Below are 225,931 nucleotides of genomic sequence, written 5' to 3' on the forward strand. Positions count from 1 at the left end.
GGCTCCACGCACCTCGACCTCCTGTCCAAGGCGGTCCTCGAGCACGGTGCCGACCTCGGCATCGCACACGACGGCGACGCCGACCGCTGCCTCGCGGTCGACGCTGCGGGCAAGGTCGTCGACGGCGACCAGATCATGGCCATCCTCGCGGTCTCGATGCAGGAGCGAGGCAGGCTCAAGGACGACACGCTCGTCGCCACGGTGATGAGCAACCTCGGCCTGCACGTCGCGATGCGCGAGCACGGCATCAACGTCGTCCAGACCGGGGTCGGCGACCGCTACGTCCTCGAGGCGATGAACGCGAACGCCTATTCGCTCGGCGGCGAGCAGTCGGGTCACGTCATCATGGCCGACTACGCGACCACCGGCGACGGCATCCTCACCGGTCTGCACATCGTGGCCGAGATGGCGCGCACCGGGAAGACGCTCGCGGAGCTCGCCGCGGTGATGCAGGTCTATCCGCAGATCCTCGTCAACGTCACCGGTGTCGACCGCACACGCCTCGTCGGCGACGAGGTCGTCGACGCTGCCGTACAGGCTGCCGAAGCAGAGCTCGGAGACGACGGACGCGTGCTGTTGCGGCCGTCCGGCACCGAGCAGCTCGTCCGCGTCATGGTCGAGGCGGCCGACCAGCCGACCGCCGACCGCCTGGCGCACCGCCTCGCCGACGTCGTCCGCGAACGACTCGCCATCTGAGTCGTCCGGCGGCGGGTCGGCACCTCAGCTGTGGAAGAGTGATCGCATGACTTCGACGACGACGGGCGGTGCCTCCGGGCAGCCGACGCCCTACGTGGAGATCGACCGTGCCGAATGGGCGCGACTCGCTCCGGAGACGGCCACACCGCTCAGCGAGACCGAGGTCGTGCAGATCCGTGGCCTCGGCGACCGTCTCGACATGCGTGAGGTCGAAGAGGTCTACGTGCCGCTCAGCCGACTGCTGAGCCTCTACGCGAAGGGCACCCAGGACCTCGGCCGCGCCACGAGCCGGTTCCTCGGCGACCAGGCGCTCCGGACGCCGTTCGTGATCGGCGTGGCGGGTTCCGTCGCCGTCGGCAAGTCGACGATCGCGCGGCTGCTGCGCGAACTGCTGTCGCGCTGGCCGGACACCCCGCACGTCGAGCTCGTGACGACCGACGGCTTCCTCTATCCGAACGAGGAACTCCAGCGGCGCGGCATCATGGATCGCAAGGGCTTCCCCGAGTCGTACGACCGCCGGGCGCTCCTGCGGTTCATCACCGCCGTGAAGAGCGGCGCCGCCGAGGTGCGGGCACCGTTCTACTCGCATCTGCGCTACGACATCATCCCGACGGCGCAGGTCGTCGTCCGGCGCCCCGACGTCCTGATCGTCGAGGGCTTGAACGTGCTGCAACCGGCCGCGACGGCCAGCGGACTCGCGATCAGCGACCTGTTCGACTTCAGCATCTACGTCGACGCACGGACGCGCGACATCGAGTCCTGGTACGTCGACCGCTTCATGGCGCTCAAGCGGGGCGCGTTCTCGAACCCGAACTCCTTCTTCAACGTGTTCGCCGAGCTCTCCGACGAGGAGGCGGCCGATCAGGCTCGCGGGTTCTGGCGCTCCATCAACGAACCGAACCTCATCGACAACATCCGCCCGACCCGGTCACGCGCGAAGCTCGTGCTGCGGAAGGACTCCGATCACACGGTGTCCTCGGTGCTGCTCCGCAAGCTCTGAGCAGCGGCAGGGGAAGGGCTCGGCTACCGCTGGATCCCGGCAGCATCGTCCTGCTCCCACGCTGAGCGTCGGCGCCTCGAGGTTGGTGCAGGATCCTCGCAAAATCGCGCGATTATGCTGCTCTACATGTGTGGAATCGTAGGGTACGTCGGGAACGACAAGACGGTGGACGTCCTCATGGGCGGACTCAAGCGGCTCGAGTACCGGGGGTACGACTCCGCCGGGATCGCCGTGCTCGACGCGACGGGCTCGCTGAACACCCGGAAGCGCGCCGGGAAGCTGGCCGTCCTCACCGAGGACCTCGCCGCGAACCCCATCGCGCCGGGCTCGACCGGTATCGGTCACACCCGTTGGGCGACCCACGGTGGACCGACGGACCGCAACGCGCACCCGCACCTCGGTGACGAAGGACGCCTCGCGCTCATCCACAACGGCATCATCGAGAACTTCGCCGAGCTGCGCGCGGAGCTCCTCGCGGACGGCTTCACCTTCGAGAGCGACACCGACACCGAGATCGCCGCCGTGCTCATCGGCCGCGAGTACCGCTCCACCGGCGACCTCACCGAGGCCTTCCGCCGCGTCGTCGCTCGCCTGGACGGCGCCTTCACCCTGCTCGCCATGCACCAGGACCTGCCCGGCGTCGTCATCGGCGCGCGTCGGAACTCGCCGCTCGTCATCGGACTCGGCGACGGCGAGAACTTCCTCGGGTCGGACGTCGCCGCGTTCGTGCAGTACACCCAGCGCGCGGTCGCGATCGGTCAGGACCAGATGGTCGTCATCACGCCCGACGACGTGACGGTCACCGACTTCGCCGGCAACCACGTGGTGACCGAGCCGTTCGAGATCCAGTGGGACGCTTCGGCGGCCGACAAGGGCGGCTGGTCGAGCTTCATGGCGAAGGAGATCAGCGAGGAGCCCGATGCGGTCGCGAACACGATCCGCGGGCGGGTCGAGGGCGGCCAGGTCGTCATCCCCGAACTCGCCGGTCTCGACGAGCTCTTCCTCGACATCGACCGCATCGTGATCATCGCGTGCGGCACCGCCGCCTACGCCGGCACGGTCGGCACCTACGCGATCGAGCGCTGGGCCGGGATCCCGGTCACCGTCGAGCTCAGCCACGAGTTCCGCTACCGCGACCCGGTCATCGACGCGCGCACGCTCGTCATCTCGGTGAGCCAGTCGGGCGAGACCATGGACACGCTCATGGCGGTGCGTTTCGCGAGCGAGTCCGGCGCGAAGACGCTGTCGATCTGCAACACGCAGGGCGCCACGATCGCGCGTGAGTCGGACGCCGTGGTGTACACCCACGCGGGGCCCGAGGTCGCTGTCGCGTCCACGAAGGCGTTCACCGCCCAGATCACGGCGCTGTACCTGTTCGGGCTGCACCTCGCGCGGGTGCGCGGCACCCAGACTCCGGAGTTCCTGGCGTCGCAGGTCGAGGAGCTGCAGGGCGTGCCCGACAAGATCGCCAGCATCCTCGGGGCCTCCGAGAAGATCGCGCAGCTCGCCCACTGGATGGCCGACTCCCGCGCGGTGCTCTTCCTCGGCCGCCACGTGGGGTACCCGATCGCGCTCGAGGGTGCGCTGAAGCTCAAGGAACTCGCGTACATCCACGCTGAAGGCTTCGCCGGTGGCGAGCTCAAGCACGGCCCGATCGCCCTCATCGAGCCGGGCCAGCCCGTCTTCGTGGTCGTCCCGAGCCCACGTGGCTCGGCGATCCTGCACCCGAAGGTCATCTCGACCATCGAGGAGATCCGTGCACGCGGTGCCCGGGTCATCGCGATCGCGGAGCAGGGCGACGCCGCCGTCCTGCCCTCGGCCGACGAGGTCATCCCGATCCCGCTCGCCGGTCCGCTGTTCGAGCCTCTGCTCGCCGTCATCCCGCTGCACATCTTCGCGATGGAGCTCGCGACGGCGAAGGGCCTCGACGTCGACCAGCCGCGCAACCTCGCGAAGTCCGTCACGGTCGAGTAGGGACGGTCCGCGGGGTCCGAGGTGGCCCGTCGAGCGAGCCTCCGGGCCGCACACGACGGCCGTAGAGTAGAGGGATGATCATCGGCATCGGGGTGGACCTGGTCGACCTCGCACGGTTCGAACGGGCGATCACGCGCACCCCGAACCTGCTGGCCAGGCTCTTCGTCCCGTCGGAACGCGACCTCCCGCTGCGGTCCCTCGCCGGACGGTTCGCCGCCAAGGAGGCGCTCATCAAGGCACTGGGTTCCTCGGACGGTATCCGGTGGCAGGAGATGGCGATCGTGAACGGCCCGGAGGGGAAGCCCGACTTCGCGCTGTCCGGCGTCACGGCGGGTGTGGTGGCCGAGCGGGGGATCACGAGCATGCACCTGACCATGACGCACGACGCCGGGGTCGCCGTCGCGTTCGTCGTCGCGGAGCGGGAAGGATGACGCCCGTGTCCGAGGTCGACGAGCGCCCGACCCGCGAGGCGATCATCGACCTCGACGCCCTGCGCCACAACGTCCGTCGCCTGCGCGAGCTGACCGGCGTCGGTGAACTCATCGTCGTCGTCAAGGCCGACGCCTACGGGCACGGTGCCGAGGCGATCGCCCGCGCGGCGATCGAGGCCGGGGCCGATCGCCTGGGAGTCGCCGACATCATGGAGGGCGTCGCGCTGCGTGCCGCCGGGATCACGGCACCGATCCTCGCCTGGCTGCACGGCCCGCAGGTTGCGTTCGGCGCCGCACTCGATGCCGGGATCGACCTCGGTCTGTCGTCGGTGGCGCAGCTCGAGCGCGTGATCGAGGCCGCTCGGGATCGGCCGTCCGTCGTGCCGGTCGTCCAGTTCAAACTCGAGACCGGACTCAGCCGGAACGGTGCGGCCGAAGCCGACTGGCCGGAGCTCTTCCGAGCCGCCGCAGCCGCTGAGGCTGCGGGGCTCGTCCGGGTCGACGGGCTGTTCTCGCACGTCTCCAACACCTCCACCGCCGACGACCGGGCCGCCGCTGTCCGCTTCGAACGCGGTGTCGCCCTCGCCGCGGAGGCCGGTCTCACGCCGCGGAGTCTGCACCTCGCCGCATCGGCGGCAGCGCTCGGCGAGCCCTCCCTCCGCTTCGCCGCTGTCCGCCTCGGACTCGCGGTGTACGGCCTCTCGCCCTTCGAACCCACCGACGACGTCGACCGCTCGGCCGACGCCTTCGGCCTCAGGCCCGTCATGACCCTCCGGGCGACGGTCGCCGCCGTGCGTCGGGTCGAACCGGGTGCCGGGGTGTCCTACGACTACAGCTACCGGACCAGCACGGCGACGACGCTCGCCCTCATCCCGCTCGGATACGCCGACGGTGTGCCGCGGAGCGCCTCGAACGCCGGTCCGGTCGTCATCAACGGACGCCGCTACCGGGTGTGCGGGCGGATCGCGATGGACCAGTTCGTCGTCGACGTCGGCGACGACGCGGTCGCCGTGGGCGACGACGCCGTGCTCTTCGGCGATCCGGCGTCCGGCGCGCCGCGCGTCGAGGAGTGGGCGGAGGCCGCCGGCACCATCAACTACGAACTCGTCACCCGGATCGGACCGCGCGTGGTCCGGACGACCAGGGAGCGGCCATGACCGATCACGTCCTCACCCCGGGCACCGTCGACGTGGCGACGCCCGAGGAGATGCATGCCTACGGCGTCCGGCTCGGCGCCGCATTGCGCGCCGGGCAGCTTCTCGTCCTGACCGGGCCGCTCGGGGCGGGCAAGACGACCCTCACGCGAGGGATCGGCGAGGGACTCGGGGTCCGCGGACCCGTGACGAGCCCCACCTTCGTGCTCGCCAGGACGCACCCGAGCCTCGTCGGAGGTCCGCCGCTCGTCCACGTGGACGCCTACCGGCTCGGCTCGGCGCTCGAACTCGACGACCTCGACATCGACTTCGCCCGATCCGTCGTCGTCGTGGAATGGGGAGCGGGATTGCTCGACGGCGTGGTCCCCACGTGGTTCGAGCTCGTCATCGAGCGTCCGACCGGCGCCGGCGACGAACCCGCGACGGACGATGCCGGCGAGGAGCCGATCGAGCGCCGGACCCTCACGCTCTCGCGGCACCCCGCCATCGACGCCGGGTAGGCTGGACGACGTGCTGTTGGCGATCGATACATCCGCGGGTTCGAGCGTCGCCGTCGTCACCCTGGGTGGCGAGGTGTTGGCCGAACGGTCCTCCGACGACCCGATGCGGCACGCCGAGGTCATCGGGACGCTCATCGCCGGATGCCTCGACGACGCCGGGATCGAGGTAGCCGCGCTCACCGGGCTGGTCGCGGGTATGGGACCAGGGCCGTTCACCGGACTCCGGATCGGGATCGCCGCAGCCCGCAGCTTCGGGATCGGCGCAGGCCTCCCGGTGCACCACGTGGTGAGCCACGATGCGATCGCGCTCGACGCCTACCGTTCCGGTTCCGCCGCAGCCGACGCCACGCTCCTCGTGGTCACCGACGCCCGCCGTCGCGAACGCTACTGGACCAGCTACGCCGGACTCGACGCAGCCGGCCTCCCGGTCCGCGTCCAGGGGCCGGCCCTCGCGAAACCCGACGACCTCCCGACCTCCGAATCCGTGCGCCTCGACGCACTCGTCGTCCCCGCCGGGGCGTTGGGACAGGTCGCCGCCGCACTCCTCGCCACCGATGGCGGATTCGCGGGGGAGGAGCCGTTGTACCTCCGCTCACCCGACGTCACGATGTCCGCGGGCGCCAAGCGGGTGACGGCGTGAGCTGGTCGCTGCGCCGCGCCGGTGTCGCCGACCTCGACGCGATCATGGAGCTCGAGCACACCGTCTTCGTGAACGACGCCTGGTCGGCGGACATGATGCGCGCCGAACTGTCGTCGCCGCACGGGTACTACCTCGTCGCGACGGAGGTCGACGCCGACGACGCGACACTCGCCGGCTACGGCGGACTCTTCGCACCGTCCCGGTCCGACGACGCCGACATCCAGACCATCGCCGTCGCCGGGCACGCCAGAGGACGAGGACTCGGACGACTCCTCATGCAGGCGCTCATCGAGCAGGCCAGGCAGCAGGACGTCACCCAGGTCTTCCTCGAGGTCAGGGCCGACAACCCCGTTGCGATCACGCTGTACCGGAGTCTCGGCTTCGAGGAACTCGGCATCCGCCCCGGCTACTACCAGCCGGACGACGTCGACGCCATCGTCATGCGACTCACGGTCCAGCCGAGGCCGCCCATGCCCGCCCACGGCCAGTCCCCGCTCGACCAGACCGACCAGCACCCCGGGAGCATCGCGTGAACCGTGCAGAACCGCTCGTCCTCGGCATCGAGACGAGCTGCGACGAGACCGGGATCGGCATCGTCCGCGGACACCACCTGCTGGCGAACACCATCGCCTCGAGCATGGACGAGCACGCGCGGTACGGCGGGGTCGTCCCGGAGGTCGCCGCGCGCGCCCACCTCGAAGCGCTTGAGCCGACGCTCACGGCGGCGCTCGCCGACGCCGGCGTCGCCCTGGCCGACCTCGACGCCGTCGCGGTGACGAGTGGCCCCGGCCTGTCCGGCGCACTCATGGTCGGCGTCGGTGCAGCGAAGGCGCTCGCTGTCTCCCTCGGCAAACCGCTGTACGCCGTGAACCACCTCGTCGGTCACGTCGGCGCGGACGTCCTCGACTCCGCAGACGGGGCGATCGAGTACCCGACGATCGCCCTGCTCGTGTCCGGCGGGCACACCTCGCTGCTCCTCGTGCGGGACCTCGTGTCGGACGTCGAACTGCTCGGCGAGACCATCGACGACGCGGCGGGCGAGGCCTTCGACAAGGTCGCGCGCATTCTGGGCCTGCCCTACCCGGGCGGGCCGCAGATCGACCGTGCGGCCGTCGGCGGCGACCCGAAGGCGATCCGCTTCCCCCGCGGACTCAGCCTGCCGAAGGACATGGAGCGGCATCGCTACGACTTCTCCTTCTCCGGCCTGAAGACGGCCGTGGCACGCTGGGTCGAGGCGAAGCAGGACGCGGGCGAGCCGGTCCCCGTCGCGGACGTCGCCGCCAGTTTCCGCGAGGCCGTCGTCGACGTGCTCATCTCGAAGGCGGTCAGAGCGTGCAGCGAGCTCGGCGTGCCCCGCCTGCTGCTGGGGGGCGGCGTCATCGCGAACGCGCGGCTCCGCGAGGTGGCCGCCGAACGCACCACCTCGGCCGGGATCGAACTCCGCATCCCGCCGTTGCAGCTCTGCACCGACAACGGTGCGATGATCGCCGCGCTCGCCGCGCAGCTCATCTCCGCCGGGCACGAGCCGTCCTCGCTCGACTTCGGCGCCGACTCGACCCTGCCGGTCACCGAGATCCAGGTGTACTGACCGCTCGACCAGCCGTCTCCCGGCCGTCGACCGGGTGCGCGGACGTCGGCGCATAGGATGGGCCGGTACCCGGTCACGGATCGAAGGAGCGGCGATGGATCAGCACGAGCACCCCGACGGACGACCTCAGCACCAGGACGGTGCAGTGGACGGGCAGTCGCGCCCGCCGCAGGCCGAGCAGCCCATCGGGCAGCCGCAGCAGCAGTGGGGGCAGCAGCCTCCTCACCAGCCGCAGGCCCAGCAGCCCTGGTCGCCGTACCAGCCGCCGCAGCCCTCCCAGCAGGCTGTCGCGCCGCAGGGCCAGCAGCAGCCGTACGCGCCCCAGCAGCCGTACCAGCCCCAGGGCCAGCAGCAGCCCTACCAACCTCAGCAGCCGTACCAGCCCCAGGGCCAGGCCTCCCCTCCACCGGCGGGTTGGCAGGGCGATCACGCGACCTATCTCCAGACGGTGCCGACGGCGGTCTACCAGGCACCGAGCCAGGGCGGCTACGCCGCGTACCAGCAGTCGCAGACGCAGAGCCCTGCTGCGTCGACCGGGACCTCACGGAGCACCTGGTCGCTCATCACCGGTCTCGTCGGGCTCGTCGTGTCGGTCTTCGTCGGTTGGGGCTTCCCCCTGTCGATCGCGGCCATCGTCCTCGGATTCGGAGCCAGGCGTCGCGAGCCGCAGGGCCGAGGCCGCGCCCTCACCGGCCTCGTGACCGGGTTCGTCGGCCTCGCCTGCTCCGTCGGCTGGCTCGCCTACAGCGTCGTCGTGATCATCGGGTACGTCTCGACCTGATCCTCCTCGGGGCGCTGCGGCCCGGCGGACACCGTCGGGTCAGGCGGCAGCGGCCGGTGTCACCCGTTCGACGAGCAGCGCACTGTGTTTGCCCGCGATCCTCGTGAGGATGATCGTGGCCGAGCCGTCGCCCTTGAGCGCCATGCGCTTCCGGAACGCCGCGGGGTCGACGTCGACGCCGCGCTTCTTGATCTCGAGGACGCCGATCCCGCGATCCCGCATCGTGCGCTTAAGGATCTTCTCGTCCATCGGTAGCCGCTCGAGCACCCGGAAGGTCGTGGCGAACGGCGAGGTCGTCGCCGTGTCGGAGGTCAGGTAGGCGATGCCCTGGCCGAGCATGCCGGCCTCCAAGCGGACGGCGAGGTCGCCGATGAGTCGGGCCCGGATCACCGACCCGTCGGGTTCGTGCACGTAGTCGCCGAGTTCCCGCACGGGGGCGTCGTCGGCGTCGGCCTCGGCGTGCAACTCGTGGTGGACGCCGTCCGCGAGGAGGAGCGCGGACCGTCGGACGTCCGGACGGGCCAGCGGGCCGAACCAGAGCGCCATCTCGACGAGCTGTCCGTCGACCGACACCCACTGCGCCTCGGCGTCGTCGGGGATGAGTGAGCGGTCGAATCCGGGCCCGAGCTTGACGCCTGTGGGGAGGCTGGTCGCCGCACCGAAGACCAGGTCGAGGGACGGGGTGTAGTCGGCGGCACTGGACAACCGCGCGGTGTCGGCGTGTCCTGCGGTGCGCCGCGCGGGATCGAACCAGACCGCGTCGAAGTCGTCGAGCGAGACGTCCTCGGCGGCGGCGTTCCGCACGGTCGCCGTGGGGAACGGGGCGAGGTTGTAGCTGGCGATGGCCGCGGTGACCTCGTCGATGTCGACCGCCGTGACCTCCAGGTCGAGCGAGGCCATGGCCATCGAGTCGGCGCCGATGCCGCTGCCGAGGTCGGCGATGCGTGTGAGGCCGGCCCGGGCGAAACGCCCGGCGTGCAATGCGGCGACGGGAAGGCGCGTGGCCTGTTCGAGGCCTGCCTCGGTGAACAGCATGCGGCCGGCGAACGGACCGAACTTGCCGACGGCCTTCTGCCTGAGCCGCGACTGCGTGAGGACCGCCGCGACCAGCTCGGGGGAGTTGCCCTCCTTGCGCAGGCGCCCGACCAGGCGGACGGCCTCGTCCTTCGTCGGGTAGGGCGGCAGGGAGTCGAGGAGCCTGAGGCCGTCGGCCGTGAGGAGTTCGACGAGTTCAGAACGGTCCATGGTCAGCGGGCCTCGGGCGGAGCTGGATGCATCCGGCAACGGTAGCAGCCGCTGATTGGCACTCGCATTGCATGAGTGCCAGAAGATGCCTACACTGGAATCAGCACTCTCGCAGTGTGAGTGCTAACCACGTCTTCGTTTCAAGAAAGAGGTCAACCGTGTCGGTCTCCATCAAGCCGCTCGAGGATCGCATCGTCATCAAGCAGGTCGAGGCAGAGCAGACCACCGCTTCCGGTCTGGTCATCCCCGACACCGCCAAGGAGAAGCCCCAGGAGGGCGAGGTCGTGGCGGTCGGACCCGGTCGCATCGACGACAACGGCAACCGCGTCCCGCTCGACGTCGCCGTCGGCGACAAGGTGATCTACTCCAAGTACGGTGGCACCGAGGTCAAGTACGCCGGTGAGGACTACCTCGTCCTGTCCGCGCGCGACGTCCTCGCAGTCGTCGTCCGCTAGTCACCAGCGCACGGATCCGGCGGCTCAAGCCGCTCAACAGCCCGAATGGCATTCGCCGTTCGGGCTGTGTCCGTTTTCGGAGGGTGTCGCGGGGAGTCGCGGGTCTAGCCTGGACCAGTGCAGAACCCCAGCGATCCAGCCGACGTCGACATCCACCCCGTCACCGTCGACGGGGGAGGGGATCGACGTGCGAGTGTGGCCGTGCCCCAGCAGGGGAGCCGGTCCGGACTGCTCTCGGCGGTCGCCGCCTACTGCCTCTGGGGAGCGCTCCCGCTCTACTTCATCGCCCTCGCACCGGCCGGCGCCTTCGAGGTCGTGGCGTGGCGGATCCTCTTCTCCCTCGTCTTCTGCGCCGTCCTCATCCTGGCGACCCGTTCCTGGCGTCGACTGTTCGGCATCCTCCGCCAGCGCCGCATCGTCCTGACGATGGGCCTCGCCGGAGCGCTCATCTACGTCAACTGGCAGACCTACGTCTACGGCGCGCTCAACGGCCAGGTGGTCGAAGCGTCGCTCGGGTACTTCATCAACCCGATCGTGACCGTCTTCCTCGGCGTCTTCTTCCTCCGTGAGCGGCTGCGTCCGGCCCAGTGGGCCGCGGTGGTCGTGAGCGTGATCGCGGTCCTCGTCCTCGCGATCGGACACGGCAGCGTCCCCTGGATCGCCCTCATCCTGGCTTTCTCATTCGGCCTCTACGGCTACATCAAGAAACTGGTGGGCGGTTCGGTCGACGCCGTGTCCGGCTTGACGCTCGAGACCGTGTGGCTGATGCCGGTCGCGATCGCCCAGCTCATCGCTGTCGGCGTGACCGGTGGGCTGACCATCGGCACCGCAGGCGTCGGGCACGCCCTGCTGCTCGTCGGTGCCGGCGTCATCACGGCCGTCCCGCTCCTGCTGTTCGCGGCAGCGGCGCGCCGCCTCCCGCTCACCTGGATGGGTTTCATCCAGTACTTCGCACCGATCATCCAGTTCGTCGTCGGTGTCGCGGTCCTGCACGAGGCGATGCCGCCGGAGCGCTGGTTGGGCTTCGGCCTCGTGTGGCTGGCGCTCGCGATCCTCACCGTCGACATGCTCGTCGCCTCCACCCGTGGTCGTCGGGCCGTCGGGGCCGAACGACGGCGCTCGACGAGCATCTGAACAGCGGATTCCAGCGCTGATCGCGCGACCACTGCAGGAAATGCGCGAAACAGCCCCTCCTGAGGTAACGATTTGGTCGTGTTACACGCTTGTAACGTCAACGACATTGTCCAGCGCACGTGCAGCGGATAACTTGACTCAACGGCAGCCCCTGGAGCTGCCACTCTTCTGACAAGCAAGGAGTACCATGAGCGTCTTTTCGAAGGCCACGGCCGCTCGCTCCCGCCCACGTTCCATCGTTCTCGGTGGTATCGCACTGATCGGAGCCAGCGCGCTGGTCCTGAGCGGTTGCGCCTCGAGTGGTAGCGGCGACAGCGGCAGCAGCAGCAAGCCTGCTGGCGACCTGACCCTGAAGCTCGGCACGGCGTTGCCGCAGACCGGTAACCTCGCGTTCCTCGGCCCGCCCGAGGAGGCCGGTGTCGGTCTCGCGGTCAAGGAGGTCAACGACGCTGACCTCGGCATCAAGATCGACCTGACGCTCGGCGACTCGGGTGACTCCGACAACAAGGCGTACGCGACCGAGGTCCCCCGTCTGCTCTCCGAGGGCGTCACCGCCATCATCGGTGCAGCGTCCTCGGGTGTGTCGAAGCTCTTCATCGACGAAGTCACCGGCGCAGGCGTCATCCAGTTCTCCCCGGCGAACACCTCCGCGGACTTCACCACGTGGGACGACAACGGTCTCTACTGGCGGACGGCGCCGTCCGACGTGCTGCAGGGCGAGGTCCTCGGGAACCTGATCGCGGAGGACGGCAACGCCACCCTCGGCATCATCTACCTGAACGACTCGTACGGCACCGGCCTCGCGAAGTTCACCAAGGAGGCGTTCGAGAGCGCAGGCGGTGAAGTGGTCGCCGAGCAGTCGTACAACACCGGTGACACCTCGTTCGACGCACAGATCAGCGCGGTCAAGGCGGAGAACCCCGACGCGATCGCGATCATCGCGTTCGAGGAGACCAAGACGATCGTCCCCGGTCTCGCCGGCTTCCCGTCGGACAAGCTCTACTTCGTCGACGGCAACCTCGCCGACTACAGCGCGGACTTCGCTCCGGGCACCCTGACGGGCGCCAAGGGCACGCTGCCCGGTCTCGACACCGCGAAGCTCGGTGACTTCACCGACCGCCTCCAGGCGTTCGTGAAGGACGAGGGTGGAGAGCCGCTCAAGGACTACAGCTACGCGGCTGAATCCTACGACGCCGTCATCCTGCTTGCCCTCGCGGCGCTGCAGGCCGGTTCGACCGAGGGTGCCGACATGGCGGCCGAGCTCCAGTCCGTGTCCGGTGGTAAGGACAAGGGCGAGAAGGTGACCACCTTCGAAGAGGGTGCGAAGGCCATCGCCGACGGCAAGAAGATCGACTACGACGGCAACTCCGGTCCGATCACGTTCGACGAGAACGGTGACCCGACCGAGGCGACCATCGGTATCTACCAGTACGGTGACGACAACAAGTACACCCGCACCAACTAGTCGCCCACGCGACTGACGAGGCCCCGGAGCGATCCGGGGCCTTCGTCGTGTCCGGCAGCTGTAACTGCCGCCCTCGCGTGTGCTGTGCCGTGTGTGGTGGCGCCAGCGCGGTGCGCTGACGCGAGCGCGGGTCCAGCGCGTGAGCGCGGGTCTCCGGAGACCCGCGCTCACGCGTCTGCGACGCGCTCACGCCGATTCCGAGCCCATGCGGCACAGCGGGGCGCGCTCACGCCGGCGCACCGCGCCGACAGCGACCAGTCGGACGCCCGGGTCAGCGGAACGCGCGTTGCAGCCCGGCGCGCTCGAGCTTCGCGGCGAGCCGACTCGGATGGACCAGGTCCTCCCAGGTGGCGCGGACGACGGTGTACCCGAGCGCGCGCAGACGGTCCTCCCGATGCTTCTCCGCCAGGACGATGTCGGCCACGTCCCGTCCCTGCGTGAACTCCTCCCGTACATACTTCTGCCGGCCGTCGAGTTCGAGGATGATGCGCTCGTCCGGCCAGACCGCATCGACCACGCCGACCGGTCCGTCCGCGTCGGAGAAGGCCTGCTGCAGCACCGGCAGGGCGAAACCGAGCCGCGCGATCACGACCCGCATCTTCGATTCACCACCGTTCGCGGCGAGCGGGTCCGCGAACTCGATCGCAAAGCGCACCTGGCGTCCTCCCCGCCGGCCCGGCAGGTCTCGTGCGAGCGAGCGGAGCGCCGTCTCATCGGTGAGCTTGAGCCGGAGGGCAGCGTCGGCGACGGCGACGGCGTCCTCGAGGCGGGCGATCCGAGCGAGATCGACGACAGTCCGAGCCGGGTCCGTGACCGCGAGCCCGTACCGCATCCGTCGGGTGACGGAGCCCTGCGTGGTGTGACGGATGATGCCGGGTGCCGAACGTCCTCCGCGATCACCGCTCGTCAGCGTGTGCACCTCGGGAGGCCACGGACCCACGATCGGGAGTCCCCACAACCGCGCCGCCGAGTAGTGGCTGAACAATGCGTCCTTTCGGAGCGCAACGGCCGCCGCATCGATCCGGACCCGGTAGCGGTCATCGGGGGACAGGGAACTCCATATCGGTTCAGGGACGTAGATGCCCTTCCGCAGACGCACCAGGTCGCCGTCGCGGTGGGCGGCGCTCACCAGGCGCTCGGCACCGACCCGGCGCGCGTCGCGAACGAGCAGGAGTCCGTTCGGGCGGAGGAGCAGGTTGAGATCGAAGGATTCCATCGCCTCACCGTGCCCGTTCGACTCCGCCGGTAGCTCGTGTCGTGGAACCGATGTGGAGAACTGCTCCCATCCAGCCTCCGGTGGAGCGAGGGTGGAGTGGCACCCAGCGCGGTGCGCTGACGCCAGCGCGGGTCGTCGGTCTCAGCGCGGGTCGCTGTGCCGCGGGGGCTGGGACTCGGCGTGAGCGCGGGTCCAGCGCGTGAGCGCGTGCCTCCGGAGACCCGCGCTCACGCGCCAGGACCGCGCTCGCGTCAGCGCACCGCGCTGGCGAAAGGGGGAGGGAGAATGCACAACTCCTCCGTCCCCGTCTCAGGAGGCCGTCTTGGTACGACGGTGCCCCTCGGGGGAGGGAGGAGTTGTGGTTCGTTCACCGGTCGGGATCCGGTGGCTTCTGGCTCGTCGCTCGGCACGCGGCCGGGACAAGCATGTTCGAGGGTACCGAAGTACCCGCCGACCCGCGAGTGGGGATCGCCCTGATCAGTCCTCGTCCTGGCCGAGCGTGCCCAGGTAGAGGCCGATCACCTTGTCATCCGAGAGGAGTTCGCGGCCCGTCCCGGTGTAGGCGTCACGACCCTGGTCGAGCACGTACCCGCGGTCGCAGATCTGCAGACAGCGACGTGCGTTCTGCTCCACCATGATCGTGGTGACGCCGGCCTTGTTGATGTCCGAGACCCGGATGAACGCGTCGTCCTGTCGGACCGGCGACAGCCCCGCGGACGGCTCGTCGAGGAGCAGCACGTGCGGATCCATCATGAGGGCTCGCGACATCGCGACCATCTGACGCTCACCACCCGACAGCGAACCGGCGCGTTGCTTGAGCCGCTTCCCGAGTTCGCTGAAGATCCCGGTGACGAACTCGAGGCGCTCGTTGTACTGCTTCGGCTTCTGGAACAGCCCCATCTTGAGGTTGTCCTCGATGGTGAGGCTCGGGAACACGTTGTTCGTCTGCGGGACGAACCCGACGCCGCGCGCCACGAGCTTGTTCGCCCGGAGCCCCGTGATGTCCTCGCCGTTCAGCAGCACCTGCCCGCTGCGCACCTTCACCTGTCCGAAGATCGCCTTCAGCAGCGTCGACTTCCCCGCACCGTTCGGTCCGATGATGCCGATGAGCTCGCCCTTCCGGGCGGTCAGGTTGGCGCTGTTCAGGATGTTCACGCCGGGGAGGTACCCGGCGGTCAGATCGGTGACCTCCACGACCATCTCGGCGGTCTTGACCGCGGTGCCGCCGACCGGCGCACCCTTCACGTCGCTCATTTCCGCTCCTCCTCGGGCTCGGCACCAGCCGCGAGCCGTTCGTCCTCGATCTCGGCGAGCAGCTCCTCGGCCGCAGCGCTGTCCTCTCCGGCGATCCTGCCGGTCACGACCCCGAGGTCGACGTCCTGGTGGCTCCCGAGGTAGGCGTCGATGACGGCGGGGTCCTCCATGACGGTGTCGGGCGGGCCCTCGGCGACGACACGACCTTCGGCCATGACGACCACCCAGTCGGCGATGTGCCGGACCATCTGCATGTCGTGCTCGACGAACAGCACGGTCATGCCCTCGTCCTTCAACGCCAGGATGTGGTCGAGGAGGGACTGCGTGAGCGCCGGGTTGACGCCGGCCATCGGCTCGTCGAGCATGACGAGCTTCGGATCGCTCATGAGCGCCCGCGCCATCTCGAGGAGCTTCCGCTGCCCACCGGACAGGCTGGCCGCGTAGTCGTCGCGCTTCGTGTCGAGCTTGAAGCGACGCAGGAGGTCCATCGCCTTGACCTCGAGGTCCTCCTCCTGCCTCCGCCAGAGCGGCTTCACGAGGCTCGAGAAGATGCCCTCGCCGGTCTGGCCGGTCGCGCCGAGCTTCATGTTCTCGAGCACCGTGAGCAGGCCGAGCGCCTTCGTCAACTGGAAGGTCCGGACCTGACCCATGCGGGCGACCTTGAACGCCGGGACGCCGCCGAGGCTCTTACCGTCGAAGTTCCACGTCCCGGTGTTCGGCTTGTCGAAGCCGGTCAGCAGGTTGAACAGCGTGGTCTTACCGGCACCGTTCGGGCCGATGAGGGCGGTGATCGCGTTGCGGGGCACCTCCAGGTGCTCCACGTTCACCGCCTGCAGGCCGCCGAAGGTCCGGGTGACCTGGTCCGCGATGAGGATCGGGTCGACCTTCTTGACGCCCGGGACGATCTCGCCGACGTGGAGGCCGGTGGTCTTGACCGGTCGCGAGGTGGGTGAGCTGTTACTTGACAAAGGTCAGCTCCTTCTTGTTTCCGAGGATGCCTTGCGGCCTGAAGATGACGATCAGCATGAGCGCGACGCCGACCAGCACGTAGCGGAGCGTCGACGCCTGCGTCGAGCTCATGAACGGCAGGACGTCCGCCTTCACGAGCGCCGGGAGGACGTTCGAGAGGAACGCCATGATCACCCAGAAGATCACCGAGCCGAGCAACGGCCCGAAGACCGTCGCGGCTCCACCGAGCAGGAGGATCGTCCAGATGAAGAAGGTGAGACTCGTGACGTACACGCTGGGCACGACCGCGGAGGGGAGCGCCAGCACCACCCCGCCGAGCGCACCGAACACGCCACCGACGACGAGCGCCTGCATCTTGTAGGCGAACACGTTCTTGCCGAGGGCGCGCACGGCGTCCTCGTCCTCGCGGATGCCCTTCAGCACGCGGCCCCAGGGGCTGCGCATGAGGAGGAACACGAGGAGTGCGGCGACGGCGAGCAGCAGGATGCCGAAGATCCGGACCCACCACTGGTTCGCGTTGAGTTCCCAGGGCCCGAAGCCGTACGTGCCCGGCGGGATCGGGTTCGCGGCCCGGAAGCCCTCGTGATAGTTGCCGAGTCCGTCGGCCGAGTTCGTGAACTCGTCGAAGACCTGCGTGGTGAAGAGGAGTCGGACGATCTCGGCCGCCGCGATGGTGACGATGGCCAGATAGTCGGCCCGCAGTCGCAGGGTCGGGATGCCGAGGATGAAGGCGAAGACCACCGAGGCCAGACAGCCGACGATGATGCCCGCCCACCACGGGAGGTTGAAGCTCAGGATCGAGATGGCGTAGCCGTAAGCGCCGAGTGCCATGAACCCCGCCATACCGAAGTTCAACAGACCGCCGTAGCCGAAGTGCACGGCCAAGCCGAGTGCTGCGAGCGCGTACGCGATCGTCTCCGGGCTGATGACCCAAGCGAGCGTGTTCGAGAGAATGCTTCCCCAGTCCATGCGCGTGCCCCTAACCGATTCTCTCGCGACGTCCGAGGATGCCCTGCGGTCTCACGAGGAGCACCGCGATGAGCACCACGAGGGCGCCGACGTACTTGATGTCAGACGGGATCCAGAGCGTCGAGACCTCGACGAGGATGCCGATGATGAGGGCGCCGACCATGGCGCCGAAGGCGGTTCCGAGCCCGCCGAGGGTGATGGCCGCGAAGATGAGCAGGAGCAGCTGCGCTCCCATGTCCCACTTGATGCCCGGTCGGAAGTACGCCCACAGGATGCCGGAGAGACCCGCGAGGGTCGCTGCGAGGATCCAGACGATGCGGACCACGCGGTCGACGTCGATGCCGCTGGCCGCGGCGAGGCTCGGGTTGTCCGAGATGGCTCGTGTCGCCTTGCCCGTCTTCGTCTTGATGAGCCACCAGGCCACGCCGAGGAGCACCACGACGCTGACCGCCATGCTGATCATGTCGGTGACGCTGAGCGAGACCGTGCCGAACAGCTTGATGTTCTCCTCTCCGGAACCGGGCAGCTGGAACGTCCCGCCGCCGATGAAGTAGAGGAACACGTAGCGGAGCGCCAGCGACAGGCCGATCGAGACGATCATGACCTGCACGATGCCGACGCCCTTGCGTCTCAAGGGTCTCCAGATGCCCGCATCGAGCGCGAAGCCGAACGCGGCGCTCAAGGCGAGGGCGATGATGATGGCCAGCCAGATCGGCCATTGCAGGAACACCCCGAACACGAGCGCCATGATCGCGCCGAAGGTCACCATCTCCGCGTGGGCGAAGTTGCTGAGTCCGGTGGTGCCGAACACGAGGGAGGCTCCGATGGCGGCGAGGGCCAGCATGAGGCCGAAGTTCAGGCCGTTGACGAGTCGTTCGGCGAGTTGGTCCCAGAAGCTGACGGTGACGCGGACGCCCTCGCCGAGGAAGAAGTTCACTGATTTCGATTGGGTGAGACCGAACTCGGCCTCGATGGTCGAGCCGCCCTCAGCGACGATGACGCCCTTCGGGAGGGTCTCCTCGTCGAGCGTTACCTTGTACGTACCTTTCTCGGGGACGCCGATCTTCCACTTGCCGTCGGCGTCGGTGTCGACATCGGCCTTGTAGCCGTTGCCGTCGACCGTGATGTTCACGCCTTCGAGTGGTTTGTCGTCGTACTTGACGTTCCCAGCGAAGTAGAAGTCGTACTCCTCGCCCACCTCGTCAGCATGAGCCGGGACGGCGCTCATGACGGACGTGAGGGTGATGGCCCCGAACAACAGGGCGATGAGGAGCACGAATCTCCGTGCCAGTCTCGGGTTTCGGGTCGTTCCAGCGAACTTCACTGCACCTCCAGTGCCGGGCCACTTCCGTGGACCGTTCTCCTGCGTCGGACAACGCTGTTCGACGATAGAACCTGATTATTGCCTACATGTTTCGCCCATGCGTATTTCTCCGCATCGATTTGTCGGGATCGTGGAATAGGGGTAGGCCCTGCTCGGTTACGATGGTGATACCGGCAGGTCTGCGTTTCTCCGGTGTGTTCGTGGCTATGAGAGGGATAAATGGACCAGCCTGATCCGTTCGGATTCGTAGGACTCACGTATGACGATGTGCTGCTGCTGCCCGGGCACACCGACGTCATCCCGAGCGAGGCGGAGACCTCGTCCCGCCTGACGAAGCGGATCACCGTGAACACGCCGCTGCTGTCGAGCGCGATGGACACCGTGACCGAGGCCCGCATGGCGATCGCGATGGCTCGCGAGGGCGGCATCGGGATCCTGCACCGCAACCTGTCGATCTCCGACCAGGCCGAACAGGTCGACCGCGTGAAGCGGAGCGAGTCGGGCATGATCACGAACCCGATCACCACCACGGCCGACGCCACCGTCGCCGAGGTCGACGAGCTGTGCGGCCAGTTCCGCATCTCGGGCCTCCCGGTCGTCGACGACAAGGGTGTGCTCGTCGGCATCATCACGAACCGCGACATGCGCTTCGTGTCGCCGTTCGAGAAGGCCACGACCCGCGTCAGCGAGGTCATGACGAGCACCGGTCTCGTGACCGCTCCCGTCGGCACCGACCGCAACGCGGTGATGGCGCTCCTCGCACAGCACCGCATCGAGAAGCTGCCCCTCATCGACGAGGCGGGCAAGCTCAAGGGCCTCATCACCGTCAAGGACTTCGACAAGAGCGAGAAGTACCCGCTGGCCACGAAGGACGACACCGGTCGTCTGCGGGTCGGTGCGGCCATCGGCTTCTTCGGCGACGCCTGGTCCCGTGCGGGCCAGCTGCTCGACGCCGGTGTCGACGTCATCGTGGTCGACACGGCCAACGGTGAGAGCGCCGGTGTGCTCGACATCATCCGCAAGCTCAAGGCCGACCCGGCGTTCGCCGGTGTCGACGTCATCGGCGGCAACGTCGCGACCCGCTCCGGCGCGCAGGCGCTCATCGAGGCCGGCGCGGACGCGATCAAGGTCGGCGTCGGTCCGGGTTCCATCTGCACCACGCGCGTCGTCGCGGGTGTCGGTGTCCCGCAGGTCACCGCGGTCTACGAGGCGTCGCTCGCGGCGCGCGAGGCGAACGTCCCGGTCATCGCCGATGGCGGTCTGCAGTACTCGGGCGACATCGCGAAGGCACTCGTCGCGGGTGCCGACACCGTCATGCTCGGCTCGCTCCTCGCCGGCACCGACGAGAGCCCCGGCGACCTCGTGTTCGTGGGTGGCAAGCAGTTCAAGAACTACCGCGGCATGGGATCGCTCGGAGCCATGCAGACGCGAGGCGAGAAGACCTCGTACTCGAAGGACCGCTACTTCCAGGCCGACGTGCCGAGCGACGACAAGCTGATCCCCGAGGGCATCGAGGGCCAGGTGCCCTACCGCGGCCCGGTGTCGGCCGTCGCGTACCAGCTCATCGGCGGGCTGCGTCAGTCCATGTTCTACGTCGGCGCGCGCAACATCGGCGAGCTGAAGGCCAAGGGCAAGTTCGTCCGCATCACCTCCGCGGGCCTCAAGGAGTCGCACCCGCACGACGTGCAGATCGTCGTCGAGGCGCCGAACTACCGCAAGTAGGCACCCGCACGAACGCCGACGGTCCGGCAGGCTTCCGCCTGCCGGACCGTCCTCGTTCCAGGCGACCGGTAGGCTGGTGCGGTGAGCATGGATATTGAGATCGGCCGGTCAAAGCGCGCACGGCGCGCCTACGCGTTCGACGACATCGCCGTCGTCCCGTCGCGGCGGACCCGCGACCCACAGGACGTCTCGGTGTCCTGGTCGATCGACGCCTACCAGTTCGAGATCCCGGTGCTCGCAGCACCGATGGACTCCGTCGTCTCGCCGACGACCGCGATCATGATGGGCCAGCTCGGCGGCGTCGGCGTCCTCGACCTCGAGGGCCTCTGGACGCGGTACGAAGACCCCGAGCCGCTGCTCGCCGAGATCCGGTCGTTGCCGGTCGGCCGCGCGACCGCGCGCATGCAGGAGATCTACTCGGAGCCCATCAAGCCCGAACTCGTCACGGCCCGGCTCGCCGAGATCCGCGCGGCCGGAGTCACCGTCGCCGCAGCCCTCTCGCCGCAGCGCACGCAGGAGCTCTACGAGACCGTCGTCGCCGCAGGTGTCGACCTCTTCGTCATCCGCGGCACCACCGTGTCGGCGGAGCACGTCTCCAAGAACCAGGAGCCGCTCAACCTCAAGAAGTTCATCTACGAACTCGACGTCCCCGTGATCGTCGGTGGCGCGGCCACGTACACCGCAGCCCTGCACCTCATGCGGACCGGTGCGGCCGGCGTCCTCGTCGGCTTCGGTGGCGGCGCCGCCTCCACCACGCGGGCCTCGCTCGGCATCCATGCCCCGATGGCGACCGCCGTGGCCGACGTCGCCGGTGCGCGTCGCGACTACCTCGACGAGTCCGGCGGCCGCTACGTGCACGTCATCGCCGACGGCGGTCTCGGGACCTCGGGCGACATCGTCAAGGCCGTCGCAATGGGGGCCGACGCCGTCATGCTCGGCACCGCACTCGCCCGCGCAACGGACGCACCCGGCGGTGGCTGGCACTGGGGTGCCGAGGCGCACCACCTGCACCTGCCGCGCGGACGCCGTGTCGAGGTGGGGACCGTCGCGACGCTCGAGGAGATCCTCTACGGCCCGTCGCCGAAGTCTGACGGCACGGCCAACCTCATCGGCGCGCTCCGTCGCTCGATGGCCACCACCGGCTACTCCGACCTCAAGGAGTTCCAGCGGGTCGAGGTCGTCGTCGCGCCGTACCAGGGCGCCTAGCCCTGCCGGAAGCGAGCCGCTTCCGCAAGCGGTTGTCGGGTCGCATCGCGCCGACTAGCCTCTGAGGCAGAGCCTCGTGGACGAGCACCTGCCTCCGGCAGGATCATCGCGAGGGCGGTTCCAGCGAGCGGAGTTCGACGATGGCCACCACCCACAACAACGTGTCACGTTCCACCAAGCTGGGGATGGAGGAGCGCGACGCCGCGATCGAAGCGTTGAAGTCGAAAGAGCTCGACATCCTCGTCGTCGGTGGTGGCATCGTGGGCACCGGTGCAGCGCTCGACGCCGTCACGCGCGGTCTCAGTACCGGTCTGCTCGAGGCGCGCGACTGGGCGAGCGGCACCTCGAGCCGGTCCTCGAAGCTCGTGCACGGCGGTATCCGGTATCTGGAACAACTCGACTTCCGACTCGTCCGAGAAGCGCTCATCGAGCGCGGGTTGCTGCTGCAGCGCATCGCGCCGCACCTCGTGAAGCCGGTCCGGTTCCTGTACCCGCTCAACAAGCCGGTCTTCGAGCGCCTCTACATCGGCGCCGGCATGCTGCTCTACGACCTCTTCAGCTGGACCGGCGGCCGTCCGCCCGGCGTCCCGCACCACCGGCACCTGTCCAAGCGTCAGGTCCTGACCTCGATCCCGAGTCTCAAGTCGGACGCGTTCGTGGGTGGACTCACCTACTACGACGCCCAGGTCGATGACGCCCGGTACGTCTCATCCCTCGCGCGGACGGCGTCGGCCTACGGAGCGCACGTCGCGAGCCGCGTGCGGGTCGAGGGCTTCATCAAGGTCGGTCAGCGCGTCGTGGGCGTCAAGGCGCACGACCTGCAGACCGACGAGCGCTTCGAGATCCGCGCCAAGCAGGTCGTCAACGCGACCGGCGTGTGGACCGACGACACGCAGTCGATGGTGGGGGAGCGGGGCCAGTTCAAGGTCCGCGCGTCGAAGGGAATACACCTCGTCGTGCCGCGCGACCGCTTCCAATCGAACATGGGGCTCCTGCTGCGCACGGAGAAGAGCGTCCTCTTCGTCATCCCGTGGGGCCGACACTGGCTCATCGGCACGACCGACACGGACTGGCACCTCGACAAGGCGCATCCGGCGGCGACGGCGGCGGACATCGACTACCTGCTCGAGCACGTCAACAAGATCCTCGCCGTCCCGCTCACCCGTGAGGACGTCGAGGGCGTCTACGCCGGCCTCCGTCCGCTGCTGGCCGGCGAGTCGGAGCAGACGTCGAAGTTGTCACGCGAGCACCTGGTCGCGCACTCCGTCCCCGGACTGGTGGTCATCGCCGGTGGCAAGTGGACCACGTACCGGGTCATGGCGAAGGACGCGATCGACGCCGCGGTGGACGCCCTCGACGGCAAGATCCCGGCGAGCGCGACGGAGAACATCGCCCTCCTCGGAGCCGAGGGGTATCAGGCGGCCTGGAACAAGCGGGGCAAGATCGCGCGGGCCTTCGGGGTGCACACGGCGCGTATCGAGCACCTGCTGAACCGCTACGGCGTCCTGACGGATGAGCTGCTCGACCTCATCAAGGACGACCCGACGCTCGCCGAAGCACTGCCGGGAGCGGACGACTACATCGGGGCGGAGATCGTCTACGCGGCCTCCCACGAGGGCGCCCTCCATCTCGACGACGTCCTCGCCCGTCGGACGCGGATCTCCATCGAGGCCTGGGACCGCGGTGTCTCGGCGGCCCCGGTCGCGGCGAAGCTCATGGGTGGGGTCCTCGGGTGGGACGAGGAGCGCATCGAAAAGGAGGTCTCCTACTACACGAAGCGCGTCGCCGCGGAGCGGGCGTCGCAGGAGCAGCCGAACGACGAAGCGGCGGACCGCGTGCGCCTGGAGGCACCGGACATCGTCCCGGGGGCCTGAACCTGCGGTGATCGCCCGCAGCGGAACGGCTGCGGGCGCCTCGGGCGGGCGGGCCAGGTGTGGCGGATAGACTAGGAGGACTGCCACAACAAGCCTGAGGAGTACAGCCATGGTGGATGTTCGGCGGGTCAAACTTCCCGGGGTCGGTGTGCTCCACACCTTCGTCACGGACGACGGCGGCAAGGTCGGCGTCATCGCCCACCGGTCCGGCCACAGCGACCTCATCACCTTCGCCGACCACGAAGACGGTGCCGATGCCGGCAAGGTGTCGCTCCGGCTCAACGAGGACGAGGCGCACACGCTGGCCGAACTCCTCGGTGGCACACAGATCACCGAGTCGCTCAGCGCGCTCGACCAGATCCCCGGCCTCAGCATCGACTGGTTCACCGTCGACTACGAAGACCACATCGCCGGGCAGCCGCTCGGGAACCCCGCCGAGAAAGGCATGGTCGGACTGACCGTCGTCGCCGTCGTGCGTGGCGACTCCGCCAACCCGGCCCCGGCAGCGGACTTCCGGGTCTTCCCGGGAGACACCCTCGTCGTCGCGGGCAGTCCCGAGAAGGTCGCCAAGGCCTTCGCCTACTTCCGTTCGGGCGCCGTCAAGAAGGTCGCCGTCGACGCTCCGCCCGGAGGGTAGGCATGCTGCACGCCGCGACCGAAAACCCCCACCTCGGCCAGGATCTGCTCATCCTCGGCGTCCTGTTCGTCATCGCCTACATCCTCGGCCGCCTGGGCAAGCTGATCGGCCTCCCGTCGATCCCCGTCTACATGCTCGTCGGCCTGCTCGCGAGTCCGTACACGGGTTGGTTCCCGCTCGACTTCGCCAGCGCGCAGATCGAACTCATCGCCGTCTTCGGCCTCGTGCTCCTGCTGTTCAACCTCGGTCTGGAGTTCGATCAGGACGAGTTCTTCGGCAACGCCGGGAAGCTCATCGTGTCCGGTGGCTCCTACATCCTCGTCAACATGGCCGCCGGGCTGGTGTTCGGGTTCCTGGTCGGGTGGGGCACGCGAGAGGCGCTCATCATCGCCGGCATCACGGCGACGAGCTCGAGCGCGATCGTCACGAAGCTCCTCATCGAGCTCAAACGGCTGACGAACGACGAGACCCCGATGATCCTGGGCGTCACCGTGGTGGAGGACATCTTCATCGCCATCTACCTCGCCATCGTCGGAGTCGTCCTGAGCGGCGAGACCGAAGTGTGGCCGGTCATCGGCAAGCTCGCGATCGCGTTCACGTTCATCCTCGTGATGTTCGCGATCGCGCGCTTCGGCGGCCGATTCGTGTCGCGGTTGTTCCGCACGAAGGACGACGAGCTCTTCACGATCCTGTTCTTCGGCCTCGCGGTCGCGTTCGGCGGTATCGGCGAGCTCCTCGGGGTCACCGACGCGATCGGCGCCTTCCTCATCGGGCTGGTCCTCGGAGCCACCCGGTTCCGCAACAAGATCGAGCAGATCGCGATCCCGCTCCGCGACGTGTTCGGTGCGTTCTTCTTCTTGAACTTCGGCCTCGCGCTCGACGCGACGAAGTTCGGCAGCGTCCTCGTCCCGGTCCTCCTCGCTGTCCTCATGACGGTGGTCCTCAACGTCCTGGCCGGTCAGTTCGTCGCCTGGCTCAACGGACTCGGGCCGCAAGCGGGGATCAACGCCGCGGTCATCCTGCAGAATCGCGGCGAATTCGCCCTCATCCTCGCGACGCTCTCGCTGAGCGCAGGGCTCAACCCGCTCATCCAACCGTTCGCCGGGCTCTACGTGCTCATCATGGCGGTGATGGGCCCGATCGTCGCAGGCCGGTCCGAGCAGATCGGCGCCGTCATCCTGCGTCCGCGTCGCCGGAAGGCGCGCCGAGTGGAGCAGGTGGACACGACGGCGCAGGAGTCCATCGCGCTCGTCGAGGGTGCGGGCGACGACCAGGGCACGACGGACGTCGACACCGATCAGGCGGCCATCGACCGACTCGTCGAACAGGCGATGAACGACCAGGAACCACCAGCACGAAAGCGAGAGCCCGATTACTAGCACCGCCCCGTCGGCACCAGGCCCCGACAACCACGGACAGGTCCGTCCGACGCTCCGCTCCGTCATGCTGCGTCCCCGGTGGATCGGCGTCCTCGTCCTCTGCCTCGCCGTCGCGGGCGCGTTCGCCGCGCTCGGGCAGTGGCAGCTCGCACGCGCCATCGAATCCGGGCAGGTGGTGCCGACCGAGACCGAATCGGTCCGGCCACTCGCGGACGTCCTCGAACCGGGCGTCGGTATCCGAGAGGCGGACGCCGGACAACGGGTGAGCGTCTCGGGCACCTGGGTGCCGGAGGACTACCTCGTGGTGGGCAACCGGGTGAACGACGGCACGCTCGGGTACTGGGTGACGGGCCACCTCGCGACCGACCGCCCGGATCAGGCCGGTCTCGCCGTCGCGCTCGGGTGGACGAAGGATCGCGAGACCGCCGACCGTGTCGCGGAGGCATTGAACGCGGACGCCCCCACCGGTGCCGTGGAGCTCGAAGGGCGTCTGAACCCGCCGGAGGGCCCGGAGGAACCGGCAGCGGACGCCGCACCGACCGACCTCGACAACATGTCGGTCGCCGCGCTGCTGAACCGCTGGAACGACGCCGACGGCCTGCGGGTGTTCAGTGCGTTCGTCGTGGACGACGTGGCCGTCGACGGACTCGAGCCCATCTCGTCACCCGCGCCCAGCCAGGAGATCCAGCTCAACTGGTTGAACATCTTCTACGCGGCCGAGTGGGTCGTCTTCGCGTGCTTCGCCGTGTTCCTGTGGTTCCGGCTCGCCAAGGACGCCTGGGAGCGCGAGATCGAGGAGCTCGAGGACGCCGAGGAGGAGGCCGCAGCGCTCCGTCCGTGATGTCCGGTCGCTTGGCGGCCGCGGGTAGGATGGGGGCATGCCCCTCCAGCCGAAACCGTCGACGTTTCCCGCGATCCGAGGCGCGCTGAAGTTCTACCAGGTGGCCGCCCCCATCACCGGTGTGCTGCTCCTGTCGCTCTGCGCCGAGATGCTCATGAAGTACGCGTTCGGCCTCGAGCTCGAACTCGGCGGTGCTTACGGCTTCCTCGCCTTCGTGCCCTCCGGCACCGCCACCGCCGTCAACCTGAGCACGGGCATCCTCATCATCCACGGCTGGTTCTACGTCGTGTACCTGTTCGCCGCGTTCCGGCTCTGGAGCCTCATGCGGTGGAACGTCCTGCGTCTGCTCTGGCTCGCGCTCGGCGGCATCATCCCGTTCCTGTCCTTCTTCTTCGAGAGCCGCATCCCGCGGGAAGTGAAGGGCTACCTCTCCGGCCGCGAAGCAGCAGCGGCCGCCGAACCCGTGGAGTCCATGCAGTGAGTGAAACCGCCCCCGCCGCCGCAGCGGAGCAGACCGCCGCCCGACCGGTCCTCGTCGTCGACTTCGGTGCGCAGTACGCGCAGCTGATCGCGCGTCGCGTCCGCGAAGCCGGCGTGTACTCCGAGATCGTGCCGCACACCGTGTCCGCCGCCGAGGTCGCCGCCAAGAACCCCGTCGGGATCGTCCTGTCCGGCGGCCCGTCCAGCGTGTACGAGCCGGGCGCTCCGTCGCTCGACGAGGGCATCCTCGAGCTCGGCGTCCCGACCTTCGGCATCTGCTACGGCTTCCAGGTCATGGCCAAGCAGCTCGGTGGAGAGGTCGCGCACACCGGTCTCCGGGAGTACGGCGCCACCGACGCGACCAGCGTCGTCGACGTCCCGGGCACCCTCCTGCACGGCGTCCCGACCGAGCAGAACGTCTGGATGAGCCACGGCGACTCCGTCTCCAAGGCCCCCGAGGGCTTCGAGGTCCTCGCCTCGACCGCCTCGACTCCGGTCGCCGCCTTCGCGAACGCGGAACGCGGCCTCTACGGCGTCCAGTGGCACCCCGAGGTCAAGCACTCCGCTTACGGCCAGCAGGTGCTCGAGAACTTCCTCCACCGGGCGGCGGGCATCCCGGCCGACTGGAACAGCGGCAACGTCATCGCCGAACAGGTCGACCGCATCCGCTCCCAGGTGGGCGACGCCAAGGTCATCTGCGGGCTCTCCGGCGGTGTCGACTCGGCCGTCGCCGCGGCGCTCGTGCACAAGGCCGTCGGCGACCAGCTCGTCTGCATCTTCGTCGACCACGGCCTGCTCCGGAAGGACGAGCGGCGCCAGGTCGAGGAGGACTTCGTCGCCTCGACCGGTGTCCGGCTGGTCACGGTCGACGCCCGCGAGCAGTTCCTGTCGGCGCTCGCCGGTGTCAGCGACCCGGAGCAGAAGCGCAAGATCATCGGCCGCGAATTCATCCGGTCCTTCGAACAGGCCGAGATCGACCTCGTCAAGGAGGCCCAGAGCGAAGGCGAGCCCATCCGCTTCCTCGTCCAGGGCACGCTGTACCCCGACGTCGTCGAGTCCGGAGGCGGATCCGGCACGGCCAACATCAAGAGCCACCACAACGTCGGCGGCCTGCCGGAAGACCTCCAGTTCGAACTCGTCGAGCCCCTGCGCACCCTGTTCAAGGACGAGGTCCGGGCGATCGGCCGCGAGCTGGGCCTCCCGGAGGAGATCGTCGGCCGTCAGCCGTTCCCCGGTCCCGGACTCGGTATCCGCATCGTGGGTGAGGTCACGGCCGAGCGTCTCGACCTCCTCCGCGACGCCGACGCGATCGTCCGCGAGGAGTTGACCGCGGCCGGGCTCGACCAGGAGATCTGGCAGTGCCCCGTGGTCCTGCTGGCGGACGTCCGTTCCGTGGGCGTGCAGGGCGACGGCCGCACCTACGGTCACCCGATCGTGCTGCGACCGGTGTCGTCTGAAGACGCCATGACCGCCGACTGGACCCGCCTGCCGTACGACGTCCTCGCGCGCATCAGCAACCGCATCACCAACGAGGTGAAGGACGTCAACCGCGTCGTGCTCGACGTCACGTCGAAGCCGCCGGGGACCATCGAGTGGGAGTGATCGCTCCCTGAAGCATCGGAAGGCCGTCCCGTTCGCGGGGCGGCCTTCCGTCGTCCGCGCCCTTCGACAGGCTCAGGGACCGGGTGGGTGGCTCAGGGACCGGGGGGCTCAGGGGACCGGGTGGGTGGCTCAGGGACCGGGGATGGTGCCCGGTGCGCGGGGCCCGGTCCCTGAGCCTGTCGAGGGGCAGCACCTCGACCGGCCGGTTCCTCGGACGACGAAGGCCCGCCCCGCGAACGGGACGGGCCTTGCCGTGCGTGCGCTCCTAGTTGCGGGAGATGGCCAGCAGACGCAGGATCTCGACGTAGATCCAGATGACCGTGACCATGATGCCGAAGGCGCCGGTCCAGCCGTACTTGGCGGGTGCGCGGTTCTGCACGCCGCGCTGGATGAAGTCGAAGTCGAGCACCAGCGAGTACGCACCCATCAGCACCGCGAAGATGCCGATGACGATCCCGAGCGGGATGCCGAAGATCGTCGCGCCGTAGAGGCCGAACGGGTTGTTCAGGACGCCCGTGAACATGAGCACGAGGTTGAGGAGCTGGAAGACGCCGTAACCGATGATGGCGACGAGGAAGACCTTCGTCAGCTTCTTGGAGGCGCGGACCTTGCCGCTCGCGAAGAGCGCGAGGGTCACGCCGACGACAGCGAGGGTCGCGAGGACCGCCTGGACGACGACGCCCGACCATGCCGGGTTCGCCTCGAAGACGCGCGAGATGCCGCCGACGAAGAGTCCCTGGAAGACGGCGTACCCGAGGATGAGCGCCGGGACCGGCTCCTTCTTGAAGGAGTTGACGAGCCCGAGACCGAGACCACCGATCATGCCGATGATCATGGGGAGGGCGTAGCCGCTGCCTGCCTGCAGGAGGGAGGTCGTCCACATCCAGGAGACGACGGCGAACACGACGAGGACGGCGAACGAGCCGAGCGTCTTGACGAGCGTGTTCTCGATCGTCATGCGGTCGGCGGTGCCGACGCCCGCCGGTGCGGTGGGCTGCTCGTACATCTTGCGGAGCTGTTCGGCGGTCAGCGAGGGGTTCGCTGCTTGAGCTGCCTGCAGCGTCCCGCCTCCCTGCTTCGCGAATGCCGGGTTCTTCGAGAACGCGGGATTGTCGAGGGCCATGGCTGATTCCTACTCTCAGTCGTGGAGGCTGTGTCGCGCCAAGCGGCGCTGCTGACACCCAGAGTATCCGAGTTCCCTTTGAATCAGCCGGGTCGCGCGTGGAAAACCCCGAACGGGCGCCGATGTTCGCGGCGGGCTGACAGCCGGCACCCTGCGCGCACGCTGGAGCGTCGTCCTAGGCTGATGGCGTGCGCATCGACTCCCTGCCCAACCCGCTCGTCATCGGACACCGCGGGGCTCCCGGTTACCGCCCCGAGCACACCGAGTCCTCCTACCGCTTGGCCGTCGCGCTGGGTGCGGACGCCGTCGAGCCCGATCTCGTCGCGTCGAAGGACGGCGTCCTCGTGGTCCGACACGAGAACGAGATCTCCGGGACGACCGACGTCGCCGCCCGGGCGGAGTTCGCCGACCGGCGGACGACGAAGCGCGTCGACGGCCACGAGCTGACCGGATGGTTCACCGAGGACTTCACCTGGGCCGAGCTGTCGACCCTGACCGCGCGTGAGCGGATCCCCGAGGTGCGGACGGTGAGTGCGGGATTCGACGGCACCGAGGGCATCCTGCGGTTCGCCGACCTCGTCGAGGTCGTACGCAGCGCGGCCGCAGCGCACCGACGACCCGTCGGTGTCGTGGCCGAGGTGAAGCACGCCGACTACTTCGCTTCGATCGGACTCCCACTCGATCGACTCCTGGCCGAGGAGCTCGCCGCTCTGGGGTTCGGCACCGATTCCGATGCCGAACCGCTCATCATCGAGTCGTTCGAGCAGTCGGTCCTCACGGCGTTGCAGGCCCGTCGGGTGCAGGCGGAGTTCGTGTACCTCATCGAGCGGTCCGGCAGGCCGAGCGACCTCGTCGCCCGGCTGGGGGATTCGGCCCCGTCCTACGCCGACGCGATGACCGACGCAGGACTCGCGGCGCTCGCCCTCGAGGTCGACGCCATCAGTGTGGACAAGGCGATGCTCATCGACCTCGACGACGACGGCGCCCACCCGACGGACCTCGTGGAGCGCGCCCACGCGGTGGGCCTGCGCGTCTACACCTGGACCCTCCGCCCCGAGAACCGATTCCTCGCGCCACCCTTCCGGGACGGGTCCGATCCGGCGGCGGTCGGCCGCTGGCTCGAGGAGTTCGTCCTGGTGCTCTCCTCGGGGGTCGACGGCTGCTTCGTCGACCAGGCCGACCTCGGTGTCGCCGCCCGGTCCGCGGCCGGCGAGCGGGCGGAACACCGCGACGGCGGTGCTCGGCCGAGCGATGTCGGAGGCAGCGCCTAGACTTGCAGGCGATATGGCGAGCTCTCCTTCTTCGAACGCCGACGCCGTGCAACCGGTGATCGTCGGCTGGCCCACGGCAACCGTCCCCGAGTCGTCCTCCGACGAGCGTGCCGGCGGGAGTCGGCTGCTGGAGGGGCTCAACCCGCAGCAACGGATCGCGGTGGAGTACCGGGGCCAGGCCCTGCTCATCGTCGCCGGTGCCGGATCGGGCAAGACGAGTGTGCTCACCCGCCGCGTGGCGCTGCTGCTCGAGCAGCGGGAGGCCTGGCCGAGCCAGATCCTGGCGATCACGTTCACCAACAAGGCCGCCGCCGAGATGCGTGAGCGGGTGCAGGCGCTCGTCGGCCAGGCCGCGCAGGGCATGTGGATCTCCACCTTCCACTCCGCCTGCGTCCGCATCCTCCGGCGCGAGGCCGAGCACTTCGGCTTCACCAAGAACTTCACGATCTACGACAGCGGCGACCAACGCGCCCTGTTGAAGCGGATCATCAAGGAGCTCGAGGCCGATGCGTACGGCTTCACGCCATCCAACACCTCCGCGAAGATCTCGAAACTGAAGAACGAGCTGTCGGACGTCGAGTCGTATTCCCGCACGATCAACACGAACGACCCGCAGGAACTCGTCTTCCTGCAGGTCTTCCGGAAGTACACGCGCGCGCTGGCCGACGCGAACGCCTTCGACTTCGACGACCTCATCAGCCAGACGGTGTTCCTCTTCCGGGCCTTCCCGCACGTCGCCGCGCAGTACCAGCAGCGGTTCCGCCACATCCTCGTCGACGAGTACCAGGACACCAACCACGCCCAGTACTCGCTCATCCGGGAGCTCACGCGTGCGCCCGAGGCCGGCACGGATCAGCTCGCCATCACCCGCACCGAGGGTGCCTCGCTCACCGTCGTCGGCGACTCGGACCAGTCGATCTACGCGTTCCGCGGGGCCGACATCCGGAACATCACCGAGTTCGAGCGCGACTTCCCGGGTGCCAAGGTGGTGCTGCTCGAGCAGAACTACCGCTCCACGCAGAACATCCTCTCGGCCGCGAACGCGGTCATCTCCAACAACTTCGACCGCAAGGACAAGAAGCTCTGGACGGCCGTCGGCGACGGAGAGAAGATCGTCGGCTTCACGGGGTACTCCGGCCACGACGAGGCGCAGTTCATCGCGGACGAGATCGAGAAGCTCAGGAACGCCGGCACGGCCTACAGCGACATCGCGGTGTTCTACCGCACGAACGCCCAGACCCGTGCGCTCGAGGAGATCTTCATCCGCGCGGCCCTGCCGTACCGGATCATGGGCGGCACCAAGTTCTACGAACGCGCCGAGATCAAGGACGCCCTCGCCTACCTCGTGTCGGTCGCGAACCCCGCCGACATCATGGCGCTGCGGCGCATCCTGAACACGCCCAAGCGTGGCATCGGACCGGCGACGGAGACGGCACTCGCGAGCTTCGCCGAGAACAACGGCGTCACCTTCCGCGAGGCCATGCGGCGTGCCGACGCCCTCGGGCTCGGGCCGAAGGTCACGAGCGCGATCCTGCAGCTGTCGGCGCTCCTCGACGAAGCGCAGGCCGCGCTCGACGACGCCGCTGCGGCCGACCGCCCGACGGCGTCCGCGACCGCGGTCGGCGACGTCCTGTCGCTCCTCATGACGAAGAGCGGCTACCTCGACTCGCTGCGCAACAGTCGCGACCCGCAGGATGAGGCACGCGCCGAGAACGTCGACGAGCTCATCGCCGTCACCAAGGAGTTCGCCAAGAACAACCCCGACGGCGGCATCGTCGACTTCCTGACGGAGGTCTCGCTCGTCGCCGCGGCCGACGACCTCGACGACGCGACGGGCAGCGTGTCGCTCATGACCCTGCACACGGCGAAGGGCCTCGAGTACGATGCGGTCTTCCTGACGGGCATCGAGGAGGACCTCCTCCCGCACCGGATGTCGGCGAACGAGCCTGGCGGCCCGGCGGAGGAGCGGCGCCTGTTCTACGTCGGCATCACCCGCGCCCGTAAGCGCCTGTACCTCTCGCTGGCGATGACTCGTGCCCAGTACGGCGAGACGGCCGTCGCCATGCCCAGCCGCTATCTGCAGGAGATCCCGGCCGAACTGATCGAGTGGCGTCAGTCGCCCGGCAACGTCAACGGTCGTGGTGGAACCCAGTCTCGCGCCCTGAACGCCCGCCGCGCCCCTTCGAGCGACCGCTGGTCGGTCCGCTCGCTCCCGGAAGGAGCCTCCGCGGGCGACACCCGGTTCTCCGGCGGTTCGAGCAAGCCGGAGACGGCCTGGGCCAACCGCATCACGGCGAAGGTCCGCGACAACGGTGATCTCGAGCTCGTCCCCGGCGACCGCATCTCCCACGCGGACTTCGGTGTGGGGCGGGTGAACGCCGTCACCGGCGAGGGCGCGAAACGCATCGCCCACGTGCAGTTCGAGTCGGCGGGAGCCAAGAAGCTGCTGATCAAGATCGCCCCGATCGAGAAGGTGGAGTGACCCCCTGTCCCGTCGGCCGTCCCCGGCGGCATCAGGTTCCCCAGTCCTGGCGAAGCCTCTAGGCTGAGGCATCATGGCTCTGTTCTCCAAGCGCAACGCGTCCGATGCCCGATCCGCAGCGGCGGAGGCAGCGACCTCCGCCCGCGAAACCGAGGAGGACACGACCCCCGCGGTCGCCGAACCGGTTCCGCACGTTCCCATCTCGGTCACGACGGTCAGTTCCGCCGCACGGACACCTGAGGCCCCCGTATCGGTGCCGGCTGCCCCGGCGGCCGCTCCGGCGCCCGCGGCCGCGGAGCCCGACACGAACGTCGACCTCGCCCAGGCGCTCACGGCCCTGGCCGAAGGCGGTGACGAGCGTGCGATGATGCATGTCCTGCGCCAGAGCATCCAGGGCAAGCTCCTGCTGTCCACGAGCCTCGACGGTGTCTCGGAGGAGGACAAGGCCGCGGGACGCGTCCCGCTCGGCGTCCACCGCGACCCGGAGGGGGCCGTCTACCTCCTCGCCTTCACCTCGCCTCGCGAGCTCGAGAAGACGCGGACGGCCGAGGGCCCCGTCTCCGGGGTCGCGGTGGACGCGGTGTGGGCGCTGCGTCAGGCGGCCGGCGAAGGCTACGCCGGCATCGTGCTGAACCCCGCCGACGGAAAGGCGAGTGCCGTCGTCCCGAAGACACTCATCGTCCGCCTCTTCGGTGACGGCCGGAACAACGACCTCGCCAAGCAGGCGCTCGCCCAGCCTCGCGACGCCGATGCCCTCCAGCAGCTGGTGGCGGCACTCGCCGCACACGGCGGATTCGTGGCGGGACGAGCAGAGATGGACGAGGAGGGTAACCGCAAGACCGTCGGCATCGCGGAGACCCGGCTCGGGGACCGCCGCCTGCTCGAGGTCTTCACCTCGCCCATCGAGATCGCGGCGCTCGGCCGAGGCGACGACGCGTATCCCGTGACCGCCGCGGAACTGGCGGCTGCGCTCCGGAGCGACGAGGGCATCACCGGGATCATCGTGAACCCTGCGGCACCGTGGCTGGACGTCGACCGCGCCCAGCTCGCACCCCTCCTCGACGTGCGCTGAGCGTCGCACCCGCTCCACTCGGCGTGATCCGCCGACGGAGAGCGAGCAGGATGCCGCCGAGCGCGAGCGCCCCGATCGCCGCAGAGCCGGCCGTGAGCAGGGAGTGGTCGTCGGCACCGGTCTCGGCGAGGCGCGCTTCGGGCACGGTCGGTGTCGAGGCGAGTGTGATCTCCGACGCGACCCCGAAGGCGGATCGCCAGGGGCGGATCATCGCGCCGCCGTTCTCCGGCAGGGTGTCGCTCGGCTCGATGCGTTCGACCCAGACGTAGTAGCCGTCCTCGGGAAGCACGCAGGACGGTGTCGTGTACTCGCCGGGGCCTGCATCCACGAGCGTCTCGACCTCGCAGACCACTGGTGCTCCGAGCGGGACCTCCGGTGCCTCGACCGGGCGCTCCGCGAACGGACCGAGCAGCTGGCTGCGGACGGTCACCGGGATCGGTGTGTACGGTCCACCCTCCGGTCCGATGAGGCCCCACTCCGCGGCGAGGCCCGTGTCGGTCGCGATCCCGACCGACAGCCGGTCGGTGATCTCGGTTCCCGGTGTCGCCGTCGCGTGCGAGGTGGTGGTGACGACGACCGGCTGGAAGGGGAGTGGTGTGGGGCGCTCTCGGTCGGCGCTCGCCCCGGCGGCGACCGTGATCGGGCGGGCGACGAGGACGCTCTGCACGTTGGCAGCGCTTCGAGCGATCGTGAGGCCCGCCCCGTACGGCAGCTCACCGAAGGTGGCGTTCGCTGAGAACGCCACGACGGCGGCATCGGTGCTCGGCAGGATCCGCAGGCTCTCACCGTTCCCGACGATCCGCTCGGACGTGCCGTCCTCGAAGGTCGCACCGTCGAGGGTGACCGTCCCGGTGTGGGTACCCGGTGGCAGGGTGGTGACGCCGGAGGAGACGAAGTCGACGGCGAGTTCCGTTCGGACGAGGTCGAATCCGTCCTCGCCGCGTTCGATGGACATGGTGGCGCTCGCTCCCCGACTCGCGCCGCCGGGTCCGTCGGCCTCGGCGAGCATCTGATGGGCCAGTGCCAGCACGCGGTCGGCGCTCGCTCCCGCCCGAGCGGCGATCTGCGCCGGTGTCCACCCGTTCAGGCCGGTGATCATCCAGGTGGCGAGCTGTCCAGCAGCCGCCTCGTCGGCGTCCTGGCTGGCACCCCAGTGTCGCGAGAGGTAGGCCAAACGGGCGGCGTCCTCAGGGGTGAACCAGCCGAGCGATGATCCGTCGACGTGCTCGTAGGCGTGACCCGGCGGGATCGGGAGGTCGAGGTTGATGCAGAACCCGACCGTCCCGTCGTCGAAGGCCCACGAGCCGAGCCAGCGGCCGTTCGAGGCGTCGCGGTGGCCGTAGGCGGCGCCGGTCGCGGTCAGGGCGGAGGACGCGGTGGCGCCGCCGAGGACGATGCCGAGGACGAGCGTCAGCAGGATCGGGACGGCCGCCAGGAGCCGGAGGATCCGCGGTCTGCCGCCGAGGAGGCGGCCGGTCTGGGGGAGGTGGTGTGTTGTCATGCCCCCATCGTGCGAACCGCGGTACCTCGGTCAGCCGGGCGAGGAACCGAATGTGGACGGGACTGCTCCGCCAGTGTGCTGTGGAGGGCGGTCCTGGAACGTCGTCAGCCGAGGCGGCGGGCCGCGTCCGTGCGATCCCGCTCTCGCATCGCCCGGAGGTACCAGGCGGAGGGTGCCGCGCGCAATCGCTGCGGAAGACGCGGCCAGACGGCCCGCGCTGCGGCGACCCGCCGCGCGAAGCGACGCTGCTGCCGGGGTGTGAAACGGAACCCGTAGGCGCTCCGCAATCCGTCGGGCAGCAGTCCCGCCGTCACGAGTCGGACGAGGGGGAGCAGACACCGGACGGGGAGGGGCGCCGCACGCGCGGTCATGAGCTCGACCGAGACGCGGCGTGCCTCCGCGGTGACGTGGAGTCCCGCGACCCGGGCTGCGAAGTACTCGTCGAACGCGGCCCGGGTCGGAGGCCAGCGGTCGGGCGGGAGCTGCAGGCTCGTCCCCACGATCGCGTACTCACGGTGCAGGCGCTCCCGCGACTCCTCGTCGAGCGGGCCGAACACGAGCTCGTAGACCTGGACGGCGGTGTCGTACAGCGTGGCCGCGACCCAGAGTTGCGCGTCGTGGTCGAAGGCCGAGTACCCCGGGGCGGCCTCGCCCGGCTGAGCGCGGACGGGCGCGTGGGCGTGGTTCACCCGCCGGGCCGCGCTCCGCTGCTCGTCCGGCGTACCGAGGGCGAGCGCGTAGACGAAGGTGAGGGTGGCGTGCAGCCGGTCGAGCGGACGGGAGCCGAAGTCGCTGTGCCGCGCCACCCCGGCTGCGACCGAGGGGTCCGCGATCTGGAGCAGGATGGCCCGTCCGGCGCCGGCGACGAGGATGCCCTCGCGAGCGAGGTCCGCCATGCCGGTCATGGACCCGACCTTAGTCGTTCACTGCGAACGTCCGGTTGCGGCGCAGCGCTGGGGGTAGAGTCGTCACTGGCCCTTTTTCTCTCGCCGCCGAGATAACGCGCGGCCGAAAATCGCCACGACAATCACAGCAGAACGCGCGCAGCGCGGATGGGAATGACACGTGGATCTTTACGAGTATCAGGCACGAGACCTGTTCGAGCAGTACGAGGTGCCGGTCCTCGCCGGCATCATCGCCGACACCCCGGACGAGGTGCGGGCCGCGGCCGAGCGTCTCGGCGGCGTGGTCGTCGTCAAGGCCCAGGTGAAGGTCGGAGGCCGCGGCAAGGCCGGCGGCGTCAAGGTCGCCAAGACCCCCGACGAGGCCTACGAGGCGGCGAAGTCCATCCTCGGACTCGACATCAAGGGTCACGTCGTCAAGCGCGTGATGGTCGCGGCCGGCGCACGCATCGCCCAGGAGTTCTACTTCTCGGTGCTGCTCGACCGCGCCAACCGGTCCTACCTGTCGCTCACGAGCGTCGAGGGCGGTATGGAGATCGAGCAGCTCGCGGTCGAGAAGCCCGAGGCGCTCGCGCGCATCGAGGTGAACCCGCTCACCGGTGTCGACAAGGCGGCCGCGGTCGAGATCGCGAAGGCTGCGAACTTCCCCGAGGAGCTCGTCGACCAGGTCTCCGACGTCTTCGTGAAGCTCTACGACGTCTACAAGGGTGAGGACGCGACGCTCGTCGAGGTCAACCCGCTCGTCCTCACGGAGGAGGGGCGCATCGTCGCCCTCGACGGCAAGGTCTCGCTCGACGAGAACGCCGCCTTCCGTCACCCGAACCACGCCGAACTCGAAGACACCGCAGCCGAGGACCCCCTGGAGCTCAAGGCCAAGGAGAACGACCTCAACTACGTCAAGCTCGACGGCGAGGTCGGCATCATCGGCAACGGCGCCGGGCTCGTCATGTCCACGCTCGACGTCGTCGCCTACGCGGGCGAGCAGCACGGCGGCGTGAAGCCGGCCAACTTCCTCGACATCGGCGGCGGCGCCTCGGCCGAGGTCATGGCAGCCGGCCTCGACGTCATCCTCGGTGACGCCCAGGTGAAGAGCGTGTTCGTCAACGTCTTCGGTGGCATCACCGCCTGCGACGCGGTCGCGAACGGCATCGTGAAGGCGCTCGAGATCCTCGGTGACGCAGCGACCAAGCCGCTCGTGGTCCGTCTCGACGGCAACAAGGTCGCGGAAGGCCGCGAGATCCTCGCCGCCGCCGCGCACCCGCTCATCACGCTCGCCGCAACCATGGACGAAGGCGCCGACAAGGCCGCCGAGCTGGCTTCGAAGTAAGGGATCGCACAAGCATGTCAATCTTCCTCAACAAGGACTCCAAGGTCATCGTCCAGGGCATCACCGGAGGCGAGGGCACCAAGCACACGGCGCTCATGCTGAAGGCCGGCACCCAGGTCGTCGGCGGCGTCAACGCCCGCAAGGCCGGCACGACCGTCACCCACGACGGTGGCGTCGAGCTGCCCGTGTTCGCCACGGTCGCCGAGGCCATCAAGGAGACCGGCGCAGACGTGTCGATCGCCTTCGTGCCCCCGGCCTTCACCAAGGACGCGGTCATCGAGGCCATCGACGCCGAGATCCCGCTGCTCGTCATCATCACCGAGGGTGTGCCGGTGGGCGACTCCGCCGAGTTCTGGGCCTACGCCCAGTCGAAGGGCTCCAAGACCCGCATCATCGGCCCCAACTGCCCCGGCATCATCACGCCTGGTGAGTCCCTCGTCGGCATCACGCCCGCGAACATCGCCGGCAAGGGACCGATCGGCCTCGTGTCGAAGTCGGGCACCCTCACGTACCAGATGATGTACGAGCTGCGCGAGATCGGTTTCTCGACGGCGATCGGCATCGGCGGCGACCCGATCATCGGCACGACGCACATCGACGCGCTCGCCGCGTTCGAGGCCGACCCCGAGACCAAGGCCATCGTCATGATCGGTGAGATCGGTGGCGACGCCGAGGAGCGCGCGGCCGATTTCATCAAGGCGAACGTCACGAAGCCGGTCGTCGGCTACGTCGCGGGCTTCACCGCGCCCGAGGGCAAGACGATGGGCCACGCCGGCGCGATCGTCTCGGGCTCCGCAGGCACCGCGCAGGCGAAGAAGGAGGCCCTCGAGGCCGCCGGCGTCAAGGTCGGCAAGACGCCGAGCGAGACCGCCGACCTCATGCGCGAGATCATCGCCTCGCTGTAACACCCGCAGCTCGACTGCGACCACGACGCGGCGCCCGGTTCGGGCGTCGCGTCGTGGCGTTTCGGCCCACGCACGCCGTGTGCCTGACCGTCCGCACGCGCGGCTCCAGGTAGGGTCGAAGGCGCATGAACCGTCTGACCGTCGCCCTCCTCGCCGCCCTCGATGCCACCCTCGCCGTGGCCATCGGCATCGGTGTCGCACTCGTCCCACTCCTCGCCCTCTGGGCCCTGCACTTCCAGTTGGACGTCGACCCGGCCGCGCTCTGGCGGGGGGCCGTCGACATCTGGGCGCTCGGCAACGGCTCGAGCATGCGCATCACCCTCGACACGGCCCTCATCACCCAGCTCGGACTGCCCGCCGGGATGGAGCCGTTCCTCGTCTCCCTGGCGCCCCTCGCCTTCACGATCGGCACGGTCCTGTTCGGTCTGCGCACCGGGGCCCGCGCGGCGCGCAGCGCCTGGTGGCAGGGTGCCGTCGTGCTGTCGGTGCTCGTGTTCGCTCTGCTCTCGTTCCTCGTGGCCCTCACCGCCCTCCACCCGGCGGTGCGCCCCTCGATCGTCCAGGGGACCCTCGCGCCGACCGTGCGCTTCGCAGGCGGGGTCGTGGTCGCCGCACTGTGGGTCCGGTTCCGTGAGCAGGACGCGGCCGATCCGATCCTCGACGGACTCCGCGCGATGCGAGACCGGATGCCGGACGGGACCTGGTCGATGATCGTCGCGGCGCTGCGTGGTGGAGCGCTCGCAGCCACCGGACTGGTGGCGGTCTCCGCGGTCCTGACCGCCATCCTCATCGCCGTCGGCTACGGTGCCATCATCTCCCTGCATGAGAGCGCGCAGTTCGGCGTCCTGGGTGGTGCCATCGTCACCGGCGCCGAACTCCTGTACCTCCCGAACCTCGTGATCTGGGCCATGACCTGGATCACCGGCGCGGGCTTCGCCATCGGGAGCGGCACGGCGATCTCACCGATCGGCACGCTCGTCGGGCCCATGCCGGCCGTGCCGGTCCTCGGCGCCATCCCGAGGGGGGAGAGCCCACTCGGCTTCGTGGTCCTCGTGGTCCCGGTCGTCATCGGATTCGCCGCCGCCGTGGTGCTGCGCCGTCGTCTGCTCGTCGACCTCGACGGGCGTGGCGGGCTCGCACGACTGGCGGTCGTCGGTCTCGGCGTCGGGGTCACCGCCGGCATCATCGTCGGAGTTCTCGCGGCCCTCTCGGCGGGCGCGGCAGGACCAGGTCGACTCATCGAGGTCGGCCCGAACGGTTGGGCGACGGGCCTGTGGACCACGCTGACGGTCGGGATCGCGGCCGTGGTCGGTATGGCGGCCGGTCCGACGCATCTGGCCGATGAGGACCGCCTCCCGGAGCTGTACGCCCAGCCGAGCGGCCGGGGTGCCCGCGACCGATAGGATGCTCTGGTGCTGTCACTCGTCGTGCTGATCTCCGGTGGCGGATCCAATCTCCGCGCCCTCCTCGAAGCCTCGCGCGACGCGGATTTCCCCGCTCGCGTCATCGCCGTCGGTGCCGATCGGGAGGCTGACGGCCTTGCTCACGCCGAGGAGTTCGGCATCCCGTCGTTCACCGTCCCGTACTCGTCCTTCGACTCGCGGGCGGAATGGGGCGCGGCGCTCCTCGAACAGATCCGGGTCTGGAACCCGGACGTCCTCGTCCTCAGCGGCCTCATGCGCCTCCTGCCACCCGTGGTCGTCGACGCCCTCTCGCCGCGCATCATCAACACGCACCCCGCGTACCTCCCCGAGTTCCCGGGCGCGCACGGCGTCCGGGACGCACTGGCGGCAGGCGCCTCGCAGACCGGGGCATCGATCATCGTCGTCGACAACGGTGTCGACGCGGGTCCGATCATCTCGCAGGAGCGTGTCCCGGTCCTGCCCGACGACACGGAGCACAGCCTCCACGAGCGGATCAAGCCGGTGGAGCGTCGACTGCTCGTCCAGGCCGTCCGCGACCTCGCCACCGGAACCATCGACCTCGAGGCGCTCTCCACGGCGTCCCGCCCGCCAGCAGAAGGAGCACCCCAGTCATGAGCGGTCCCAGCCACGACCACAGCCTCTACCGCGAACGCGACCTCGTCCCCGTCCGCCGGGCGCTGATCTCGGTCAGCGACAAGACCGGGCTGCTCGAGCTCGCCGGCGCACTCGCCGCAGCGGGCGTCGAGATCGTCTCCACCGGTTCCACTGCGGCGACCATCCGCGGTGCGGGCCACACGGTGACCGACGTGTCAGAGGTCACCGGATTCCCCGAGTCGCTCGACGGTCGCGTCAAGACCCTGCACCCCTCGGTGCACGCCGGACTCCTCGCCGATCTGCGCCTCGAATCCCACGAGGCCCAGCTCGCCGAGCTCGGTATCGAGCCGTTCCAGCTCGTCGTCGTGAACCTGTACCCCTTCGTCGAGACGGTCGCGAGCGGCGCCGCCGGTGACGACGTCGTCGAACAGATCGACATCGGTGGGCCGGCGATGGTGCGCGCCTCGGCGAAGAACCACGCCAACGTCGCGATCGTCGTCTCTCCCGAACGCTACGGGCTGATCACCGAGGCCGTCGCGGCCGGCGGCACCACGCTCGCTCAGCGTCGCTCGCTCGCCGCGCAGGCTTTCGACCACACCGCCTCGTACGACGCGGCGGTGTCCGCATGGTTCGCGAGCACGGAGACGACCGAGGTGGACGCCTTCCCCAGCACGCTGACCGTCACCGGTCGTCGCGAGGCGGTGCTGCGCTACGGCGAGAACTCGCACCAGGCCGCGGCGCTGTACGTCCGTCCGGGTGGTGCCGGAATCGCCCAGGCGACCCAGTTGCACGGCAAGGAGATGTCGTACAACAACTACGTCGACGCCGACGCGGCGGTCCGCGCGGCCTACGACTTCGCCAACCCCGCCGTCGCGATCATCAAGCACGCGAACCCGTGCGGTATCGCCTTCGCGAACCCGAAGGCACCCGACCCGATCGCCTCGGCCCACCGTCGGGCGCACGAGTGCGACCCGGTCTCCGCCTTCGGCGGCGTCATCGCAGCCAACCGCGTCGTGACCCTCGGCATGGCCGAGACGGTCAAGGAGATCTTCACCGAGGTGCTCGTCGCCCCGGGCTTCGAGGACGCCGCGCTCGAGGTGCTCAAGACGAAGAAGAACCTGCGGCTCCTGCAGCTGCCGGAGGACTTCGTGCGTGAGGACCGCGAGGTCCGGCAGATCTCCGGTGGCCTGCTCTACCAGGACGCGGACCGCTTCGCCGACGACCCGCAGGACACCGCCAAGGGCTGGACGCTCGTCACTGGCGAACCGGCCGACGACGACACCCTGCTCGACCTCATCTTCGCGTGGAAGGCGTGCCGCTCGGTCAAGTCCAACGGCATCCTGCTCGCCAAGGGCAGCGCGAGCGTGGGCGTCGGGATGGGCCAGGTCAACCGCGTCGACTCCTGCCACCTCGCCGTGAGCCGAGCCGGTGACCGCGCGGCGGGCTCCGTCGCGGCCTCGGACGCCTTCTTCCCGTTCGCGGACGGCCTGCAGGTCCTGCTCGACGCCGGCGTGCGCGCGGTCGTGCAGCCCGGTGGTTCCGTCCGCGACGAAGAGGTCATCGCTGCGGCCGAAGCCGCCGGCGTGACCATGTACTTCACGGGGGAGCGTCACTTCTTCCACTAGGCCGTGCCGCCCGCCCCTGTGGGGGTTCTGGGCCGGCTCTTGGTGATCTCCCAGCGGCGTCGGGCCCACATGGCCCGACGCCGCTGTGTCGTTGGGCTACGGTTGTCGGATGACTGCCACCTGGAGCCGCAAGCTCATCGCATCCGCCGCCGCCGCCGTCGCGACCATCGTCGTGGGCTTCCTGGGGGTCATGTTCGTCACGTTCGTCGGCTACCAGTTCGCCGGGACGATCTTCGCCCAGGCGAGCCCGTACTTCTTCGAGAGCACGATCATCACCTTCGTGCTGCTGTTGATCGTGGGCGTCGTCGGCCTCTACCGGTACCGACTCCTCGCCCTGCTGGGCGGCGCCGCCCTCGCCGTCATCGGAGCGCTCCTCGGCCTCATCGTCCAGGTGGCGACGACGGGGCAGCCCATCGACAGCACCGTGCTCGGCAGCATCGTCGCGACGCTCATCAGCCTCAACCTCGTCTTCGTGGTCGTCGTCGCGCTCTCCGCGGCATTCATCGGATACCCCGTGTACTGGATGGTCGTCCGCACGCAGGACGCCGTGCTCGACGACGGACGCCGGATCGCGCTCGTGCGCATGCCCGCCTCGAACCTCGCCGAAGGCCTCGTGACGCACCTGGAGCGCACGCCGATCGACGCCGAGCTCGCCGACAAGCAGTGGGACGCCTACGTCGCCGCGTTCGACGCCGCCGGCTGGGACACCACCGAGGTCTCCTGGGCCGAGCAGCTCGCGGACTCCGTCTTCATCGAGGACGCCGTCATCGTGATCGGCGACGTCGCCGTCGTGACCCGACCTGGCGCAGAGAGCCGTCGCCCCGAGGTCGTCGCAGCCGAGACCACCGCCCGTGAGCTCGGCCTCCGGATCCACCGGATCGAGGGCGAAGGCACCCTCGAGGGCGGCGACGTCCTCCGGGTCGGCACGACCGTCTACGTCGGTCGCAGCGGCCGCACCAACGCCGAAGGCGTCCGGCAGCTCCGAGCCATCCTCGCACCGCTCGGGTTCGACGTCGTGGCGGTCCCCGTCACGACCGCCCTCCACCTGAAGTCGACGGTCACCGCCCTCCCCGACGGGACCGTGCTCGTCCACCCCGACCTCGTCGAGGACCCGTCCTTCTTCGGTCGCCACCTCGTCGTGCCCGAGCGCGAGGGCGTCGCTGTCGTCGAACTCGCTGAGGACACCGTGCTCATCTCTGCAGCCGCTCCCAAGACGGCTGCGCTGCTCGAGGACCGCGGCTACACCGTGGTCCAGGTGGACATCAGCGAGTTCGAGAAGCTCGAGGGCTGCGTGACCTGCCTGTCCGTGCGGGTCAGCTGAGCCGATCGTGGAGCAACAGGCTGGAGCGCGCGGCGGTCGGGATCTGAGCCGGAGGACCGTCGCTCAGCGATTGGACATCCCGCTCGAGATGGCCAGACACCACGGGATCCCGCCGTTCTGGTCGGCGGACCAGTTGGCGGCGTTCCAGGCCGACCCGCCGGCGTGGTACGTGCAGTCCCGCGCGAACCGGACCGGGAAACGGCCGGTCTGGGTGGAGTTGCGGTGCGCGATCTGCGGCACCAGTGAGACGCTCCGCCCGAAGAAGTGGTGGCCGGAGTTCTCGATGGTGAGCTGCTCGTGGCACGGCGCCGACGAGCTGCCGCCGGTGCCTGAGGGTGCCCGTCGGCGCGAGGTCTACGGCATCGGAGCCTTCGTCGGCATCGTCGACGAACCGATCTCCTGACGACGAGACCACCCGGACCGGTGCGTGCAACCTCATGGATCCCTTGCAGGCTGATGGCCGATTCCCATAGTCTGGTCTGCTGCGCCGAACCTCGTTCACCGTGATCGGTCGCCGCCCGCGTTCGAGTGCGACCTGTACACCCGGCCCGCGGCTCTCGCCAAACAGGATGAGGAGGATGCCATGACGCTCTCGAACCACACCGCGCTCGCGCCGACGGTCGATCGTGCCCGCTCCGCCTCGAGCCGCCGCCCCGTGGCCGTCCCGGCGCCAGCCGGACGCGCCGCCGCAGCGGACGCCGACGCTTAACACGAGCGCCAGGCAGTCCACCTCACCATCCGTCCGGCCTCGTCCGGGCCCGTCACCGGATGCTGCGACCTCGCACAGCGACCTCGCCGTCCGGCCGTTCCACGACCATCACTCCGTCGGTGATCGACGTCACCGACGCTCTCGCAAGGAATCCCCGTCATGACTCCGCTCGGCGATGAACGCCGTCCTGTCCAACCGCGCCAGAGCACGTTCCGTGCCCTGATGCGGATCTACCCCTTCGCGAAGACCGCCATGCCGCGGATCGTGCTCGGCATGGTCGCCGCGCTCGTCGCCGGCCTGGTGGCCCTCGCGATCCCGCTCGTGCTGCAGGCGCTCGTCGACGGTCCGCTCTCGACCGGCGACTCCGCGCAGATCTGGCCGGCTGTGCTCGTGGTCCTCGCCCTCGGTGTCCTCGAGGCGGTCATGATCGCGCTGCGCCGCTGGTTCGTCCTGACCCCCGGGACCCACGTCGAGGCGCGGATGCGCAATGCGCTGTTCGCCAAGCTGCAGGACCTCCCCGTGACCTTCCACGACCGCTGGCAGAGCGGACAGCTGCTCTCCCGCGCCGTCAGCGACCTCGGACTCATCCGCCGGTGGATCTCGTTCGGCTTCGTGCTCCTGATCGTCAACGGCGTCACGATCGTCATCGGTGCCGTCATCCTGTTCACCTGGAACTGGCTGCTCGGACTCATCTTCATCGCGCTCGCCATCCCCGTGTGGGTGTTCGGGTTCACCTTCGAGGGGCGGTACTCGGTGATCGCCCGGCGCAGTCAGGACCAGGCGGGTGACCTGGCGACCGCCGTCGAGGAGTCCGTCCACGGCATCCGGGTGCTCAAGGCGTTCGGTCGCGGCAAGCACGCCCTGCGGAGCTTCGCGTCGCGCGCCGAGGACTTACGGGGCACCGAGATCGAGAAGGCCAAGGCCATCGCGGGGATCTGGTTCTGGCTCGTCCTGTTGCCCGACGTCGCCTTCGCGCTCTGCCTGTTGGCGGGGGTCTGGCTCGCCTCGATCGGAGAACTCACCGTCGGTCAGCTGTTCGCCTTCTTCGCGACGGCCACGATCCTGCGGTTCCCGATCGAGTCGATCGGCTTCCTGCTCGCGATGACCTTCGACACCAGGACGGCGACCGACCGGTACTTCGAGGTCATCGACTCGGTCAACACGATCACCGACCCCGAGCACCCCGAACGCATCCGTGAACCGCGCGGCGAGCTCGTGTTCGAGGACGTGCACTTCCGCTACCAGGACGCACCCGACCGCTACGCGGACGTGGTGGACGGCGTCGACCTCCGGCTCGAGCCGGGGGAGACCATGGCACTCGTCGGTCTGACGGGTTCCGGGAAGTCGACCATCACGGCACTGACCACCCGCCTGTACGACGTCACGGGTGGGCGGATCCTGCTCGACGGGGTCGACATCCGGGCGCTCACCCGAGAAGACCTGCGCCGGCACATCGCGATGGCGTTCGAGGATGCGACCCTCTTCTCGGCGAGCGTCAAGGAGAACGTCCTCCTCGGGCGGGACGACATCGACCTCGACTCCGCGGAGGCCGATCGGATCCTGCGCGAGGCGCTCGACATCGCCCAGGCCGGGTTCGTCGACGAATTGCCGAACGGCGTCGAGACGCTGGTCGGTGAAGAGGGGCTCAGCCTGTCCGGTGGGCAGCGTCAGCGGCTCGCACTCGCGCGTGCGGTGGCCGCGCGGCCGGAGGTGCTCGTGCTGGACGATCCGTTGTCGGCGCTCGACGTCGACACCGAGGCGCTCGTCGAAGCGGCACTCCGCCGCGTGCTCGCCTCCACCACGGCCCTGATCGTCGCCCACCGGCCGAGCACCGTCACCCTGGCGGACCGCGTCGCCCTCCTGGAGGACGGTCGCATCACCGCCGTGGGTCGCCACAGTGAGCTGTTGCAGCACAACGCCCATTACCGCTACGTGATCTCGAGTCTGGAAGACGACGAACGAGAGTCCAACCGCCAGGAGGTGAACCTGTGACCCCGCCGACGACCGTCCACGGAGTGGAGGGTGAGGAGCGCGACGACCTCACCCGTGACGAGTCCGCGCACATCCGGCGCCGTTCGCTGCGCCTGCTCGGATCGCTGCTCGCGCCCCTGCGCCTGCGCGTGATCGCCGCCATGACCATCGTCGTGGTGTCGACCGCCGCCCAGGTCGCCGGGCCCGCGTTGATCGCCCTCGGCATCGACCGCGCCCTCCCGGCCGTCCTGGAACGCGCAGACTGGATGCCGGCCTTCCTCGTGGTCGGCGCGTACCTGCTGACCGGCGCCGCCGGTGCGACGCTGATCTCCTGGTACACCGTGCTCGCCGCTCGGATCAGCCAGGCGATCCTGATCGACCTGCGGAAGCGCGTGTTCCTGCAGACGCAGCGGCTCAGCCTCGACTTCCATGAGAGCTACACCTCGGGTCGCATCATCTCCCGGCAGACGAGCGACCTCGACTCCATCCGCGAGCTGCTCGACTCCGGGATCAACCAGCTCGTGTCCGGCGTGCTGTACATGGGGTTCACCGCGGCGGCCCTCGTCCTCGTCGACTGGGTCAGCGGTCTCGTGCTCCTCGGATCACTCATCCCGCTGTTCGTCCTCACGCGCTGGTTCCAGCTCCGCTCGCAGCGAATGTTCCGCGAGTCGCGGGTCCGGTCGGCGAAGCTCATCGTGTTCTTCGTGGAGGCAATGACCGGTATCCGTGCCGTGAAGGCGTTCCGGAAGGAGCGGCGGAACGAGCGCGCGTTCGGCGAGCTCGTGGAGCAGTACCGCGACACCAACGCCCGGGTCATCCAGCTGTTCGGGGTGTTCGATCCCGGACTGGTGTTCATCGGCAACGTCTCCGTCGCCGTGGTGCTCCTCGTCGGCGGGTTCCGGGTCGCGGACGGACAGCTCGCGATCGGAGCGCTGCTCGCGGCGCTCCTCTACACGCGGCGGTTCTTCGACCCGATGGAGGAGATGGCGATGTTCTACAACTCCTACCAGTCGGCCGCTGCGGCGCTCGAGAAGATCTCCGGCGTGCTCGAGGAGCGTCCCGGGGTGCCCGACCCCGTCGCGCCGGTCGACCTGTGGACGTCGCAGGGACGCATCACCTTCGACGACGTGACGTTCGCGTACGCCGCCGACCGGGTGGTGCTTCCGGAATTCGACCTCGAGATCCCGGCAGGGCAGACCATCGCACTCGTCGGCACGACCGGTGCGGGCAAATCGACGCTCGCGAAGCTCGTCAGTCGGTTCTACGACCCGACCGACGGTGCGGTGCGCCTCGACGGCATCGACCTGCGCGACCTCCACCCGAAGGACCTCCGTCGAGCGATCGTCATGGTGACGCAGGAGGCCTACCTGTTCTCCGGCTCGGTCGCCGACAACATCGCGTTGGGTAAGCCCGACGCGACGATCGAGGAGATCACCGCCGCCGCGAAGGCCGTCGGCGCACACACCTTCATCGAGGCGTTGCCGAACGGCTACGACACCGACGTGAACAAGCGCGGTGGTCGAATCTCGGCCGGCCAGCGGCAACTCCTGTCGTTCGCGCGGGCGTTCCTCGCGGATCCGGCCGTGCTGATCCTCGACGAGGCGACCGCCTCGCTCGACATCCCGAGCGAGCGACTCGTCCAGGAGGCGTTGCAGACCCTGCTCGCGGACCGCACCGCGATCATCATCGCGCACCGGTTGTCGACCGTCGCGATCGCCGACCGGGTGCTCGTGATGGAGCACGGCCGGGTGGTCGAGGACGGCGCGCCAGCGGAGCTCATCGGCGGCACGGGTCGGTTCGCCGCGATGCACGCAGCCTGGCGGTCCTCGGTCGGCTGACCCGGGCCGCGCAGGCGTGTCCACGGGGTCCTCCGGTGACGGAGTGACCCCGTGGGCACTACACCTCGTCTCGTCGACCTGCCACAATGAGCGGATGACCAGTCAGGAACCGCGTTCGCTGCGTGTCGCCGTCGCGGACGACGCGGTGCTCCTCCGTGAGGGTGTCGCGCAGATCCTCAAGGCGGGTGGTCACGCCGTGGTCGGATCGTTCGGGTCGGCGGTCGACCTGGTCGACCGCATCGACGCGGGGCTGCAGCTCGACGCCGTGGTGCTCGACATCCGGATGCCGCCGACCCACACCGACGAGGGCATCGTCGCCCTCGAGCAGTTGCGGGCGTCGGGCTTCACGGCCGGGGTGCTCCTGCTGAGCACGTACGCCGTGCCCTCCTACGCGGTCCGCGCGCTCGGCTCCGGAGGTGGCACCGGTTACCTGCTGAAGGACCGCGTCGCCGACTCCGGGACACTCGTCGACGCCGTGGAGCGCGTGGCGGCGGGTGAGTCCGTCGTGGATCCCGAGGTCGTCTCCCTCCTCGTCGCGGAGCGGACCCGTTCCGACGGCCTGGACCACCTCACGGAGCGGGAACGCGAAGTCCTCACCCTCATGGCCGAGGGGCGATCGAACTCCGGCATCGCGAAGGCGCTGGTCGTCAGTCTGAAGACCGTCGAAGCACACATCAGCCGCATCCTGGCCAAGCTCGGACTCGAGGACTCTCCGGCGGACCACCGCCGCGTCCTCGCGGTCGTGCGATGGCTGGAACACACGGATGGCTGACGGTCGCCCACACGGACGGGCGACCTCGCTGCCCATCCCGGCACCGGCCGGCCGCGGGCGCCTGCCGTGGCCGCTGCGACTCGGCATCCTGCTCGCCGCCGCACTCGTGTGCGTCCTGTCGGTCGTGTTCGGCGTCGTCCAGCCGGGCATCGCCGACGGCAACGGTCTGCCCTGGTTGGTGGGCCACCTCGCGGCGCTGGTGGCGGCAGGGCTGATCTGGTGGCTGGCTCCGACGGCCGCTCCGGGCTGGGTGATCGTCGGGTACGCGCTGGCCGAGACGGCCTACATGTGGGCGTACGGCGTCCACGCGGGCTGGCTCTGGCCGCTCCTCATGTCGATCTCCGTACTCCCGGGGGTCGCGCTGGTGTGGCTGGCCCTGGCCTTCCCGGCCGGCCGGCTGCGGCGCGGCTTCGATCGGCGGCTCGTCATCACCGCCTCGGTCTACCTCGTCACCTATGCGATCGTGACGCTGCTGGTGACGCCGAACCACGTGCTCGACGCGAGCCACGAGCGGAGTCGGTACGCCGTCATCGCGACCGGAGACGTGGCCGACGCGCTCGGCCGGGTCCACGCGGGAGTCATGGGGGCCTTCGCGGTCGTGGTCGCGGGTGTCGTGCTCCTGCGATGGGCGCGGAGCAGCGGAGCGGCCAGACAGGTCGCCTTCATCATGCCGGTCGCGTTCGTGTTGTGGCTCGTCATCGGGGTGGCGTGGTCCCTCGTCCGCCTCGGGGGATGGCCGGAGCATCTCCGGCTCGTCGTCGAGGACCTCAACGCGTTCTCGGTGGTGCTCGTCCCTGCCGCGTACGCGACGGGTCTCATCCGGATGCGGACGATCCGCGCCAGGGCCGTCGACCTCGTGCAGACCGGACAGCTGAGCGAGACCGGTCACGACCGCTGGGACGGTGCGGTGAAGACCGTCCTCGGGGACCGCACCGCCCGGCTCGTCTGGCCGGGATCGCAGCGGACCACCGACCGGGACCCACGCGGTCGGGCGATGTCGAGCGTCGGCGACGCGGACGCGCCGCTCGTGTACATCGAGCACGACGCGGCTCTGCTCGACAATCCGCAGTTGCTCCGGTCGGTGTCGGCGTCGCTGCGCATCATGATCGACAACGAACGACTCACCGCTGAACTCCGCCACTCGTTGCGCGAGGTGAGCCGATCGCGGTTGCGCATCGTGCAGGCGGCCGACGAAGCGCGACGGCGGGCGGAGCGCGACCTGCACGACGGTTCCCAGCAGCAGCTGTTCTCCGTCGCACTGCGACTCCGGATGGCGAGCGACGCTGCACGCGCCGACGGCCAACTCGCCCTTGCCGACGGCCTCGAGACCACCATCGATCAGCTCGCGAGCGCCATCAAGGAGCTCCGCGAACTCGCCCGAGGACTGCATCCGGCGCTCTTGGCCGAGGGCGGACTGGTGCCGGCGATCGCCGAACTCGGGCGTCGGTGCACCGTCGTCACCAAGGTCACCGTCGAGCTGCGCGAGCGGCCCAGGCAGCTCATCGAGGCGACCGTCTACTACGTCGTCTCGGAGTGCCTGGCCAACGTCACGAAGTACTCCGGGGCGTCCAGCTGCGAAGTGGTCGTCTCCGACGACCCCGACGGTGGGCTCCGGGTCGTGGTCGCGGACGACGGTGTAGGCGGCGCCGATCCTGCGCGGGGGAGTGGGTTGCGCGGTCTCGCGGACCGGGTCGACGCCGTCGGCGGGACGATGCGCGTCGAGAGCCCGGTCGGTGCAGGGACGGTCGTCTCGATCCACCTTCCCGGCTGATCGGGCGCGAAGCCGGTCAGTACAGCAGTGCCTCGCGACCCAGGCGGTACCGCCCGCCGCTCATCGGGACGATCGGTGTGCCCTCGGCCTCGTAGTGTTCGAGGGCGCGATCCTCGTGCCCCGTCGGAGGGAGACCGCCCGACCGGACGACCCGCCACCAGGGCACGGCGTGCCCGTACTGCGCCATCACCCGACCGACGCCGCGCGCCGACTTCGACCCGATGATGGACGCGACCTGGCCGTAGCTCAAGGCGCAGCCCTCGGGGATGTCGGCGACGACGGCCAGCACGGCCTCGGCGAACGCCTCAGCCGAGTCCGTCGGTGACGACCCGCTCACCGTCTCAGAGGCTGATGCTGCCGATGGTCTCGCCGTACTGGGTCTCGCCGACGGGGGAGAACCCGACGCGGAGGAAGAACGCCTCGGGACCGAGGTCGCCGGGCTCGTAGATGACGTTGACGTGGTCGAAGCCGCGCTGCTTGGCCTCCTCGATGAGCGAGGCCACCGCGAACCGGCCGACGCCGCGGCCCTGGTCGTCGGCGTCGACGTTGATGCGCCACAGGGCGGAGCGGAACTCCTCCTGCGCCGACTCGTGGTCGAAGTTGGCGGAGATGAATCCGACGACCTCGTCGCCGTCGAGGATGACGCGCTGCCAGGAGGTGGCGGGGTTCACGACCGCGGCCGCGACCGCGTAGGACACCGGGGCGATGAACTGCTCCTGCCCGGGTTTCATGGTGAGCGCGTTGACCGCCACGATCGTCGATGCGGACAGTTCTTCCAGACGCAGCTCAGCCATGAGCCCAGGCTAACCTGTCCGGCGGACCGCGGATAGTCCGTCGGACCGCCGACACGCTCCTCGCGGCGACATCCACGGCCGACCCACAGGCGGGGAGCGGGGCGTCCGGGGGCCGTCGGATCCAACTGTCTCGATGTCAAGAGACCTGGCAGGTCTTGTAAGCTAGGGCGTGGCCGTGCCGTCCACCTTTCGGATGCGGTCTCCTCCATGCCATGCGGAGCACTCCACCGCGTGCGCACCTCCGTAGGCCGCTCGGCTCAGGGCGGCATCAGAAAGGACAACCAGTGTCGAAGATCAAGGTCGAAGGCACCGTCGTCGAACTCGACGGCGATGAGATGACTCGCATCATCTGGCAGTTCATCAAGGACTCGCTCATCCACCCCTACCTCGATGTGAACCTCGAGTACTACGACCTCGGCATCGAGAAGCGTGATGAGACGGACGACCAGATCACGATCGACGCCGCGCACGCCATCCAGAAGCACGGCGTCGGCGTCAAGTGCGCGACCATCACCCCCGACGAGGCACGTGTCGAGGAGTTCGGTCTCAAGAAGATGTGGCGGAGCCCGAACGGCACCATCCGCAACATCCTCGGCGGCGTCATCTTCCGCGAGCCCATCATCATCTCGAACATCCCGCGTCTCGTGCCCGGGTGGAACAAGCCGATCATCATCGGCCGCCACGCGTTCGGCGACCAGTACCGCGCGACCGACTTCCTGTTCAAGGGCGAGGGCAAGCTCACGGTCGAGTTCACGCCCGACGACGGCTCGGAGCCGCAGAAGTTCGAGGTCTTCCAGTCGCCCGGCGACGGCATCGCACAGGTGCAGTACAACCTCGACGCCTCGATCCGCGACTTCGCGCGTGCCAGCCTCAACTACGGCCTGAACCGCAACTACCCGGTGTACCTCTCCACGAAGAACACCATCCTCAAGGCCTACGACGGCCGGTTCAAGGACATCTTCCAGGAGATCTTCGACGCGGAGTTCAAGGAGCGGTTCGAGGCCGCCGGCATCACCTACGAGCACCGACTCATCGACGACATGGTCGCTTCGGCAATGAAGTGGGAGGGCGGTTACGTCTGGGCCTGCAAGAACTACGACGGCGACGTCCAGTCCGACACCGTGGCTCAGGGCTTCGGCTCGCTCGGCCTCATGACGAGCGTGCTGGCCACGCCCGACGGCAAGATCGTGGAGGCCGAGGCCGCACACGGCACCGTCACGCGCCACTACCGCCAGCACCAGCAGGGCAAGCCCACGTCGACGAACCCGATCGCCTCGATCTTCGCGTGGACCCGTGGCCTGCAGCACCGAGGCGTGCTCGACGGCAACCAGGAGCTCATCGAGTTCGCGGCGACCCTCGAGGACGTCGTCATCAAGACGGTCGAGTCCGGCGCCATGACGAAGGACCTCGCGCTCCTCGTCGGCCCCGACCAGGCCTACCAGACCACCGAGGAGTTCCTCGAGACCATCTCGGCGAACCTCAAGGCGCGCCTGGCCTGATGACGTCGGCCTGACCGGCACCGGCACCACGCGGACGGGGTCCGGGAGCACACGCTCCCGGGCCCCGTCCGTCGTTCGGGTCACGACGCCGGCCCGGACGGTCGTGTTAGCGTCGATGGACCACTTCGACGACGACGTGAGGACCATCGATGTCACCGATGACGAGAAGACAGTTGCTGGCCTGGGCTGCAGCCGGTGGTGCGACCGCCCTCCTGGCGGGCTGTTCCACCCCGGGGACGGTGTCGCCGAACACCGGTCCGACGATCGCCCCGGCCGCCGCCGGTGAACGGATCACGCTCACGTACTGGGCCTGGCTGAAGGACCTCCAGAAGGTCGCCGACGTCTGGAACGCCGACCACCCGAACGTGCAGGTCGAGGCGGTCTGGATCCCCGGAGGCAACGACGGCGGGTATCAGAAGCTCTACTCGGCGCTCGCCGCGGGTGGTGGTCCGGACCTCGCGCAGGTCGAGATGCGGACGCTTCCCGAGTTCCTGCTCGTGAACGGGTTGGTCGACCTCCGGCGCTACGGCGCGGACGAGGTCGCGTCGCGGTACAACGAGACCCTCTGGAACCAGGTCTCCTACGTCGACGGGGTCTACGGGATCCCACAGGACTCCGGTCCGATGGCGCTCTACTACCGCCCGGACCTGCTCGACCGGGTGGGCGCGAAGGCCCCGGCCACCTGGGACGAGTGGTTCCAGGTGGCGGGGGCGGTGCGCGACGCCGACATGTATCTGGATTGCTTCGCCCTCGACGACGCGTCGTGGTTCGCGGCCATGGCGACCCAGGCCGGCGCGTCCTGGTTCCGTGTCGACGGCGACCGGTGGATCGTTGACATGACGGACGACGCGACCCTGGAGACGGCCAGGTTCTTCGACCGGGCCATCGACGAGGGCGTCATGACCACCTCCTACAGCCAGTTCTCACCGGCCTGGTTCGCCGCTGCGGCGAAGGACTCGATCGCGTCGCTCGCCGGAGCCAGCTGGGGAGACGCCCTCCTGCAGGGCGTCTCGGGGGCCGAGGGCAAGTGGCGGGTCGCGCCGTTGCCCCGGTGGGGAAGCGAGGGGTACGGCTCGACCTTCCAGGGCGGGTCCACGGCTGCCGTCCTGGCGAACAGCGCCCACCCGAGGGAGGCGCTCGAGTTCGCCGTGTGGATGACCACGAGCGACGCCGGCATCGACGCCATGATCGAGCACTCCGGCATCGGGTGGTCGCCGAACGACGCCTATATCGGCTCGCGCCGACAACAGCCGAGCGAGTTCTTCGGTGGCCAGAACTACAACGAGGAGGTCTTCGTGCCGGCCGCCAAGGAACAGAACAACGAGTGGCAGTGGTGGCCACTCACCCAGCAGACCTTCAACATCCTCGCCGACGGGTTCCGGGCCAAGGCCTCGGGCGGCACCCTCGTGGACGCCGTGGTCCAGGGGCAGCGCGACGTCATCACCGCGTTCCGCAACAAGGGTCTCCGGATCGAGGCGGCGTCGTGAGCGCCCTCACGGAACGCCCGGCGCGTGGAGTGGCGGACGACCCGTCCCGGTCGGGGTCGCAGCGCCGACGCCGGACCTCGGTCGCGGCTCCGTGGATGCTCCTCGGACCGTTCCTGGCGCTCTTCGTCCTCACCTTCATCCTGCCGATCATCGTCGCGGTCGGCAGCAGCTTCGTCCGTGTCTCACGGAAGGGTGTCTTCGGGGAGGAGGGCGTCACGACCGAGTTCGCGTGGTTCTCCAACTACGCCCAGGCCCTGGAGAACGGCAATTTCATCGCCTCGATCGGCCGGATGCTCCTCTTCGGCGTCGTGCAGGTCACGGTCATGATCGCGCTGTGCACCCTGCTGGCGCTCCTCCTCGAGTCCGCCTCCGCGAAGTGGCCGGGGTTCTTCCGGGCCGTGTACTTCCTGCCCTACGGCATCCCCGGCGTGATCGCGACGATCCTCTGGTCGTTCCTCTACGTCCCGGGACTCAGCCCGATCATCGACATCGCCGGGGCGATGGGGATCGAGCTCGACTTCCTCGGCGCCGGCACGGTGCTCTGGTCCATCGCCAACATCGTGACCTGGACCTACACCGGGTACAACATGATGATCGTCGTCGCCCAGTTGAAGGCCATCCCCGGCGAGGTCTACGAAGCCGCGAAGGTCGACGGCGCCGGGCCGTTCCGCGTCGCGGTGAGCATCCAGCTTCCGCTCATCCGGCCGGCGCTCATCCTCACGACCGTGTTCTCCATCATCGGCACGCTCCAGCTCTTCGCCGAGCCCCAGGTGCTGCAGACCGTGTCGCCCGCGATCGACAACGAGTACACGCCGAACCTCAGCGCCTATACGACCGCGTTCGCCTACAACGACTACAACGTCGCCGCAGCGCAGGCGGTGCTCATCGCCCTGGTCGCGTTCGCGCTGTCGTTCATCTTCCTGCGGCTGACGTCGAGGAGGGCATCATGAGCGAGACCCGGAGCATCACGACCGCGACCTCGTCGACGCGAGCCCAGCGGCTGAGCGACCAGCAGGGGCGCCCCGGTGGGTCCAGGGGGATGCGGGTGCTCGTGACGGGCATCCTCGTCGTCGTCGCGGTCTACTTCCTGGTGCCCGTGTACTGGGTGGTGATCGCTGCGACCAAGAGCACCGAGGACCTGTTCGGCAGCAACGGCTTCCTCCTCGGCTCGGAGTTCTCGTTGTGGTCGAACCTCCACGAGGTACTCACCTACGACGGCGGCATCTTCGTCCGCTGGTTCGGCAACTCGGTGCTCTATGCGGGCGTGGGAGCCCTCATCGCGACGTACCTCGCCGCGGCAGGCGGGTACGCGCTCGCGAAGTACCGGTTCCGCGGGCGCAACCTCGTCTTCGGCACCATCCTCGGCGGGGTCCTCGTGCCGGGGACGGCCACAGCACTCCCGCTGTTCCTGCTCTTCAGCCAGCTGGGACTCGCGAACACGTACTGGTCGGTGCTCCTGCCGTCGCTCGTCTCACCGTTCGGGTTGTTCCTCTGCCGGATCTACGCCGACGCGACGATCGACGACTCGCTCATCGAGGCCGCACGGATCGACGGCGCGAGCGAGCTGCGGATCTTCCACACCGTGGGGCTGAAGATCCTCACGCCCGCGCTCGTGACCGTCTTCCTCTTCCAGCTCGTCGGGATCTGGAACAACTACTTCCTGCCACTCGTCATGCTGTCCGACAGCACGCTGTACCCGATCACCCTGGGCCTGAACAACTGGCGGAGCCAGGTCGACCGCCTACCGGAGTTCTACGAGCTGACGACCGGCGGCGCACTGTTGTCGATCATCCCCTTGGCGATCGCGATGATCGTGCTGCAGCGCTTCTGGCGTGGTGGGCTCACCGAGGGATCCGTGAAGTAGCCGACGGCCCGGAGACGGCGACGGGCCCCGGATCAGCCGATCCGGGGCCCGTCGTCAGTCGTGTCGAGCTAGAGGCTGCAGGTGTTGCCGAGCGTGGTGAACTCGTCCTGGAGCTTCGTGAGCGAATCGGTGAGCCCGGTCTGGTCGACGTTCTGCGGGTCGTCGACAGCCGTCCTCGCGACATCGATGAAGTCGTTGAGCGCCTTGACCGAGTCGTTCGCCGCGGTCTTCACCTCATCGTTCGTGACCTTGTCGGCCGCAGCCTTGAACGTTCCGGAGAAGTCGTCGAGCTGGGTGACGGCCGCCTCGGGGTCGGAGGACAGCGAGCTCAGGCCCGACTGCAGCTGCGAAGCCGACTCCGTCACCTCGGACTGGATGAGCTTGCACGCATCCTCCTTGCTCTGGGCGCCGCCGGCACAACCGGTGAGGAGCAGGCCAGAGACGGCGATCGCGCCGAGGAATGCTGCTGCGTTCTTCTTCATGGTGGTGTGATTCCCCCGTGTTCGGTGCCCGTGGCGGGCCCGCCCGCGCGCTGCGGGTCGGCCTCCAGGCTACCCGGTGGAGCCCGCAACCCGCAGGCGGACGCCGTCCGACGCTGGTGCGTAGTCGTCGTCGACATGGACGCGAGCCCCGTTTATTTGTAAGCTTGGCGAACAAACCGGTGGTGCGAGCGGGTCGCTCCACGGATCGAAGGAACCACAGCATGCAGACGCGCCACGACGCCCTCCGGAGACGAAGCGCGTGAGGGTAGGACTCGACATCGGCGGCACGAAGACCGATGCCGTCGTCGTGACGGACGACGGTGCGCTCCTGCATCGGCTCAGGCTGGTCACGGGACGCGGGCCCGAAGCCGTCGTCGAGACCGCCGTCGAGGCCGTCAGTCGGCTCTCCGACGCCGTCGCGCGCCCGATCGACGCCTTCACCTCGGTCGGCGTCGGTATCCCCGGGCTGACCGTCCCGGGCACCGGTCGGGTGACCCACGCCGTCAACCTCGACGTGGAGGAACTCGAGCTCGGTGCGATCCTCACCCAGCGACTCAGGGTCCCGGTCGCTGTGGAGAACGATGTGAAGGCGGCCGCCCTCGGCGCCTGGCAGCTGCTCGACGGTTCCGGCACGATGGCCTACCTCAATCTGGGCACGGGCGTCGCCGCCGGCATCGTCACGGACGGCCGGCTCTGGCAGGGCTCGAGCGGGGTCGCCGGCGAGGTCGGGCATCTGTCCGTCGATCCGCTCGGTGATCGCTGCGGGTGCGGACAGCGGGGGTGCGTCGAGACCATGGCCGCCGGTGGTGCGGTCTCCGCCGCCTGGGGAGCCGACGTGGCCCTGCCGGTGCTCGACCTCTTCGACCACGCCGACGCCGGGGACCCGCGGGCCGTCGCCCTCCGCGCACGCCTCGGTCACGGTGCGGCCGCGGCCGTCCGGATCCTGACCCTCACCGTCGACGCCGACGACATCGTCCTCGGAGGAGGACTCACCGCTCTCGGCGAGCGACTGCTCGCCGTCATCCGCGAGGCTCTGGCCGAATCCGCCGCCGGGTCTCGATTCGTCGCATCATTGCAGTTGGAACAGCGCGTGCGCCTCGTGCCGACGGGATCCCCCGTCGCGGCGATCGGCGCAGCGCTCGTGGGAAGAGGAGAACCGTCGCATGGCTGAAGTCGTGATCGTGGGGGACAGTGGTGCCGCAGGCGCCCTCGTCGCGGAGGCGATCGTCTCCCTGATCGAGGAGCGTCCGGACGCCGTCCTCGGGCTGGCGACGGGTTCGACCCCGCTCCCCGTCTACGAGGCCCTTGCGACCCGGTCCCGCGGCCTCGACCTCTCGCAGGTGCGAGGGTTCGCCCTCGACGAGTACGTCGGCCTGCCTGCCGGGCACCCCGAGTCGTACCGTTCCGTCATCACGCGTGAGGTCGTCGAGCCGCTCGGCCTCGTGCCCGAGCGCATCCAGGTGCCGAACGGTGCGGCCGAGACCATCCAGCACGCGGGCGCCGACTACGAAGCGGCGATCCAGGCCGCCGGTGGCGTCGACCTGCAGATCCTCGGCATCGGGACCGACGGCCACATCGGGTTCAACGAGCCGGGCTCGTCGTTCGCCTCGCTCACCCGCGTGAAGACCCTGACGGAGCAGACTCGCCGGGACAACGCACGGTTCTTCGACTCGATCGACGACGTCCCCATGCACTGCATCACCCAGGGGCTCGGCACCATCCTCCGTGCGAGGCACCTCGTCCTCCTCGCCTTCGGTGCGGGCAAGGCCGCTGCGATCGCCGCCGCGCTCGAGGGACCGCTCTCCGCGAACCTCCCCGGTTCGGCGGTACAGCTGCACCCGCGCGCCACGGTGGTCCTCGATGAAGCGGCGGCGTCCGAGCTGCAGCACGCCGACTACTACCGCTACGCGTACGCCAACAAGCCCGCCTGGCAAGGTATCTGACGGCTCAGGCGACGCCCGCCAGTCGGAGGAGTGCCGTGGTGAGGGCCGCCGCGAGGACGATGGCGACGAACGGCGCCTTCCTCCAGGCGAGGACGCCGGCCACCAGGACGCCCGAAAGTCGTGCGAATCCCGCGAACTGCTGGTCCTGGGTCAGGGCCGTGGTCGTGAGCACCGCCATGAGCAGGACGATGGCGGCGTCCGCGAGCAGGGTCTCGACCCGTTCCGAGACCTCGGCGCGGGTGCGCAGGAGTGGCCCGGCCAGGCGGAACGTGTAGGTGCCCACGGCGAGGACGAGGACCCCGACCAGCACGAGCATCGACTGGTTCACGCGGTGACCTCCGGCTTCAGCTGCTTCCGGCCGAAGCCGAACAGGAGGCCGACGAGCGACAACAGGACGGGGATCCCCGCCGGGAGGAACGGCGTCGCGGCGACGGCGACGACCGCGCCGACGAGCGCGGCTCGGCGCGTGCGGCGCTCGCGGAGGGCGGGGAAGATGAGGGCGAGCAGCACGGCGGGGAACATCACGTCGAGTCCGAAGGCGTCCGTGTCCTCGATCACGGTGCCGGCGAAGGCTCCGAGTGCCGCGCCCGCCGGCCAGCAGAGGAGGATGCCGAGGCCGCACGCCCAGAACGCGGCGCGCTTGCGCTCCAGGGTGTCCTGATCGAGCGCGAAGACCACGGATTCGTCGTTGAGGAGGTGTGTACCGAGCACGCGGCGCCAGCCCGTGCCGACGACCTCGTGGATCGCGAGGCCGAACGGCAGGTGACGGGCGTTCACCAGCAGCCCTGCCAGCGCTGCGGTGAGCGGACTCCCGCCGGCCGCGACGATCCCGACGAACAGGATCTCCGATGCGCCGGCGAGGACGAGCAAAGCGAGCGCCAGCACGACCCAGGGCTGGATGCCCGAGTGCACGGCGACGGCTCCGTAGGAGATGCCGACCAGTCCGTCGGCGACGCAGACCAGCGCGATGGCCCGCGTGGTCGGCCGACCGAGGTGACTCCATATCGAACGCACGTACACTATATTGAACGCGCACGAAGCGTTCGTCAAATCGAACGCGTAATACCCTGGAGCGAACGCATGACGCAGGTCGAACCATCCGACGACGGAGCACCGCACGCCGCGGTCGCGGCGGCGCTGACCCGCGAGCGGCAGCGAACCGGCCTCTCACTCGCGGAGGTGGCCCGTCGAGCCGGGATCGCGAAGTCGACCCTCTCGCAGCTGGAGGCGGGGCTCGGGAACCCGAGTCTCGAGACACTCTGGGCGCTCAGCGTCACCCTCGACGTCCCCTTCGCCCGCCTGGTCGAGCCGGTGCGACGGCCGGTCCAGGTCATCCGTGCCGGTGAGGGGCCGACCCTCGCCGCGTCCGGGGCGGACTACGTCGCGACGGTGTTGTCCGCCTGCCCGCCGAACGCCCGACGCGACATCTACCGCATCGTCGTCGAACCCGGGGAGCCGAGGCGCTCGGAGCCGCACATGCCGGGCGTCGTCGAGCACTGGATCCTCAGCACCGGTCGCGCGTCCATCGGGCCCGTCGGCGAGGAGGTCGAACTCGGTCCGGGGGACTACCTCGCCCACGCCGGGGACGTGCCCCACGTCTTCGAGGCACTCGAGCCGGGCACGACCGCCGTGGTGGTCACCGAACACGTCTGAGCACCTCGACAGGCTCGGTGACCAGGGCAGCTCGGTGACCAGGGCGACTCGGCGACCGGGGCGGCTCGACGGTTGATCAGCCGTCGATGACGTGCACGAGCTCGTCGATGAAGCCGGCGAAGTCCTCGGAACGGCGGATGATCCGGGCGACGCTCGAGCGCTCCGAGAACACCTCGACGAACTGGTCGAAGACCGTCTGGAACGCGGCGCGACCCGATTCGCTGAACGCCACGAGTGCGACGACGCTCACGCGCGCTCCGCCCCACTCCATCGGCGTCTCGTTCACCGCGATCGCGATGGCGGTCGAGTGCGCGGTCATCGCCATGGCGTGCGGCACGGCCAAGGTGTCGGTGAACGCCGTCGACGACATGCGCTCCCGCTCGATCGCGGCGGTGAGGTAGCTCTCGTCGATGATCCCCTGGGCGATCATGCGCTCGCCGAGCAGGCGGATCATGCCCTCCTCGTCTTCGGCGTGCGCGTTCCGGAGGAAGAGGTCCGGGTGGAAGTACTGCAGCAGTTCGTCGGTGATCTCCGACAAGCGGGACGACCTCCGCACGCGGCTGACCGCGCTCCGGACGCGCTCCACGTCGGCCGCGGTGAGGAAGGGTTGGATGACGACGATGCCGTCGGCAGGGGCCGGTGGCTCGATCGTCGTGAGCACGAGGTCGGTGTCGATGGCGGCCCAGTCGACATCGGTGCGGGTGATGACGGATCGGACGTCGAGGACGTCGCCCAGCTGCGATTCGACGCGTCGGCGGAGCACCTCGTGCATGTCGTAGTAGCCGGCGGAGACGATCGTGGAGCCGAGGAGGGCCTCCTTGCGGGCCTTCTGCTCGAGCTGGGCACCGACGTGCATCGCGATGTAGGCGATCTCGTCGTCGTTGATGATGATCGAGCCGTGCCGCTGCAGTTGGCTGGCGATGAAGACCGCGAGCTCGTAGATCATCGGGTACGAGGTCTTGATCGAGCGGGTCAGTGGATTGCGTGAGTAGGACTGGTCCTGTGCACGACGGATGAGGTTCTGGACGTGGAGGGTGAGCCGGACGATGAAGTCCTCGTCGGAGAGGTCGACGAGGTACTCGCGGCCGGCACGGTCGACGGCTTGACGGACGGCGGCGAGGTCGTCCTGGTTGACGTAGTCGTCGACGAGGACTTCGGCGGGAGCCCCACTGCCCGGCGTCACCACCCGCGTCACGAGCAGGTAGCTGAGGTACACGAGGTCGCCCTCGCCGAGCGCGACGTGGAAGTGGGCGTCGACGAGCCGCGCCAGATCCTCCGCGACCGCCTCGACCTCCGGGGTGCGCGGAGCGTGGTCGGCGGGCTCCGCCGGACGGTCCTTCGTGACCCGGTCGATGGCGATCGCGATGTGGAGCAGGACGTTCGCGATGCCGTACTCGTTCACGTAGTACCCGCGCGCGGTCAAGGCCTCGAGCAGCTCGCCCTTGAACGGGCTGAACTCGTTCGGCGCGAACGCCCGCTGGAGCGCCTCGAGCTCGACGATGCCGCGGTCGGTCTCGTCGCGGAACATGCGGCTGAGGAGCCGTCTCCGCTCCGTCTCACCGCCCGCCATCGTCACCGTCGATCCGGAACGGTCGAGCGTGAGGGCGGTGTCGGCGAGCATGGCGCGGACCCGGCCCAGGTCGCCCTCGACGGTCGACTCGCTGACGTGGAGCCGCTGTGCGGTCTCGTGCACGTCGATTCCCGAGGGCGCGCTGATGAGCAACCGGACGAGCCCGTAGAGCCGATCCCGGGGCGTCTCCGATTCGAACGCCGATGCGGCTCGTCGCCGGTAGACCGCGTAGCCGTCGGCGTTCAGTCGATACCCGTTCGGCCCGGACTCGACGACGTCGTGCGGTGCCGTGCGGGTGTTGACCGCCGTGACGTAGCTGCGCACGCTCCGCGGTGTGACGCCGAGCACCTCCGCGACCTCCGTGGCCGTCGTCCAGCCGTCCCGTCCCGCGAGGTAGCCGAGCATGCGGTCGTGTTTCTCGCGTGCCACGATGCCCTCTCCGTCGGTCGGCCGTCGCGCGGTCCGGGCGAACCGCTCCACCGAGTCAACCACCTTCCCGACTGCTTCCGCGCGTTCGACGACCTTTCCGCCCCGGCGGAAGAGCTTCTGGTGGAGCCGCGAGGGGCGCGACGGAATGATGGGTTGGTAGGCAATCGGCGGTTCTGGAGAAGGTTCGATGAAGATCCTGGTGATTTGCGGCGCGGGTGCGTCGAGCACGTTCATGGCCCAACGCCTGCGTCGCGCAGCAGCCGACCGATCGATCGACGTCTCCGTCGCGGCTGGTGCCGAATCGCAGGTCCTCGGCGGCACGATCGCCCTCGACGGTGTCGACGTCCTGCTCGTCGGCGCCCACCTCGCCGACCACGAGGCCGCGCTGCGCGCAGCGGCCGAGCCCACCGGCACCGCGGTCGCCGTCCTGCCCGGCGACGTCTTCGGCGTAGAGGGTGGCGCGCGAGCCCTCGAACTCGTCCTCTCGATCCACTCACCAACCAGGAGGTAACCCCATGGCAACTCGAACCGTCCGCATCGGCTCGTCGCACGGCCTGCATGCCAGGCCCGCGAAGCTGTTCACGCAGGCTGCGAAGGACGCCGGGGTTCCGGTGACGATCGCCAAGGGCAGCGGCAAGCCCGTCAACGCGGCGAGCATCCTCGGCGTGATCGCGCTCGCCGTCGAGCACGGCGACTACGTGACCCTGTCCGTCGACGGCGAGGGCGCCGCAGCCGAGGGCACCCTCGACACGCTCTCCGAGCTCCTGGTGACCGACCATGACGAGCAGTAGTCCGATGACCGCGTTCCAGGGCATCGGCATCGGCCAGGGTGTCGCCGTCGGCCCGGTGGCCCGCATGGCCGACCCGCTCCCCGCTCCCGCCGACGTCGCCAGCACCCTCGACCTCGCGACCGAGACCGAGCGCGCGAACACCTCCCTCGCTGCGGTCGCCCGCGAGCTCGAGGCCCGAGGCGCCGCCGCCGGTGGTGCTGCTCGTGACGTCCTCGAGGCCCAGGCGATGATGGCGGAGGACCCGACCCTCGCCGAGGAGATCGCCACGCGGCTCGCGGACGGCAAGACCGCCGAGTGGGCCGTCCACGCGGCCTTCGCCTCGTTCCGCGACCAGCTCGCCGCGATGGGCGGCTACCTCGGCGAGCGCGCCGCCGACCTCGACGACGTGTCGCAGCGGGTCATCGCCGACCTCATGGGCGTGCCGGCACCAGGCGTCCCCTCGCCCGGCCACCCGTTCATCCTCGTCGCCCGCGACCTCGCACCGGCCGACACCGCGCTGCTGGACCTCGACCTGGTCCTCGGCCTCGTCACGAGCGACGGCGGCCCGACCTCGCACACGGCGATCCTCGCCCGCGAGAAGTCGATCGTCGCGATCGTCGGCGTCGTCGGAGCAGCCGAGCTGACCGACGGCACGACGCTCGTCGTCGACGCGGCAGCCGGTGAGGTCACGGTCGATCCGACGCCCGAGCTCGTCGCCGCCACGGAGCAGCGCATCGCCGACCGCCTCGCGCTCGTGAACGCACCGGTCGTCCCCGGTGCGCTGGCCGACGGCACCCCGGTGCCGCTGCTCGCGAACCTGGGCTCGGCCGAGCACGCCGACGCCGCCGCAGAGCTCGGCGCCGAGGGTGTCGGCCTCTTCCGCACCGAGTTCCTGTTCCTCGACCAGGCGCTCGCGCCGACGGTCGAGCAGCAGCGCGCGCACTACGAGAAGCTCCTGAACGCCTTCCCCGGCCAGAAGGTCGTCGTGCGCGTCCTCGACGCCGGAGCCGACAAGCCGTTGGCGTTCCTCAACGACGCGCACGAGGACAACCCGGCGCTCGGACTCCGAGGCCTCCGTGCGCTGCGGGCGAGCGAGGACATCCTGCGCGAGCAGCTCACGGCGCTCGCCCAGGCCGACGCCGCGACGGACGCCGACCTCTGGGTCATGGCCCCGATGGTGTCGACCGTCGAGGAGACGAAGTACTTCATGGCGATCGCCACCGAGTACGGCCTGAAGACGCCCGGCGTCATGGTGGAGGTGCCGTCGAGCGCCCTCCTCGCCGACCGCGTCCTCGCCCACGCCGGATTCGCGTCGATCGGGACCAACGACCTCACGCAGTACACGCTCGCCGCGGACCGCCTGCTCGGTTCCGTCGGCGCGTTCCAGGACCCGTGGCACCCGGCGGTCCTCCGCCTCGTGCAGCTCGTCGGCGAAGCCGGCCAGCACCACGGCAAGCCGGTCGGCATCTGCGGCGAAGCAGCCGCCGACCCGCTCCTCGCCGTCGTCCTCGTCGGACTCGGCGCCACCACCCTGTCCATGTCACCGTCGGCGCTCGCCGACGTCCGTCACTCCCTCCAGCAGTACACGCTCGACGATGCCCGGCGCATCGCGGCAGCAGCACTGGCCGCCGACGGTGCGGCCGAAGCCAGGGCAGCGGCCACCGCTGCAACGACTCCCGAAATGAAAGAGGCAACATCATCATGACAACGACGTCTACTCCCAAGAAGCCGGGAGGTGCACGAGTCGGCGTACAGCGATTCGGCACCTTCCTCTCCGGCATGGTCATGCCGAACATCGCGGCCTTCATCGCCTGGGGCCTCATCACCGCGTTCTTCATCGCGACCGGCTGGTTCCCGAACGGGATCCTCGGCGGCTTCGGCAACGCCGACCTCATCGGCTGGCAGGGTGCCGCGACGGCGCTCGCGCAGGCCGACGACGGGACGACCTTCCCGCAGTACGTCGGCCTCGTCGGCCCGATGATCACGTACCTGCTCCCGCTGCTCATCGCGAACACCGGTGGCCGCATGATCTACGGTGAGCGCGGCGGCGTCGTCGCGTCCATCGCGACCATGGGTGTCATCGTCGGCAGCGCGATCCCGATGTTCATCGGTGCGATGATCATGGGCCCGCTCGCCGCGTGGCTCATGAAGCAGGTGGACCGGATCTGGGACGGCAAGATCAAGGCCGGCTTCGAGATGCTGGTCAACAACTTCTCCGCGGGTATCCTCGGGGCCCTCCTCGCCATCGGCGGCTTCTTCGGTATCGCACCGATCGTCACCGCGCTCAGCAGCTTCCTCGAGGGCATCGTCGACTGGCTCGTCGCCAACTCGCTCCTGCCGATCGCGAGCATCTTCATCGAGCCCGGCAAGATCCTCTTCCTCAACAACGCCATCAACCACGGTGTGCTGACCCCGCTCGGTGTCCAGCAGTCCGAGGAGACCGGCAAGTCGATCCTGTTCCTCCTCGAGGCGAACCCCGGCCCGGGCCTCGGCATCCTGCTCGCGTTCTGCTTCTTCGGCATCGGTCTCGCGAAGGCGTCGGCCCCCGGCGCGGTCATCATCCAGTTCTTCGGTGGCATCCACGAGATCTACTTCCCGTACGTGCTCATGAAGCCGATGCTGGTCCTGGCCGCGATCGGTGGCGGTATGGCCGGTGTGGCGACGAACGTCGCGTTCAACACGGGTCTCCGCGCCCCGGCCTCGCCCGGCAGCATCATCGCCGTGCTCATCCAGACTGCTCCCGACAGCTACGTCGGCGTGATCCTGTCGGTCATCGTCGCAGCCGCCGTCTCGTTCGCGATCTCCGCGATCATCCTGCGGGCCAGCCGGAAGCGCGACCTCGAGAACGAGAACGCCGGCGACCTCTCGGCCGCCGTCGCCGCGACCGAAGCCGCCAAGGGCAAGAAGTCGAGCGTGCTCGGCAACCTCTCCGCCGGAAGCGCCGCAGCCGGTGCGGACGTCGTCGACGAGGGCGTCGTCACGACGCTCGAGCGCGGCCCGATCCGCAACATCGTCTTCGCCTGCGACGCCGGTATGGGTTCGAGTGCGATGGGTGCCTCGGTGCTCCGCAACAAGATCAAGAAGGCCGGCATCGATGAGATCACCGTCACCAACAAGGCGATCGCGAACCTCGCCGACGACGTCGACCTCGTCATCACCCAGCGCGAGCTGACGGAGCGCGCGAAGGAGAAGACCCCGAGTGCCGTGCACATGTCGGTCGACAACTTCATGAACTCTCCGAAGTACGACGAAGTGGTGGAGTTGCTCCGCGGAGAGGGAGCACACTAGCAACGGAACGATCCCGGGGCGCACGCGAAGGGCGTGCGCCCCGGGGCTCCATCCACCGCCCTTCACCCGGCTCCGGACCGCACCGGCGGAGCCCCGCACGACGAATGCAGAGGAAGACATGTCGCAGGTACTGACCCAGGACCGGATCACCATCGTCACCGGGACGGTGACGCAGGAGGAGGCCATCCGCCGCGCTGCCGACGCCCTCGAAGCGGCCGGAGCCGTGACCGACGAGTACTTCGAGGCCATGCTCGCCCGCGAGCAGTCCGTGTCGACCTACATGGGCAACCTCCTCGCGATCCCGCACGGGACGAACGACGCGAAGGAGGCGGTCCGTGATTCCGCCCTGTCGTTCACCCGCTACGAGACCCCGATCGACTGGGACGGCGACGAGGTCCGCTTCGTCGTCGGCATCGCCGGCAAGGACGGCGGGCACATGGAGATCCTCTCCAAGATCGCCATCATCTTCTCCGAGGACGACGAGGTCGCCAAGCTGCTCGCAGCCGAGACGCCCGAGGAGCTCTACGCGCTCCTGAGCGAGGTCAACGAGTGATGCGAGCCGTCCACTTCGGCGCCGGCAACATCGGGCGCGGCTTCGTCGGTCTGCTCCTCCACGAGGGCGGCTACGAGGTCGTCTTCGCGGACGTCAACGCCGAGCTCATCGATGCGATCGCCTCGGCCGACAGCTACACGGTGCACGAGGTGGGCGACGGCGCGAAGGACACGGTCGTCACCGGGTTCCGCGCGATCAACAGCGCCACCGACGAGGAGGCCCTCGTCCAGGAGATCGCCGCCGCCGAGGTGGTGACCACCGCCGTCGGGCCGACCATCCTGCGCTTCGTCGCTCCGGTCATCGCGCGTGGGATCGCCGCGCGTCCGGCCGACGCCGCTCCGCTCGCCGTCATGGCCTGCGAGAACGCGATCAACGCCACCGACCTCCTCGCCACCGAGGTGCGCCAGGCGGTCGGCGACGAGGCCTGGGCGTCGCTTTCGGCCCGAGCCGTGTTCGCGAACACGGCCGTGGACCGCATCGTCCCGGGCCAGCCCGCCGGGCAGGGCATCGACGTGACCGTCGAGACCTTCTACGAGTGGGCCATCGAGACCCCGGCGTTCAACGGCTCCCTGCCGTCGATCCCCGGTGCCCACTTCGTCGAGGAGCTCGCGCCGTACATCGAGCGGAAGCTCTTCACCGTGAACACCGGCCACGCCTCCGTCGCCTACTTCGGTGCGCGCGCCGGTATCGGGACCATCGCCGAAGCGCTCGCCGAGCCGTCGATCGCCGCGGCCGTCGGCGCGGTGCTGGAGGAGACCTCCGCGCTGCTCGTCGCCAAGCACGGGCTCGACGTCGACGCGCAACGCGAGTACCGCGAGACGATCCTCCGTCGCTTCGCGAACGTGCACCTGCCCGACACCGTGGAGCGCGTCGGTCGGCAGCCGTTGCGCAAGCTGAGCCGGACCGAGCGGTTCATCGGGCCCGCCGCAGAACTGGCGGAGCGCGGCATGGCCCACGACGCACTCGTCTCGGCCATCGGTGCCGCGCTCGAGTTCGACGTCGCCGACGACGAGCAGAGTGTCCACCTGCAGGCGAAGCTCCACGAGCTCGCGCCGGGCATCTTCGTCGAGGAGGTCACCGGCCTCGCTCCCGAGCACCCGCTGGCTCCCGCGGTGCTCGCGCAGGTCGTCGCCCGACAGGCATCGCTCGCGTAACGCCCTTCGACAGGCTCAGGGACCGGGATCCGTCTGGACCCTGAGCCTGTCGCCGTTCCGGCCGCTTCCGGCCCCTGGGCCCGCCTCCGGCCGCCCGTCGTCGGTCCCTGAGCCGGCCTCCGGTCCCTGAGCCTGTCGAAGGGCCTCAGAACATCTTGCCCGGGTTGAGGAGGTTCTCGGGGTCGAAGAGCCGCTTGATCCCGTGCTGGAGCGCGAGCTGATCCTCGCCGAGCTCGTCGCCGAGCCAGCGCTTCTTGAGCAGGCCGATGCCGTGCTCGCCGGTGAGGGTGCCGCCGAGCCGCAGCGCCGTGGTGAAGAGGTCGTCGGCGGCCTGCCAGATGAGGTCGGGTACCTCGACACCCTCGAAGACGAAGTTCGGGTGGAGGTTGCCGTCGCCCGCGTGCGCGACCGTCGGGATGGAGATGCCGTAGCGGCGCTCGATCTCGCCGATCGCCGTGAACATCGCCGCCAACTGGCTGCGGGGGACCGACACGTCCTCGATGAGCGGGGTGCCGAACTGCTCGAGCGAGGGATGCAGGGCGCGGCGGACGGCCAACAGGTGCTCACCCGTCGCGTGGTCGGTGGACATCTCGGCACGCCCGCCGCCGGCGTGGAGCGCCTCGAGGATCGCGGCGGCCTCCGCCTCGGCGTTCGGGCCGTCGGTCTGGATCACGACGTGCGCCTCTCCGCTGTTCGGGATCGGCAGCTGCAGGTAGCGGTGCACGGCGACGAGCGCGACGGGGTCGAGCAGCTCCATGATCGACGGCTGGATACCGGATGCGGTGACGGCGGCGGTGGCCTCCGCGGCCGAGACGACACTGGGGAAGTACCCGGCGATGGTCGCGACGGTGCCCGGCGTCACGCGACGGATGCGGACGGTCGCCTCGACGATGACGCCGAGGACGCCCTCGGATCCGACCATGAGACTCGTGAGGTCGAGGCCGGTGACCCCCTTCACGCTCCGGTGCCCGACGCTGATGAGCCGTCCGTCGGCCAGGACGACCTTGAGGGCGAGGACGGCGTCGCGCGTCACGCCGTACTTGGCACAGAGCAGGCCACCGGCACCGGTCGCGATGTTCCCACCGACGGTCGAGATCGCGCGGCTCGCCGGGTCGGGCGCGAACCAGAGCCCCCTGGCGAGCAGGAGGTCGTTGAAGGCGCCGTTGATGATGCCCGGTTCGACCACCGCGAGGAGGTCGGGTTCGTTGATCTCCAGGACGCGCTGCATCTCGAGCGTCGACAGGACGATCTCGCCCGCGCCGCCGAGTGCGCCGCCGGCCAGTCCGGTACCGGCGCCGCGCGTCACGACCGGCGTCCCCGTCGCGGTGGCGATCCGCATGACCGTCTGGACGTCCTCGATGGAGCGTGCGGAGACCACGGCGATGGGTGGGGCGTCGGACACGTGACCCGACTTGTCGGACCGTGCGTCCGCGAGGACGGCGTCCGTCGTCGAGACCGCGTCGCCGAGGGCGTCACGGAGGGCGTCGAGGACGGTCGGCGTCGTCATCGCGGCAGGGCTGATCCGTCGGCCCAGACCGCCTGGACGTTCCACTGGTGGTCGAGGAGGACGGCGTCCGCGGCGTATCCCGGGGCCAGTCGTCCGAAGCGGTCGGCGAGGCCGAGGACACGGGCCGGGGTGCTCGTGAGCGCACCGACCGCCGCGTCCGCCGCGACACCACTGGTGATGGCGAGTCGGAGCGCCCGGTCGAGCGTCAGCGTCGAGCCGGCGATCGAGTCGCCTTCCACGAGCCGCGCCAGACCGTCGGTCACCTGGACCTCGAGCGCTCCCAGCAGGTAACGGCCGTCGGAGGAACCGGCTGCGGCCATCGCGTCGGTGATGAGTGCGACGCGGCCCGGGGCCTGCTCGAAGGCGAGCTTGGCGACGTCCGGGTGCACGTGTTCGCCGTCGAGGATGAGCTCGACCGTGACCCGCTCGTCGGCGAAGGAGGCGATGATCGGTCCGGGCGCACGGTGGTGGATCCCGTTCATCGCGTTGAACACGTGGGTGACGAGTCGGGCACCGAGATCGAACGCCGTCTTCGTCAGTGCCTCATCGGCGTCGGTGTGACCCACGGCGACGATGACGCCGGCCTCGACGAGGACCTGGATCGCCTCGAGGGCGTTCGGCAGCTCAGGGGCGATCGTGATCTGCCGGAGCGTGCCTCGGCTCGCGTCGATGAGGCGTTCGACGACGGCCGGGCTCGGGTCGATGAGCGCCCCGGGGTCGTGTGCGCCCTTCTTGGCCGGTGAGAGGAACGGACCTTCGAGGTGGGCTCCGAGGACCAGCGGATCCTCGGCGACGAGGTCGGCGATCCCCTCGAGACTCGCGACGAGGGCGTCGACCGGGTTCGACACGAGACTGATGAGCGTCCTCGTGGTCCCGTGCGCCCGGTGCACCGCGAGCGCGCGCCCGATGGCGTCGCGTCCGTCGTCGAAGGATGAACCGCCGCCGCCGTGGACGTGGAGGTCGATGAACCCCGGCGTGAGGTGGCCGCCGAGTGCGTCGAGGACGGATGCGTCGTCGCCGACGGGGAGGGACCGCCAGTCGTCGCCGGTACCGGTGGAGCGGATGACACCGTCGACCGCGTGCAGCCAGAAGGCGTCCTGGTGGCCGTCGACGTCGACCTTGGTGGCGGAGTGGATCAGGAGCTCGGTCATGCGAGCTGCTTCCGGCCGCGGATGACACCACTGGCCACGGCGACCACGGCGAAGACGGTCGCGATGATCGGCTGCCCGAGGTGCAACCAGGCGAGCGCCGCCGCCGCGAAGATGAGGAGCTCGACGACCGCCTGGCCGTAGAGGTCGATGCGGATCACGGCGCGCGGCGAGAGGAACAGCGCCCAGAGGATGATCGCCACGACCGGCGCGGCGATCCCGACGACCACGTTCAGGGGGAACGGCCACACCGCGACGCCCCAGAAGCCGAGCGAGAAGAAGGCGAAGAGTTCGAGGAAGAACCGCAGGATCTCGTTGGGGCCGATCTTCACATCGGCGGGAGTTCGTTCAGACACCACACGATTCTACGGCGCGTGGCCGCGAGCCCGCTCCGGGTCAGCGGAAGATGATCGTGCGCGCCCCGTCGAGGAGGACGCGGTCCTCGGCGAACCACTTCACCGCCTGGGTGAGGGTGCGGCTCTCCTCGTCCTGACCGATGGCGACGAGCTCCGCGGGGGAGCGGGAGTGGTCCACGCGGACGACGTTCTGCTCGATGATCGGTCCCTCGTCGAGGTCGCTCGTCACGAAGTGCGCGGTCGCACCGATGAGCTTGACGCCGCGCGCGTGCGCCTGCTTGTACGGGTTCGCGCCCTTGAAACCGGGCAGGAAGGAGTGGTGGATGTTAATGGCGCGACCGGCGAGGCGCTCGCAGAGCTCGGGGGACAGGATCTGCATGTACCTCGCGAGGACGACGAGCTCGATGTCGTGCTCCTCGACGGCCTCGACGACCCTGGCCTCGAACGCCGCCTTCGAGGCTGCGTCCGTCACGGGCAGCGCCTCGAAGGGCACGCCGTAGAAGGAGGCGAGATCGCGGAGCGAACCGTGGTTGCTGAGCACGAGGGGGATCTCGACCGGGAGCTGGCCGGCCCGCTGGCGGAAGAGCAGGTCGTTGACGCAGTGTGCCGCCGTCGAGGCCAGGACGAGCGTCCGGAGCGGGCGACCGACGACGTCGAGCCGCCACTGGAGGCCGTACCGCTCGACGACCGGTGCGATGGCCGCCTCGAAGCGCTCGCGCGAGACCGCAGCCTCGACCTGGAGCCGCATGAAGAACCGCCCGGTGTCATCGCTCGAGAACTGCTGGCTCTCGGTGATGTTGCCGTCGGCCTCGACGATCGCACCGCTGATCGCATGCACGATACCGGGCCGGTCCTCGCAGATGATCGAGAGCACCCAGTGGACGGAGCGCTCGTGCGTGGTCGATGGCACAGCGGAGGGATCGGTCGAGTTCGTCACCGACTCAGGTTACCGGGACCCGACCGCTCACGCCGCAGGGACGGACCGCTCGTCGACGAGGTCGGCGTGGGAGGACTGCCGCAGGTACGACCGAACCGTCTCACGGCTCTGCCGCAGGCAGTCGATGCGGGCGTCGATCGAGGCGATCTGCGCATGGAGCGACTCGGCCGTCGCGCGGGAGCAGTCGGGCACGGCACGCGAGGTGCGCGCGTCGTCGAGATCGAGGACCACGCGCACGAGACGGGTCGTGAGCCCCGCGTCGAACAGGTTGTCGACCGTGACGACGTGGTCGATCGCGGACGGTTCGTACTCGTCGGGCGCGTGCGACGCGCGCACGGGCGCCAGGAGTCCCTCCTCCTCGTAGGAGCGGAGCCGGGTGGCCGGGACACCCGTTCGTTCAGCGAGTTCTGCAATGCGCATGAGCGGCCTCTCTGTCACCTTCACGTCAGCTGCAACGTCGGATCGAGCCCTGCGCATTCCCGGCCTCGGGTAGACTCGTCCGCGGTCGCCGGATGTCGGTTGACCCTGGGCGCGCACATCAGCGCGTAGACGAACTCGTCCGCCACGTCCGCCGACGAGTGAACGCCATCGTTGGAGCAATCCGATGACCTCCTCTTCGCCCTCCTCGGCGCGCGCCGCCGAACCCACCAAGCCGTCGTCACCGCCGTTCCCCTGGGTCGGCCTGATCGCGCTCGCGGCGGGCACCTTCCTCTCCGTCACCGGCGAGATGATCCCGACCGGCCTCCTCCCGGAGATGAGCGCCTCGCTCGGCGTCACCGAGTCGCAGATTGGGCTCCTCGTCAGCGTGTTCGCGTTCACGGTGGTGCTGTCCAGCACCGCGCTCATCCACCTCACCAGGCGTGTGCCGCGACACGCGTTGCTCGTGGCCGTCATCGTCGTCCTCGGCGTGAGCACCGGTCTCGGCGCGCTCGCCCCGAACTACGAACTCCTCGTCGCCACCCGGGTGCTCGGCGGGCTCGCCCATGGTGTCTTCTGGGCGGTCGTCGGCGCGTACGCCGGTCACCTGGTCCCGAAGGAACAGCTCGCCCGTGCCGTGTCCGTGACGATCGCCGGAGGCACGCTCGCCTTCGTCCTCGGCGTCCCGCTCAGCACCGCGCTCGGGCACGCGCTCGGCTGGCGCCTCGCGTTCGGCGTGCTCGCCGCAGCCATGCTCCTCGGCGCCGTCGTCGTGTGGTGGAAGCTGCCGCCCGTCGGTCGGGAGGAGTCGCACGCGGCAGCCTCGGGTGCGACGGGCCGTGATCCGAGCGTCATCCCGGTCGCGATCGTCTGCATCGCGGTCGGCGTCATCATGGCGGGCCATTACGCGTTCTACACCTACATCGCACCGTTCCTCATCGGCGAGGTCGGTGTCCCGGCCGGCCAGCTCAGCATCCTCCTCCTCGTCTACGGCGTCGCAGGCGCGATCGGCCTCATCCTCACCGGCAGCGTCTTCGCGAGGCGTGCGACCACCGGCCTGTTCGTCGCCCTGACCGTGTCTGCCGCCATGGTGAGCGTCCTCGCCCTCTCAGCAGGGTGGCTTCCGGGCGCACTCGTCGCGTTCTTCCTCTGGGGGACGGCCTTCGGCATGCTGCCGCCGCTCATGCAGACGCGCCTCCTGCACGCGGCGAGCCCGCGCATCCGCGACACCGCGAACGCGTTCTACACGACCGCGTTCAACACGGGTATCGGTGGCGGTTCGGCGCTCGGCGCGTTGCTCCTCGCCGAGATCGGTCTCGGCGTGCTGCCGTGGGTGTACGTGTGCCTCGCCGTGGTCGCGACCTCGCTCCTCGCGGCGGACGTGCTGCGCACCCGCAGGCGCGAGTCGGTCTGATCGAGCCCGAGCCGTTGCGGACGCGCTCAGCGTGACCGTTTACGGTACCGCCGGTTCGTCCGTCGTCGGTGCCGGTGAGGCGTCTGCGCCATCGGTCGGCGCGGTGACGTCGGGTGCGGTCTCCACCGGCGTCTCCGTCTCCGTCGCCGGATCCAGCTCGGTCGTACTCGGCACGTCCGGCTCCGTCGCGGGAGCCGGTTCCACCGGGATCTGGTCCGCGATCGGTTCGACGACGGCCTGAACAGGGAGCGGAGCGGGAACCGCCTCCGGTGCGGTGTCCAGAACCGCTTCCGGGAGCGGGGCCGTCGCCGGATCGACGGCGGACTCGGTACTCAGGAGGCCGGTCAGCGAAAGATATTCGACTGAGGTCGCCGGTCCCACGCGAGACGGGTCCGCGGGGTCGACGCTCCAGACGCTGAGCTCGTGGAACCCGCCGGCCACGGCGGCGCCGGTGAGCGTCGCCCGACCGTCGGCATCGAGCGCGACGCGCTGCTCGTCACCGCCGTCGAGGGTGTACCCGATCGCGCCGTTCGGAGCGCCGCTGATGACGATCGGTGCGTCCGGCTCGAGGATCCGGAACGACAGGATCGTCTCGAATCCGGAGATCGAGGGCCCGGAGATCGTCATGCCGGCAGGTTCCGCGGACACGGTGACCTGGTCACCGAGGGTCTGGCGCACCGTGAGGGTGAACCTCCCAGACCGGTTGAGGACGACCGGTCCTGTCGACCAGGTCCCGGTCACCGGGGCGGCTGCGACCGATGACCGCTGCGCGGACCCCGGCACGACCGTCGAAGCGACGACGAGGTCGCCGTCGAGGACGTCGATGGTGGCTCCGGCCGCTCCCGTGCCGCTGAACGTGGGCCACAGGTAGCCACCGCCGGAGTCGGCGACCATGGTCGGCACCGGGAGCGCCGTGGGTTCGGTCGGGTCGACGGGATCGACCGGGGTGACGGGCGGAGCGACCGGTGGGGCAGTAGGCGTCGGAACCTGCGGGGAGACCACGACGGGATCCGGCGTCCCATCCTCGTTCGGACTCGTACTCGGACTCGGAGTCGGAGTCGGACTCGGACTCGGTGCCGGCGCCGGGGATGAGGGTGTCGGCGTCGGGCCGGCGATCGGACCCGCATCCGGGGACGGGGCGGCGGACAGATCGGTGGGCCCAGCAGCCGTGCCGGAGGTCGGCGTGTCGGCGGTCGGCGGGAACACCACCGGACCCAGGACGAGCGCTGCGGCGGTCACCGCCGCGACGACGCCGACACCGATCGCGGCGATGATCCCGCCGGAGAAACCCGCCGTCGCAGCACCCGCGACGCCCGCGCCCGACGCGGCGCCACTGGAACCGGCTGCACCGGAGGCCGCCACCCCACCGGAGGCCGCCACCGAGGTGCCCAGGTGCGCCGTCACTGCGACCCCACCGGTGACACCGGCAGGCATCGCGGCGACCGCGGTCGCCGACGGGCCGTTCGCCTGCAACCACGCGGTGTAGCCGGCCGCACCGGCGGCGCCTGCGACGAGGGGGAGGAGGACGAGCGCCATGCGCGAGCCGACCTCCTTCGCCTCAGCGGCCACGATGGTGCACCGCTGACAGGCGTCCAGGTGCGACTCGACCTTGGCCGTGTCCCGGGCGGAGAGGTTCCCGCGCGCGTACGATCCGAGCCTGCTGATCGTGAAGGCGTGCTCCGAGTCGTCGTCGACGGCCTGCAGGTGCGCCTGGATCCACGCTTCGCGCAGCCCCTCGCGTGCTCGGTAGGCGAGCGCGGACACCGAGTTGGCCTTCATCCCGAGGAGCGGCGCGACCTCCGCAGGCGTCATCGCCTCGATCTCCGTGTACCAGAGCACCTCCTGCCACCGGGTCGGCAGGCTCCGGAACGCTCGAGCACTCAGGCTGCGATCGAGGGCCTCGATCGAGGAGGCCTCGTTCGTGTCCGGGTCCTCGAAGGAGTCCAGGGTGTCGAGCGAGGTCTCCCGACGCGATCGGCCCCACGCGGCCGCCGTGTTCCGGATGGTGGTAAACAGGTAGGGGCGGAAGGCGCCGGTGGGTCCCTTCCCGCGACGGACCGCCTGATAGATGCGGGCGAAGGACTCCGAGACGAGGTCATCGGGATCGAGGCTCGAGGTGACGGACCGGGCGACGGTCCGTCCGGCGTTCGAGTGTCGTCGCCACAGCTCCGCGTAGGCGTCCTGCGAGCCCGTGCGGGTGTGCTCGATGAGCTCGGCATCCGATCGCTCGGTGAGCGATGAAGCCGGGGATGTGTCCAGGCTCATGATGCCTCCGTCTGCGAGCTGCGCACTACCGGGCACCGTGCCCGCCCAAGAGAGTCGGGTTGAGCGGGATCATGACGCCGATCCCTCATCTTGGCACGAGGTGTCTCGCGGACAGCCGCTGGCGCCGAGGAAGATCCGTTCCGATTGTTCTGGGAAACCGCGTCATGACCTGTTCGGGACGCACTCTCTCAGGATGAACAGCAGGATTCCCGGCGACGGGGACCCGGCTGGGTCGTCCTCGGACGGCCACGATGCGCGCCACGGCCGGTGTGCATCGGGCAACGGACCCGAAACGTTGCAGATCTCGACGGGAGGGGGCGCCTTCGTGCGTACCCGTCGACAGGCCGGGAGCGGTGCTCGGGGGGCGAGCGCCACTCCCGGCCGCCTTCCCGTCCGTCGCCCGGATCAGTCGAGCCAGCCGACCTCGGGGGAGCGGTGGAAGGCGATGCCCGCGGCCGACCAGCCCTGAGCGAGGTGGGCCAGCCGGTCCCGGAAGTCGCTCCAGTCCGGCGTGCGTCGCTCCGACCAGCCGATCTCCGCGATGGACGCGATCCGAGGGAAGACGAGGAACTCGAGCGTCTGCACGTCGGCCACGGTCTCCGTCCAGAGCGGGGCCTCGACGCCGAGGATGTCCTGCTCTCCGACACCTTCGACGATCTCCGTCGGCTCCCAGACGGCGGAGCGTTCGACACTCGTGGGGCCGTCCGCCCAGGTGAGGCCGGCCGTCGCGACGCCGGGGTACTGCATGTCGAGGTAGGCGGCGTCGGCCGGAGACATGATGACCTGCCCGCCCTGATCCACGAACGAGCGCAGCTTGTCGGCGTGGCCGTCCTCGGGGGAGACGTAGTTCCAGTACTGGCCGATGGTGCCGGGGGCGAGGTCCCGAGACGCGCCGAACTCGTGCCAGGCGATCGCGGTCTTCCCGGTCGTGGCGACCACTTCGGACACCCGACGGGCGAAATGGAGGAAGTCCGCCTCGGGGGTGGCGAGCGCTTCATCGCCACCCAGGTGGAGGTACGGACCCGGAGTCATCGCGGCGAGCTGGGTGAAGACGTCGTCGAGGAACATGTAGGTGGACTCGGCATGGATGTCGAGGCTCGAGAAGCCGACCTCCGTGCCGGTGTAGGGCTCGCGGGCGACGCCGTCCGGGTTGAGTTCGGGATACGCCGCGAGGACCGCGTTCGTGTGTCCGGGGACGTCGATCTCGGGGACGATCGTGACGCGGCGGTCGGCGGCGTACTCGATGATCGCCCGGTAGTCGTCGGCACTGTACGAGCCGCCCGCACCACCACCGACCGCGGTCGCCGCACCGATCCCGGTGAGCTCCGGCCACCCGGCGATCTCGAGGCGCCACCCCTGGTCGTCGGTGAGGTGCAGGTGCAGGTGGTTGAGCTTGAGTGCGGCGATCTGGTCGATGAACCGCTGCACCTGCGCGACCGTGAAGAAGTGCCTCGCGACGTCGAGCATCGCGCCGCGGTACGCGAAGCGCGGCGCGTCGTCGATGACGGTCGCAGCGATGATCCAGTCCTGTGCGCCGGCCGTCGACGCCCAGTTGCTCGGCGGGAGGAGCTGCCTGAGTGTCTGCGTGCCATGGTGGACCCCGTCGGCGTCCGCGCCGACGATCTCGACACCGGAGGCCACGGCGGTCAATCGGTAGGCCCCGCTCGTCGTCGACAGGCGGGGGTCGACCGACAGCGAGATGTCCGCACCCGCCGAATCCGCGACCTCCTCCGTGCCGGTGGTCTCGACCGGAAGGTCGAAGCCCGTCGAGGCGCGCAGGGCCTCGGCGAGGATCCGAGCCGTGGTCGCCGCCGACGGGTCGGTACGGATCACCGAATCCGCCGACAACCGGAACGGGGGAGCGGAGACGTCCGTGGTCTGCGACATGGGTCGGGGCAGCAGGCTCATGCGTGGTTCCTTCAGCGTCGGCGACGCGGGATCGTGGGGGCCGGAACGGGGTTTGTTCGGAGGGTGAACAAGCTTCGGGCCATCCTGACACACCGGCCCCCACTGCTGCCCGCCCCCTCCACAGGACGGTGCGCGTCGGGCGTCCCGTTGCTATGCTGCTAGCAGTCGCAACTGGCGTATAGACGGAGTTCCGCTCCGCCTCAGATGGTTCACCATCGGGGAGCGACCCTGCACCTTGAAGACAAGGGCGGATTCGGCCGCACGCCTGGGCCGAAACGGCACATCACCGACATCCGTTCTGTCACAAAAGGGAGCCAGTCTTGTCCGACACCTTCAACGCGCCACTCTCCGAGGTCGATCCCGAGATCGCTGCGGTCCTCGAGCAGGAGCTCGGTCGCCAGCGCAATACCCTCGAGATGATCGCGAGTGAGAACTTCGTGCCCGTCTCCGTCCTGCAGTCGCAGGGCAGCGTCCTCACCAACAAGTACGCCGAGGGCTACCCGGGTCGTCGCTACTACGGCGGCTGCGAGTTCGTCGACATCGCCGAGTCTCTCGCGATCGAGCGGGCCAAGAGCCTCTTCGGTGCCGCATACGCGAACGTCCAGCCGCACTCGGGCGCCACGGCCAACGCCGCGGTCCTCTCAGCGATCGCCACCCCCGGCGACACCATCCTCGGTCTCGAGCTCGCCCACGGTGGTCACCTCACCCACGGCATGAAGCTCAACTTCTCCGGCAAGCTCTACAACGCCGTCTCCTACGGCGTCGACCCCGAGACCTTCCTCGTCGACATGGACGTCGTCCGCGACAAAGCACTCGAGCACAAGCCCCAGGTCATCATCGCCGGCTGGTCCGCCTACCCGCGCCAGCTCGACTTCGCCGCGTTCCGCGCGATCGCCGACGAGGTCGGTGCGAAGCTCTGGGTCGACATGGCGCACTTCGCCGGCCTCGTCGCCGCAGGCGTCCACCCGTCGCCCGTGCCGTTCGCCGACGTCGTCTCCTCCACCGTGCACAAGACCATCGGCGGCCCGCGCTCCGGCTTCATCGTGAGCCGCGACATGGAGCTCGCCAAGAAGCTCAACTCGAACGTGTTCCCCGGCCAGCAGGGCGGGCCGCTCATGCACGTCATCGCCGCCAAGGCGACCGCGTTCAAGCTCGCCGCCACGGCGGAGTTCAAGGACCGCCAGGAGCGGACGCTCCGCGGTGCCAAGCTCCTCGCCGAGGCGCTCACCTCCGAGGCGTCGAAGGCCGCCGGCATCGACGTCCTCACCGGCGGCACCGACGTGCACCTCGTGCTCGCCGACCTCCGCACCTCCGAGCTCGACGGCCAGCAGGCCGAAGACCTCCTCCACGAGGTCGGCATCACGGTCAACCGCAACTCGGTGCCGTTCGACCCGCGCCCGCCGATGGTCACCTCCGGCCTGCGGATCGGTACCCCGGCACTCGCGACGCGTGGCTTCGGCGACACCGAGTTCGCCGAGGTCGCCGACATCATCGCTCTCGCGCTGCGCAACGGTGCCGAGTCCGGAGCCCTCCGGGAGCGCGTCACGGCGCTCGCCGAGCGCTTCCCGCTCTACCCCGGCCTCCAGCAGTAGGGCGCGGGCGCATGACCGCACAGATCCTCGACGGCAAGGCCACCGCAGCCGCCATCAAGTCCGAGCTCGCGATCGAGGTGGCCGCACTCAAGGAGCGCGGCATCTCGGTCGGGCTGGGCACCGTCCTCGTCGGATCCGACCCGGGTTCGCAGTGGTACGTCGCCGGCAAGCACCGCGACTGCGCCGAGGTCGGCATGGAGTCGATCCGACGCGACCTCCCCGAGACGGTGTCACAGGAGGAGCTCGAGGCCGTCCTCGACGAGCTCAACGCCGACGAGAGCTGCACCGGCTACATCGTGCAGCTGCCGTTGCCGAAGCACATCGACACCGACGCGATCCTCGAGCGCATCGATCCCGAGAAGGACGCCGACGGGCTCCACCCGACCAACCTCGGTCGTCTCGTGCTCAACGTGAACCGCCCGATCCACACACCGTTGCCGTGCACGCCGAAGGGCGTCATCGAGCTGGTGGAACGTCATGGGATCAGCTGGGCGGGCAAGCACGTCGTCGTCGTGGGCCGCGGGGTCACCGTCGGTCGCGCGATCGGCCCGCTGCTCACCCGTCGCGAATACAACGCGACGGTCACGCTGACGCACACCGGAACGGTCGGACTCGACGACATCCTCCGCACCGCCGACGTGATCGTCGCCGCGGCGGGCGTCCCCGGGATCGTCACGCGCGACGCCGTGAAGCCCGGCGTCATCGTCCTCGACGTCGGGGTGAGCCGCGAGACCGACCCCGAGACCGGCAAGTCCCGGGTCGTCGGCGACGTCGCCCCTGACGTGGCCGAGGTCGCCTCGTGGATCAGCCCGAACCCCGGTGGTGTCGGTCCCATGACGAGAGTCGGACTCCTCGCCAACGTCGTCCGCATGGCCACCCCCTAACTCAGCCCGCGAACTGTCACTCGACGCTAGTCCGGCGCCCCGCGATTAGCCGGAAGTGACAGTTCGCGAGCCAGGGCGGTGAGGATGGGCGACGGGTCCGTCAGGTGCGAGCGATTCACCCGAATGACCCGCCAGCCCGCTGCCATGACTCGGTCGAGGCGATCGATGTCGTGGAAGATCTGCCGTTCATCCGAGAAGTGGGTGCCGCCGTCGTATTCGACGAGGACCCGCTGTTCGGGATACACCAGGTCGCCCAAGGCCAGGAACCGTCCGAGGGCGTCTGAGATGACCTCGTTGACGAGTGGTTCCGGAAGGCCCGCGCGGACGATCAGCAGGCGCAATGCGGTCTCCATCGGCGAATCCGTCCGAGGCCGCATCATCGAGAACGCGAGCCGCAGCCGCTTCGCGCCGCGACGGCCGTTCATCCGTGCCAGCCCGCGGACGATCTGCTGCTCCGATGCCAGTGGTCGCCTGCGGCGAAGCAACACGTCGCCGGCGATCACCAGGTCGTCCAAGGGGAGTCGGGTTCCGAGCTGACACCAGGCATCGACGGCGGTCAGTACCGGCAGCCCTTCGACGGCGACGACCTCCCAGTGGTCCCCGTCGAGTTGATGCCCACGCACGCCCGATCCTCGAGGCGCGCGTGCCGGCGCGATGGACGCGACGTCGAGTGGTGCCTCGTGTTCCCAGGTGGGCACGGGGAGGCCGTGCAAGGCCGCCGCGCTCACGTGGCTGAAGAACTGCCCATCGTGGAGGAGTGGGGCATAGGCGTGACAGCGTCCGGGGATGTCCGTGGGCTGGTCGAGCGGTGCCCGGACGCCTCGGTGCGGCGTGGCGAGGTCGCGCGCTCGTAGCCGCGATCGAGGCACGCCGAGTTCGTCGGCTTCGGCCATGGAGAACGGCTGCTTGCTGAGTTCGAGGGGGAGGGGACGTCGGCGGACCATCCCACCACGGTGCCGACTGCGGCGTCTCAGCGTCCGAAGTTCTCCACACCCAGCCCGCGAACTGTCACTCGACGCTAGTCCGAGCGGCCGGGACTAGCCGGAATTGACAGTTCGCGGGCAGGGGTGGGGAAGGTCAGGACTCTCGGGTGGCTCCGGCGGCGGGGCGGACGGGGAAGATGGTCGGGGCGGTGAAGGACGCCTCGGCGAACGCCGCCGTGACCGCCTCGGCCACGGCCGACGCCAGGGCGACGGGGACCAGGGCGATCGCCGCACCCCCGAAGCCGCCACCGGTCATGCGCGACCCGATCGCACCCGCCGCCATCGACGTCTCGACGGCCAGGTCGAGTTCCGGAACCGAGATCTCGAAATCGTCGCGCATCGACGCGTGGGAGGCCACGAGCAGCTCGCCGATCGACGTCGGCCCGTGCTCGCGCAGGGTCCTGACGGTGTCGAGGACACGCTGGTTCTCCGTCACGACGTGACGGACGCGGCGGAAGGTCTCGTCGTCGAGCAGCTCGCGAGCGCGGTCGAGGTCGCCGACCGTGACGTCGCGGAGCGAGTCGGCTCCGAGCGCTGCGGCGCCCGCCTCGCAGGACGCCCGACGTGCGGCGTACCCGCCCGAGACGTGGGCGTGCTCGACGCGCGTGTCGATGACGAGCAGCTCGAGGTCGTGCTCCTCGAAGCCGAGGGGGATGACGTCGGTCTCGAGCGAGCGGCAGTCGAGGAAGACGCCGCAGTCACGCCGGCCGAGGAGCGACGCCGACTGGTCCATGATGCCGGTCGGTGCGCCGACCGCTCGGTTCTCGGCGAGCTGGCAGATCTTCGCGAGCGTCCGGCGGTCGTGGTCGAGGTGCCAGATCTCGTTCAGTGCGACGCCGACCGAGGCCTCGATGGCCGCGGAGGAGGAGAGGCCGGCCCCGACCGGGACGTCGGAGTCGATGTAGACATCGACACCGGGCAGCTCCTGCAAGGGTGCCCCGAACTGGCCGAGCGCCCACGCGACGCCGAGCGGGTAGGCGGACCAGCCGTGCAGTGCGTCGGGATCGAGCGCGCGCACCGAGACCTCGACGATCTCGGGTGAGAAGCTGCTCGAGACCCGGATGCGGTCGTCGTCGCGACGACGGACGGCTGCGACGGTGCGGCGGTCGATCGCCATCGGGAACACGAAGCCGTCGTTGTAGTCGGTGTGCTCGCCGATGATGTTCACGCGGCCGGGCGCGGTCCAGAGGCCATGCGGCTCGCTGCCGAAGGCGTTCTCGAATCCGCTCGTGGCGGTGCGCTGCAGGTCGGTCATACGGGGTTCTCCTCATCGGCTGCGGCGATCGCGGTGCGCAGTGCGGTGGCGGTGGTCTCGGGCGGGACGTCGCCGATCCAGGCGCCCATAGCGGCCTCGGAGCCGGCCAGGTATTTCAGGCGGTCGGCTCCGCGACGCGGGGAGGTGAGCTGCAGGTGGAGTCGGAGCTCGTCGCGGTGGACGCGGGTCGGGGCCTGGTGCCAGGCGGCGATGTACGGGGTCGGGGTGTCGTACAGGGCGTCGACGCCGCGGAGCAGCCGCAGGTAGAGGACGGCGAGTTCGTCGCGTTCGGCGAGTGAGGTCGCGGCGAAGTCGGGCACGTGCCGGTGGGGGAGCAGGTGCACCTCGATGGGCCAGCGCGCAGCGAACGGGACGAACGCCGTCCAGTGCTCGCCGGCGAGGACGACGCGCTCGTCGGCCTGCTCAGCGGCGAGGACGTCGGCGAAGAGTCCGGGACCGTAGGCCGCGCTCGCGGCGATGAGTCGCTGCGTGCGCGGGGTCACGTAGGGGTAGGAGTAGATCTGCCCGTGCGGGTGGTGGAGGGTGACCCCGATCTGCTCTCCACGGTTCTCGAAGGGGAACACCTGCTGGATCGAGTCGATCTGCGACAGTGCGTGTGTCCGGCGGGCCCACGCTTCGATCACCGTGCGCGCCCGGGTGCGAGACAGCGAGCCGAAGGAACCGGTGCTCGACGGGCTGAAGCTCACGACCTCGCAGCGGCCGACCGAGGTGCGGGTCCTGCCGATTCCGATGGCCTCGAGGTCGGCGAGGTCGACCGGTGCGTTCTCGTCTTCGAGCAGCGGTCCGAAGGACGGCGACTTGTTCTCGAAGACCGCGACGTCGTACTGGTCGGGGATCTCGGAGGGGTTCGAGGGGCTCGCGGGCGCGAGTGGGTCGAGGTTCGCGGGTGGCAGCATCACCCGGTTCTGGCGGGCGGCGGCGATCGAGATCCACTCACCCGTCAGCGGGTCCTGGCGCATGGACGCGGTCGGCGGACGTGGGGCGAGTTCGCGAGCGTCGGGCAGGCGCTCCGCGGGCCGCGTCGTGTCGACGTCGTCGAAGTAGATGAGTTCGCGACCGTCGGCGAGGCGCTGGGTCAAGCTCGCGATCGCCGGGTCGATGACGAAGGTGTCGTCGAGTGGGGGCATGGGGATCCTCAGAACGGGTTGTCGAAAGGAAACGTACAACGTTTCGCCTTGAAAAGTATAGGCAAGTCAGCGAAGATTCAAGCATGTCCGACGACGAGCCGATGCAGTTGCCCGCCCCACTGCGACGCGACCGCATCCGCGAGCTCCTCGATGAGCGCGGCTTCGTGCGCGTCGCCGACATCTCCGACGACTTCGGCGTCTCCCGAGTGACCGCCCGGACGGACCTCGACACCCTCGTCGACCAGGGCGAGGCCGTCCGCGTGCACGGAGGTGCGATGCCCGTGCAGGGACGCGGCGCCGTCGAGTCGCCGATCGAACTCGCGACCGCGACCTCGGCCCACGCGAAGCAGCGGATCGGAGAGGCGGCGGCCGCGATGGTGCGCTCCGGTCAGAGCGTGATCGTCGACGTCGGCAGCACCGGCCTCGCCCTCGCCCGCGCGCTCAAGGCTCGCCGCGACCTCGCCGACGTCGTGGTCATCACGAACGGCCTGACCATCGCGCTCGAACTCGAGTCGGAGATCCCGAGGTTCTCGGTGATCGTCACTGGTGGATCGCTTCGGCCGCTCCAGCATTCGCTCGTCGATCCGCTCGCCGGTTCGCTGCTCGGCCAGGTCCACGCCGATCTCGCCTTCATCGGGTGCAACGGTGTCGACGCAGGCCATGGCGTGAGCAACGTCAACCTGCCCGAGGCCGAGGTGAAGGCCAGGATGGTTCGCGCCGCCGAGCGGGTGGTCGTGGTCGCCGACGCCTCGAAGCTCGGTGTGCGGCAGCTCGGCCGGATCGCCGGCCTCGAGGCTTTCGATGCCCTCCTGACCGACGACGGGGCCGCGCCCGAGACCATCGCACTCCTCCGGGAAGCGGGACTCGCGGTGACGTTGGTCCCACTCGGCGACTGACCTCGCGCCGCGTGCCGCTGCGCCCCGGCACTCGCGCGCCGACGGCCCGGTGCGGCAGCATGGTCGCATGAGTGATCGAGCGCATCCGGCCGTGTCCATCGTCGAGCAGACGCTGCGTGATCGCGGGGCCAAGGGCGAGATCACCTGGCTCGACGATGCTGCTCGAACCGCGGCGCTCGCAGCGGAAGCCCTGGGGATCGAGGTCGGGGCGATCGCGAACTCCCTCGTGTTCACGCTCGACGGCGAGCCGACCCTGATCCTCACGAGCGGTGCCCATCGTGTCGACACCGCCTGGGTGGGCGGGCGGCTCCGTGGACGGTTGAAGCGTGCTGACGCCGAGGTCGTCAAGGCGGCGACGGGACAGGTGATCGGTGGCGTCGCGCCCGTCGGTCACCCGGAACCGATCCGCACCTACGTGGACGAGGCGCTCGCCGCCTACCCGGAGGTCTGGGCCGCAGCCGGCCATGCGCACACGGTGTTCCCGACGACCTTCGAGGAGCTCGTGCGAGTGACCGGCGGGCAGATCATCGCGGTGGAGCCGCCGACGGATCCTGCGGGGTCGTCGGCAGCTGCGTCGATGTAGCCACCGGAGCGGCCATGGCGGTCGGCGGCGTCCCCTGCTGCTTCGTCACCCGGCTCGGCGGCAGCGGAGCCGTCGCGATCACGCCGTTCCTGCGCCCCCACCAGGTGCTCACGACGGCTGCGGCGACGCAGAGCGCCATCGGGATGAACATGAACGGTCCGCCGGCACCCTCGCCTCGCTCGAAGACCTGGTCGGTCTGCGACATGAGGGCCGTGGGGACGAGGAGCAGGACGTTGTTCGTCGCATGGATGAGCACCGGCGCCTCGAGGCCACCGGTCCCGCGGGCGGCGAAGGACATCGAGGCGCCGAACACGAAGTAGTAGGCGATGAGCCAGGGGTCGCCGGCGAAGTGCACCGAGGCGAAGACCGCGCCGGAGACGACCGTGCCGACGAGGAACGCGGTGATCGGGCGACTGAACCAGGATCCGACGGAGCGCTGGATGAGGCCGCGCGCCCCGTACTCCTCGCCGGCAGACTGCAGCGGCGTCGTGAGGATCACGACGGCGAGCATCGCGATCATGGCGCCGTCGACCACGATGGGCTCGAGCGGGGAGAGCAGGACGGAGGCGCCGACGTACACGATCCACACCGGGACGATGATGAGCGCAAGGCGCCCGAGCCAGTGCCAGCGGAAGCGCCCCTCCACCGAGGACAGCCACCGTGGACGGACACCGAAGATCGCCCACTGGATGAGCATCGACACCGGGATGAGCGCGGCGAGCGACAGGTTGTTCGCGAGCATCGTCACCGGCGTCAGCGTCATGAGGCCGTTCGCGACGTCGTCGAGCGTGTACGCCCCGGTGGCCACGTCCACGATGAGCGCGATGCCGCCGAGCGCGATCGAGAGGATCAGGAACCCCACGACGAGCAGGAGGAGCGCGAGTGCGCCACGCCACCAGGCTGGTGCGGCGCGGAGGGCGTGGTCGTACGTCGCGAGCTGCCGCTGAGGCACTGCTGGATCGACAGGCGTCGAGGCCGGCATTGAGGCCGGCCTCGACGAGGGTGATGGCGAAGGCGTCTGCGGGTCCTGTCCAGGGTTCGTCATGCTGCCAGGGTAGGCAGCCGTCGCGGCAGCACGCGTCCCCCGAGCGACGGACGACGAGCGACGGATACCCAGTGATCGACCTGGTCTCGAACGCTCGACGGTGGGAGACTGACCGGTATGGCCGGACATCGCATCTTCACGACGAGCTTCGCCAGCGTGTACCCGCTCTACGTCGCGAAGGTGGAGCGGAAGGGCCGTACGAAGGCCGAAGTGGATCAGGTCATCACCTGGCTCACCGGCTATGACGACGCCGCGATCGAACGGGTGCTCGCCGACGGTACGGACTTCGAGACCTTCTTCGCCGACGCGCCGACGATGCACCCTCATGCGTCGCTCATCACGGGCCTCATCTGCGGCATCCGCGTCGAGGAGATCGAGGATCCCCTGATGCAGCGCGTCCGTCAGCTGGACAAGCTCGTGGACGAGGTCGCGAAGGGGAAGAAGATGACCTCGATCCTCCGCACCTCCGCCTGACGGCCGAACGCGAGACCCTCCGATGACGCACCGGGCCGCCGCGCGAGTGTGCGACGGTCCGGTGCTCGGGACCCGGTCGGATCAGTGCGCGAGCACCGGTTCCGCGGACGCCTCCGGGGCGTGGTGCAGGGCGAGTCCCTGGTTGCGTCGGCGGAACAGCAGTGCCGCCGTCACCGCGCCGACCGCGAAGAATCCGGCGCCCCAGAAGTAGGCGGTCTGGTAGCTCTGGATCGCGGCCTGCGCGAGCACCTCGGGGGTGGGCGGCGCGTTGTCGGTCACGTAGGCCGTGGCGGCGCTCGCCGCGAGGGTGTTGAGCAGCGCCACACCGATCGACCCGCCGACCTGCTGGCTCGTGTTGACTGTCGCCGAGGCGACCCCGGCGAACGCCCGGTCGACACCGAGCGTCGCGGTCTGCATCGAGGCGGGCATGATGGATCCCATCGCGAAACCGAGCACCATGAGCGCCGGCATGACGTTGCCGACATAGGAGCTGTCGAGGTCGAGCCGGGTGAGGAGGAGCATGCCGATCGCCCCGAGCGTCATGCCGAACGGCACCATCACCTTCGGCCCGAACCGCGGGACGAGGAGGTTGGTCCCCAGCTGTGCGGCGAGCACGAGCATCGCGATCATCGGGAGGAAGGCGAAGCCCGTCTGCTGCGGTGAGTAGCCGAGCGAGGCCTGCAGGTAGTACGTGACGAAGAGGAAGATGCCGAACATCCCGGCCCCGGCGATCATGACCGAGATGAACGCGGCACCGCGGTTGCGGTCGAGGACGATCGACAACGGGAGGAGCGGGTGCGCGGCCCGGCGCTGCCAGAGGACGAACGCGACGAGGAGCACGGCCGCGGCGGCCAGGAAGGCCCAACTGAGCGGTGAGTCCCAGCCGTCGGTCTCGGCATTGGCGAAGCCGTAGACGAGGCTGAACAGCGCACCTGAGACGAGGACGGTGCCCGGAACATCGAGCTTGGGGCGGGGGCCGGTCGTCTTCGGGGTGGTGATGAAGAGGACGGCCCCGACGATGGCGACCACGGCGATCACGACGTTGATGTACAGGTTCCAACGCCAGTCGAACTGCTCGGTGAGGAATCCGCCGAGGAGGAGTCCGACCGCGCCACCCGCGCCGGCGATCGCACCGAAGACGCCGAACGCGCGGGCGCGCTCCTTCGGGATCGTGAAGGTGGTCGTGAGCATCGCGAGCGCGGTCGGTGCGAGGAGGGCTGCGAAGACGCCCTGCAGCGCCCGTGCGGCGACGAGGGTGCCGAACGAATCGGCGGCGCCACCGAGGGCCGAGGCGATCGCGAACCCGACGAGCCCGATGATGAACGCCCGCTTCCGGCCCATGAGGTCGGACAGGCGTCCGCCGAGGAGCAGCAGGCTGCCGAAGGCGAGGGAGTAGGCGGTGACGATCCACTGGCGGTCGCCGTCGGAGAATCCGAGGTCGGCCTGGGCGGCGGGCATCGCGATGTTCACCACGGTGGCGTCGAGCACGACCATGAGCTGGGCGAGGCCGACGGTGACGAGCGTCCACCAGCGGCGTGAGGAGACTGCCGGGGTTCCGGCGGCAAGGTTCGAAGTCATGCTGAGGACTCTATACGGAACTGGACAGTTTCGGAACCGAATAGTTCCTGAACGTTCGAGTTCCTGAACTATGCTGTTCTCGGAGACGAAAAGGAGGTGAGCCGCGATGACGCAGCTCGAGACCCCACCCGCAGCGCCGAAGCTCGGCCGGAAGCGCGATCACACGCGGGACGCCGAGATCCTCGACGCCGCGCTCGACGTCCTCGCCGACACGGGCTACGCCGGGATGACGGTCGACATGGTGGCAGCACGTGCCAAGGCCGGCAAGGCGACGCTCTACCGCCGATGGGCGTCGAAGTCCGAACTCGTGATCGACGCGGTCGCCTGCATGAAGCAGATCGATCCCGACTTCTCGAAGCTGCCCGACACCGGTTCACTCCGCGGCGACCTCGTCGCAATGATCAAGGCGCCGTCCATCGCCGAGGGTGAGCGCAAGATGCGCGTGTTCGCCGGCGTGATGTCGATGATCTCGGATGCGCCCGAGCTCACCGAGTCCGTCCATGCGGCGATCGTGGAGCCGCGCATGGCGGTCAACCGCTTCCTCCTGCAGCGCGCGATCGACCGCGGGGAGATCCGGGCGGACGCCGATGTGGAGACCCTTGCGCTGATCAGCCAGGCGATGGTGAGCTATCGCGTGCTCATGCTGCGGGAGCCGGTGACGCGTGACTTCCTCGTGTCGGTGATCGACGGCGTCATCATCCCGGCCGTCCGGAAGTAGCCCGATGGCCGACGGACCCGCCCGATCTCGAACCGGGCTGCTCGATCACGCGGCGCCGGTCCATCTCGGGACACCGGACGCCCCACTGCGCTTCACGGGTTTCCGCGAGCCCGGCGGACGCCACCTCATCGTCGATGGCGACGAGGCGTTCGAGTTGAGCTTCCCGTGCGGTACCTGCGCGCTGCTGTTCCGTCGTCTGGACGAAGGTGCTCGGGCGCTCGCCGCAGACGCACTGCACGATCACCTGGACGAGGGCGTGCCCGCGATCGACGATCCCTCGTTGCGCGACCTCGTGTCGAAGATCCTGCCCGAAGCGACCTACCTGCCGCTCCTGCTCTCCATCGAGCCCGTCCTGGTCGCTCCGGGTGACGACCACGACTACTTCTCGCGGGAACAGGTCGTGCATCGCGGCATCGACCCCACGCTCGGTGCACCGGAGGACCCGGCGACCGGCTACTACCGCGGCCCGACCCGGAAGACCGGCGAGCACGAGACCCTCTTCGAGTTCCTGGTGCCGATGGTGCAGCCCGGTCGGAACGACCGCGAGCGCGTGGCCTCATACGAGGAGCGGCTTCGAGCCGGGGGAGCGGCGACCGTGCTCGCGGTCTCCGTGCTGGACCGGACGCAGCCGTTCGACAGCTTCGACGCTCACACCGGTCTTGTGCACTTCGTCCTCGACGGCCACCACAAGTTGGAAGCAGCCGCACGTGTCGGGGTCGCGATCACCGTCTTGTCGTTCGTGTCGATCGACGCGAGCCTCGCTGACGAGGCGACGGCGATCGGCCTCCCGGAGCTGCTCGCGCGCTGATCACGTCGAGCGTGAGACCGGGTGGATCACGCAGCGCTGGATCCCCCGATCCCTGCGCGACCCACCGGTCGAGGCGATGAGCGTCGCGCACCCCTGTCGCGAGCACACAGCCCACTGACGCGTGGACTGCGTCGGCATCACCTCCATCAGTGTGACACGAATAAGTCGTTCGTACCAGTTAGAGAAAGACGTCGGCTGTGTGAGCTCCGAGCCTCTAGGCTGAGGCCCCGACCGGCCACGGTCGACGGATACGGCGCCGATGGATCGGAGCTGGAACACAGGCTGTCCGAGGAGGTCAGGATGCCGGGGACGCGACGAACGCCGACGCAGGAACGCGGGCAGGTGACGCAGGACGCGACCGTCGAGGGCGCCGCGACCGTCTTCGACCGCATCGGTTACGGGAACGCGAGTCTGTCGATGATCGCGGAGGCGTCCGGGATCTCGCAGGGGTCCATGTACTTCCACTTCAAGTCGAAGGAGCAGATCGCCCTCGCGGTCATCCACGAGCAGCACGACCGGTCGATGCCGCTCATGGCACGGGTGTCGGAACAGTACGACGGAGTCCTCGAGCGGCTCATCCGCATTTCTCGCGCCATGGTCGACCAACTCGAGAACGACCCGGTCGTCCGCGCCGGGATCAGACTCACGCTCGATGAGGGTTCGCTGAGCCAACCGGCCGGCGCGTTCTACGAGGACTGGATCTCGGGGACGGCCGCTCAGCTCGACCTGGCGCTGCAGGCCGGCGACCTGGAGAGTTCGATGTCGGCACCGGACCTGGCCCGCACGCTGATCGGATTCTTCACCGGTGTCCAGCTCACCGCCCAAGCCACGGTCGGCCGCTCGGACATCGCAGCGTCGGTCGACCGCATGTGGCGGCTCGCGATCGACGCCATCGTCCCCCAGGCGAGGCGGGCAGCGGCGACGCAGGTCCGGGAGGACGCCTTCGGCGCTGGGGGCGATGTGCGCCCGGCGCCACCAGCCGCGTCGATCTAGCGATCCACCTGGCGATGGGCGTGCGACGACCGTGCATCCCGAGGTGACGCGCACGAGTGCCGCGTCCGTGGTGGGCCCGGTGGGGCTCGAACCCACGACCCGCGGATTAAAAGTCCGATGCTCTGCCAACTGAGCTACAGGCCCATACGCGCTCTACTCTACGAGATTTCGACGGCACCCGTTGACGCGCAGGTCAGCGCCCCAGGGGAGGATCGTCCCACGGGGCGAGTACCGTTGTCGGGTGCGCGAAGCGCGTCGCAGGGAGGAGCAGGCATGACCGAGGGATTCCATCGTCCGACGAAGCTGCCGCCGTCGATGCTCGAAGCGATCCAGGGTGGTCTCGACCCGGAGGCCGTGTCGAGGATCACGCACGAGACGGCCGTCGCACTCCTCACCCGGGTGCGGGCGGACCCGGACCCTGCCGTGGTCGATCGCCTCGTGACGTACACGGACGAGCACGGGATCGACGCCATCGCGGAGCTCTGGTCGCACGCCAGCCCGCGGAGTCTCCCAGGAGCCCTCTGGCGGATCTACCTACTGCGCCTACTCATCCGGCAGGACCCGGTGGGGACGAGCTTCAGCTTCCAGCGGGGCACCGAGCTCATCACCACCGTCGACCCCGTGATCGCCGGCGCGGCCGAACCGACCGGGCCTGAGGAGATCATCGTCCTCGCCGACCAGATCCTCCGTGGCCTGTACACCGGTGACTTCGCGATCGCCCTCGAGCGGGCGGCCTCCTTCTGTCGGATCAACGCGGTCGGCTGTACCTCCCTCGCGGACGACCGGGACGCCGTCGACCCCGCAGACGCCGCGAGACTCACCACGAAAGCCGCGCGGTTCGGCACCATCGCCGAGGAACTCGCCGGCTGCGCGCGGCTGTGGCGCTCCGACTCCCTGGACTGATGCGACCCGTCCGGTCAAGGCCCGGTACCTGGGAATATCCATCGCCGATCACTTGCTACACTGATTCAGCCGGGCCGCAGTAACCCCGGGCTCCAAAAATCGCCGCTTCGAGCGGCCTTGCGCCGAGAGGCGTTTCTGCGGCCTGGCACTTGCTTTCTCCGGAGGTCTTCGCCCTCCTGACGCCCATTCCGTGATGACACCGGAACTGGGGTGTCGAATAGCGTCGATTCCTCCAATCGGATCCCGGGTCGGCACCGAACTCCGTGTATGACCGCCGCACTGTACACGCAGACCCGACCTCGGGTGGGCGTCGCGCAAACGGCCGGTGTCCGTGAGAAGCTAAGACTTGTGACCACGGGACCGGAAGCCGACGCTGCACCGCAGGTGTCATTGGCGAACGTGCTCGACGCGCTCCTCGTCCGAGTGGCCGGCGGCGACCAGGTCGCGTTCAGCGAGCTGTACGACCACATCGCCCCGCGGGTCCTCGGACTCGTCAAGCGGGTGCTCGTCGACCACGCGCAGTCCGAAGAGGTCACCCAGGAGGTGTTCCTGGAGGTCTGGCAGAACGCCCAGAAGTTCGAGGCGGGCAAGGGCACGGCGACGACCTGGGTGCTCACCATGGCCCACCGTCGTGCGATCGACCGCGTGCGCGCCTCACAGGCCGGACGCGACCGCGACCTCAAGATCGGCATCCGCGACTTCGACGAGCGTGTCGACAACGTGCAGGAGACGGTCGAGATCCGGATCGAGCACGAGCGCGTCAAGCGGGCCTTCGTCCGCTTGAGCGAGCTGCAACGCGAGGCTGTTTCGCTCGCCTACTACGGCGGCTACAGTCACAGCGAGATCTCGAACCTGCTCGGCGTGCCGATCGGCACGGTGAAGACCAGGTTGCGAGACGGAATGATCAGACTTCGAGACGAGTTGGGGGTGCGTACATGACCGAGCGAGACGATGCAACAGACCTGGCAGCCGGAAACGCGCTGCACACCCTGACCCCGCGCGAGCAGGAGCGGTTCGACCGCCTGCGAGCCGAACACGAGTCCGTCCGCGAGGAAGCGGCGGAATTCGAGGAGACCGTCGCCATGCTCGACCTCGCAGCACCTCCCGTGCAGCCGTCGGCAGCGCTCAAGAACTCCCTCATGGCCGCGATCCAGAACCTGCCGCAGCTGTCCGCTGACGCCCCCGTCGATGCTCCTGTCGCAGAGGTGCAGGCGCTTCCGACCGCGGTCCCGGAGGTCGACGAGACGCCGGTCTCGACACCGACGACCACGCCGCCCGCTGCAGCAGCGACCACCCCGGTGGTCGGTGCGGCGGAACGCAAGGCCGCCTCACGGTGGCGTCGCAGCGTCGTCGGCATGGTGGTCGGCGCCGCAGCAGCGGTCGGCCTCATCTTCGGCGGTGTCGGACTCGCGAACACCTTCGGTGGTGGATCCCTCACGCAGACGGTCGCGCTCGCGGAGATCAACGCGGCGTCCGACGTCCAGCGCGCGAAGGTGTCGATGGACGATGCGACGGCGACCCTCGTCTGGTCGGGTGAGCTCGGCAAGTCCGCCCTGCTCGTCGACGGACTCGGGTCCCTGCCGTCGGACAAGGTCTACGAACTCTGGTACATCGGCGAGGGAGGCCCGGTCTCGGCCGGCACCTTCTCGGCAGCGAACGGCACCACCTGGCGTGTCCTCGATGGCGCCATGAGTGCGGGCGACAAGGTCGGCGTGACGGTCGAGCCGCAGGGTGGCTCCAAGCAGCCCACCACCGATCCGATCATGGTCATCGAGACGGCGTAGTCCGTTCCCTCCGGTCCGCGAGAGCCTGTCGGCAGGCCTCACCTCGACAGACTCGCGGACGTGCTGCGGACGACGACAGCCCCGCCCGGGAATCCCGGGCGGGGCTGTCGTGGTGCCGGCGTCAGATCAACCGAAGCGACCCGAGACGTAGTCCTCGGTCGCCTGGACGGACGGCTTCGAGAACATCGTCGTGGTGTCGTCGTACTCGATGAGCTTGCCCGGCTTGCCGGTGCCCGCGATGTTGAAGAACGCGGTCTTGTCGCTGACGCGGCTCGCCTGCTGCATGTTGTGCGTCACGATCACGATCGTGTACTCCTGCTTGAGCTCCTCGATGAGGTCTTCGATGGCGAGCGTGGAGATCGGGTCGAGGGCCGAGCAGGGCTCGTCCATCAGGACGACGTCGGGGGAGACTGCGATGGCGCGGGCGATGCAGAGACGCTGCTGCTGACCACCGGAGAGGCCGGAGCCCGGCTTGTCGAGGCGGTCCTTCACCTCGTTCCAGAGGTTGGCGCCCTGGAGCGAACGCTCGACGAGCGCGTCCTGGTCGGACTTCGACATCTTCCGGTTGTTGAGCTTGACGCCCGCGAGCACGTTCTCCTTGATGCTCATCGTCGGGAACGGGTTCGGGCGCTGGAAAACCATGCCGACCTGGCGACGGACGAGGACCGGGTCGACGCCTGGGCCGTAGAGGTTGTTGCCGTCGATCAGGACCTCACCCTCGACGCGTGCGCCGGGGATCACCTCGTGCATACGGTTCAGGGTGCGGAGGAAGGTCGACTTCCCACAGCCGGAGGGGCCGATGAACGCGGTGACCGTGCGGGGCTGGATCTGGAGGGAGACGCCCTCGACGGCCATGAAGCTGCCGTAGAAGACGTTGAGGTCGTTGACTTCGATGCTCTTGGACACGGGGTTCCTTTGCTCGCGGCCTAGCGGCCGAACTTGGGGGCGAAGATCTTGGCGATGAGTCGGGCGATGAGGTTCAGCGCCATGACGATGAGGATGAGGACGAGCGCGCCGGTCCAGGCGCGGTCCACGTAGGAGGCCCCGTCGGTGCCCTGGTTCGCGTACTGGGTGTACACGAAGACCGGGAGGGTCATCATCGGGCCGTCGAAGAGGTTGTAGTTCATGCTCTGGGTGAAGCCGGCGATGATCAGGAGGGGCGCGGTCTCACCGATGACGCGGGCGACGGCGAGCGTCACGCCGGTGATGATGCCGGCGATCGAGGTCGGGAGGACGATCTTGAGGATGGTCAGCCACTTCGGCACACCGAGCGCGTACGAGGCCTCGCGCAGTTCGTTCGGGACGAGCTTGAGCATCTCCTCGCTCGACCGCACGACGACGGGGATCATGAGCAGCGACAGCGCGATGGCACCGCCGATGCCGAGCCGGACGCCCGGGCCGAAGAAGATCGCGAGGAGGGCGAACGCGAACAGGCCGGCGACGATCGACGGGATGCCGGTCATGACGTCGACCAGGAAGGTGATGCCCTGTGCCAGCCGTCCACGGCCGTACTCGACGAGGTAGATGGCGGTCAGGATGCCGATCGGGATGGAGATGATCGACGTGGCCAGCGTGATGAGCAGTGTGCCGGTGATGGCGTGCAACGCGCCACCGCCCTCACCGACGACGTTCCGCATCGACAGCGAGAAGTAGTTGAGGTCGAACCGGGCGGCGCCGGCCGAGATCACCGTGATGGCGACCGAGACGAGCGGCAGGAGCGCGATGACGAAGGCCGCGGTCACCAGGGTGGTGAGCAGGCGGTCCTTGGCCTTCCGGCGACCTTCGACCATGAGTGACGCGACGTAGACGGTGACCGCGTAGAGCGCGGCGCCGAGCACGACGGCCCCGGGGACGTTGTAGCTCTTGTCGGCGGTCGACTGCTGCAGCAGCAGGAAGATGACTCCGCTGACGATGAGGCTGCCCGCGAGGATGGTGAGCGGAGCGAACTTCGGCAGCTTGCCCGCGGTGAGCGAGTTGGAGAACGGCGTGGCGATGGACGCCTGACGGCGGTCGGTCGTGGCGGTCATCAGTTCGCTCCCGAGAATTCTTTACGACGGTTGACGATGAGTCTGGCGATGAAGTTCACCACGAAGGTGATGATGAACAGGATCAGGCCGGTGGCGATGAGCTTGTTCACGTCGATGCCGAACGACTCGGGGAAGTTCAGGGCGATGTTCGCCGCGATGGTGTTCGGGTTGCTCGAGGTGAGCAGGAAGAACGAGTAGACGGCGGCGGGGGAGAGCACGAGGGCCACAGCCATCGTCTCGCCGAGCGCTCGTCCGAGGCCCAGCATCGAGGCGGACACGATGCCGGGACGGCCGAACGGCAGGACCGCCATCTGGATCATCTCCCAGCGCGTCGCGCCGAGCGCGAGTGCGGCCTCCTCGTGGAGCTTCGGGGTCTGGAGGAAGATCTCCCGGGAGATGGCCGTGATGATCGGGATGATCATGACCGCGAGCACGAGGGCGACGGTGAGGATCGTACGACCGGTGCCGGACACCGTGCCACCGAAGAGCGGGATCCATCCGAGGTTCTCGGACAGCCAGGCGAAGAAGGGCTGGACGAACGGCGCGAGCACGAGCGCGCCCCAGAGGCCGTAGACGACCGACGGCACGGCGGCCAGGAGGTCGATGACGTAGCCGAGGGCGACCGCGAGTCGTCGCGGCGCGTAGTGGGTGATGAAGAGCGCGATCCCGAGCGAGAGCGGCACGGCGATCGCGAGGGCGAGGATGGCCGCCCAGATGGTTCCGAAGACGAAGGGGCCGACGTAGGCCCAGAAGCTCGTCGGAGCACCGGTGAACGACGAGGAGTCGGCCGTGAGGGCCGGGAACGCCTGGACGATGAGGAAGATCGCGACCGCCGCCAGGATGACGAGGATGAGTGATCCGGAGACGAGGGAGAGCGTCGAGAAGACGCGGTCGCCGACTCGTTGCTTGGCTTTGGGTCTCGCAGCTAGGGCCTCGACAGCCATGGGTTCCCGTTCTCTCGATGCGATGGTGGTGCCCCTCGACGGACTCGGGGAGCGGTTACTGCGGGTGTTGCGAGTGCTGGTGACGCAGGTCGAGCGTGCCGGGCAGGGCCCGGCACGCTCGACCGTTGGACTACTTGATGGTCGCGATCGCGTCCTGGACCTTCTTGGCGAGGTCTGCGGAGAGCGGCGCAGCACCGGCCGACTTCGCAGCCTCTTCCTGGCCGGCGTCGCTGGCGATGTAGCCGGCGTACGCCTTGACGAGGTCGGCGACCTTCGGGTCGGCGTACTCCTGGCAGGCGATGAGGTAGCTCACGAGCACGATCGGGTAGTGGGTCGCGTCCGTGGTCTCGCGGTCGAGCTTGATGGCGATGTCGTTCGCCTCGCGGCCTTCGACGAGCGGCGAGCCCTCGACGACGGCGGCAGCACCCTCGGCGCTGTACTCGACGAACTCCTCGCCGACCTTGATCTTCGCGACACCGAGGTCGCCGGCCTTCGACGCGTCGGCGTAGCCGATGGTGCCGGTGCCGCCCTTGACGGTGTCGACGACACCGGAGGTGCCCTTGGCGCCCTCACCCGACTGGAACGGGAAGGTGTCGGCCGGCTCAGCGGTCCAGACGTCGGGCGCGTTCTTGCCCAGGTAGTCGGCGAAGTTCTTCGTCGTACCCGAGTCGTCCGAACGGTGGACGGCGGTGATGGCCGTGGAGGGGAGCTTCGCGTCGGGGTTCAGAGCGACGATCGCCGGGTCGTCCCAGCTGGTGATCTGACCCGCGAAGATCTTCGCGATGGTCGAGGCGTCGAGGTTGAGCTCGTCGACACCCTCGATGTTGAAGATGACTGCGATGGGGGAGATGTAGACCGGGAGGTCGATCGCCTTGGTGTCCGCTGCGCATGCGGCGAAGGTGCTCGTGAGCTCCTCGTCGGACAGCGCCGAGTCGGAACCGGCGAACTGCACACCGCCGGCGATGAACGCCTTGCGGCCGGCGCCGGAGCCGTCGGGGGAGTAGTTGATGGTGACGTCCGGGTTGGCCGTCTGGAAGGCGGCGACCCAGGCTTCCTGGGCGCTGCCCTGCGACGATGCGCCGCTACCGGCCAGGCTGCCCTTGAGGTCGCTGGCGGCTGCGCTCGTGGCTGTGGCGCCGCCTTCGTTGGCCGCACAGGAGGTCAGTGCGACGGCTGCGACTGCTGCTACGACCGCGACGCGGCCGAAACGTGAGAACTTCACAGGGATGTCCATTCATTGGTGTGGGTGCGAGCCGGTGCTGGCTCGTCAGTGACGCTAACCATGCGGCATGACGAGCATCCCCCGTGATGGTAAACAACGGGTGAACGGATATCGACGGATTCATGGCGTCCGACGTGGCGACGCCGCGAATGCACCACGAACGGCCCCTGTTCAGGGGGGGGCGATCGGATGGGTCAGACGCGGGGTTCGTGCGTCTCGATCGCGATGATGCCGGAGCTCGGATTCGTCCGGGAGAGGTGCACGATGGAGAACGCCCCGGTCTCGAGTGCGGCGGCGCTCCCGAGGTAGGAGCCTCGGGTGGACCCGGTGGCGAGCGCGATCTCGTGCAGGATCTCGGGGAGGACCGGCCCGTGGCTGCAGAGGATGGCCGTCTTGAGCGCCCGGACACGGCGACCGACGACCCGGCGGACGTCGGATTCGCCCCGCTCGTAGGCGTCCTGGCTGATGAGGTCGGAGCGTTTGGGCTCGATGCCCGCGGCCGCGGCGATCGGGCTGACGGTGCTGACGCAGCGCACGGCCGTGCTCGTCACGATCTTGCGGGGGCCGAAGGCCAGCAGGGTCGGGACGTTCCCCGCGGCCTGCTTGACCCCGCGCGGCGCCAGTGGCCTGGTCGCGTCCTCGCCGGACCATTCCGAGGGCGACGTGGCCTTCCCGTGGCGCATCGCGATGAGGGCGAAGGTCGCGGTGACACCTTCGTCGACCAGCGCGGCGAAGGCGTCGAGGATCTCCACGTCGCGCTCGTAGCTGAGGTAGCTCCGTGCCCGTTTGACGGTGACCCACTCCAGGGCTGCGACCTCGCCGTTCGGGATGAACGTGCTCTCGCGGACGGCCTGGTCGGTGACCTCCGCGGACCAGTAGTGGACGATCTTCTCGCGACCGCTCGACAGGGGGTACGTGGAGACGCCGAGCGGCACACCGAGGTGGACGCTCAGGCCGGTCTCCTCTTTGATCTCCCGCACGGCCGTCTGCGCGAGCGTCTCCCCGGGATCGACCTTGCCCTTGGGGATCGTGACGTCGCCGTACACCGTCCGGTGGATGACGAGGAGGTGGACCTTGCCGTCGATGAGGCGCCAGCACACGGCACCGGCTGCGTAGATTGCCGTCGTCGTCATAGTCACTGCCTCGTCGTGTCGTGGTGCTCGGGTGGGTCGCGCTGCGGAGTCGTCAGCGACGGTTCCTCGGCCGGCGGCGGGCCGCGGTCTCGAGCATGAGGGAGTCTTGCAGATCCGTGAGCGGTCGTCCGTCAGCGTCGACCGCGTGGCGCGTCCAGATGCCGTCGGCGTCGAGCCACCACGACGACGTCTGCTCGTCGAGTGCCTGCTCGAACATCGCGGCGGTCGCCTCGAGGTGCTTGGGGTCGGTGAGCCTGACGAGCGCCTCGACGCGGCGGTCGAGGTTGCGGTGCATCATGTCGGCACTGCCGATGAACACGTGCGGGTCGCCGTCGTTGTGGAACGAGAAGATGCGCGAGTGTTCGAGGTAGCGCCCGAGGATGGAGCGCACGCGGATCGTCTCGCTCATCCCCGGCTGGCCGGGCTTCAGCGCGCAGATCCCGCGGACCCACAGGTCGACCGGGACCCCCGCCTGGCTGGCTCGGTAGAGCGCGTCGATGATCGCCTCGTCCACCATCGAGTTGACCTTGATGCGGATCCCGGACGGCTTGCCCTCCTCGGCGTTCGTGCGCTCCTGCTCGATGTGCTTGAGGAGGCCCTTGCGCAGGTGGCGCGGCGCGACGAGGAGGCGCTTGAACTTCTTCTCGATCGCGTAGCCGGACAGCTCGTTGAAGAGGCGGGTGAGGTCCTTACCGACCTGGTCGTCGGCCGTGAAGAGACCGAGGTCCTCGTAGATGCGGCTCGTCTTCGGGTTGTAGTTGCCCGTGCCGATGTGGCTGTAGTGGCGCAGGACCCCGCGCTCCTGTCGGACGACGAGCGCGAGCTTGCAGTGCGTCTTCAGTCCGACGAGGCCGTAGACGACGTGGACGCCGGCCTTCTCGAGCTTCCTGGCCCAGGAGATGTTGTTCTGCTCATCGAACCGGGCCTTGATCTCGACCAGCGCGAGGACCTGCTTGCCGGCCTCCGCCGCGTCGATGAGTGCTTCGACGATGGGGCTGTCGCCCGAGGTCCGGTACAGGGTCTGCTTGATCGCGAGCACGTGCGGGTCGGCGGCGGCCTGCTCGATGAACGCCTGCACGCTCGTGGCGAAGGACTCGTACGGGTGGTGGACCAGGACGTCCTCACGGGCGATCGACCGGAAGAGGTCGGGCTTGCCGTTCGGTTCGTCGGGCTGGAACTGCAGCGCCGTGGTCGGTACCCGCTTCGGGTACTGGAGGTCCGGACGGTCGATGCCGGCGAGGCTGAAGAGGCCGCCGAGGTCGAGCGGCGATGGCAGGCGGTAGACCTCCTGCTCGGTGATGTCGAGTTCGCGGACGAGGAGTCCGAGGGTGACGTCGTCCATGTCGTCGGTGATCTCGAGCCGGATGGGCGGCCCGAACCGGCGGCGCAGCAGCTCCTTCTCGAGTGCCTGGATGAGGTTCTCGGTCTCGTCCTCCTCGATCACCATGTCCTCGTTGCGCGTGACGCGGAAGACGTGGTGGTCGACGATCTCCATGCCGGGGAAGAGGTGGCCGAGGTGGTTGGCGATGACCTCCTCGAGGGCGATGTAGCGCACGCTGGGGGCGGTGTCCAGCGACGCGGAACGGCGCTCCGCCGGACCGACGCGGACGAAGCGCGGCATCATCTGCGGGACCTTGAGCCGGGCGAACTCCTCGCGCCCGGTCCGGGTGTTCCGCACTCGGACCGCGAGGTTCAACGAGAGGCCGGAGATGTAGGGGAACGGGTGGGCCGGGTCCACCGCGAGCGGCATGAGCACCGGGAAGACCTGGTTGCTGAAGTATTCGCTGAGGTATTCGCGGTCGGCTGCGTCGAGTGAATCCCAGGTGACGACCGTGACACCGCGTTCGGCGAGGTCGGGGCGGACGAGGTCGTGCCAGGCGCGGGCGTGCCGTTCCTGCAGGACGTGCGCTTGCTGCGAGATCTCGGACAGGACGTCGGCCGGCGCGTTGCCGACGTTCGTCGGGACCGCCAGGCCCGTGAGGATGCGGCGCTTCAGGCCGGCGACCCGCACCATGAAGAACTCGTCGAGGTTCGAGGCGAAGATCGCGAGGAAGTTGGCGCGTTCGAGGACGGGTAGCGCGGGGTCTTCGGCGAGCTCGAGCACACGCTGGTTGAAGGCGAGCCAGCTGAGTTCGCGGTCGAGGTAGCGGTGTTCGGGCAGCGCGGGATCGTTCCGCTCGAAGGCGGGGTCGAAGTCCTCTTCGTCCCCATCGAGGCCGACATCGAGCACGGTTGGGTCTGCTGGCATGCCTTCATCATGACACCGTGGCGGGGGTGGTCGCGACGACTGCGGTGAACACTGTGTAAATGCCGCAGCGCCACACCGCTGTGGAGGGGATCAGGCGTCGGTTCTCGCGTACTGCACGTCGATGGTGTGGTCGGTGAATCCGAGCGATCGGTACAGCGACACCGCAGGGAGGTTGTCGGCTTCGACGTACAGCGTGACCGCCTCCACCCGTCGATCCCGCAGGCGGGCCAGGCCGGCCTCCATCAGGAGCCGCCCGAGCCCTCGGCCACTGGCCGCCGGGTGCACGCCGACCGCGTACACCTCGCCGACCGTGTCCTCGACCTTCAACCAGATGAACCCGAGGAGGTCGCCGTCGGAGCCTCGTGCGAGCAGGAAGTCGTCGGCGTCGAACCAGGACTCGGCCTCCCGGGCGCGGAGATCGTCGAGGGTCATGCGTCCCTGCTCGGGGTGGTCGGCGAAGGCGAGCGCGTTGACCTCGAGCCACTCCTCCTCGTCGGCTCCCGGCCGGAACGTGCCGACCGTGACATCAGCGTGCCCGGCGGTGGCCGGTCGCGCACGGCTCGTGGGCGTCTTGGTCAGGCGGAGCTGCAGCAGCGTCCTGATCGGCGAGAAGCCGAACTCCTGCGCGAGCACCCGGGAGGCGGGGTGGTCGCCATGTGCCCAGATGCGCACCTGCGGGGGACAGTTGGCGAGGACGCCGCGCAGTGCGGCGCGACCGTAGCCGTGGCCCCGCCACTCGGGCTCGACGACGAACTCCAGCTCGCCATGTCCGAGGATGGCCGCACCCACGACGGCGAAGTCGTCGGGGTCGACCGGCGGGTCCTGTGGTTCGACGGCGAGGATCAGCGTCCGGGCGCCGGACGCGGCGTCGATGAGCGACTGATCGCTGAACGGCGGCTGGCCGTCGACGAGCGACGCCGTGCGCACGACGCGCTCGAGCGCATCCCGGGTGCGGGCGTCGTCGACGTTACGAACCGACAGTGTCAGCCGGGGCATGATCGTCCTCGTAAACGTTGAAGCGGTAGCCGACGTTGCGCACGGTGCCGATGAGCTGCTCGAGGTCGCCGAGCTTGGCGCGCAACCGGCGGACGTGGACGTCGACGGTTCGCGTGCCACCGAAGTAGTCGTAGCCCCACACCTCGCTCAGCAACTGCTCGCGCGTGAACACCCGGGAGGGGTGGGTCGCGAAGAAGCGGAGCAGTTCGAACTCCTTGAAGGTGAGGTCGAGCGGCTTGCCGTGGACCTTGGCGGAGTAGCTGGCCTCGTCGATGACGACGCCGGACGCCTGGATCTTGCTCGCCGAGTGCTCCTGCGAGGCGCGGCCGATCGCGAGCCGGATCCGCGCGTCGACCTCGGCCGGCCCGGCGGATTCGAGGATGACGTCGTTCACGCCCCAGTCGGCGCTGACGGCCGTGAGGCCGCCCTCGGTCAGGATGAGGAGGAGCGGGACCGACAGCCCGGACGCACCGAGGATCTTGCAGAGCGACTTGGCGCTCGCGAGATCCTGGCGGGCGTCGACGAGGACGAGATCCGAACTCGGAGCGTTCACGAGTTGTGCGGGGTCGGCGGGGATCTGCCGGGTGCGGTGGCTCAGGAGCCCGAGGGATGGGAGGACCTCGGTGCCGACCATGGAGGTCAAGACCAAAATTTGCGCCACGCGCATCCTCCCGACTGAGTTTGGAACCATATTAGGCGAACGACCGTACCCCACGTCGCACCGGGCGCCCGCTGGTGGTCCGATGGCGTCCGCTCTGTGACAATGGGTCCGTGAGCGAAACCACTCTCTCCCCCCGGCTGCGCTGGATCAGCGTCGTCTCCATCTGGGCGCTCGCGCTCGTCGGCGTCGTCGTGTCCGGCCTGCTCTGGAGCCCGGGGGAGACCTTCTTCGGGCTGTCGGCCACGCTCGGCCTCTGCACGCTGGCCGCGTTCTCGGCACAGCTGCTGACGAGACAGAAGGTGGGATTCGTCGATCGGATGTCGACGAGCGTCACCGGCGCCGTCCTCATCCTCGCCATCGGCGGTGCCGTGTATGGCCTCATCGCCCTGGCCTCGGGGTAGACTTTCTCCTATGCTGCTCGCTCTCGAAATCTTCTTCATCGGCTTGCTCGTCCTCGCCAGCCTCGCCATCGCGTTCACCGCGGTGGTCGTGCTGAAGAACCTGTACCGCGGTCAGCGCTAGTCCGGGTCCCTCGATGATCGAGATCCCGAGCGGCCTGCCGAGCGAACTGGTCCCGCTGTCATGGCTCATCGGCGTCTGGGAGGGCACCGGCGTCATCGACTACCGGGTCGGCGACGAGACCGTGACCCGCGAGTTCGGTCAGCGCGTGAGCTTCAGCCACGACGGCCTGCCGTACCTGAACTACAACTCCTACACCTGGCTCCTGCCCGAGCAGCCCCCTCGTGACGCCGAGGGGGCCTCGTCCACGGACGAGGACGCCCTGTCGGACGACACCGCTGCGGACGTCGCGCCCGAGGCGCACCCGGTCGACGAGTCCGGTGTGCCCGAGCCGCTCGTCACCGAGACGGGTTACTGGCGCCTCGAGCGCCCGTTGATCGAAGGCGATCCCGGGCCGGGGATGCTCCCAGGGCAGGGCCCCCGCCCGTTCGGCACGGCGCAATCGGTCGAGACGCTGCGTACGTCGACCGGCGCCTTCCCCCTACAGGTCTCGATCGTCCACCCGAACGGTGTGAGCGAGCTCTACCTCGGTCAGATCGACGGCCCGCGGATCGACCTCGCGACCGACGCCGTCGTCCGGACCGCTGGAGCCAAGGAGTACGCCGCCGCGACCCGCCTGTACGGCCTCGTGGAGAACCACCTGCTCTGGGCCTGGGACATCGCCGCCCTGGGGCAGGATCTCCGGACGCACGCCTCGGCGCGCCTGGCCAAAGCCGACTGACGTGACCGATCCCACCGGAGCGGTCACGCCGGAAGCGATTCCGGGCTCGCCCTTCCTCACGCTGCCGGGTGCCGTCGAACAGGCGGACGCCGTCGACCACGGCGTCCCCTCCCATTACGGCAGCCCGAACATCGAGCAGCGCCTCATCGCCAGCGGGAAGGCGATCGTCGACCTGTCGAACCGTGGCATCGTGACGGTCACCGGCCCTGATCGGCTGAGCTGGCTCAACTCCATCACGAGCCAGGAGCTGCGGTCGCTGTCCGCCGGCATCTCCACGGAGACCCTCTTCCTCGACCAGAGCGGCCGGATCGAGCACGCGGTCAAGCTGCTCGACGACGGGACGACCACGTGGCTCGTCACCGAGGCCGACGATGCTGCGCCCCTCCACGCCTGGCTCGATCGGATGCGGTTCATGCTGCGCGTCGAGGTGGCCATCGTGACCGAGCGGTACGCCGTGATCGGTGCGGCGGCGGGTCTCACGGTCGAGGCCGCGGAGCCGAACGGCATGCCGCTCGTCTGGCACGATCCGTGGTCCGAGGTCGCGGTCGGCGGGCATCAGTACGCGACGGGTGAGCACCCGGGTGCAGCGTGGACGTGGACCGAGACGATCGTCGCGCGCGAGCAGCTCGAGTCGCTCGTGCAGCAGATCCGCGTGGGGGCGTTCTCCGCCGCGGGTTCGTTGGCCGCAGAAGCCCTGCGCATCGCCGCGTGGCGCCCGCGGTTGCAGTCCGAGGTCGACGAACGGAGCATCCCGCACGAGCTCGACTGGCTGCGCTCTGCCGTCCACTTGAACAAGGGCTGCTATCGCGGTCAGGAGACGGTCGCCAAGGTGCACAACCTCGGGCATCCGCCGCGGCGTCTCGTCATGCTCCTCCTCGACGGCTCCGACGCGGTGCTGCCACCGGCCGGTTCGAACGTGGTGCTCGTCGGCGACGGCGACGACGCGACCCGGAAACCCGTCGGACGCATCACCTCGAGCGCGATCCACCACGAGTTGGGCCCGGTGGCGTTGGCGATCGTCAAGCGCTCCGCGGATCCGGCGGCCGTGCTGACGGTGGAGGCCGACGGCATCGACGTCGCGGCGTCGCAGGAGATCGTCGTGCCGGCGGATGCCGGGGCCACGGCGAACGTGCCGCGGCTGCCGCGACTCGGCGCCGTCCGGCGCTGACACCGGTGGGGAGCGACGGCGCCTCTGACCCGGGCGTACGGATCGACCGATGGACCGCCGCGGTTCGTCGCCGCATCGCACTCGGCGACGCCTGGCATCGTCTCGTCGGATCCGTGCCGGCGGTGCTGCAGGTCAGCGCCACGGCGATCGGTGCATACGCGTTCTCCCACTACGTGCTCGGGCACGCCGTGCCACTCCTCGCCTTGACCGTGACGATCTCGAGTCTCGGGTTCGTTCGCGACGCCCGCCCGATCCGGGTCCTCGAGACGGCCGTCGGGATGAGCGTCGGGATCGCGCTGGCCGAGATCCTGCTCCTCGGCTTCGGTCAGGGGACATGGCAACTCGCGGTCGCGCTCGTGCTCACATTGCTCGTCGCCCGGTTCCTGTCGCCGGCGGCGTCGTTCGCGATCGCGGCGGCGGTGCAGTCCGTCCTCGTCATGCTCCTGCCCGTGCCTGACGGCGGCCCGTTCGTGCGCACCCTCGACGGACTGATCGGCGGGGTCTTCGCCCTGCTCGCGACCGCGCTCATCCCGCGCGACCCGCGCCGGAGTGCTCGCCGTGACGGCCAGCGGCTCATCGACGAACACGTCCGGACCCTCGCCTCGCTCGTCGCCGCCCTCCGTCTCGGCGACCTCGAGGAGGCGGACCGCGCGCTCGCACGGGCGAGGGCCACCCAGCCGGCCCTGGACGCGTGGCGCGGAACCCTCGACTCAGGACTCGCCATCGCGCGCATCTCGCCGTTCCTCCGCAAGGCGGTGTTCGACCTGGAACGGCAGCGGACCATGCTCGACGGCATGGACCTCGCGACCCGCAACCTCCGGGTGATCGCCCGGCGCATCGACTACGTGTCGCGCGACGCCACGAGCCGTCCCGAGCTCGCCGACCTGCTCGCGCGCACCTCCGTCGCGCTCGGCATCCTGTCGCAGTCGATCGGTGACATCGCCCAGCAGCCGGTCGCGAGGCAGTCCCTGCTGGAGATCGCGAAGCACCTCGAGCCGGTCGTCGTCCTCCCCGACGCCTCGGTCTCCGAGCAGGCGCTCGTGCTCGTGCTCCGGCCGTACCTCGTCGACCTGCTCACGGCGACGGGGCTGCCGACGCCGGAGGCGCAGGCGGCGCTGCCCTCGCTCTGACGGCTGCGTTCCCCGACACTCAGTCCGTCGGGGAGGGATTCGGGGCGACAGCCGACCACGGCAGTGTCAGCTCGCCGAGGCGCCAGCGGCTGCGGCCGGCCAGCACCGGCCACCCGCTGTCCCGGAGCGTCCCGACGGTCGCCAACCAGCGCTGGACCGGGCTGTAGACCGCCAGGGGTGCGTGCATCCGCCAGGCGCGGTCGAGGTCCGTCATGAGCGCATGGACCCGTTCGCCCGGTACGTTGTGGTGGATCAGCGCCTTCGGCAGTCGTTCGGCCACGATGGACGGCACCTCGAGGTCGGCGAGTCGCAGACTGATGGAGAACGACTCAGCACGCCCCTGGTCGTCGAGCGCGATCCAGCTGGACACCCGTCCGATCTCGTCGCACGTCCCTTCGACGAGCACACCGCCGGGCTGCAGCCGCGACGCCATGAGGCGCCAGGCCCCCGCGACCGCGACTTCGTCGTACTGCCGGAGCACGTTGAACGCCCGGATCACCGTGGGGCGGTCGTCGCCGGTCGGCACCTCGAACCCGCCGCGCGCAAAGGAGACCGCAGCCGTCGGCATGAACCGGGTCGTGCCCGCTCGCACCTGCCGCAGCTGCGCATCAGCGGTGCGGACGCGCCCCGGCTCGATCTCGAATCCGATGACCCGTACGTCGGGTCGTACGGCGAGCAGTCGGTCGTGCAGTTCGAACGCCGTGACGCCGCTCGCGCCGTAGCCGAGGTCCACTACCAGCGGGTTCGTCGTCCGTCTGAGCGAGGGGTGGATCGCGATCCAGCGGTCCACCCGCCGGAGCCGGTTCGTACCCGTCGTCCCGCGGGTGATCGATCCGACGGGCATGGACCCATTCTCCCTCACGGAGCGGGGTCATCGTCCACCTCGCGGTCATGCGCCGTCGGTATGCTGGGGGCATGCCTGAGACTTACACCCTCGTCCTGCTGCGCCACGGCAACAGCGACTGGAATCAGAAGAACCTGTTCACCGGTTGGGTCGACGTCCGACTCAGCGAACTCGGCGTCACCGAGGCCAAGCGTGCGGGCGAGCTGCTCGCCGACTCCGGCATCACCCCGGACGTGCTGTACACCTCGGTCCTCTCCCGCGCGATCCAGACGGCGAACCTCGCCCTCGAGACCGCCGACCGCATGTGGATCCCGGTCAAGCGCAGCTGGCGCCTCAACGAGCGTCACTACGGAGCGCTGCAGGGCAAGGACAAGGCGCAGACGCTCGCCGAGTACGGTCCGGAGCAGTTCCAGACCTGGCGTCGTTCCTTCGACGTGCCGCCGCCGCCGATCGCCGATGACGACGAGTGGTCGCAGGCCGACGACCCCCGGTATGTCGGGATCGACGGCGAACTGCCCCGCACCGAGTGCCTGAAGGACGTCATCGACCGGATGCTGCCCTACTGGGAGTCCGACATCACGGTCGACCTGGCTGCCGGCAAGACCGTCCTCGTGACGGCGCACGGCAACTCGCTCCGCGCCCTCGTGAAGCACCTCGACGACATCTCGGACGACGAGATCGCCGAGCTGAACATCCCCACCGGTATCCCGCTCGTGTACGAGCTCGACGCGGACTTCCGTCCGGTCGCCCCGGCTCGCTACCTCGATCCCGAGGCCGCGGCAGCAGGCGCCGCCGCCGTCGCGGCGCAGGGGAAGAAGTAGCGGAAACCCCACCAAACCACCACCCCGGTCGGGAGCACGGCTTGGCGACATCGTCGCCGAACGTCCTCCTGACCGGGGTTTTCCATGTCGAAAAAAAGGGGTTGAACCGCCTCGGGGTTGGGCGTACAGTGACTGCACTGTAACCCGATTGGGGGGATACGCATGGAGCAGTCGACCGACGGCACCCGTTTCCCCCTGTGGCGCGCCCTGGCGCTCGGTGGCTTCGCCGCCGCGGCGTTCACGGCGATAGCCCTCTTCGGGTCGCCGTCCTCCGCGCATGCCGACGACGGTGCCACCGATCCGTCGCTCTTGGGCGCGGTGACCGAGGTCGTCGGCTCGCTCGAACACCCCGTCAGTGCTGTCGTCGAGGTCGTCGACGTCGTCGACACCACCGTGCTCGAACCGGTGGTCGACGTCGTCGACGAGACCGTCGCAGCGGTACCGGTCGTGAACGACGTCGTCGAGGAGACCGTCGGCACAGCACCCGTCGCCGCGATCGTCGATCCGGTCGTGCAAACGGTCGACCAGACGCTGACCGGCGTCGCCGATGTCGTCGCCGCGGTCCCGGTCCCCAGCACGCCGATCATCGATCCGGACGTCCCAGCGCTTCCGCAGGGCCCGGCAGAGGACGTGTCGGCCACCGACTCGACCGCCGTCGGCGCGATCCTCCCGACCACCATCCTCGGACCGCCGTCCGTCCAGCAGGACGACTCGACGATCGTGTCGGGCGGCCAGGATCGCGAAGACACGTCGTTCACCACGGCCGTGCCCGCCGCCGTCGGATCGTCCAGCCTCCCCGCCACCCCTGCGGACCTTCCGCTGCTGCCGGACGCCGACGGCCGCTGGGCCGTCACGCCGAGTGGCTCCGGGTCCTCCGGCTCCGGTGGTGCCGTCGGCGGTCCCGCAGCAGCCGAACAATCGAGCTCCGTCATCCTCCCTGCGCCCGGCGACGACCGTCGCGGACCCGCGCGAGACGAAGACCTCCCGGCTTCACCCACGTTCCCCTCCGATACCTCTCCTGACTGACCCGGACCACTCTGCCGTTCGCGGCGGAGGCCCGCCCACTGGGCGGTTCAACGGTCCGAAGCCTCCCGACCACGGGAGCACATCAGTCACTCTGCAAGGAGCAGGAATCATGAATTCGTATGTCAAGAAAGGCCTCTACTGTGGCCTGTTCGTCGCGGGACTCACGTTCCTCGGCGCTACGGCGGCCAACGCCGACACGTCCGGGGACGACAGCATCCTCGGCGGAACCCTCGTCGACGTGGTCCTCGAGGCCCCCGTCGAGATCGTCGACACCGCGGTGAGCGTCGTCGGTGATTCGTCGGCGACGTCCGCACCGGAGGCGGCACCGGCGCCTGAGCCGGAACCCGCACCAGCACCGGAGCCCGCACCGGTACCCGAGCCCGCGCCGGAGCCGGCCCCGGCCGCCACCACCAGTGGTGACGACAGTGTCGCGGGCGGGAACCAGGTCCAGCTGCCCGTCTCCATCCCGGTGACGGTCGAGGACAACGCGATCTCGATCATCGGCGATGCCGAGCAGTCGGGTTCGACGTCCGGACCGGCGGCGGGGGAGTCCGCCTCGCCGGTCACCGACGAGGCCACCACGTCCGGTGACGACAGTGTCGCCGGTGGGAACCAGGTGTCTCCGGTGGTGACCGTTCCGGTCACGGTCGGTGGGAACGCCATCTCGCTGTTCGGTGATTCGAGCAGTGAGCAGGCGGGTGAGCCTGCCACGTCGGGTGGTGCGGCTGTTCCGGCGGCGCCGTCGACGACCACCGGTGACGACAGTGTCGCCGGTGGGAACCAGGTGTCTCCGGTGGTGACCGTTCCGGTCACGGTCGGTGGGAACGCCATCTCGCTGTTCGGTGATTCGAGCAGTGAGCAGGCGGGTGAGCCTGCCACGTCGGGTGGTGCGGCTGTTCCGGCGGCGCCGTCGACGACCACCGGTGACGACAGTGTCGCCGGTGGGAACCAGGTGTCTCCGGTGGTGACCGTTCCGGTCACGGTCGGTGGGAACGCCATCTCGCTGTTCGGTGATTCGAGCAGTGAGCAGGCGGGTGAGCCTGCCACGTCGGGTGGTGCGGCTGTTCCGGCGGCGCCGTCGACCACGACCGGTGACGACAGTGTCGCCGGTGGCAACCAGGTCCTCGGCGACATCGGGCTCCCGATCTCCGTGGTGGGCAACGCCGTCAGCGTGATCGGCGACTCCGAGTCGACGGGCACCTCGGCCTCCGCTCCGGTATCGTCCGGTGGAGGCACGTCGACCACCGGTGGTGACGACAGCCTCGGCGGTGGGAACCAGATCGACCTCGGCCTGGAGCTGCCGATCACGATCGGCGGCAACGCGATCTCCGTGATCGGGGACAGCGAGACCGCAGGTCCCGGGACGATCGATCCCACCACTCCGGTGGACCCGACCGACCCTACGGACCCCACGGACCCGACCGACCCGACGGACCCCACCACCCCGGTGACCCCCGTCGTGCCGACGGTCCCCGCCACGGTGATCACCACCGGGACGGCGGCGTCCTCGACCGGCTCGGACACCACGGCCTCGGCCGCACGTTCAGCTGAGCCGACGCTCGCCGACACCGGCAGCGCTGCGGGCCAGCTCCTGCCGCTCGCCGGCCTCGCCACGGTCCTCGGCCTCCTGCTCCTGGCAGGCGGCGCGATCACCCGTCGTCGGATGAGCTAGTCCCGCACGAACGGACGAGCGGTGCCGACCCGGTCTCGGGTCGACACCGCTCGTCGGGGTGTCCGGGATCAGCTGGTCAGTGGTGCACCGGCGTGGTCGCCTCGGGGATCCAGTCGCCGGTCGCGAGGTACTGGACCTTCTTGGCGATGGATACGGCGTGGTCGGCGAAGCGCTCGTGGTACCGGGAAGCGAGGGTGGCGTCGACGGTCGCGACGGGCTCACCCTTCCAGGTGTCGCCGAGGACCTTCTCGAAGACGCTGGCGTGCAGCTCGTCGACGTCGTCGTCGTCGTTGCGGATCTCGTCGGCGATGCGCGGGTCCTGGGTGCGCAGCAGTTCGGTCAGTTTGCGGGCGATCGAGACGTCGAGTCGACCCATCTCGGCGAAGGTGGTCCGCAGGCCCTTCGGCACCGCCTTGTCGGGGAAGCGGTACCGCGACAGCTGGGCGATGTGCTCGGCCATGTCGCCCATGCGCTCGAGCGACGCGCTGATCCGAAGCGCGCTCACGACGATGCGCAGGTCGCGCGCGACCGGCTGCTGACGGGCGAGGATGTCGATGGCGAGCTCGTCGAGTTCGATCGCGAGCTGGTCGATGCGGTTGTCGTTGGCGATGACCTCCTCGGCGACCGCGACGTCCGAGTTGCCGAAGGACTGCGTCGCCTTCTCGATGGAGATCGTGACGAGTTCGGCGATCTCGACCAGGCGATCCTGGACCTCTCGCAGTGACTGCTGGAATACCTCGCGCATGGCTCTGGGTGCCGTCCTTCCGTGACCTGGCGGTGGGCAGGCAGACGCCCGCTCCGCCGATGATGCCGAACCAAGGTTAACAGTTGGGGCCACAAGCGTGAACAGTCGTCGAAGTGGCGGGGTATTCGCGAGTTCGCCGTTCGGCGGACTGAGTAACGTAGTACCCATGGACACCATGTGGTTGGTGCTGATCGCCCTGGCACTCGGCCTCATCGTCGGAGGCGGTTTCGTCGCCCTCATCACCCTCGCCTTCCGCCGCGGAGAGCGCGCCGCGACGGTCGTCAACCCGGTCGTCCCAGACGGGGTCGACCAGGTGCTCGAAGCCCTCGACAGCGCGGGCATCGTCGTCGACCCGTCCAACAACGTGCTGAAGGCCTCCCCGGGGGCGTTCGCGCTCGGGCTGGTGCGCGACCGCGTGCTCGACAACCAGGAGCTCATCGACCTCGCGCTCGAGGTCCGACGCACCGGCGAAGCCGTCACGAGCGATTTGGAACTCGCGCTCGGGCGCTTCGGCGAGGCCACCCGCCACCTGCGCGTGCGGGCGGCGCCGCTCGGGTCTCGCTTCATCCTCCTCCTGGCCGAGGACCACACGGAGGCGCGTCGACTCGACGAGGTCCGCCGGGACTTCATCGCGAACATCAGCCACGAGTTGAAGACGCCGATCGGCGCCATCGGGCTCCTCTCGGAAGCGCTCGACACGGCGGCCGACGACCCGGAACGGGTGAAGCGGTTCGCCAGCCGGCTCTCGACCGAATCACAGCGACTCACCCGGATGACGGCCGAGATCATCGACCTCTCGCGGTTGCAGGCGGCCGACGCCCTCCATCAGCCGGAACTCGTCCGCCTCGATCGGGTCATCGCCGCGGCGGTGGACCAGAACCGTGTGCCGGCCGAGGCGACCGGGGTGGCGCTCTCCCTCAAAGGCGGTAAGAACCTCGAGGTGTACGGTGACGAGGCCATGCTCGTCGTCGCCGTGCACAACCTCATCTCGAACGCCATCCACTACTCGCCCACCGGCGCACACGTGGGTGTCGGCGTCCGCGCGGTCGACGACGTCGTCGAGATCGCCGTCACCGATCAGGGCGTCGGGATCGCCGAAGAGGACCGCGACCGGGTCTTCGAACGGTTCTTCCGCGTCGACCAGGCGCGGTCCCGCCACACGGGCGGCACCGGCCTGGGCCTCAGCATCGTCAAGCACACCGTCCAGAACCACGGCGGCGAGGTGAAGGTCTGGTCGCAGCTGGGCCGTGGCTCGACGTTCACCATCCGCCTTCCCAGAGCAACGACCCCGCCGGAGGACCTGTCCACCGGCACGGCAAGGAGTACCCCGTGACCCGCATCCTGCTCGTCGAAGACGAAGCGTCTCTGAGTGAACCACTGAGCTACCTGCTCGAACGGGAGGGGTACGAGGTCGAGGTGGCGGAGGACGGTCCCTCGGCGGTCCAGGCCTTCACGGCTCGCGGCGCTGACCTCGTGTTGCTCGACCTCATGCTCCCCGGCATCCCCGGGACGGAGGTCTGCCGTCAGATCCGCGCGGTCTCGAGCACGCCGATCATCATGCTGACCGCGAAGGACTCCGAAGTCGACATCGTCGTCGGGCTCGAGCTGGGCGCCGACGACTACGTCACGAAGCCCTACTCGACCCGCGAGCTCCTCGCGCGGATCAGGGCGGTGCTGCGACGCCGGGTCGAGGCGGACCAGGCGCAGGAGGAGGTGCTGCTCGAGGCCGGCACGGTCCGGATGGACACCGAGCGTCATGTCGTCGAGGTCAACGGGGCACCGATCCCGATGCCGCTCAAGGAGTACGAGCTGCTCGAGCTGCTCCTCCGGAACGCCGGACGGGTTCTCACCCGTGGTCAGTTGATCGATCGGGTGTGGGGGAGCGACTATTACGGCGACACCAAGACGCTGGACGTCCACATCAAGCGCATCCGTTCCCGGATCGAGGCGAACCCCTCGGAACCGGTGATGCTCGTCACCGTGCGTGGGCTCGGGTACCGCTTCGAGGCCTGACGCAGGTCCAGGACGGACGAACGCCCCGCACCTCCGGAGGGGGGTGCGGGGCGTTCGGTCGTGTGGGGCGACGGAGCGTTATTCGGTCGGCTCCGTGGTGGGCGTCGCGAGCGGCGTCGGCGTCTCGGTGGGCTCATCCGTCGGCAGTGGCGTCGGGACGAGCGTGGAGTACTCGAGCAGCTCACCGGTGAGGACCGGCACACTCGCCGTGGCGCCCGTCTCGTCGCCGTACTGGAAGAAGACGTCCACGATCGCTCCGGGCTGGACGCCGAGGGACTCGATGCGCAGGGGGTCATTGGCTCCCGAGCCGTCGAACGTCGTCAGGCCGGGCTCCGCGAGGACCTGGAACTGCTCGTCCTTGCCCTCGATCTCGATGAGCACCGTGTGGGCGCGGTCGTCGCGGTTCGCGACGCTGAAGACGAGGTTGCCGGTCTCGCCGTCGTCGGAGACGACGATGGCGTTGCGGACGGCCACCGAGCCGACGGTGACACCGACGCCGTCCGAGGCGTCGTACTGCTTCAGGGTCGCCTGCGGCGCGATGAGGTTGCAACCGCTCATGCCGAGTGCGACAGCACCCGCGACGACGATGGAAGCGATGAGACGCGCCTTCACAGAACCCTCCAAGATGTGGTGGCCCCGGGCGCAGACGAGTGACAGGTGTCCCGGGATCCGGATTCGAGTCTAGCCCACGGCCGCGAAGGGGCGTGGCCGGGTCGTCGACCCGTGATCGATCGGTTCACCACCCGGTCCGCTGGGCACCCGGTACCCGGCTCTGATCAGGGGTCCCGTGGTATTCTGGGAGACGCTGAAGGGACCGAGACCCATGATCTTCGAAGTTGGCGAGACCGTCGTCTACCCGCACCATGGCGCCGCGACCATCACCGAGGTGAAGACCCGGATCATCAAGGGCGAGGAGAAGCTCTACCTGAAGCTCCGCGTCACCCAGGGCGACCTCATGATCGAGGTCCCGGCCGAGAACGTCGACCTGGTCGGGGTGCGCGACGTCATCGGACGCGAGGGGGTAGACCGCGTGTTCGACGTACTCCGTGCGCCGTTCACCGAGGAGCCGACGAACTGGTCCCGCCGCTACAAGGCGAACCTCGAGAAGCTGGCCTCGGGCGACGTCATCAAGGTCTCCGAGGTGGTCCGCGACCTGTGGCGTCGCGACCAGGACCGAGGGCTCTCAGCAGGAGAGAAGCGGATGCTCGCGAAGGCCCGCCAGATCCTGGTCTCTGAACTGGCACTGGCGGAGCAGACCGACGAGGAGCAGGCGTCGTCCGTCCTCGATGAGGTCCTCGCCTCCTGAGCCGACCGTCCGTTCGGGCTGGGCGCCCGAGAAGTAGGCTCGTGGCATGACTGCGATCGACGAACCGGGTGCCGTTGCCGACCCCTCCCTGGACGGCCCGGCCGTCGGCGTGATCGTCGTGGCGGCGGGCAGTGGGACGCGCCTCGGTGCCGGGATCCCCAAGGCGTTCGTGTCGCTCGCCGGCAGCACCGTGCTCGAACACGCGCTCGCCCCGGTCTTCCGCCTGCGCGACGCGGTCCAGGTCGTCGTCGTGGTCCCCGCGGATCGCGTCGGTGAGGCTGAGACGATCGGTCGTCGCGCGGCGGGGAAGGCGGCCGACCACCTCCGTGTCGTCGCGGGAGGCGACACGAGACAGTCCTCCGTCCTCGCCGGACTCGCCGCCCTGTGGCCGGGAGTCCGCACGGTGCTCGTCCACGACGCCGCACGGGCACTCACCCCGACCGACCAGTTCGAACGGGTGATCGACGCCGCGGAGCGGACGGGGTGGGGCATCGTGCCGGGGCTCGCGGTGACCGACACGATCAAGCGGGTCGACGCGAGCGACCTCGTCGAGCAGACCGTGGATCGGGCCGCCCTCCGAGCCGTCCAGACACCGCAGGCGTTCCCGCGTGATGCCCTCGTCGCGGCCTTCCGCGTCGCCGAAGACCGCCTGGCAGCGGCCACCGACGATGCGGCGCTCTACGCGGACGCCGGACACCCCGTGCTCACCGTGGGCGGCTCGGAGGCGGCGTTCAAGATCACGACCCCGTGGGACGCCCAGCGTGCGGAGCGACTTCTGGCGGACCGGGAGCGGGACCGGGAGCACGAGGTGGGCGCACGGACGACCACCTCGATCAGGACCGGCATCGGCATCGACGTCCACGCCTTCGCCGACGACGGCGAGCTGAGCCTCGCCGGCCTCAGCTGGCCGGGGGAACGGCCGCTGGCCGGACACAGCGACGGGGATGCGGTCGCCCACGCCATCGTCGACGCCCTGCTGTCCGCTGCCGGCCTCGGCGACATCGGCTCCATGTTCGGCACCGACGACCCCCGCTTCGCCGGGGCGAGCGGCGAGGTCTTCCTGCGGGCGGCGGTCGAACGGCTGCACGCTGCGGGCTTCGTCGTCGTCAACGTCGCGGTGCAGCTCGTCGGCAACCGCCCGCGGTTCGCGCCGCGTCGGGCGGAGGCGGAGGGCGTGCTGAGCGCGCTGGTCCACGGACCGGTCAGCGTCGCGGCGACGACCACGGATGCGCTCGGGTTCACCGGCCGCGGCGAGGGCGTCACGGCCATCGCCACCGCCCTCGTCGAGCGCCGCTGACGAGGGCGGTCCTCAGTCGGCGGACGTGCGCTCGTCGACCGATGCACCGAGCCCGAGGAACCGCCCGTATTCGCCGGCAGCTCGTCGGAACCCCGCCTGCACCCGCTGCGACAGCGGTTGGAACGGTGTCGGGGTGACGACCACGCCGGTCGCACTCGTCCGTCGGCGCCAGGTGCCGACGACGCGCCCGTCGACGGTGATCATCGGGAGGAAGATGCCGTTCGAGCCGGGCACGATGCGGTCTGCGAACGCCGCCGGGAGCGTCAACTCGCGGTCGCGGTAGCCGAGGAGCAGCTCGTCGAATCCGGGCAGCGCGAGCACCCGCGGTGGTCGTGGAGCAGCTGAAGGTCCGATGCCCTCGGCGGTCGACCAGCGGGTGACCCCGTCGCGCGACTCTGAGACCAGCCGTCCGGCGGCGACCTCGACGCCGCGTTTCGCCTGGGTGACGGTGAGCTTCGACCACCAGGTGAGGTCGGCGATCGTCGACGGGCCGTGGCCGGTGAGATACCGGACGATGAACTCCCCGAGCGCCTCGTCGGCCTCGAGTACCCGCGGGGCACGGATCCACTCCTCGCTCAGGACGAGTGCCTGTTGTCGTCCAGCGGGCGGTCCCCAGCAGACCACGCCCGACATCGCGAGTTCCATGATGAGGTGTGAGCCTCGTTGTCCGTCGATCGGGATCCCGGCGTCGGTGTGGGCCGTCAGCAGCGCATCCCTCGTCACGCGCCGATGCCCGCTGAGCAGTCGCTCGGTGAGCGCACGCGAGCGCGAGAAGGTCTCGGCGTCCAGCCCGAGCTGACGGTGTCTGGCCGCGATCGTCGAGCGGACCCGCGGGACACCGAGTCCGAGCAGCCACCCGAGGTCCTCGGCGGCGACGAGATGCAGGGTGCCGCGCATCGGCCAGGACCGGACGATCGAACCGTCCTCGAGCGCCGTGAGCACCTCTGCCATCGTCGTGCCGCTCGACCTGACGCCGACCGCCCACAGCGACGAAGCGAGGTCCTGGGCCTGGACCGCGAGCAGCTGCGAGACCACAGCCGTGGGGGAGTGGTGATCGCTTCCGGCGAGAAGCTGTGCCGCGAGTCGCGCGCGAAGAACCTGCTGGTCGTCGCGTCCCGTGGTCATGGGACCATCATGCCCCGACGACGGCGGCTAGTCTGGTCTCGTGGCCCTCCGACTCTACGACTCGAAAACGCAGTCCCTCCGGGACTTCGTGCCGCTCCGCGAAGCCGAGGCGGGGCTGTACGTCTGCGGACCGACCGTGCAGTCCTCTCCGCACATCGGGCACCTGCGCAGCGCGCTCGTCTACGACCAGCTGCGACGCTGGCTGACGTCCTCCGGGCTCCGAGTCACACTCGTCCGCAACGTCACCGACATCGATGACAAGATCCTCGCGAACGCCGCCGCCGGCGTCGAGGGCGGCTTCGCCCAGCCCGGCGAGGAGTGGTGGGCGCTCGCCTACCGGTACGAACTCGAGTTCACGGCCGCCTACCGCGCCCTGGGCATCCTGCCGCCGAGCTACGAGCCACGCGCGACGGCGAGCATCCCGGAGATGCAGGAGCTCATCGAGCGGCTCATCGACGCCGGGCACGCGTACCCGGCCCCCGACGACTCCGGCGACGTCTACTTCGACACCGCCTCATGGAGCCGCTACGGCGAACTCACGCGGCAGAGCGCCGAGCACATGGAGGCCGCGACCGACGCCGACCCGCGCGGCAAACGCGATCCCCGCGACTTCGCGCTCTGGAAGGGCACCAAGCCCGGGGAGCCGCGCTCGGCGAGTTGGATGTCTCCGTGGGGCGAGGGACGGCCCGGCTGGCACATCGAGTGCTCGGCGATGTCGACCAAGTACCTCGGCGAGGAGTTCGACATCCACGGCGGCGGACTCGACCTCCGCTTCCCCCACCACGAGAACGAGCTCGCCCAGTCGAGCGCAGCCGGCGACCCCTTCGCCCGGTACTGGTTGCACAACGGGCTGGTCGCCGTCACGGGCGGGCAGAAGATGTCGAAGTCCCTCGGCAACTCCGTCTACGCAGCCGACCTCCTGGCAGCAGCCCGGCCGCTCGTCGTCCGGTACTACCTCGGTGCAGCGCAGTACCGATCGACACTCGAGTTCCATCCGGGCGCACTCGCCGAGGCCGAGGCCGCACTCGGGCGTGTCGAGGGCTTCCTCGATCGTGCCGCCCGCGCCGACCTCCTCACCGAGACGACCACGGCCGCCAGTCGAGCGACGCTCCCGGCCGCCTTCGTCGAGGCGATGGACGACGACCTGAACATCCCCCGCGCGCTCGCCGTGTTGCATGACGCCGTGCGCGTCGGCAACGCCGCCCTCGACGGCGGCGACCTGACGACGGCGCGCGAGCGTGCCGTCGCCGTCCTCGACATGACCCGGGTGCTCGGCATCGACCCGACCGACCCCTCGTGGTCGTCGGGCGCCGACCCCGTCACTCACCGATCCCTGTCCGCACTCGTCGAGCGTCTGCTCGTCGATCGCTCGGACGCCAGGGTCGCCAAGGACTTCGCAGCGGCCGACCGGATCCGCGACGAACTCACAGCGGCTGGGATCACCATCGAAGACACCCCGTCCGGAGCACATTGGAGTATCAGTGGCAAGTAAGCCTTCCCGCCCGACCGGGCCGAAGAAAGCGAAGAAGGGTCCCACCAAGGGCACCGGTGGCCTCGGCCGCAAGGCGCTCGAGGGTCGTGGACCGACCCCCAAGGCCGAGGACCGCGCCTGGCACCCGGCCGGCAAGCGGAAGGCCGCGCAGGAGCGCTACGCGGCCGCCGGCGGCACCGGCAAGCCGAAACAGGCGGCCGGCCAGAACGGACGCCCCTCCACGAACGGCCGGACCAAGCAGAAGTCGGGCGACGAGTCCGAGGTCGTCACGGGCCGCAACTCCGTCCTCGAAGCGCTCCGGGCGAAGATCCCAGCCACCACGCTGTACGTCGCGACCCGCATCGAGATGGACGACCGGGTGAAGGAGGCGCTCAGCATCGCCACCCGACGCGGGATCCCGGTGCTCGAGGTCATGCGTCCGGAGCTCGACCGCATGGCCGGCTTCGACGGCGTGCACCAGGGCCTCGCCATCAAGGTGCCGCCCTACGAGTACGCGCACCCCATGGAGTTGCTCGACCAGGTCATCTCCCGTGGCGAGAACCCGTTGTTCATCGCCCTCGACGGCATCACCGACCCCCGGAACCTGGGTGCGATCATCCGATCGACCGCAGCCTTCGGTGGTCACGGCGTGATCCTGCCGCAGCGCCGGAGCGTGGGCCTCACCGCCTCCGCGTGGAAGACCTCGGCAGGCGCGGCGGCTCGGACGCCGGTCGCGATGGCCGCCAACCTCACCCAGACGCTCAAAGCGTTCAAGGAGCGCGGTGTCTTCGTGATCGGCCTCGACGGCGACGGCGACGTCTCCCTCCCGGGGCTCGAACTCGCCGATCAGCCGATCCTCGTGGTCGTCGGCAGCGAGGGCAAGGGCCTGTCCCGCCTCGTCACCGAGACCTGCGACGCGGTCGTGTCGATCCCGATCTCGGCCTCGACCGAATCGCTCAACGCCGGGATCGCGGCCAGCGTGACGCTGTACGAGATCGCGCGTCGCCGGAACGCCGAGTAGGTCACCGGCGCTCGCACCGCACGAACGAGGACAGGCCCTCGGAACGGATCTCCGTTCCGAGGGCCTGTCTGTCATCAGCCGAGGTGTCGGACCCGATCAGACGAGGTCTCGCCAGTCGACCGGTCCGGTCATGGCGGCGGGGATGCTGATCGCCTCGGTCGGCGGCACGATCATGGTCGCCTCGTCGCGGCGGTGTCGCAGGACGGTGTTCACGTAGGAACCGACGGCTTCCGCGAGGGGGATGTCGCGACCCTCGTTCTGCGCGAGGAACCAACGGTGCTCCAGAAGTTGGTGGAAGATCTCGGCGGGCTCGAGCTTGCCGCGGAGTTCGCGGGGGATCGCCTTCACCACCGGCTCGAACACGCGGATGAGCCACTCGTGCGCCGCCATCTCCTCGTCGAACCCGTCCTTCCCGAACGAGGCCGAATACGCGTCGAGGTCGTTGAGCAGGCGCCTCGCCTGGTTCTCGCCCGCGTCGAGACCGGTGAGCCGCAGAAGACGGCGCTGGTGATGCCCGGCGTCCACGACCTTCGGCTGGATCCGCACGGTCGAGCCCTCGTCGGTCGTCTTGATCGCGAGTTCCTCGATGTCGAAGCCGAGTTCGTTCAGGCGGTGGACGCGCTCGGTGATGCGCCAGCGCTCGGACGCGTCGAAGGACTCGGAGCCCGTGAGCTCCTTCCAGAGCGAACGGTAGGCGGCGACGATGCCGTTGCTCACGGTGACCGGGTCGAGCTCGGCGTCGGCGCGTCCGCCGGCCTCGAGGTCGAGGAGCTCGCCGGCGATGTTCACGCGGGCGATCTCGAGGTCGTTCTCACGCTGCCCGTTCGACAGGCCGCCCTCGTAGAGCTTGCCCGTCTCGGCGTCGACGAGATAGGCGGCGAAAGCGCCCGCGTCGCGCCGGAAGAGCGTGTTCGACAGCGACACGTCGCCCCAGAAGAAGCCGACGATGTGCAGGCGGACGAGGAGGACGGCGAGCGCGTCGACGAGACGGGTCGCGGTGTCGGGCCGGAGGGTGCCCTGGAAGAGCGCGCGGTAGGGGAGTGAGAACTTCAGGTGCCGCGTCACGAGCACGCTCGGCAGCTCTCGGCCCTTGCGGTCGCTCCGGTTCGTGATGACCGCGAGCGGGTCGACGCAGGGGATGTCGAGGCGCTGCAGGGTGCGCAGCATGTCGTACTCGCCCTTCGCCATCTCCGCGGTCGTCTCCTTGACGGCGATGACGTAGCCGGACAGGTTCGCGAACCGGACGAGGTGGCGCGAGATGCCCTTCGGGAGCGAGGCGATCGCCTCATTCGGCCAGTTCTCGAGGGGGAGCTCCCAGGGGAGGTCGAGCAGCGCCGGGTCGACGGTGGCAGCGGTGATGTTCAATGCGCCGGACATGGTGCGGAGCGCTCCTCGGGGATCGTCGTGCAGAGACTGGACAAGCGAAAACGACGATGGCCGAGCGATCGGAGACCGACCGCTCGACCATCGTCGGCGGGAAACTAGATCGAGGAGGACACGACCGGCTTGTTGCCCAGACGCTCACCCGATGCCGAGTCGAACGCGTGCACGTGGTGCGGCGTCGGCGCGAGGAAGACCGTGTCGCCGATGTGCGCGTGGTTGCGGCCGTCGACGCGGGCGACGATGTCGGTGCGCTTGCCGGAGACCTCGGTGTGCCCGTAGAGGTAGCCGTCGGCGCCGAGCTCCTCGACGAGGTCCACGGTCACCTCGATGCCGGAGCCCGAGTTGCTGGACACGGTGATGTCCTCGGGTCGCACGCCGACCGTGACGTTCTTCGACGGAGCGGCGTCGGTGATCTCGCGCTCGACCGGGATGACGAAGCCGCCGAGCTTGATGCCGCCATCGGCGATCTCGCCCTCGAACAGGTTCATGGCCGGGCTGCCGATGAAGCCGGCGACGAAGACGTTGTTCGGCTTCTCGTAGAGGTCGCGCGGGGTGCCGACCTGCTGCAGGATGCCGTCCTTGAGGACCGCGATGCGGTCGCCCATGGTGAGCGCCTCGGTCTGGTCGTGGGTGACGTAGACGGTGGTGACGCCGAGACGACGCTGCAGCGACGCGATCTGGGTGCGGGTCTGGACGCGGAGCTTGGCGTCGAGGTTCGACAGCGGCTCGTCCATGAGGAAGACCTGGGGCTGACGGACGATGGCTCGACCCATCGCGACGCGCTGACGCTGACCACCGGAGAGCGCCTTCGGCTTGCGGGTCAGGTAGTCCTCGAGGTCGAGGAGCTTGGCGGCCTCGAGCACACGGGTGGCACGCTCTTCCTTGCCGACACCGGCGATCTTGAGCGCGAAGCCCATGTTCTCGGCGACGGTCATGTGCGGGTACAGCGCGTAGTTCTGGAACACCATCGCGATGTCGCGGTCCTTCGGCGGCACGTCGGTGACGTCGCGGTCGCCGATGAAGATGTGGCCGTCGTTGACCTCTTCGAGGCCGGCGAGCATGCGGAGGGAGGTGGACTTGCCGCAGCCGGACGGGCCGACGAGGACGAGGAATTCGCCGTCGGCGACCTCGAGGTTCAGCTTGTCGACCGCGGGGCGGGTGCCACCCGGGTAGAAACGGGTTGCGTTGTCGAACGTCACAGACGCCATGGTTGTTCTCCTTCACCGGCAGGTACGTGCCGGACGATCCGTTGTGAATGGACGCGAACCCGTCATCGATGGCCGGTTCGCCGTCCCAGTATGCCACGACCTCCTGTGAATGGAAGGTGCTGCGGCCAGCGGATCTCCCGGCGGACGCACAGCCGGCTCCCGGCCTGGTTTGGGCCTCTCCCAGGCGGCAGGTCTACGATTACTCTGTTTGGCGCTGCCTCGTCTCCGCAGCGCGAGCCCCCCGAAACGAGGATCAATGTCTGGCGCTGGATCGCAGAACCGACCGACCAAGAACGAACGACGCGACGCGGCACGCGAGAAGGCGCGGGTGCTGCGCGAGCAGCAGAAGCGCCGCGACCGCCGCAACCGGGTGCTGCTCCAGGGTGGCATCGTGCTCGGTGCGCTCGCGATCGTGGCGGTGGTGGCGGTCATCATCGTGACGTCGATCAAGCCCGCCGGACCGGTCCCGACCGCGGCCAAGAACGACGGCTTCACCGTCTCCGCCGGCTTGCAGCTGGTCGGAGCCCCGGCCAGTGCGTCGACGCCCACGCCGAGCACGACCGACGATGCGGCCGCACCCGCGGAGCCTGCCCCGGCCGAGACGCCGGCAGCCACCGAGACCCCCGCCGCCGACGGTGTCGAGATCGCCGTCTACCAGGACTTCCTCTGCCCCTATTGCGGTCAGTTCGAGACCACGAACGCCGAGCAGGTCAAGGGTTGGCTCGAGGCCGGTGCCGCGACCTACACGGTGCACCCCCTCGCAACGCTGAGCAACCTCTCGCTCGGAACGCAGTACTCGCTGCGCGCCTCGAACGCGGCGGCCTGCGTCGCGGAGTACTCGCCGAACGACTTCTTCTCCTTCAACACCGCACTGTTCGAGAACCAGCCCAAGGAGAACACCGAGGGCCTGACCGACGCCGAGCTGAAGTCGATCGCCAAGGGCGTCATCTCCGGCGGCGAGAAGAAGATCAACGCCTGCATCGACGACGGCACCTACAAGTCCTGGGTGAAGGACTCGACCGACCGTGCGCGCAGCGGCCCGCTGCCCGGGACGGACGTCAAGAAGGTGGAGGGCACGCCGACCATCCTGGTGAACGGCAAGCAGTACACGGGCTCACTCACCGACGCCGAGCAGTTCGCTGCGTTCGTCCTCGCCGTCTCGAGCGAGAGCTACTCCACCGGCACGCCGACGCCGGGTGCCAGCGAGTCGCCCGTGACCAACGGCTGATCCGCCGCCATCGTAGGATGGACGAGACCGGGGCCAGCCCCTGTCGGCCGACGTGGCGCAATTGGTAGCGCAACGCTCTTGTAAAGCGTAGGTTACGGGTTCAAGTCCCGTCGTCGGCTCCATTTGGCCCCGTGATTCCGCGGAAGTTGAGCAATCAGCTTCGGGAATCGCGGGGTCATTCGTTATTTACTCGTGGTTTTCATCACGAAGGACTGCAGGATTTCAGTGGCATCAGGCCCCTCGTGGCGCTGCTGTACGTAGTGACTGTTGGCCACTTGTTCCGAGGAGTGACCGAGTTGGTCCTTGGCGGCACCCACGCCGAGCTGATCCCTGAGGACGGTAGCCACGGCTTTGCGGAACGCGCGAGGCGTGACATCCGCCCACTCGGTCCCCTGAAGGGATCCTCGCCACTGGGTGCGGAAGTTGTTCGGAGACCGGAAGGTGCCCGTCGATGACGGGAAGACGAACTCAGAGTGCGAGTTCAGGCGGCGCTCAAGCAGCATCTCCGCAGCGAAGGGCGGCAGCTTGAGCGCCCGGCGAGAGGTATCCGATTTCGGCCACTCCTGAACCGCGAGTCGACCATCAAGCCCGAGCGCGACCGTTCGTTCGATCGAGACTGTAGGGGGATCGGCGGCGAGGTCCAGATGCCTCCACTCAAGCGCGAAGAGCTCACCGGTTCGAGCGCCCGTGGCAGCGAGCATGCGCGCGACGTCGAACAGGTCGGTTGTCCGTCGCGCGCCGCGGCCATCGACGCCGGCGTCCCACGCCTGGAGATGGGCGAGCACGGCTTGAGCATCGCTGCTGGTGGGTGCTGCCACGCGTTTCCGGGTCATCTCGATGGTCCCCACGTCGCGGACGGGGTTTGACCTGACTGCACCATGACGGGTCGCAAGCGCGAACATCTGGGACAGAACGACGCGCGTGAGCTTGGCCGTGCTCGGCCCGCTGGACTTTGCGAGCGCCTTCAGGAACCGGTCGAGTCGCGGCACTGTTGCCTCGTTCAGGCGCACGTCGCCGAGCCCGCGCACGATGTGCTTTGCGACAATCTCGCGGTACTTGACGATGGTTCCGGGGGAAAGGTCGCGCTCCGCCGTCTCCGCGAGCCAGAGCTTCGCGAGGAGTGCGACGCGGGATTCGCCCGTAAGGTCATCGCCGGCCGGAGCTAGTCGATCCTTGAGTGCCTGCACGAGAGCGCGTTCCGCGGCGGCGGGTGTGGAGCCCTGGCGCTGCATCGGACGAGTTACGCCGTCGCTGTCCCGGTAGTAAGCGACGGCAGTGGGCTTACCTCCCACAGTTGTGCGGCGGATCCGGCCCCACGTTTCGAGCACCAATGGGGGTCGAGCCATCACTCGCCCCGGTACTCTTCGACGTCGCTGCCGTCGTCGCCCGCGTCTGGGTCGCCCTCCATATAGATCAGGCGGTACGTCTTGCCGTCTTCGCCAGTCTCGAGTTTTGAGCGATGGTTCGAACCGACTGGAGCCCCTGACTCATCGATAATCGGACCCACAACTGTGTGTGCGACTCGCCTGGGGTCTTCGCTGGCAGGTCGACGGCTGGATGACCGGTCGAGCGTGGGGTCGTCTTCCATCGCAAGGACCACGCGGCGGCGTATTTCCTCGATCCGTGCCTCGACGTTCGGGGGGACTCTCAGACCGTTCCAATCCCACATGCCGCCTGGCACGCGCTGCAAGAGGTCCCGATAGTCGTCGATGAGGTCTTGCACGTACGCGCGGTAGAAGTCGTCGCTTAGCATCTCCGCAGTGACGCCAAAGCTGTGAAGCGGGCCGTCGGAGTGCCGAACGGACCCCCGAGCATCTTCCGCCGCCTTGGCAGCAAATGCGCCTCTGTCTGATCTGGCATCCTCGATCGCTTGTACCTGCTTGAGTGAGCCTTCGGCTCTGAGCAGAGACGTCATCAATGCGCGCGCGTCGTTGGGGATCTGAAGCCCGTGCCATGCGTTCTCGGGCGCGTAAATCGAAGTCGCGAACAGGTACTCGACGTTCGTCAGGCCGGCGTATCCGTCAGCAAGACCTTCCAGGGCGACCGGCTCGAAGGGGCTGGACATATCGACGAGAAGGGCGATGGGGGAGACGTCAAGCCCGCTCGCAACGAGGGCAAGTTCGGTGGCAGTGAGGTCTCGTTTCCGACCGCTCTCGACGTTGGCGATCACACCACGCGTGATGTCCGAGCTGGGGATCGCTTCCGCCAGCTGCTCTGCCGTCATGCCGCGCCACCGTCGAACCGCGGCAAGGCGCCGGCCAACGAGACTAACCGACTTCTTTGGAGCCTCATCTTGTGTCATAACTGCACTCTACATCGATACGGTGCGTCGGTGTTGCACTTTCTCGTGACCGGACGTATGGTGACTGCACAAGCGCAGTAACCGCACTAACGCCCAGTTGAATGTGCAGTTTTGACACAATGACGTTGCTTGCCTGAGCGTCCACATTCAATCGGGCCAGACCGAACGGAACCCCATGGCACACCCGAGCCCCATGTTGACCCTGCCGGAAGCAGCCGCCTACCTGAGGGTGAGCGAACGCACTCTCTACGACTGGCGGTGGAAGAGGAAGGGACCACCCGGAATCAAGGTCGGATCGCTCGTTCGATACCTGGTCGCCGACCTCGATGAGTGGCTAGGCGTCGGAGCCGCGAGCTCCGACCAGCAATGACCCGCAAAGAAAAAGCCTCGGAAGCTGCGCCAACAGCCCCGAGGCAGAAACCGCAACCCTCGCAAGAAAGAAGCAGATCTATGACAACCACTATGCCACAAGCAGAGTCCGCGAACCAGAGACCGGTCGAGGACACTTCACTGCACGGGATGATCGACCTCACAGCCCAGCTGCAGGGCCAGATCCAGAACGTGTACGACGAGATGGACGGTCCGAGCGATCGTGTCATTGGACACGAGCTGCCTGCACCGGACCCCGAGTTCGACATGATCCACGTGAGTGATGACGTCCCGTTCAGCGGATGCGTTGGCCCCTGGATCGTCGAATGCGACACCGGGGCTCGTCACCTTGATGCCGGCGAGGCCGTCGCCTACGCCGCTGCCCTGTCCGCAGCCGCCCGCCAGGCTCGCATCCTCAACGCTGACGGCTGCGTCGTGTCCGTCCCCGACGAGGGCCGGTTCAAGCAGGGCACGGGGGAGGGGAAGCCATTCGCTGTGGCTCGCATGATCGAGGCCGGCCAGCCCGATCGGTTCGTCCACGCACGCGACGTCACCAGTGATCACCCGCTCGAGTCCCGTCAGACCGGGTACGCGTGGTGCAACGACGGCTTCGGCTTCATCTACTGCGGCACCTTCGAGTGGTTCGGCGAGGAGATCGTCGACGGCGCTCGCCGTGTGCTCCTCAAGGAGGCGCCCCGTGGGTAGGCAGTGGAAGGCGGGTAGCAAGGCGCCGCTCGAGGGCAAGCCGTTCGCGCAGTGGAAGCTGCGGGAGGTCGACCCGCCTGAGCGAGTGAAGAGCAAGCACATCGTGCCGCTCACCGATCGTGACGAAGGTGACGTCTGGGAGTACATCGCCGTGATCGTGTTCGTGCCGATCCAATCGGAGGTCTGGGTGCACTTCGCGCCCGGAGCCACCGACGCCGACCGGCGCACCGCATGGGCACACGCGATCGAGCTGCGTGACTCAGTCGAGTCGCTCGACTCATACTCCCCGGTCGAGCTTCCAGGACAGGGGACGGTCTACGAGTCGACCATCGGCTACCGCGTGCACGGCACGCGCTGCACCGTCTTCGGCTGCCAGACGTTCGACAGCTGGCACGTAGGTGAGAACCACAACGCAGACCACGTCGCGGAGGACATCCGCGCTGAGGGCTACCGGGTGCGTCTGGTGCTCCGCTACGGCGACTGGGTCCCCGAGATCACTCTCGCGGCACACCGCCTCGACACCGCCATCGAGGCGTCAGCTCTCGCCACTGACATCGAGTGGCTCATGCAGGCCCGGCGCAAGCTCAGCGCGGCCGGCATCTCTCGTTCAAACATCGACTCGTCCGAAGGGACAGCAGCATGACCGCACCAGTCCAGTCGACCCCGCTCGACACGTTGAAGCAGACAGCCAAGCTCGTCGAGGACCTGCTCGACATCATCATCGACGACTTCGGCGGGAAGTACGGAGTCGACGATAACGACGAGGCGTACACGATCGCCGATTCGATCTCGATGGTGCTCACGAAGGCGCTCGCCGAACACATCCCCGGCATCAGCTGGAACCAGGACGTCGCGATGCGCTCGTACGACAACGACGCAGCACGGCAGGCCGTGCAGACGTTCGACGACGGGACGCCTATCTGGCGCCTCATGGATCACGGGGAGTCCAGCAGCTACTACTACCCGCGCCGCGATGGCGCCCCTGAGGAGCACGCCCAGCGCATGCTCGAGCTCATCAACGGCGGGAAGGGACGCCACTTGCACGCGGTGACCTCACTGCCCGGAGACGCGCCCGGACCCGACCCCAGTTCCGAGCCGTCGGGGAACTGGACCGGGGCGGAAACGATCGACAACATCGACACCGCCGTGCAGCGGCTCAACGCCGCAGCGGAGCCCACGAACGCCAGCCAGCACGTCGAGGTCATGGCCGGCCTCGCAGAGTGGGAGTTCGACGCTGAGGCGCTCGCCGCAGTCGGTGTCGCGGACGAGCGTGTCGCCCGGGATCTCGTCAACCTGCTCCACGCTGCGACGCACGCCGTCCGCGGCGACGTCAACCCGAGCATCATCGTGCAGTCCGTCGGCATCATCGGCGGACGCATCGCTCACCGCATCGCGGGGGTGGAGCGTTGAGCTACAAGGCCACCGGGTGGGCGTACGACCTACCCATCTCCGGCCCGCGCAAGGGCGTCCTCGTCGTCCTCGCTGACATGGCGGATGAAGCCTTCTCCTGCTACCCGGGGCAGCAGAAGATCGTCCACATGTCCGGATTCTCCGAGAAGACCGTCCGTCGGGCTCTCGCGTCGCTCGAGGAGGACGGGCTGATCTCGCGGGAGCAGCGTCACGGCCGGAACGGGTACCGGACGAGCGATCGCTACATCCTCCACGTGGGCCTCGGCCTACCGGTCACAGAGCCTGCTGGTCAGAGTGACCACCGGTCAGAGAGTCCGAGCCTACCGGTCACTCTGTCCCTGCCTACCGGTCAGAGTGACCGGGCAGAGGAATCACCAGTAGAACCACTAGAAGAACCACCAGTGGTCAACGGCCAGGCCGGCCCCCTCATCGAACTGTCCAACTTGGACACCTGGACCGAGTTCTGGTCGATCTACCCGCGGCACGTGAAGAAAGCGCGCGCTGAGACGGCCTACCGAGCGGCGATCAAGGCTGGTGTGTCAGCGGAGACGATCTTGGAGGGCGCTCGGAAGTACGCAACGTCGGTCGCGGGCAAAGCACCGGAGTTCATCGCCCACCCGTCCTCGTGGTTGAACGACCGCCGCTGGGATGACGAGTACCCGACCACGCCCAGCGCCACCGGGTACGACCGCGCGAAGGAGTTCACGCCAGATGACTACTCCTGAACCCCCAGTCGAAGCGGAACGGTCCGTCGTCGGTCTGGTCCTCGCGAAGGGCGCCGAGATCCTCGACGAGATCAACCTCTCGTCCGACGACTTCTCGAACATGGACCTGGCGACGATCTTCGAGGCCGCGACCCGGCTCCACGCCTCGGGAGCACCCGTCACCCGAGCGACCGTCACAGCGAAGGTCAAGCCGGCGCTCGCCGCAGACATCGTCGAGCTGTCGATGGACTACCAGTTCGACCGGTACGCCCTGCAGCAGCACGCTCAGCTCGTCGCCCGCTACGGGCTGTACACACGCCTGGTCGAGGTCGGGCACACGTTCGCCGAGGGGATGAAGGATCTCGACGAGCCCGGGGACATGATGGAGTACGCCCGCCGTGTCGTCGACCAGTCCGAGGGACGCCCCTCGACGAGGCTCCGGTACGTCCGCGACATCATCCCCGACGCGATCGCTGCGATGCGCGCCGAGACGACGTTCGTCCCGACGCCGTGGCAGGGATTGAACGACATCATCGGCGGACTCCGGCCCGGCAACCTGATCGTGGTCGCGGCACGACCCGCGGTCGGCAAGTCCGTCGTCGCGAACGCCCTCGCCCTGTCGCTCGCGCAGCTCGGGCACGTCGCATACTCGTCGCTCGAGATGTCTGAGCAGGAGGTCGTGCAGCGCCTCCTCGCTGACCAGGCCGACGTCAACATCGGTCGAATGAAGGACAACCGTCTCGAAGCCGACGACGTCGCCCGGATCCGCGAGACGTCAGCGCACCTGCACATACCGCTCGCGATCAACGACCAGGCGGGCATCGGTCCGTCCGAGCTTCGATCCTGGGTCCGGGCCGTCTCACGTGAAGGAAAGCTGTCCGGCATCGTCGTCGACTACATGCAGCTCATGTCGACGAAGTCGAAAGCGTCGCGGCAAGAGCAGGTGGCGGACTTCTCCCGGCAGCTCAAGCTCCTGGGCAAGGAGTACCAGGTGCCCGTCATCGCCCTGTCACAGCTGAACCGTGAGTCCGAGGGGCAGATGGGCCGAGCCCGCCCGAAGATGTCGCAGCTGCGGGAGTCCGGAGCGATCGAGCAGGACGCCGACGTGATCATCCTCCTGCACCGCGAGGCCGACGAGGACGGGCACCTGTCCGACACCGAGATCCTCATGGACGTCACGAAGAACCGCCACGGCCGAACGGGGTTCAAGACGTTCGCATGGAACGGATCCCGCTCCCGCATCACTGACTACCCAACACTCACCCCAGCACCGTTCCACAACCCCGACGTCCGGAGGACCGCATGACCGACACCACCATCGCCCCCGTCCTGCCCTGCATCAACGGCTGCATCCGCAAGGGCACCGAGGATACCGACCACCCGGAGCCGCTCGTCGCGAAGCGGGGCATGTTCTGCCTCAGGTGCTTTGGCAAGGCCGAACGAGCCCTCCGGGAAGTTCCTGAGCTCGTGGAGCATGTCGTCTCCAACTTCCCGGGGACGATCACGAAGGTCTCCGACGACGTCCGAGTGAGCGGATCCTCGGAACGCTCGCTCGGCGCCTTCTCGGAGCAGGCTTGGGTGGACGCTGATGCGATCTACTCGGCGCTCGCCGTGTACTCGGCCCACTGGGCGAAGGCCATGGCCATCAGCCCGCCAGCGCCGGCACGTCGATCGTGGCGGGACGAGCACGGATACGTTCTTGGCCTGCCGGGCAGCATCTCGCCAGCAGATGCTCGTCAGACAGCAGGCGTCATGTCGGACTGGCTTCTCATCCACCTGCCGCAGATCTTCACCTTCGACCAGGCGTCCGTGAACGAGTTCATTGAAGCCCTGGCGCCGATCGGTTCGATCGCTGCTCGGTGGCCGATGGTTGAGCGTCCGCGAACGTCTCCGATGCCGCACGTGCAGGTTTCGATCTGCAACGGTCAGATCAAGGTGTGGCCGGCCGGCTTGCCGGGAACGGAGGTCTACGCGGTGTGCGAGAAGTGCGGCTACCAGTTCGAACTCGACGAGTACGAAGAAGCCGTTCACGCATACCTAGTAGAGCAGCAGGAAGCGAAGCGAGCGCACCAAGCCGCTACAGCTCGAGCGACCCGTGAGCAGAACAGTGCCGCGAACGTGCAGAAGCATCTTCTCGAGAAGTACGGACAGATTGTGGGGCACGCATCATGATGTGCAGTGCGCTGACCACCAACAACGGCGCGCGCGATCGCAGCGTCGTCAACACTGGGGGAGGGAAGGGCAACCACGAATGCTTGCGACCCGTCGTTCCTGACATCCCGATCAGCCTGTGCGCGTTGCACCTGCTGCTCGCGGCTCAGAGCGTCGACGAACTTGGAGGCCCGAACGCAGTGATGGCCATCGCTCGACGGGAAGCATGAGAGTTCAGAGGGGCAGTGGTCCTGACAGGTGATTGCCCCTCTGTATTCTCCGGTCAGGAAGTGCGCTTCTGGAACTCTTCGTCGTCTTTCGCAAAAGAGTCAAGCAAGTCATTCGTTGCAATCAGGCCTTCTAGAACTTCCGGCTTGGGATCATCCCCGACAATGTAGGCACCGACGCTGTCCATGATTTCGGACAGGGTGTTCCGCTGGGCAACCTTGCCGGGCACGTCTAGCTCGCCATGCGAGACGGCTAACCACGTGTGGTTGATTGCTCGAACGCCCTGGACAACGACGTCCCGGACGTGGGCGTCGGGTAGCTTGCGAGCCTGCACGGTGATGGCATTCGCAAGGTCAGAATCGTATTTGTACGAGCCCCAACCATTGGGGTCGGCGGCGAAGGCAGCTTGCATCTTTCCTAGTCTGTCGAGCAGGTCTTGAGCGTCCCGGACACCATGTCGCCGGAGTGAAACCTCCCGTTCCTCCTCCAGCTGCTGGGCGTGCCGAGCGGCTTCGAACTCCCGTTCTTCCCTTCGGATGCGAGCCGCTTCCTGCACGTCACGTTCGTGTTGCTCCAGGAGGTCCTGTTTCGCTTCCGCCCTGATCCCGTCCTCACGCTTCTCCTTGTGGAGAGCAAGGAGAAGCGTCGAAGCGGCTGTCACGACAGACGCGACCACGACGCTACTGATGAGGGTGAGCCAAGGATCCATGTTCCAACGGTAGGGGAAGTAGCAATCAATCACGGCGGAGGACTTCGTCGAAGTGCCACGAACTTGACAACATGCCCGGCCCCCGGTGCGCTACACTAGACGTGCTTGGTCCTTCCCGCCCGCTGGCGTGAGGGGCCTTTTGCGTCGCTGGACCAGACAGCTGGGAGGGCTCGCAGACCTATAGTCGTGTGTTCGCCTCAGACCCGGCTAGGCTCAGCCCATGCCGTCGCCGACCGAGCCGGAAGCACTGCTTCCGTTTCAGCAACTCGATCTGAACGCCCGAAAGGGGCGCTTCGGAATTGTGTACATGAGAGCAATCGCTGGCCAAGCGGGTTGCGGATTCAATGAGACGCCCTCCGGTGAGGACACGCTCGCGATTGACTACAGCTTGGAGTTCCCAGAGGGACCGGTTCGCGTCCAGGTCAAGACCACAGCCGCGCAGGCGATCGACGGCGATGGCGAGTTTCTGACCTTCAGCGCTGAGGACAAGTGGATCGAGAAGTGGTCCAGATGCATGGTCCCCGTCTACTTCGTGATCGTCGTTGTTCCTAGTGTCAGCGACTCGTGGTTGACTCATGACCTGGCAGGCACTCAGATGGTTCGAACCGCCGCCTACTGGGCGCGCCTCATGCCTGACTCCTTCGAAGGCACCAAGACGATCAAAGTCCCGCGCATCCAGCGAGTAACGCTGGAGACGATTCCAACCTGGCACGCTGACCTGCTAGCGATGTACGACCCGACGCCTGAGGAGGACGCAGCGTGAGCGACGCGACCGTTACTCGGCGGGACCTTGCTAGCTTCCTCGCCCGCAACGGCTGGAAGCCCGACCGTGGCGGGCAAGCTGGCGAAATGTGGCGCATCGTTTTGCCACAGGGTCAACATGCCATCGCCGTGCCGTATCTGTTGGACCAGGAGTCGCCTGAGTTCCGCGGCATTGCAGCGCGGTTGGGACAGATCGTCCAGAGGCCAGCTCGCGACATCACGGACGAGATCGAACGCGAGTTCCAGGACGTGCAGAACTTCAGAATCGGAGATCCGTTCGTCACAGACGACTCAGTCTTGCTTGACAGCGCTTCGACGGTTCTGGTCTCGGCGAAACGAATGGTTCGGGCTGCAGCCACTACGGCTCGCAAGTCTCGCCCGCACATCGGCGCCAACTACAGCGCGCCCGGCGACGAGCTGGCGGCGTTGGTCCGGTTGTCCCATACGAGACGCGGTTCATTCGTCCTGCCCATCGTCATGCCGGTTGAGCCCCCAGAACCTGTTGAGTCGCAGTTGCTCACGGAACGCACTGAGATTGAACCCAGCGAGCGTCGGGTCACCCGAACACTCGCAAGCGCGGTGGCGGCCGTCAATGCGATCGCGGTCCAGCCGGGCCACGAGCCCACGACTGATGACATCGTTCAGCTGGTGCAAAGTGGCGTGAGCAGCGAGCTAATCGGTTCTATCCGCGCCATTGCGGTCCAGCCCGGGCTCCAATCGTTCGATATCGGCTTTCAATGGGCTCCGGGGTTGCGACCGCCCGGGGGCATCCCCGAGCGGGTTGTCATTCCAGATGAAGCAGCGCCGATTCTCGCGCGCTTCGAACAAAAGATGAAAGCCGCTCGCCCGGAGGCCACCGAGTCCGTCTCGGGGCAGATTATTGAGATTCGTCACGTGCCCGGAGAGCCGCTTGGGGAAGTTGCCATTCGAACCATCCGCAACAACCGCAGTGCTGACATTCGCATTACGACCACGGAGGCCGTCGTGCTATCTGCGCACGACTGGGCTAAGGACTCGCGCGCTGTTATCGCTCGGGGAAAAATAGTTAGCGCCCCCGGCCGGCCGCTATCGATGCCTCAGCCGGAGCGGGTGCAACCCATCGACGTTCTTTTCACGCGCGAGTAGCCGCTCACGCGCGTCAACAGGCTCGCGTTCCAGTCTCAGCGTCACCACCATGCGAGAAGCGACCAGTAGCACCCCCGGCACGCCGAAGACACAGTCTCGGCAAGCCCGGACGAGGGTACAGGTCAGCCAGTGACAGCCAACACGCTCGAAGACAGGAACGCGACACACGACCCGCAATGCAAGCTTGTCGGCTCAAGCAGCGGGGTAGACAGTGAACCGACTAGAGCAGTTTCATACAGTGGCCTGCCGGGTGAGATCCCAAATAAAGCTGCCGTCCCGCCTCTGGGTGGCGCAACGATCGTAGGCGGCTGTCAAGTCGCACCTTCTCCGATCAGGCGCCACCTCAGAGTGCTACTTCGGTGGGCATACACGCACAGGCCGTAGAGCCACACACACGCGTCGTCACTGCCCACCACAGAACCCGGGAGGCTGACGTGCTCTGGACGAAGCGACGTGCGCCGGTGACGAGGCGCGAGTGGGCACTCAGGATTGCGCGCAAGATCGCCAGACGCAACGCGGGGCTAATGCGCCGGCTGGCCGCACGATGACTGACACCTGGTCAACGGTCACCCACCCCAAAGACACCCACCACATCCCCAACCACGACCTCATCGACCACCAACCCGACGAACACTGCATCTGCGGACCAACACACCGCAGTGACATGAGCAGCGGGGTGCTCAGGTGGAACGTATGGCACCACAGCCTCGACGGACGGGAACGTGATGAGTGAAACCTGGTCCATTCAGAACGGCCACGGCCTACCCGATGGCGACACGATCGGCCACGAACTCGGACCCGAATGCATCTGCGGACCCAGTAAGCAGACCGTCAGCGCATGGGGCATCGACGTCGCCACGTACTGGCAACACGCCAGCCTCGACGGGAGAGAAGCGCATGAGTGAGCTCGCACAAGGTGGCATCCTCCCAGGCAAGCCCGGAGACCGCATCTGGGGAGAGCCGGAAGGACTCGAGACGTTCGTCCCGTTCACCGATGAGCAGCTGGCACGCATTAGGCGCAACGCACAGCTCGTCACCTTCGACAGCATGGGTAGCCCGATCTACCGCCACCAACTCCCACCCGAGGGAACCCAGCGATGAATGCTGAACAAGAAGACCACGCACGGACAGCACTCACCACGGCAGGGATCATCGGGGACAAGCAAGACACGGCAGTCAGCAACCTGGCCGGGATGACCGAAGGATGGGCGCCGGCCAAGGAAAGCCACCCCCTCCACACATAGACACCCCGGGGGTAGCCGCATGCCATGGGACAACAGCCGCCCCACCCACGTGCCACCACGCATCCGTGACGCCTGCCTCAACCGCGACGCACACCAATGCACCGCGTTGATGAGGGATGGCACACGCTGCACCGAGACAACCAAGCTCGAAGCAGCACACATCAACCAATGGCAACCCGCCGAACGCATCACCGTCGACGACGTACGCACACTCTGCCACTGGCACCACAACAGAGAGACACAAGCCCAAGCAGCAGCAGCACGACGCAAACGCGGCAGCTCACGACACCCCAAAGAGCAACATCCCGGCCTGACCTGACCCCAAACGGCAGGCGACCACCCCGACCACCCCCTCCCCCCGGGTCACAGGAGCGCGGGGAGTTGCTGTAATTCCCCCTGGCTACGGGTCTGGGGGTTTTGGGGCGCTGGTGGCTGAGATTCGCTTTCACGGCTTCTGACCGAAACGGTTTGGGGTCTTCACCCGAAACGGGAGATGCAGTCATGGCAGGTAGAGGTCCAGCGCCGAAGGATCCTTCGAAGCGTGCTCGCACGAACAAGGATGTGGTCCCGCTTCGGGTGGTTGAGGTTCAGCCGGTGGAGCAGCCGGAGTTGCCGTCGTTCTCGATCATGGTCACGGTCGATGAGCAGTTGGTGACGCAAGAGTTTGAGTGGCCGGCGATGACGCAGGACTGGTGGGCGATGTTGGCTCATCACCCGTTGGCTGCTGAGTTCATCGAGACGGACTGGTCGTATCTGATGGAGACCGCTCGTCTGCACGCTGAGTTCTGGATGGGCAAGCTGTCTCTCGCTGCGGAGCTTCGTCTTCGTGAGGCGAAGTACGGGTTCACTCCTGAGGATCGCGCGCGTCTGCGGATCCAGTTTGCTCAGGCGACGGAGGCTGAGGTGTCGGTGGCTTCGAAGGTTCGGAGTTCGCGTGACAGGTTCGCCGGGATGCAGGTTCGTGACGAGCTGGAAGCGTAATGCCGTGGCGTCCGTTGGACGGGGAAATTTTCCCGTCGTTGGGCTGGCATGTCGCCGACCAGATGTCCGAGTACCTCGCGGCGCCCGCGAAGATGGACTATTCACCGTTCGAGGTGACCAGGGAGCAGCTCGAGTTCCTGGTGCGTCTGTACGAGCTCGATCCTTCGACTGGTCGCCGCGTGAAGCACCGTGCGGTGATTCAGCGGCCTCGAGGTTGGGGCAAGTCCCCGTTCCTCGCTGCGATTGGTATCGCTGAGGGCCTGTTCGAGGTCGTCTTCGATGGTTGGGATGCTTCCGGACAACCGGTCGCGAAGCCGTGGCGGGAGATCCTCACCCCGACCGTTGTGGTGACTGCGGTTTCTGATGATCAGGTCGGGAACACGTGGAAGCCGTTGCTCGAGATGCTCCGTGAGGGGCCGGCCGCGGATGAGTTCGACATTGAGGTGTTGGACACGTTCGTGAACCTGCCGAAGGGCAAGATCGAGCGTCGGACGTCGTCGGCGCGCTCTGCGAAGGGAATCCCGGGTCAGGTCGCGGCGATCATGGACCAGACAGAAGAATGGGTACCCGGCAACGGTGGCGTTTCGCTCGCTCAGACGTTGCGGAACAACGCGACGAAGGTCGGCGGGCTGACAATTGAGTCCCCGAACGCTTTCACTCCGGGTGAACGTTCTGTGGCTGAGGCTTCGGCGAAGTTCTGGGACCAGATCCGGTCTGGGAAGTACAAGAACCTCGAGCGGGTTCGTTCTCTGGTCTATGACCACCGTGAGGCGCCGGCTGAGACTGACACGTCGTCGTACGAGTCGCTGGTGGCTGGTCTTCGGGTGTCGTACGGGGACAGTTCGGATCACGCTGACGGTTGCGTGCTCCACGATCCGCCATGTGAGCCTGGGTGGGCTCCGATCGAGCGCACCGCACTGGACTTCTTCGACACGTCGAACGATCCGCAGAAGATGCGGGCCGACTTCCTGAACCAGATCACTCATGCATCCGATTCGTACGTGTCTCAGCCTGAGCTGCGAGCGATCATCGCGGACGGGCGGGATGATGATCACCCGCTGAAGACCATCAGTAAGACGGAGCCGATCACGCTCGGGTTCGATGGTTCGGAGGGGCGCAAGGATTCGCACATCGCGGACTCGACGGTCCTCATCGGTTACTCGGTCACACAGAAGCACCTGTTCAAGGTGGGCGTATGGGAGCAGCCGGACGGGCCTGCCGGCGAGGGTTGGCGTCCCCCGCAGCTTGAGATCGAGCAGGCGGTCAAGGACGCGTTCCGGCAGTACAACGTCGTTGGTTTCTTCGCTGACCCGTCTGCTGGTTGGGCTGGTCAGGTGAAGACGTGGGAGGCGGACTACAACCGTCGCCTGAAGGTGAAGCTCACCGCGAACGAACCGATCCGGTGGCGTCAGAAGGATGTCTCGCGCACGTGTGAGGCGTTCGAGCAGATGCACTCGGCGATCGTCTCCGGTGACATCACGTTCGACGGTTCCAAGGAGCTCACCGCTCACTTCCTCAACGCACGTCGTGACGCTCGTCGCGCCGGGTACGTGTTGAAGAAGCCGGACGACGATCAGGACTACGCGAAGATCGACGCCACTTGGGGCGCCATGTTCGCGTTCGCAGCTGGACTCGAGGCGCTCGGCAAGGGCGTCACCAACAACCGCAAGGGCCCTGCCCGACGCATCTACTGACCTGGGAGGGGAACGGATGGCTACCACCCCCGACGAATGGCTGAAGCGTCTCACGTTGAAGCTTGATGCCCGTCAGCCGCGGATCGCGTTGATGAGGAAGTACTCGACCGGTGACGCACCGATGCCCGAGATGGGCAAGAACACGCGTGCGTCGTGGGTGGCGTTCCAGAAGCGCGCCCGCACCGACATGGGCGGTCTGCTGTGTTCGTCTTTGAGCGGTCGCATGGTGCCGAACGGTGTCCGTGTCGGCGAGACGGCGAACAACCCGGCAGCTGACGCCCTGCGGCGTGTGTGGCGCGACAACCGGCTCCCGGTGGTGTTCGCGGATGCGATCTGGAACGCCCTGTCGACGTCGTACGGCTACCTGGTGACCGGTGTTCGCACTGGTGACCCGGTGATCACGTCGGAGCAGCCGGAGCAGATGATCATCGCGCCCGACCCGGTTCAGCCGTGGCGGGCACAGGCGGCGTTGAAGGCGTGGCGTGACGACGAGGTTGGTCGGGACTACGCCTTGCTGTGGTTGCCGGGCACTCGTCAGCTGTACGTGCGGTCTTCGAAGACGTCGAACGGTTCCATTCGTGAGTCTGCGACAGGACCCGACTGGGAGCCCTTGGGGGAGCTCGAGGAGTACGCCGGCCCGATCCCTGTGTTCGAGCTCGCGAACAAGGGTGGCATGTCCGAGTTCGAACCACACATCGACGTCATCGACCGCATCAACCTCGGCAAGCTGCAGCGTCTCGTGGTCACTGCGATGCAGGCGTACAAGCAGCGTGCGATGAAGGGTGGCCTGCCCGACAAGGATGAAGAGGGCAACGACATCGACTGGGCGAAGCTCTTCGAGCCTGCCCCTGGTGCTCTGTGGGATCTTCCCGAGGGCATCGATGTGTGGGAGTCACAGTCCACCGACATCCGCCCCCTGCTGGACGGTGAGAAGACCGACCTTCGGGACTTCGCGGCTGTCACGCAGTCGCCGATTGACGTGTTCATCCCTGACGGGCAGAACCAGTCGGCTACGGGTGCGGCGAACGTCCACAAGGGCGAGATCATGAAGGCCAAGGACCGCATCGCACGGATGACAGCCCCCATGGAGGGCGCTCTCCTCTCGGCGTTGCGGATCCTCGGTCTCGATGACGGTTCCACGGTGCAGGTGCTGTGGGAGCCGCCGGAGCATGTGTCGCTGTCGGAGAAGTCCGCAGCTGCAGCGCAGGCGAAGACCGCCGGCAAGTCGCAGCGGTGGATCGATCAGCACATTTGGGGCATGTCCCCGGACGAGATCGCTGAGGAAGAGACCGCGAGGGCTGCTGAGCAGCTGTCAGCGGCTGTTCTGATCGGTGCTGGCAGTGGCAACGCCTGAGCAGGTCATCGTCGGCTACAACGACGCCGTTCACGCCGTCCGGCAGCGAGTGGAGACATTCGCCCGGATGGCGTGGCTCGGCGCCGGTTCGTGGCGTGACGCTGACATTGATCGTCTGGTGCGGTTGATCGTCCCACGTGTGCAGGCCGGGCAGGTGCTCACCGCGCAGCTCACGTCCGCGTATCTGGCGTCTCTCGAGACCGTCAGGACGGGCGAACGGGTCGCGCCTGCACCGGTGTCGCGTGACGTTGTTACGACGGCGCGTGGTGTGCCTGCTGAGGACGTGTACCGCCGGCCAGCGGTGTCGATGTACACGGCACTGTCGAACGGCGCACAGGTCAAGGACGCGATTGAGCAGGGAGTCAACCGGCTCGTGTCGCTCGTGGGCACCGACCATCAGCTCGCGAAGACGTCGCAGGCCCGGTCGTCGCTCACGGGTCGCGGGTTCACGTACATGCGTCGCACGTTGACGGGTCGCGAGAACTGCGCCTTGTGTGCGATTGCTTCCACCCAGCGGTACCGGGTGCAGAACCTGATGCCGATCCATCCTGGCTGTGACTGCGGTGTCGACACGGTCGAGGCCGGTTCGGATCCGGGGCAGGTGCTCGAGCCGGAACGGTTGGAGACCATCCACGCGGCGATCGAGAACGAGTTCGGCGGCACTGACCGCGGCGCACGTTACCTCGACGGCGGCAATAGCCGATCCGACCTGCTCGATCTTGTGACGGTCCACGAGCACGGTGAATACGGGCCGACGCTGACGTGGCGTGAGCAGCACTTCACCGGGCCTGGCGCCCTCAACTGATTTCCCGCAACCGCGGGATTGAGTCACCGAAACGGTGGCTATCCACACACCCGAAACGGGGAATGCACTGATGCCGAAAACCGAAGAAGAGATCGCCGCTGAAGCAGCCGCAACGGATGCGAACGCAGCGAAGACGATCGAGGAACAGCTCGCCGCCGCTCAGGCGGAAGCCGAGAAGTGGAAGTCGCTCTCACGCAAGAACGAAGAGCGCGCCACGGCCAACGCCGACAAGGCGCGGCAGCTGGACGAGCTCGAAGCCGCGAACCAGACCGAGCAGGAGAAACTCCTCGCTCGCGCTGAGGCCGCGGAAGCGAAGCTCGCCGAGATCGACGCGAAGACCACCGCCGCGACGCTCCGTGAGGAGATCGCGAAGGAGAAGGGGTTCGAGGATCGGAAGATCCCCGCGACCGCGCTCCGTGGTGCCAGCCGTGAGGAGCTCGAGGCACACGCCGACGAGATCCTCGCTCTTCTCCCCGCGCCCGCCGAAGCACCTGGTGCTGAAGGCCAGGGCGCAACAGGAACCCGCATCGGTGATGGTGACATGTCCGCTGACGACATCGTCGCCGCCGCTACCGCCCGGTAGCACCCCGGTTCATCACGTCCGTGATGGCCGAAACGTTCTGAAAGGGAAGCCATCATGGCAAACATCTTCGTCAAGGGGCAGAAGATCGCGGCAACCGCGCTCGCTCTGCTCCGCAAGGAACTGAAGGCGCCGTCGCTCTTCACGTACAAGTTCGGTGAGGCCGACTTCAAGGGTGCCGAGGGCGACGTCGTCAACATCAAGCGCCCCGCGGTGCTCGTCGCCCGCGAGAAGCAGTGGCGTGGCGACGACTCGATCGTCGTCGACCGCATCGCGAACAGCAAGATCCAGGTCAAGCTCGACCGTCACCCCTACTCGGCTGTGCACCTGCAGCCGGAGGAGGAGACGCTCGACGAGGTCGACTACGTGCGGGACGTGCAGGCACCCCAGGTGCGCGCGATCCTCGAGTGGTTCGAGAACCTCATCGTCGGCACCCTCCGCGCGGCAGCGTTCGTCTTCGGCGTGACGTTCAACCCGGCATCGGGAAGCTCCGTCGAGTCCGACCCCCGCAAGGTCGCGATCCGTGCGCGCAAGCTCGCGCAGAAGGCACACTGGCCCCTCACCGGTCGGTACTGGCTCGTCGGCGCGAACGTGTCCGAGGCCGTCGCCTCCTACGACAAGCTCCTCGACGTCGACACTGCCGGCATCCCCGAGGCGCTCCGTGAGGGCGTCGTGGGCAAGCTCGGTGGGTTCATCATCATCGAGCTCGACGCGCTCGGTGAGGACGAGTCCTACTTCGTCCACGAGACGGCTGTCGCCATCGCGAACGTCGCCCCTGTCGTCCCCCAGGGCGCATCGAAGGGTGGTGGCGTCGCGGCCGGCAACGGTCTCGCAGTCACTCAGGTCTGGGACTACGACGGCCTCACCATGAAGGACCGTTCCGTGGTGCACTCCTTCGCGGGAGCCACGGCGGTCACCGACCCGGAGCAGCTGGATGACGGTTCGCTCCTCCGCGACGAGAACGACGCGGTCGTGATGAAGTTCCAGCGTGCCATCAAGGTCACGTTCGGTGCTGGCGGGGCTGAGAAGCCGTCCTACACGCTCACCATCACCGGCGCGCCGACCGGCGGCACGTTCACGGTCACGATCGACGGTCAGACCACCGACGCGATCGCGTACAACGCGTCGAACGCCGACATCGCCAAGGAGATCAACGAGCTCACCGGCGTGTCCGGCGCCAAGGTCTCCGGCGGCGCGTTCCCCGGCAGCGCGAAGACGGTCACGCTCAATGAGCGCGCTGTCGTCACAGCCACCGGCGCGTTCACCGGCGGCACCAGCCCGGCCATCGCGGTCGCGTAACCACCCAGGAGGTGAGATCATGTCCAACCCAACTCTGGCGTCCCAAGAGGACGTCGTCGCGGCGCTCGGGCGTGCTCTCACCTCCGAGGAGGTCACGCGGGTCGACGCGATGCTGACGAAAGCATCTGAACTGTTCCGGCTCCGTTCGGGGCAACGGTTCACCCCGGGGACATCGACTGTCCGGCTGAAGGTCAACGCCGGCACCGTGCGACTCCCGCAGTCGCCAGTCACCAGCGTTGAATCGGTGGTCGACGACTGCGGTGCGGTGATCCCGTTCACCCGGTTCGACCAGGTGCTGACGCTGCACCGGCTGTCCTACGAGTTCGTGCGCGTCTCGTACTCGCACGGCTCTGACGAGGTACCCGACCTCGTGAAGGTCACGGTGGCGGAGATCGCCGCTCGTGTCCTCCGCATCGACCCTCGAGCTGCTGCAGGTGTCACGCAGCGGTCGAAGACCACCGGGCCATTCACTGAGGCTGAGACGTTCTCCACCTACTCGGTGGGTGGGCAGTTGCTGTTGTCGCCGGATGATGTGGCGATCGCGAACAGCTTCAGGGCGCCGCGTACGTCCGGCACGATCGTGATGCGCGCATGATCGTGCAACGCGAAACGTTCGCGGGCACCGGTGAAGACTTGCACGGCAACGAGGGCGAGTCCTGGGGGAACCCGGCCGACGTCGAGATCATGGCGTTCGATCCTGGTTCCACTTCGGAGCCGCGCGAGGCCGGCCATGACCGAGTCATCGTCGAACCCACCCTGTACCTGTATCCCGGGACGATCTTCGGCGCACGCGACCGAGTGACCGTGAACGGGCGGCAGTACGAGGTCGAGGGCGAAACCCGTATCTGGGAACACCCCGAGGGTGCTGAGCACTACGGCAACGTCGTCACAATCCGACGAGTGGAGGGCTGACATGGCCAAGGTTCAAGTGCGACTCAAGATGCGCGGCATCCAGAAGGTTCTCCGCGACTACCAGCCCGAGCTCGCCAAGCTCGGAAAGGAAATCGCGGACGCCGCCGGCCCCGGGTTTGAGATGGTCGAGCGCCCTCAGGACTTCACCGCCCGTGTGTACGTCCAGACCGCGAACCGAGACGGCGCCAAGCGGCAGGCTGAGAGCGCAGTGCTCGAGCGCGCTATGGGGTCAGTGCGATGAGGTTCGAGGACGCGGAAGCGATGGCGGTCGCGTTCCTGAAACCTGTTGCAGCTCCGGAACGGGTCGGGACGAAGGTCCCAAACCCTCGACCCAAGCGTTCCGTGCGCGCCTATCGAACCGGTGGGTCCGCCATCAACAGGGTGCTCGAGCGCGCTCAGATCACCGTCGAGGTCGAGGCGGAAAACTCCACAACCGCCTTCGACCTCGCGTCCCGGTGTCGTGAAGAGTTCCTCAACAGGTACACGCGCATGCCGCTCGTTCGAACCGTTGAAGAGACCGGCGGCTTGTACTACGCGCCCGATCCCGCCACGGGTGCTGATCGCTACCGCTTCACAATGTCGCTGACCATTCGCGCCACCCGCTGACCACTGTCAGAGGTAGGCGCTAGCATGAGAGCGGCCCCAAACCGGATGCGTCAACATCCGCCGGGGCCTAACCAAGATCACCTAGTTACGTAGGAGAATCCGTGGCTAAGACAGAGCCTACCCGCACTTGCTGCATCGAAGGATGCATTTCGACGTCACCGCGGATCGTGCGGGCCATGTGCCCCATGCACTACCAGAGGTTCCTCAAAGACGGAACCGCCGGTGAGGCTTCAGCTCGCATAATTCCGGCTCTCATCCAAGATGGCATGAAGCTCTGTCGCGGATGTGGGCAGCGGAAGCCGCTCGACCTTTTTCGCCGACAAGCCGCTAACCGCACTGGGGCTAGCCACTACTGCAAGTCCTGCGGATCGCAGCGGTCACGAGAGGCACGAGAAAGCGACCCGCTGTTCGCTGAGAGAAGGCGTGCATACAGGTCGGCAAATGCGGACAAACTGCGAGATGCGGCACGCAACCGCTACCGCGCAGATCCTCTTCGCGCCAAAGTATCGACCTGGCGGAATCAGGGCATCGAAATGACTGCCGAACAGTACCGCGCCATGCACGCAGATCAACAGGGCGCGTGCGCGATCTGCCGTAAGACTGAAGCGCAGAACGGCAAGGCTCTCGCCGTAGACCATGACCATGAGACTGGTCGTGTACGAGGCCTACTTTGCGACCAATGCAACATTGCGCTCGGTCGCTTCCAAGACAGCCCGGAAAACCTGAGGCGGGCGCTCGATTACCTCGGGGCCTAACCCAAAAAACCATGAAACCCCTGCCGGACTCCGGTGGGGGTTTCGTCATGAAAGGAGGCCCCCGTGGCCGTCAACTCATCCCTCGCTCGGATCTTCGGTTCCGATGCCGACGCGATCTACCTGGCCCCGATCGGCACGCCGCTGCCGACGGGTATCGACTCTGTGCTCGACCCGGCGTTCGAGGACGTCGGCTGGTTGCACTCCGATGGCATCACGGAGGCGTTCACTGGTTCGAAGACTGAGATCCGTGGCCACCAGGGGGCTCGTGTGGTGCGTACGCGCATCGAAACGCCTGGTACCACCATCGGGTTCCACGCGCTCGAGTCGAAGGCTCAGACGAAGGGTCTGCGGTACGACGAGAAGGAAGTCTCCGTAGCGAACGGTGTTCGTCGCACTCGTCGTGGTGCCGGCCAGAAGGTCTCCGCCCGCTCCGTCGTCGTGGACGTGTTCGACGCTGATGACATCACGGTGAAGGAACGTCACGTCATCGAACGGTTTGAGATCGTTCCTGATGGTGACCGGGTGTTCACGAACTCGGACATCGCGGGGTTCCCGTTCCTCGGGGAAATCATCGGCGACTACATCACGTTCGAGTCGTCCGGTCTCGCAACGGACACAGTCTGGAACGTGAGCGTCACGGGAACCCCGACTGGTGGCACGTACGCACTGTCGGTGAACGACTTCTCTACGGCGCCTCTCGCCTACAACGCTGCCGCTTCGGCGGTCGCTGCGGCTCTGAACGCTCTCGCGGGTGTCACGGGGCTGTCGGGGATTACCGCAACGGGTACGTCGCCGACTGTGATCACGTTCCCGTCTGCGGTGACTCTCGCAGCGAATGGTTCCGCACTCACCGGCGGTACTGACCCGGATGCTGTGGCTTCGACGACGCCGTAACGATGTGGCCGGGTGGGGAATCCCTTGGTGATGGCTCGCCCCACCCGGTCACTCTCTTGAGCCGTCACCACACTACGAAGGAGCCGTCACCATGGCACGAATCCAGATCCTCGAACTCCCATCTCAGGTCTTAGGCGAGCTCGTCCGCACGCCTTTCGTCCTCGTGATCGACCAGGTCGACACGGAGAGCATCAGCAACCATGCAGGCGACAACGTCCGAACGCTCACTGAGCTCACGCAGGACGAAGCGAATGCGATGGCGAAGAGCGTCGGCGCGGAAGCCGCGATCCTCGCTGCCTGCACCCTCGATATCGCCTGACCAGGCATTCCCAACTCATCACGAAGGAGTCATCACCATGACTGAAGTCCAGAAGTCCAAGCCGAAGAAGCCGAAGGCGCCGCAGGATCACAAGCCGAAGAAGCCTGCCGTCAAGATCGTCGAGGGTGGGCGTGAGGTCGCAATCCGCGGCGTGAAGCTCACGATCCTCGACGAGTCACTGAACGACTACGAGCTGCTCGAGGACGCCGCATCCGGTGAGATCTCGCGCATCGCGCAGGTCTTGAACCGCCTGCTGGGTGAGGAGCAGACGAAGCTCATCAAGGAAGCGCTTCGTGACCCGAAGACCGGCCGTGTGCCGGCGCAGGGTGAGGGTTCCATCGCCGAGTTCCTGTCCGAGATGTTCGAGGCCATCAACCCAAACTGATGTCGCTCGCGGGGATCCTGATCCACTACAAGGGTCCCCTGCGAGCGTCGCTCATGGCTGAGTACGGTGTGCGTCTCGGCCAGCAGGGCATCAACATCATCGAGCTCGCCGATTACGCCGCGAACCTCACCCCAGGGTGTGCGTTGTGGCGTGCGATCGGTGGGCCGAATGCGTGGTCCCCGGAAATGCATCTGCTGAACCACATCGAGTGGCGTTTGCAGATCCTCGACTGGCGGAAGACGAAGGCTGGGCGTGAGGGCCGCAACCAGCCGAAGCTGTCGAAACCTCCCGCGTACGCGCATGAGGCGTCTCCGGACAACGCCCACACCGAACGTCAAGCCGCCGCGTACCAGCGCCGTCAGGCACGAACCCAGTAGCCCCTCTGGGGGTGTTTCGCATCCCCGGAGGTGGTCTGCTTGGCAACCGAAATCGCGGACGCGTACATCGCCCTGTACACGCGTATGCCTGGTGTCAGTCGTGACATCGGTCGGTCGCTTGGTGCGTCTGACGTGCAGGGTGCCGTCAACGAGGCCGGACAGCGGTCAGGTAACTCGTTCACCGCGGGTCTCGGGAAAATCGTCAAGGGCGGCGCGATCGCTCTCGGCGTCGCTGCTGCCGCAGGACTCGGAGTAGCCCTCGCGAAGGGATTCAGCCGCCTCGAGGCCATCGACACCGCTGAGAAGAAGCTCACCGGTCTCGGGCAGACGACCGAGAACATCACCCAGATCATGGACAACGCGAAAGCGTCCGTGAAGGGAACCGCGTTCGGTCTCGGTGACGCTGCGACGGCTGCTGCGTCTCTGGTGGCGGCGAACATTAAGCCTGGTGAGCAGCTGCAGGGTGTCCTGAAGTCTGTTGCGAACAGTGCTTCCGCTGCTGGTGTGGGTATCGGCGACATGGGTTCCATCTACGCGAAGGTTGCGTCGCTGGGGAAGGCTCAGAACGACGTCCTGCAGCAGGTCGCCGACCGGGGTATCCCGATCTACCAGGCGCTCGCGCAGAACCTTGGTGTGACGACTGAGGAAGTCTTCAACATGGCTTCGGCCGGCAAGATCGGTTTCGCTGAGTTCGAAGCGGCCATGACTTCCGCGTCGGGCACGGTCGCGGAGGAGATGGGTAAGACCATCCCCGGCGCCACATCGAACTTCCTCGCCTCCCTTGGGCGTATCGGTGCTGGCCTGCTGGGCGGCATCTACCCGTACATCGCGCCCCTCATCTCGGCTGTCACGTCAGCGCTTGGCCCGATCGAGGATCTCGCTGCTGGAGTTGGCGACAAGATCGGTTCCGTCGTCGGGCCGGCGCTACAGGGCATCACCGACATGCTCAACGGCGGGTTCGACATTGGCGGGTTCGCGGAACTGCTGTCGCTGGTTTCTCCGCTCGGGCTGGCTCTGAAGCTCCTCGCACCGGTCCTGCCTGTCCTACTCGGCGCGTTCTCGCAGATCGGAGACGTGCTTGCCGGCGCGTTCAGCTCAGCGGTTACGACCCTGCTGCCGCAGATCGTCCTGCTGGCGAACATCTTCGCTGGCGTCCTTGCAGCGGTGCTCCCGCAGATCCTGCCGCTGATTGTCACCCTTGCTGGGGTGTTTGGTCAGCTGCTCGCCGCTGTCCTGCCGCTGGTGGGTCAGCTGATCACGGCTCTTCTGCCGGCGTTCAACCTGATCGGGCCGCTGATCGGCATGCTGGTTCCCATCTTCTCCACCCTGATCTCAGCCCTGATGCCGATCGTGGAAATGATCTTCCCGCTTCTCTCCACCCTGGTAGCGGCACTCGCACCAGTATTCATGCAGCTGGTCGGGGCAATAACGCCTCTGCTGACCCCGATCCTGGCGCTTCTCACCCCGCTGCTCGACCTGATCGGGGTGATCCTGCCGCCGCTGATCGAGCTGCTGTCATTCCTCATCAACGCTGGCGTTATGGGTCTGCAGATCGCCCTTGGTTTCCTGATTCCGATGATCACCTCCGTGGTCAGCGCGATCTCCGGAATCCTGGTTCCGGTCATCCAGATGATCTCCGACACTCTCGGCGGTCTAATCACGTTCATCACTGGTGTCTTCACCGGCAACTGGGAGCAGGCGTGGGACGGGATCGTGCAGATCTTCGCTGGCATCTGGAACGGCATGACCGGCATCGTCAAGGGCGTCGTGAACGGCGTCATCGACCTCATCAACGGCGTGATCGCTGGAATCAACAACGTCGCACAGGGCATCAAGGATGCGTCTGGCGGGACCATCGACCTCACGGTTGGGGAACTGCCGAAGCTCGCGAAGGGTGGCATCATCGCCGCCCGTCCTGGTGGCATGCCGGCGGTCATCGGTGAGGGTCGCTACGACGAAGCGGTCATTCCGCTCAGCCCGCAAGTGCTCGGTCAGATTGGCGGCGGGACCGGTTCGGTCACGCAGAACAACGTGTTCGAGCAGCGCACTGAGGATCCACAGATCCTGTTCCGGCAGGCCGGCAGGTTGCTCGAAGACGCAATGCAGGGGGCCTGATGGACGACTACGTTGCGTACGGGATCGACCTCGGCGGTATCTGGTTCGACGGCACCACTGACGTCCCCACAGGTTGGGGGTTCAGTGGGCTGAATGACTGGCGCCGGCTACCGGACAGCAAGAACCCGTCTGACTCGAACCCGCTCGGCGATGGAGACTTCACGCCGGGCGAGATTCTGCGGAGTTCGTTGGCGGTGTCGTTCGACGCGTTCTTCCTAGGGGAGGATGCAGCGGACGCTCTTGCCGCTCAGGCGCGTATCACGGCGTGGGGTGCTTTCCGCACCCCACAGCCGATGACGGTGCACGCTCAGGACGGCTCGTGGACGCGCATGGTGTCTATTCGTGCTGCGACGCCGAAGGACAACTACGGCGGAAACGACGTCGAGTTCGCCATCGATGTCCTCGCGCATGATCCGATCCGGTACGGCCCTGAGTTCACGATCACGACGGGCATGCCTGACAACTCGGGCGGGTATTCGTACCCGTACTCGTACCCGTACAGCTACGCGATGTCGTCCAACTCTGGGCGGTTGGTGATCCCGAACACGGGGTCCGCTGATGGTTACCCGTTGCTCGAGGTGACGGGTGGCATGTCGTTGGGTGTGGAGCTCGTCGTGAACGGTCGCGGCCGGTTGCGGGTGGAGCGTCCGATCGGTGACACGCAGTCGTTGGTATTCGACACGGCTGAGCAGCGTGTGTTCCTCGACGGCATCTCACCGATCCCGTCTCGTCTGGTGACAGCCCGGGACTGGTTCTCGGTCCCTCCCGAAGGTTCAACCACTGTCACGGTGCGTCCGTTGGGGACGGTCACTGGTGATCCAAAGTTCAATGCCCGCATGCGTGCGGCTTCCTGGTAGGAGTACCGATGCTGACCGATCTTTGGCCCACTACGGGCGTGCAGTTCACCTCTGACGAGCACGCAGCGATCCTTGCTGGCCTGGTGGTGAAGAACGCTTCCGGGGTTCCACGCGCAGGTGTGCTGCCCCGCCACACGAACGCGCTGGTGACTGCCCGCCCGGACATGCGAGTGAACGTCCTACCGATGGAGCTCGTGCACGTGAAGGAGGGTGCGCGCTTCGCGGCGCTCACTGAAACGATCGACGTGGCGATCCCGAACCCGCCGTCTGCGAACACGCAGTACAACATCGTCGCGTACGTGGGAACGGATCAGAAGCTCACGGGGACAGTGTCCACTTCGGACTTCGTTGTCGTACCCGGCACGCCGTCGGCGACCCCCTCTGATCCGGCTCTGCCTGATGCTGCTATCCCGATCGCTCGTGTGGCGGTTCCTTCGACGGCTACTGCGACGAACTCGGCGGGCGTTGTCATCACCCCGTTGCACCCGTTCACCGCGGCGGCTGGGTCGACGGTCTTATTCCGCACGAAGGCTGACCTGGATGCGTGGGCTGGTGCGGCGCAGGCGCAGAAGGCGTATGTCACCGCGACGAACCTCGATTACGTGCGGGTCGGCGGGTCCTGGGAAGTCGCATACGGGCCGTCTGGTGTCGACGCCGCTGGTTGGACGTGGATCACCATGGCGAATGGGAAGCGTCGCTGGTACCGCTATTTCGTGGAGTGGTCGGCGCCGCAGTCGTTCGGGCCGGCGGGTGGTTCGTTCTGGACGCAGAACCGTCAGAGCGGCATCAACCCTCCAACGGGGGTGGCATGGGACGCGGTCATTGTTCGGGCTTCGTGCTGGGGCAAGAACACTGCGTTCAACGGGTTGCAGCAGGTTCTGCTGTGCAATTTGTCGATTGCGACGGGTTCAACGTCGGCATCGCTCAGCATCTTCAACCCGACAGCGATAACGGTGGCGAACACGAGCATGGAGCTTCGTGCGGCGATCGAACTGATCGAGATTTGAGGCGACCATGACCATATCACCGCTCACGAATCAGGCGTACGTCACGTCGCAGAAGTCCAGCCGCAACGGGGCGACGATTGACCACTTCCTTGTGCATCACGCCGTATCGACCAACTGGCGTGCCGTTCTCGATCTGATGATGGGCGCGAAGGAAGTATCGGCGAACTACATCATCGGCAACGGCGGCGAAATCATCTCGGTCGTCCCTGAGGAGTACCGGGCATGGACGTCGTCGAGCTCGGCATGGGATGGGCGTTCGATCACAGTCGAGGTGTGCAACGAATCCCTCGATCCGGCGACCGGGTATGCGATCTCTGCGAAGGCTGAGGAGTCGTTGGCGAACCTCATCGCTGACGTCGGCGCACGGTACGGGTTCACCCCCACACGTGACGGCAGAGCATCCACGGTGCTCGGTCACCGGGACCTCGCGGACTGGTTCGGCGACTCGTACGCCACCCAGTGCCCCGGCAACTACCTGTACGACCGTCTCCCGATCATCGCCGCAGGTGGCGAAGCCAAAGCGAAAACCCAACCGATCCAGGAGGATCCCATGTTCAACCTCACCTTCCGCGACGACGGTGCAGGCATGTGCACCAGCATCTTCGGCACCTCAGGCGTCGGCACCCAGCAGCTCTATGAGCTCCTGTTCCGTGTCCGCAACGCCCCCCAGCTCGCCACCCCGTTCCGTGGGGACTGGACGCCTGGCGCATACGCGGGGAAGCCAGACACCCTGAACGCAACCGAGTACGCCATCGTCGACTCGTTCCTCGCACTCCACCGGAAGGCGGGACTTGCGGGCATCCAGCTCGACGACGCCAAGCTGCGCGCTGCCCTGTCTGACGCACTCAAGGGTGCGGTGGTGAACGTGGACACGCAGGTGGACGCGGCGGAGCTTGCGAAGGCGTTCGAGCAGATCATCCCTCGGGTATCTGCGGCGATCGTGAAGCAGGCCGGCGAGAAGCTGGCGTCCTGACCCTTTCGTCCCGGGAGGGGGATCCCATGTTCAAACGATTGTTCGCCGCGTCCATCTGGGCGTCGGGCAACATCCGGCCCGAGGATTGGCGGTTCCGTGGGATCTTCCGGGTTGTCCTCCCGGTCGGCAACCTCATCTTCCTGTACTTCGGGGTCGTCGGGTTCGCCCGCGGTGTCGGGTCGGTGACTGATGTGACGAACGCCACGTACGCGGCGTTCTGGTCTGGCGCGATCGCGTTGACGGGGCTGGCGTGCCTGGTGGGCGTGGCGTTCCCGAAGCTGGGGAAGCTCGAGCTGGGCGCGAAACTGGTCCTCATCGGGCTGGTCGCGTCGTACGTGGCAGTCCTGACAGCACGGAGCTTCGAGATTCCGGGATCGCAAGCCACCGCGGGTCTCATGTCGGCGCTGATCGTGCTTCCCATCTGGCGGGTCCTAGACCTCGGGTTCCAGTTGCGGAAGCAGAAGCGGGTCATCGAGTGACCGGCGCGGAGTGGATCTCAGCCGCCGGTCTCCTCGTCACGCTCCTCCTCGGGTTGGGCGTGTACCTCAACAACAAGCGTTCCAACCGGACAGCGGAGACACGCAACCAGGTGGATGCAGGGTCGCAACTGTTCGACAACAACATTGAGCTCGCCGAGTACGTGGACAAGCGCATCGCGATCGCGTTGCAGCCAGTCCAAGAGGAGCTCAACGCATTCAAGGAGTGGAAGAAGTCCACGAACGCGATCATCCGCCGGTTCTTCCGGCAGCTCATCACCTGGGATCGGAACGGCCGTCAGGGTCAGATGCCGATGCCGTCCGCTGAGGACATGACGCAGCTCGAGATCGAGGATCTGCACTCTGACTGAGCGGACTTCGGAGTGCTGTTGACACCCCGAAGTCCTGACCCCCTGCAGGAGGGTGAGCGCGAGCTTACCCACTTAAACGACACACCGATATAGGAGACAACCCCATGTCCAAGCACGCAGCAGTTCCCGAGATCTGGTTCAAGTCCCAGCGGGTCATCCGCACGGTCCTCGTGAACCTGATCGTCATCCTCCCCGTCGTGAACATCTCACTGCCGCTGGTGGTCGACGCGTTCACCGGCAATGGCGTCCCGGCTGAGGTCACCATCCTCGTCAACGCGATCGTCGCAGGCATCCTCGTCGTCACTGGTGTGGTCACTCGCATCATCGCGATCCCAGCGGTGAACGACTTCCTCACGAAGCTTGGGGCCGGTTCGGTCCCGAAGTTCGCGGTCAGCGACGAGATCTGAGAGTTGGTGACCCGTGAAGTGTTTGCTGTTCGATCTGCTCACGGGTGAAGACCTCGATCAGCTGTCCGTCGTTGATGCGACGTGGACGCAGACGATCGGTTCCCCGGACAGTTTGAAGTTCGACGTCCCCGTGTACACCGAGTCCATGCGCCGTCTCGGGTTGGCGAACCTCGTTACCCCGAAGAAGACAGTCATCGCTGTCCAGGAAGACGGTTGGGCTGACTTCGTAGCTGCCGGCCGTGTTGGCATCCCGGAGTGGGATGAGGACTCGAAGATCCTGTCGATCCCTGGCAACGGTGTCGAGTCGGTGCTTGGGGAACGTCTCGTCCTCCCGTTCAACGTCGGCAACATCATCGGCTCGGACGGCAAACCTGTCTCCACGTACGACACCAACCTGTCCGGTTGGGAGTACGGCACCATCATCAAGAAGTTGGTGCAGCGGGCCATGGCGATGCCCGGGTTCGGTTTGCCGTGGGTGTTCGAGGCGGACCGGGTCGGGTCGCGGGAGAAGAACACTGAAGCGGCCGACATGAAGAACCTGCTCGAGCTGATCGATGACATCACGAAGCTCGAGGGTGGTGTCGAGGTCGACTATGTGTCCCGTTGGCGCACTGACGTGGTGGGGAAGATGCAGACCCTGTTGCGGACAGCGACCGACGCTGACCGGCTCATCACGTCACAGTCGGAGTTCGACTTCTCGATCCGCGGGAAGAGACCGACGGCTCGGAAGCTGAAGTACAAGCCACTGCCGACGTACATGACGTCACGGGCTTGGTTCACGGGCGGGAAGACGGACGACCGTATGTTGGTGTCCCGTGCTGATGACTCGTACCTCACCGACCGCGGCTTCCCGTTCTCGGAGGTTCTGGACTCGTCGCATTCGTCAGTGAAGGAACAGTCCACCTTGGATTCCTATGCCCGCGCACGGGTCGCTCAGGGTCGCACGATAGGGAAGTTCTACTCGTTCGATGTCCGCAAGTCCGCCGCGGTGGGCATGCGTAAGGGCGACTGGTTGTCGCTCGACATTCGCGGGTCGGTGTTTCTGGAGAACGGTCAGAAGCGGCTGCGGGTGGTGTCGATGTCGGGTGGCACGTCTGATCCGGAGTGGTTGCAGGTTGTGACGGCGGAGGAGTTCTAATGGATGGTCCTCGGTATGTTCCGCCGGAGCAGTATCAGGCTGGTCTGATCAAGGATCAGCAGCGGCAGTTGCGTGACGCACAACGGTCTACGGGCACAGAGCGTGCGCTGACTGTCCAGGAGTTGCAGGCTGCTGTTGAGGAAGTCCAGCGGGTCGCTGCGGCGCAGGCTGAGCAACTGTTGGCTCTCAACGCCGCGGTTAACCTCCTGAACTCCACGCGCCCTGTGTCGGCTTCTGGCGGGACCACGTATCAGCCGGTGTCCGCGAACTCGTGGGCGACCACAGACCAACCGTCTGTGTCGTTCTCCACGCCGACCGGTCGGGCACGCATCGACGTGCAGGCGTTGGTCCTGTCCGCCGGTGATTCCGCGATCGCAACGTTCGGTATTTACACCGACCTCGGCGCACCCGTTGTCACGCGTGAGAGCCGACGGGATGCGTGGAAGGGCTTCACGAACGGTGTCCTCGGCGGTGTTGGTGGTGCCGGGTTGGACGTCATCGACGGTCTGCCTGTGAACACGCCCCTCATTGCCCGGTTCGAGTGTTACGCGTACAACGCGAACGCCATGTTCCGTTCTCCGTCCATTTCAGCAGCCGGTACAGCTTAGGGAGGCCCACTGTGGCAACGATCATCACCGGGCCTGTCCCGGATTCAGCCGGCCAACCAGCAGACGGACGCCTCGAGTTCCGACAGGAGGTGCCGTTCGCGTCGGCTGCGGGGTCGGCAACTCAGGCTCTGGCGATTGCGACAGTGCGCGGTGGCGAGATTGTCGCCCTCGATGGCGGACCGTTCACCATGCCGCCGTCACCACCTGGCACTGCGGTCGTCATCATCGAGGCCCTGCGAGGTCGAGCTTCGGTGCGGCGAGTGGCGATCCCCGACCAAGCATCCGTCCTCTACATGGACCTGCTCCCACCCGTTCTCGGGTACGGGGAGATTTGGTACGTCGAGCTCGAAACAGATCCTGTGCCTGAGGGCGCGAAACCCGGCGACTGGTTGTACGTCGGCTCCACGAACATGCTCTACCTGATTGGGGAATGACACATGGTTACGAAGATCCCGATCTCGAACCTCAAGGGCGACACCGGCCCCATCGCACCCGAGACGGTTATCGACTTCCGCCGGGAGACCGACGACGTCGTGCTGGAGCGCTACAACGGCGAGGAGAAGAACCTCGGCAGCTTCAAGGGAGACAAGGGCGACCGCGGAGACGACGGCGCCAACGTCATCCCCACCGCGAACGCCGTGAAGAACGAGGTGACGAACGCAACCCCCACGCGGCAGTTCCTCGACCAGCGGTACCTGCTCCTCGCGCCGGCCCCGTCCGGCGGCGACGACACCGCCGTGCTGCAGGATCTCGTCACCAAGGCGACCGCGACCGGCGTGCCCCTCTACCTGCAGCGGGGCACCTACCTGACGACCGGCCTTGTCGGTCCGTCCGGGTTCAACCAGCCCATCATCCGCGGCTTCGGCCGCAACCTCACCACCCTGCAGGTCACCGGCGGCGGCACCGCTATCCTCCTCCGGGGTGGATCCGGGCAGCTGTCAGGCGGCGTCATCGAGGACATGTCGATCGAGGGTGCAGGCGGTATCGGCATCGAGCTCCGGGGCTGCGGCGGCGTGAACATCTACCGCGTGTGGATGAAGAACCTCGCGATCGGCTGGTTGCTGAACAACAACGGGACGGGCAACTTCTCGGAGTTCAACGTCATGCATGACTCCGAGTTCGCCACGTCGGTAACGCTGCCGATGGAGCTCCGCCGGGGAACGGGCAACGACTCGTTCCACGGTGTCGGGTTCCGCGACGTGATCCTCAACCAGGGCACCTCTGCGCCCGGCCCGATGATCAAGGTCGGTGCTGGCTGCCGGCTGTACCACTCGCCGATGGACGTCACGCTGTTCCTCCGCACCGAGGGTGTGCCGTTCCTGCTGAACGAGTCGACGCAGCACGTGAACACGATCGGGTCGATCCGCACGGAGACGACCTCGACCAAGGTGCACCAGTTGTTCGGATACTCGTCGTCCGGACGCTGGCGTCACGCCGGTTCTCTCAGCAGCATCTCCGAAGGTGTGCAGCTCGGTACGGGGATGACGCTCGTCGACCGCTACCAGCTGAACTCAGACGGAAGCGTCACGCTGCAGGAGACACCGGACGAGGTCAAGTACCAGCTGACCACCGGGGCGAACCTCACGCGCGCCTACGCAACAGGCGGCGGCACCTGGCTTGCCGTCGTGGACATGCGCGGCCCGAACTTCGAGCGGACAGTGGTCTGCCTCGTGACGCGATACGCGGCCGAGTCAACCATCGGTGTCGTCAGCATCGGCACGACGCGGAACTTCGACGGCGCGAGTATCGGGACCGTGACGGTGGGCGCTTCAGGTCAGTCGCTGGCGATCGCGGGGGCGAACTTCCCCGCGTCTGGCTTCACTGCGCGTGTGACGTCGACTCCGTTGCAGGGACGCTTGCAGTTCCCGCTTGTCTAGTCGGTGGGTGGGTGGTCGCCGCGGCGCTTCGCCTCGTCGCGGTTGTACACGCCTGTGAGCCAACCCGCGCCACACACGAGGGCCACGTAGAAGGCCCCGACTGTGACGGGGCCGAAGTCTCGCATCCCGAACCAGCCGACTTCCATCATGCCGGTCATGAAGCAGACGAACGCCGCAGCCAGGAAGCCCCAACCGCAGATCTTCTCGGTCAGGTCGTCGACTCTCCGCTGCCCTGGTGACCGACTGTCCATGCGCAACACCCTACTGGCCCCCTGGCTCGCTCTACAGAGCGAGCCAGGGGGTTTTCTTGTGTTTCGTTCTAGTGCGTCTCGCTAACGACATGGTGTTTGAGACAGTGAAGCTGCTTGACTGAGCGAATGTCCAACGAAGACCATCCGCCAGCGCCAGCGCCAGCGCCAGCGCCAGCGCCAATCAATGACGGCCGCCCCTCGAACTGGGCGCTCGCCGTTCTCGGAGCTTTTGCTGTCGTGGCCATAGTCGCACTTCTCGCAGGGTTGAGACCTGAGAGCCCTGGCTTCATAGAGGGGCGCCTATGGGATGGTGGCACTGCCATCCTTGCCGCTTGTGGGGTCGCGCTGTCTGGATGGCTGCCGAAGGGGTCGAGACGCACAGTCGTCAGTTGGGTCGGCATCGTGTTAGGTCTGGTCGGGCTGGCCTTGTCGGTCGGCAACTTCGTTGCAATCCGCTGATCAAGGACGACATTCTCGATGACCTGCTGGATGTCCTCAGCGACATCGCCGCCACTAGGTTCCGCGGGCAGCGGCGCATACCGGGTCCTCTCGCCCCTACATGCGTCGCCGCTGCACTCCGTCCCCGTCGATCCCATTCGGCGGACCGTCCCTCCCGTCGCGCTTGGACGGGAGATCCCACCGCACCATCAGATCCGCGCCTTCCAACGTCGGCGTGGTCCCCATGAGCACGAGGGCGCCGGGGTCGGGGTCCCAGCGGAGGACGAAGAACACGTCGTTGCCGCGGCCGTCGCGCCGGCGTTGGATGATGGCCTTCGGGTGCACCGGGTCATTGCGCATGCACAACCAAGTGTCGAGGTCGAAGCGGATAGGTCGAGTACGGGCCACGAGCACGATCGTAGGTTGGGCCGCAGACGCTGTCTCAACCCGAGGGTTACGGAGCCCTGACGGGTGTGTGAGTCATGCCATAATCATCGTCATGACTGAAGAGGCTGGCATCACCTTCGGAACACAGTGGCTCTGGGATCCGACGGCTCCTGTGCAACTGGTCAATCAGCTAGTGATTCAGCCGGACGTGCCAATGCACGACGGAGCTGCAGGCGATCAGATCTACTTGACCTTTGGGCACCTGAATCCACCTCTAGTCCTCGGGGACGTGGCGGACCCCCAGGTTCAAGCGCAGCACGCCGGTGCGTTGCTCCCGATTACTCCCGTCGCGCGTCTCGCTGTTACGCGCGAGCGGCTTCAGGAGTTTTCAGAGGTTCTGAGCAACTGGCTGCAGACTGCGGGTGCAGCTGAACCGAAGGACCAAACTGAGTCGGAGGGGAGGGGCGAGCCGGGGGTGGCTCACCCTGCCCAATGAATAGCCCTCTTACTTTCAAGAAAGTGGCGCTAACTGTAGGTACTTCTGCTGCGCTGGTTCTGTCGGCAGGAGCGGCAGGTGCCTCGACTTCAAGACACGTCACTTACGAGGTGGTCATCCTCGACAGCGGTGCACCCGTGCCCGCCAAGAAAACCGAGCGCCGTGTTCGGGGGTACAGCTTCACTGCCAGGTCGGGGGCGTCTAGCGCTTCCCCAGCCGTCTCGTCTAGTGTGCACAGTAGCGTCGTGCCCGACGCAGATCAGCTTCCCGAGGCCGTTATGACCACCGTTTCTGAACTCCGGGCCCTTGAGGATGGATTCCTCGGGCCGGGAAGCGTCGCGCCGAAAACGGAAGTTCTCGGCAAGTTGCTCATGGTCGGTGCTGATCTTGCGGGCCGGCAGGTCGTTCCCTCGTGGGGTGGCGGCGTGATGATCGAGTGGGCCCGTCATGGTTGTGAATTCACTGCTGAGATTGAGTCAAACGGTCAGCTGTTTCTTTGCGTTGACAACACGGAGACCGACGAGCTTGCGGAAGTCGAGCGTCCGTTCGCCGTTGCTGAGTTGAAGCAGTTCCTGCAACACGGCAGCTGGAATGACTGAGGCTGAATCTAACTCTGGCCCGCCGTCGCCAGACGCAGAAGATGAAATAGATGTCATCCCGTCGGTCGTCGAGATCGAGGACATGGACGAAGTTCTTCTCCGGCAGGTTCATCCGACCCACTTCCAGCTGGGCGTTTTGTCGAAGGGTGCGTTCATCCCCGGGCCAGGTCACGATAACCTCCTCTCAACGCTGCGCGAACGCGTCGGGGCTCAGGCGGCCTACGAGCGCTGGATCGCTCAAGAATACGAATCCGCGGGGACCTGGGGTGTGGGTGTTGGCGAGGCGGCGGCTGCCTCGTTACCAGCGCTTGACGATGCGCTGGCTTCGAACGTTGCCGATCATGCATCTATCAGCTTCCAGGCCTGCGCAACGAAAGGCGAGACCGCCAAAAGGGCACGGAAGCTGCGCGACTACGCGCTAGAGCGTGATTGTCTCTACGCTCCCTAATTCGACCTAGGCAGTCGGTTCATGAAGGTACCGCATCGAGCATGAAGTGCATCGCCATGCCCTCCCCGCTTCGATGACTGACCCGCCACAGGACCCGCACCGAGGGGCTGCATCGATAGACACTTCTCGCAGCTGTTCGGAGTACCGTTCCATCGCGTCAGTCAGGCGAGGTCGGTTGCCGAGTGACTTGTACGCACGACTCATCGAGCGTGCAGAGTGCCCGATGATCTCGACGATGACGTCCTCGGGGACGCCGGCTTCGTACATGAGGTCGACCGCCGTGTGGCGAAGGTCGTGGAGACGGACGTTCTTCGTGATGCCGTAGCCGGCCCGCGACTCTCGCCATCTTTTCGAGTCTCGATCAGGATCAATCGGGCGGCCGTCGTCGGAGAAGACGAGACCAAACTTGTTCGGTGGCGAGGAGTCCCGGTGAGCCTCGATGATCGACCGCAGTGGCTCGACCAGGGGGATGATGCGCCACCCGGCCTTCGACTTCGGTCTGGTGAGGAACAGGCCGCCGCGAAGCTGGCGATACTCGAAGTCCGCCGGCGCAATCAGCTTCGGGGGAGTGGTCGTACGGTCGAGGGGGAAGCGCTGCAACTGCCATGACAGGTCGAGCACATCGGTCACTCGGTCCCACTCAAGCCCGATGACCTCGCCGCGACGTGCGCCGGTGAGGATCGACGTCGCCCAGCGAGCGCCCCATGTCTCGTCGTGCCTCAGCCGCTGCAACACCGCACGAGCCTCGTCGGCGGTCAATGCCTCGAGCTCAACGTGCGGCTTCCGAGGTGGACGAATCATCTTCGCCGGGTTGAACGTGATGAATCGTTCCCGAACGGCATCTTCGAACGCGGCTGACATGACCCGGTATGCGTAGAGGCTGTAGCTGCGCGCGAATCCGAGCTCGTCAACCATGCGATCCCCGACGCGTCTCACCTGAGCCGCCGTCACACTGTCGAGTTTCGTGCGCCCGATTACCGGCACGATGTGCTTGTCGATGATGTTCGCGTACCCAAGGCGAGTGGTCGGTCGAACGTTTGGGACCACGGTCGTCGTCATCCAGTACCGGAACCAGTCCTCCACGGTGGGGTCGGCAAGCGCAACCTCGCCGCGAGCCTGCATTGCGACCCTGAATTCAGTCATCTTCCGTTCGGCCGTGGCCCGGTCCTTCGACCGAATCAGCTTGCGTCGGCGCTTGCCGTTGAGAGGCGGTAGCTCCATCGAGACACACCAGTACCCCCGCGAATCCTGAAAGACAGACCCTTCACCCTTTGCCCGCATCCGCTCTCCTGACCCTCGGGTTGACAGGACTCTACGCGGGCGACGGGCGTCCTCCCAAGTGCGCCATCTGGGCCGGAACGGACGGGCTGTCCAGATGTGAACTGCCGGTGTTCAGATCTAGGCGGAGCGCAGTGACTGACTCAACAGGGGGGTCTAATGCGGCCGATCGCTCGTGATTTACTCGTGGTTTTTGGCGCAGAACGGCACGGAAATCGGCGTAGACTGTCGTACATCGGAGCCCGATTGTGTCAGTGAAATTGGCTGGTCAGGCATATAAAGAACGAACTTTAACGTGCCGGACGTAAAGCCCGCCTGCTAAGCGTAGGTTACGGGTTCAAGTCCCGTCGTCGGCTCCAGCCGAGAACCGCCCGCTCAGCCTGCTGAGTGGGCGGTTCCTCATTGGAAGGAACCCTCCCGTGACCCGTTTCCCAGCACCGCTCGCGCTCCTCATCGCCGTCGTCAGTGGCGCCTTCATCGCGGTGCAGGCCCGGTTGAACGGCGAGCTCGGTGCGCGTCTCGGTGACGGGTTCACCGCCGCCGCGATCTCCTTCGGGGGCGGCTTGATCATCCTCACGGTCGGACTCGCCGTCTCCCGTACCGGCCGTCGCGGGCTCGCCACGGTGATCGGTGCCGTCCGACGCCGGGAGATGCCCTGGTGGACGGTGCTCGGCGGCTGCGCCGGCGCCTTCCTCGTGCTGTCGCAGGGGCTCACCGCCGCCGCGCTCGGCGTCGCCCTGTTCACGGTCGCGGTCGTCGCCGGCCAGACCGCGAGCGGGCTGGTGCTCGACCGGATCGGGTTCGGCCCGGGAGGCGTCGTCGGGTTGAGCGTCCAGCGCGTCCTCGGGGCGGTCGTCGCCCTCGTCGCGGTCGGCGTCGCCGTCTCGGGCGAGCTCGGGGGGAGCATCCCGCTCGGACTCCTCATCCTGCCGCTGCTCGCCGGGATCGGGATCGGCTGGCAGCAGGCGGTCAACGGTCGAGTCAAGATGCGGGCGCAGAGCACGCTCGCCGCGACGTTCATCAACTTCATCGTCGGGACGGTCGTGCTGGTCGTCGCCGCAGTGCTGCACGCGATCATCGTCGCGCCGCCCGGTCCGCTCCCGGGGGAGTGGTGGCTCTACCTCGGCGGCCCGATCGGATGCGTGTTCATCGCCGTGGCCGCGTTCCTCGTCCAGCACACGGGCGTGCTCATCCTCGGGCTCGGCACGGTGGCGGGTCAGACCCTGAGCGCGCTCGCTTTGGACGTGCTCCTGCCCACCGACGATGACGGCGTGCATGTCGCGACCGTCATCGGGACGCTCCTCGCGTTCGCCGCCGTGGCGATCGCATCGGCGCGGTTCAGGCGTCGTCCCGCGGCATCGTCGTCCGCCGACTGAGTCGAGCCGTCATCGGTCGGATGTCGTGAGCGACTCCGTCCTCAGGGCATGGAGCTGAGGTGCGCCTTCGCGTCGAACGTCTTGCGACGCCCCGTGCGAGCGTTACCCGGCTTCCCTCCGACGTACAGCCAGCCGAGGAGCTCCTCGCCCTTCTTCAGGCCATGTGCCTTCCGGACCGCTTTGGCGCGAGTCGCGCCGCCGGTGCGCCAGAACACGCCCCAACCGGCGTCGTCGAGCAGGAGGCTGACCATGTGGGCCACTCCTGCCGCGACCGCCTCCTGCTCCCAGGCGGGCACCTTCGACTTCTTCACACTCACGACGACCGCGAGCAGCAGGGGCGCGCGGAGCGGCTTCGTCGAGGGCTTCGAGTCGCCTTCCGCCTTCGCGAGCGCCCGACCGAGCTTCACCCGGTCGTCGCCCCGGAGGGTGATGACCCGCCACGGACGCAGGGCGCTGTGGTCTGCCACTCGACCGGCCGCCCCGAGGACCTCGAGGAGTTCCGCGTCACTCGGAGCGATGTCGGTGACCTTCGACCACGAACGGCGCCCGGCGACGGCGGCCAGGACCGGGCGCTCGATCGGTTCGGTCACTCCGTCGGCTCGGCGGTGTCGGCCGCGGCGAAGTTGAGCGCGATCGAGTTCATGCAGTAGCGGTCACCGGTGGGCGTCCCGAAGCCGTCGTCGAACACATGACCGAGGTGCGAGCCGCAGTTGGCGCAGCGGACCTCGGTGCGCACCATCCCGAGGGAACGGTCTTCGATGAGTTGCACCGCCTCGGGGTTCACGGACTCGTAGAAGCTCGGCCATCCGCAGCCGGAATCGAACTTGGTACCGCTCTTGAAGAGCTCCGCGTTGCAGGCGGCACAGGTGTAGAGGCCCGCGCGTGACTCGTCGAGGAGCTCACCGGTCCAGGCCCGTTCGGTCGCCGCTCCGCGGAGGACCTGATACTGCTCGGGCGTGAGTTCCTCGCGCCACTGCTCATCGGTCTTCGACACGTCGTACGTCATGCTGCTCCATTCGTCTCGGTCATCCTACGTGCGGGGCCGCCTCGTGCATGCAGCTCCCGACGTATTCCATAACACTGCACCGAGCCTGATCCTTCCCGGTGAACGTCGGCCCTCGCCGGGGTGGATGCGGCCCGGCGGCCATCGGCTGAATAGACTTGGAGGACGGCGGACCGGAGCACGACTCCACGGTCGCCGCATCGGCACCGATCGGCAGGAGACGAGCATGCAGTCAGCGTCGCGTACGCCTGCCGATGACGAGGCGTCGACGCCGACGGGCGGCCTCGAGCCGCGCGAGCTCGAGATCCTCGAGTTCGAGTCCCATTGGGTGCAGCACGTCGGGGCCAAGGAGGCCGCCATCCGCGACCGCTTCGCCCTGTCCCCGGCCCGGTACTATCAACTGCTCGGCGCGCTCATCGACTCGCCGTCCGCCCTCGCCCACGACCCCATGCTGATCAAGCGGCTGCAGCGCACCCGCGACGCCCGACTCTCGGCGCGAGGAGCCTCGGCTCCCCGCACCGACGGCTGAGCAGCTCCCGGAGACCACACCATGGCTGAATCCTTCCCGCCCGACCGCTTCGACGAGGTCCCCGACCTCAAGCGCGTCGGCGCACACCGTGCCCCTGCTCCCAAGGGACGCGGCTGGATCGCCTTCCTCGTCGCCGTCGTCGCAACGCTCGTCCTTGTTGGGATCGGCACCTTCGCCCTGTTCGGACTGAACGACCGCATCGACTTCTTCGGCGGCTCGCAGAGCCCGAGCGCCACGCCCACGCCGACCCCCACCCCGACCGAGGCGGCCCCCGTCGTCGACCCCGCGGCCAGCATCCTCGTCCTGAACGGCACACCCACTGCCGGCCTCGCCGCATCGGCGGCGGCGGCGATCTCGGCCGCCGGCTTCACGCAGCAGATCCCGACGAGCGACGCCAGCACCGAGGACGTCACGGCGAGCGGCGTCTACTACCAGGATCCGTCGCAGGAGGGCGTCGCTCGCGCCATCGCGAACGCACTCGGCGGTATCCCGATCCAGATCACGGACACGTACGCGATCCCCGTCGAGGAAGGCGAGGCACCGGTCCTCCGCATCGTCGTCGTGGTCGGCGCGGACTACCAGCCGGCCGCCTGAGCGCGGCTGGAGCAGGTCGATCGGTCAGGTCGCCGGCTCGCCGTGTTTCCGGAGTGTTTCCTCCATGTTGAGTTGTCGTATCACTCCGCCCCGTTTGCCGATTTCGGGGTGAATCCGCGCGGTGCCCCGGATTAGTATCTGGAATTGGCCGCTCATCCCGTCCCGTCTCGACTCGCCCCCGGGTCCGCTTCGGCGCAGGGTGGCCGCCGGGATCCCGATCCCGGATGGCAGGTCCGGGTCCGGCAACAGTCGGGCGCCGAGAGCACGCAGCAATGGGAGTATGAAATGGCGAACGGAACCGTCAAGTGGTTCAACGCTGAGAAGGGCTTCGGCTTCATCACGGTCGACGGCGGCGGACAGGATGTCTTCGTCCACTACTCGGCGATCGACATGAGCGGCTACAAGTCCTTGGAAGAGGGCCAGGCGGTCGTCTTCGAGGTCGGCACGGGAGCAAAGGGGCCCCAGGCCGAAGGTGTGCGCCTGGCGTAGCCGCTGATCAGGCACGCGATTCCTGCGACGCCGTCCACTCCGGTGGGCGGCGTCGTTCGTCGTTCCGGGGCGGTTCCCGGGAGTTCGCTCAGGGCTCCGGTGCTCACTTGCACTCCCACCCCCTGAGTGCCAGAATCGACTTAGCACTCGTACTCATTGAGTGCTAACAACGTTCATGACGTCCGGGAGGGACGAAAAACACACATGGCTAAGATCATTGCTTTCGACGAGGAGGCCCGTCGCGGCCTCGAGCGTGGACTGAACATTCTTGCTGACACGGTCAAGGTCACCCTTGGGCCGCGCGGTCGCAACGTTGTCCTCGAGAAGAAGTGGGGCGCCCCCACGATCACCAACGACGGCGTGTCCATCGCCAAGGAGATCGAACTCGACGACCCGTACGAGAAGATCGGCGCGGAGCTCGTCAAGGAGGTCGCCAAGAAGACCGACGACGTCGCCGGCGACGGCACCACCACGGCGACCGTGCTGGCACAGGCGCTCGTTCGCGAGGGCCTCCGCAACGTCGCCGCAGGCGCCGACCCCATCAGCCTCAAGCGCGGCATCGAGAAGGCCGTCGAGGCCGTCACGGTCGAGCTCATCGCCAACGCCAAGGAGGTGGAGACCAAGGAGGAGATCGCTGCGACCGCTTCCATCTCCGCCGGCGACACCACCATCGGCGAGATCATCGCCGAGGCGATCGACAAGGTCGGCAAGGAGGGCGTCGTCACCGTCGAGGAGTCGAACACCTTCGGCACCGAGCTCGAGCTCACCGAGGGCATGCGCTTCGACAAGGGCTACCTGTCGCAGTACTTCGTGACCGACCCCGACCGCCAGGAAGCGGTGTTCGAGGACCCCTACATCCTCATCGCCAACCAGAAGATCTCCGCGATCAAGGACCTCCTGCCGATCGTCGACCAGGTCATCCAGTCGGGCAAGCAGCTCCTCATCATCGCTGAGGACGTCGACGGCGAAGCTCTCGCGACGCTCGTCGTCAACAAGATCCGTGGCATCTTCAAGTCCGTCGCCGTCAAGGCTCCGGGTTTCGGCGACCGCCGCAAGGCTCAGCTGCAGGACATCGCCATCCTCACCGGTGGCCAGGTCATCTCCGAGGAGGTCGGCCTCAAGCTCGAGACCGTCACCCTCGACCTGCTCGGCCGTGCGCGCAAGGTCGTCATCACCAAGGATGAGACCACCATCGTCGAGGGTGCCGGCGACGCCGACGCCATCGCCGGTCGTGTCTCGCAGATCCGCAAGGAGATCGACAACACCGACAGCGACTACGACCGCGAGAAGCTCCAGGAGCGTCTTGCCAAGCTCGCGGGCGGTGTGGCGGTCATCAAGGCCGGTGCAGCGACCGAGGTCGAGCTCAAGGAGCGCAAGCACCGCATCGAGGACGCCGTTCGCAACGCGAAGGCCGCCGTCGAAGAGGGCATCGTCGCCGGTGGTGGCGTCGCCCTGATCCAGGCCGGCAAGACCGCGTTCGAGAAGCTCGAGCTCGTCGGTGACGAGGCGACCGGTGCGAACATCGTCAAGGTCGCCATCGACGCTCCGCTCAAGCAGATCGCGCTCAACGCAGGCCTCGAGCCCGGCGTCGTCGCCGACAAGGTCCGCAACCTGCCCGTCGGACACGGCCTCAACGCCGCGACCGGTGAGTACGTCGACATGCTCGCTGCCGGCATCAACGACCCGGTGAAGGTCACGCGCTCCGCGCTGCTCAACGCAGCGTCGATCGCCGGCCTGTTCCTCACCACCGAGGCCGTCGTCGCCGACAAGCCGGAGAAGAACCCGGCTCCGGCCGGCGACCCGACCGGTGGCATGGACTTCTAAGTCCGACAGCAACACCTGCGCAGGGCGTCTCCTTCGGGAGGCGCCCTGCGTCGTTTCGTCATCCCGCATCGGGGAGGACCCTCGACCTGTGCGCTCGTCGCGCATGGATCGAACAGTCGTTGTAGAGACGTGATCGGAATGGCATATCTCCCGAGGTGACGGTTCCTATGATCGAGCTATGAGACGTATCGGGGGAGCGGCGATCGCCGCCGTAGTGATTCTGGGGCTGAGCGCGTGTACGCCGGCCGAACCGACCCCGACGGAGACGTCCACACCGGTGTCCTCTGCGACACCGAGCACCGCCCCCGGACCCACGACCCCGGTCAGTTCGTACGGGCTCGGGTGCAAGGACCTCGTGCCAGCCGACATCGTCAGCTCGGCGCTCGCTCCCTCCGTCGTGCTCGAGCCTCCCTTCACGGATGACGTCATCGCCACACCGATCAATACGGCGCCCGTGGCACTCGGAGGACTGCAGTGCAGTTGGGGGAACGGGGAGCCCCGTGATCGGCTTCAGGGAGGCTCTCCGCTCGGGACCGAGCGCTGGGCGGAGGTGCTGGTGCTCCCGCAAGCGTCAGCCCGCTGGCAGCCGTTCTTCGAAGGTTGGACGTCGGGCGAGCCTGGCCCCTGGGAGAACTCCACGCCGCTCTCCTGCTTCACCGGTGACGGACGCGTGCTCGATGTGTGCAGCATGCAGTTCCTCATCGGCGACAGCTGGGTGGAGGTCAGGATCGATGGGCCAGCCGACAACGTCGCCGAGTCCGACGAAGCGGCGCGGACCGCGGTCATGCCGTTCGTCGAATCGATCAGGACCGCATTGGAGCCGACGGCGAGTGCGCCACGTTTCGACTGGGGCGACACGACGGCCGGGCCAGCTGTCCTGCCGACCGAGTGCGAGGGTTTCGTGCCCGAGGCGACGATGAGTGAACTCCTCGGCCAGCAACTGGTGTACACGTGGGCGCCGAAGAAGGGCGGTTCGGCCAGTCGAGGGGCCGCCGACGATTTCGGTGTCCCGGACTGCATCTTCGGGCTCCCGGACAGCGACTCGGCCCGCGGCCTGCTCACCGCTCTGCCCCGTGGGCAGTGGGCCTACGAGCAGTTGGTCGAGACGCGGATGAAGGACGGTGCGGACATCAGCTTCCTGGCGCTCGACGGCTTGGGATCGCGCGACGCCTTCCTGCAGTGCCGGACGGAGATCTTCTCGTCGTGCAGCGTCCACCTCACGGTCGACGGTCATTGGCTGCGCATCGATGTCAGTAACGAGAGCTCGGCCGATCCGGTTTACGGGGTCTCCGAGCTCGGCGCACAAGCGACGGCTTATGCTCAGGCTGCCGCGGCCGGGGTCCTGAGCGGCCGTTGAGCGCCACGGTCGCCGGAGGTCGCGGGAGCCCGCCGACGCAGGTCCGTGAACCGCGTCGGCGGTCAGCCGCTCACCCGCTGAACATGCTGGCGTTCGCCCGCTCGATCTCGGCGTACTGTGTGCCCGCGACGGCGAGTGCCCGGCTGATCTCGCCGAGGTTCTCCTCGACCTGACGCTGGGTGCCCCTCCAGCGCTCGACGACACCGTGGAACGCAGCGGCTGCTGCGCCGGTCCATTGCCCGTCGAGTGCCGCCAGCTGCGAGTGCAGGCGGGCGACCTCGTTCTGGATCTGTTCGATCGTGACGCGTGCCGCCGTGGAGGCGCGCTCGACCGCGTCGCTGTCGACCTGGAAAGTGGCCATCGGGAACTCCGTTCGTCCGGGCGATGCCTGTCATCGCCACTACCGAGACGGTAGGTGCTCACCACCCGCGGGAACCGGCGAGGGAGACCTCGGACATGCCGTCCGGGGCAAGCCTGCGCCTGTGGAGGAGGGTCGAGGAGGCCCGGTGGCGGGTCAGGCCGGAGGGCCCGCGATGACGATGGGGCTCGTGGCCGCCGACGGGGCGAGCGGCAGGATCACGCGGAACGTCGCGCCGCCACCGGGGGTCTCGGTGACGTCGACCGTGCCTCCATGCGCAGCGACGATGGACGCGACGATCGCCAGTCCGAGGCCGCTGCCGCCCGTCTCGCGGGTCCGTGAACTGTCGGCACGCCAGAAGCGCTGGAAGATCTTCTCGCGGATCTGCGGCGGAATGCCCTCGCCGTGGTCGACGATGGCGATGCTGGCGGTCCCGGCGCGGGCGTCCGTGCCGACTGCGAGCTCGATCGGGCTGTCGGCGGGTGTGAATCGCAGGGCGTTTCCGATGAGGTTCGTGACGACCTGCCGGATCTTGTTCTCCTCGCCGAGGACGATCGGCGGCACGGCCAGGGTCAACGGTTCGGCATTGGGCTTCGTGTCGGGCGTGGTGGCGTCGCCGGACGGCTTCGGCCGACGCCGGAAGCGGTTGAACGTCGCTCCGAAGATCGGGCCGGTCGAGCTCGTCTGGACCGGTGCTTCGGCAGCGGCTGGGGACTCGCCTGGCGTCTCGGCGGCGTCGTCGTCGGCGGCTCGCACCATGCGTTCGTCGCGGACGACCTGCACCGTGCGCCCGGGGGCCTGGGCGGTGGTGTCGAGAGCGGCGTCGCGTGCGATCGGGAGCAGGTCGACGGGGGCGACGTTCAGTGGTCGCGTCTCATCGAGGCGGGCGAGCTGGAGGAGGTCCTCGACGAGCGCACCCATGCGGATGGCCTCCTTCTCGATGCGCTCCATGGCTTGTGCCACGTCCTGCGGCGTCTGGAGGGCACCCATCCGGTAGAGCTCGGCGTAGCCGCGGACGGAGACGAGCGGGGTGCGCAGCTCGTGGCTCGCATCGCCGACGAAGTTCCGCATCTGCTCGATGGTCTTCCCGCGATCGGAGTACGCGCGGTCGATGCGCGCGAGCATCGTGTTGAGCGATCGGCTGAGTCGCCCCACCTCGGTGTTCGGCGTCGAGCCCGCGAGTCGCTGGCTGAAGTCGCCGTCGGCGAACGCGGCGGCCGTCCGTTCCACCTGGCGGAGCGGTTCGAACGTGCCGGTCACCAACCACCGGGTGAGGAGTGCTCCGACCACGATGATGAGCACGCCGAGGACGAAGAAGATCGTGAGGTAGGTCGCGATCGTGTTGTCGGTGCCCTGCATCGAGATGGCGACCCATGCCGCTCCCGTGCGGAACCCGTCGAGGGTGACCGGGACGGACACCGCGTGGTACACGATCGTGCCGCTCGCGTTGGTGGTCGTGTAGATCTGGGTCCCGCTCGCGGCGACGTCGTTCGCGCTGAGGTGCGCCGGGTGCTCGGGAGCGATGCTGTCGTCCCAGCCGGAGGAGGCCCGGAGTTCGCCGTTCGTGTCGTACACGGCGACGAACAGCGTCGAGGGGGCGTCGAGCTGGAGCTGACCGTCCTCGGAGATCTCACCGACGATCTTGCCCTTGGCGGCAGTGACCAGACTGTCGTTCGCCTGCTGGGTGAGGACCTCCTTGAGGAGCGGGGTCGTCCCCATGCCTGCGACGAGCAGACCGAAGGCGAGGACGAGCACCGTCACCCCGGTGATCTTCGTCCGGAGTGAGACGCTGCTCCACCAGGTGGACAGGGAATCGGCCATCGGGTGGGGGCTACGCCTTTCCGGCCTTGAGCATGTAGCCGAATCCGCGCTTGGTCTGGATGAGCGGCTCGCTGGAGAACTGGTCGAGCTTCCGGCGCAGGTAGGAGATGTAGCTCTCGACGATGCCGGCGTCGCCGTTGAAGTCGTACTCCCAGACGTGGTCGAGGATCTGGGCCTTCGACAGGACGCGGTTCGGGTTGAGCATGAGGTAGCGGAGGAGCTTGAACTCGGTCGGGCTGAGGTCGATGGGGGTGTCACCGACGAGGACCTCGTGGGTGTCCTGGTCCATCGTCAGTTCGCCGGTGCGGATCACCGCGTCCTCGTCGGCCTGCATCGTCCGGCGGAGGATGGCCTTGATACGTGCCACGATCTCGTCGAGGCTGAACGGCTTGGTGACGTAGTCGTCGCCGCCGACCGTCAGGCCCGTGATCTTGTCCTCGGTGTCGTCCTTCGCGGTGAGGAAGAGGATCGGCGCCGTGTAACCGGCGCTGCGGAGGCGCTTGGTGACGCCGAAGCCGTTCATGTCCGGCAGCATCACGTCGAGGATGATGAGGTCTGGCTCCTCCTCGAGGACCGCCGAGATGGCGGCTGCGCCGTTGCCCACGGCACGGACGGCGAAGCCGGCGAATCGCAGGCTCGTGGTGAGGAGGTCGCGGATGTTCGGTTCGTCGTCGACGATGAGGATGCGGGGTCCGGTCATGACACCATTATCTGCACGTTTCTTGAGACTTTTCTGAGAGCCGGATTCACGCGTTCTGGAGGGCGTGGGCGTCGAGGATCGTGTAGCTGTAGCCCTGCTCGGCGAGGAAGCGCTGCCGGTTCTGTGCGAACTCCTGATCGACGGTGTCGCGCGACACGAGGGTGTAGAAGCTCGCGGTGAGCCCCGTGGACTTCGGGCGCAGCAGGCGGCCGAGACGCTGCGCCTCCTCCTGCCGTGAACCGAACGACCCCGACACCTGGATGGCGACGGTCGCTTCGGGCAGGTCGACCGAGAAGTTCGCGACCTTGGAGACGACGAGCACCTGCTCGGTGCCGTCGCGGAAGGCCTGGTAGAGCCGTTCGCGCTCGTCGACTGGCGTCGCCCCCGTCAACTGCGGGGCTCCCAGCGTCTCGGCGAGCTCCTCGATCTGATCGAGGTACTGTCCGATGACGAGGATCTGCTCGCCGCGGTGACGTTCGACGAGCTGCCGGACGACGTCGAGCTTCGCCGGGGCGGTCGCGGCGAGGCGGTACCGCTCGTCGTCGGCCGATGCGGCATAGGTGAGTCGGTCGGCCTGAGGCAGGTCGACGCGTACCTCGAAGCACGCAGCAGGGGAGATGAAGCCCTGCGCCTCGATCTCCTTCCACGGGGCGTCGAACCGCTTCGGGCCGATGAGCGAGAAGACGTCGCCCTCGCGACCGTCCTCGCGGATGAGCGTCGCCGTCAGGCCGAGGCGACGCCGCGCCTGCAGCTCGGCGGTGAGCTTGAAGACGGGGGCCGGGAGCAGGTGCACCTCGTCGTACACCACGAGGCCCCAGTCCATGGCGTCGAGCAGCGCGAGGTGCGCGTACTCACCCTTCCGCTTGGCCGTGAGGATCTGGTAGGTCGCGATCGTGACCGGTTTGACCTCCTTCACCTGCCCCGAGTACTCGCCGATCTCATCGGCGGTGAGGGAGGTGCGCTTCAACAACTCGTCGCGCCACTGCCGCGCCGACACCGTGTTCGTGACGAGGATGAGGGTGTTGGTGGACGCCGTCGCCATCGCTCCGGCGCCGACCAGGGTCTTGCCCGCACCGCAGGGGAGCACCACGACACCGGAACCGCCGGAGAAGAAGTTGTCGACCGCCTGCTGCTGATAGTCGCGGAGGTGCCAGCCGTCCTCGACCAGGTCGATCCGGTGCGGCGTGCCGGCCGTGTATCCGGCGAGGTCTTCGGCGGGCCAGCCCAGCTTCACGAGTTCCTGTTTGAGCGCGCCGCGTGCCCACGGCTCGACGAGGAAGGTGTCCGGCGTCGGGTGCCCGATGAGCAGGGGCGCGATCTTCTTGGCGCCGGCCACCTCGGTCAGGATCGGGAGGTCCGTCGAGCGGAGGACGAGCTCACCCTCCTCGGAGCGCTCGATCACGAGCCGTCCGTAGCGGTTGACGGTCTCGCGCATGTCGATCGTCACGGACGCGGGGATGGAGAACTTCGAGTACCGCTCCAGCGTCTCGATCATCTGGTCGGCATCGTGCCCGGCGGCGCGCGCGTTCCAGAGTCCGAGACGGGTGATCCGGTAGGTGTGGATGTGCTCCGGCGCACGCTCGAGCTCGGCGAACACCGAGAGATCGTGGCGGGCGTCCTCGGCGAGCGGGTGGGCGACCTCGAGCAGCACGGTGCGGTCGCTTTGGACGATCAGTGGTCCATCAGACATAACGGTCGAGTCTACCGGCGGATCCGGTGCGCAGCCCCCTTGAGTGGGCGCTCAGCCGGCGATCCGGACCTCGGTGATCATCGCGAGCGGCAGGGTGCGTTCGACGTCGGCCGACCGGTCCAGACCGCGCAGACGACCACCGGCGAGACTCACCGGCTCGATCGTGAACGTGGATCGGCGCTCGCCGTGCTGCAGCTGCACGGTGACCGGCGTGTGGTCGCGGACGGCGATCTCCAGCTGCTTGGACAACCACGCGCTGCTCGTGTCCCCGCGGTCGTCGGCGCGGAGCCGCGACACCAGGTCCGGTTCCGTCGAGGCGGCCGGAGCGGAGACCGCGGCGCGCATGACCGGCTGCCGGCGGATCCGGAGCGGGGCGCCGTCGTCGTCCTCCGCGACCACCGGGTAGCGCGCGTCGTGGAGGGCCCAGTAGACCGTCGCCGCCTCGATCCGGCTGGTGAGCCGGTGCTCGTCGCTCGGCCGGAGACCGAGCGCCACAAGGCTCTGGTCGACCGAGATCGCCGCGATCAGGCCAGCGTCGTCGGAGCGGATGTAGCTGCTGCGTCCAGGATCGGCCGAGGCGTCGGCTGACGCGCGGATCGTCCCGACGCGCACGAGGCCGAATCGGGATGCGGCCTCGGACACGAGGTACCGCAGGGGTTGGGGGACGCCGGTCAGGGAGATCGACTCGAGGTACGCGAGCAGGTCCTCGGCCGTGTCCCCGTCGGCGAGGGCCCGGGTGACGCTCGCGGTCGTGATGCGGTACCTCGACGCCTGGGCGCGCCCCTCCGGTTCCGCGAGGGCCCGGAGTCGGACGTCGAGTTCCGCCGTCGGGGGACCGAGCGCGATGACCGTCAGGTCGTCCTGGAGGACGACCTGCGACACCTCGGCGGGGAGCATGGACGCGAGCGCCGAGGCCGCGTCGGCCGCGTGGTCGTCGACGAGGAGCCGTCCGAACCCGCTGGTCGCCCCGTCGACGGTGATCCCGAGCAGCTCGGCGACGGCGTCGACCGCTCGCGTCGGTGCCACGACGGCGTCCTCCGCCAACGGGTACCACCAGCTGAGCTCCTCGACCAGATCGACGGAACCGCGTCGGTACGCGGTCAGGATGTGATCGCGGACCGTGGCAGGGATCGCGTCGCGCCAGGCCGTCGCGAGACGGAGCCAGCGTTCCGCCGTGGCCGACGCCAGCCAGGCCTCACCGACCTCGCTCAAGCGGATGGCGGAGCCGATCGCATCGGTGAGCCCGGCCGACGACGCCGCGGACAGGGCGAGCTCGATCTCCTCGGGCGTGCTCGCCGCCGCGGCCGCGAGCCGTTTGAGGTCGGGCATGGACGGGGCACCACGGCCGAGCAGACGGGCGGGCTCGCGGTCGAGTTCGTGGAGGCTCTCGCCGACGATGCCGACGGCGCCGGCCGCACGCTCGCTCGCGAGGGCGTCCGTGTCGGGTGATGGTCGGGTCACGGGGGATGTCGGCGCCTCGACCGGAAGCTGGAGTTCGGCACGGCCGGGCTTGCCGCTCGCCGCCCACTCCTCGAACACCGCGGCCACCGCGTTCACCGGCCTGATCGGACCGGCACCGTCGTCCAGCACCAGGATGTCCTGCTGCAGCCGCTCCAGGGCGGCATCCACCTCCGACTCGTCGCGTCCGAGCGTGGTCGCGAGCGACTGGCGCTCCGTCCCGTCCAGCGAGGCGGCGAGGACGGCGAGGGTGTCCCGGTCGAGCAGCGCCATCCGGCGGGCGACGCTCGCCTCGTCCGACAGTGCTTCGGCGAAGTCGAAGAAGTCCGCGATGCGGGCTGAGGAGGCCCTGCGGTCGGGCGTCAGCCTGCGGAGCGCGTCGTCCGGGAGCTCCCGGAGGCGGCGCGCGATCGCGAAGGCCTCGCCCATGGTCGTCAGCGCGGCGACTGACCGCGGGACTCGCGGGACCGTCGAACGGCACCCACGATGATGAGCGTGATCAGCATCAGGAAGGCGATCGGGAGTCCGACGAGCGGCAGGATCGTCACGACCGGCCAGGCGCCGACGGCGAAGTCGCCCTGCTCGAGGCCGGTGGCGGTGCCGACCATCACCGCGACGAACGCGGCGATCGACACGGCGACGATCGTCACGACCATGTAGGCCAGGATCCGTTCGGGCCGCGAGATGCTCGGCGTCTGCTCATCAGTCACGCTCCCAGGATAGAGGCACGCGGCTGCTGCACCGAATAGGCTGGGGGCCGAGGACCGATGGTCCTCTCGATCGCGCGTCCTGCGCGATCACCGCACGGCGCTGCATTTCTGCGCACGACACACAGCGAGGTTCCCATGCCCACCGGCAAGGTCAAGTTCTACGACGAGGAGAAGGGCTTCGGCTTCATCAGCTCCGATGACGGCCAGGAGGTCTTCCTGCACGCTTCCGCACTGCCCGCGGGCACGGCCGGCGTGAAGCCGGGGACGCGGCTCGAGTTCGGCATCGCCGACGGCAAGCGCGGCGCCCAGGCGCTGTCCGTGCGCGTCCTCGAGGCTCCGCCCAGCCTCGTCAAGCTGAAGCGCAAGCCGGCCGACGACATGGCGATCATCGTCGAGGACCTCGTGAAGCTCCTCGACGGCATCGGTGGCGACCTGCGCCGCGGCAAGTACCCGAACAGCAGCCACAGCAAGAAGATCGCTGCCGTGCTGCGCAAGGTCGCGGACGAGCTGGATGCCTGACGCGGGCCAGGAGACACCGGCCGAGGATCGCGACGTCACGGCCGACGCGGACGCCCGACCCCTGTCGGACGAGCACCGCTCGGACGACGGCGCCGACGGCGAGCCGACCCCGGCACCCGTGCCGGACGAGACGCTGATCGCGGCCGTCGAGCTCGCGCGTGAAGCGCTGCAGGAGATCACGCCCGCGAGCACGGTGGGTGAGCCGGCCGGGCACGTCGTGGTCGACGATCACGTCGTCTCGTTGCTGTTCGCGAACACGATGGCCGGCTACCCGGGATGGTTCTGGACGGTGACGCTCTCGCGGACCGCCGACGACGCCGCGCCCAACGTGCTCGAGACGGAGCTGATGCCCGGTGACGGCGCGTTGCTGGCTCCGCAGTGGGTGCCGTGGTCGGAGCGCCTCGCGGACTACCGCGCCGCGCAGGAGGCCGCGGCCGCTGCCGCGGCTGACGACGCGCTCGACGACGCTGATGACACCGACGAGTTCGACGACGACGTCGCGCTGTCCGGGGATCCCCGCGACCGGGACCGCGACGGCATCGAGCTCGAGTACGACGAGGACGACGTCGATGCGGCGTCGGACGACTCCGACGACGACGACGATGAATCGGACGACGACGACTCCGATGAGGACGACGAGGACGATTCCGACGAGGAAGACGACTCCGACGAGGACGACGACCGGTTCGAGGACGAGTAGCACTCGCGCACCACGCGACAGACGAACGGGCGGCCGGACCTCGAGAGGATTCGACCGCCCGTTCGGCGTTCAGCGGGGGAGGCGGATCAGAGCGCCCCGACGACGTGTTCGATGCTCGCGATGAGCTGACGGACGTCTGCGGGGTCGATCGCCGTGAAGGTCGCGACGCGCAGCTGGTTGCGACCGAGCTTGCGGTAGGGCTCGGTGTCGACGATGCCGTTCGCCCGCAGGGTCTTCGCCACCAGCGCCGCGTCGATGGCGTCGTCGAAGTCGATCGTGACGACGACCTGCGAGCGGTGGTCGGGGTCCGTCACGAACGGCGTCGTGTAGGAGGTGCGCTCGGCCCACTCGTAGAGGGCGCCTGAGGATTCGGCCGTCCGTGCCGACGCCCAGGCGAGGCCGCCGTTGCCGTTGATCCACGAGATCTGTTCCTCGAGGAGCACGAGCGTCGACAAGGCAGGCGTGTTGAGCGTCTGCTCGAGTCGGGAGTTGTCGACCGCGTTCTTCAGGCTCAGGAACTCCGGGATGTAACGCCCGCTGGCGGCGATCCGTTCGATGCGCTCGATCGCTGCGGGGGAGCACAGGGCGAACCACAGGCCGCCGTCGGATGCGAAGTTCTTCTGCGGTGCGAAGTAGTAGACGTCCGCCTGGCTCGCGTCGAAGTCCACACCACCGGCGGCACTCGTCGCGTCGATCACCGTGAGTGCACCGGCGTCGCCGGAGACGCGTCGCACCGGGGCCATGACACCGGTCGAGGTCTCGTTGTGCGGCCAGGCGTACACGTCGACGCCCTCGACCACCTCGGGATCGATGCGGGATCCACCCGGCACCTCGCGGACGTCCGGGGCGGTGAGCCACGGGGCGCCGGCCGCCTTGGCGAACTTGCCGCCGAACTCACCGAAGACGAGGTTCTGGCTGCGCTGCTCGATGAGGCCGAAGGCGGCGGCGTCCCAGAACGCGGTCGAGCCGCCGTTGCCGACGATGATCTCGTAGCCCTCGGGAGCGCGGAACAGCTCGGCCAGGCCGGCGCGGACACGGCCGACGAGCTGCTTGACGGGAGCCTGTCGGTGGGAGGTGCCGAGGAGGGACAGGCCGGCCTCGGAGAGCGCTGCGATCTGCTCGGGTCGGATCTTGGAGGGGCCGCAGCCGAATCGACCATCGGCGGGCAGAAGGGACGTGGGAATCGTGATCTCCGGCATACGGCGATTCTAGAGGCGGGGGCCTCATGGCGTCGTGCCACGCAGCCGGATGCGTCCACGCGGGGCGGAGTGGCTTGGCGCGGGAACGTCGCCGCCGCGCACTAGGCTTACCGGGAACGTGCAATCGGGCAGGGAGGGCGTCGATGACCGATTTGATTGACACCACAGAGATGTATCTCCGCACCATTCTGGAGCTCGAGGAGGAGAACATCATCCCGCTTCGTGCGCGGATCTCCGAGCGCCTCGGGCACTCCGGACCGACGGTCTCGCAGACGGTCGGTCGGATGGAGCGCGACGGACTCGTCGTCGTGTCGGGGGACCGGCACCTCGAGCTCACCGAACCGGGCCGTCGCAAGGCTGTCCACGTCATGCGGAAGCACCGCCTGGCGGAGCGCCTCCTGAGCGACGTCATCGGCCTGGAGTGGGAGTTCGTCCACGAGGAAGCCTGTCGCTGGGAACACGTCATGAGCGAGCAGGTCGAGCGCAAGCTCCTCGACATGCTCAACCACCCCACCGAGTCGCCGTACGGCACCCCGATCCCCGGACTCGACGAGTTCGGCGACAGCCCCGCCGTCGCCTTCTCGCAGGGCGTCATCAACATCGTGGGTCTCGTCGAAGGACGCACCGAGCCGGTCACGGCGACGGTCCGACGTCTCGGCGAACCGGCGCAGGTCGACCCCGAGCTGCTCCTGCAGCTCAAGCAGGCCGGCGTCATGCCGGGTCGCGCGGGAACCTTCGCGGCAGCGGGCGGCTACGTGCTCGTCACCATCGACGGTGTCGAGGGCGGCCTCGAGCTGCCCAACGAGCTCGCGACGCACATCTTCGTGGAGACCCCTGCCGCGTGAGCATGAGACGCGTATGAGGATTCCCTCATGTGCCCGTTTTCCCGTGATCGAAACGTGACTTTCTGAGGGGTAACCCGTAGGCTGTCACTCGTCCTGAAGGCCATGATCTGGCTCAAGGAAGACGACCGAGGCACCCCCTAGCCCGTCCCTCGGCCACACGAACCGACATCAATCGTCGGATGGGGCTGCGCCATGCCGATCGCACGACCGCGATCGTCGTCGCTCATGCGGGGTGCCGGAGGAATCCACTTGACTGCAGCTGGCGAGAGCGGCCCCGACCAGGCCGAGACGACCCCGAACGTCCCCCTCACCCGGAAGCAGCTCCGACTCCAGGAGCAGGCCGCGAAGCAGGCGGAGGCGACCACCCCGTCCCAGACGGAAGCAGACGACGCGCTCGTCACCGAGGTCGCTCCGGACGCACCCGTCGACCACCCCGAGATCGTCCTCGACGATGCCGTGGTCGAGGAGGTCGACGCCGCCGTCACGACCGGTGAGGTCCGTGTCGACCAGCGGCCGCTGACGAAGCCCGCCGCACCGGAGCCGACGGCCCCGCAGTCCTTCACCGTGACGTCCGCCACCGACGCCTCGCTCGCGACCGTCGCTCCGCTCCGCACCGGTGCGGATCGCGTCGCCCGCAGCAAGCCCCCGGTCAAGCCGTCCGCGTCGACGGTCGCCGTACGCAAGCCGAAGCCGTCCGGAGCCCGACCCGGCTCCGTCCGCGGCGTCGCCACCATGGCCTTCCTCGTGCCGGCACTGGTCGCCACCGTCGCCCTCCCTGCCTATGCGGCGAGCAGCAGTGCGCAGACCGAGTACGGGACGTCCGCCTCGGAGCAGCTGAAGGCCTCCGGTGCCCAGAGCGTCGTCGCTTCCGACAAGGTGGCCGACGCACCGATCTCCCGCGACCTCTACAGCGCGACGACGCCGGACGAGCTCGCCGAGCGCCAGCGGCAGCTCGACGCCGCTGCAGCTGCCAGCAACGCCACCTACTCGATCACCGTGGGCGCACGTCAGGCCGGTGACGACTACCCCTGGTTCGACCAGGCGACCGACGACGAGGGCGGCGGGCTCTCGCCGCTGCGGTACTACTACCGCGAGTGCGTGGACTTCGTCGCCTGGCGACTCAACCGCGACGCGGGTACGCCGAACGGGAACTGGGCCTTCACCTGGGGCAACGGCCTGCCGCCGAGCAGCGCCTACGGCTGGGCCGACTCGTGGCAGTACAACAAGGGGACCAACGCCATCGCCGGCTCCGTCGCCTGGTTCAACTACAACCACGTCGCTTATGTGCAGTCGGTCAACGCCGACGGGACGGTCACCCTGGAGGAGTACAACTGGGGATCCGCACGTCACAGCTACAACACGCGCACCATCGCGGCCAGCGCCGTGGCGCTCTACCTCTACCCGCCGGGCGTCGGCTGATCCGACCCGCTCGACCTGGATCGCGTCCCTCCGTCGGAGGGACGCGATTCGTCGTCGTACGCGGTGACCGTTCGCGACCGAGCGGTGTCCGTCGTCCGAAGCCGAGGTGGCGCGGAGGGGAATTCTCCTGCAACGTGCGGAAATCCGGTCGGTGTGGGTTAATCTGGTGCTCTGCAACTCGGAGAGGTTCAGGAGCTGATGCACGCTATACGTCGCCACGTGGTCGCGAATGGTCGCGGCCTCTACGTGCTGCGGCATTCCAGCCAAGCGTGCCGTGGCTCCGCCGTGGGTCAAGAGGGTGCTGTCGTCATGACAGTGCCCTTTTTTGTTCCCCGGAAACGACTCGATCCGCCGCGTCAGGGACGCTGCAGGTGATGATCGTCGACCGGTCGCGGCAGCCGTCGTGGCCCTTCGGAAGGGAACGTGCATGCGCACACTGGTGTTGAACGCGGGCTACGAGCCGCTCGCGATCGTCTCGTTCAAGCGGGCCCTCGTGCTCGTGATGCATCACAAGGCGACCGTCGTCGAGATCGACTCCTCGCATCCCGTGGTGGCGACGAGTGGCTCGTTCGATCGGCCGTCGGTCATCCTGCTCACCAGATACGTCCGGATCCCGAACGCCCGCCGGGTGCCCGTGACACGCCGCGGCGTGCTGCGCCGCGACGGACACCGTTGCGCTTACTGCGGGAAGGCGGCGACGACGATCGACCACGTGCAGCCGCGCTCGCGCGGGGGTGTGGACAGTTGGGAGAACCTCGTGGCCTGCTGCCTGCGCTGCAACAACGTGAAGGGCGACCGCACGCCGATGGAGATGAACTGGAGCCTGCGGGTCTCGCCGGGGACGCCGCACGGCTCGCAGTGGATGGTGCGGGGCGTCGAGCGCTCGGAGCCCGACTGGGAGCAGTACCTGGCGCCCGCCGCCTGAGCGACCGGCTACACTCGACGGGTCAGCCTCTGTAGCTCAATGGAAGAGCAGTTCCGTCCTAAGGAAAGGGTTGGGGGTTCGAGTCCCTCCAGGGGCACTGTCCGGGGTGCGGCCGTCCAGGCGAGCACGGCTTCGCATGTCGGGTAGGGCTGCGAGCACGCCGTAGGCTCGAAGCATGACGCACGACCTCCACCGCCAACTCGAACGCGACGCCATCACTCTTCGTCAGCTGCGGTCGGCCGTGGTCGTCGCGGATGCTCGGACGCTCGGCGCCGCGGCGAACCTGCTCGGGGTCGCACAGCCGAGTCTCGCGCAGCAGCTGCGGCGGCTCGAGGCAGCGCTCGGGGTCGAGCTGTTCAGCGTCCTGGGGGAGGAGTACCGCCCGACGCGCGAGGGGCAGCGCTTCCTGCTCAAGGTCCGTACCTTCATCGACGTGGTCGCCGACATGGACCCAGCGTCACCGGCGCGGCACATCCGGGTCGGCCGTCCGCCGACGACGTGGGACGCGGTCGTCTCCGAGGCCGGTCGCCGCATCGACGTCCCGGCGATCGCGGTCACGATCGAGCCGGTCGAGCAGCTGCACCTCGTCACCACCGGTCGTCTCGACGCCACCATCGTGCGCCTGCCGATCGAGCTGCCGGACGAGCTCGCCGCCGAGGAGATCGCCGCACTCCCGCTCGGGGTCGTCATGCGAGCGGCGCACCCGCTGTCGGCGAAGGACGTCATCGAGTGGTCCGATCTCGCCGACCAGGAGCTGCTTCGTCCCGAGCCCGGCAAGGACCCGGCGTACTCGGCCTGGCTGGCCGGCGCGCTCGCGGCGCGCGGCTGGTACCCGCGCTCCCTGACGATCGACGCGGGGAACGACACGCTGTTCCTCGACGCCCTGCGCTTCGGTGAGCGACTCGTCGCCCTCCGTCCGGTGGCCGCGATGCGGGAGGGCGACGGCCTGTGCTGGCGGCCGTTCGCCGACGCGCCTGAGCTCCGCGAGCGGTTCGCTCTGGTCACACGACGCGAGTGAGTCCGCTCGGGGCCGGTTGGTGATGACACCCTCCACGCGCCCTTTTGCGACCCGACCGGGATCTTCTCGCGATCAAGTCGGTCGACTTGTTCCGGATTTCTGCCGCGTTCGACACCGTGTTCTCAGCTCGGAGTGGGTACGCTTATCCCTGAATCGGGGGATGACAGAAGCAGGATACGCACATGCCCGAACGACGACCACAGCAGCAACGAGGTCATGAACGACGCCAGACCGTCGTCGAAGGTGCCGCCCGCATGTTCGACCGGGTCGGCTACGGACAGGCGAGCCTGTCGGACATCGCCCGCGAGGCGGGGACGACGCAGGGTTCGCTGTACTTCTACTTCCCCTCGAAAGAGGAATTGGCGATCGCCGTCATCAACGAGCAGAGCACGCGCTCGATCGCTGCGCTGACCGCGCCGACCACCGCGCCCTCGCCGTTCGGTGGGCTGGTTCAGGCCTCCCGCCTCATCACCGAGCAGTTGCTCACCGACCCCATCACCCGCGCCGGCCTGCGGCTGTCCCTCGAGCAGGGCGTCATCCAGGCTCCGACGACCGCGTTCCACGAGCAGTGGATCGCGAGCGTCGAGGAGCGGGTGCGGGCCTCGATCGAGCTCGGTGAGTTGCAGTCTCCGCTCGAGCCGGCGGAATTGGCGAGGTCCTTCGTCGCGTTCTTCACGGGGACCCAGCTCATCTCGAACCTGCTGGCCGGCCGGACCGATCTCCTCAACGCGGTCGACACCATGTGGCGGATCCTCATCGCGGCGGTCATCGTCGCGGACCGCCAGGCCGAGGTGCTCGCCGTCCTCGACGCCGCCTTCGACGCGCAGGACGCCTGAGCGGGCGGGTGCACGTTAGGGGGTAGCCCTGACGCATGCGCCGTGAGGTCACCCTAAACTGAATCGGGTGATTAACTCACTTTGCTGATCGTCGTGCGACGACGGATGGATCACGGTGTGCGGGGGCATTCCGCGTTCCATCGGCGAAGAGTTGGTTCACGTGCCGGGCTGGGCGATGTCGTGGGGGGATCGCCCAGCCGACGGCGTGTGGACGCCTCAGCGGCTGATGTTTGGCGGCGCGTACCGGTGCTCTGGACGCCCCGTGGTCCCGTACCGCAGCTGCGTCGTCAGGAGACCTCGGGCGGCCAGCGCGGAGAGATACCGTTGCGCCGTCGCGCGTGAGACGCCGACCAGCTCGGCCACCTCGGCGGCCGAGCGCTCGCCGTCCGCCTCCGACACCGCTTCGAGGACGGCCGTCTCCGTGGCGGACCTCGACCGGGTCGTCGCCCCGGCGTCGCCGGAGTGCAGGATGCGCAGAGCGCGCTCGATCGTCTCCTGGTCGGCGTTCACCGCCTCGCCGAGGACGTTCCGGAACCGGGCGTAGGCGGCGAGCCGGTCCTGGAGCACCTGCGGCGCGAACGGCTTCACCAGGTACCCGAGGGCCCCGGCGCGAAGCGCTCGGCGCACGGACGCACCGTCCGACGCCGCGGAGACGACGATGGTGTCGATCGGGAGGTCCACGAGGAGCTCGAGCCCGTTCCGATCCGGCAGATAGCCGTCGAGGAGCACGAGGTCGGGTGGCTCGGTGGCGATGCTCCGCGCGGCCTCGGCGGCCGACCCGACAGGACTGAGCGCGCGGAAGCCGTCGACCTCGTCGACGATCCGGCAGTGCAGGCGGGCGACGTGGAAGTCGTCGTCGACGACCAGCACGGTGAGATCGGCCGTCACGATCCCTCTCCCGCCAGGGACTGCGCCGGCTCGACCGTCCCGGGGAGCCGTGCGCAGAAGACCGCTCCGTGTTCGCCGCGGACGCCGGGGGACGCCAACCAGACGTCGCCTCCTCGACGACGCGCGACGTCGCGCGAGAGCGGCAGACCGAACCCGTGGCCGTGGATGTCGTCCGGGTCGCCAAGGCCGATGGTCGGGGCGGCGGCTGGCGCGTCGTCCTGGCCGGTCGCCGCGACGCCGTCACCCGAGTCCATCACGGAGCAGTGCAGCTCGGTGCCGTGGTCGAGGACCTCGACCTCCACCCAGGCCGGTCGGACCCGGCCCGAGACGGCCGCGTTCACCGCATTGTCGAGCAGGTTGCCGAGGACGGTGGTCACGTCCTCAGGATCGCACAGGGAGCCGGTGACGAGGGTCTCGGAGCCGATGGTGACGAGTACCCCGCGTTCCGCGGCTTCGACCCCCTTCGCACCGAGGAAGGCCTGGAGGTAGGGCTCGGTGAGGCGGTCCGCGTGCTGCACCGGGTACTTCAGCGGTCCGTGGTCGAGCACGTTGGCGAGATACTCGCGGGCCTCGGCGTCCTGCCCGGTCTCGAGGAGGCCGGAGATCGCATGCAACCGGTTCGCGAACTCGTGCCGCTGCGCGCGGAGGGCGGTCGTCATCGTCGCGACCGCGTCGAGCCGCCGGGTGAGCGCCTCGACGTCGGTGCGGTCGCGGACGACGACCACTCGCCCGAGGTCGACGCCGTCCCGGGACACGGGCCGGACGTCGACGAAGAGGACGCGGGACCCGACGACGAGCTGGGCCGAGGTCGGCCTCGCGGCGTCGTCCGCGACGAGGTCCACCAGTCGCTCGGGCAGATCGAGGTCGTCGAACCGACGCCCGATGACCGACCCGATGTCGAGGAGCCTGGCCGCCTGCTCGGTGCACACCGTCACGACGCCGTCCGGCGAGACACCGAGGACGCCTTCGCCGACCCCGCCGAGGACCGCAGCCTGGTTCTGCACGAGCGCGGCGAGTTCCTCCGGTCCGAGGCCCAGGGTCAGCCGCCGCAGCCGCCGCCGGATGAGCATCGAAGCGATCAAACCGATCGTCAGCGCGAGCAGCGCTGCGCCCGCGACCAGCATGGTCTCGCCCACGACGTCGGCGAACACGCGCTGCGGGGCGAACCCGACGCTGATCTCGCCGACGACCTCGCCGGCGCCGGACGAGACCACGGCCCCACCGGTGTCGGAGGATTCGGCGGCGAAGACGGGCACCTTGGCGCGGGCGGACGGGCCGAGGGTGCCGGTCTCCCACGAGACCGACTCCGTCCCGGCCAGGGCCGCCTCCGCACTGGTGCTCACCCGGAGCCCGAGCTGGTCGGGGTCGGGGTGCGCCAGACGGATCCCGCGCTCGTCGGTGATGACGACGAAGAGCGCCCCGGTCCGCGTGCCGACCTCCGTGCCGAGCTCCTGCAGGGGACCGGTGCGGAGGTCGGCCGCCGTCGGCGTCCCCGGGGTACGTGCCTCGAGCGTCACGGCGGTCCGGACGTCGGGATCGCTCGCGACGCTCTGGGCGATCGCGAGCGCGGTGGACTGGGCTTCGTGCACGAGGCGCTCGCTGCTCATCCAGGCGAACACGCCCGTGCACACGGCGACGACCGCGATGACGACGACCAGCTGCAGCACCAGCACCTGCGCCGCGAAGCTGGAGCGCCCGCCCCGTCGCCGACCTGGCAGCTCCGCTTCCTCGCCGATCATGGCTCCGATCGTACGTCGCCGGGGCGATGGGCGGCGTCGACCGCGTGATGAGCAGAATGCGCAGAAGGTCGTGTAACCCGCAGATCCGAGCCGAACGCCCACAAGCGAGACAGCTCCGTGCCACTCCCGTACGGTTCCGGGAACGCCCGCCGCGCTCGGTCCATCGCCCGTGTCGCCGCGTGACGTCCCGTCGTGCACACCGCGGTGCACGCAGACGAAGGAGTCGACATGCTGGTCATTCTCGGATTCGCGATGATCCTCACCTTCATGGTGCTGATCATGACGAAGCGCCTCACCCCGATGGTGGCGCTCATCATCGTCCCCACGGTCTTCGGGCTGTTCGCCGGCGCCGGACTCGGGCTCGGCGACATGGTCATCGAGGCGATCGGCAGCCTCGCTCCGACCGCCGCCCTGTTGATGTTCGCGATCATGTACTTCGGGATCATGATCGACGTCGGGCTCTTCGACCCGCTCGTGCGGTTCATCGTCCGTGCGCTGGGCAACGACCCGGCGAAGATCGTCGTCGGTACGGCCCTCCTGGCGGGCGCGGTGTCACTCGACGGCGACGGGTCGACGACCTTCATCGTGACGACCGCCGCGATGCTGCCGATCTACCTGCGGCTCGGCATGAACCCGGTCGTCCTCACCTGCGTCGCCGGGCTCGCGAACGGCACGCTGAACATCGTCCCGTGGGGTGGGCCGACCGTCCGCGCCGCTTCGGCCCTGGGTGTCTCGCCGACCGAGATCTTCGTCCCGATGCTGCCGTCGCTCGCCGCCGGCCTCGTCCTCGTGTTCGCCTTCGCCTGGTTCCTCGGGCTGGGGGAGCGCAAGCGCCTCGCGGGCGTCGACCTCCTCGGCGACGGTGCCTCCGGCGTCGCCGCACCGGGTTCGGGTTCCGGGCCCGCCGACCACCCGCTCACCGGCGGCATGTCGACGACCTTCTCGACCAGTGCCCGTGGGCGCCTCGCGACCCTCGTCCGCCCCGACGACACGGCTATGGCCGACACGATGCTCGACCCCGAACGCGACACGCTGCGCCCGCGCCTCATCTGGGTCAACCTCGTGCTCACGGTCGCGGTCATGACGCTGCTCGTGCTCGACCTCGTGCCGTTGCCGTACGTGTTCATGGTCGGCACCGCCATCGCCCTCCTGGTGAACTTCCCGAGGCTCGCGCAGCAGTCCAAGGAGATCGTCGCCCACGCCCCGAGCATCGTCGGCGTAGTCTCGATGGTGCTCGCGGCCGGTGTGCTGATCGGCGTCCTCAACGGGACCGGCATGGTCTCCGCGATGGCCGACTGGATCGTCGACATCATCCCGACGGAGCTCGGTCCGTTCCTCGCGGTCATCACCGGGGTGCTCAGCATCCCGATGACGTTCTTCATGAGCAACGACGCGTTCTACTTCGGCATCCTTCCGGTGCTGGCCGAGAGCGCTTCGACCTTCGGCATTGAACCGGTCGAGATGGCGCGCGCGTCGATCACCGGTCAGCCGGTCCACCTGCAGAGCCCGCTCGTGCCGGCCATCCTCCTGCTCGTCTCGCTCGCCAGCGTGAACCTCGGCGACCACCACAAGAAGGTCCTGTGGCGCGCCGCGATCGTCTCGCTCGTGATGCTCGTCGTCGGCGTGCTCGTCGGCACCATCCCGTTCGGCTGACACCGGCGGGCGCCGAGGCTCAACGCGTGGTCGTCCAGTCGAGGTTGACGATGTCGCCGATGTAGATGTCGAGTCCGAGGCCGGGGATCGACGGGTTCATGCGGAGCAGCTGCTGCTGCGGCAGGTCGAAGCGCTGCGCGATGTCGAAGAACACGTCGCCAGCGACCACCGTGTAGGTGAGCGGGTTGCCCTCGGCGTCCGAGACGACCGGGCCGAGCGCGCCGTCCCGCGGCCCGAGGTCGAACGCGGGGCCCTCCGGAAGGGGTTCCGCCGGTTCCGCCGGCGCGTTCGGCACGATCGGTGCCGGCTCAGGAGGCAGGGCGTCGCGCGCGGTCGAGGTGGGCACCGGGGCGACCGAGGGCGACGGGTCGGGCTGCTGGGTGACGACCACCGTCACCGGAGGCGGGGCCGGCTGCGAGACGCAGCCGCTCAGGGCGAACAGACCGGCCACGCCGATCGCGAGGTTCCGGGCGTACGCCAGTGCACGTCGACGCCCGGTCGATTCCTTCGGCCCCACAGCGCATCCCCCCAGGATGGACCAGGCCCGCAGCGCGGTCGGCTGGGCTCGGTCGAACCCTCAGCCTACGGCGAGGCGCGGCGAGTCCGAGCAGGGCTAGCCCCGAAATCGCGAGCGCCGGAGGCCCTCCAGTAGGCTGCTGGAACGCGCATCGAAGGAGAGCCATGACGGAGCAGGACATCGACCGGACCGGAACGGGAACCCCCGCGGCAGGACCGTCCACCGGCTTGCGATGGGGCATCCTCGGCCCCGCCGGTGTCGCGAAGAGCTTCACCGCCGACCTCCGACGGCACGGCTTCGACGTCCGGGCCGTCGCCTCGCGATCCGCCGAGACCGCAGCCGCGTTCGCTGCCGAGTTCGACATCCCGAACGTCCACGTAGGGTACGAGGCGCTCGCCGCCGACCCCGAGGTCGACGTCATCTACATCGCGACCCCGCACCCGTTCCACGCCGAGCAGGCGGTGCTGGCGCTCGACGCCGGGAAGCACGTCCTCATCGAGAAGCCCTTCACCCTCAACGCCGCCGAGGCGCAGGCGGTCGTGGCGCTCGCCGCGGAGCGCGGCCTGGTCGTCCTCGAGGCGATGTGGACCCGGTTCCTCCCGCACATGGTCCGGCTCCGCGAGTTGCTCGCCGACGGCGTCATCGGACAGCCGCGTAGCCTCGTCGCCGATCACACCCAGCTGCTCTCGGACGACCCGGAGCACCGCATGAACAACCTCGAGCTGGGCGGCGGTGCGCTGCTCGACCTCGGCGTGTACCCGGTCTCCTTCGCGTCGTCCGTCTTCGGGACCCCGACGACGATCCAGGCCACGGCCGCGCTCCGCGACACGGGGGCGGACATGCAGGTCGCGACCCTCTTCGGCTACGCGGACGGCCAGGTGGCGAACACCCTGTCGGCGAGCAACACCGTCGGCCCGAACCGCGCGGCCATCGTGGGCACCGACGGCTGGATCGAGTTCGACCGCGTCTGGTACACGGCGACGACGTTCCGGGTGTTCGGCACCGACGGCGAGGTCGTGGAGACCTACCGTTCCGAGGTGGACGGCCGCGGGATGCACTTCCAGGCGTGGGAGCTCGAACGGCTCGCCTCCGAGGGCAAGCTCTCCGGTGACATCATGCCGCTCGCCGAGACGGTCGCGATCATGGAGACCCTCGACGAGGTCAGGCGCCAGATCGGCGTCCGGTACCCGGGCGAATGACCCGAGGCGCCTGAACACGCGGGTCGAGACCGATCCGTCGTGCCCGAGCGCCCTCGTGCAACTCGATGGCGTCGCTGTAGTGCCCGATGAGGGCGCTGCTGACGCTCTTCCAGCTGCGCGGCAGGACGCCGGCCCGAGCTGCGGCACCGAACGCCGCCCGCTTCACCTCGTCGCCCACGAGGTCCTGGACGAACCCGCGCAGCTGTTCGAGCCTGCCGGGTTCGTAGAGCCACCCGGTGCGGCTGGAGTCGACGAGGTCCACCGGTCCGCCCCGACCGGTCGCGACCACGGGTACCCCGGAGGCCATCGCCTCCTGGATGGTCTGGCAGAAGGTCTCCGACTCGCCGGGGTGGACGAACACGTCCAGCCCGGCCATCGCGACCGCCAGCTCCTCGCCGCCCAGGAATCCGGTGAAGACCGCGTTCGGAAGTCGCTGTTCGAGCGAGGCACGCAGCGGCCCCTCGCCGACGATGACGAGCTTCACGCCCGGGAGTCCGCCGAGCACCGCGAGGTCCTCGACCTGCTTCTCGGCTGCGAGTCGACCGACGTAGCCCACGATGCGCTCGCCGCCGGGAGCGATGGACCGACGCCAGGCCTCGCTGCGCCGTTCCGGGGAGAACCGGACGGCGTCGACGCCCCGCACCCACAAGCGGACCCGCGGGATGGCGTGCGCCTCCAGCTGCGCGATCGACTGCCGTGACGGCGCGAGCGTGAGCGTCGACCGGCCGTGGAGGCGCTCGACGTGTTGCCACAGCAGCGCTTCGGCGACCGGGAACCCGTACCGTCCGGCGTAGGCCGGGATGTCGGTCTGGTACACGGCCACGGTCGGGACGCCCAGGCGCTCGGCGGCCTGGACACCGCGCCAGCCGAGGACGAACGGCGAGGCCAGGTGCACCACGTCAGGGCGGAAGCCGCGGAGGAGCTCCGTGATCCGGCCGACCCCGCCGGCGGCGACCCGCACGTTCCGGTAGCGGGGCAGCGGGATCGACGGGACGCCATCCACCCGGAAGCCCTCGTGGAGCCGTGGCGTCGAGGCTCCGGCGCCGGGGGCGACGACGAGCACCTCGTCCCCTCGGTCCGCGAAGTGCTCCATGATGCGGAGCAGGGAGTGGGTGACGCCGTTCATCTGCGGCAGGAACGACTCGGTCACGATTGCGATCCTCACACCCACGATGCTCCGCGTCGTACGGGTCGCAGCGGTGCCCGGCGGGCGACGTGTCGGTGACCATCGGGTGACATCGCGGTGCCGCGCGATGAGGCGCAGCCTGCTTTACTTATCGCATGAGTGCTGGTGGATTCGGAAGCGGCGGCGGGATCGCGTCGGAGCGGATCGAATCCTTCTCGTACACCCCGGCGCGGCGGCTGCGGCCGAACGCGAAGGTCCTGCCTGAGCATGCCCGCGGCCACAACCGGGCGCTCGTGCTCCAGACCCTCTTCGCCAGCGGGGCCATGAGTCGCGCCGACATCGCCCGAGCCACCGGCCTGACCCGGGTGAGCATCTCCGACCTCGTCGCCTCGCTCATCGCGGACAACCTCATCGTCGAGGTCGGGCTCCGCGAGACCTCTCGCCCGGGCAAGCCCGCCACGCTCATCGACATCAACCGCGACGAGTTCCAGATCGTCGGCCTCGACCTCTCCGACACCGAGGTGTTCCGAGGCGCGGTGCTGACGCTCGACGGCGAGGTCGTGACCATGCTCGAGGTGCCGCTCGACGGCGCCACGGGGGCGGACGCGATCGCGAAGGCCGTCGCGCTCGCCGCGGACCTCGTCGAGGAGGCGACGGTCGAGGTGCTGGGCATCGGGGTCGGTTCGCCCGGCGTCGTCGACATGACCGGCACGGTCCGCAGCGCGCCGAACCTCGGCTGGACCGACGTCGACCTCCAGGGGGCGATCGAACAGGTCGCCCAGGTACCCGTCCTCGTCGCGAACGACGCCAATGCCGCCGTCCTCGCGGAGTACAGCTTCGGCGGGGCGGACGGCGACCTCATGCTCGTGAGCGTCGGGAACGGCGTCGGGGCGGGGCTGCTCGTGGGCGGTCACCCGCTCTTCGGGAGCCGGTTCGCAGCCGGTGAGATCGGCCACGTGGTCGTCGGCACCGACGGTGGACCATTGTGCGCCTGCGGGAAGCGTGGGTGCCTCGAGGCCTGGCTCGCCGTGCCGCACCTGCGCGAGCTCCTCGCGGCGGCCGAGGCGAGCGATCTTCCGACCGCGGAGGTCGAGCAGCGTCGCGAGGAGATCCTGCGCGCGGCAGGGGAGCGACTCGGTGTCTCGCTCGCCGCGATCGTCGGTGCGCTGAACCTGTCGGAGATCGTCGTGAGCGGCCCGGAGGAACTGCTCGCCGGCGTGCTCCTCGACGCGGCGATCGAGACCGTGCGGGCGCGCACGATGACGGAGTTCCACGGCGGCGTGCAGATCCGGATGAGCGAGCAGGGCGCCGACATCGTCCTGCGGGGCACCGCGGTGATGGTGCTCTCCGGCCTCCTCGGCGTCTCCTGACCCTCGGACGACGCGCGCGTCGCACATTTCCTCGGCGGACTCGGCGAAAAACCGCACCGCTTCCCGGTGTTTCCACTACCGGGCACGTATGGTGCAAGTGTGTGGCGGCTAGAGAAGAGACGGGATGACGGCGACGTGACGTCCGGAGTCGAACGGGAAGCAGCGGAGGCGCAACTCCGCGAGGGTCCCGTGGCGGCATCGGCAGGCGTGGTCGACACGGCGCTGCACGCCTGGCGTCAGCAGCTCAGCACGGTCGGCGGCCCCTCGCCGCTGCTCCACTTCGTGGACGCCCCGACGACCCGGGTGGAGCTCAGCTCGACGCATCCCGGTGGTCTGCCGCAGTTCATCTCGGGCAAGTCGACGCTGCTGTCGAACCTCATCCGCGACGAGATCGCGCTCCGCGGAGCGAAGCGCGCCGCCGATCGCATCACGACGAAGGGCATCGAGCTCTCCACCGTCCGCGGCATCGACGCCGTCCACCTCGCCGTCGGTCTCGCCCAGTGGACGCATCAGGGCGAGGACTTCAGCGCGCCGGTCCTGCTCCGACCGCTGGCCATCCGCCGGTACGGTCGCGACTTCGAGGTCAAGCTGCGCGGTGCCACCACCGCGAACCCGGAGCTCGTCCGCGCCCTCCGCGAGCAGTTCGGCATCGTCCTCGATCCGGACGAGTTCGTCGCACTGAGTGAATCGGGTGGCGTGTTCAAGCCGCAGCCCGTCATCGACCGCCTCCGCTCGCTCGCCGCCGGGCTCGAATGGTTCACCGTCCAGCCGCGTCTGCTCGTCTCCTCCTTCGCCGCCGTCGGTCACTCGCTGCTCGACGACGCCGCCAAGCTCGACCACCCGATCCTCGACGCCGTCGCCGGCGACGAGGGGGCCATCGGCCTCGTGCGCAGCAGCTTCACGCCCGTCGACGCGCCAGGCCAGGACGACCGCCCGCCGTCGACCGACACCCTCCTGCTCGACGCGGACGTCGAGCAGGAGAACGTCATCGCCCAGATCGGCGCCGGCAACTCGCTCGTCGTCACGACGCTGCCGGGCACCGGCGGGACGCAGACCATCGTGAACGCCATCGGCGTGCTCGCTTCGCAGCATAAGCGAGTCCTCGTCGTCAGCCCCCGTCGCTCCACGCTGGAGGGCATCCGCCACCGCCTGACCAAGGTCGGTCTGCCGGGCCTGTGCGCGTCGCCGTCGACCCTCCGTCGCGACCTCATCCAGGCGATCACGCGCAACGAGCGGGCGATCCCGCCGCAGGTCGGCGAGGTCGACGACGCGCTCGTCCGGCTGCGTCGGGTCCTCATCGACTACCGCACCTCGCTGCAGGCGAAGGACCCCGATCTGCGGGTCTCGGTCATCGACGCACTCGAAGCGCTCTCGAAGCTCTCCAAGCTGCCGCACCCTCCGGGAACCCTGGTCCGACTCGACCGCCAGACGCTCGTCGGGCTCGCAGCGGGCCGCTCCCGCGCGGCAGAGGCGCTCGAGGGCGCGGCCGCCCTCGGTGAATTCCGCTACGGACCGGGCGACTCGCCCTGGTACGGCGCGTCGTTCGACACGACCGCGGAAGCCCAGGAGACCCATGACCTCGCCAAGCGCCTGCACCGCAAGGATCTGCCGCAGTTGCTGGAGCGTGCGTACGGCCTCATCGGGCAGACGCAGATGCGGCCGTTCGAGTCCATCGACGAGCTGGGCATCTACCTGCGACTCCTCGCGGACATCCGTGAGACACTCGACCGCTTCCAGCCGGACGTCTTCGACCGGTCGCTCGCCGACCTGATCGTCGCAACGAGCCCGCGGAAGGACTCCGCCGCGATGTCGTCGGCGAGCCGCCGGCGACTCAAGGCCCTGGCCAAGGAGTACCTGCGGCCCGGCGCACACGTGCCCGACATGAACGCCGCGCTCCGCCGGATCCAGCAGCAGCGCACCCTGTGGCAGCGCTACGTGACGACCGGCGCGCCGCCCGAGGTGCCGCTCGGTATCGCGGACGTCGAGCAGGCGTACCAGACGGTCGCAGCGAAGCTCGAGCTGGTCGACCAGCCGCTCGGCATCGCCGACACCCCGGACCGCCTCGGACGCCTCGCGATCCCGAGTCTCGTCCGCACGATCTCCGAGCTCGCCGCCGAGTCGGAGGTCCTCCACAACCTCCAGGAGCGCACTGCGATCCTCGCCGGCCTCCGCGAGCAGGGTCTTGGCGAGCTCATCGTCGACCTGTCCCAGCGGCACGTGCCGCGGACGCGCCTGGCCGACGAGCTCGAACTCGCCTGGTGGCAGTCGATGCTCGAACTCGTGCTCACCGAGGACCGCGGTCTGCTCGGCGCGAACACGAGCGTCGTCGAGCGCCTCGAGTCCGACTTCCGACTGGTGGACGAGGCGCATGCGTCCGCGTCCGGGCAGCTCCTCGCCTCGCTGCTGGCCGACACCTGGAAGATCGGTCTCGTCGACCACGCCACCGAAGGTATGGCGCTCCGCTCGCTCCTCAAGCGCGATCGACCGCTCCGAGCGGCCGAGCTCGAGCAGGCGGCTCCGACGCTGTCCCGCGTCCTCGCGCCGGTCTGGCTCGTCTCGCCGTACGAGGTGCCTCGCATCCCAGAGAGTGCGTCCTTCGACGCCGTCTTCCTCGTCGACGCTGGAGCGACGCTCCTCGCCGAGAACGTGGACGCCATCCGTCGTGCGCGTCAGGTCGTCGCCTTCGGTGACCCCGTGACGCAGAGTCCGTCACCCTTCGAGATCCGTCTGACGGATCAGGAGGCGACGCCCGAGCAGCACGCCGACGTCGCCGAGCTGCACCGTGAGTCAGCGCTCGAACAGCTGAGCTCGGTCCTGCCGACCCTCATGCTGACGCGCTCCTACCGCGCGGGAGGCGAGGACCTCGCCGAACTCGTCAACGAGCGGTTCTACGGTGGTCAGATCGATTCCCTGCCCTGGGCGGGTTCGTTCCTGGGCCACGGCAGCCTGAGCCTCGACTACGTGCCCGGCGGGCTCGGCATGCCCGACCCGGTCACCGGAGCGGTGGAGAGTGTCGACGTCGAGGTCGAACGGGTCGTGGAACTCGTCCTCGAGCACGCCTCGAACCGCCCGAAGGAATCCCTGATGGTCGTGACCGCGAGCGACAAGCACGCGGTCCGGGTCCAGCAGGCGGTCCTCGCAGCGTTCTCCCGTCGTGCCGACCTCTCCGATTTCCTCCTGCGCGAGCGGGCTGAACCGTTCACCGTCCTGACACTCGAGCAGTCCGTGGCCGAGAGCCGCGACCGCGTCATCTTCTCGATCGGGTACGGCCTCACTCCACACGGACGGGTCCTGTCCGACTTCGGCGCGCTGGGTCAGCCCGGCGGCGACCGGCTGCTCGCGGTCGGCATGACGCGCGCACGGCGGTCCATGGTGATCGTCTCGTGTGTCCGCCCCGAGGACCTCGACCAGAACCGGATCCAGCACGGCATCCTCGCGCTCGCACGCATCCTCACGGACACGTCGCGCCGCGCCTCCGAGGATCAGGCGACGCACGAGGCCGAGCCGATGCTCGTCGACCTCGCGACGCGCCTCGAGACACTCGGGATGCGGGTCGACATGGGCTACCGCGGCAAGCTCGCCCTGGTCGCCTCATGGGGTGGCCGAGCCGTCGTCGTCGAGTGCGACGAGGAATTGGGTGACGCGAGCCTCCGGGAGTCGCTGCGGCTCCGCCCCGACGTCCTGCGCCGCCTCGGCTGGCACTACGTCCGCGTGCACAGCTTCGACCTCTTCGCCGACGCCGAGGCGGTGGCGCAGCGCGTGGCCGGTGTGCTCGGGCTCAACACGACCGAGCACCTCGACACCGCGCCGATCGCCGTGCAGGTCCCACGCCACTGATGGTCGGACACTGATCATGCAGGACGATCAGGAGCCACGGATCGTCCGTCCCCGAGGATCGAGGCGGGCGATCCGCCCCGGTGCTCCCGGGACGGATCCCGCGCCGCAGCTGCCGGCCGATCCCGTCAAGGCTGCGGAGGACACCGACGCCGCTTGGGGCGGAGCCGCCAAACCCGCTGGCGGCGGTGGCAACGACGACGAGCTGCAACGCAACGTCCCGCCCCACTGGTGAGCGGGACGGGACGTCGGTGCTGCTCGACGAGTCGGACTAGCGGCCGTCGGTCGTGTCGTCGCGAGCGGGCGGCAGCGGAGCGCTCGTGCCCGTCTTCAGCACGTCGCGGATCTCGGTGAGCAGCGACAGCTCGCTCGGTGCTGCCGGCTCATCAGCGATCGTCGGCTTCGTCGTGACGCGCTTGAAGTGGTTCATCGGCAGCACGATGACGAAGTAGACGACGGCGGCGACCAACAGGAACTGGATGGTCGCGCCGATGAACGCGCCGAAGTGGATGACGGCAGGGTCGCCGTCGACCGTCGGGATGGAGACGTTGAACGCGTCGTTCAAGCTCTCCGCGCGGAAGAGCGCCCCGAGCAGCGGGTTGAAGATGTTCTCGACGAGCGAGTTGACGATGGCGGTGAACGCGGCCCCGATCACGACGGCCACTGCCAGGTCGATCACGTTGCCGCGGAGGATGAACTCCTTGAAGCCTTTGAGCATGGGGTCTCCCTGAGGATCGGGGATGGACAGGACCCTGGCTACGCTACCGGCTCAGGACGCGGCGCTCCCGGCGGAGGCCGGTGTGGCGCTGGAGCCGGAGCTGGAGGAGCCGCCCGAAGAGGAGGAACCGCCCGTGGTGTCCGAGGAGGACGAGCTCGACGACCCCTCCGAGGACTTCGAGGAGGCCGGGATGGAGCTCGAGCCCCTGCCTGCACCGGCGCGGGAGTCCGTGCGGTAGAAGCCGGAGCCGTTGAACGTGACACCGACCGCGCTGAACAGCTTGCGCAGCTTGCCGGAGCACGCCGGGCACTCGGTGAGGGAATCGTCGGTGAAGGACTGCTGGACGTCGAAGGCGTTGCCGCACTCGGTGCAGCGGTAGGCGTAGGTGGGCACGGGGTCTCCTGGGATGTGGTGGGTCGGCGCGCTCAGCGGCGCGGTCTGACCTGGTCGAAATCGAGGATGCGGCTCGGGGTCACGGCACCGCCGACGGGTTCGTCGTGGATCTCGCTCGGGACCTCGTCGAGGATCTCGGTGTCGTACAGCACGGCGTAGACGGGAGGGCAGCGCTCCATCGAGCCGAGCGTCTTGTCGAAGTACCCGCGACCCCAGCCCATGCGCATGCCGTGGGCGTCGACGGCGGCCGCGGGGACGAGGATGAGGTCGACGTCGTTGATCGCGATGGGGCCGAGGGTGGTACCCACGACCTCGGGGGTGCCGGCGAAGCCCACCGTCTCGATGCCCTCTTCGCCGATCGTCCAGTCGAGGAGCCCGTCGGTGCGGGTGATGGGGAACAGGATGCGGATGCCCGCCTCCTGCGCCCATTGCAGGAAGGGCCTGGTGTCGGGCTCACTCGGGGAGGAGAGGTAGCAGGCGATCGAGCTCGCGCCGAATCGGGAGACCAGGGCTCGGAGGTTGTCCGTGAGGCCGGTGGTCGACCGTTCCTTCTCGAGGGAGGTGAGCAGCTCCCGCCGCTCACGGAGCTCGGCGCGCAGCGCTCGTTTCTCGTGTTCGGCGGGGCTCGTCATGCGACCCATTCTAAACGGCTCGTCGTCGCGCACGGCTCGTTGACCGACGCCCTACTCGACATCCGCCGCCTCGTCCAGGGGTTCGGGGGATTTCACCCTCGATCGAGGGGGTATTCGGGTACTTCACCGACTCCACACGATAGGTTTTTCCTCATGACCACTCGTGTTACCAAAGCAGTCATCCCCGCAGCAGGTCTCGGCACCCGGTTCCTTCCGGCGACGAAGGCCCTGCCGAAGGAGATGCTCCCCGTCGTCGACAAGCCGGCCATCCAGTACGTCGTCGAGGAGGCCGTCAGCGCCGGGCTCGCCGATGTGCTCATGATCATCGGCCGCAACAAGAACGCGCTCGCGAACCACTTCGACCGCGTGACCGAGCTCGAGCTCAACCTCGCGAAGAAGGGCGACACCCAGCGCCTCGAGAAGGTCAACGAGTCGAGCGAGCTCGCCGACATCCACTTCCTGCGTCAGGGAGATCCGAAGGGCCTCGGCCACGCCGTCCTGCGGGCCAAGCGCCACGTCGGCCACGAGCCCTTCGCCGTGCTCCTCGGCGACGACCTGATCGACGCCCGCGACGTCCTCCTCGAGCGCATGCTCGACGAGCAGGACAAGCGGAACGCGACGATCATCGCCCTCATGGAGGTCGACCCCGATTCGATCCACATGTACGGTGCAGCAGCCGTCGAGGCCACCGACGATCCCGACGTCGTGCGGGTGACCGGCCTCGTCGAGAAGCCCGCGAAGGAGGACGCCCCGTCCAACCTCGCCATCATCGGTCGCTACGTGCTGAAGCCCGAGGTGTTCGAGATCCTCGAGCGCACCGAGCCGGGCAAGGGTGGCGAGATCCAGCTGACCGACGCGCTCCAGGAGATGGCCGCCGACGTCGAAGGCACGGGCGGCGTCTACGGCGTCATCTTCCGTGGCCGTCGCTACGACACGGGCGACCGCCTCGACTACATCAAGGCGATCGTGCAGCTCGCGGTCGACCGCGAGGACCTCGGTCCCGAGCTGCGTCCGTGGCTCAAGGACTTCGCCGGGGACCTCGACTGACTCCAGCCGACGACACACGCCGCGCCCCGGGTCCGCAACAGCGGATCTCGGGGCGCGATGCTGTCGACGACGTGGTGTCGGTGCATCGGTGAGCGCTCCACTAGGCTCACCACAGAACGCGAGAGGGGTGGCACGGTGGCGCAGGTCGTACCCGTTCTGAGCAGTGGGCGAGTGAGCATCCGGCCGATCAAGGTCCGTGACGCGAGGCCGCTCGAGCGCGAGCTCGCGGAGAACCGAGCCTGGTTGCGCCGCTGGGAGGCGACGAGTCCCTACGGCCCGGTCCCGGCCGACAGCCGTGCGGCGATCCGGTCGCTGCAGAACCACGCGCGCTCGGGCGCGGGCCTTCCGTTCGTCATCGAGGTCGACGGGGAGTTCGCCGGCCAGCTCAACGTCTCCGGCATCACGTACGGATCGCTGGCCTCGGCGTCGATCGGCTACTGGGTCTCCCAGCGGTTCGCGGGTCTCGGTGCCACACCGATCGCGACCGCTCTGGCCACCGACCACTGCTTCACCGCCCTGCAGCTCCACCGGTTGGAGATCTGCATCCGGCCCGAGAACGCTCCGAGCCTGCGGGTCGTCGAGAAGCTCGGGTTCCGGTACGAGGGTCTGCGCCGCCGCTTCATCCACATCGACGGCGACTGGCGCGACCACTTCTGCTTCGGCCTCGTCCGCGAAGAGGTCCCGGGCGGCGTCCTCAACCGGTGGTTGGACGGCCAGGTCCCGAAGGACGCGTGTGTGATCCCCGAAGCCGACCGTCTCGCGGCCGCGTCGCCGTTCCCCACTCGCTGAGCAGGTAGCCGTTTTCCCCCTCCATCCGGGGACACACCCACCTGTTGATCGGTCTCAGGTCATCGACCCGCTACGGTCAGGGACATGGACGGCGGATTCCTGAGCGGTGGGGTGATCATTCTGGTCGCAGCGATGCTGTGGCTGGTGTACCTGGTGCCGTCGTGGGTGCGCGACAGTCAGTTCTCGGCCAGCGAGCGCAACGCGATCCGGCTGCAGCAGACGCTCCGTGTGCTCGCCGAGACCGCTGAGGTCCCGGAGGCCGTCCGGCTCGAGGCGACGTCGCGTGAGGTCGCCGCGCAGCGCAAGCTCCTCAAGCAGCTCGAGGCCAGGACGAAGGCGACGGCCGAGGCCGCGGCACGTGTCGAACTCGCCGAAGCCGATCGGATCCGTCGCGAGGAGGAGGCCAGGGCCGTGCAGGCCGAAGCCGCCGCCCGAGCCGCGGAGGACGCTCGTCGCGCCGCCGCTGCCGCAGCCCGTGCCGTGCAGCGCAACGCCCGGGCGGCGAAGCTCGCGCGGAGCCGTCGTCGCTCCAGGCTGCTCGCGACCACCGTGTTGGTCGCCTCCATCATCGGGTTCTGCTCCGGCGTGACCGCGTTCATCGCAGGCGGCGGTCTCGTCCTCGGTATCTCGTCCACGGTCGTCGGGCTGCTCGCGCTCTCTGCGCTCTCCCGGATGTCGCGCATCGCCCACCGTGCCGTCGCACCGGTACCGGCGGTCGCGGTCACGACCAGGCGTGTCGAGTCGGCGCTCTTCGAGTACAACGAGCCCGTCAAGGCGGCGTCGCAGGCGCAGACCTGGACCCCGACGTCCATCCCGAAGCCGCTCCACCTCTCCGAGGGCTCGTCGGCTGCCGCCGAGCTGGCGAAGGCCGACGCCTACGACCGCCTGCGTCAGGCGGCCATGCAGGAGGCCATCGCGTCCCGCGCCGAGCGTCTCGCGCCGGTCGTACCGACGATCGTCCGACGTCCGGAGCCCGTCGCCGCTCCGCAGCCCGAGCGCGTCGAACCGCAGTCGGCCCCGAGTCGTTTCGCCTCGATGGGCGTCATCGACGAGGGCGAGATCGCCGCCGGCGGATCCACCCTGTTGCAGCGTCGCCGCGCCGCGGGCTGAGTCCCGACCGCGCCCGTCCGGTCGTTCATGAACCGGTCACCGGCGACGGATAGACTCGTCGAGGGGGTTCGTCGCTCGGTTCTCGTCGGCGCCCTGGAACGCGAAAGGTGACCATGGGCGTGTGGCGGAAGAGCCGGCGGAAGCCGATGAAGCCCTACGTCGCGCCCCCTGAGGTGGCTCCGCCGCCGGTCGAGCACGCGGTCGAGGAAGGCCTCCTCATCGCGCGGTCCTGGACCGTGGTCGAGGTCACGAACTGGATCATCGAGCGTGCACTCCGCGACGGTGCGTCCTACGACGCCGAGGCGACGCAGGCGGCTGTCCGGCGCGAGCTGGGTCGCATGGCGGACGAGCAGGAGGAGTACGCGGACCTGGCACGGGAGGCGCGCCAGACGGCGTTCCAGCGGCGGGGGAGCGCTCGTCATCAGCACGACTACCGCGCTGGCGACCTGAGTGCCCTGTCCCGTCGCCGCGAGGTGTACTCGGGGCTCGCCGCCGAACTCCGTCGGGTGAGCAAGGACGAGGAGTTCGTCGCGGGGATCGCGGAGTCCGCTCGTGAGCGTGCGTGGGGCGACCTGGAGCGCGCCATCCAGGCGAAGCTCGACCGGGTCCTCGACGAGCCGGTCGTCGACGAGCACTATCGCCGTGCCCGGAGCCAGCGGCTCCGCTGGTTCCGGGATCTCGACCTCGCTGCCCTCATCGCCGCCAATCCCAAGGACGGCAGCATGCCGGTCGACGACGGCCCGAACCCCTACGAGGACTAGCGCGGTCGGTTCGAAACGGCTCGCCGGTTCTGCTAGCCTGGACGAGTAGTTGGGCCCATGGCGCAGTCCGGTAGCGCACCTCGTTCGCATCGAGGGGGTCAGGGGTTCGAATCCCCTTGGGTCCACCAGCTGCAACGACAACCCCGCGCCTCACGGTGCGGGGTTGTCGTGTTTCCGGGTGTCGGCAGCGTCCTGTCCCGTGTCGGCGGCGCCCCGCGTCCTGTACGGTCAGGGGCACGGCGCCGCTTCGGTTCCCGTGAACGGGACGAGCAGTCATGCCAGCAGCATCCGAACCGACCGTGCAGCACGACGCCGTCCTCGGGGTGATCGGCACCTCGCTGAAACCAGACGAACGACGCGTGCCGATCCACCCGGCGCACTTCGAGCGCATCCCGGAGGAGTTCCGGTCACGGATCGTCGTGGAGCACGGCTACGGTGCCCGGTTCGGTGTCTCCGACGAGGAGATCGCGCCCTCCGTCCGCTCGTTCGCGACGCGCGCCGAGGTCATCGCGCAGGCGGACGTCGTCCTGTTGCCGAAACCGCAGCTCGAGGATGTCCAGGAGCTCCGCGACGGGCAGACACTCTGGGGCTGGCCGCACTGCGTCCAGGACACCGCGCTGACGCAGCTCGCGATCGACAAACGGCTCACGCTGATCGCTTTCGAGGCGATGAACCACTGGGCCGCCGACGGCAGCTTCGGCTTGCACGTCTTCCACAAGAACAACGAACTCGCCGGCTACAGCTCGGTGATCCACGCGTTGGAACTCTGCGGCTCCACCGGCAGCTACGGCCGTCGCCTGACCGCCGTGGTCATCGGCTTCGGCGCGACCGCCCGAGGTGCGGTGACCGCGCTCAACGCCCACGGGATCCACGACGTGCGCGTGCTCACCAACCGCCGCGTCGCGGCGGTCGCGGCGCCCATCCACTCCGCCCGCATGATCCAGTTCGACCACGATGACGGCCCGTATCTGAGCGAGGTCATCACCGACGAGGGTCGCGTGCCACTCGCGCCCTTCCTGGCGGAGAGCGACATCGTCGTCAACTGCACCCTGCAGGACCCCAACGCACCACTGCTCTACCTCCGTGAGGACGACCTCGGCGCGTTCCGGCCCGGGAGCCTCATCGTGGACGTCTCCTGCGACGAGGGCATGGCCTTCGAGTGGGCGCGCACGACCGGATTCGACGACCCGATGTTCACCGTCGGGCCCGGGGAGATCAACTACTACGCGGTCGACCACAGCCCCTCGCTGCTGTGGAACTCGTCCAGCTGGGAGAACAGCGAGGCGTTGCTGCCGTTCCTGCCCACCGTCCTGGCCGGCCCGGCCGCCTGGGTCGACAGCCTGACCGTCCAGCGGGCCGTCGAGATCCAGGACGGCGTCATCCGCAACCCTGCGATCACCGAGTTCCAGCACCGTTCGGCGGAGTACCCGCACGAGGTCCTCCCGGGCTGATCGGTTCTCGGCCGAGCGTTCAAGCAGCGGGCCGCGGCGGGCCTCTCGGTGAACCACTGACGGAGGCATCGCGCCCGGGAGGCCTCTCGCGGGCACTTCGACAGGCTCAGTGACCGGGGGTGGTCCACCCGGAACCCTCCGGTCCTCGAGCAATCGTTCCCCGCTCCCTGAGTGACCCCTTCCGGTCCCTGAGCCTGTCGAAGGGCACACGGGCGACCACACGAATCCGGCGCTGTTCACCCGGTCCCTGCGCCTGTCGAAGGGCACGCGGAGAACCTCACGAATCCGGCGCCCTCCCTCCGGTCCCTGAGCCTGTCGAAGGGCCCACGGAGGACTCCACGAATCCGGCGCCCGTTCTCCGGTCCCTGAGCCTGTCGAAGGGCACACGAACAACTTCCACAGTCACCCTCACTCGGCATCTGGAATGTCAGTGGTCCATGGTGGACTTGTCCCATGACCGAGACCACCCTCACCGCGACCCGCGTCGGCGACGACTACGCCGCGCAACTCGCGGAGTTCTCGGACGAATACGCAGAGATCCAACGGCTGCGGGCAGCCCTCGACGCGCGTGAGGCCCGGCTCCTCGCCCGCTCCGCCGCCTACGCGGACGCCTTCGCCGACGCCACGGTCCCGGCGATCTTCCCGCCCGCGGAACGCCAGGCGCTCTCTCGTCGTTCGACGTGTGCGGCGCTCGCGATGGCGACCCGCACCCCTGAGCGGACCGTGCAGCGTGCGACGAACGACGCCGAGCGGCTCGTCAACGACGCACCGGCCGTGCTCGCCTCCCTCGAGGCAGGGCGTATTTCGGCGCGGCATGCGCAGACGATCATCGACCAACTCAGTGACGTGCCGACCGCGGGGCGGGCGGTGTTCCTCGCGGAAGTCTTAGCGGTCGCGGAGGAGTCCACCAACGCGAACCTCCGCAGGCGCGCCCGCGTCCTGCGCGAGCGCCTGCACCCGGAATCGATCACTGCGAGAGCGGTCCGGTCCGAGGCGGACCGCCGGGTCGAGTTCGAACCGGCAGCGGACGGCATGGCGTGGGTGCACCTGTTCACGACGGCACCCATTGCGCAGGGCATCCTCGAGCGCGTCGAAGCGGCCGCCGCGGAGTCACGTAAGGCCGGTGACACCCGCACCTGCGCCCAGCTGCAGGCGGACGCCCTCGCGGCGCTCGCCCTCACCGGCGTCACACCGGAAGACGTCATGTCGAGCCCGGTCCTCCCGCACCCGATCGAGGTCCAGGAGCACATCAAGCCGACCGTACAGATCACGGTCCCGGCGCTCAGCATGGCCGGCGTCTCCGATGCACCCGGCATGCTCGACGGCTACGGCCCCATCGACCCTGAGACCGCCGCACGCATCGCGGTGAACGCACCCAGCTTCACCCGGATCCTGGTCCAGCCGGAAACGGGTGCGGTCCTGTCCGTCGGGCGGCATCAATACCGCGTTCCGGCCGACCTCCAACGGGCGGTGCGGTTGCGGGACGGCACTTGTCGGGCACCTGGCTGCGGGAGACGGGCCCGGGCTTGCGATCTCGATCATTCCGTCGCCTGGGAACACGGAGGCACCACAGATGTGGGGAACCTCGCGTGCCTGTGTCGACATCACCACCGCCTGAAGCACCTGCCGGGGTGGAACCTCGACCACGGACCGGGTGGGGTCCTCGAGTGGACGACACCTGACGGCAAGCAGTACCGGACGGAACCAGACCCCGCACCGTTCTGACCCCCGCCGGTCCCTGAGCTGCGCCGCACTTCGACAGGCTCAGTGACCGGGGAGGACGGGCTCAGTGACCGGGAGAGGTGCACTTCGACAGGTTCGCTGACCGTGTGTGGGTGAGTCCGGAAGGCTCTGGTCCCTGAGCTTGTCGAAGGGCAGCCGGGTCGCGCCGGCTCAGCGACCGGGCGAGGCGTGCCTGGGTGTTCCGGGCCCCTGAGCCTGTCGAAGGGCGCTCGGGCGTGGCACTCCCGGGTGGCTGCACGGCCTGAGAGGTTCGTGGCAGGCCGCGCAAGCGGTCGAGCCCGGCATGCACCCGCCCCTACGCTGGACGCTTGCGCCGTACGGCATCGGTCGGCGGAGGAACACATGGTGCACGACCGACTCGAGGAGGCATGGATGTTCGTTTGGCAGAGCTGGTGGGGTGTCGCCGCAGCGGCCGGGATAGCGCTGATCGCAGCGCTCGTCGTCATCGTGATCGTGTCGGTCTCCTTCCGGATGGCGGCGCGACGGAGCGAGTGGCCGGGAGCGCTCGCCGGGAGTGCCCGTCACCCCTTCCGGGCCCTCGTGATCCTGGTGGCCGTGTGGCCCGCGGTTGCGGCGACGCTTCCCGATGAGACCGCCCGTGGGTTCATCGACCAGACCTTCCGGATCGCGGTCATCGCCGCGGCCACATGGCTGGTCGCCGCACTGCTCGCCTTCGTCATCGGGCTCGGCCAGGCGCGGTACCGCATCGACGTCCCGAACAACAAGGTCGCCCGCCGCATGCAGACGCAGCTCGCGCTCGTCCGTCGCTTGGCGATCGCGGTCGTCGTCATCGTGGGTGTCGCCTCGATCCTCCTGACGTTCCCCGGCGTCCAGGGCGTCGGAGCGAGCGTGCTGGCCTCCGCCGGTGTCGTGAGCATCGTCGCCGGCCTCGCCGCGCAATCCGTCCTCGGGAACGTCTTCGCCGGGATCCAGCTCGCCTTCAGTGACGCGATCCGCGTCGACGACGTCGTCATCGTCGAGGGGGAGTGGGGCCGGATCGAGGAGATCACCCTCACCTACGTCGTCGTCGGCATCTGGGACGACCGCCGCATGGTGCTCCCCTCCACCTACTTCACCTCCACGCCCTTCCAGAACTGGACGCGGAACACGAGCGAGCTGCTCGGATCGGTCGAGTTCGACCTCGACTGGTGGGTGAGCCCCGCGGTCATGCGGACCGAGCTGGAGCGCATCCTCGACCGCACCGACCTCTGGGACGGCCGGGCGCAGGTGCTGCAGGTCACGGACGCCGTCGGCGGCTACGTGCGCATCCGCATCCTCGTCACCGCGGTGGACGCCCCGACCCTCTTCGACCTCCGGTGCCTCGTGCGCGAGCAGATGGTCGAGTGGATCCTCGCGCAGAACCCGTCGGCGATCCCGCGCAACCGGGTGCAGATGGTCGAGCAGGAGCCTCGTCCGGAACCGAAGCGCGGCGGTCCGGTGACCGAGCCGGTCGGGCTGTTCAGCGGCAGTGCCGAGGCCGAACAGCGCGCGAGCCTCTTCACGTCGTCGATCACCCTGCCCGACCTGGACGACGAACCCGAACGCTGACCGTCGCGCGGCCGGGCGCGTGTGCACCGAATCGTTGTCGTTCCGGCGATCCTGTATGCGCTTCCCATCGCTACCATCAAGGGAACCTCGCCGGGTGACCTGCCGGCGGGCCGTCGGCGCTGCTGCCGACGTGAACGGACGGCGCCGGCCCGAACCCCGGCGACGGCATGCGAAGGAGACCGCGCGTGAACGACGACACCCTCTTCCTCACCGATGAGGACACCGCCGTCCCCGGCGAACGCCCGGAGCAGCGTCTCGAACGACGCTCCGCGTCCGTCCTCAAGCACCGACTCCTCGAGCAGGAACGCAAGCAGTTCGAGGAGTCCCTCGCGTCGGCGAAGGCGGACGGCGCCCTCGAACGCGCAGCGGCCCTCATCGTCTCCGCTCGGCGACGCTTCCTCATCGGGGCGTCGAAGTCGTTCACCTACGCGTCCCTCCTCGCCGCAGACCTCAGCTACGGCCTCGCGAACGTCACACTCATCGACGGGACCATCGTGCGTCCCCTCGACGTCCTGAGCGACGTGCGGACGAGCGACGTCATGATCGCCGTGTCGCTGCAGCGGTACCGGAAGTACACGATCGACTCCGTCGTCCCGTTCGCCGAGGCGGGAGGCAGTCTCGTGCTCATCACCGACGCGCCGAACGCCCCGCTGACCCCGTACGCCGACGAGACGATCGTGCTCGGCCGTGCCGAGGACGGGCACCCGAGTTCCTCGATCGGGATCGCGCTCACCCTGCACGTCCTCGCGACGCTCACGACGGCCAGCGCCAAGGGCGCCGGCCGACGGGCGGTGGAGCGGGAGCGCCTCGCCGAGACGCTCGGGGTCTATGTCTCCGACGAGGACTGAGCGCGGACCGGGCTCAGCTTCCCGAACCCTTCCCCTCGCGCACGATCGACAAGGGTTCCGTGATGTCCTCGAGGGACTTCCGCGCGGCGTCGACCCCGAAGATGAGGGCGACCAACCCGCCGAGGATCATCACGCCGGCGCCGACGAAGTATCCGACGGTGAGCGGCCCGCGGTCGGTGCCGTCGCCGATCAGGATCCCGTACAGCAGGGGCGCGACCGAACCCGCGATCTGTCCGATCGCGAAGAAATAGCCGATCACCTGGCTGCGGAGCTCGAGCGGGAAGATCTCGCTCACGGTCAGGTAGGCGCTGGACGCGCCGGCGGAGGCGAAGAAGAACGAGACGCACCAGAAGATCGTCTGCGTCGTCGCGTCGAGCGCACCGGCGTTGAAGAGCACCGCAGACACGGCCAGGACCGCCCCCGAGACCCCGTAGGTGAGGAAGATCATCTGGCGACGACCCCAGGTGTCGAACAGCCTGCCGAGGAGGAGCGGGCCGAGCAGGTTGCCGATCGCGAAGGGGAAGAAGTAGTACTGCGTCGACGAGGGGCTCGTGCCGTAGAAGTTCTGCAGCACGAGCGCGTAGGTGAAGAAGATCGCGTTGTACAGGAACGACTGCGTGATCATCATCGCGAGGCCGACGAAGGTGCGCTTCGGGTACTTCGAGAAGAGGACGCCGAAGATGGTCCGGATCGGGATGTGGCCCTGGGCCTGCACCGTGAGCGCCTTCGACTCGTCGACCGGCTCGATCGTCCCGCCCTGTTTGCGGACGGTCGCCTCGATGTCGTCGACCGTTGCCTCCGCCTCCTGTTCCCGACCGTGCGTCATGAGCCAGCGCGGACTCTCGGGGATGTGGCGTCGCAGGAAGATGATGGCGAGGCCGAGGACCGGCCCGATGAAGAACCCGATGCGCCAGCCGACGTCCTCCGCGAAGTAGTCGGTGTTCAGCAGGAAGAGGTTCGCGGCCGATCCGAGGGCGGCGCCGCCCCAGTAGGTGCCGTTGATGGCGATGTCGACGTGTCCGCGGTACTTGGACGGGATGAGCTCGTCGATGGCCGAGTTGATCGCCGCGTACTCGCCGCCGATGCCCATGCCAGCGAAGAACCGGAAGATGGCGAGGAACCAGAACGTGGGGGACAGGCCGGCGATGCCACTCGCGACGAGGTAGATCGCGAGGGTCAGGATGAAGAGCTTCTTGCGGCCGAGGCGGTCCGCCATGCGGCCGAAGACGAGCGCTCCCGTCACCTGGCCGAGCAGGTAGATCGTCCCGAGGAGGCCGACCTCCGCCGCCGACAGCCCCAGCGACTTCTGGAATCCGGCGGAGGCGACGATCTGGATCTCGAGGCCGTCGAGCACCCACGAGAAGCCGAGACCGACGACGATCATCCAGTGGAACCGGGTCCACGGCAGTCGGTCCATCCTGGCGGGGACGAGGCTCCGCACCGGGGCCGGCTGCCCGGAGGTCGACGTGTTCGACATGGAATGGCTCCTTCCACGGCCGTCCCGTCGACGGTCGATCCGGGAGATGACGCTACTCCCGCGGCGGGCATCGGACGTCGCCGATCGGTGCCCCTTGACTTCGTCCTGGCGGAGGAGCACCCTACGCCCGGCACCCCGTGCGATGGCGCCCGGTGGCGCGGAATGGTCGTACGCTCGAAGCGCGACGAGATCGCGGACGGCTGCCGAGGGCCGTCGAGGAGGAGGCGGCATGCACCTGGTCGAGGACAGCACCGAGACGGACATCACACGGGTCTTCCAGGACCGGATCAGCTCCGGCGTCGCCCCGGGATCATACGTCGCCGTGTTCGACCGCGAGCGGGTCCGGTTCGAGCAGGGGTTCGGCGGAGTCACCGTGGGCGGTCCGGTGCCCGACGCCGACACGCTGTTCCGCATCGCCTCCTGCACGAAGAGCTTCACCGCCGCCGTGCTCCTCATCCTCCGCGACGCCGGCCGCCTCGACTTGGACGCGCCGGTGGACGGGTTCGTGCCGGAGTTCGCGCCGGTACTCCCTGACGGCATCGCCGTCCGGCCGACCGTACGGATGCTCCTGACGATGTCGGGTGGGCTCGGAACGGACGATCCGTGGGGTGACCGCCAGGAGTCGATCACCGTGGACGAGTTCCGGCGGCTGGTCGTGCGCGGCGTCCGATGCGTCACGACACCCGGGACGGCCTTCTCCTACTCCAACCTCGGCTACGCGTTGCTCGGGCAGGTCATCGAGCGTGTGACCGGTGGCTCCTACATCGATGCGGTGACCTCGCTCCTGCTGGAGCCGCTCGGGCTCGGCGCCGTGTTCGAGCGACCCGAGGGCGACGGTGCGGTCACGGCGACCGGTCATCGTGTCCGCCGGGAACGGGCCGTCGATGAGGACGGTCGATTCGTCGAGGTCCCGTTCTCCGGCCCCGGGGTCTTCTCCTCGATCGGCGGGCTCTTCGCCTCGGCCTCCACCCTGATCGGATGGGTGCGCTGGCTCGACGGCGCCTGGACCGGGGACGAGACCGGACCGCTGTCGAGCGCCAGCCGCCGCGAGATGCAGCAACTGCACCGGCTGGCTCCGTCGCGGCCCACCCTCGACGGCGTGCCGCCGAGACTCGCGCTCGGCTACGGCTTCGGCCTCTTCGTCGAGGAGGACGCCGACCTCGGGACGCTCGTCTCGCACTCGGGCGGCTACCCCGGCTACAGCGCCCACATGCGGTGGCACCCGACATCGGGGTTCGGCGTCGTCGCCTTCGAGAACGCCGGCTACGCGGCCGTGGCGAAGCCCGCCGAACAGGCCTTGCGGCTGGCGATCGCGGGAGCCCAGGCCTCCGGCGAGCTGCTGGAACCGGCGATCCGCCCCTGGCCGGAGACCCTCGTGGCGTCGATGACCGCGACCGGGATGCTGTCGCATTGGGACGACCGCGTCGCCGCGTCGCTGTTCGCCGAGAACGTCGCCCTCGACCGACCGCTGGACGAGCGACGCCAGGCGGTCGACGCCGCTGTCACCGCCGTCGGTGGCATCGCCGAGGTGGCTTCGGGACGTGCGACGCCGATCTGCGATTCGCCTGACCACCTGGTCTGGTTCGTCGAAGGGACGGAGGGTCGCCTCCGCCTGGAGGTCCGGATGACACCTGTGCTTCCGCTCCGGGTCCAGACCTTCACGGTGACGGTCGACGACCAGGGCGAGTGAACGCCGAACGCCGGCAGCTGAGGCTCAGCTACCGGCGTTCAGGTGGAACAGGGTGGTTCGGTTCAGCCGATCGAGTCGTCGTCGCCGTTGCCGTTGCGGTTCGTCGGGGAGATGTCCTCCGTCGACTCGACGTACTCGTAGTCGGTCGTCGTCGGGCCGTCGTGGTCGCCGGTGTTCGTCGCTTCGCCGACGGGGCGGTAGATGAGCTGGCCTTCGCCGTAGGGCAGGACGAGCTCGCCGTCCTGACCGTCTTCGAGCGGGATGATCTCGCTGTCGAGCGGGCCGCCGGTGAGTTTCGCAAGAGTCTGTGACATGTCGCCAGCCTAGCCCCGACGACTGTCAGAGTGCTGCGATGGTCCAGGACACCCGGTGTGGTGTATTGGGAGCCAGGACGACGAGGTCGGTCCCGGTCGAGAAGGCGTCGGGGGGACAGGTCATCGGTTCTACTGCGAGCCCCAGTCGGTTCAGCTCCGCGACGGGCTGATCGGCGGTGTGCACCTGGACCCAGGGCAGACCCTCGCCCCAGTGCATCGCGACGCCACCGCCGGACGGTGCCGTCACCCGCACCATGACCCGACCGTCGGCGTCGTGGTCGAGTGCCGTGTACGCATGGTCGATGAAGGTGTCGCCGATGGCCCGGGGTGCGCGGAAGTCGAAGTGTTCCGTCGCCTCCGCGTCGACCGACTCCAGCGAGACCGGGATGAGCCGGTCCGGCGTGACGGTGAGCACCTCGGCGGCGGGCAGCTCGAGCGTCCAGTCGTCGACGCGCCCCTCGCCCGCGACGAGATAGGGGTGCGGCCCGGTGCCGTACGGGGCGTCGACGTCGCCGAGGTTCAGAGCCTCGACGTCAGTGCGGAGTCCGTGGTCGTCGAGTGTGTAGGTCGCGGTGACCTGGACGCGGAACGGATAGCCCTCCTGCGCTTCGATGACCACGCGGAACGCAGCCGACGACGCGCTCGACGACACGAGGTCCCACTCCGACCAGGCGGCGAGCCCGTGGAGGGCGTGCCCGCGAGCGGGTTCCGTGAGTGCGAGCTGGTGGTCGACCCCCGCGAAGGTGTACCGGCCGTCGACGACGCGGTTGGGCCACGGGGCGAGCATGGCGCCGCGGAACGCCGGACGGACCTCCTCCGCGTCGAACGGGACCACGAGGTCGCGGCCGTCGTGCTGCAGGAACCGCAGTGAGGCACCGACCGAGGCGATCGACGCGGTGTACGCACCGTGCTCGAGATCGACCCGCCGTCCCGAGATCGGACGTCGGTCGACGGAGGCGGACGGGGACACGGCGCTGGTGGATTCGGTCACGGCCCCATTCTGTCGCATCGACACCGACCGACCCTGTCGGCGGGCCGGCGCGGGTCGGACGATGGGACGCGGCTCAGTCGAGGGATCGGCCGCGCATGTCCGAGAGGAACAGCGCGGCGACCGCGGCGACGACGAAGAAGGCGGCGAACACGGAGAAGAGCAGGGCGTTCCCTCCAAGGAGGAGCACCGGAACCGACAGCGGGGCGATGATCGAGGCAATGCGGCCGATGCCGGCGGCCCACCCCGCCCCCGTCGCACGGAGCGCCGTCGGGTACAGCTCCGGGGTCGTCGCGTACAGGGCGCCCCAGGCGCCGAGGTTGCAGAAGGACAGGCACATACCGAACACGATGATCATCGGTTCGGTCGTCGCCGTGCCGAACAGGACCGCCGACACCGCGGAGCCCGCGAGGAAGGTCGCGAGGGTCTGCTTCCGGCCCCAGGCCTCGATCAACCACGCCGAGACGGCGTAGCCCGGGATCTGGGCCAGGGTGATGATGAGGGTGAAACCGAAGGACCGCACGAGCGAGAAGCCGGAGGCGACGAGGATCGTCGGGATCCAGATGAACGCACCGTAGTAGGAGAAGTTGACGCAGAACCACACGATCCACAGCGATCCGGTGTCGCGGCGGTGTGTGGGCACCCACAGTCCACGGAGGCGCTCGCGGGCGGAGAGCCCTGCGCTCACGGGGGTGTCGGTGGTGGTCTTACCGGCGGCCTCCGGGTGGGCGACGCCGGCCGATGCCTCGAACTCACGGACGACGGCTTCTGCCTCGCGGTGGCGCCCACGCGACTCGAGGAAGCGCACCGATTCCGGCAGTCGCGTCCGCACGATGGCCGCGTAGACCGCGGGCAACGCGCCGATGGCGAGCGCCCAGCGCCACCCGTCGTCGCTCGTCGGCACGACCAGGTAGCCGATGAGGGCGGCGGCGATCCATCCGATCGCCCAGAACGCCTCGAGGAACACGATGATCCGTCCGCGGATCCGTGGCGGCGCGAACTCGCTCATGAGGGTCGAGGCGACGGGCAGTTCGGCGCCGAGTCCGAGGCCGACGATGAACCGCAGCACGATGAGCACGCCGAGTCCCCAGGCGAGGGCCGACGCGCCCGTCGCGATGCCGAACACGAGCAGGGTGATCGCGAAGACGTGGCGTCGACCGACCCGGTCGGCGAGCAGACCGCCGAGCGTCGCACCGATGGCCATGCCGAGGAACCCGGCTGAGGCGATCCAGGAGAGCTCCGTGTTCCCGAGCTGCCACTGCACGGCGAGTTGGGCGAGCACGAAGGACACGAGTCCGACGTCCATGGCGTCGAGGGCCCAGCCGACGCCGGAACCGACGAGCAGTCGCCCGTGGGCCTTGGTGAACGGGAGCGCGTCGAGGCGCTCGCTGCGGGTGCGGGGTGTGGTGGGGGCGGTGGACACGTCACCATTCTGGTGCAGGATGTGCCCGCCGGCGCCGGTCCGTCGCAGATAGGCTGACGACACGAACTGCAGGCGTGCGGCCGGGCAGTTCACCCGCTCCGCCCGCCGTTCCGTCGAAAGGCCACTCCCGTGACCGATGCACCGCCTCCCGACCCGCAGCAGCCTGACGGCCGCCCGCCGCAGTGGCCGACGGGTCAGCAGCCGCAGCAGCCGTATGGTCAGCCGCAGCAGCAGCCGTATGGCGGGCAACCACAGCAGCCGCCGTATGGGCAGGGACCGCAGCAGCAGAACCCGTATGGCGGGCAGCAGAACCCTCAGCAGCAGAACCCGTATGGCGGGCAGCAGATCCCTCAGCAGCAGAACCCGTATGGCGGGCAGCAGATCCCTCAGCAGCAGAACCCGTATGGCGGGCAGCAGAACCCTCAGCAGCAGAACCCGTACCAGCAGAACCCGTATGGCGGGCAGCCGTACCAGCCGCAGCCGCCGTATCAGCCGCAGCAGAACCCGTACCAGCAGCAGCCACCGCAGGGCCCTACCAGGTACGGCCAGCAGCCGCCGCCTCCCGGTGCCCCGAAGCGCAAGCGGACGGGGCTCATCATCGCCCTCGCGGTCGGTGTCCCGCTCGTGTTGGCGGCGATCATCACCGTCATCGCCCTCGTGCTCACGCAGGGTGGCGCGCCGGTCGCGGACCCGAGCCCCACCCGCTCGGCCACGCCGACGAAGACCGCGTCTCCGACGCCCACGGAGACGGACTCGACGCCCGAGCCGACCAAGACCTACGTCAACATTCCGCCGGATCTCGATTTCGCAGCAGGACAGGACGTCCCCACCGACTGGACGGCCTACCTCACGAACGACTTCGACTCGTCGTGGGCGGCAGCGGGTCAGGACGCGAACGGGATCGACATCTACACGAACGCCTCGACCTCGTGTGAGGTGCGGCTCGGCAACATCGCACTGACTCCGGAGGAGATCGCCGTCGGTGACGACCAGCGCTCGAGCGACGCCTATCTGTCGAAGTACGTCGGGGCCGACTACGTCAAGGCGGACGGCACGACCGAACAGCTGAACTACAACAGCGGTGGCGGGCTCATCGAGTTCCGGGTCCTGTCGTGGACGCAGGCGACGGGGGAGCGCACCTACTGGGGCGTCCGGTCGCTCACGAAGATGGGGACGCTGGTCGTCTTCACCTTCACGTGCAAGGACCAGGGCTCGCTCGACCTGCTCGCAAGCGACGTCGTGAACCTCATCTCCGTGGAGCTGCTCCCGAAGCGCTGACCGGTCCCGTCGTCAGAACGCGCGGAGGACCGCCTGCGCGACCGTGAAGATCGCGAGGCCGGCGAGCGCGCCGACGATCGTGCCGTTCAAGCGGATGAACTGCAGGTCGCGTCCGACGAGCAGCTCGATCTTCTGGGTCGTCTCCCGGGCGTCCCAGCGCTCGACGGTCTCGGTGATGATGCTCGCGATGTCGTGCCGGTAGCGGGTGACGACGTAGGACAGGGCGTCCGCGACACGGGTGTCGACGCGGGTGGAGAACGCCCGGTCGGTCGACAGCCGCCGACCGAAGTCCGCGATGGTGCCGGAGATCCGCACACGGAGGTCGCTGTCGGGGGCGTCGAGGGCCTCGAGGAACGCGCTCTTCGCAGCCGTCCAGGTCTTACCGGCGACCTCCCGGACACGAGGACTGTCGATGACCTCGTGCTTGGCGTTCTCGAAGCGGGTGATGGTCGCGTCGTCGTGCTGCAGCTGCTCCGCGAGCTCGCCGAGGTACCCGTCGAGGGCATGACGGAGCTGGTGGTCGGGGTCCGCGCGGACGGCCTGGACGAAGGACACGGCCTCCCGGTAGAGCTTGTCGTCCACGAGCCGGTCGACGAAGGACGGCACCCAGGTCGGCAGACGGCTCGAGACCAGGCGCTCGAACGCCTTCGGGTTCGTGCTCAGCCACTCACCTGTGCGATCGAGGAGGAGGTCGACCGCGTCGTGGTGCGCGCCCACACCGACGATGTGCTCGACCCAACGGCCGATGTTCGGGGCCCACTGCGGGTCGATGAGGTGTTTGGACGCCAGCGCCTCGATGACCTCGCGGACGTCGTCGTCGGACAGCGTCTCCAGGAGACCCCGCACCGCGATGGACCCCTCGGCGGTGACCCGCTCGGCGTTCGCGGGCTCGGACAACCATCCGCCGAGCTTCTCGGAGACGGAGACGGACGCGAGCTTCTGCCGCACGACCTCCTCGGAGAGGAAGTTGGTCTCCACGAACTCGCCGAGGCTGACGCCGATCTCGTCCTTGCGCTTCGGGATGATCGCCGTGTGGGGGATCGGGATGCCGAGCGGGTGCCGGAAGAGGGCGGTGACGGCGAACCAGTCCGCGAGCGCCCCGACCATGCCGCCCTCGGAGGCGGCCCTGACATACGCCAACCACGGGTAGCGCCCCTCGAGCGCGAACGCGACGGCGAAGATGACCGCCATGACGAGGAGCAATCCGGTGGCGAGGCGTTTCATCGATCGCAGGGCTCGCGCACGGTCCGCATCGGCGGCGGTGAGTTCGAGTGTGGGGGAGCTCGTCATCCGCCCATCCTAGGCTCGTCGACCGTGTCCTCCGGTCCGATCGAGCAGGAGGGCACCGTACCCCCTGGTGGTACTCTGAGCCGGTGATCGAAGACATCAAGAAGCGGGCCCTGCACCGGACGAAGATCCTCGAGGGCCAGATGCGCGGTCTCGAGAAGATGATCGAGAACGAGGACTACTGCATGGACATCATCACGCAGTCGCTCGCCATCCAGAAGTCGCTGGGATCGCTCAACAAACTGCTCGTCGAGAACCACCTGCTGACGCACGTCACGCAGATGTTCGAGGAGGGCGGGGACAGCAAGGACGCCGCGGTCGGCGAGCTCCTGCGGATCTTCGAGCTCAGCAACAACCGCGGCTGAGCCGAGTCGTCAGGCCGGCCCGAGCTGTCACACGGGCCCGAGCCAGGCGTTCGCGACGGTGGCGTGGGCGGACTCGTCGTCGGAGGGATGGAACATCCCGGCGAGGACGTCGCGGTACAGCCGGCCCAATTCGCTCGCGGCGAAGTAGCTGCCGCCGCCGGCGACCCGGATCGCCTGATCCACGACCTCGCGGGCGGTCTCCGTCGCGCGGACCTTGAGCCCGACGAGCTTCGGGAACCAGAGCGCGCCGTGGTCGACGCCGTCATCGAGGTCCCGGGCGATGCCGGCGAGCTGCGGCAGCATGCCGTCGTACGCGATGGCGGCCGCCGCGATCCGACGGCGGATGTCGGGGTCCGCCGCGTAGCTCGCACCACCGGCCTTCTTCGACGTCTTCCGGTGGGCGGTCTCGACCGCGAGCCGGAGGGCGCGTTCGCCGATGCCCGTGTACACGGCGGCGATGAGGGTCTCGAAGCAGGCGAAGATCCCGAAGACGATGGGATCCGGGTTGGGCCCCGGGTCGAGGCGTCGGACGATGTGTTCCGCCGTCGACTCGGCCCCCTGGAGCAGGGTCGTCCTACTCTGGCTGGCGCGCATCCCGACGGTGTCCCAGTCGTCGAGGATCTCGAACCCGCCGCGCGAGCGCTCGATGAAGCCGTAGACGACCTTCGGACCGTCGGCCGAGGTCGTGTCGAGCCCGGTCGTCCCCAGCCACGTCCACGCGGGTGACAACGAGGTGAAGATCTTCCGACCGTGGAACCGATAGGAACCGTCGGGGCCCGGACGGGCTTCGGTGTCGGATCCGAAGAGCACGAGGTCGTTGCCCGCCTCGCTCACGCCGAACGCGTAGAGCTCGTCCCCGGCCGCTCCCTCGAGGACGAAGCGGAGCGAGTCGTCTCCTCGAGTGTGGAGCAGTCGCGCGACCCCCGTCCACACGAGGTGCATGTTGATCGCGAGGGCGGTCGCCGGGGCGGCGGTGGCGAGCCGGGATTGGAGCAGCGTGACCTCGCTCATGCCGAGGCCGAGGCCGCCGAACTCCTCGGGAACGAACGCCCGGAGGTAGCCGCACGCTCGCAGCTCCGCGAGGTCTTCGTCGAAGAAGGCGTTCTCACGGTCCGCCACGGCGGCACGTTCGCGGATGCGCTCGACGAGCCCGTCACTGAGGATCGAGGCGGGGTCGAACGATCGATCGGACGGGTGGTGCTGCGCTTGAGCGGTCACCGGTCCATTGTCGCATCGGGCCCGGCCGAGGTGGCAGGTGTCTGCGAGCGGCGAGCGGCGCGCCGGCGGCCCGACCTGACGAGGAGGACCACGACCGCGGCGACGACCGCGAGGGGGAGCAGCCACGGCACCAGGACGCCGACCACGACGACGAGCCCCGAGGCGGCGGCGACGAGCGCGTTCCACCCGGCGACCACGCCGCCCCAGAAGTCGGTGGGCACGCCCGGCGCGACCACGCCTGGGGCCACGAAGCTCACGAACACGGAGGAGAAGTCGACCTGGTCGGCGAGCGCGTCGCGCTGGGCGACGAGCCCGTCCAGTTCCGCCTGCCGCTGGGACAGGCTGGTCTCGGCGGCGAGGAGGTCGGCCGTCGTGGTCGAAGCCGCCATGAGTCCGAGCAGTCGGTCGACGGAGGCCTGGAGGGCGGTGACCCGCGCGTCGAGGTCGGCGGCCTGTGCCGTGACGTCCACCGCGGACACGGAGAGGCTGTTCACCGTGCCGAGTGCCTGCAGCTGTGCGAGCACGTCGTCGAAGTCGTCGGCGGGGATGCGGACCGTCAGGGTCGCCTGCGCGGCCTGGTCGGAGGTGCCCGGAGTCTCGTCGCGGCTGTCAACGCGCCCGCCCGCCTCGGTGACGATCCGGGTGGCGTCCGTCGCGGTGCTGATCGGGTCGTCAGCGGTGACGGTGAGTGAACCGGTCGTGACCACCTGCTGTTGCGTGAGGTCGGGGGAGGCGGCGCCGTCGACGCCGAGCTGCGCGTCGCCGGCGACCTGGCCGGGCGCGGGCATCGCAGCTCGCGAGTCGCTGCCGGCCTCGGTGCTCGACCCGGCCGAGCAGCCCGAGAGGACGAGCCCGACGAGGACGGCCGAGACCAACACGGTGGTGGTGCGGATCACTGCTGAGCGCTTCATGGCATCACCCTAGGGAGCCGCCGCACCGCGGAGGTGCAGGGACCCTGGGAAGCGGGTCACGATCAGGTCTCGCGACGCGCGTCACCCCAGGGAGCCGCTGCGCCGCGGAGGTGCAGGGACCCTGGGAAGCGGGTCACGATCAGGTCTCGCGACGCGCCCGCTGCTCGAGTTGCAGCTCGGCCCAATCGCCGATGGCCTTCGTGGTCTCCGCCGGGCGGTCCCGGTGCACGTTGTGACCGGCACCCTGGACGATCGTCAGGCTGACCTGGCGGTTCGCGAGGATCTCGGCGGCGAGCGCGCCGCGGAAGAGGCTGTACACCTCCGGATCGGAGGCGATCACGAAGGTCGGGTTGCGCAGAGCGGCCGCCGCAGGACGGACGTCCCACGGGTGGTTCTGCTCGCTCGTCTGCTCGATCGCCCACCGGCTCGCCTCGGACACCGCCTGGACCTTGATCTCCACGTCCAGTGGGTGCCACTCCGGGTTCTTCGCGCGGACGGAAGCGATCGTGTTGTCGGCGAAGGCGGCCTCCTGGCTGGCGCGGATGATCTCGGCGTCGTGGTCGTCGAGCGCGATGGCGGGGTCGAGCAGCACGACCGCCGCCGCCCACCGGGGATCGGCTGCGGCGGCGACCGCGGTGGCGGCGCCTCCGAGCGAGTGTCCGACGACCAGGTCCCACGCGGCGTGCCCGACGCCGCGCACGGGGGTCGGCCTGGTGGCCAGCAGATCGGCGGCGTAGGCCTCGACCCGGTAGTCCAGCGCACGAGGGGCGACGCCGTGGCCGCGGAGGTCGACCGCCTCGACGAGCCAACCGCGATCGGCCAGGGCGGCGCAGATGCGCCAGGTGCTCGGACCGTTGCTGCCGAGTCCGTGGACCACGAGCGCCCGAGCCGGCGCGTCGTGACGACCCCAGCGGTGACGCGGGAGCTCCACGGGCGTGATCGTGCGGGCGGCGAGGCTGGACGCGGTGTCGACGACGGGCTCGGTCATGGGTTCAGCCTACGGTCTCGCGTCAGTCGAGCCGGTCCGGGTCGGTGCCGGTGCGCTCGCCGTTCTCGAGCGCCGAGATGGCGGCCAGGTCGTCGGCGTCGAGGGTGAAGTCGAACACCGTGAAGTTCTCCGCGATCCGCGCCGGTGTGGCCGACTTGGGGATGACGATGTTGCCGAGCTGCAGGTGCCAGCGCAGCACCACCTGCGCGACCGTGCGCCCGTGCTTCCGTGCGATGGCCCCGAGGTCGGAGGTGGCGTCGTATCCGTCGGCGGCGGGCGTGAAGAAGCGGCCGCGGGCGAGCGGCGACCAGGCCTCCGTCGCGATGCCGTGTGCCGCGTTGACGGCGCGCAACTCCCGCTGGGGGAGGAACGGGTGGAGTTCGACCTGGTTGACGGCCGGGGTGACCTCCGCCGACTCCAGGAGTCGTTCGAGATGGCTGCGGTGGAAGTTGGAGACGCCGATGGAGCGCGTACGTCCTTCGGCCCGCAACCGCTCGAGCGCGCGCCAGGTCTCGCGGTACCGGTCCTGCCCCGGGGCCGGCCAGTGGATGAGGTACAGGTCGACGTGGTCGAGGCCGAGGAGGTCGAGGCTCGTGTCGAACGCGCGCAGCGTCTCCTCGTACCCCTGATCGGTGTTCCAGACCTTCGTCGTGACGAAGAGTTCGTCGCGGGCGATACCCGACTCGCGGATCGCGATGCCGGTGCCTCGCTCGTTGCCGTACAGCGACGCGGTGTCGATGTGGCGGTACCCGACCTCGAGCGCCATCCGCACGATCTCGGTGCTGGCGAGGTCCGGGACCTTGTAGACGCCGAAGCCGAGCTGGGGGATCGTGTGCCCGTCGTTGAGGAGGACGGTCGGGGTGCTGTCTGCCATGGCACCAGTATCCTCGACAGGGCCACCGTCACCGTCGAAAGGGAGCCCATGCCGCAACTCATGATCGTCACCGGGAGCGTCCGCCCCGAGCGGGTGGGCGGCGCCGTCGCTGACTGGGTCGCCGGCGTGGCGGAGACGGACGAGCGGTTCACCGTCGACGCGGTCGATCTCCGGGAACTGGCGTTGCCGTTCATGGACGAGCCCGCGCACCCGCGCAAGCGCGCCTACGTCCACCCGCACACGATCTCCTGGAGCGAGCGGGTCGACCGGACGGACGCCTTCGTGTTCGTGACGCCCGAGTACAACTACAGCTACGCGCCCGCCCTCAAGAACGCGCTCGACTACCTCATGCACGAGTGGGCGCGGAAGCCGGTCGGGATCGTCAGCTACGGCGGGCTGTCGGGCGGAACCCGCGGCGTCGTCGCGCTTCGACCTGTCCTGCAGGCCCTCGGTCTCGTCAGTACCGGTGCGAACGTGGAGATCCCGTACGTCTCACGGCAGATCGCCGACGGCGTGTTCACGCCCAACGACCGCCAGACGACCATGCTCCCGATGCTGCTGGGCGAACTGGCCGCACTCGACGAGGCCCTCGCGCCGCTGCGCGCCGACCACTGAAGGGGGGCGGCTCAGGACGGGTGGGTGTTGATCGGCTCGGTGTCGGGGATCGGGCTCGCATCGCGGCCGCGGAGGTCGGGGTGCCAGCGGTGACCGATCCAGGGGATGACGAAACCGAGCAGCGCGAACAGGCCGGCGACCCAGAACGCGCCGACCGCTCCGGAGCCGTCGATGAGGAAGCCGGCCGCCGCCGACCCCATCGCGGCACCGATGAGCTGACCGGTGCCGACCCAGCCGTAGGCCTCGGCCGTGTCGCTGAACTTCACGCTCGCCGAGACGATGGCGAACAGCACGGCGAGGGCCGGTGCGATGCCGATGCCCGCGACGAAGAGGGTGACCGACAGCCACCAGGCGTTGAGGAAGAGGCTCGCGACGGCGAGTCCGGCGAAGACGATGAAGATGCGGCGCGCCAGCGCGTAGGGACCGATCGGGGTGTGACCGAGGGCGAGGCCGCCGGCCAGCGAGCCGACCGAGAAGATCGCGAGGACGATACCGGCTTCGAGGCCGTCGTGCCCGAAGGTCGCGACGACGCCCGCCTCGACGGCCGAACAGGCGCCGATGAGGAGGAAGCCGACGACGGTGGCGAGGAGGACCGGCGGGCGCTTGAGCACCTGCCCGAGCTTGCGACGGCTCCTCGGGATGCGCACGCGCCCGACCTCCGGTGAGGAGATGAACCACAGGCAGCCGACGACCATGATCGCCGCCGCCAGGGCGATGCCCCAGACCGTGCCGACCTGGGTGGACACGAAGGTGGTCACGACGGGCCCGAGCACCCAGATGATCTCCTGGGCCGAGGCGTCGAGGGAGAACAACGGGGTGAGCTGCTGGGAGGTGACGAGCTTCGGGTAGATGGTGCGGACCGCGGGCTGGACGGGCGGGGTGCTCAGCCCGGCGACGAATCCGACCGCCATGTACGCGGGGACGGTCATGGTGACGAGGGCGATGGTCGTGACGGAGACGGCACACACCGCGAGGGTGAGGAGGAGCACCTTGCGGATGCCCCAGACGCCCATCCACCGGCTCGTGAGGGGGCCGGCGATCGCCTGCCCGATGCTCGTCGCGGCGAGGACGAGCCCGGCGGCACCGTAGGACCCGGTGACCTGTTCGATGTGGAGCAGGAAGGCCAGCGAGAGCATCCCGAACGGGAAGCGTGCGGTGAGCTGCGCCGCGATGATCCGGGCGACGCCGGGGGTACGAAGGAGGTCACGGTAGCTGCTCACAAGGACACCAGTCTAGGGACCGGTTCCGACACGCGCGACACGCCCGCGACACGCCCAAACCGACAACGGATGTCGGAGGTGCGGAGGAGAATTCTGCCTGTGGACAGATATCCCTCGGACGGGGGAGAAAAGGCCGTCAATCCGGGATTTTCGCGTCGCCCAGGGGTGTTGTACCCAGTGGAGAACCGGTGGATAACTCGCCCGAAACGGTGGAGAACCCGGTGGAAAACTACAGGGCTGTAACTACTAGCCCTTGTGGTCGACCTGAAGACCGCCATCTATATGTAGTATTGGAACCCCGGCGCAGGACGCCGCGGGAATCACCAGATTTTGAGGGGAAGGCACGAAGAGCTATGGCAATCACGGTCTACACGAAGCCCAGTTGCGTGCAGTGCACCGCGACGTACCGCGCACTCGACAACAAGGGCATCGAGTACAACATCCTCGACCTCTCGGTCGACGAGAACGCACTCGAGCAGGTCAAGGCCCTCGGCTACCTGCAGGCACCGGTCGTCATCACCGAGGAAGACCACTGGTCGGGCTTCCGTCCCGACAAGATCGAAGAGCTCGCCGCACGTCTGGCTTGAGCCCACGGTCGCAGGCGTCATCATGAGCCGGCTCCAGCAGCAACGCACCATCCGACCGTCCGGACGTCGACGAGGAGGCCACCCGTGCAACCACGGCTGATCTACTTCTCCAGCATTTCCGGCAACACGCATCGCTTCATGCAGAAGCTCGACCTGCCCTCGTTGCAGATCCCGCTGTATGCGAAAGACGAAGCCGTGCACGCCACGGCACCCTACGTCCTCGTGACCCCCACCTACGGCGGGGGCAACGGCGACGGAGCGGTGCCCAAACAGGTGATCCGGTTCCTCAACGTGGAGGCCAACCGCTCCCTGATCCGCGGGGTCATCGCCGCCGGCAACACGAACTTCGGCGAGGCCTACGGGCTCGCCGGCGACGTGATCGCCAGCAAATGCAAGGTCCCGCACCTGTACCGCTTCGAACTCTTCGGAACCCAGGACGATGTCACCACCGTCCACAATGGATTGGAATCATTTTGGCAGCAGCGCCAGTTTCAGTGATCGACGCACCGTCGACGAGCCAGATGGACTACCACTCGCTCAACGCGATGCTCAACCTCTACGGCCCGAACGGCGAGATCCAGTTCGACAAGGACCGTGAGGCCGCGCGGGAGTACTTCCTCCAGCACGTCAACCAGAACACCGTCTTCTTCCACTCGCTGAAGGAACGGCTCGACTACCTCGTCGAGAAGGAGTATTACGAGCAGGCAGTGCTCGACAAGTACTCGTTCGACTTCATCCAGGAACTCAACGACCTGGCCTACTCGAAGAAGTTCCGCTTCCAGACCTTCCTCGGCGCGTTCAAGTACTACACCTCGTACACGCTGAAGACCTTCGACGGCAAACGCTACCTCGAGCGGTTCGAGGACCGCGTCGTCATGACCGCCCTCGGCCTCGCCGACGGCGACCAGCAGCTCGCGGTCGCGCTCGTCGAAGAGATCATCGCGGGTCGGTTCCAGCCGGCGACGCCCACCTTCCTCAACTCGGGCAAGGCCCAGCGAGGCGAGCTCGTCTCCTGCTTCCTCCTCCGCATCGAGGACAACATGGAGTCGATCGCCCGCGGCATCAACTCCGCGCTCCAGCTCTCGAAGCGTGGCGGTGGTGTGGCGCTCTCGCTGTCGAACATCCGTGAGTCCGGTGCGCCGATCAAGCAGATCGAGAACCAGTCGAGCGGCATCATCCCCGTGATGAAGCTCCTCGAGGACTCCTTCAGCTACGCGAACCAGCTCGGCGCGCGTCAGGGCGCCGGTGCGGTGTACCTCAACGCACACCACCCCGACATCCTGCGCTTCCTCGACACCAAGCGTGAGAACGCCGACGAGAAGATCCGGATCAAGACGCTGTCCCTCGGCGTCGTCGTCCCCGACATCACCTTCGAGCTCGCGAAGAAGGGCGAGGACATGTACCTGTTCTCCCCGTACGACGTCGAGCGCGTCTACGGTGTGCCCTTCGGCGACATCTCGGTGAGCGAGAAGTACCACGAGATGGTCGACGACTCCCGCATCAAGAAGACGAAGATCAACGCCCGCGAGTTCTTCCAGACCATCGCGGAGATCCAGTTCGAGTCCGGCTACCCGTACATCGTGTTCGAAGACACGGTGAACAAGGCGAACCCCATCAAGGGCCGCATCAACATGTCGAACCTCTGCTCGGAGATCCTCCAGGTCAACACGCCGACCACCTACAACGAGGACCTCTCGTACAAGGAGATCGGCAAGGACATCTCCTGCAACCTCGGCTCGCTGAACATCGCGCTCACGATGGACTCGCCCGACTTCGGTCGCACGGTCGAGACCGCCATCCGCGGCCTCACCTCCGTGTCCGACCAGAGCCACATCTCCTCGGTGCGTTCGATCGAGGACGGCAACGACAAGTCGCACGCCATCGGCCTCGGCCAGATGAACCTCCACGGCTACCTCGCCCGCGAGCGCGTGCACTACGGCAGCCCCGAGGGCATCGACTTCACGAACATCTACTTCTACACGGTGGTGTTCCACGCGCTGCGTGCCTCGAACCTCATCGCCAAGGAGCGCGGGGAGACCTTCGACGGTTTCGCCGACTCGCAGTACGCGTCGGGTGAGTTCTTCGACAAGTACATCGACCAGGTCTGGGAGCCCGAGACGGCTCGTGGCCGCGAGCTCTTCGAGCAGGCCGGCGTGCAGATCCCGACGCAGGCGGACTGGACGGCCCTCAAGGCGTCCATCCAGGAGTACGGCATCTACAACCAGAACCTCCAGGCCGTCCCGCCGACCGGTTCGATCTCCTACATCAACAACTCCACGTCGTCGATCCACCCGATCGCGTCGAAGATCGAGATCCGCAAGGAAGGCAAGCTCGGTCGCGTGTACTATCCGGCTCCGTTCATGACGAACGACAACCTGGAGTACTACGAGGACGCCTACGAGATCGGTGCCGAGAAGATCATCGACACGTACGCCGCGGCGACGCAGCACGTCGACCAGGGACTGTCGCTGACGCTGTTCTTCAAGGACACCGCCACCACGCGCGACATCAACAAGGCGCAGATCTACGCGTGGAAGAAGGGCATCAAGACCATCTACTACATCCGTCTCCGCCAGCTCGCGCTCGAGGGCACGGAAGTCGACGGCTGCGTCAGCTGCATGCTCTAAGGAGCTTCGCGCTTCGTCATCGCACTTCGACAGGCTCAGTGACCGGGGTTCCGGTCTCTGATCCCGACCCCGGTCCCTGAGCCTGTCGAAGGGCATCAGCACCACCGGTCCGTCGAGGGCCATCAGCATCACCGGTCCCAGAGCCTGTCGAAGGGCCAACCCCACTTCCCGATAGAGGACACCAATTCATGTCAGAGAAGCTCAAGCTGGTCGACCGCGTCCAGGCGATCAACTGGAACAAGATCGAGGACGAGAAGGACGTCGAGGTCTGGAACCGCCTCGTCAACAACTTCTGGCTGCCCGAGAAGATCCCGCTGTCGAACGACGTCCAGTCGTGGAACACCCTGACGCCGCAGGAGCAGCAGCTCACCATGCGCGTGTTCACGGGCCTCACGCTCCTCGACACGATCCAGGGCACTGTCGGCGCCGTCGCCCTCATCCCCGATGCGATCACCCCGCACGAGGAGGCCGTCTACACGAACATCGCGTTCATGGAGTCGGTGCACGCGAAGAGCTACTCCTCGATCTTCTCCACGCTCAGCAGCACGAAGGAGATCGACGAGGCGTTCCGCTGGTCGGTCGAGAACCCGAACCTGCAGAAGAAGGCGTCCATCGTCCTCGACCGCTACCACGGTGACGACCCGCTGAAGCGGAAGGCCGCCTCGACCCTCCTCGAGTCGTTCCTCTTCTACTCGGGCTTCTACCTGCCCATGCACTGGTCGAGCCGCGCCAAGCTCACCAACACGGCCGACATGATCCGCCTGATCATCCGCGACGAGGCCGTGCACGGGTACTACATCGGCTACAAGTTCCAGAAGGGACTCGAGAAGCTCACGCAGGCTGAGCGCGACGACGTGAAGGACTACACGTTCTCGCTGCTCTACGAGCTCTACGACAACGAGGTGCAGTACACGCAGGACCTCTACGACGAGGTCGGCCTCACCGAGGACGTCAAGAAGTTCCTGCACTACAACGCCAACAAGGCGCTCATGAACCTCGGCTACGAGGCCATGTTCCCGAAGACGGTCACGGACGTGAACCCGGCGATCCTGTCGGCGCTCTCCCCGAACGCCGACGAGAACCACGACTTCTTCTCGGGTTCCGGCTCCTCCTACGTGATCGGCAAGGCCGTGGTCACGGAAGACGAGGACTGGGACTTCTAGTCACCGCGCAGTCGCTGCGCTGAACGCACGAGGGCCGGATGGAATCCATGATTCCATCCGGCCCTCAGGCGTTGAGCGCGTATCGGCGTCAGCCGCCGAGGCCACCGCCGGTCGCCAGGAAGAAGTAGAAGAACGCGGTCACGCCCTGGACGACGGGGAAGAAGAGCGCCGCGATCGCGGTGACCACGATCGTGAGGATGGCGACGAGCGCGACCAGACTGACGACACCGTTGCGTCCTGCGCTCGGCGCCTCGACGGGTTCGGCGACGAGCAGCTCGTCCATGGTCGCCTCGGTCGTCAGCATCGTTCTCCCTGTGGCTCTGGTGTCCTCGACACTACCCGGAGAGCCGCCGTGCGCCGCTGACTCGCCCGAGGATGTTCGAATCCGATGCGGAAACGCGCAGATTCGGGCGACTCAGCGACGGCGGGTGGTCAGCGTCGGGTGGACCAGAGTGCCCAGGCGATGAGCACGGGCTGGAAGAAGAGGCGGGTGAACCGGCGGCTGTCGGTGTCGAGGCCGAAGGCGTCGCGGCGGTTGAGCCACTGGGAGAGGTTGCCCGGGAAGATCGCGGTGAAGAACGCCGCGGCGAGGTTACCGACGGCCGTCCGCTTCACGCCTGAGGCGAGTGCCGCACCCAGGGCGATCTCGACGACGCCCGAGGCGAGCACGGTGGTGTCCTCGTCGATCGGGACCCATTCCGGCACCTGCGCCTGGAAGTCCTTCCGAGCGAAGGTCAGGTGACTGACGCCGGCGAAGACGAGTGCGCCTCCGAGCAGCAGACGTGCGGCGGTGCGGGCTTTCGATCCAGCCATGAGGGTCCTCTCGACGATGGTGATGCCACCACGCTATCCGGAGATCGGTGGACCGACGGCGGGTTGCGAGTGCACAGATGTCCAGCAGCAGGCCGCTCAGCCGTCGATCTGCGAGTTCGCGTCGAGGCGGTGCCAGGTGCGGTTGTGGTAGACGAGCGGCGCGCCATCGAAGCTCGGGGTGAAAGCCGGGACGGCGGGAGCGGGTGCCTCGGCGGCAGGCTCGGCCCGGACCGGCTCCTCGGCCGCTTGCGGCTGCGAAACGCTCGACTCCAGCGCGTGCACCGCGATGACCGTCGAGGTGCCCGCCTCCATGCGGTTGACGATGCGTCCGCGGATCCAGACGCCGTTGCCCGTGAAGTACGGCTCGCCCGTCGGCAGGCGGTCCCAGATGGAGGTGTCGGCGAAGCGATCGATTCCGCTCGTCGCGCAGAGCTTCGCGATGTGCAGCTGCTCGGAACCCAGGAGGTGGACCACGACGGTGTCGGATGCGGTGATGGTCGGCGCGCTCGAGGACAGCGACGACACGGAGAAGACGAGGAGCGGCGGTTCCGCACTGACGGAGAAGACCGAGGTGGCGGTCAGCCCCACCGGCCCGGAGCCGTCGTCGGCGGTGATGACCGAGACGCCGGCGGGGTGCTGACGGAACGCCGCCTTGAAGTCGTCGGGGGACAGGGAGGCGAAACCGGGGGCGACCTCGCCGCCGTCGACGGGGGACGGCAAGGCGGTCACGGAGGCGGCTGCCGGGTGGACTGAGCTCACGGGGGATCCTTCGAACGGCTGTGGACGACTGCTGCAACGCCGATTCG

Annotated in this window: 224 protein-coding genes, 4 tRNA genes and 1 riboswitch (1 of these 229 only partly in view); of the genes, 151 read left to right on the forward strand and 77 right to left on the reverse strand. The window is 68.3% G+C overall.

Going from position 1 to position 225,931, the window contains the following annotated elements; all coding sequences use genetic code 11:
• From glmM to BWO91_RS19610, 10 genes are all read left to right on the forward strand, one after another.
• A protein-coding gene (glmM, locus tag BWO91_RS05530; RefSeq protein ID WP_064296682.1) for a phosphoglucosamine mutase crosses the window boundary here: on the forward strand, positions 1–696 show its 3' portion. It extends 666 nt beyond the left edge of the window; only the last 696 of its 1,362 coding nucleotides appear in the window; its start codon lies off the left edge, out of view; it ends in the stop codon at positions 694–696.
• Between the two features lie 46 nt (positions 697–742).
• Positions 743–1,696: a type I pantothenate kinase gene (gene coaA / locus BWO91_RS05535; RefSeq protein WP_064296681.1), complete on the forward strand. Its 954-nt coding sequence runs from the start codon at positions 743–745 to the stop codon at positions 1,694–1,696.
• A 126-nt stretch (positions 1,697–1,822) separates the two neighbouring features.
• Complete coding sequence (glmS, locus tag BWO91_RS05540; RefSeq protein WP_079003851.1) at positions 1,823–3,670, forward strand: glutamine--fructose-6-phosphate transaminase (isomerizing); 1,848 nt, start codon at positions 1,823–1,825, stop codon at positions 3,668–3,670.
• 74 nt (positions 3,671–3,744) lie between these two features.
• Positions 3,745–4,101, forward strand: a complete 357-nt coding sequence (locus BWO91_RS05545) for a holo-ACP synthase (RefSeq protein ID WP_064296680.1) — start codon at positions 3,745–3,747, stop codon at positions 4,099–4,101.
• Positions 4,098–5,258 (forward strand): alanine racemase, encoded by a 1,161-nt coding sequence (gene alr / locus BWO91_RS05550; protein WP_079001725.1) that lies wholly within the window; start codon positions 4,098–4,100, stop codon positions 5,256–5,258. The genes BWO91_RS05545 and alr overlap by 4 nt, the downstream gene beginning before the upstream one ends.
• Positions 5,255–5,755, forward strand: coding sequence for a tRNA (adenosine(37)-N6)-threonylcarbamoyltransferase complex ATPase subunit type 1 TsaE (gene tsaE, locus BWO91_RS05555; RefSeq protein ID WP_064296678.1), 501 nt, complete (start codon positions 5,255–5,257; stop codon positions 5,753–5,755). The genes alr and tsaE overlap by 4 nt, the downstream gene beginning before the upstream one ends.
• A 10-nt stretch (positions 5,756–5,765) precedes the next feature.
• Positions 5,766–6,395, forward strand: a complete 630-nt coding sequence (tsaB, locus tag BWO91_RS05560) for a tRNA (adenosine(37)-N6)-threonylcarbamoyltransferase complex dimerization subunit type 1 TsaB (protein ID WP_079001727.1) — start codon at positions 5,766–5,768, stop codon at positions 6,393–6,395.
• Positions 6,392–6,928: a ribosomal protein S18-alanine N-acetyltransferase gene (rimI, locus tag BWO91_RS05565; protein WP_240555697.1), complete on the forward strand. Its 537-nt coding sequence runs from the start codon at positions 6,392–6,394 to the stop codon at positions 6,926–6,928. Before tsaB ends, rimI begins: the two co-directional genes overlap by 4 nt.
• The gene (tsaD, locus tag BWO91_RS05570) at positions 6,925–7,983 is read left to right on the forward strand and encodes a tRNA (adenosine(37)-N6)-threonylcarbamoyltransferase complex transferase subunit TsaD (protein ID WP_079001729.1); all 1,059 of its coding nucleotides are present in this window, start codon (positions 6,925–6,927) and stop codon (positions 7,981–7,983) included. The genes rimI and tsaD overlap by 4 nt, the downstream gene beginning before the upstream one ends.
• A gap of 94 nt (positions 7,984–8,077) precedes the next feature.
• The gene (locus tag BWO91_RS19610) at positions 8,078–8,764 is read left to right on the forward strand and encodes a DUF4190 domain-containing protein (protein ID WP_153303394.1); all 687 of its coding nucleotides are present in this window, start codon (positions 8,078–8,080) and stop codon (positions 8,762–8,764) included.
• Positions 8,765–8,803: 39 nt separating this feature from the next.
• Here BWO91_RS19610 and BWO91_RS05585 read toward each other — a convergent pair whose 3' ends face one another.
• The gene (locus BWO91_RS05585; RefSeq protein WP_079001730.1) at positions 8,804–10,009 is read right to left on the reverse strand and encodes a class I SAM-dependent methyltransferase; all 1,206 of its coding nucleotides are present in this window, start codon (positions 10,007–10,009) and stop codon (positions 8,804–8,806) included.
• 158 nt (positions 10,010–10,167) lie between these two features.
• On the opposite strand from BWO91_RS05585, the gene groES reads away from it, so the two are divergent.
• From groES to BWO91_RS05600, 3 genes are all read left to right on the forward strand, one after another.
• Complete coding sequence (groES, locus tag BWO91_RS05590) at positions 10,168–10,464, forward strand: co-chaperone GroES (protein WP_056008047.1); 297 nt, start codon at positions 10,168–10,170, stop codon at positions 10,462–10,464.
• Positions 10,465–10,659: 195 nt separating this feature from the next.
• Positions 10,660–11,598 (forward strand): EamA family transporter RarD, encoded by a 939-nt coding sequence (gene rarD / locus BWO91_RS05595; RefSeq protein WP_079003853.1) that lies wholly within the window; start codon positions 10,660–10,662, stop codon positions 11,596–11,598.
• A gap of 187 nt (positions 11,599–11,785) precedes the next feature.
• Positions 11,786–13,063: an ABC transporter substrate-binding protein gene (locus tag BWO91_RS05600; protein WP_079001731.1), complete on the forward strand. Its 1,278-nt coding sequence runs from the start codon at positions 11,786–11,788 to the stop codon at positions 13,061–13,063.
• 271 nt (positions 13,064–13,334) lie between these two features.
• Here BWO91_RS05600 and BWO91_RS05605 read toward each other — a convergent pair whose 3' ends face one another.
• The 5 genes from BWO91_RS05605 to BWO91_RS05625 all read right to left on the reverse strand — a co-directional run bounded on the left by BWO91_RS05605 (position 13,335) and on the right by BWO91_RS05625 (position 18,699).
• The gene (locus BWO91_RS05605) at positions 13,335–14,279 is read right to left on the reverse strand and encodes a hypothetical protein (RefSeq protein WP_071259482.1); all 945 of its coding nucleotides are present in this window, start codon (positions 14,277–14,279) and stop codon (positions 13,335–13,337) included.
• Between the two features lie 477 nt (positions 14,280–14,756).
• Positions 14,757–15,533, reverse strand: coding sequence for an ABC transporter ATP-binding protein (locus BWO91_RS05610; protein WP_064296669.1), 777 nt, complete (start codon positions 15,531–15,533; stop codon positions 14,757–14,759).
• Positions 15,530–16,501 (reverse strand): ABC transporter ATP-binding protein, encoded by a 972-nt coding sequence (locus BWO91_RS05615; protein ID WP_079001732.1) that lies wholly within the window; start codon positions 16,499–16,501, stop codon positions 15,530–15,532. The genes BWO91_RS05610 and BWO91_RS05615 overlap by 4 nt, the downstream gene beginning before the upstream one ends.
• The gene (locus BWO91_RS05620; RefSeq protein ID WP_064296667.1) at positions 16,491–17,471 is read right to left on the reverse strand and encodes a branched-chain amino acid ABC transporter permease; all 981 of its coding nucleotides are present in this window, start codon (positions 17,469–17,471) and stop codon (positions 16,491–16,493) included. The genes BWO91_RS05615 and BWO91_RS05620 overlap by 11 nt, the downstream gene beginning before the upstream one ends.
• Before the next feature lie 10 nt (positions 17,472–17,481).
• Positions 17,482–18,699 carry a branched-chain amino acid ABC transporter permease gene (locus tag BWO91_RS05625; protein WP_064296746.1) on the reverse strand — a complete coding sequence of 406 codons (1,218 nt, stop codon included), beginning with the start codon at positions 18,697–18,699 and terminating at the stop codon, positions 17,482–17,484.
• A 315-nt stretch (positions 18,700–19,014) separates the two neighbouring features.
• Between BWO91_RS05625 and guaB the strand changes: the two genes are divergently transcribed.
• The 8 genes from guaB (at position 19,015) to guaA (ending at position 28,536) form a co-directional block, all read left to right on the forward strand.
• Complete coding sequence (gene guaB / locus BWO91_RS05630; RefSeq protein WP_064296666.1) at positions 19,015–20,517, forward strand: IMP dehydrogenase; 1,503 nt, start codon at positions 19,015–19,017, stop codon at positions 20,515–20,517.
• An 87-nt stretch (positions 20,518–20,604) separates the two neighbouring features.
• The gene (locus tag BWO91_RS05635) at positions 20,605–21,723 is read left to right on the forward strand and encodes a GuaB3 family IMP dehydrogenase-related protein (RefSeq protein WP_064296664.1); all 1,119 of its coding nucleotides are present in this window, start codon (positions 20,605–20,607) and stop codon (positions 21,721–21,723) included.
• Positions 21,724–21,863: 140 nt separating this feature from the next.
• Complete coding sequence (locus tag BWO91_RS05640) at positions 21,864–23,597, forward strand: glycerol-3-phosphate dehydrogenase/oxidase (protein ID WP_205847578.1); 1,734 nt, start codon at positions 21,864–21,866, stop codon at positions 23,595–23,597.
• Between the two features lie 109 nt (positions 23,598–23,706).
• Positions 23,707–24,234 (forward strand): cation:proton antiporter regulatory subunit, encoded by a 528-nt coding sequence (locus tag BWO91_RS05645; RefSeq protein WP_056008027.1) that lies wholly within the window; start codon positions 23,707–23,709, stop codon positions 24,232–24,234.
• A 2-nt stretch (positions 24,235–24,236) separates the two neighbouring features.
• A complete protein-coding gene (locus BWO91_RS05650; RefSeq protein ID WP_079001733.1) occupies positions 24,237–25,613 on the forward strand; it encodes a cation:proton antiporter in 1,377 nt (458 codons plus the stop codon).
• Between the two features lie 64 nt (positions 25,614–25,677).
• A complete protein-coding gene (locus tag BWO91_RS05655; RefSeq protein WP_079001734.1) occupies positions 25,678–26,454 on the forward strand; it encodes an SURF1 family protein in 777 nt (258 codons plus the stop codon).
• A gap of 37 nt (positions 26,455–26,491) precedes the next feature.
• Entirely contained in the window at positions 26,492–26,935 is a 444-nt protein-coding gene (locus BWO91_RS05660) for a DUF3817 domain-containing protein (protein ID WP_056778703.1), read from the forward strand.
• Positions 26,932–28,536, forward strand: coding sequence for a glutamine-hydrolyzing GMP synthase (gene guaA / locus BWO91_RS05665; RefSeq protein ID WP_079001735.1), 1,605 nt, complete (start codon positions 26,932–26,934; stop codon positions 28,534–28,536). The genes BWO91_RS05660 and guaA overlap by 4 nt, the downstream gene beginning before the upstream one ends.
• Positions 28,537–28,801: 265 nt before the next feature.
• On the opposite strand, the gene BWO91_RS05670 is transcribed toward guaA, so the two are convergent.
• Positions 28,802–29,659 carry a Bax inhibitor-1/YccA family protein gene (locus BWO91_RS05670; RefSeq protein ID WP_071259472.1) on the reverse strand — a complete coding sequence of 286 codons (858 nt, stop codon included), beginning with the start codon at positions 29,657–29,659 and terminating at the stop codon, positions 28,802–28,804.
• 194 nt (positions 29,660–29,853) lie between these two features.
• Between BWO91_RS05670 and BWO91_RS05675 the strand changes: the two genes are divergently transcribed.
• From BWO91_RS05675 to BWO91_RS05685, 3 genes are all read left to right on the forward strand, one after another.
• On the forward strand, positions 29,854–30,930 hold the full coding sequence (locus BWO91_RS05675; protein ID WP_153303577.1) for a glycerophosphodiester phosphodiesterase family protein: 1,077 nt from the start codon (positions 29,854–29,856) through the stop codon (positions 30,928–30,930).
• Between the two features lie 13 nt (positions 30,931–30,943).
• The gene (locus BWO91_RS05680; RefSeq protein ID WP_071259468.1) at positions 30,944–33,412 is read left to right on the forward strand and encodes an ATP-dependent helicase; all 2,469 of its coding nucleotides are present in this window, start codon (positions 30,944–30,946) and stop codon (positions 33,410–33,412) included.
• A 73-nt stretch (positions 33,413–33,485) separates the two neighbouring features.
• A complete protein-coding gene (locus BWO91_RS05685) occupies positions 33,486–34,484 on the forward strand; it encodes an SseB family protein (RefSeq protein ID WP_079001736.1) in 999 nt (332 codons plus the stop codon).
• On the opposite strand, the gene BWO91_RS05690 is transcribed toward BWO91_RS05685, so the two are convergent.
• Together BWO91_RS05690 and BWO91_RS05695 are read right to left on the reverse strand one after the other, a co-directional pair.
• Positions 34,411–35,985: a hypothetical protein gene (locus BWO91_RS05690; protein WP_079001737.1), complete on the reverse strand. Its 1,575-nt coding sequence runs from the start codon at positions 35,983–35,985 to the stop codon at positions 34,411–34,413. The genes BWO91_RS05685 and BWO91_RS05690 overlap by 74 nt on opposite strands.
• A 104-nt stretch (positions 35,986–36,089) precedes the next feature.
• Positions 36,090–36,890 carry an oxygenase MpaB family protein gene (locus tag BWO91_RS05695; RefSeq protein ID WP_079001738.1) on the reverse strand — a complete coding sequence of 267 codons (801 nt, stop codon included), beginning with the start codon at positions 36,888–36,890 and terminating at the stop codon, positions 36,090–36,092.
• Positions 36,891–37,050: 160 nt separating this feature from the next.
• On the opposite strand from BWO91_RS05695, the gene sucC reads away from it, so the two are divergent.
• The 12 genes from sucC to BWO91_RS05750 all read left to right on the forward strand — a co-directional run bounded on the left by sucC (position 37,051) and on the right by BWO91_RS05750 (position 51,144).
• Complete coding sequence (sucC, locus tag BWO91_RS05700; protein WP_064296654.1) at positions 37,051–38,214, forward strand: ADP-forming succinate--CoA ligase subunit beta; 1,164 nt, start codon at positions 37,051–37,053, stop codon at positions 38,212–38,214.
• A 14-nt stretch (positions 38,215–38,228) separates the two neighbouring features.
• The gene (gene sucD / locus BWO91_RS05705; RefSeq protein WP_079001739.1) at positions 38,229–39,119 is read left to right on the forward strand and encodes a succinate--CoA ligase subunit alpha; all 891 of its coding nucleotides are present in this window, start codon (positions 38,229–38,231) and stop codon (positions 39,117–39,119) included.
• Between the two features lie 125 nt (positions 39,120–39,244).
• Positions 39,245–40,522: a cell division protein PerM gene (locus BWO91_RS05710; RefSeq protein WP_079001740.1), complete on the forward strand. Its 1,278-nt coding sequence runs from the start codon at positions 39,245–39,247 to the stop codon at positions 40,520–40,522.
• A gap of 9 nt (positions 40,523–40,531) precedes the next feature.
• Positions 40,532–41,158 (forward strand): phosphoribosylglycinamide formyltransferase, encoded by a 627-nt coding sequence (gene purN / locus BWO91_RS05715; RefSeq protein ID WP_064296651.1) that lies wholly within the window; start codon positions 40,532–40,534, stop codon positions 41,156–41,158.
• Positions 41,155–42,762, forward strand: a complete 1,608-nt coding sequence (gene purH / locus BWO91_RS05720) for a bifunctional phosphoribosylaminoimidazolecarboxamide formyltransferase/IMP cyclohydrolase (RefSeq protein ID WP_071259458.1) — start codon at positions 41,155–41,157, stop codon at positions 42,760–42,762. The genes purN and purH overlap by 4 nt, the downstream gene beginning before the upstream one ends.
• Positions 42,763–42,871: 109 nt before the next feature.
• The gene (ddaH, locus tag BWO91_RS05725) at positions 42,872–44,083 is read left to right on the forward strand and encodes a dimethylargininase (protein WP_071259456.1); all 1,212 of its coding nucleotides are present in this window, start codon (positions 42,872–42,874) and stop codon (positions 44,081–44,083) included.
• Between the two features lie 88 nt (positions 44,084–44,171).
• Positions 44,172–44,486, forward strand: coding sequence for a hypothetical protein (locus BWO91_RS05730; protein ID WP_079003856.1), 315 nt, complete (start codon positions 44,172–44,174; stop codon positions 44,484–44,486).
• A gap of 180 nt (positions 44,487–44,666) precedes the next feature.
• The gene (locus BWO91_RS20415) at positions 44,667–44,792 is read left to right on the forward strand and encodes a hypothetical protein (RefSeq protein WP_255376697.1); all 126 of its coding nucleotides are present in this window, start codon (positions 44,667–44,669) and stop codon (positions 44,790–44,792) included.
• Positions 44,793–45,014: 222 nt separating this feature from the next.
• On the forward strand, positions 45,015–46,784 hold the full coding sequence (locus BWO91_RS05735; RefSeq protein ID WP_231884417.1) for an ABC transporter ATP-binding protein: 1,770 nt from the start codon (positions 45,015–45,017) through the stop codon (positions 46,782–46,784).
• Positions 46,781–48,601 carry an ABC transporter ATP-binding protein gene (locus BWO91_RS05740; RefSeq protein WP_079001741.1) on the forward strand — a complete coding sequence of 607 codons (1,821 nt, stop codon included), beginning with the start codon at positions 46,781–46,783 and terminating at the stop codon, positions 48,599–48,601. The genes BWO91_RS05735 and BWO91_RS05740 overlap by 4 nt, the downstream gene beginning before the upstream one ends.
• Before the next feature lie 94 nt (positions 48,602–48,695).
• Complete coding sequence (locus tag BWO91_RS05745) at positions 48,696–49,373, forward strand: LuxR C-terminal-related transcriptional regulator (protein ID WP_079001742.1); 678 nt, start codon at positions 48,696–48,698, stop codon at positions 49,371–49,373.
• Complete coding sequence (locus tag BWO91_RS05750) at positions 49,366–51,144, forward strand: sensor histidine kinase (RefSeq protein WP_079001743.1); 1,779 nt, start codon at positions 49,366–49,368, stop codon at positions 51,142–51,144. Before BWO91_RS05745 ends, BWO91_RS05750 begins: the two co-directional genes overlap by 8 nt.
• A gap of 16 nt (positions 51,145–51,160) precedes the next feature.
• On the opposite strand, the gene BWO91_RS05755 is transcribed toward BWO91_RS05750, so the two are convergent.
• Both BWO91_RS05755 and BWO91_RS05760 read right to left on the reverse strand, forming a co-directional pair.
• A complete protein-coding gene (locus BWO91_RS05755) occupies positions 51,161–51,481 on the reverse strand; it encodes an MGMT family protein (RefSeq protein ID WP_064296644.1) in 321 nt (106 codons plus the stop codon).
• 4 nt (positions 51,482–51,485) lie between these two features.
• Positions 51,486–51,938, reverse strand: coding sequence for a GNAT family N-acetyltransferase (locus tag BWO91_RS05760; RefSeq protein ID WP_079001745.1), 453 nt, complete (start codon positions 51,936–51,938; stop codon positions 51,486–51,488).
• A 284-nt stretch (positions 51,939–52,222) separates the two neighbouring features.
• On the opposite strand from BWO91_RS05760, the gene BWO91_RS05765 reads away from it, so the two are divergent.
• From BWO91_RS05765 to BWO91_RS05780, 4 genes are all read left to right on the forward strand, one after another.
• Complete coding sequence (locus tag BWO91_RS05765; protein WP_064296642.1) at positions 52,223–53,437, forward strand: NADP-dependent isocitrate dehydrogenase; 1,215 nt, start codon at positions 52,223–52,225, stop codon at positions 53,435–53,437.
• A gap of 149 nt (positions 53,438–53,586) precedes the next feature.
• A complete protein-coding gene (locus tag BWO91_RS05770; protein ID WP_079001747.1) occupies positions 53,587–54,924 on the forward strand; it encodes an ABC transporter substrate-binding protein in 1,338 nt (445 codons plus the stop codon).
• A gap of 95 nt (positions 54,925–55,019) precedes the next feature.
• A complete protein-coding gene (locus BWO91_RS05775) occupies positions 55,020–55,874 on the forward strand; it encodes a carbohydrate ABC transporter permease (protein ID WP_079003857.1) in 855 nt (284 codons plus the stop codon).
• Complete coding sequence (locus tag BWO91_RS05780; protein ID WP_079001749.1) at positions 55,871–56,788, forward strand: carbohydrate ABC transporter permease; 918 nt, start codon at positions 55,871–55,873, stop codon at positions 56,786–56,788. The genes BWO91_RS05775 and BWO91_RS05780 overlap by 4 nt, the downstream gene beginning before the upstream one ends.
• Positions 56,789–56,856: 68 nt before the next feature.
• Here BWO91_RS05780 and BWO91_RS05785 read toward each other — a convergent pair whose 3' ends face one another.
• Positions 56,857–57,270, reverse strand: a complete 414-nt coding sequence (locus tag BWO91_RS05785; protein ID WP_079001751.1) for a hypothetical protein — start codon at positions 57,268–57,270, stop codon at positions 56,857–56,859.
• Between the two features lie 259 nt (positions 57,271–57,529).
• On the opposite strand from BWO91_RS05785, the gene BWO91_RS05790 reads away from it, so the two are divergent.
• Both BWO91_RS05790 and BWO91_RS05795 read left to right on the forward strand, forming a co-directional pair.
• Positions 57,530–58,441: an ROK family protein gene (locus BWO91_RS05790; protein WP_064296638.1), complete on the forward strand. Its 912-nt coding sequence runs from the start codon at positions 57,530–57,532 to the stop codon at positions 58,439–58,441.
• Complete coding sequence (locus BWO91_RS05795) at positions 58,434–59,213, forward strand: glucosamine-6-phosphate deaminase (RefSeq protein WP_064296637.1); 780 nt, start codon at positions 58,434–58,436, stop codon at positions 59,211–59,213. The genes BWO91_RS05790 and BWO91_RS05795 overlap by 8 nt, the downstream gene beginning before the upstream one ends.
• Positions 59,214–59,217: 4 nt before the next feature.
• On the opposite strand, the gene BWO91_RS05800 is transcribed toward BWO91_RS05795, so the two are convergent.
• Positions 59,218–59,541 (reverse strand): AzlD domain-containing protein, encoded by a 324-nt coding sequence (locus BWO91_RS05800; protein WP_240555698.1) that lies wholly within the window; start codon positions 59,539–59,541, stop codon positions 59,218–59,220.
• Positions 59,538–60,227, reverse strand: a complete 690-nt coding sequence (locus BWO91_RS05805; protein ID WP_079003859.1) for an AzlC family ABC transporter permease — start codon at positions 60,225–60,227, stop codon at positions 59,538–59,540. Before BWO91_RS05805 ends, BWO91_RS05800 begins: the two co-directional genes overlap by 4 nt.
• A gap of 66 nt (positions 60,228–60,293) precedes the next feature.
• Here BWO91_RS05805 and BWO91_RS05810 point away from each other — a divergent pair, with 66 nt between their 5' ends.
• Positions 60,294–60,866: a helix-turn-helix domain-containing protein gene (locus BWO91_RS05810; RefSeq protein ID WP_071259444.1), complete on the forward strand. Its 573-nt coding sequence runs from the start codon at positions 60,294–60,296 to the stop codon at positions 60,864–60,866.
• 76 nt (positions 60,867–60,942) lie between these two features.
• Here BWO91_RS05810 and BWO91_RS05815 read toward each other — a convergent pair whose 3' ends face one another.
• On the reverse strand, positions 60,943–62,928 hold the full coding sequence (locus BWO91_RS05815) for a BglG family transcription antiterminator (RefSeq protein ID WP_346425821.1): 1,986 nt from the start codon (positions 62,926–62,928) through the stop codon (positions 60,943–60,945).
• 124 nt (positions 62,929–63,052) lie between these two features.
• On the opposite strand from BWO91_RS05815, the gene BWO91_RS05820 reads away from it, so the two are divergent.
• The 6 genes from BWO91_RS05820 (at position 63,053) to BWO91_RS05845 (ending at position 68,630) form a co-directional block, all read left to right on the forward strand.
• Positions 63,053–63,376 carry a PTS sugar transporter subunit IIB gene (locus BWO91_RS05820; RefSeq protein ID WP_079001753.1) on the forward strand — a complete coding sequence of 108 codons (324 nt, stop codon included), beginning with the start codon at positions 63,053–63,055 and terminating at the stop codon, positions 63,374–63,376.
• A 4-nt stretch (positions 63,377–63,380) separates the two neighbouring features.
• Complete coding sequence (locus tag BWO91_RS05825) at positions 63,381–63,656, forward strand: HPr family phosphocarrier protein (protein WP_064296634.1); 276 nt, start codon at positions 63,381–63,383, stop codon at positions 63,654–63,656.
• A gap of 4 nt (positions 63,657–63,660) precedes the next feature.
• A complete protein-coding gene (gene ptsP / locus BWO91_RS05830) occupies positions 63,661–65,340 on the forward strand; it encodes a phosphoenolpyruvate--protein phosphotransferase (protein ID WP_079001754.1) in 1,680 nt (559 codons plus the stop codon).
• On the forward strand, positions 65,337–66,923 hold the full coding sequence (locus tag BWO91_RS05835) for a PTS mannitol transporter subunit IICB (RefSeq protein WP_064296633.1): 1,587 nt from the start codon (positions 65,337–65,339) through the stop codon (positions 66,921–66,923). The genes ptsP and BWO91_RS05835 overlap by 4 nt, the downstream gene beginning before the upstream one ends.
• Before the next feature lie 118 nt (positions 66,924–67,041).
• A complete protein-coding gene (locus BWO91_RS05840; RefSeq protein ID WP_064296632.1) occupies positions 67,042–67,476 on the forward strand; it encodes a PTS sugar transporter subunit IIA in 435 nt (144 codons plus the stop codon).
• Positions 67,476–68,630, forward strand: coding sequence for a mannitol-1-phosphate 5-dehydrogenase (locus BWO91_RS05845; RefSeq protein ID WP_079001755.1), 1,155 nt, complete (start codon positions 67,476–67,478; stop codon positions 68,628–68,630). Before BWO91_RS05840 ends, BWO91_RS05845 begins: the two co-directional genes overlap by 1 nt.
• A 145-nt stretch (positions 68,631–68,775) precedes the next feature.
• On the opposite strand, the gene BWO91_RS05850 is transcribed toward BWO91_RS05845, so the two are convergent.
• The 5 genes from BWO91_RS05850 to BWO91_RS05870 are packed head-to-tail and all read right to left on the reverse strand — an operon-like array spanning position 68,776 to position 72,998.
• Positions 68,776–70,137: an FAD-binding oxidoreductase gene (locus BWO91_RS05850; protein WP_079001757.1), complete on the reverse strand. Its 1,362-nt coding sequence runs from the start codon at positions 70,135–70,137 to the stop codon at positions 68,776–68,778.
• Positions 70,134–71,288, reverse strand: coding sequence for an N-acetylglucosamine-6-phosphate deacetylase (nagA, locus tag BWO91_RS05855; RefSeq protein ID WP_079001759.1), 1,155 nt, complete (start codon positions 71,286–71,288; stop codon positions 70,134–70,136). The genes BWO91_RS05850 and nagA overlap by 4 nt, the downstream gene beginning before the upstream one ends.
• Complete coding sequence (locus BWO91_RS05860; protein ID WP_231884415.1) at positions 71,285–71,641, reverse strand: YrdB family protein; 357 nt, start codon at positions 71,639–71,641, stop codon at positions 71,285–71,287. Before BWO91_RS05860 ends, nagA begins: the two co-directional genes overlap by 4 nt.
• A 40-nt stretch (positions 71,642–71,681) precedes the next feature.
• A complete protein-coding gene (gene purU / locus BWO91_RS05865) occupies positions 71,682–72,578 on the reverse strand; it encodes a formyltetrahydrofolate deformylase (RefSeq protein WP_369808468.1) in 897 nt (298 codons plus the stop codon).
• Positions 72,579–72,605: 27 nt separating this feature from the next.
• A complete protein-coding gene (locus tag BWO91_RS05870; RefSeq protein ID WP_064296627.1) occupies positions 72,606–72,998 on the reverse strand; it encodes a MerR family transcriptional regulator in 393 nt (130 codons plus the stop codon).
• A 184-nt stretch (positions 72,999–73,182) separates the two neighbouring features.
• On the opposite strand from BWO91_RS05870, the gene BWO91_RS05875 reads away from it, so the two are divergent.
• The gene (locus BWO91_RS05875; protein WP_071259432.1) at positions 73,183–74,409 is read left to right on the forward strand and encodes an MFS transporter; all 1,227 of its coding nucleotides are present in this window, start codon (positions 73,183–73,185) and stop codon (positions 74,407–74,409) included.
• Between the two features lie 39 nt (positions 74,410–74,448).
• Here the strand turns inward: BWO91_RS05875 and BWO91_RS05880 are convergent, their stop codons facing one another.
• Both BWO91_RS05880 and BWO91_RS05885 read right to left on the reverse strand, forming a co-directional pair.
• Positions 74,449–76,674 (reverse strand): sigma-70 family RNA polymerase sigma factor, encoded by a 2,226-nt coding sequence (locus tag BWO91_RS05880; RefSeq protein WP_079001762.1) that lies wholly within the window; start codon positions 76,672–76,674, stop codon positions 74,449–74,451.
• A gap of 405 nt (positions 76,675–77,079) precedes the next feature.
• Positions 77,080–78,582, reverse strand: coding sequence for a beta-N-acetylhexosaminidase (locus tag BWO91_RS05885; protein ID WP_079001763.1), 1,503 nt, complete (start codon positions 78,580–78,582; stop codon positions 77,080–77,082).
• Between the two features lie 159 nt (positions 78,583–78,741).
• Positions 78,742–78,860, forward strand: a riboswitch (ZMP/ZTP riboswitch).
• 42 nt (positions 78,861–78,902) lie between these two features.
• On the opposite strand from BWO91_RS05885, the gene glyA reads away from it, so the two are divergent.
• Both glyA and BWO91_RS05895 read left to right on the forward strand, forming a co-directional pair.
• Positions 78,903–80,174 (forward strand): serine hydroxymethyltransferase, encoded by a 1,272-nt coding sequence (gene glyA / locus BWO91_RS05890; RefSeq protein WP_079001765.1) that lies wholly within the window; start codon positions 78,903–78,905, stop codon positions 80,172–80,174.
• 11 nt (positions 80,175–80,185) lie between these two features.
• Positions 80,186–81,058 carry a bifunctional methylenetetrahydrofolate dehydrogenase/methenyltetrahydrofolate cyclohydrolase gene (locus tag BWO91_RS05895; RefSeq protein WP_071259424.1) on the forward strand — a complete coding sequence of 291 codons (873 nt, stop codon included), beginning with the start codon at positions 80,186–80,188 and terminating at the stop codon, positions 81,056–81,058.
• 26 nt (positions 81,059–81,084) lie between these two features.
• On the opposite strand, the gene BWO91_RS05900 is transcribed toward BWO91_RS05895, so the two are convergent.
• The 3 genes from BWO91_RS05900 to galT form a co-directional block, all read right to left on the reverse strand.
• Positions 81,085–82,002, reverse strand: coding sequence for a hypothetical protein (locus BWO91_RS05900; protein WP_079001767.1), 918 nt, complete (start codon positions 82,000–82,002; stop codon positions 81,085–81,087).
• 133 nt (positions 82,003–82,135) lie between these two features.
• Positions 82,136–83,296: a galactokinase gene (galK, locus tag BWO91_RS05905; RefSeq protein ID WP_064296620.1), complete on the reverse strand. Its 1,161-nt coding sequence runs from the start codon at positions 83,294–83,296 to the stop codon at positions 82,136–82,138.
• On the reverse strand, positions 83,293–84,444 hold the full coding sequence (gene galT, locus BWO91_RS05910; protein WP_079001769.1) for a galactose-1-phosphate uridylyltransferase: 1,152 nt from the start codon (positions 84,442–84,444) through the stop codon (positions 83,293–83,295). Before galT ends, galK begins: the two co-directional genes overlap by 4 nt.
• An 83-nt stretch (positions 84,445–84,527) precedes the next feature.
• Here galT and BWO91_RS05915 point away from each other — a divergent pair, with 83 nt between their 5' ends.
• Together BWO91_RS05915 and BWO91_RS05920 are read left to right on the forward strand one after the other, a co-directional pair.
• A complete protein-coding gene (locus tag BWO91_RS05915; RefSeq protein WP_079001771.1) occupies positions 84,528–85,340 on the forward strand; it encodes a DeoR/GlpR family DNA-binding transcription regulator in 813 nt (270 codons plus the stop codon).
• 67 nt (positions 85,341–85,407) lie between these two features.
• Positions 85,408–85,923, forward strand: coding sequence for a YbaK/EbsC family protein (locus tag BWO91_RS05920; RefSeq protein WP_079001773.1), 516 nt, complete (start codon positions 85,408–85,410; stop codon positions 85,921–85,923).
• Here BWO91_RS05920 and BWO91_RS05925 read toward each other — a convergent pair.
• Positions 85,865–86,875: a CPBP family intramembrane glutamic endopeptidase gene (locus BWO91_RS05925; RefSeq protein WP_167620441.1), complete on the reverse strand. Its 1,011-nt coding sequence runs from the start codon at positions 86,873–86,875 to the stop codon at positions 85,865–85,867. The two genes, BWO91_RS05920 and BWO91_RS05925, sit on opposite strands and share 59 nt — an antisense overlap.
• A gap of 210 nt (positions 86,876–87,085) precedes the next feature.
• Between BWO91_RS05925 and BWO91_RS05930 the strand changes: the two genes are divergently transcribed.
• Entirely contained in the window at positions 87,086–87,442 is a 357-nt protein-coding gene (locus tag BWO91_RS05930; RefSeq protein WP_079001777.1) for a DUF2200 domain-containing protein, read from the forward strand.
• An 81-nt stretch (positions 87,443–87,523) separates the two neighbouring features.
• On the opposite strand, the gene BWO91_RS05935 is transcribed toward BWO91_RS05930, so the two are convergent.
• Positions 87,524–89,020, reverse strand: a complete 1,497-nt coding sequence (locus tag BWO91_RS05935; RefSeq protein WP_079001779.1) for an MFS transporter — start codon at positions 89,018–89,020, stop codon at positions 87,524–87,526.
• A 106-nt stretch (positions 89,021–89,126) separates the two neighbouring features.
• Here BWO91_RS05935 and BWO91_RS05940 point away from each other — a divergent pair, with 106 nt between their 5' ends.
• The 3 genes from BWO91_RS05940 (at position 89,127) to BWO91_RS05950 (ending at position 91,539) form a co-directional block, all read left to right on the forward strand.
• Positions 89,127–89,738, forward strand: a complete 612-nt coding sequence (locus BWO91_RS05940) for a TetR/AcrR family transcriptional regulator (protein ID WP_079001781.1) — start codon at positions 89,127–89,129, stop codon at positions 89,736–89,738.
• A 4-nt stretch (positions 89,739–89,742) separates the two neighbouring features.
• Positions 89,743–90,546 carry a hypothetical protein gene (locus BWO91_RS05945; protein WP_079001783.1) on the forward strand — a complete coding sequence of 268 codons (804 nt, stop codon included), beginning with the start codon at positions 89,743–89,745 and terminating at the stop codon, positions 90,544–90,546.
• A 300-nt stretch (positions 90,547–90,846) separates the two neighbouring features.
• Positions 90,847–91,539 carry a ScbR family autoregulator-binding transcription factor gene (locus BWO91_RS05950; protein ID WP_079001785.1) on the forward strand — a complete coding sequence of 231 codons (693 nt, stop codon included), beginning with the start codon at positions 90,847–90,849 and terminating at the stop codon, positions 91,537–91,539.
• Between the two features lie 68 nt (positions 91,540–91,607).
• Here the strand turns inward: BWO91_RS05950 and BWO91_RS05955 are convergent.
• Positions 91,608–91,683 (reverse strand) — tRNA-Lys (locus tag BWO91_RS05955).
• 129 nt (positions 91,684–91,812) lie between these two features.
• Between BWO91_RS05955 and BWO91_RS05960 the strand changes: the two genes are divergently transcribed.
• The 3 genes from BWO91_RS05960 (at position 91,813) to BWO91_RS05970 (ending at position 94,226) form a co-directional block, all read left to right on the forward strand.
• Positions 91,813–92,442, forward strand: a complete 630-nt coding sequence (locus tag BWO91_RS05960) for a DNA-directed RNA polymerase subunit beta (RefSeq protein WP_079001787.1) — start codon at positions 91,813–91,815, stop codon at positions 92,440–92,442.
• A 267-nt stretch (positions 92,443–92,709) separates the two neighbouring features.
• The gene (gene sigK, locus BWO91_RS05965) at positions 92,710–93,381 is read left to right on the forward strand and encodes an ECF RNA polymerase sigma factor SigK (RefSeq protein WP_079001788.1); all 672 of its coding nucleotides are present in this window, start codon (positions 92,710–92,712) and stop codon (positions 93,379–93,381) included.
• The gene (locus BWO91_RS05970; protein ID WP_079001790.1) at positions 93,378–94,226 is read left to right on the forward strand and encodes an anti-sigma factor; all 849 of its coding nucleotides are present in this window, start codon (positions 93,378–93,380) and stop codon (positions 94,224–94,226) included. The genes sigK and BWO91_RS05970 overlap by 4 nt, the downstream gene beginning before the upstream one ends.
• A 126-nt stretch (positions 94,227–94,352) precedes the next feature.
• Here the strand turns inward: BWO91_RS05970 and pstB are convergent, their stop codons facing one another.
• From pstB to BWO91_RS06010, 8 genes are all read right to left on the reverse strand, one after another.
• Entirely contained in the window at positions 94,353–95,132 is a 780-nt protein-coding gene (pstB, locus tag BWO91_RS05975; protein ID WP_056007815.1) for a phosphate ABC transporter ATP-binding protein PstB, read from the reverse strand.
• A gap of 20 nt (positions 95,133–95,152) precedes the next feature.
• Positions 95,153–96,253, reverse strand: coding sequence for a phosphate ABC transporter permease PstA (gene pstA / locus BWO91_RS05980; protein WP_079001792.1), 1,101 nt, complete (start codon positions 96,251–96,253; stop codon positions 95,153–95,155).
• Positions 96,253–97,197 (reverse strand): phosphate ABC transporter permease subunit PstC, encoded by a 945-nt coding sequence (pstC, locus tag BWO91_RS05985; RefSeq protein WP_064296608.1) that lies wholly within the window; start codon positions 97,195–97,197, stop codon positions 96,253–96,255. Before pstC ends, pstA begins: the two co-directional genes overlap by 1 nt.
• Positions 97,198–97,327: 130 nt before the next feature.
• The gene (gene pstS / locus BWO91_RS05990; protein WP_079003860.1) at positions 97,328–98,419 is read right to left on the reverse strand and encodes a phosphate ABC transporter substrate-binding protein PstS; all 1,092 of its coding nucleotides are present in this window, start codon (positions 98,417–98,419) and stop codon (positions 97,328–97,330) included.
• A gap of 194 nt (positions 98,420–98,613) precedes the next feature.
• On the reverse strand, positions 98,614–99,552 hold the full coding sequence (locus BWO91_RS05995; RefSeq protein ID WP_064296606.1) for an NUDIX hydrolase: 939 nt from the start codon (positions 99,550–99,552) through the stop codon (positions 98,614–98,616).
• A gap of 52 nt (positions 99,553–99,604) precedes the next feature.
• A complete protein-coding gene (locus tag BWO91_RS06000; protein ID WP_079001794.1) occupies positions 99,605–101,800 on the reverse strand; it encodes an RNA degradosome polyphosphate kinase in 2,196 nt (731 codons plus the stop codon).
• Between the two features lie 90 nt (positions 101,801–101,890).
• Positions 101,891–102,796, reverse strand: a complete 906-nt coding sequence (mshD, locus tag BWO91_RS06005; protein ID WP_079001796.1) for a mycothiol synthase — start codon at positions 102,794–102,796, stop codon at positions 101,891–101,893.
• A complete protein-coding gene (locus BWO91_RS06010; RefSeq protein ID WP_205847579.1) occupies positions 102,768–103,457 on the reverse strand; it encodes a response regulator transcription factor in 690 nt (229 codons plus the stop codon). The genes mshD and BWO91_RS06010 overlap by 29 nt, the downstream gene beginning before the upstream one ends.
• A 110-nt stretch (positions 103,458–103,567) precedes the next feature.
• Here BWO91_RS06010 and BWO91_RS06015 point away from each other — a divergent pair, with 110 nt between their 5' ends.
• The 4 genes from BWO91_RS06015 (at position 103,568) to BWO91_RS06030 (ending at position 106,995) form a co-directional block, all read left to right on the forward strand.
• A complete protein-coding gene (locus tag BWO91_RS06015) occupies positions 103,568–103,858 on the forward strand; it encodes a hypothetical protein (protein WP_064296602.1) in 291 nt (96 codons plus the stop codon).
• A gap of 134 nt (positions 103,859–103,992) precedes the next feature.
• On the forward strand, positions 103,993–104,697 hold the full coding sequence (locus BWO91_RS06020) for an FABP family protein (protein WP_071259388.1): 705 nt from the start codon (positions 103,993–103,995) through the stop codon (positions 104,695–104,697).
• A 1-nt stretch (position 104,698) separates the two neighbouring features.
• Complete coding sequence (locus BWO91_RS06025) at positions 104,699–105,865, forward strand: YgfZ/GcvT domain-containing protein (RefSeq protein ID WP_240555699.1); 1,167 nt, start codon at positions 104,699–104,701, stop codon at positions 105,863–105,865.
• A gap of 5 nt (positions 105,866–105,870) precedes the next feature.
• On the forward strand, positions 105,871–106,995 hold the full coding sequence (locus BWO91_RS06030) for an FUSC family protein (protein ID WP_079001800.1): 1,125 nt from the start codon (positions 105,871–105,873) through the stop codon (positions 106,993–106,995).
• A 19-nt stretch (positions 106,996–107,014) separates the two neighbouring features.
• Here BWO91_RS06030 and BWO91_RS06035 read toward each other — a convergent pair whose 3' ends face one another.
• Positions 107,015–107,839 carry a class I SAM-dependent methyltransferase gene (locus tag BWO91_RS06035; protein ID WP_079001802.1) on the reverse strand — a complete coding sequence of 275 codons (825 nt, stop codon included), beginning with the start codon at positions 107,837–107,839 and terminating at the stop codon, positions 107,015–107,017.
• 71 nt (positions 107,840–107,910) lie between these two features.
• Here BWO91_RS06035 and BWO91_RS06040 point away from each other — a divergent pair, with 71 nt between their 5' ends.
• The 3 genes from BWO91_RS06040 to BWO91_RS06050 all read left to right on the forward strand — a co-directional run bounded on the left by BWO91_RS06040 (position 107,911) and on the right by BWO91_RS06050 (position 111,358).
• Positions 107,911–108,660, forward strand: a complete 750-nt coding sequence (locus BWO91_RS06040; RefSeq protein ID WP_064296735.1) for a phosphoglyceromutase — start codon at positions 107,911–107,913, stop codon at positions 108,658–108,660.
• Positions 108,661–108,822: 162 nt separating this feature from the next.
• On the forward strand, positions 108,823–109,686 hold the full coding sequence (locus BWO91_RS19910) for a hypothetical protein (protein ID WP_079001804.1): 864 nt from the start codon (positions 108,823–108,825) through the stop codon (positions 109,684–109,686).
• 109 nt (positions 109,687–109,795) lie between these two features.
• On the forward strand, positions 109,796–111,358 hold the full coding sequence (locus BWO91_RS06050) for a chaplin family protein (RefSeq protein WP_079001806.1): 1,563 nt from the start codon (positions 109,796–109,798) through the stop codon (positions 111,356–111,358).
• A 76-nt stretch (positions 111,359–111,434) separates the two neighbouring features.
• On the opposite strand, the gene phoU is transcribed toward BWO91_RS06050, so the two are convergent.
• Complete coding sequence (gene phoU / locus BWO91_RS06055; RefSeq protein WP_064296372.1) at positions 111,435–112,103, reverse strand: phosphate signaling complex protein PhoU; 669 nt, start codon at positions 112,101–112,103, stop codon at positions 111,435–111,437.
• Positions 112,104–112,269: 166 nt separating this feature from the next.
• On the opposite strand from phoU, the gene BWO91_RS06060 reads away from it, so the two are divergent.
• Entirely contained in the window at positions 112,270–113,436 is a 1,167-nt protein-coding gene (locus tag BWO91_RS06060) for a sensor histidine kinase (protein WP_079001808.1), read from the forward strand.
• A complete protein-coding gene (locus tag BWO91_RS06065) occupies positions 113,433–114,116 on the forward strand; it encodes a response regulator transcription factor (RefSeq protein ID WP_064296370.1) in 684 nt (227 codons plus the stop codon). The genes BWO91_RS06060 and BWO91_RS06065 overlap by 4 nt, the downstream gene beginning before the upstream one ends.
• Before the next feature lie 78 nt (positions 114,117–114,194).
• Here BWO91_RS06065 and BWO91_RS06070 read toward each other — a convergent pair whose 3' ends face one another.
• Positions 114,195–114,728: a hypothetical protein gene (locus BWO91_RS06070; protein WP_064296369.1), complete on the reverse strand. Its 534-nt coding sequence runs from the start codon at positions 114,726–114,728 to the stop codon at positions 114,195–114,197.
• Between the two features lie 211 nt (positions 114,729–114,939).
• On the opposite strand from BWO91_RS06070, the gene BWO91_RS06075 reads away from it, so the two are divergent.
• Positions 114,940–115,422, forward strand: coding sequence for a CarD family transcriptional regulator (locus tag BWO91_RS06075; protein ID WP_064296368.1), 483 nt, complete (start codon positions 114,940–114,942; stop codon positions 115,420–115,422).
• Between the two features lie 46 nt (positions 115,423–115,468).
• Positions 115,469–116,719, forward strand: a complete 1,251-nt coding sequence (ispD, locus tag BWO91_RS06080) for a 2-C-methyl-D-erythritol 4-phosphate cytidylyltransferase (RefSeq protein WP_079001810.1) — start codon at positions 115,469–115,471, stop codon at positions 116,717–116,719.
• A 12-nt stretch (positions 116,720–116,731) separates the two neighbouring features.
• On the opposite strand, the gene BWO91_RS06085 is transcribed toward ispD, so the two are convergent.
• Positions 116,732–117,844: a winged helix DNA-binding domain-containing protein gene (locus BWO91_RS06085; RefSeq protein WP_079001812.1), complete on the reverse strand. Its 1,113-nt coding sequence runs from the start codon at positions 117,842–117,844 to the stop codon at positions 116,732–116,734.
• Between the two features lie 40 nt (positions 117,845–117,884).
• Here BWO91_RS06085 and cysS point away from each other — a divergent pair, with 40 nt between their 5' ends.
• Positions 117,885–119,336: a cysteine--tRNA ligase gene (gene cysS / locus BWO91_RS06090; protein WP_079001814.1), complete on the forward strand. Its 1,452-nt coding sequence runs from the start codon at positions 117,885–117,887 to the stop codon at positions 119,334–119,336.
• Entirely contained in the window at positions 119,326–120,336 is a 1,011-nt protein-coding gene (rlmB, locus tag BWO91_RS06095) for a 23S rRNA (guanosine(2251)-2'-O)-methyltransferase RlmB (RefSeq protein WP_079001816.1), read from the forward strand. Before cysS ends, rlmB begins: the two co-directional genes overlap by 11 nt.
• A gap of 96 nt (positions 120,337–120,432) precedes the next feature.
• Here rlmB and BWO91_RS06100 read toward each other — a convergent pair whose 3' ends face one another.
• Both BWO91_RS06100 and BWO91_RS06105 read right to left on the reverse strand, forming a co-directional pair.
• On the reverse strand, positions 120,433–121,713 hold the full coding sequence (locus BWO91_RS06100; RefSeq protein ID WP_064296363.1) for a DUF4032 domain-containing protein: 1,281 nt from the start codon (positions 121,711–121,713) through the stop codon (positions 120,433–120,435).
• Positions 121,714–121,817: 104 nt separating this feature from the next.
• Positions 121,818–122,927, reverse strand: a complete 1,110-nt coding sequence (locus BWO91_RS06105) for an ABC transporter ATP-binding protein (protein ID WP_071261188.1) — start codon at positions 122,925–122,927, stop codon at positions 121,818–121,820.
• Between the two features lie 256 nt (positions 122,928–123,183).
• Between BWO91_RS06105 and BWO91_RS06110 the strand changes: the two genes are divergently transcribed.
• Both BWO91_RS06110 and BWO91_RS06115 read left to right on the forward strand, forming a co-directional pair.
• Positions 123,184–124,155, forward strand: a complete 972-nt coding sequence (locus BWO91_RS06110) for a DsbA family protein (protein WP_079001817.1) — start codon at positions 123,184–123,186, stop codon at positions 124,153–124,155.
• Between the two features lie 46 nt (positions 124,156–124,201).
• A tRNA-Thr gene (locus BWO91_RS06115) sits at positions 124,202–124,277 on the forward strand.
• Positions 124,278–124,337: 60 nt separating this feature from the next.
• Here the strand turns inward: BWO91_RS06115 and BWO91_RS06120 are convergent.
• Positions 124,338–125,342: a site-specific integrase gene (locus BWO91_RS06120; RefSeq protein ID WP_167620442.1), complete on the reverse strand. Its 1,005-nt coding sequence runs from the start codon at positions 125,340–125,342 to the stop codon at positions 124,338–124,340.
• 158 nt (positions 125,343–125,500) lie between these two features.
• Positions 125,501–126,457, reverse strand: a complete 957-nt coding sequence (locus tag BWO91_RS06125; protein ID WP_153303397.1) for a helix-turn-helix domain-containing protein — start codon at positions 126,455–126,457, stop codon at positions 125,501–125,503.
• A gap of 175 nt (positions 126,458–126,632) precedes the next feature.
• Between BWO91_RS06125 and BWO91_RS06130 the strand changes: the two genes are divergently transcribed.
• From BWO91_RS06130 to BWO91_RS06160, 7 genes are all read left to right on the forward strand, one after another.
• The gene (locus tag BWO91_RS06130; RefSeq protein WP_079001823.1) at positions 126,633–126,827 is read left to right on the forward strand and encodes a helix-turn-helix domain-containing protein; all 195 of its coding nucleotides are present in this window, start codon (positions 126,633–126,635) and stop codon (positions 126,825–126,827) included.
• Between the two features lie 149 nt (positions 126,828–126,976).
• Entirely contained in the window at positions 126,977–127,531 is a 555-nt protein-coding gene (locus BWO91_RS06135) for a hypothetical protein (RefSeq protein ID WP_079001825.1), read from the forward strand.
• Positions 127,524–128,174: a hypothetical protein gene (locus tag BWO91_RS06140; protein ID WP_079001827.1), complete on the forward strand. Its 651-nt coding sequence runs from the start codon at positions 127,524–127,526 to the stop codon at positions 128,172–128,174. The genes BWO91_RS06135 and BWO91_RS06140 overlap by 8 nt, the downstream gene beginning before the upstream one ends.
• Positions 128,171–128,941, forward strand: a complete 771-nt coding sequence (locus tag BWO91_RS06145) for a hypothetical protein (protein WP_079001829.1) — start codon at positions 128,171–128,173, stop codon at positions 128,939–128,941. The genes BWO91_RS06140 and BWO91_RS06145 overlap by 4 nt, the downstream gene beginning before the upstream one ends.
• Entirely contained in the window at positions 128,938–129,666 is a 729-nt protein-coding gene (locus BWO91_RS06150) for a helix-turn-helix domain-containing protein (protein ID WP_079001830.1), read from the forward strand. The genes BWO91_RS06145 and BWO91_RS06150 overlap by 4 nt, the downstream gene beginning before the upstream one ends.
• The gene (locus tag BWO91_RS06155) at positions 129,653–130,951 is read left to right on the forward strand and encodes a replicative DNA helicase (RefSeq protein WP_167620443.1); all 1,299 of its coding nucleotides are present in this window, start codon (positions 129,653–129,655) and stop codon (positions 130,949–130,951) included. Before BWO91_RS06150 ends, BWO91_RS06155 begins: the two co-directional genes overlap by 14 nt.
• Positions 130,948–131,817 carry a hypothetical protein gene (locus BWO91_RS06160; protein WP_079001834.1) on the forward strand — a complete coding sequence of 290 codons (870 nt, stop codon included), beginning with the start codon at positions 130,948–130,950 and terminating at the stop codon, positions 131,815–131,817. Before BWO91_RS06155 ends, BWO91_RS06160 begins: the two co-directional genes overlap by 4 nt.
• Before the next feature lie 262 nt (positions 131,818–132,079).
• Here BWO91_RS06160 and BWO91_RS06165 read toward each other — a convergent pair whose 3' ends face one another.
• Positions 132,080–132,733: a hypothetical protein gene (locus tag BWO91_RS06165; protein WP_153303398.1), complete on the reverse strand. Its 654-nt coding sequence runs from the start codon at positions 132,731–132,733 to the stop codon at positions 132,080–132,082.
• A 220-nt stretch (positions 132,734–132,953) separates the two neighbouring features.
• Between BWO91_RS06165 and BWO91_RS06170 the strand changes: the two genes are divergently transcribed.
• The 30 genes from BWO91_RS06170 to BWO91_RS06305 all read left to right on the forward strand — a co-directional run bounded on the left by BWO91_RS06170 (position 132,954) and on the right by BWO91_RS06305 (position 156,654).
• Positions 132,954–133,496: a DUF4365 domain-containing protein gene (locus tag BWO91_RS06170; RefSeq protein ID WP_079001838.1), complete on the forward strand. Its 543-nt coding sequence runs from the start codon at positions 132,954–132,956 to the stop codon at positions 133,494–133,496.
• Positions 133,493–134,620 (forward strand): hypothetical protein, encoded by a 1,128-nt coding sequence (locus tag BWO91_RS06175; protein ID WP_079001839.1) that lies wholly within the window; start codon positions 133,493–133,495, stop codon positions 134,618–134,620. The genes BWO91_RS06170 and BWO91_RS06175 overlap by 4 nt, the downstream gene beginning before the upstream one ends.
• A 725-nt stretch (positions 134,621–135,345) precedes the next feature.
• Positions 135,346–135,525, forward strand: coding sequence for a hypothetical protein (locus BWO91_RS19615; RefSeq protein ID WP_153303399.1), 180 nt, complete (start codon positions 135,346–135,348; stop codon positions 135,523–135,525).
• A complete protein-coding gene (locus BWO91_RS06180) occupies positions 135,518–135,721 on the forward strand; it encodes a hypothetical protein (RefSeq protein WP_079001841.1) in 204 nt (67 codons plus the stop codon). The genes BWO91_RS19615 and BWO91_RS06180 overlap by 8 nt, the downstream gene beginning before the upstream one ends.
• A 737-nt stretch (positions 135,722–136,458) precedes the next feature.
• Complete coding sequence (locus BWO91_RS06185) at positions 136,459–136,845, forward strand: hypothetical protein (protein WP_205847580.1); 387 nt, start codon at positions 136,459–136,461, stop codon at positions 136,843–136,845.
• A complete protein-coding gene (locus BWO91_RS06190) occupies positions 136,845–138,539 on the forward strand; it encodes a hypothetical protein (RefSeq protein WP_079001845.1) in 1,695 nt (564 codons plus the stop codon). The genes BWO91_RS06185 and BWO91_RS06190 overlap by 1 nt, the downstream gene beginning before the upstream one ends.
• Positions 138,540–138,555: 16 nt before the next feature.
• On the forward strand, positions 138,556–139,893 hold the full coding sequence (locus BWO91_RS06195; protein ID WP_079001846.1) for a phage portal protein: 1,338 nt from the start codon (positions 138,556–138,558) through the stop codon (positions 139,891–139,893).
• The gene (locus BWO91_RS06200) at positions 139,880–140,698 is read left to right on the forward strand and encodes a hypothetical protein (protein WP_079001848.1); all 819 of its coding nucleotides are present in this window, start codon (positions 139,880–139,882) and stop codon (positions 140,696–140,698) included. The genes BWO91_RS06195 and BWO91_RS06200 overlap by 14 nt, the downstream gene beginning before the upstream one ends.
• 70 nt (positions 140,699–140,768) lie before the next feature.
• The gene (locus tag BWO91_RS06205; RefSeq protein ID WP_079001850.1) at positions 140,769–141,281 is read left to right on the forward strand and encodes a hypothetical protein; all 513 of its coding nucleotides are present in this window, start codon (positions 140,769–140,771) and stop codon (positions 141,279–141,281) included.
• Between the two features lie 54 nt (positions 141,282–141,335).
• Complete coding sequence (locus BWO91_RS06210; RefSeq protein WP_079001852.1) at positions 141,336–142,577, forward strand: hypothetical protein; 1,242 nt, start codon at positions 141,336–141,338, stop codon at positions 142,575–142,577.
• 19 nt (positions 142,578–142,596) lie between these two features.
• Positions 142,597–143,172 carry a hypothetical protein gene (locus BWO91_RS06215; protein WP_079001853.1) on the forward strand — a complete coding sequence of 192 codons (576 nt, stop codon included), beginning with the start codon at positions 142,597–142,599 and terminating at the stop codon, positions 143,170–143,172.
• Positions 143,169–143,489 (forward strand): hypothetical protein, encoded by a 321-nt coding sequence (locus BWO91_RS06220; RefSeq protein ID WP_079001855.1) that lies wholly within the window; start codon positions 143,169–143,171, stop codon positions 143,487–143,489. The genes BWO91_RS06215 and BWO91_RS06220 overlap by 4 nt, the downstream gene beginning before the upstream one ends.
• Position 143,490: 1 nt before the next feature.
• Positions 143,491–143,730 (forward strand): hypothetical protein, encoded by a 240-nt coding sequence (locus tag BWO91_RS06225; RefSeq protein WP_079001857.1) that lies wholly within the window; start codon positions 143,491–143,493, stop codon positions 143,728–143,730.
• Positions 143,727–144,095, forward strand: a complete 369-nt coding sequence (locus BWO91_RS19620; protein WP_153303400.1) for a hypothetical protein — start codon at positions 143,727–143,729, stop codon at positions 144,093–144,095. Before BWO91_RS06225 ends, BWO91_RS19620 begins: the two co-directional genes overlap by 4 nt.
• Positions 144,096–144,361: 266 nt before the next feature.
• Positions 144,362–144,850, forward strand: a complete 489-nt coding sequence (locus BWO91_RS20555; protein WP_079003862.1) for an endonuclease VII domain-containing protein — start codon at positions 144,362–144,364, stop codon at positions 144,848–144,850.
• 63 nt (positions 144,851–144,913) lie between these two features.
• Positions 144,914–145,744 (forward strand): hypothetical protein, encoded by an 831-nt coding sequence (locus BWO91_RS06240; protein WP_079001861.1) that lies wholly within the window; start codon positions 144,914–144,916, stop codon positions 145,742–145,744.
• 91 nt (positions 145,745–145,835) lie between these two features.
• Complete coding sequence (locus BWO91_RS06245) at positions 145,836–146,063, forward strand: hypothetical protein (protein WP_079001863.1); 228 nt, start codon at positions 145,836–145,838, stop codon at positions 146,061–146,063.
• Between the two features lie 37 nt (positions 146,064–146,100).
• Complete coding sequence (locus BWO91_RS06250; RefSeq protein ID WP_079001865.1) at positions 146,101–146,448, forward strand: hypothetical protein; 348 nt, start codon at positions 146,101–146,103, stop codon at positions 146,446–146,448.
• A 53-nt stretch (positions 146,449–146,501) separates the two neighbouring features.
• Positions 146,502–146,825, forward strand: a complete 324-nt coding sequence (locus BWO91_RS06255; RefSeq protein ID WP_153303401.1) for a DUF5361 domain-containing protein — start codon at positions 146,502–146,504, stop codon at positions 146,823–146,825.
• 39 nt (positions 146,826–146,864) lie between these two features.
• Positions 146,865–148,940 (forward strand): tape measure protein, encoded by a 2,076-nt coding sequence (locus tag BWO91_RS06260; RefSeq protein ID WP_079001868.1) that lies wholly within the window; start codon positions 146,865–146,867, stop codon positions 148,938–148,940.
• A complete protein-coding gene (locus tag BWO91_RS06265; protein WP_079001869.1) occupies positions 148,940–149,797 on the forward strand; it encodes a phage tail domain-containing protein in 858 nt (285 codons plus the stop codon). The genes BWO91_RS06260 and BWO91_RS06265 overlap by 1 nt, the downstream gene beginning before the upstream one ends.
• An 8-nt stretch (positions 149,798–149,805) precedes the next feature.
• Positions 149,806–150,804, forward strand: coding sequence for a hypothetical protein (locus BWO91_RS06270; protein ID WP_079001871.1), 999 nt, complete (start codon positions 149,806–149,808; stop codon positions 150,802–150,804).
• A 7-nt stretch (positions 150,805–150,811) separates the two neighbouring features.
• Positions 150,812–151,777 (forward strand): peptidoglycan recognition protein family protein, encoded by a 966-nt coding sequence (locus BWO91_RS06275; protein ID WP_079001873.1) that lies wholly within the window; start codon positions 150,812–150,814, stop codon positions 151,775–151,777.
• Between the two features lie 26 nt (positions 151,778–151,803).
• Positions 151,804–152,256 carry a hypothetical protein gene (locus tag BWO91_RS06280; protein WP_079001875.1) on the forward strand — a complete coding sequence of 151 codons (453 nt, stop codon included), beginning with the start codon at positions 151,804–151,806 and terminating at the stop codon, positions 152,254–152,256.
• Positions 152,253–152,624 (forward strand): hypothetical protein, encoded by a 372-nt coding sequence (locus tag BWO91_RS06285; protein ID WP_079001877.1) that lies wholly within the window; start codon positions 152,253–152,255, stop codon positions 152,622–152,624. The genes BWO91_RS06280 and BWO91_RS06285 overlap by 4 nt, the downstream gene beginning before the upstream one ends.
• A gap of 104 nt (positions 152,625–152,728) precedes the next feature.
• On the forward strand, positions 152,729–153,031 hold the full coding sequence (locus BWO91_RS06290) for a hypothetical protein (protein ID WP_079001879.1): 303 nt from the start codon (positions 152,729–152,731) through the stop codon (positions 153,029–153,031).
• 22 nt (positions 153,032–153,053) lie between these two features.
• Positions 153,054–154,169, forward strand: a complete 1,116-nt coding sequence (locus BWO91_RS06295; RefSeq protein ID WP_079001881.1) for a hypothetical protein — start codon at positions 153,054–153,056, stop codon at positions 154,167–154,169.
• Positions 154,169–154,777: a hypothetical protein gene (locus BWO91_RS06300; protein WP_079001883.1), complete on the forward strand. Its 609-nt coding sequence runs from the start codon at positions 154,169–154,171 to the stop codon at positions 154,775–154,777. Before BWO91_RS06295 ends, BWO91_RS06300 begins: the two co-directional genes overlap by 1 nt.
• 11 nt (positions 154,778–154,788) lie before the next feature.
• On the forward strand, positions 154,789–155,211 hold the full coding sequence (locus BWO91_RS19625; protein WP_153303402.1) for a hypothetical protein: 423 nt from the start codon (positions 154,789–154,791) through the stop codon (positions 155,209–155,211).
• A 3-nt stretch (positions 155,212–155,214) separates the two neighbouring features.
• Complete coding sequence (locus BWO91_RS06305; protein ID WP_079001885.1) at positions 155,215–156,654, forward strand: hypothetical protein; 1,440 nt, start codon at positions 155,215–155,217, stop codon at positions 156,652–156,654.
• Here BWO91_RS06305 and BWO91_RS06310 read toward each other — a convergent pair.
• Together BWO91_RS06310 and BWO91_RS06315 are read right to left on the reverse strand one after the other, a co-directional pair.
• On the reverse strand, positions 156,651–156,905 hold the full coding sequence (locus BWO91_RS06310; RefSeq protein WP_153303403.1) for a hypothetical protein: 255 nt from the start codon (positions 156,903–156,905) through the stop codon (positions 156,651–156,653). The genes BWO91_RS06305 and BWO91_RS06310 overlap by 4 nt on opposite strands.
• Positions 156,906–157,460: 555 nt before the next feature.
• A complete protein-coding gene (locus BWO91_RS06315; RefSeq protein WP_079001888.1) occupies positions 157,461–157,703 on the reverse strand; it encodes a hypothetical protein in 243 nt (80 codons plus the stop codon).
• A gap of 768 nt (positions 157,704–158,471) precedes the next feature.
• On the opposite strand from BWO91_RS06315, the gene BWO91_RS06325 reads away from it, so the two are divergent.
• Entirely contained in the window at positions 158,472–158,825 is a 354-nt protein-coding gene (locus BWO91_RS06325) for a hypothetical protein (protein ID WP_153303404.1), read from the forward strand.
• Positions 158,818–159,273: a hypothetical protein gene (locus BWO91_RS06330; protein ID WP_153303405.1), complete on the forward strand. Its 456-nt coding sequence runs from the start codon at positions 158,818–158,820 to the stop codon at positions 159,271–159,273. Before BWO91_RS06325 ends, BWO91_RS06330 begins: the two co-directional genes overlap by 8 nt.
• A gap of 6 nt (positions 159,274–159,279) precedes the next feature.
• Here BWO91_RS06330 and BWO91_RS06335 read toward each other — a convergent pair whose 3' ends face one another.
• Complete coding sequence (locus tag BWO91_RS06335) at positions 159,280–160,554, reverse strand: tyrosine-type recombinase/integrase (protein ID WP_079001895.1); 1,275 nt, start codon at positions 160,552–160,554, stop codon at positions 159,280–159,282.
• 416 nt (positions 160,555–160,970) lie between these two features.
• Between BWO91_RS06335 and BWO91_RS06340 the strand changes: the two genes are divergently transcribed.
• Entirely contained in the window at positions 160,971–161,927 is a 957-nt protein-coding gene (locus BWO91_RS06340) for a DMT family transporter (protein ID WP_153303406.1), read from the forward strand.
• A gap of 41 nt (positions 161,928–161,968) precedes the next feature.
• On the opposite strand, the gene BWO91_RS06345 is transcribed toward BWO91_RS06340, so the two are convergent.
• Together BWO91_RS06345 and msrB are read right to left on the reverse strand one after the other, a co-directional pair.
• A complete protein-coding gene (locus BWO91_RS06345) occupies positions 161,969–162,517 on the reverse strand; it encodes a nitroreductase family protein (protein ID WP_079001898.1) in 549 nt (182 codons plus the stop codon).
• Positions 162,514–162,933 (reverse strand): peptide-methionine (R)-S-oxide reductase MsrB, encoded by a 420-nt coding sequence (msrB, locus tag BWO91_RS06350; RefSeq protein WP_064296397.1) that lies wholly within the window; start codon positions 162,931–162,933, stop codon positions 162,514–162,516. Before msrB ends, BWO91_RS06345 begins: the two co-directional genes overlap by 4 nt.
• 223 nt (positions 162,934–163,156) lie before the next feature.
• Here msrB and BWO91_RS06355 point away from each other — a divergent pair, with 223 nt between their 5' ends.
• The 5 genes from BWO91_RS06355 (at position 163,157) to BWO91_RS06375 (ending at position 167,723) form a co-directional block, all read left to right on the forward strand.
• Entirely contained in the window at positions 163,157–163,459 is a 303-nt protein-coding gene (locus tag BWO91_RS06355) for a DUF3263 domain-containing protein (protein WP_064296396.1), read from the forward strand.
• Between the two features lie 21 nt (positions 163,460–163,480).
• Entirely contained in the window at positions 163,481–164,053 is a 573-nt protein-coding gene (locus BWO91_RS06360; RefSeq protein ID WP_079001901.1) for a LytR C-terminal domain-containing protein, read from the forward strand.
• A gap of 285 nt (positions 164,054–164,338) precedes the next feature.
• Entirely contained in the window at positions 164,339–164,542 is a 204-nt protein-coding gene (locus BWO91_RS06365) for a cold-shock protein (protein ID WP_064296568.1), read from the forward strand.
• A 204-nt stretch (positions 164,543–164,746) separates the two neighbouring features.
• Complete coding sequence (groL, locus tag BWO91_RS06370; RefSeq protein ID WP_064296567.1) at positions 164,747–166,366, forward strand: chaperonin GroEL; 1,620 nt, start codon at positions 164,747–164,749, stop codon at positions 166,364–166,366.
• A gap of 355 nt (positions 166,367–166,721) precedes the next feature.
• Positions 166,722–167,723: a hypothetical protein gene (locus BWO91_RS06375; RefSeq protein ID WP_167620445.1), complete on the forward strand. Its 1,002-nt coding sequence runs from the start codon at positions 166,722–166,724 to the stop codon at positions 167,721–167,723.
• A gap of 70 nt (positions 167,724–167,793) precedes the next feature.
• Here the strand turns inward: BWO91_RS06375 and BWO91_RS06380 are convergent, their stop codons facing one another.
• The 6 genes from BWO91_RS06380 to BWO91_RS06405 form a co-directional block, all read right to left on the reverse strand.
• Complete coding sequence (locus tag BWO91_RS06380) at positions 167,794–168,084, reverse strand: WXG100 family type VII secretion target (protein WP_079001905.1); 291 nt, start codon at positions 168,082–168,084, stop codon at positions 167,794–167,796.
• Positions 168,085–168,237: 153 nt separating this feature from the next.
• Positions 168,238–169,902, reverse strand: a complete 1,665-nt coding sequence (locus tag BWO91_RS06385; RefSeq protein WP_079001907.1) for a sensor histidine kinase — start codon at positions 169,900–169,902, stop codon at positions 168,238–168,240.
• 10 nt (positions 169,903–169,912) lie between these two features.
• Positions 169,913–170,602 (reverse strand): response regulator transcription factor, encoded by a 690-nt coding sequence (locus tag BWO91_RS06390; RefSeq protein ID WP_056007716.1) that lies wholly within the window; start codon positions 170,600–170,602, stop codon positions 169,913–169,915.
• 46 nt (positions 170,603–170,648) lie between these two features.
• Positions 170,649–172,292 carry a DNA repair helicase XPB gene (locus BWO91_RS06395; protein ID WP_079001909.1) on the reverse strand — a complete coding sequence of 548 codons (1,644 nt, stop codon included), beginning with the start codon at positions 172,290–172,292 and terminating at the stop codon, positions 170,649–170,651.
• Between the two features lie 51 nt (positions 172,293–172,343).
• Positions 172,344–174,179, reverse strand: coding sequence for a helicase-associated domain-containing protein (locus tag BWO91_RS06400; RefSeq protein ID WP_079001911.1), 1,836 nt, complete (start codon positions 174,177–174,179; stop codon positions 172,344–172,346).
• 5 nt (positions 174,180–174,184) lie between these two features.
• Entirely contained in the window at positions 174,185–174,460 is a 276-nt protein-coding gene (locus BWO91_RS06405) for a hypothetical protein (RefSeq protein ID WP_064296560.1), read from the reverse strand.
• Between the two features lie 135 nt (positions 174,461–174,595).
• Here BWO91_RS06405 and BWO91_RS06410 point away from each other — a divergent pair, with 135 nt between their 5' ends.
• Positions 174,596–174,979: a cold-shock protein gene (locus BWO91_RS06410; protein ID WP_064296559.1), complete on the forward strand. Its 384-nt coding sequence runs from the start codon at positions 174,596–174,598 to the stop codon at positions 174,977–174,979.
• Positions 174,972–175,679: a DUF3027 domain-containing protein gene (locus tag BWO91_RS06415; protein WP_079001916.1), complete on the forward strand. Its 708-nt coding sequence runs from the start codon at positions 174,972–174,974 to the stop codon at positions 175,677–175,679. Before BWO91_RS06410 ends, BWO91_RS06415 begins: the two co-directional genes overlap by 8 nt.
• 86 nt (positions 175,680–175,765) lie before the next feature.
• Here BWO91_RS06415 and serC read toward each other — a convergent pair whose 3' ends face one another.
• Positions 175,766–176,878 (reverse strand): phosphoserine transaminase, encoded by a 1,113-nt coding sequence (gene serC, locus BWO91_RS06420; RefSeq protein ID WP_071261172.1) that lies wholly within the window; start codon positions 176,876–176,878, stop codon positions 175,766–175,768.
• 143 nt (positions 176,879–177,021) lie between these two features.
• Here serC and BWO91_RS06425 point away from each other — a divergent pair, with 143 nt between their 5' ends.
• The 6 genes from BWO91_RS06425 to BWO91_RS06450 all read left to right on the forward strand — a co-directional run bounded on the left by BWO91_RS06425 (position 177,022) and on the right by BWO91_RS06450 (position 181,921).
• Positions 177,022–177,723 (forward strand): metal-dependent transcriptional regulator, encoded by a 702-nt coding sequence (locus BWO91_RS06425; RefSeq protein ID WP_079001918.1) that lies wholly within the window; start codon positions 177,022–177,024, stop codon positions 177,721–177,723.
• 249 nt (positions 177,724–177,972) lie between these two features.
• Positions 177,973–179,142, forward strand: coding sequence for a CHAP domain-containing protein (locus BWO91_RS06430; protein ID WP_167620446.1), 1,170 nt, complete (start codon positions 177,973–177,975; stop codon positions 179,140–179,142).
• Positions 179,143–179,569: 427 nt separating this feature from the next.
• Positions 179,570–180,067: an HNH endonuclease gene (locus BWO91_RS06435; protein WP_079001921.1), complete on the forward strand. Its 498-nt coding sequence runs from the start codon at positions 179,570–179,572 to the stop codon at positions 180,065–180,067.
• Between the two features lie 25 nt (positions 180,068–180,092).
• Positions 180,093–180,164, forward strand: a tRNA-Arg gene (locus tag BWO91_RS06440).
• Positions 180,165–180,242: 78 nt separating this feature from the next.
• Positions 180,243–181,085, forward strand: a complete 843-nt coding sequence (locus BWO91_RS06445) for a LysR family transcriptional regulator (protein ID WP_064296553.1) — start codon at positions 180,243–180,245, stop codon at positions 181,083–181,085.
• Between the two features lie 182 nt (positions 181,086–181,267).
• Positions 181,268–181,921, forward strand: a complete 654-nt coding sequence (locus tag BWO91_RS06450) for a ScbR family autoregulator-binding transcription factor (RefSeq protein WP_079001922.1) — start codon at positions 181,268–181,270, stop codon at positions 181,919–181,921.
• Between the two features lie 216 nt (positions 181,922–182,137).
• Here the strand turns inward: BWO91_RS06450 and BWO91_RS06455 are convergent, their stop codons facing one another.
• Positions 182,138–182,809 carry a response regulator gene (locus BWO91_RS06455; protein ID WP_079001923.1) on the reverse strand — a complete coding sequence of 224 codons (672 nt, stop codon included), beginning with the start codon at positions 182,807–182,809 and terminating at the stop codon, positions 182,138–182,140.
• On the reverse strand, positions 182,806–184,548 hold the full coding sequence (locus tag BWO91_RS06460) for a sensor histidine kinase (protein ID WP_079001924.1): 1,743 nt from the start codon (positions 184,546–184,548) through the stop codon (positions 182,806–182,808). The genes BWO91_RS06455 and BWO91_RS06460 overlap by 4 nt, the downstream gene beginning before the upstream one ends.
• Positions 184,549–184,776: 228 nt before the next feature.
• Here BWO91_RS06460 and BWO91_RS06465 point away from each other — a divergent pair, with 228 nt between their 5' ends.
• Positions 184,777–186,201 (forward strand): CitMHS family transporter, encoded by a 1,425-nt coding sequence (locus BWO91_RS06465; protein ID WP_064296549.1) that lies wholly within the window; start codon positions 184,777–184,779, stop codon positions 186,199–186,201.
• A gap of 19 nt (positions 186,202–186,220) precedes the next feature.
• On the opposite strand, the gene BWO91_RS06470 is transcribed toward BWO91_RS06465, so the two are convergent.
• Entirely contained in the window at positions 186,221–186,718 is a 498-nt protein-coding gene (locus tag BWO91_RS06470) for a LysM peptidoglycan-binding domain-containing protein (protein ID WP_079001925.1), read from the reverse strand.
• Positions 186,719–186,882: 164 nt separating this feature from the next.
• Between BWO91_RS06470 and BWO91_RS06475 the strand changes: the two genes are divergently transcribed.
• Entirely contained in the window at positions 186,883–187,917 is a 1,035-nt protein-coding gene (locus BWO91_RS06475; RefSeq protein ID WP_079001926.1) for a Gfo/Idh/MocA family protein, read from the forward strand.
• Here the strand turns inward: BWO91_RS06475 and BWO91_RS06480 are convergent.
• Entirely contained in the window at positions 187,880–189,082 is a 1,203-nt protein-coding gene (locus BWO91_RS06480) for a glycosyltransferase family 4 protein (RefSeq protein ID WP_079003863.1), read from the reverse strand. The genes BWO91_RS06475 and BWO91_RS06480 overlap by 38 nt on opposite strands.
• A 116-nt stretch (positions 189,083–189,198) precedes the next feature.
• On the opposite strand from BWO91_RS06480, the gene BWO91_RS06485 reads away from it, so the two are divergent.
• From BWO91_RS06485 to BWO91_RS06495, 3 genes are all read left to right on the forward strand, one after another.
• Positions 189,199–190,413, forward strand: a complete 1,215-nt coding sequence (locus tag BWO91_RS06485) for an ROK family transcriptional regulator (RefSeq protein ID WP_079001927.1) — start codon at positions 189,199–189,201, stop codon at positions 190,411–190,413.
• Positions 190,414–190,548: 135 nt separating this feature from the next.
• Entirely contained in the window at positions 190,549–194,250 is a 3,702-nt protein-coding gene (locus BWO91_RS06490) for an AAA family ATPase (RefSeq protein WP_240555700.1), read from the forward strand.
• A 16-nt stretch (positions 194,251–194,266) separates the two neighbouring features.
• Entirely contained in the window at positions 194,267–194,482 is a 216-nt protein-coding gene (locus tag BWO91_RS06495) for a hypothetical protein (protein WP_064296545.1), read from the forward strand.
• 36 nt (positions 194,483–194,518) lie between these two features.
• Here the strand turns inward: BWO91_RS06495 and mscL are convergent, their stop codons facing one another.
• Genes mscL through BWO91_RS06510 form a run of 3 tightly spaced genes read right to left on the reverse strand, consistent with a single transcriptional unit; the run spans position 194,519 to position 195,990 of the window.
• Positions 194,519–194,965, reverse strand: a complete 447-nt coding sequence (gene mscL, locus BWO91_RS06500) for a large conductance mechanosensitive channel protein MscL (RefSeq protein ID WP_064296544.1) — start codon at positions 194,963–194,965, stop codon at positions 194,519–194,521.
• Between the two features lie 51 nt (positions 194,966–195,016).
• Entirely contained in the window at positions 195,017–195,358 is a 342-nt protein-coding gene (locus BWO91_RS06505) for an FmdB family zinc ribbon protein (protein WP_079001929.1), read from the reverse strand.
• A 32-nt stretch (positions 195,359–195,390) separates the two neighbouring features.
• On the reverse strand, positions 195,391–195,990 hold the full coding sequence (locus tag BWO91_RS06510; protein ID WP_064296593.1) for a 5-formyltetrahydrofolate cyclo-ligase: 600 nt from the start codon (positions 195,988–195,990) through the stop codon (positions 195,391–195,393).
• 153 nt (positions 195,991–196,143) lie between these two features.
• On the opposite strand from BWO91_RS06510, the gene galU reads away from it, so the two are divergent.
• The 9 genes from galU to BWO91_RS06555 all read left to right on the forward strand — a co-directional run bounded on the left by galU (position 196,144) and on the right by BWO91_RS06555 (position 205,287).
• Positions 196,144–197,037 carry a UTP--glucose-1-phosphate uridylyltransferase GalU gene (gene galU / locus BWO91_RS06515; RefSeq protein WP_079001930.1) on the forward strand — a complete coding sequence of 298 codons (894 nt, stop codon included), beginning with the start codon at positions 196,144–196,146 and terminating at the stop codon, positions 197,035–197,037.
• A 135-nt stretch (positions 197,038–197,172) separates the two neighbouring features.
• Positions 197,173–197,826 (forward strand): GNAT family N-acetyltransferase, encoded by a 654-nt coding sequence (locus BWO91_RS06520; RefSeq protein ID WP_086474356.1) that lies wholly within the window; start codon positions 197,173–197,175, stop codon positions 197,824–197,826.
• An 84-nt stretch (positions 197,827–197,910) separates the two neighbouring features.
• A complete protein-coding gene (locus BWO91_RS06525) occupies positions 197,911–198,936 on the forward strand; it encodes a hypothetical protein (RefSeq protein WP_079001932.1) in 1,026 nt (341 codons plus the stop codon).
• A gap of 107 nt (positions 198,937–199,043) precedes the next feature.
• Positions 199,044–199,697, forward strand: a complete 654-nt coding sequence (locus tag BWO91_RS06530) for a hypothetical protein (RefSeq protein WP_147427088.1) — start codon at positions 199,044–199,046, stop codon at positions 199,695–199,697.
• 51 nt (positions 199,698–199,748) lie between these two features.
• Positions 199,749–199,825: transfer RNA gene (locus BWO91_RS06535), tRNA-Ala, on the forward strand.
• Positions 199,826–199,972: 147 nt separating this feature from the next.
• A complete protein-coding gene (locus BWO91_RS06540; protein ID WP_079001934.1) occupies positions 199,973–201,148 on the forward strand; it encodes a N(5)-(carboxyethyl)ornithine synthase in 1,176 nt (391 codons plus the stop codon).
• A gap of 453 nt (positions 201,149–201,601) precedes the next feature.
• Positions 201,602–202,873, forward strand: a complete 1,272-nt coding sequence (locus tag BWO91_RS06545; RefSeq protein ID WP_079001935.1) for an HNH endonuclease signature motif containing protein — start codon at positions 201,602–201,604, stop codon at positions 202,871–202,873.
• 390 nt (positions 202,874–203,263) lie between these two features.
• Positions 203,264–204,439, forward strand: coding sequence for a mechanosensitive ion channel family protein (locus tag BWO91_RS06550; RefSeq protein WP_071261262.1), 1,176 nt, complete (start codon positions 203,264–203,266; stop codon positions 204,437–204,439).
• A 185-nt stretch (positions 204,440–204,624) separates the two neighbouring features.
• Positions 204,625–205,287 carry a MurR/RpiR family transcriptional regulator gene (locus tag BWO91_RS06555; protein WP_205847582.1) on the forward strand — a complete coding sequence of 221 codons (663 nt, stop codon included), beginning with the start codon at positions 204,625–204,627 and terminating at the stop codon, positions 205,285–205,287.
• Positions 205,288–205,300: 13 nt separating this feature from the next.
• Here BWO91_RS06555 and BWO91_RS06560 read toward each other — a convergent pair whose 3' ends face one another.
• Complete coding sequence (locus tag BWO91_RS06560; RefSeq protein ID WP_064296535.1) at positions 205,301–206,764, reverse strand: MFS transporter; 1,464 nt, start codon at positions 206,762–206,764, stop codon at positions 205,301–205,303.
• A gap of 229 nt (positions 206,765–206,993) precedes the next feature.
• On the opposite strand from BWO91_RS06560, the gene BWO91_RS06565 reads away from it, so the two are divergent.
• Positions 206,994–208,454 (forward strand): serine hydrolase domain-containing protein, encoded by a 1,461-nt coding sequence (locus BWO91_RS06565; RefSeq protein WP_079001937.1) that lies wholly within the window; start codon positions 206,994–206,996, stop codon positions 208,452–208,454.
• Between the two features lie 62 nt (positions 208,455–208,516).
• On the opposite strand, the gene BWO91_RS06570 is transcribed toward BWO91_RS06565, so the two are convergent.
• The 3 genes from BWO91_RS06570 to BWO91_RS06580 form a co-directional block, all read right to left on the reverse strand.
• Positions 208,517–208,768: a response regulator gene (locus BWO91_RS06570; protein ID WP_079001938.1), complete on the reverse strand. Its 252-nt coding sequence runs from the start codon at positions 208,766–208,768 to the stop codon at positions 208,517–208,519.
• Between the two features lie 25 nt (positions 208,769–208,793).
• Entirely contained in the window at positions 208,794–209,759 is a 966-nt protein-coding gene (locus tag BWO91_RS06575) for an aldose 1-epimerase family protein (protein ID WP_430929540.1), read from the reverse strand.
• Between the two features lie 73 nt (positions 209,760–209,832).
• On the reverse strand, positions 209,833–211,179 hold the full coding sequence (locus tag BWO91_RS06580) for an MFS transporter (protein WP_240555702.1): 1,347 nt from the start codon (positions 211,177–211,179) through the stop codon (positions 209,833–209,835).
• Between the two features lie 129 nt (positions 211,180–211,308).
• Here BWO91_RS06580 and BWO91_RS20420 point away from each other — a divergent pair, with 129 nt between their 5' ends.
• On the forward strand, positions 211,309–212,457 hold the full coding sequence (locus tag BWO91_RS20420; protein ID WP_079001940.1) for a hypothetical protein: 1,149 nt from the start codon (positions 211,309–211,311) through the stop codon (positions 212,455–212,457).
• A 12-nt stretch (positions 212,458–212,469) separates the two neighbouring features.
• Here BWO91_RS20420 and BWO91_RS06590 read toward each other — a convergent pair whose 3' ends face one another.
• The gene (locus BWO91_RS06590; RefSeq protein ID WP_064296531.1) at positions 212,470–213,747 is read right to left on the reverse strand and encodes a DUF445 domain-containing protein; all 1,278 of its coding nucleotides are present in this window, start codon (positions 213,745–213,747) and stop codon (positions 212,470–212,472) included.
• A gap of 83 nt (positions 213,748–213,830) precedes the next feature.
• On the opposite strand from BWO91_RS06590, the gene BWO91_RS06595 reads away from it, so the two are divergent.
• The gene (locus tag BWO91_RS06595) at positions 213,831–214,109 is read left to right on the forward strand and encodes a metal-sensitive transcriptional regulator (RefSeq protein ID WP_064296530.1); all 279 of its coding nucleotides are present in this window, start codon (positions 213,831–213,833) and stop codon (positions 214,107–214,109) included.
• 27 nt (positions 214,110–214,136) lie between these two features.
• On the opposite strand, the gene BWO91_RS06600 is transcribed toward BWO91_RS06595, so the two are convergent.
• The 4 genes from BWO91_RS06600 to BWO91_RS06615 all read right to left on the reverse strand — a co-directional run bounded on the left by BWO91_RS06600 (position 214,137) and on the right by BWO91_RS06615 (position 218,100).
• A complete protein-coding gene (locus tag BWO91_RS06600; RefSeq protein ID WP_079001941.1) occupies positions 214,137–215,327 on the reverse strand; it encodes an acyl-CoA dehydrogenase family protein in 1,191 nt (396 codons plus the stop codon).
• Complete coding sequence (locus tag BWO91_RS06605) at positions 215,324–216,238, reverse strand: DUF4349 domain-containing protein (RefSeq protein WP_079001942.1); 915 nt, start codon at positions 216,236–216,238, stop codon at positions 215,324–215,326. Before BWO91_RS06605 ends, BWO91_RS06600 begins: the two co-directional genes overlap by 4 nt.
• Before the next feature lie 139 nt (positions 216,239–216,377).
• Positions 216,378–217,226: an alpha/beta fold hydrolase gene (locus BWO91_RS06610; protein WP_079001943.1), complete on the reverse strand. Its 849-nt coding sequence runs from the start codon at positions 217,224–217,226 to the stop codon at positions 216,378–216,380.
• A 22-nt stretch (positions 217,227–217,248) separates the two neighbouring features.
• Positions 217,249–218,100 (reverse strand): aldo/keto reductase, encoded by an 852-nt coding sequence (locus BWO91_RS06615; RefSeq protein WP_079001945.1) that lies wholly within the window; start codon positions 218,098–218,100, stop codon positions 217,249–217,251.
• Positions 218,101–218,148: 48 nt separating this feature from the next.
• Here BWO91_RS06615 and BWO91_RS06620 point away from each other — a divergent pair, with 48 nt between their 5' ends.
• Positions 218,149–218,715 (forward strand): NADPH-dependent FMN reductase, encoded by a 567-nt coding sequence (locus BWO91_RS06620; protein ID WP_079001946.1) that lies wholly within the window; start codon positions 218,149–218,151, stop codon positions 218,713–218,715.
• 11 nt (positions 218,716–218,726) lie between these two features.
• On the opposite strand, the gene BWO91_RS06625 is transcribed toward BWO91_RS06620, so the two are convergent.
• Complete coding sequence (locus BWO91_RS06625) at positions 218,727–219,935, reverse strand: MFS transporter (RefSeq protein WP_079001947.1); 1,209 nt, start codon at positions 219,933–219,935, stop codon at positions 218,727–218,729.
• A 353-nt stretch (positions 219,936–220,288) separates the two neighbouring features.
• Between BWO91_RS06625 and nrdH the strand changes: the two genes are divergently transcribed.
• The 4 genes from nrdH (at position 220,289) to nrdF (ending at position 224,312) form a co-directional block, all read left to right on the forward strand.
• Positions 220,289–220,522 carry a glutaredoxin-like protein NrdH gene (gene nrdH / locus BWO91_RS06630; RefSeq protein WP_056007615.1) on the forward strand — a complete coding sequence of 78 codons (234 nt, stop codon included), beginning with the start codon at positions 220,289–220,291 and terminating at the stop codon, positions 220,520–220,522.
• An 84-nt stretch (positions 220,523–220,606) separates the two neighbouring features.
• The gene (gene nrdI / locus BWO91_RS06635; RefSeq protein WP_064296523.1) at positions 220,607–221,020 is read left to right on the forward strand and encodes a class Ib ribonucleoside-diphosphate reductase assembly flavoprotein NrdI; all 414 of its coding nucleotides are present in this window, start codon (positions 220,607–220,609) and stop codon (positions 221,018–221,020) included.
• Positions 221,021–221,043: 23 nt separating this feature from the next.
• Complete coding sequence (nrdE, locus tag BWO91_RS06640; RefSeq protein ID WP_064296589.1) at positions 221,044–223,149, forward strand: class 1b ribonucleoside-diphosphate reductase subunit alpha; 2,106 nt, start codon at positions 221,044–221,046, stop codon at positions 223,147–223,149.
• A gap of 188 nt (positions 223,150–223,337) precedes the next feature.
• A complete protein-coding gene (nrdF, locus tag BWO91_RS06645; protein ID WP_056007612.1) occupies positions 223,338–224,312 on the forward strand; it encodes a class 1b ribonucleoside-diphosphate reductase subunit beta in 975 nt (324 codons plus the stop codon).
• Between the two features lie 88 nt (positions 224,313–224,400).
• On the opposite strand, the gene BWO91_RS06650 is transcribed toward nrdF, so the two are convergent.
• The 3 genes from BWO91_RS06650 to BWO91_RS06660 all read right to left on the reverse strand — a co-directional run bounded on the left by BWO91_RS06650 (position 224,401) and on the right by BWO91_RS06660 (position 225,854).
• Positions 224,401–224,616: a hypothetical protein gene (locus tag BWO91_RS06650; RefSeq protein WP_064296522.1), complete on the reverse strand. Its 216-nt coding sequence runs from the start codon at positions 224,614–224,616 to the stop codon at positions 224,401–224,403.
• 128 nt (positions 224,617–224,744) lie between these two features.
• A complete protein-coding gene (locus BWO91_RS06655) occupies positions 224,745–225,125 on the reverse strand; it encodes a DoxX family protein (RefSeq protein WP_064296521.1) in 381 nt (126 codons plus the stop codon).
• A gap of 96 nt (positions 225,126–225,221) precedes the next feature.
• The gene (locus tag BWO91_RS06660) at positions 225,222–225,854 is read right to left on the reverse strand and encodes a flavin reductase family protein (RefSeq protein WP_064296588.1); all 633 of its coding nucleotides are present in this window, start codon (positions 225,852–225,854) and stop codon (positions 225,222–225,224) included.
• Between the last annotated feature and the right edge of the window lie 77 nt (positions 225,855–225,931).

The organism is Plantibacter flavus, assembly GCF_002024505.1.
GTDB lineage: Bacteria > Actinomycetota > Actinomycetes > Actinomycetales > Microbacteriaceae > Plantibacter > Plantibacter flavus_A.

What these genes read in the sequence shown, in the direction of transcription:
- coaA (WP_064296681.1), top strand. Translation starts at nt 743, where the DNA reads ATGACTTCGACGACGACGGGCGGTGCCTCCGGGCAGCCGACGCCCTAC.
- glmS (WP_079003851.1), top strand. Translation starts at nt 1,823, where the DNA reads ATGTGTGGAATCGTAGGGTACGTCGGGAACGACAAGACGGTGGACGTC.
- BWO91_RS05545 (WP_064296680.1), top strand. Translation starts at nt 3,745, where the DNA reads ATGATCATCGGCATCGGGGTGGACCTGGTCGACCTCGCACGGTTCGAA.
- alr (WP_079001725.1), top strand. Translation starts at nt 4,098, where the DNA reads ATGACGCCCGTGTCCGAGGTCGACGAGCGCCCGACCCGCGAGGCGATC.
- tsaE (WP_064296678.1), top strand. Translation starts at nt 5,255, where the DNA reads ATGACCGATCACGTCCTCACCCCGGGCACCGTCGACGTGGCGACGCCC.
- BWO91_RS19610 (WP_153303394.1), top strand. Translation starts at nt 8,078, where the DNA reads ATGGATCAGCACGAGCACCCCGACGGACGACCTCAGCACCAGGACGGT.
- BWO91_RS05585 (WP_079001730.1), bottom strand. Translation starts at nt 10,009, where the DNA reads ATGGACCGTTCTGAACTCGTCGAACTCCTCACGGCCGACGGCCTCAGG.
- BWO91_RS05600 (WP_079001731.1), top strand. Translation starts at nt 11,786, where the DNA reads ATGAGCGTCTTTTCGAAGGCCACGGCCGCTCGCTCCCGCCCACGTTCC.
- BWO91_RS05605 (WP_071259482.1), bottom strand. Translation starts at nt 14,279, where the DNA reads ATGGAATCCTTCGATCTCAACCTGCTCCTCCGCCCGAACGGACTCCTG.
- BWO91_RS05610 (WP_064296669.1), bottom strand. Translation starts at nt 15,533, where the DNA reads ATGAGCGACGTGAAGGGTGCGCCGGTCGGCGGCACCGCGGTCAAGACC.
- BWO91_RS05620 (WP_064296667.1), bottom strand. Translation starts at nt 17,471, where the DNA reads ATGGACTGGGGAAGCATTCTCTCGAACACGCTCGCTTGGGTCATCAGC.
- BWO91_RS05625 (WP_064296746.1), bottom strand. Translation starts at nt 18,699, where the DNA reads ATGAGCGCCGTCCCGGCTCATGCTGACGAGGTGGGCGAGGAGTACGAC.
- guaB (WP_064296666.1), top strand. Translation starts at nt 19,015, where the DNA reads ATGGACCAGCCTGATCCGTTCGGATTCGTAGGACTCACGTATGACGAT.
- BWO91_RS05635 (WP_064296664.1), top strand. Translation starts at nt 20,605, where the DNA reads ATGGATATTGAGATCGGCCGGTCAAAGCGCGCACGGCGCGCCTACGCG.
- BWO91_RS05640 (WP_205847578.1), top strand. Translation starts at nt 21,864, where the DNA reads ATGGCCACCACCCACAACAACGTGTCACGTTCCACCAAGCTGGGGATG.
- BWO91_RS05645 (WP_056008027.1), top strand. Translation starts at nt 23,707, where the DNA reads ATGGTGGATGTTCGGCGGGTCAAACTTCCCGGGGTCGGTGTGCTCCAC.
- BWO91_RS05650 (WP_079001733.1), top strand. Translation starts at nt 24,237, where the DNA reads ATGCTGCACGCCGCGACCGAAAACCCCCACCTCGGCCAGGATCTGCTC.
- BWO91_RS05655 (WP_079001734.1), top strand. Translation starts at nt 25,678, where the DNA reads ATGCTGCGTCCCCGGTGGATCGGCGTCCTCGTCCTCTGCCTCGCCGTC.
- BWO91_RS05660 (WP_056778703.1), top strand. Translation starts at nt 26,492, where the DNA reads ATGCCCCTCCAGCCGAAACCGTCGACGTTTCCCGCGATCCGAGGCGCG.
- BWO91_RS05670 (WP_071259472.1), bottom strand. Translation starts at nt 29,659, where the DNA reads ATGGCCCTCGACAATCCCGCGTTCTCGAAGAACCCGGCATTCGCGAAG.
- BWO91_RS05680 (WP_071259468.1), top strand. Translation starts at nt 30,944, where the DNA reads ATGGCGAGCTCTCCTTCTTCGAACGCCGACGCCGTGCAACCGGTGATC.
- BWO91_RS05685 (WP_079001736.1), top strand. Translation starts at nt 33,486, where the DNA reads ATGGCTCTGTTCTCCAAGCGCAACGCGTCCGATGCCCGATCCGCAGCG.
- BWO91_RS05690 (WP_079001737.1), bottom strand. Translation starts at nt 35,985, where the DNA reads ATGACAACACACCACCTCCCCCAGACCGGCCGCCTCCTCGGCGGCAGA.
- BWO91_RS05695 (WP_079001738.1), bottom strand. Translation starts at nt 36,890, where the DNA reads ATGACCGGCATGGCGGACCTCGCTCGCGAGGGCATCCTCGTCGCCGGC.
- sucD (WP_079001739.1), top strand. Translation starts at nt 38,229, where the DNA reads ATGTCAATCTTCCTCAACAAGGACTCCAAGGTCATCGTCCAGGGCATC.
- BWO91_RS05710 (WP_079001740.1), top strand. Translation starts at nt 39,245, where the DNA reads ATGAACCGTCTGACCGTCGCCCTCCTCGCCGCCCTCGATGCCACCCTC.
- purH (WP_071259458.1), top strand. Translation starts at nt 41,155, where the DNA reads ATGAGCGGTCCCAGCCACGACCACAGCCTCTACCGCGAACGCGACCTC.
- ddaH (WP_071259456.1), top strand. Translation starts at nt 42,872, where the DNA reads ATGACTGCCACCTGGAGCCGCAAGCTCATCGCATCCGCCGCCGCCGCC.
- BWO91_RS05730 (WP_079003856.1), top strand. Translation starts at nt 44,172, where the DNA reads ATGGCCAGACACCACGGGATCCCGCCGTTCTGGTCGGCGGACCAGTTG.
- BWO91_RS20415 (WP_255376697.1), top strand. Translation starts at nt 44,667, where the DNA reads ATGACGCTCTCGAACCACACCGCGCTCGCGCCGACGGTCGATCGTGCC.
- BWO91_RS05735 (WP_231884417.1), top strand. Translation starts at nt 45,015, where the DNA reads ATGCGGATCTACCCCTTCGCGAAGACCGCCATGCCGCGGATCGTGCTC.
- BWO91_RS05745 (WP_079001742.1), top strand. Translation starts at nt 48,696, where the DNA reads ATGACCAGTCAGGAACCGCGTTCGCTGCGTGTCGCCGTCGCGGACGAC.
- BWO91_RS05750 (WP_079001743.1), top strand. Translation starts at nt 49,366, where the DNA reads ATGGCTGACGGTCGCCCACACGGACGGGCGACCTCGCTGCCCATCCCG.
- BWO91_RS05760 (WP_079001745.1), bottom strand. Translation starts at nt 51,938, where the DNA reads ATGGCTGAGCTGCGTCTGGAAGAACTGTCCGCATCGACGATCGTGGCG.
- BWO91_RS05770 (WP_079001747.1), top strand. Translation starts at nt 53,587, where the DNA reads ATGTCACCGATGACGAGAAGACAGTTGCTGGCCTGGGCTGCAGCCGGT.
- BWO91_RS05775 (WP_079003857.1), top strand. Translation starts at nt 55,020, where the DNA reads ATGCTCCTCGGACCGTTCCTGGCGCTCTTCGTCCTCACCTTCATCCTG.
- BWO91_RS05780 (WP_079001749.1), top strand. Translation starts at nt 55,871, where the DNA reads ATGAGCGAGACCCGGAGCATCACGACCGCGACCTCGTCGACGCGAGCC.
- BWO91_RS05785 (WP_079001751.1), bottom strand. Translation starts at nt 57,270, where the DNA reads ATGAAGAAGAACGCAGCAGCATTCCTCGGCGCGATCGCCGTCTCTGGC.
- BWO91_RS05795 (WP_064296637.1), top strand. Translation starts at nt 58,434, where the DNA reads ATGGCTGAAGTCGTGATCGTGGGGGACAGTGGTGCCGCAGGCGCCCTC.
- BWO91_RS05810 (WP_071259444.1), top strand. Translation starts at nt 60,294, where the DNA reads ATGACGCAGGTCGAACCATCCGACGACGGAGCACCGCACGCCGCGGTC.
- BWO91_RS05820 (WP_079001753.1), top strand. Translation starts at nt 63,053, where the DNA reads ATGAAGATCCTGGTGATTTGCGGCGCGGGTGCGTCGAGCACGTTCATG.
- BWO91_RS05825 (WP_064296634.1), top strand. Translation starts at nt 63,381, where the DNA reads ATGGCAACTCGAACCGTCCGCATCGGCTCGTCGCACGGCCTGCATGCC.
- ptsP (WP_079001754.1), top strand. Translation starts at nt 63,661, where the DNA reads ATGACCGCGTTCCAGGGCATCGGCATCGGCCAGGGTGTCGCCGTCGGC.
- BWO91_RS05835 (WP_064296633.1), top strand. Translation starts at nt 65,337, where the DNA reads ATGACAACGACGTCTACTCCCAAGAAGCCGGGAGGTGCACGAGTCGGC.
- BWO91_RS05840 (WP_064296632.1), top strand. Translation starts at nt 67,042, where the DNA reads ATGTCGCAGGTACTGACCCAGGACCGGATCACCATCGTCACCGGGACG.
- BWO91_RS05845 (WP_079001755.1), top strand. Translation starts at nt 67,476, where the DNA reads ATGCGAGCCGTCCACTTCGGCGCCGGCAACATCGGGCGCGGCTTCGTC.
- BWO91_RS05850 (WP_079001757.1), bottom strand. Translation starts at nt 70,137, where the DNA reads ATGACGACGCCGACCGTCCTCGACGCCCTCCGTGACGCCCTCGGCGAC.
- nagA (WP_079001759.1), bottom strand. Translation starts at nt 71,288, where the DNA reads ATGACCGAGCTCCTGATCCACTCCGCCACCAAGGTCGACGTCGACGGC.
- BWO91_RS05870 (WP_064296627.1), bottom strand. Translation starts at nt 72,998, where the DNA reads ATGCGCATTGCAGAACTCGCTGAACGAACGGGTGTCCCGGCCACCCGG.
- BWO91_RS05875 (WP_071259432.1), top strand. Translation starts at nt 73,183, where the DNA reads ATGACCTCCTCTTCGCCCTCCTCGGCGCGCGCCGCCGAACCCACCAAG.
- BWO91_RS05880 (WP_079001762.1), bottom strand. Translation starts at nt 76,674, where the DNA reads ATGAGCCTGGACACATCCCCGGCTTCATCGCTCACCGAGCGATCGGAT.
- BWO91_RS05885 (WP_079001763.1), bottom strand. Translation starts at nt 78,582, where the DNA reads ATGAGCCTGCTGCCCCGACCCATGTCGCAGACCACGGACGTCTCCGCT.
- BWO91_RS05895 (WP_071259424.1), top strand. Translation starts at nt 80,186, where the DNA reads ATGACCGCACAGATCCTCGACGGCAAGGCCACCGCAGCCGCCATCAAG.
- BWO91_RS05900 (WP_079001767.1), bottom strand. Translation starts at nt 82,002, where the DNA reads ATGGTCCGCCGACGTCCCCTCCCCCTCGAACTCAGCAAGCAGCCGTTC.
- galK (WP_064296620.1), bottom strand. Translation starts at nt 83,296, where the DNA reads ATGACCGACCTGCAGCGCACCGCCACGAGCGGATTCGAGAACGCCTTC.
- galT (WP_079001769.1), bottom strand. Translation starts at nt 84,444, where the DNA reads ATGCCCCCACTCGACGACACCTTCGTCATCGACCCGGCGATCGCGAGC.
- BWO91_RS05915 (WP_079001771.1), top strand. Translation starts at nt 84,528, where the DNA reads ATGTCCGACGACGAGCCGATGCAGTTGCCCGCCCCACTGCGACGCGAC.
- BWO91_RS05920 (WP_079001773.1), top strand. Translation starts at nt 85,408, where the DNA reads ATGAGTGATCGAGCGCATCCGGCCGTGTCCATCGTCGAGCAGACGCTG.
- BWO91_RS05930 (WP_079001777.1), top strand. Translation starts at nt 87,086, where the DNA reads ATGGCCGGACATCGCATCTTCACGACGAGCTTCGCCAGCGTGTACCCG.
- BWO91_RS05935 (WP_079001779.1), bottom strand. Translation starts at nt 89,020, where the DNA reads ATGACTTCGAACCTTGCCGCCGGAACCCCGGCAGTCTCCTCACGCCGC.
- BWO91_RS05940 (WP_079001781.1), top strand. Translation starts at nt 89,127, where the DNA reads ATGACGCAGCTCGAGACCCCACCCGCAGCGCCGAAGCTCGGCCGGAAG.
- BWO91_RS05945 (WP_079001783.1), top strand. Translation starts at nt 89,743, where the DNA reads ATGGCCGACGGACCCGCCCGATCTCGAACCGGGCTGCTCGATCACGCG.
- BWO91_RS05950 (WP_079001785.1), top strand. Translation starts at nt 90,847, where the DNA reads ATGCCGGGGACGCGACGAACGCCGACGCAGGAACGCGGGCAGGTGACG.
- BWO91_RS05960 (WP_079001787.1), top strand. Translation starts at nt 91,813, where the DNA reads ATGACCGAGGGATTCCATCGTCCGACGAAGCTGCCGCCGTCGATGCTC.
- sigK (WP_079001788.1), top strand. Translation starts at nt 92,710, where the DNA reads ATGACCGCCGCACTGTACACGCAGACCCGACCTCGGGTGGGCGTCGCG.
- BWO91_RS05970 (WP_079001790.1), top strand. Translation starts at nt 93,378, where the DNA reads ATGACCGAGCGAGACGATGCAACAGACCTGGCAGCCGGAAACGCGCTG.
- pstA (WP_079001792.1), bottom strand. Translation starts at nt 96,253, where the DNA reads ATGACCGCCACGACCGACCGCCGTCAGGCGTCCATCGCCACGCCGTTC.
- pstC (WP_064296608.1), bottom strand. Translation starts at nt 97,197, where the DNA reads ATGGCTGTCGAGGCCCTAGCTGCGAGACCCAAAGCCAAGCAACGAGTC.
- BWO91_RS05995 (WP_064296606.1), bottom strand. Translation starts at nt 99,552, where the DNA reads ATGACGACGACGGCAATCTACGCAGCCGGTGCCGTGTGCTGGCGCCTC.
- BWO91_RS06000 (WP_079001794.1), bottom strand. Translation starts at nt 101,800, where the DNA reads ATGCCAGCAGACCCAACCGTGCTCGATGTCGGCCTCGATGGGGACGAA.
- mshD (WP_079001796.1), bottom strand. Translation starts at nt 102,796, where the DNA reads ATGCCCCGGCTGACACTGTCGGTTCGTAACGTCGACGACGCCCGCACC.
- BWO91_RS06020 (WP_071259388.1), top strand. Translation starts at nt 103,993, where the DNA reads ATGATCGAGATCCCGAGCGGCCTGCCGAGCGAACTGGTCCCGCTGTCA.
- BWO91_RS06035 (WP_079001802.1), bottom strand. Translation starts at nt 107,839, where the DNA reads ATGCCCGTCGGATCGATCACCCGCGGGACGACGGGTACGAACCGGCTC.
- BWO91_RS06040 (WP_064296735.1), top strand. Translation starts at nt 107,911, where the DNA reads ATGCCTGAGACTTACACCCTCGTCCTGCTGCGCCACGGCAACAGCGAC.
- BWO91_RS19910 (WP_079001804.1), top strand. Translation starts at nt 108,823, where the DNA reads ATGGAGCAGTCGACCGACGGCACCCGTTTCCCCCTGTGGCGCGCCCTG.
- BWO91_RS06050 (WP_079001806.1), top strand. Translation starts at nt 109,796, where the DNA reads ATGAATTCGTATGTCAAGAAAGGCCTCTACTGTGGCCTGTTCGTCGCG.
- phoU (WP_064296372.1), bottom strand. Translation starts at nt 112,103, where the DNA reads ATGCGCGAGGTATTCCAGCAGTCACTGCGAGAGGTCCAGGATCGCCTG.
- BWO91_RS06060 (WP_079001808.1), top strand. Translation starts at nt 112,270, where the DNA reads ATGGACACCATGTGGTTGGTGCTGATCGCCCTGGCACTCGGCCTCATC.
- BWO91_RS06075 (WP_064296368.1), top strand. Translation starts at nt 114,940, where the DNA reads ATGATCTTCGAAGTTGGCGAGACCGTCGTCTACCCGCACCATGGCGCC.
- ispD (WP_079001810.1), top strand. Translation starts at nt 115,469, where the DNA reads ATGACTGCGATCGACGAACCGGGTGCCGTTGCCGACCCCTCCCTGGAC.
- BWO91_RS06085 (WP_079001812.1), bottom strand. Translation starts at nt 117,844, where the DNA reads ATGACCACGGGACGCGACGACCAGCAGGTTCTTCGCGCGCGACTCGCG.
- BWO91_RS06100 (WP_064296363.1), bottom strand. Translation starts at nt 121,713, where the DNA reads ATGTCCGGCGCATTGAACATCACCGCTGCCACCGTCGACCCGGCGCTG.
- BWO91_RS06105 (WP_071261188.1), bottom strand. Translation starts at nt 122,927, where the DNA reads ATGGCGTCTGTGACGTTCGACAACGCAACCCGTTTCTACCCGGGTGGC.
- BWO91_RS06110 (WP_079001817.1), top strand. Translation starts at nt 123,184, where the DNA reads ATGTCTGGCGCTGGATCGCAGAACCGACCGACCAAGAACGAACGACGC.
- BWO91_RS06125 (WP_153303397.1), bottom strand. Translation starts at nt 126,457, where the DNA reads ATGACACAAGATGAGGCTCCAAAGAAGTCGGTTAGTCTCGTTGGCCGG.
- BWO91_RS06130 (WP_079001823.1), top strand. Translation starts at nt 126,633, where the DNA reads ATGGCACACCCGAGCCCCATGTTGACCCTGCCGGAAGCAGCCGCCTAC.
- BWO91_RS06135 (WP_079001825.1), top strand. Translation starts at nt 126,977, where the DNA reads ATGATCGACCTCACAGCCCAGCTGCAGGGCCAGATCCAGAACGTGTAC.
- BWO91_RS06145 (WP_079001829.1), top strand. Translation starts at nt 128,171, where the DNA reads ATGACCGCACCAGTCCAGTCGACCCCGCTCGACACGTTGAAGCAGACA.
- BWO91_RS06155 (WP_167620443.1), top strand. Translation starts at nt 129,653, where the DNA reads ATGACTACTCCTGAACCCCCAGTCGAAGCGGAACGGTCCGTCGTCGGT.
- BWO91_RS06160 (WP_079001834.1), top strand. Translation starts at nt 130,948, where the DNA reads ATGACCGACACCACCATCGCCCCCGTCCTGCCCTGCATCAACGGCTGC.
- BWO91_RS06165 (WP_153303398.1), bottom strand. Translation starts at nt 132,733, where the DNA reads ATGGATCCTTGGCTCACCCTCATCAGTAGCGTCGTGGTCGCGTCTGTC.
- BWO91_RS06170 (WP_079001838.1), top strand. Translation starts at nt 132,954, where the DNA reads ATGCCGTCGCCGACCGAGCCGGAAGCACTGCTTCCGTTTCAGCAACTC.
- BWO91_RS19615 (WP_153303399.1), top strand. Translation starts at nt 135,346, where the DNA reads ATGAGTGAAACCTGGTCCATTCAGAACGGCCACGGCCTACCCGATGGC.
- BWO91_RS06180 (WP_079001841.1), top strand. Translation starts at nt 135,518, where the DNA reads ATGAGTGAGCTCGCACAAGGTGGCATCCTCCCAGGCAAGCCCGGAGAC.
- BWO91_RS06190 (WP_079001845.1), top strand. Translation starts at nt 136,845, where the DNA reads ATGCCGTGGCGTCCGTTGGACGGGGAAATTTTCCCGTCGTTGGGCTGG.
- BWO91_RS06195 (WP_079001846.1), top strand. Translation starts at nt 138,556, where the DNA reads ATGGCTACCACCCCCGACGAATGGCTGAAGCGTCTCACGTTGAAGCTT.
- BWO91_RS06205 (WP_079001850.1), top strand. Translation starts at nt 140,769, where the DNA reads ATGCCGAAAACCGAAGAAGAGATCGCCGCTGAAGCAGCCGCAACGGAT.
- BWO91_RS06210 (WP_079001852.1), top strand. Translation starts at nt 141,336, where the DNA reads ATGGCAAACATCTTCGTCAAGGGGCAGAAGATCGCGGCAACCGCGCTC.
- BWO91_RS06215 (WP_079001853.1), top strand. Translation starts at nt 142,597, where the DNA reads ATGTCCAACCCAACTCTGGCGTCCCAAGAGGACGTCGTCGCGGCGCTC.
- BWO91_RS06220 (WP_079001855.1), top strand. Translation starts at nt 143,169, where the DNA reads ATGATCGTGCAACGCGAAACGTTCGCGGGCACCGGTGAAGACTTGCAC.
- BWO91_RS06225 (WP_079001857.1), top strand. Translation starts at nt 143,491, where the DNA reads ATGGCCAAGGTTCAAGTGCGACTCAAGATGCGCGGCATCCAGAAGGTT.
- BWO91_RS19620 (WP_153303400.1), top strand. Translation starts at nt 143,727, where the DNA reads ATGAGGTTCGAGGACGCGGAAGCGATGGCGGTCGCGTTCCTGAAACCT.
- BWO91_RS20555 (WP_079003862.1), top strand. Translation starts at nt 144,362, where the DNA reads ATGAAGCTCTGTCGCGGATGTGGGCAGCGGAAGCCGCTCGACCTTTTT.
- BWO91_RS06245 (WP_079001863.1), top strand. Translation starts at nt 145,836, where the DNA reads ATGGCACGAATCCAGATCCTCGAACTCCCATCTCAGGTCTTAGGCGAG.
- BWO91_RS06250 (WP_079001865.1), top strand. Translation starts at nt 146,101, where the DNA reads ATGACTGAAGTCCAGAAGTCCAAGCCGAAGAAGCCGAAGGCGCCGCAG.
- BWO91_RS06255 (WP_153303401.1), top strand. Translation starts at nt 146,502, where the DNA reads ATGGCTGAGTACGGTGTGCGTCTCGGCCAGCAGGGCATCAACATCATC.
- BWO91_RS06265 (WP_079001869.1), top strand. Translation starts at nt 148,940, where the DNA reads ATGGACGACTACGTTGCGTACGGGATCGACCTCGGCGGTATCTGGTTC.
- BWO91_RS06270 (WP_079001871.1), top strand. Translation starts at nt 149,806, where the DNA reads ATGCTGACCGATCTTTGGCCCACTACGGGCGTGCAGTTCACCTCTGAC.
- BWO91_RS06275 (WP_079001873.1), top strand. Translation starts at nt 150,812, where the DNA reads ATGACCATATCACCGCTCACGAATCAGGCGTACGTCACGTCGCAGAAG.
- BWO91_RS06280 (WP_079001875.1), top strand. Translation starts at nt 151,804, where the DNA reads ATGTTCAAACGATTGTTCGCCGCGTCCATCTGGGCGTCGGGCAACATC.
- BWO91_RS06290 (WP_079001879.1), top strand. Translation starts at nt 152,729, where the DNA reads ATGTCCAAGCACGCAGCAGTTCCCGAGATCTGGTTCAAGTCCCAGCGG.
- BWO91_RS06300 (WP_079001883.1), top strand. Translation starts at nt 154,169, where the DNA reads ATGGATGGTCCTCGGTATGTTCCGCCGGAGCAGTATCAGGCTGGTCTG.
- BWO91_RS06305 (WP_079001885.1), top strand. Translation starts at nt 155,215, where the DNA reads ATGGTTACGAAGATCCCGATCTCGAACCTCAAGGGCGACACCGGCCCC.
- BWO91_RS06310 (WP_153303403.1), bottom strand. Translation starts at nt 156,905, where the DNA reads ATGGACAGTCGGTCACCAGGGCAGCGGAGAGTCGACGACCTGACCGAG.
- BWO91_RS06315 (WP_079001888.1), bottom strand. Translation starts at nt 157,703, where the DNA reads ATGCGCAATGACCCGGTGCACCCGAAGGCCATCATCCAACGCCGGCGC.
- BWO91_RS06330 (WP_153303405.1), top strand. Translation starts at nt 158,818, where the DNA reads ATGACTGAGGCTGAATCTAACTCTGGCCCGCCGTCGCCAGACGCAGAA.
- BWO91_RS06335 (WP_079001895.1), bottom strand. Translation starts at nt 160,554, where the DNA reads ATGCGGGCAAAGGGTGAAGGGTCTGTCTTTCAGGATTCGCGGGGGTAC.
- msrB (WP_064296397.1), bottom strand. Translation starts at nt 162,933, where the DNA reads ATGACGTACGACGTGTCGAAGACCGATGAGCAGTGGCGCGAGGAACTC.
- BWO91_RS06355 (WP_064296396.1), top strand. Translation starts at nt 163,157, where the DNA reads ATGCAGTCAGCGTCGCGTACGCCTGCCGATGACGAGGCGTCGACGCCG.
- BWO91_RS06360 (WP_079001901.1), top strand. Translation starts at nt 163,481, where the DNA reads ATGGCTGAATCCTTCCCGCCCGACCGCTTCGACGAGGTCCCCGACCTC.
- BWO91_RS06365 (WP_064296568.1), top strand. Translation starts at nt 164,339, where the DNA reads ATGGCGAACGGAACCGTCAAGTGGTTCAACGCTGAGAAGGGCTTCGGC.
- groL (WP_064296567.1), top strand. Translation starts at nt 164,747, where the DNA reads ATGGCTAAGATCATTGCTTTCGACGAGGAGGCCCGTCGCGGCCTCGAG.
- BWO91_RS06380 (WP_079001905.1), bottom strand. Translation starts at nt 168,084, where the DNA reads ATGGCCACTTTCCAGGTCGACAGCGACGCGGTCGAGCGCGCCTCCACG.
- BWO91_RS06385 (WP_079001907.1), bottom strand. Translation starts at nt 169,902, where the DNA reads ATGGCCGATTCCCTGTCCACCTGGTGGAGCAGCGTCTCACTCCGGACG.
- BWO91_RS06390 (WP_056007716.1), bottom strand. Translation starts at nt 170,602, where the DNA reads ATGACCGGACCCCGCATCCTCATCGTCGACGACGAACCGAACATCCGC.
- BWO91_RS06395 (WP_079001909.1), bottom strand. Translation starts at nt 172,292, where the DNA reads ATGTCTGATGGACCACTGATCGTCCAAAGCGACCGCACCGTGCTGCTC.
- BWO91_RS06400 (WP_079001911.1), bottom strand. Translation starts at nt 174,179, where the DNA reads ATGGGCGAGGCCTTCGCGATCGCGCGCCGCCTCCGGGAGCTCCCGGAC.
- BWO91_RS06410 (WP_064296559.1), top strand. Translation starts at nt 174,596, where the DNA reads ATGCCCACCGGCAAGGTCAAGTTCTACGACGAGGAGAAGGGCTTCGGC.
- BWO91_RS06415 (WP_079001916.1), top strand. Translation starts at nt 174,972, where the DNA reads ATGCCTGACGCGGGCCAGGAGACACCGGCCGAGGATCGCGACGTCACG.
- serC (WP_071261172.1), bottom strand. Translation starts at nt 176,878, where the DNA reads ATGCCGGAGATCACGATTCCCACGTCCCTTCTGCCCGCCGATGGTCGA.
- BWO91_RS06425 (WP_079001918.1), top strand. Translation starts at nt 177,022, where the DNA reads ATGACCGATTTGATTGACACCACAGAGATGTATCTCCGCACCATTCTG.
- BWO91_RS06435 (WP_079001921.1), top strand. Translation starts at nt 179,570, where the DNA reads ATGCGCACACTGGTGTTGAACGCGGGCTACGAGCCGCTCGCGATCGTC.
- BWO91_RS06445 (WP_064296553.1), top strand. Translation starts at nt 180,243, where the DNA reads ATGACGCACGACCTCCACCGCCAACTCGAACGCGACGCCATCACTCTT.
- BWO91_RS06450 (WP_079001922.1), top strand. Translation starts at nt 181,268, where the DNA reads ATGCCCGAACGACGACCACAGCAGCAACGAGGTCATGAACGACGCCAG.
- BWO91_RS06460 (WP_079001924.1), bottom strand. Translation starts at nt 184,548, where the DNA reads ATGATCGGCGAGGAAGCGGAGCTGCCAGGTCGGCGACGGGGCGGGCGC.
- BWO91_RS06465 (WP_064296549.1), top strand. Translation starts at nt 184,777, where the DNA reads ATGCTGGTCATTCTCGGATTCGCGATGATCCTCACCTTCATGGTGCTG.
- BWO91_RS06475 (WP_079001926.1), top strand. Translation starts at nt 186,883, where the DNA reads ATGACGGAGCAGGACATCGACCGGACCGGAACGGGAACCCCCGCGGCA.
- BWO91_RS06485 (WP_079001927.1), top strand. Translation starts at nt 189,199, where the DNA reads ATGAGTGCTGGTGGATTCGGAAGCGGCGGCGGGATCGCGTCGGAGCGG.
- BWO91_RS06495 (WP_064296545.1), top strand. Translation starts at nt 194,267, where the DNA reads ATGCAGGACGATCAGGAGCCACGGATCGTCCGTCCCCGAGGATCGAGG.
- mscL (WP_064296544.1), bottom strand. Translation starts at nt 194,965, where the DNA reads ATGCTCAAAGGCTTCAAGGAGTTCATCCTCCGCGGCAACGTGATCGAC.
- BWO91_RS06510 (WP_064296593.1), bottom strand. Translation starts at nt 195,990, where the DNA reads ATGACGAGCCCCGCCGAACACGAGAAACGAGCGCTGCGCGCCGAGCTC.
- galU (WP_079001930.1), top strand. Translation starts at nt 196,144, where the DNA reads ATGACCACTCGTGTTACCAAAGCAGTCATCCCCGCAGCAGGTCTCGGC.
- BWO91_RS06525 (WP_079001932.1), top strand. Translation starts at nt 197,911, where the DNA reads ATGGACGGCGGATTCCTGAGCGGTGGGGTGATCATTCTGGTCGCAGCG.
- BWO91_RS06540 (WP_079001934.1), top strand. Translation starts at nt 199,973, where the DNA reads ATGCCAGCAGCATCCGAACCGACCGTGCAGCACGACGCCGTCCTCGGG.
- BWO91_RS06545 (WP_079001935.1), top strand. Translation starts at nt 201,602, where the DNA reads ATGACCGAGACCACCCTCACCGCGACCCGCGTCGGCGACGACTACGCC.
- BWO91_RS06550 (WP_071261262.1), top strand. Translation starts at nt 203,264, where the DNA reads ATGTTCGTTTGGCAGAGCTGGTGGGGTGTCGCCGCAGCGGCCGGGATA.
- BWO91_RS06560 (WP_064296535.1), bottom strand. Translation starts at nt 206,764, where the DNA reads ATGTCGAACACGTCGACCTCCGGGCAGCCGGCCCCGGTGCGGAGCCTC.
- BWO91_RS06565 (WP_079001937.1), top strand. Translation starts at nt 206,994, where the DNA reads ATGCACCTGGTCGAGGACAGCACCGAGACGGACATCACACGGGTCTTC.
- BWO91_RS06570 (WP_079001938.1), bottom strand. Translation starts at nt 208,768, where the DNA reads ATGTCACAGACTCTTGCGAAACTCACCGGCGGCCCGCTCGACAGCGAG.
- BWO91_RS06590 (WP_064296531.1), bottom strand. Translation starts at nt 213,747, where the DNA reads ATGACGAGCTCCCCCACACTCGAACTCACCGCCGCCGATGCGGACCGT.
- BWO91_RS06605 (WP_079001942.1), bottom strand. Translation starts at nt 216,238, where the DNA reads ATGAAGCGCTCAGCAGTGATCCGCACCACCACCGTGTTGGTCTCGGCC.
- BWO91_RS06610 (WP_079001943.1), bottom strand. Translation starts at nt 217,226, where the DNA reads ATGACCGAGCCCGTCGTCGACACCGCGTCCAGCCTCGCCGCCCGCACG.
- BWO91_RS06615 (WP_079001945.1), bottom strand. Translation starts at nt 218,100, where the DNA reads ATGGCAGACAGCACCCCGACCGTCCTCCTCAACGACGGGCACACGATC.
- BWO91_RS06620 (WP_079001946.1), top strand. Translation starts at nt 218,149, where the DNA reads ATGCCGCAACTCATGATCGTCACCGGGAGCGTCCGCCCCGAGCGGGTG.
- nrdH (WP_056007615.1), top strand. Translation starts at nt 220,289, where the DNA reads ATGGCAATCACGGTCTACACGAAGCCCAGTTGCGTGCAGTGCACCGCG.
- nrdE (WP_064296589.1), top strand. Translation starts at nt 221,044, where the DNA reads ATGGACTACCACTCGCTCAACGCGATGCTCAACCTCTACGGCCCGAAC.
- nrdF (WP_056007612.1), top strand. Translation starts at nt 223,338, where the DNA reads ATGTCAGAGAAGCTCAAGCTGGTCGACCGCGTCCAGGCGATCAACTGG.
- BWO91_RS06650 (WP_064296522.1), bottom strand. Translation starts at nt 224,616, where the DNA reads ATGCTGACGACCGAGGCGACCATGGACGAGCTGCTCGTCGCCGAACCC.
- BWO91_RS06655 (WP_064296521.1), bottom strand. Translation starts at nt 225,125, where the DNA reads ATGGCTGGATCGAAAGCCCGCACCGCCGCACGTCTGCTGCTCGGAGGC.